General features: G+C 60.3%; 211 protein-coding genes, 2 pseudogenes and 1 riboswitch (1 of these 214 running past the window's edge). Of the genes and pseudogenes, 114 read left to right on the top strand and 99 right to left on the bottom strand.

Annotated features, from left to right (window positions below):
- The 8 genes and pseudogenes from E4P00_RS03635 to E4P00_RS03600 form a co-directional block, all read left to right on the top strand.
- Window positions 1-1044: the 3' portion of an OprD family porin gene (locus E4P00_RS03635; RefSeq protein WP_032878849.1), read on the top strand. The gene continues 297 nt to the left of window position 1, outside the view; only the last 1044 of its 1341 coding nucleotides appear in the window; its start codon lies beyond the left edge, outside the window; the stop codon is at window positions 1042-1044.
- Between the two features lie 273 nt (window positions 1045-1317).
- Window positions 1318-1956 carry a peroxiredoxin gene (locus tag E4P00_RS03630; RefSeq protein WP_003195267.1) on the top strand — a complete coding sequence of 213 codons (639 nt, stop codon included), beginning with the start codon at window positions 1318-1320 and terminating at the stop codon, window positions 1954-1956.
- A 317-nt stretch (window positions 1957-2273) separates the two neighbouring features.
- A complete protein-coding gene (ssuE, locus tag E4P00_RS03625; protein ID WP_078822590.1) occupies window positions 2274-2867 on the top strand; it encodes an NADPH-dependent FMN reductase in 594 nt (197 codons plus the stop codon).
- 96 nt (window positions 2868-2963) lie between these two features.
- A pseudogene (locus E4P00_RS03620) lies at window positions 2964-3908 on the top strand (sulfonate ABC transporter substrate-binding protein); the annotation flags it as partial.
- 48 nt (window positions 3909-3956) lie between these two features.
- On the top strand, window positions 3957-5105 hold the full coding sequence (gene ssuD / locus E4P00_RS03615; RefSeq protein ID WP_005792361.1) for an FMNH2-dependent alkanesulfonate monooxygenase: 1149 nt from the start codon (window positions 3957-3959) through the stop codon (window positions 5103-5105).
- 9 nt (window positions 5106-5114) lie between these two features.
- Entirely contained in the window at window positions 5115-5900 is a 786-nt protein-coding gene (ssuC, locus tag E4P00_RS03610; RefSeq protein ID WP_032878854.1) for an aliphatic sulfonate ABC transporter permease SsuC, read from the top strand.
- A complete protein-coding gene (gene ssuB, locus E4P00_RS03605; RefSeq protein WP_248130652.1) occupies window positions 5897-6703 on the top strand; it encodes an aliphatic sulfonates ABC transporter ATP-binding protein in 807 nt (268 codons plus the stop codon). The genes ssuC and ssuB overlap by 4 nt, the downstream gene beginning before the upstream one ends.
- Before the next feature lie 19 nt (window positions 6704-6722).
- Window positions 6723-6938, top strand: coding sequence for a TOBE domain-containing protein (locus E4P00_RS03600; RefSeq protein WP_003176783.1), 216 nt, complete (start codon window positions 6723-6725; stop codon window positions 6936-6938).
- 60 nt (window positions 6939-6998) lie between these two features.
- Here E4P00_RS03600 and E4P00_RS03595 read toward each other — a convergent pair whose 3' ends face one another.
- Both E4P00_RS03595 and E4P00_RS03590 read right to left on the bottom strand, forming a co-directional pair.
- Window positions 6999-7628, bottom strand: a complete 630-nt coding sequence (locus E4P00_RS03595; protein ID WP_248130651.1) for a TetR/AcrR family transcriptional regulator — start codon at window positions 7626-7628, stop codon at window positions 6999-7001.
- Window positions 7629-7851: 223 nt separating this feature from the next.
- Window positions 7852-9228 carry a glutamine synthetase family protein gene (locus E4P00_RS03590; protein WP_003213894.1) on the bottom strand — a complete coding sequence of 459 codons (1377 nt, stop codon included), beginning with the start codon at window positions 9226-9228 and terminating at the stop codon, window positions 7852-7854.
- A 597-nt stretch (window positions 9229-9825) separates the two neighbouring features.
- On the opposite strand from E4P00_RS03590, the gene E4P00_RS03585 reads away from it, so the two are divergent.
- From E4P00_RS03585 to E4P00_RS03555, 7 genes are all read left to right on the top strand, one after another.
- Window positions 9826-11184, top strand: coding sequence for a glutamine synthetase family protein (locus E4P00_RS03585; protein ID WP_003195249.1), 1359 nt, complete (start codon window positions 9826-9828; stop codon window positions 11182-11184).
- Between the two features lie 58 nt (window positions 11185-11242).
- The gene (locus E4P00_RS03580) at window positions 11243-12607 is read left to right on the top strand and encodes an aspartate aminotransferase family protein (RefSeq protein WP_032878858.1); all 1365 of its coding nucleotides are present in this window, start codon (window positions 11243-11245) and stop codon (window positions 12605-12607) included.
- 149 nt (window positions 12608-12756) lie between these two features.
- Complete coding sequence (locus E4P00_RS03575; protein ID WP_032803992.1) at window positions 12757-13851, top strand: polyamine ABC transporter substrate-binding protein; 1095 nt, start codon at window positions 12757-12759, stop codon at window positions 13849-13851.
- A 149-nt stretch (window positions 13852-14000) separates the two neighbouring features.
- Entirely contained in the window at window positions 14001-15095 is a 1095-nt protein-coding gene (locus E4P00_RS03570; protein WP_005792355.1) for a polyamine ABC transporter substrate-binding protein, read from the top strand.
- 65 nt (window positions 15096-15160) lie between these two features.
- Window positions 15161-16303 (top strand): polyamine ABC transporter ATP-binding protein, encoded by a 1143-nt coding sequence (gene potA, locus E4P00_RS03565; RefSeq protein ID WP_003195240.1) that lies wholly within the window; start codon window positions 15161-15163, stop codon window positions 16301-16303.
- 35 nt (window positions 16304-16338) lie between these two features.
- Window positions 16339-17220: an ABC transporter permease subunit gene (locus tag E4P00_RS03560; RefSeq protein WP_231989070.1), complete on the top strand. Its 882-nt coding sequence runs from the start codon at window positions 16339-16341 to the stop codon at window positions 17218-17220.
- The gene (locus E4P00_RS03555; RefSeq protein ID WP_248130650.1) at window positions 17217-18101 is read left to right on the top strand and encodes an ABC transporter permease subunit; all 885 of its coding nucleotides are present in this window, start codon (window positions 17217-17219) and stop codon (window positions 18099-18101) included. Before E4P00_RS03560 ends, E4P00_RS03555 begins: the two co-directional genes overlap by 4 nt.
- A gap of 128 nt (window positions 18102-18229) precedes the next feature.
- Here the strand turns inward: E4P00_RS03555 and E4P00_RS03550 are convergent, their stop codons facing one another.
- Window positions 18230-18871, bottom strand: a complete 642-nt coding sequence (locus E4P00_RS03550; RefSeq protein WP_032878860.1) for an HD domain-containing protein — start codon at window positions 18869-18871, stop codon at window positions 18230-18232.
- Window positions 18872-19111: 240 nt separating this feature from the next.
- Here E4P00_RS03550 and E4P00_RS03545 point away from each other — a divergent pair, with 240 nt between their 5' ends.
- Window positions 19112-20077 carry a GlxA family transcriptional regulator gene (locus tag E4P00_RS03545; RefSeq protein ID WP_103734203.1) on the top strand — a complete coding sequence of 322 codons (966 nt, stop codon included), beginning with the start codon at window positions 19112-19114 and terminating at the stop codon, window positions 20075-20077.
- A 118-nt stretch (window positions 20078-20195) separates the two neighbouring features.
- Here the strand turns inward: E4P00_RS03545 and E4P00_RS03540 are convergent, their stop codons facing one another.
- On the bottom strand, window positions 20196-22550 hold the full coding sequence (locus E4P00_RS03540; protein WP_248130649.1) for a penicillin acylase family protein: 2355 nt from the start codon (window positions 22548-22550) through the stop codon (window positions 20196-20198).
- Window positions 22551-22576: 26 nt separating this feature from the next.
- Entirely contained in the window at window positions 22577-23152 is a 576-nt protein-coding gene (locus E4P00_RS03535) for a DUF6436 domain-containing protein (protein ID WP_103734205.1), read from the bottom strand.
- Between the two features lie 99 nt (window positions 23153-23251).
- Here E4P00_RS03535 and E4P00_RS03530 point away from each other — a divergent pair, with 99 nt between their 5' ends.
- Window positions 23252-24193: an alpha/beta hydrolase gene (locus E4P00_RS03530; protein ID WP_248130670.1), complete on the top strand. Its 942-nt coding sequence runs from the start codon at window positions 23252-23254 to the stop codon at window positions 24191-24193.
- Window positions 24194-24294: 101 nt separating this feature from the next.
- Here the strand turns inward: E4P00_RS03530 and E4P00_RS03525 are convergent, their stop codons facing one another.
- Window positions 24295-25047 (bottom strand): DUF2059 domain-containing protein, encoded by a 753-nt coding sequence (locus tag E4P00_RS03525; protein WP_032878866.1) that lies wholly within the window; start codon window positions 25045-25047, stop codon window positions 24295-24297.
- Window positions 25048-25179: 132 nt separating this feature from the next.
- Between E4P00_RS03525 and E4P00_RS03520 the strand changes: the two genes are divergently transcribed.
- Entirely contained in the window at window positions 25180-25812 is a 633-nt protein-coding gene (locus E4P00_RS03520) for a 2OG-Fe(II) oxygenase (RefSeq protein ID WP_248130669.1), read from the top strand.
- A gap of 133 nt (window positions 25813-25945) precedes the next feature.
- On the opposite strand, the gene E4P00_RS03515 is transcribed toward E4P00_RS03520, so the two are convergent.
- Window positions 25946-26440: a transporter substrate-binding domain-containing protein gene (locus E4P00_RS03515; protein WP_103734206.1), complete on the bottom strand. Its 495-nt coding sequence runs from the start codon at window positions 26438-26440 to the stop codon at window positions 25946-25948.
- A 134-nt stretch (window positions 26441-26574) separates the two neighbouring features.
- Here E4P00_RS03515 and E4P00_RS03510 point away from each other — a divergent pair, with 134 nt between their 5' ends.
- Window positions 26575-27015: a DUF4399 domain-containing protein gene (locus tag E4P00_RS03510; protein ID WP_005792343.1), complete on the top strand. Its 441-nt coding sequence runs from the start codon at window positions 26575-26577 to the stop codon at window positions 27013-27015.
- A 64-nt stretch (window positions 27016-27079) separates the two neighbouring features.
- Here E4P00_RS03510 and serA read toward each other — a convergent pair whose 3' ends face one another.
- Entirely contained in the window at window positions 27080-28309 is a 1230-nt protein-coding gene (gene serA / locus E4P00_RS03505; protein ID WP_005792342.1) for a phosphoglycerate dehydrogenase, read from the bottom strand.
- 205 nt (window positions 28310-28514) lie between these two features.
- Here serA and E4P00_RS03500 point away from each other — a divergent pair, with 205 nt between their 5' ends.
- The 4 genes from E4P00_RS03500 (at window position 28515) to E4P00_RS03485 (ending at window position 32801) form a co-directional block, all read left to right on the top strand.
- Entirely contained in the window at window positions 28515-29909 is a 1395-nt protein-coding gene (locus E4P00_RS03500) for an FAD-binding oxidoreductase (protein ID WP_005792341.1), read from the top strand.
- A gap of 22 nt (window positions 29910-29931) precedes the next feature.
- Entirely contained in the window at window positions 29932-30597 is a 666-nt protein-coding gene (locus tag E4P00_RS03495; protein WP_032878871.1) for a fumarylacetoacetate hydrolase family protein, read from the top strand.
- Between the two features lie 250 nt (window positions 30598-30847).
- Window positions 30848-31771 (top strand): SdiA-regulated domain-containing protein, encoded by a 924-nt coding sequence (locus E4P00_RS03490; RefSeq protein ID WP_248130648.1) that lies wholly within the window; start codon window positions 30848-30850, stop codon window positions 31769-31771.
- 121 nt (window positions 31772-31892) lie between these two features.
- Window positions 31893-32801 (top strand): SdiA-regulated domain-containing protein, encoded by a 909-nt coding sequence (locus E4P00_RS03485; protein WP_032878873.1) that lies wholly within the window; start codon window positions 31893-31895, stop codon window positions 32799-32801.
- On the opposite strand, the gene E4P00_RS03480 is transcribed toward E4P00_RS03485, so the two are convergent.
- Both E4P00_RS03480 and rpiA read right to left on the bottom strand, forming a co-directional pair.
- Window positions 32802-34748 (bottom strand): autotransporter domain-containing protein, encoded by a 1947-nt coding sequence (locus E4P00_RS03480; protein WP_248130647.1) that lies wholly within the window; start codon window positions 34746-34748, stop codon window positions 32802-32804.
- Between the two features lie 317 nt (window positions 34749-35065).
- A complete protein-coding gene (gene rpiA, locus E4P00_RS03475; RefSeq protein ID WP_032878877.1) occupies window positions 35066-35737 on the bottom strand; it encodes a ribose-5-phosphate isomerase RpiA in 672 nt (223 codons plus the stop codon).
- 138 nt (window positions 35738-35875) lie between these two features.
- Between rpiA and ilvA the strand changes: the two genes are divergently transcribed.
- Entirely contained in the window at window positions 35876-37390 is a 1515-nt protein-coding gene (gene ilvA, locus E4P00_RS03470) for a threonine ammonia-lyase, biosynthetic (protein WP_032878878.1), read from the top strand.
- A gap of 40 nt (window positions 37391-37430) precedes the next feature.
- A complete protein-coding gene (locus E4P00_RS03465) occupies window positions 37431-37844 on the top strand; it encodes a DUF2269 family protein (protein WP_078822576.1) in 414 nt (137 codons plus the stop codon).
- A 94-nt stretch (window positions 37845-37938) separates the two neighbouring features.
- On the opposite strand, the gene E4P00_RS03460 is transcribed toward E4P00_RS03465, so the two are convergent.
- Window positions 37939-38595 carry an HAD family hydrolase gene (locus tag E4P00_RS03460; protein WP_032878883.1) on the bottom strand — a complete coding sequence of 219 codons (657 nt, stop codon included), beginning with the start codon at window positions 38593-38595 and terminating at the stop codon, window positions 37939-37941.
- A gap of 143 nt (window positions 38596-38738) precedes the next feature.
- Between E4P00_RS03460 and E4P00_RS03455 the strand changes: the two genes are divergently transcribed.
- Window positions 38739-39218: an RNA pyrophosphohydrolase gene (locus tag E4P00_RS03455; protein WP_003176750.1), complete on the top strand. Its 480-nt coding sequence runs from the start codon at window positions 38739-38741 to the stop codon at window positions 39216-39218.
- Window positions 39219-39240: 22 nt separating this feature from the next.
- The gene (gene ptsP, locus E4P00_RS03450) at window positions 39241-41520 is read left to right on the top strand and encodes a phosphoenolpyruvate--protein phosphotransferase (RefSeq protein WP_248130646.1); all 2280 of its coding nucleotides are present in this window, start codon (window positions 39241-39243) and stop codon (window positions 41518-41520) included.
- 98 nt (window positions 41521-41618) lie between these two features.
- Here the strand turns inward: ptsP and E4P00_RS03445 are convergent, their stop codons facing one another.
- Window positions 41619-42365, bottom strand: coding sequence for an NRDE family protein (locus E4P00_RS03445; protein ID WP_248130645.1), 747 nt, complete (start codon window positions 42363-42365; stop codon window positions 41619-41621).
- 216 nt (window positions 42366-42581) lie between these two features.
- On the opposite strand from E4P00_RS03445, the gene lgt reads away from it, so the two are divergent.
- Both lgt and E4P00_RS03435 read left to right on the top strand, forming a co-directional pair.
- Window positions 42582-43394, top strand: coding sequence for a prolipoprotein diacylglyceryl transferase (gene lgt, locus E4P00_RS03440; protein ID WP_005792329.1), 813 nt, complete (start codon window positions 42582-42584; stop codon window positions 43392-43394).
- Between the two features lie 51 nt (window positions 43395-43445).
- On the top strand, window positions 43446-44279 hold the full coding sequence (locus E4P00_RS03435) for a thymidylate synthase (protein ID WP_005792328.1): 834 nt from the start codon (window positions 43446-43448) through the stop codon (window positions 44277-44279).
- Window positions 44280-44411: 132 nt separating this feature from the next.
- Here E4P00_RS03435 and cadR read toward each other — a convergent pair whose 3' ends face one another.
- Window positions 44412-44852, bottom strand: a complete 441-nt coding sequence (gene cadR, locus E4P00_RS03430) for a Cd(II)/Pb(II)-responsive transcriptional regulator (RefSeq protein ID WP_005792326.1) — start codon at window positions 44850-44852, stop codon at window positions 44412-44414.
- A gap of 85 nt (window positions 44853-44937) precedes the next feature.
- On the opposite strand from cadR, the gene E4P00_RS03425 reads away from it, so the two are divergent.
- The 7 genes from E4P00_RS03425 (at window position 44938) to E4P00_RS03395 (ending at window position 54124) form a co-directional block, all read left to right on the top strand.
- Window positions 44938-47244 carry a heavy metal translocating P-type ATPase gene (locus E4P00_RS03425; protein WP_248130644.1) on the top strand — a complete coding sequence of 769 codons (2307 nt, stop codon included), beginning with the start codon at window positions 44938-44940 and terminating at the stop codon, window positions 47242-47244.
- 16 nt (window positions 47245-47260) lie between these two features.
- Window positions 47261-48124, top strand: a complete 864-nt coding sequence (locus E4P00_RS03420) for a LysR family transcriptional regulator (protein ID WP_005792324.1) — start codon at window positions 47261-47263, stop codon at window positions 48122-48124.
- Between the two features lie 246 nt (window positions 48125-48370).
- A complete protein-coding gene (locus tag E4P00_RS03415) occupies window positions 48371-49435 on the top strand; it encodes a putative 2-aminoethylphosphonate ABC transporter ATP-binding protein (RefSeq protein ID WP_078822573.1) in 1065 nt (354 codons plus the stop codon).
- A gap of 1 nt (window position 49436) precedes the next feature.
- Entirely contained in the window at window positions 49437-51149 is a 1713-nt protein-coding gene (locus E4P00_RS03410; protein WP_032878889.1) for a putative 2-aminoethylphosphonate ABC transporter permease subunit, read from the top strand.
- A gap of 23 nt (window positions 51150-51172) precedes the next feature.
- Window positions 51173-52195, top strand: a complete 1023-nt coding sequence (locus tag E4P00_RS03405) for a putative 2-aminoethylphosphonate ABC transporter substrate-binding protein (RefSeq protein WP_103734216.1) — start codon at window positions 51173-51175, stop codon at window positions 52193-52195.
- Between the two features lie 125 nt (window positions 52196-52320).
- Window positions 52321-53454 (top strand): TIGR03364 family FAD-dependent oxidoreductase, encoded by a 1134-nt coding sequence (locus E4P00_RS03400; RefSeq protein WP_248130643.1) that lies wholly within the window; start codon window positions 52321-52323, stop codon window positions 53452-53454.
- 154 nt (window positions 53455-53608) lie between these two features.
- The gene (locus E4P00_RS03395; RefSeq protein WP_032878892.1) at window positions 53609-54124 is read left to right on the top strand and encodes a hypothetical protein; all 516 of its coding nucleotides are present in this window, start codon (window positions 53609-53611) and stop codon (window positions 54122-54124) included.
- A gap of 14 nt (window positions 54125-54138) precedes the next feature.
- On the opposite strand, the gene E4P00_RS03390 is transcribed toward E4P00_RS03395, so the two are convergent.
- On the bottom strand, window positions 54139-55506 hold the full coding sequence (locus tag E4P00_RS03390) for a DUF3482 domain-containing protein (RefSeq protein WP_032878894.1): 1368 nt from the start codon (window positions 55504-55506) through the stop codon (window positions 54139-54141).
- Entirely contained in the window at window positions 55499-56878 is a 1380-nt protein-coding gene (locus E4P00_RS03385) for a DUF2868 domain-containing protein (protein WP_248130642.1), read from the bottom strand. The genes E4P00_RS03390 and E4P00_RS03385 overlap by 8 nt, the downstream gene beginning before the upstream one ends.
- A 69-nt stretch (window positions 56879-56947) precedes the next feature.
- Between E4P00_RS03385 and E4P00_RS03380 the strand changes: the two genes are divergently transcribed.
- Window positions 56948-57460, top strand: a complete 513-nt coding sequence (locus E4P00_RS03380) for a dihydrofolate reductase (RefSeq protein ID WP_005792310.1) — start codon at window positions 56948-56950, stop codon at window positions 57458-57460.
- A gap of 84 nt (window positions 57461-57544) precedes the next feature.
- Here E4P00_RS03380 and E4P00_RS03375 read toward each other — a convergent pair whose 3' ends face one another.
- On the bottom strand, window positions 57545-58936 hold the full coding sequence (locus E4P00_RS03375; protein ID WP_216090440.1) for an L-cystine transporter: 1392 nt from the start codon (window positions 58934-58936) through the stop codon (window positions 57545-57547).
- A gap of 242 nt (window positions 58937-59178) precedes the next feature.
- Here E4P00_RS03375 and E4P00_RS03370 point away from each other — a divergent pair, with 242 nt between their 5' ends.
- Window positions 59179-60240, top strand: coding sequence for a hypothetical protein (locus E4P00_RS03370; protein WP_032878898.1), 1062 nt, complete (start codon window positions 59179-59181; stop codon window positions 60238-60240).
- Between the two features lie 189 nt (window positions 60241-60429).
- Here E4P00_RS03370 and ilvD read toward each other — a convergent pair whose 3' ends face one another.
- The 3 genes from ilvD to E4P00_RS03355 form a co-directional block, all read right to left on the bottom strand.
- On the bottom strand, window positions 60430-62271 hold the full coding sequence (ilvD, locus tag E4P00_RS03365) for a dihydroxy-acid dehydratase (protein WP_005792304.1): 1842 nt from the start codon (window positions 62269-62271) through the stop codon (window positions 60430-60432).
- Window positions 62272-62509: 238 nt separating this feature from the next.
- A complete protein-coding gene (locus E4P00_RS03360; RefSeq protein WP_248130641.1) occupies window positions 62510-63700 on the bottom strand; it encodes an MFS transporter in 1191 nt (396 codons plus the stop codon).
- 142 nt (window positions 63701-63842) lie between these two features.
- Window positions 63843-65039 (bottom strand): class I SAM-dependent rRNA methyltransferase, encoded by a 1197-nt coding sequence (locus E4P00_RS03355; RefSeq protein WP_005792302.1) that lies wholly within the window; start codon window positions 65037-65039, stop codon window positions 63843-63845.
- A gap of 277 nt (window positions 65040-65316) precedes the next feature.
- Here E4P00_RS03355 and E4P00_RS03350 point away from each other — a divergent pair, with 277 nt between their 5' ends.
- Both E4P00_RS03350 and mutM read left to right on the top strand, forming a co-directional pair.
- On the top strand, window positions 65317-66129 hold the full coding sequence (locus tag E4P00_RS03350; RefSeq protein WP_248130668.1) for an HDOD domain-containing protein: 813 nt from the start codon (window positions 65317-65319) through the stop codon (window positions 66127-66129).
- 21 nt (window positions 66130-66150) lie between these two features.
- On the top strand, window positions 66151-66963 hold the full coding sequence (mutM, locus tag E4P00_RS03345) for a bifunctional DNA-formamidopyrimidine glycosylase/DNA-(apurinic or apyrimidinic site) lyase (RefSeq protein ID WP_005792299.1): 813 nt from the start codon (window positions 66151-66153) through the stop codon (window positions 66961-66963).
- Window positions 66964-67033: 70 nt separating this feature from the next.
- Here mutM and E4P00_RS03340 read toward each other — a convergent pair whose 3' ends face one another.
- The 5 genes from E4P00_RS03340 to E4P00_RS03320 all read right to left on the bottom strand — a co-directional run bounded on the left by E4P00_RS03340 (window position 67034) and on the right by E4P00_RS03320 (window position 71606).
- Entirely contained in the window at window positions 67034-67285 is a 252-nt protein-coding gene (locus E4P00_RS03340) for a YfhL family 4Fe-4S dicluster ferredoxin (RefSeq protein WP_003195146.1), read from the bottom strand.
- Between the two features lie 102 nt (window positions 67286-67387).
- Window positions 67388-67867, bottom strand: coding sequence for a pantetheine-phosphate adenylyltransferase (gene coaD / locus E4P00_RS03335; protein ID WP_003195136.1), 480 nt, complete (start codon window positions 67865-67867; stop codon window positions 67388-67390).
- Window positions 67868-67970: 103 nt separating this feature from the next.
- Window positions 67971-69566, bottom strand: a complete 1596-nt coding sequence (locus E4P00_RS03330) for a GMC family oxidoreductase (protein WP_248130640.1) — start codon at window positions 69564-69566, stop codon at window positions 67971-67973.
- Window positions 69567-69603: 37 nt separating this feature from the next.
- Window positions 69604-70149: a hypothetical protein gene (locus tag E4P00_RS03325; protein WP_005792296.1), complete on the bottom strand. Its 546-nt coding sequence runs from the start codon at window positions 70147-70149 to the stop codon at window positions 69604-69606.
- A gap of 29 nt (window positions 70150-70178) precedes the next feature.
- Window positions 70179-71606 carry a coniferyl aldehyde dehydrogenase gene (locus E4P00_RS03320; protein ID WP_248130639.1) on the bottom strand — a complete coding sequence of 476 codons (1428 nt, stop codon included), beginning with the start codon at window positions 71604-71606 and terminating at the stop codon, window positions 70179-70181.
- A 146-nt stretch (window positions 71607-71752) separates the two neighbouring features.
- Here E4P00_RS03320 and E4P00_RS03315 point away from each other — a divergent pair, with 146 nt between their 5' ends.
- Together E4P00_RS03315 and E4P00_RS03310 are read left to right on the top strand one after the other, a co-directional pair.
- Entirely contained in the window at window positions 71753-72424 is a 672-nt protein-coding gene (locus E4P00_RS03315) for a TetR/AcrR family transcriptional regulator (RefSeq protein WP_248130638.1), read from the top strand.
- Between the two features lie 33 nt (window positions 72425-72457).
- The gene (locus E4P00_RS03310; protein WP_248130637.1) at window positions 72458-73312 is read left to right on the top strand and encodes a sulfurtransferase; all 855 of its coding nucleotides are present in this window, start codon (window positions 72458-72460) and stop codon (window positions 73310-73312) included.
- A 135-nt stretch (window positions 73313-73447) separates the two neighbouring features.
- Here the strand turns inward: E4P00_RS03310 and E4P00_RS03305 are convergent, their stop codons facing one another.
- From E4P00_RS03305 to E4P00_RS03290, 4 genes are read right to left on the bottom strand one after another with little or no spacing between them, the layout of a single operon-like run.
- On the bottom strand, window positions 73448-74443 hold the full coding sequence (locus tag E4P00_RS03305; protein WP_032878905.1) for a hydrolase: 996 nt from the start codon (window positions 74441-74443) through the stop codon (window positions 73448-73450).
- A 51-nt stretch (window positions 74444-74494) separates the two neighbouring features.
- Window positions 74495-75112: a 16S rRNA (guanine(966)-N(2))-methyltransferase RsmD gene (gene rsmD, locus E4P00_RS03300; RefSeq protein WP_005792291.1), complete on the bottom strand. Its 618-nt coding sequence runs from the start codon at window positions 75110-75112 to the stop codon at window positions 74495-74497.
- Window positions 75112-76602, bottom strand: a complete 1491-nt coding sequence (locus tag E4P00_RS03295) for a pitrilysin family protein (protein ID WP_078822563.1) — start codon at window positions 76600-76602, stop codon at window positions 75112-75114. Before E4P00_RS03295 ends, rsmD begins: the two co-directional genes overlap by 1 nt.
- Window positions 76595-77950: a pitrilysin family protein gene (locus tag E4P00_RS03290; protein WP_005792289.1), complete on the bottom strand. Its 1356-nt coding sequence runs from the start codon at window positions 77948-77950 to the stop codon at window positions 76595-76597. Before E4P00_RS03290 ends, E4P00_RS03295 begins: the two co-directional genes overlap by 8 nt.
- Before the next feature lie 338 nt (window positions 77951-78288).
- Between E4P00_RS03290 and ftsY the strand changes: the two genes are divergently transcribed.
- From ftsY to rpoH, 4 genes are all read left to right on the top strand, one after another.
- Entirely contained in the window at window positions 78289-79695 is a 1407-nt protein-coding gene (gene ftsY / locus E4P00_RS03285) for a signal recognition particle-docking protein FtsY (RefSeq protein ID WP_248130636.1), read from the top strand.
- The gene (gene ftsE, locus E4P00_RS03280) at window positions 79692-80363 is read left to right on the top strand and encodes a cell division ATP-binding protein FtsE (RefSeq protein WP_003213784.1); all 672 of its coding nucleotides are present in this window, start codon (window positions 79692-79694) and stop codon (window positions 80361-80363) included. Before ftsY ends, ftsE begins: the two co-directional genes overlap by 4 nt.
- Window positions 80360-81382 carry a permease-like cell division protein FtsX gene (gene ftsX, locus E4P00_RS03275; protein WP_032878914.1) on the top strand — a complete coding sequence of 341 codons (1023 nt, stop codon included), beginning with the start codon at window positions 80360-80362 and terminating at the stop codon, window positions 81380-81382. Before ftsE ends, ftsX begins: the two co-directional genes overlap by 4 nt.
- Before the next feature lie 130 nt (window positions 81383-81512).
- Window positions 81513-82367 (top strand): RNA polymerase sigma factor RpoH, encoded by an 855-nt coding sequence (gene rpoH / locus E4P00_RS03270; RefSeq protein ID WP_003176698.1) that lies wholly within the window; start codon window positions 81513-81515, stop codon window positions 82365-82367.
- Window positions 82368-82498: 131 nt separating this feature from the next.
- Here the strand turns inward: rpoH and mtgA are convergent, their stop codons facing one another.
- A complete protein-coding gene (gene mtgA / locus E4P00_RS03265) occupies window positions 82499-83221 on the bottom strand; it encodes a monofunctional biosynthetic peptidoglycan transglycosylase (RefSeq protein WP_078822561.1) in 723 nt (240 codons plus the stop codon).
- Window positions 83222-83295: 74 nt separating this feature from the next.
- Between mtgA and E4P00_RS03260 the strand changes: the two genes are divergently transcribed.
- From E4P00_RS03260 to trmB, 4 genes are all read left to right on the top strand, one after another.
- Window positions 83296-83670, top strand: a complete 375-nt coding sequence (locus E4P00_RS03260; protein ID WP_032878916.1) for a DUF423 domain-containing protein — start codon at window positions 83296-83298, stop codon at window positions 83668-83670.
- A 79-nt stretch (window positions 83671-83749) separates the two neighbouring features.
- Complete coding sequence (gene thiS, locus E4P00_RS03255; RefSeq protein WP_032878918.1) at window positions 83750-83950, top strand: sulfur carrier protein ThiS; 201 nt, start codon at window positions 83750-83752, stop codon at window positions 83948-83950.
- A gap of 54 nt (window positions 83951-84004) precedes the next feature.
- Entirely contained in the window at window positions 84005-84799 is a 795-nt protein-coding gene (locus tag E4P00_RS03250; protein WP_032878919.1) for a thiazole synthase, read from the top strand.
- Window positions 84800-84808: 9 nt separating this feature from the next.
- Window positions 84809-85534 (top strand): tRNA (guanosine(46)-N7)-methyltransferase TrmB, encoded by a 726-nt coding sequence (gene trmB / locus E4P00_RS03245; RefSeq protein WP_032878921.1) that lies wholly within the window; start codon window positions 84809-84811, stop codon window positions 85532-85534.
- A gap of 142 nt (window positions 85535-85676) precedes the next feature.
- Here the strand turns inward: trmB and E4P00_RS03240 are convergent, their stop codons facing one another.
- The 9 genes from E4P00_RS03240 to E4P00_RS03200 form a co-directional block, all read right to left on the bottom strand.
- Window positions 85677-86000 (bottom strand): DUF3392 domain-containing protein, encoded by a 324-nt coding sequence (locus E4P00_RS03240; RefSeq protein ID WP_043046299.1) that lies wholly within the window; start codon window positions 85998-86000, stop codon window positions 85677-85679.
- Window positions 86001-86019: 19 nt separating this feature from the next.
- The gene (gene hemW, locus E4P00_RS03235; RefSeq protein ID WP_005792277.1) at window positions 86020-87222 is read right to left on the bottom strand and encodes a radical SAM family heme chaperone HemW; all 1203 of its coding nucleotides are present in this window, start codon (window positions 87220-87222) and stop codon (window positions 86020-86022) included.
- Window positions 87219-87815: an RdgB/HAM1 family non-canonical purine NTP pyrophosphatase gene (gene rdgB / locus E4P00_RS03230; protein WP_078822558.1), complete on the bottom strand. Its 597-nt coding sequence runs from the start codon at window positions 87813-87815 to the stop codon at window positions 87219-87221. The genes hemW and rdgB overlap by 4 nt, the downstream gene beginning before the upstream one ends.
- Window positions 87812-88246, bottom strand: coding sequence for a DUF4426 domain-containing protein (locus E4P00_RS03225; protein WP_078822557.1), 435 nt, complete (start codon window positions 88244-88246; stop codon window positions 87812-87814). Before E4P00_RS03225 ends, rdgB begins: the two co-directional genes overlap by 4 nt.
- A 21-nt stretch (window positions 88247-88267) precedes the next feature.
- Window positions 88268-88888 carry a methionine biosynthesis protein MetW gene (gene metW, locus E4P00_RS03220; RefSeq protein WP_005792273.1) on the bottom strand — a complete coding sequence of 207 codons (621 nt, stop codon included), beginning with the start codon at window positions 88886-88888 and terminating at the stop codon, window positions 88268-88270.
- A 7-nt stretch (window positions 88889-88895) separates the two neighbouring features.
- Complete coding sequence (locus tag E4P00_RS03215) at window positions 88896-90035, bottom strand: homoserine O-acetyltransferase (protein ID WP_248130635.1); 1140 nt, start codon at window positions 90033-90035, stop codon at window positions 88896-88898.
- Window positions 90036-90256: 221 nt separating this feature from the next.
- The gene (locus tag E4P00_RS03210; protein WP_003195087.1) at window positions 90257-90844 is read right to left on the bottom strand and encodes a YggT family protein; all 588 of its coding nucleotides are present in this window, start codon (window positions 90842-90844) and stop codon (window positions 90257-90259) included.
- Between the two features lie 25 nt (window positions 90845-90869).
- Complete coding sequence (proC, locus tag E4P00_RS03205; RefSeq protein WP_032878928.1) at window positions 90870-91688, bottom strand: pyrroline-5-carboxylate reductase; 819 nt, start codon at window positions 91686-91688, stop codon at window positions 90870-90872.
- Between the two features lie 25 nt (window positions 91689-91713).
- Window positions 91714-92409: a YggS family pyridoxal phosphate-dependent enzyme gene (locus tag E4P00_RS03200; protein ID WP_078822556.1), complete on the bottom strand. Its 696-nt coding sequence runs from the start codon at window positions 92407-92409 to the stop codon at window positions 91714-91716.
- 57 nt (window positions 92410-92466) lie between these two features.
- Between E4P00_RS03200 and E4P00_RS03195 the strand changes: the two genes are divergently transcribed.
- On the top strand, window positions 92467-93501 hold the full coding sequence (locus E4P00_RS03195; protein ID WP_032878931.1) for a type IV pilus twitching motility protein PilT: 1035 nt from the start codon (window positions 92467-92469) through the stop codon (window positions 93499-93501).
- A 148-nt stretch (window positions 93502-93649) separates the two neighbouring features.
- Here the strand turns inward: E4P00_RS03195 and E4P00_RS03190 are convergent, their stop codons facing one another.
- Window positions 93650-94288 carry a C40 family peptidase gene (locus E4P00_RS03190; RefSeq protein ID WP_005792265.1) on the bottom strand — a complete coding sequence of 213 codons (639 nt, stop codon included), beginning with the start codon at window positions 94286-94288 and terminating at the stop codon, window positions 93650-93652.
- A gap of 249 nt (window positions 94289-94537) precedes the next feature.
- Here E4P00_RS03190 and E4P00_RS03185 point away from each other — a divergent pair, with 249 nt between their 5' ends.
- Window positions 94538-94966 (top strand): TM2 domain-containing protein, encoded by a 429-nt coding sequence (locus E4P00_RS03185; protein WP_032878933.1) that lies wholly within the window; start codon window positions 94538-94540, stop codon window positions 94964-94966.
- 82 nt (window positions 94967-95048) lie between these two features.
- Here the strand turns inward: E4P00_RS03185 and E4P00_RS03180 are convergent, their stop codons facing one another.
- The 7 genes from E4P00_RS03180 to gshB all read right to left on the bottom strand — a co-directional run bounded on the left by E4P00_RS03180 (window position 95049) and on the right by gshB (window position 100978).
- Window positions 95049-96320, bottom strand: coding sequence for a dihydroorotase (locus tag E4P00_RS03180; RefSeq protein ID WP_248130634.1), 1272 nt, complete (start codon window positions 96318-96320; stop codon window positions 95049-95051).
- Window positions 96317-97321 (bottom strand): aspartate carbamoyltransferase catalytic subunit, encoded by a 1005-nt coding sequence (locus E4P00_RS03175; RefSeq protein WP_032878936.1) that lies wholly within the window; start codon window positions 97319-97321, stop codon window positions 96317-96319. The genes E4P00_RS03180 and E4P00_RS03175 overlap by 4 nt, the downstream gene beginning before the upstream one ends.
- Window positions 97322-97345: 24 nt before the next feature.
- Window positions 97346-97852: a bifunctional pyr operon transcriptional regulator/uracil phosphoribosyltransferase PyrR gene (pyrR, locus tag E4P00_RS03170; protein WP_005792260.1), complete on the bottom strand. Its 507-nt coding sequence runs from the start codon at window positions 97850-97852 to the stop codon at window positions 97346-97348.
- A gap of 132 nt (window positions 97853-97984) precedes the next feature.
- Window positions 97985-98422: a Holliday junction resolvase RuvX gene (gene ruvX / locus E4P00_RS03165; RefSeq protein WP_005792259.1), complete on the bottom strand. Its 438-nt coding sequence runs from the start codon at window positions 98420-98422 to the stop codon at window positions 97985-97987.
- Complete coding sequence (locus tag E4P00_RS03160; RefSeq protein WP_005792257.1) at window positions 98422-98991, bottom strand: YqgE/AlgH family protein; 570 nt, start codon at window positions 98989-98991, stop codon at window positions 98422-98424. Before E4P00_RS03160 ends, ruvX begins: the two co-directional genes overlap by 1 nt.
- A gap of 50 nt (window positions 98992-99041) precedes the next feature.
- Window positions 99042-99947: an energy transducer TonB gene (locus tag E4P00_RS03155; protein ID WP_248130633.1), complete on the bottom strand. Its 906-nt coding sequence runs from the start codon at window positions 99945-99947 to the stop codon at window positions 99042-99044.
- A 77-nt stretch (window positions 99948-100024) separates the two neighbouring features.
- Window positions 100025-100978 carry a glutathione synthase gene (gene gshB, locus E4P00_RS03150; protein WP_005792255.1) on the bottom strand — a complete coding sequence of 318 codons (954 nt, stop codon included), beginning with the start codon at window positions 100976-100978 and terminating at the stop codon, window positions 100025-100027.
- A gap of 239 nt (window positions 100979-101217) precedes the next feature.
- Between gshB and pilG the strand changes: the two genes are divergently transcribed.
- From pilG to E4P00_RS03120, 6 genes are all read left to right on the top strand, one after another.
- A complete protein-coding gene (gene pilG, locus E4P00_RS03145) occupies window positions 101218-101625 on the top strand; it encodes a twitching motility response regulator PilG (protein ID WP_005792254.1) in 408 nt (135 codons plus the stop codon).
- Between the two features lie 46 nt (window positions 101626-101671).
- Window positions 101672-102037, top strand: a complete 366-nt coding sequence (gene pilH / locus E4P00_RS03140; RefSeq protein WP_003234583.1) for a twitching motility response regulator PilH — start codon at window positions 101672-101674, stop codon at window positions 102035-102037.
- Between the two features lie 12 nt (window positions 102038-102049).
- Window positions 102050-102574, top strand: a complete 525-nt coding sequence (locus E4P00_RS03135) for a chemotaxis protein CheW (protein WP_032878938.1) — start codon at window positions 102050-102052, stop codon at window positions 102572-102574.
- Window positions 102571-104622 carry a methyl-accepting chemotaxis protein gene (locus E4P00_RS03130; RefSeq protein WP_032878941.1) on the top strand — a complete coding sequence of 684 codons (2052 nt, stop codon included), beginning with the start codon at window positions 102571-102573 and terminating at the stop codon, window positions 104620-104622. Before E4P00_RS03135 ends, E4P00_RS03130 begins: the two co-directional genes overlap by 4 nt.
- 175 nt (window positions 104623-104797) lie before the next feature.
- Window positions 104798-110617 carry an Hpt domain-containing protein gene (locus E4P00_RS03125; protein WP_248130632.1) on the top strand — a complete coding sequence of 1940 codons (5820 nt, stop codon included), beginning with the start codon at window positions 104798-104800 and terminating at the stop codon, window positions 110615-110617.
- Complete coding sequence (locus E4P00_RS03120) at window positions 110610-111065, top strand: chemotaxis protein CheW (RefSeq protein ID WP_078822552.1); 456 nt, start codon at window positions 110610-110612, stop codon at window positions 111063-111065. Before E4P00_RS03125 ends, E4P00_RS03120 begins: the two co-directional genes overlap by 8 nt.
- A gap of 136 nt (window positions 111066-111201) precedes the next feature.
- Here the strand turns inward: E4P00_RS03120 and E4P00_RS03115 are convergent, their stop codons facing one another.
- Window positions 111202-111489 (bottom strand): HigA family addiction module antitoxin, encoded by a 288-nt coding sequence (locus E4P00_RS03115; RefSeq protein WP_103734238.1) that lies wholly within the window; start codon window positions 111487-111489, stop codon window positions 111202-111204.
- A 433-nt stretch (window positions 111490-111922) separates the two neighbouring features.
- On the opposite strand from E4P00_RS03115, the gene E4P00_RS03110 reads away from it, so the two are divergent.
- The 10 genes from E4P00_RS03110 (at window position 111923) to madM (ending at window position 119551) form a co-directional block, all read left to right on the top strand.
- The gene (locus E4P00_RS03110; RefSeq protein ID WP_216090431.1) at window positions 111923-112177 is read left to right on the top strand and encodes a DUF6124 family protein; all 255 of its coding nucleotides are present in this window, start codon (window positions 111923-111925) and stop codon (window positions 112175-112177) included.
- Window positions 112178-112429: 252 nt separating this feature from the next.
- A complete protein-coding gene (gene mdcA / locus E4P00_RS03105; RefSeq protein ID WP_248130631.1) occupies window positions 112430-114100 on the top strand; it encodes a malonate decarboxylase subunit alpha in 1671 nt (556 codons plus the stop codon).
- Window positions 114101-114934, top strand: a complete 834-nt coding sequence (locus tag E4P00_RS03100; protein ID WP_248130630.1) for a triphosphoribosyl-dephospho-CoA synthase — start codon at window positions 114101-114103, stop codon at window positions 114932-114934.
- Window positions 114934-115233: a malonate decarboxylase subunit delta gene (locus E4P00_RS03095; protein WP_025857695.1), complete on the top strand. Its 300-nt coding sequence runs from the start codon at window positions 114934-114936 to the stop codon at window positions 115231-115233. The genes E4P00_RS03100 and E4P00_RS03095 overlap by 1 nt, the downstream gene beginning before the upstream one ends.
- On the top strand, window positions 115226-116068 hold the full coding sequence (locus E4P00_RS03090) for a biotin-independent malonate decarboxylase subunit beta (protein ID WP_103734242.1): 843 nt from the start codon (window positions 115226-115228) through the stop codon (window positions 116066-116068). Before E4P00_RS03095 ends, E4P00_RS03090 begins: the two co-directional genes overlap by 8 nt.
- The gene (mdcE, locus tag E4P00_RS03085) at window positions 116065-116835 is read left to right on the top strand and encodes a biotin-independent malonate decarboxylase subunit gamma (protein ID WP_248130629.1); all 771 of its coding nucleotides are present in this window, start codon (window positions 116065-116067) and stop codon (window positions 116833-116835) included. The genes E4P00_RS03090 and mdcE overlap by 4 nt, the downstream gene beginning before the upstream one ends.
- A complete protein-coding gene (locus E4P00_RS03080) occupies window positions 116829-117425 on the top strand; it encodes a malonate decarboxylase holo-ACP synthase (protein WP_248130628.1) in 597 nt (198 codons plus the stop codon). The genes mdcE and E4P00_RS03080 overlap by 7 nt, the downstream gene beginning before the upstream one ends.
- Window positions 117422-118321: a malonate decarboxylase subunit epsilon gene (gene mdcH, locus E4P00_RS03075; RefSeq protein ID WP_248130627.1), complete on the top strand. Its 900-nt coding sequence runs from the start codon at window positions 117422-117424 to the stop codon at window positions 118319-118321. Before E4P00_RS03080 ends, mdcH begins: the two co-directional genes overlap by 4 nt.
- Window positions 118322-118388: 67 nt before the next feature.
- On the top strand, window positions 118389-118781 hold the full coding sequence (madL, locus tag E4P00_RS03070; RefSeq protein WP_032878957.1) for a malonate transporter subunit MadL: 393 nt from the start codon (window positions 118389-118391) through the stop codon (window positions 118779-118781).
- Between the two features lie 5 nt (window positions 118782-118786).
- Window positions 118787-119551 (top strand): malonate transporter subunit MadM, encoded by a 765-nt coding sequence (madM, locus tag E4P00_RS03065; protein ID WP_032881185.1) that lies wholly within the window; start codon window positions 118787-118789, stop codon window positions 119549-119551.
- A 44-nt stretch (window positions 119552-119595) separates the two neighbouring features.
- On the opposite strand, the gene E4P00_RS03060 is transcribed toward madM, so the two are convergent.
- Window positions 119596-120510, bottom strand: a complete 915-nt coding sequence (locus tag E4P00_RS03060; protein ID WP_032878959.1) for a LysR substrate-binding domain-containing protein — start codon at window positions 120508-120510, stop codon at window positions 119596-119598.
- Window positions 120511-120654: 144 nt separating this feature from the next.
- Here E4P00_RS03060 and E4P00_RS03055 point away from each other — a divergent pair, with 144 nt between their 5' ends.
- Entirely contained in the window at window positions 120655-121272 is a 618-nt protein-coding gene (locus E4P00_RS03055; RefSeq protein WP_005792233.1) for a hemolysin III family protein, read from the top strand.
- Window positions 121273-121296: 24 nt separating this feature from the next.
- On the opposite strand, the gene E4P00_RS03050 is transcribed toward E4P00_RS03055, so the two are convergent.
- A complete protein-coding gene (locus E4P00_RS03050) occupies window positions 121297-122199 on the bottom strand; it encodes a LysR family transcriptional regulator (protein WP_032878961.1) in 903 nt (300 codons plus the stop codon).
- A gap of 108 nt (window positions 122200-122307) precedes the next feature.
- On the opposite strand from E4P00_RS03050, the gene E4P00_RS03045 reads away from it, so the two are divergent.
- The 3 genes from E4P00_RS03045 to E4P00_RS03035 are packed head-to-tail and all read left to right on the top strand — an operon-like array spanning window position 122308 to window position 124837.
- Window positions 122308-123549: a D-amino acid dehydrogenase gene (locus E4P00_RS03045; protein ID WP_032878963.1), complete on the top strand. Its 1242-nt coding sequence runs from the start codon at window positions 122308-122310 to the stop codon at window positions 123547-123549.
- Window positions 123550-123559: 10 nt separating this feature from the next.
- Entirely contained in the window at window positions 123560-123910 is a 351-nt protein-coding gene (locus E4P00_RS03040) for a RidA family protein (protein ID WP_148854553.1), read from the top strand.
- A 24-nt stretch (window positions 123911-123934) separates the two neighbouring features.
- Window positions 123935-124837, top strand: a complete 903-nt coding sequence (locus tag E4P00_RS03035) for a transporter substrate-binding domain-containing protein (RefSeq protein WP_248130626.1) — start codon at window positions 123935-123937, stop codon at window positions 124835-124837.
- Window positions 124838-124846: 9 nt separating this feature from the next.
- Here the strand turns inward: E4P00_RS03035 and E4P00_RS03030 are convergent, their stop codons facing one another.
- Window positions 124847-125566, bottom strand: a complete 720-nt coding sequence (locus E4P00_RS03030; RefSeq protein ID WP_032878968.1) for a 16S rRNA (uracil(1498)-N(3))-methyltransferase — start codon at window positions 125564-125566, stop codon at window positions 124847-124849.
- Between the two features lie 70 nt (window positions 125567-125636).
- Entirely contained in the window at window positions 125637-127043 is a 1407-nt protein-coding gene (locus E4P00_RS03025; protein WP_216090424.1) for an adenosylmethionine--8-amino-7-oxononanoate transaminase, read from the bottom strand.
- A gap of 272 nt (window positions 127044-127315) precedes the next feature.
- Between E4P00_RS03025 and E4P00_RS03020 the strand changes: the two genes are divergently transcribed.
- On the top strand, window positions 127316-127867 hold the full coding sequence (locus E4P00_RS03020) for a cytochrome b (RefSeq protein ID WP_032878972.1): 552 nt from the start codon (window positions 127316-127318) through the stop codon (window positions 127865-127867).
- 32 nt (window positions 127868-127899) lie between these two features.
- Window positions 127900-128499, top strand: coding sequence for a YceI family protein (locus E4P00_RS03015; protein WP_014720298.1), 600 nt, complete (start codon window positions 127900-127902; stop codon window positions 128497-128499).
- Window positions 128500-128684: 185 nt separating this feature from the next.
- On the opposite strand, the gene E4P00_RS03010 is transcribed toward E4P00_RS03015, so the two are convergent.
- The 5 genes from E4P00_RS03010 to ahcY form a co-directional block, all read right to left on the bottom strand.
- Window positions 128685-130568 carry a DEAD/DEAH box helicase gene (locus E4P00_RS03010; protein WP_032878973.1) on the bottom strand — a complete coding sequence of 628 codons (1884 nt, stop codon included), beginning with the start codon at window positions 130566-130568 and terminating at the stop codon, window positions 128685-128687.
- Between the two features lie 222 nt (window positions 130569-130790).
- Window positions 130791-131594 carry a transporter substrate-binding domain-containing protein gene (locus tag E4P00_RS03005; protein ID WP_148854552.1) on the bottom strand — a complete coding sequence of 268 codons (804 nt, stop codon included), beginning with the start codon at window positions 131592-131594 and terminating at the stop codon, window positions 130791-130793.
- A gap of 63 nt (window positions 131595-131657) precedes the next feature.
- Window positions 131658-132740 carry a hypothetical protein gene (locus tag E4P00_RS03000; protein WP_032878976.1) on the bottom strand — a complete coding sequence of 361 codons (1083 nt, stop codon included), beginning with the start codon at window positions 132738-132740 and terminating at the stop codon, window positions 131658-131660.
- 75 nt (window positions 132741-132815) lie between these two features.
- The gene (gene metF / locus E4P00_RS02995; protein WP_005792219.1) at window positions 132816-133661 is read right to left on the bottom strand and encodes a methylenetetrahydrofolate reductase [NAD(P)H]; all 846 of its coding nucleotides are present in this window, start codon (window positions 133659-133661) and stop codon (window positions 132816-132818) included.
- A gap of 179 nt (window positions 133662-133840) precedes the next feature.
- Window positions 133841-135250: an adenosylhomocysteinase gene (gene ahcY / locus E4P00_RS02990; RefSeq protein ID WP_005792218.1), complete on the bottom strand. Its 1410-nt coding sequence runs from the start codon at window positions 135248-135250 to the stop codon at window positions 133841-133843.
- A 21-nt stretch (window positions 135251-135271) separates the two neighbouring features.
- Window positions 135272-135378, bottom strand: a riboswitch (S-adenosyl-L-homocysteine riboswitch).
- A 198-nt stretch (window positions 135379-135576) separates the two neighbouring features.
- On the opposite strand from ahcY, the gene E4P00_RS02985 reads away from it, so the two are divergent.
- The 3 genes from E4P00_RS02985 to E4P00_RS02975 all read left to right on the top strand — a co-directional run bounded on the left by E4P00_RS02985 (window position 135577) and on the right by E4P00_RS02975 (window position 138972).
- Complete coding sequence (locus tag E4P00_RS02985) at window positions 135577-135981, top strand: hotdog domain-containing protein (RefSeq protein ID WP_032878978.1); 405 nt, start codon at window positions 135577-135579, stop codon at window positions 135979-135981.
- A gap of 100 nt (window positions 135982-136081) precedes the next feature.
- On the top strand, window positions 136082-138001 hold the full coding sequence (locus E4P00_RS02980) for a patatin-like phospholipase family protein (protein ID WP_248130625.1): 1920 nt from the start codon (window positions 136082-136084) through the stop codon (window positions 137999-138001).
- 71 nt (window positions 138002-138072) lie between these two features.
- On the top strand, window positions 138073-138972 hold the full coding sequence (locus E4P00_RS02975; RefSeq protein ID WP_248129998.1) for a formate/nitrite transporter family protein: 900 nt from the start codon (window positions 138073-138075) through the stop codon (window positions 138970-138972).
- Between the two features lie 12 nt (window positions 138973-138984).
- Here E4P00_RS02975 and E4P00_RS02970 read toward each other — a convergent pair whose 3' ends face one another.
- Both E4P00_RS02970 and E4P00_RS02965 read right to left on the bottom strand, forming a co-directional pair.
- Window positions 138985-140274, bottom strand: coding sequence for a cation:dicarboxylase symporter family transporter (locus E4P00_RS02970; protein WP_248130624.1), 1290 nt, complete (start codon window positions 140272-140274; stop codon window positions 138985-138987).
- A gap of 36 nt (window positions 140275-140310) precedes the next feature.
- On the bottom strand, window positions 140311-140724 hold the full coding sequence (locus E4P00_RS02965; RefSeq protein ID WP_248130623.1) for a VOC family protein: 414 nt from the start codon (window positions 140722-140724) through the stop codon (window positions 140311-140313).
- A gap of 92 nt (window positions 140725-140816) precedes the next feature.
- On the opposite strand from E4P00_RS02965, the gene E4P00_RS02960 reads away from it, so the two are divergent.
- Window positions 140817-141761: a LysR family transcriptional regulator gene (locus E4P00_RS02960; RefSeq protein ID WP_216090421.1), complete on the top strand. Its 945-nt coding sequence runs from the start codon at window positions 140817-140819 to the stop codon at window positions 141759-141761.
- Here E4P00_RS02960 and E4P00_RS02955 read toward each other — a convergent pair.
- On the bottom strand, window positions 141676-142911 hold the full coding sequence (locus tag E4P00_RS02955) for a sodium:proton antiporter (protein ID WP_248130622.1): 1236 nt from the start codon (window positions 142909-142911) through the stop codon (window positions 141676-141678). The two genes, E4P00_RS02960 and E4P00_RS02955, sit on opposite strands and share 86 nt — an antisense overlap.
- 125 nt (window positions 142912-143036) lie before the next feature.
- Here E4P00_RS02955 and E4P00_RS02950 point away from each other — a divergent pair.
- A pseudogene (locus tag E4P00_RS02950) lies at window positions 143037-143372 on the top strand (EamA family transporter); the annotation flags it as partial.
- A 31-nt stretch (window positions 143373-143403) separates the two neighbouring features.
- The gene (locus tag E4P00_RS02945) at window positions 143404-143790 is read left to right on the top strand and encodes an MAPEG family protein (protein ID WP_032878985.1); all 387 of its coding nucleotides are present in this window, start codon (window positions 143404-143406) and stop codon (window positions 143788-143790) included.
- Between the two features lie 79 nt (window positions 143791-143869).
- On the opposite strand, the gene E4P00_RS02940 is transcribed toward E4P00_RS02945, so the two are convergent.
- Entirely contained in the window at window positions 143870-145063 is a 1194-nt protein-coding gene (locus tag E4P00_RS02940; protein WP_228309068.1) for an MltA domain-containing protein, read from the bottom strand.
- 128 nt (window positions 145064-145191) lie between these two features.
- Here E4P00_RS02940 and E4P00_RS02935 point away from each other — a divergent pair, with 128 nt between their 5' ends.
- Window positions 145192-145641: a cytochrome c gene (locus E4P00_RS02935; protein WP_032878990.1), complete on the top strand. Its 450-nt coding sequence runs from the start codon at window positions 145192-145194 to the stop codon at window positions 145639-145641.
- 6 nt (window positions 145642-145647) lie between these two features.
- Here the strand turns inward: E4P00_RS02935 and E4P00_RS02930 are convergent, their stop codons facing one another.
- From E4P00_RS02930 to E4P00_RS02915, 4 genes are all read right to left on the bottom strand, one after another.
- Window positions 145648-146043 carry a DUF1090 domain-containing protein gene (locus tag E4P00_RS02930; RefSeq protein WP_103734251.1) on the bottom strand — a complete coding sequence of 132 codons (396 nt, stop codon included), beginning with the start codon at window positions 146041-146043 and terminating at the stop codon, window positions 145648-145650.
- A 41-nt stretch (window positions 146044-146084) separates the two neighbouring features.
- Complete coding sequence (gene ligB, locus E4P00_RS02925; RefSeq protein WP_248130621.1) at window positions 146085-147749, bottom strand: NAD-dependent DNA ligase LigB; 1665 nt, start codon at window positions 147747-147749, stop codon at window positions 146085-146087.
- A gap of 110 nt (window positions 147750-147859) precedes the next feature.
- Entirely contained in the window at window positions 147860-149050 is a 1191-nt protein-coding gene (gene metK / locus E4P00_RS02920) for a methionine adenosyltransferase (protein ID WP_032878996.1), read from the bottom strand.
- Between the two features lie 19 nt (window positions 149051-149069).
- Window positions 149070-150065, bottom strand: coding sequence for a metalloregulator ArsR/SmtB family transcription factor (locus tag E4P00_RS02915; protein WP_078822538.1), 996 nt, complete (start codon window positions 150063-150065; stop codon window positions 149070-149072).
- Between the two features lie 260 nt (window positions 150066-150325).
- Between E4P00_RS02915 and tkt the strand changes: the two genes are divergently transcribed.
- The 6 genes from tkt (at window position 150326) to fba (ending at window position 156541) form a co-directional block, all read left to right on the top strand.
- On the top strand, window positions 150326-152323 hold the full coding sequence (tkt, locus tag E4P00_RS02910; protein ID WP_005792201.1) for a transketolase: 1998 nt from the start codon (window positions 150326-150328) through the stop codon (window positions 152321-152323).
- Window positions 152324-152461: 138 nt separating this feature from the next.
- Complete coding sequence (epd, locus tag E4P00_RS02905) at window positions 152462-153517, top strand: erythrose-4-phosphate dehydrogenase (RefSeq protein ID WP_032879002.1); 1056 nt, start codon at window positions 152462-152464, stop codon at window positions 153515-153517.
- 17 nt (window positions 153518-153534) lie between these two features.
- The gene (locus E4P00_RS02900; RefSeq protein WP_032879003.1) at window positions 153535-154698 is read left to right on the top strand and encodes a phosphoglycerate kinase; all 1164 of its coding nucleotides are present in this window, start codon (window positions 153535-153537) and stop codon (window positions 154696-154698) included.
- 31 nt (window positions 154699-154729) lie between these two features.
- Entirely contained in the window at window positions 154730-154957 is a 228-nt protein-coding gene (locus tag E4P00_RS02895) for a hypothetical protein (RefSeq protein ID WP_005792197.1), read from the top strand.
- A 60-nt stretch (window positions 154958-155017) separates the two neighbouring features.
- Window positions 155018-155353: an MliC family protein gene (locus E4P00_RS02890; protein ID WP_005792196.1), complete on the top strand. Its 336-nt coding sequence runs from the start codon at window positions 155018-155020 to the stop codon at window positions 155351-155353.
- A 123-nt stretch (window positions 155354-155476) separates the two neighbouring features.
- The gene (fba, locus tag E4P00_RS02885; protein WP_003177554.1) at window positions 155477-156541 is read left to right on the top strand and encodes a class II fructose-bisphosphate aldolase; all 1065 of its coding nucleotides are present in this window, start codon (window positions 155477-155479) and stop codon (window positions 156539-156541) included.
- Between the two features lie 136 nt (window positions 156542-156677).
- Here fba and E4P00_RS02880 read toward each other — a convergent pair whose 3' ends face one another.
- Window positions 156678-156953 carry a hypothetical protein gene (locus tag E4P00_RS02880; RefSeq protein ID WP_216090417.1) on the bottom strand — a complete coding sequence of 92 codons (276 nt, stop codon included), beginning with the start codon at window positions 156951-156953 and terminating at the stop codon, window positions 156678-156680.
- Window positions 156954-157293: 340 nt separating this feature from the next.
- Here E4P00_RS02880 and E4P00_RS02875 point away from each other — a divergent pair, with 340 nt between their 5' ends.
- Window positions 157294-157854 (top strand): DUF3757 domain-containing protein, encoded by a 561-nt coding sequence (locus E4P00_RS02875; RefSeq protein WP_248130620.1) that lies wholly within the window; start codon window positions 157294-157296, stop codon window positions 157852-157854.
- Window positions 157855-157958: 104 nt separating this feature from the next.
- Here the strand turns inward: E4P00_RS02875 and E4P00_RS02870 are convergent, their stop codons facing one another.
- Both E4P00_RS02870 and E4P00_RS02865 read right to left on the bottom strand, forming a co-directional pair.
- Window positions 157959-158252 carry a fructose-bisphosphate aldolase gene (locus tag E4P00_RS02870; protein WP_216090416.1) on the bottom strand — a complete coding sequence of 98 codons (294 nt, stop codon included), beginning with the start codon at window positions 158250-158252 and terminating at the stop codon, window positions 157959-157961.
- A gap of 492 nt (window positions 158253-158744) precedes the next feature.
- Window positions 158745-159410 carry a polysaccharide lyase family 7 protein gene (locus E4P00_RS02865; RefSeq protein ID WP_005792188.1) on the bottom strand — a complete coding sequence of 222 codons (666 nt, stop codon included), beginning with the start codon at window positions 159408-159410 and terminating at the stop codon, window positions 158745-158747.
- Window positions 159411-159720: 310 nt separating this feature from the next.
- Between E4P00_RS02865 and E4P00_RS02860 the strand changes: the two genes are divergently transcribed.
- The 3 genes from E4P00_RS02860 to E4P00_RS02850 are packed head-to-tail and all read left to right on the top strand — an operon-like array spanning window position 159721 to window position 162683.
- Window positions 159721-161826, top strand: a complete 2106-nt coding sequence (locus E4P00_RS02860) for an EAL domain-containing protein (RefSeq protein ID WP_032879015.1) — start codon at window positions 159721-159723, stop codon at window positions 161824-161826.
- A gap of 42 nt (window positions 161827-161868) precedes the next feature.
- On the top strand, window positions 161869-162369 hold the full coding sequence (locus E4P00_RS02855; RefSeq protein ID WP_032879017.1) for a M48 family metallopeptidase: 501 nt from the start codon (window positions 161869-161871) through the stop codon (window positions 162367-162369).
- 17 nt (window positions 162370-162386) lie between these two features.
- Entirely contained in the window at window positions 162387-162683 is a 297-nt protein-coding gene (locus E4P00_RS02850; RefSeq protein ID WP_057710268.1) for a winged helix-turn-helix domain-containing protein, read from the top strand.
- A 97-nt stretch (window positions 162684-162780) separates the two neighbouring features.
- On the opposite strand, the gene E4P00_RS02845 is transcribed toward E4P00_RS02850, so the two are convergent.
- Window positions 162781-163233 (bottom strand): GNAT family N-acetyltransferase, encoded by a 453-nt coding sequence (locus E4P00_RS02845; protein WP_078822536.1) that lies wholly within the window; start codon window positions 163231-163233, stop codon window positions 162781-162783.
- Window positions 163234-163430: 197 nt separating this feature from the next.
- Here E4P00_RS02845 and E4P00_RS02840 point away from each other — a divergent pair, with 197 nt between their 5' ends.
- Window positions 163431-164168 carry a transporter substrate-binding domain-containing protein gene (locus E4P00_RS02840; protein WP_032879022.1) on the top strand — a complete coding sequence of 246 codons (738 nt, stop codon included), beginning with the start codon at window positions 163431-163433 and terminating at the stop codon, window positions 164166-164168.
- Window positions 164169-164278: 110 nt separating this feature from the next.
- Here the strand turns inward: E4P00_RS02840 and yccS are convergent, their stop codons facing one another.
- The 12 genes from yccS to betI form a co-directional block, all read right to left on the bottom strand.
- Window positions 164279-166462, bottom strand: a complete 2184-nt coding sequence (yccS, locus tag E4P00_RS02835) for a YccS family putative transporter (protein ID WP_005792181.1) — start codon at window positions 166460-166462, stop codon at window positions 164279-164281.
- A 151-nt stretch (window positions 166463-166613) separates the two neighbouring features.
- Entirely contained in the window at window positions 166614-167792 is a 1179-nt protein-coding gene (locus E4P00_RS02830) for an NAD(P)/FAD-dependent oxidoreductase (RefSeq protein ID WP_032879024.1), read from the bottom strand.
- A gap of 159 nt (window positions 167793-167951) precedes the next feature.
- On the bottom strand, window positions 167952-169289 hold the full coding sequence (dbpA, locus tag E4P00_RS02825) for an ATP-dependent RNA helicase DbpA (RefSeq protein WP_232289440.1): 1338 nt from the start codon (window positions 169287-169289) through the stop codon (window positions 167952-167954).
- Window positions 169290-169419: 130 nt separating this feature from the next.
- Window positions 169420-170847 carry a multidrug transporter subunit MdtD gene (mdtD, locus tag E4P00_RS02820; RefSeq protein WP_032879027.1) on the bottom strand — a complete coding sequence of 476 codons (1428 nt, stop codon included), beginning with the start codon at window positions 170845-170847 and terminating at the stop codon, window positions 169420-169422.
- Between the two features lie 35 nt (window positions 170848-170882).
- A complete protein-coding gene (locus tag E4P00_RS02815; RefSeq protein WP_248130619.1) occupies window positions 170883-171773 on the bottom strand; it encodes an alpha/beta hydrolase in 891 nt (296 codons plus the stop codon).
- A gap of 214 nt (window positions 171774-171987) precedes the next feature.
- A complete protein-coding gene (locus E4P00_RS02810; RefSeq protein ID WP_050549381.1) occupies window positions 171988-172725 on the bottom strand; it encodes a hypothetical protein in 738 nt (245 codons plus the stop codon).
- Between the two features lie 75 nt (window positions 172726-172800).
- Window positions 172801-174318: a hypothetical protein gene (locus E4P00_RS02805; protein WP_248130618.1), complete on the bottom strand. Its 1518-nt coding sequence runs from the start codon at window positions 174316-174318 to the stop codon at window positions 172801-172803.
- Between the two features lie 247 nt (window positions 174319-174565).
- Window positions 174566-175882, bottom strand: coding sequence for a TldD/PmbA family protein (locus E4P00_RS02800; protein ID WP_248130617.1), 1317 nt, complete (start codon window positions 175880-175882; stop codon window positions 174566-174568).
- On the bottom strand, window positions 175882-177324 hold the full coding sequence (locus E4P00_RS02795) for a TldD/PmbA family protein (RefSeq protein ID WP_248130616.1): 1443 nt from the start codon (window positions 177322-177324) through the stop codon (window positions 175882-175884). Before E4P00_RS02795 ends, E4P00_RS02800 begins: the two co-directional genes overlap by 1 nt.
- Before the next feature lie 224 nt (window positions 177325-177548).
- Window positions 177549-179252, bottom strand: coding sequence for a choline dehydrogenase (gene betA / locus E4P00_RS02790; RefSeq protein WP_005792174.1), 1704 nt, complete (start codon window positions 179250-179252; stop codon window positions 177549-177551).
- 143 nt (window positions 179253-179395) lie between these two features.
- Complete coding sequence (betB, locus tag E4P00_RS02785; RefSeq protein WP_078822527.1) at window positions 179396-180868, bottom strand: betaine-aldehyde dehydrogenase; 1473 nt, start codon at window positions 180866-180868, stop codon at window positions 179396-179398.
- Window positions 180869-180978: 110 nt separating this feature from the next.
- Complete coding sequence (gene betI, locus E4P00_RS02780; RefSeq protein WP_032879040.1) at window positions 180979-181572, bottom strand: transcriptional regulator BetI; 594 nt, start codon at window positions 181570-181572, stop codon at window positions 180979-180981.
- 390 nt (window positions 181573-181962) lie between these two features.
- Here betI and E4P00_RS02775 point away from each other — a divergent pair, with 390 nt between their 5' ends.
- Window positions 181963-183897: a BCCT family transporter gene (locus E4P00_RS02775; RefSeq protein WP_228309931.1), complete on the top strand. Its 1935-nt coding sequence runs from the start codon at window positions 181963-181965 to the stop codon at window positions 183895-183897.
- A gap of 73 nt (window positions 183898-183970) precedes the next feature.
- Here the strand turns inward: E4P00_RS02775 and choV are convergent, their stop codons facing one another.
- The 3 genes from choV to E4P00_RS02760 form a co-directional block, all read right to left on the bottom strand.
- A complete protein-coding gene (gene choV, locus E4P00_RS02770; RefSeq protein WP_005792170.1) occupies window positions 183971-185149 on the bottom strand; it encodes a choline ABC transporter ATP-binding protein in 1179 nt (392 codons plus the stop codon).
- Window positions 185146-185991, bottom strand: a complete 846-nt coding sequence (gene choW / locus E4P00_RS02765; protein ID WP_003194913.1) for a choline ABC transporter permease subunit — start codon at window positions 185989-185991, stop codon at window positions 185146-185148. The genes choV and choW overlap by 4 nt, the downstream gene beginning before the upstream one ends.
- A gap of 69 nt (window positions 185992-186060) precedes the next feature.
- Window positions 186061-187008 carry a choline ABC transporter substrate-binding protein gene (locus tag E4P00_RS02760; protein WP_248130615.1) on the bottom strand — a complete coding sequence of 316 codons (948 nt, stop codon included), beginning with the start codon at window positions 187006-187008 and terminating at the stop codon, window positions 186061-186063.
- A 416-nt stretch (window positions 187009-187424) separates the two neighbouring features.
- On the opposite strand from E4P00_RS02760, the gene E4P00_RS02755 reads away from it, so the two are divergent.
- Together E4P00_RS02755 and E4P00_RS02750 are read left to right on the top strand one after the other, a co-directional pair.
- Window positions 187425-188801, top strand: coding sequence for an L-serine ammonia-lyase (locus E4P00_RS02755; protein WP_032879045.1), 1377 nt, complete (start codon window positions 187425-187427; stop codon window positions 188799-188801).
- A gap of 492 nt (window positions 188802-189293) precedes the next feature.
- A complete protein-coding gene (locus tag E4P00_RS02750; RefSeq protein ID WP_078822525.1) occupies window positions 189294-190397 on the top strand; it encodes a GlxA family transcriptional regulator in 1104 nt (367 codons plus the stop codon).
- A gap of 88 nt (window positions 190398-190485) precedes the next feature.
- Here E4P00_RS02750 and E4P00_RS02745 read toward each other — a convergent pair whose 3' ends face one another.
- From E4P00_RS02745 to E4P00_RS02725, 5 genes are all read right to left on the bottom strand, one after another.
- Window positions 190486-190749 (bottom strand): hypothetical protein, encoded by a 264-nt coding sequence (locus tag E4P00_RS02745; RefSeq protein WP_032879047.1) that lies wholly within the window; start codon window positions 190747-190749, stop codon window positions 190486-190488.
- A 225-nt stretch (window positions 190750-190974) separates the two neighbouring features.
- Window positions 190975-191466 carry a thioesterase family protein gene (locus E4P00_RS02740; RefSeq protein WP_032879049.1) on the bottom strand — a complete coding sequence of 164 codons (492 nt, stop codon included), beginning with the start codon at window positions 191464-191466 and terminating at the stop codon, window positions 190975-190977.
- A gap of 12 nt (window positions 191467-191478) precedes the next feature.
- Entirely contained in the window at window positions 191479-192444 is a 966-nt protein-coding gene (locus E4P00_RS02735) for an L-carnitine dehydrogenase (protein WP_078822524.1), read from the bottom strand.
- 41 nt (window positions 192445-192485) lie between these two features.
- Window positions 192486-193373: a 3-keto-5-aminohexanoate cleavage protein gene (locus E4P00_RS02730; protein ID WP_078822523.1), complete on the bottom strand. Its 888-nt coding sequence runs from the start codon at window positions 193371-193373 to the stop codon at window positions 192486-192488.
- A 73-nt stretch (window positions 193374-193446) separates the two neighbouring features.
- Window positions 193447-194391, bottom strand: coding sequence for a choline ABC transporter substrate-binding protein (locus E4P00_RS02725; protein WP_248130614.1), 945 nt, complete (start codon window positions 194389-194391; stop codon window positions 193447-193449).
- A gap of 192 nt (window positions 194392-194583) precedes the next feature.
- Here E4P00_RS02725 and E4P00_RS02720 point away from each other — a divergent pair, with 192 nt between their 5' ends.
- Window positions 194584-195528 (top strand): GlxA family transcriptional regulator, encoded by a 945-nt coding sequence (locus tag E4P00_RS02720; protein ID WP_005792161.1) that lies wholly within the window; start codon window positions 194584-194586, stop codon window positions 195526-195528.
- 213 nt (window positions 195529-195741) lie between these two features.
- Here E4P00_RS02720 and E4P00_RS02715 read toward each other — a convergent pair whose 3' ends face one another.
- The 3 genes from E4P00_RS02715 to E4P00_RS02705 all read right to left on the bottom strand — a co-directional run bounded on the left by E4P00_RS02715 (window position 195742) and on the right by E4P00_RS02705 (window position 197306).
- On the bottom strand, window positions 195742-196158 hold the full coding sequence (locus E4P00_RS02715) for a DUF3010 family protein (RefSeq protein ID WP_216090407.1): 417 nt from the start codon (window positions 196156-196158) through the stop codon (window positions 195742-195744).
- 37 nt (window positions 196159-196195) lie between these two features.
- Window positions 196196-196810 (bottom strand): hypothetical protein, encoded by a 615-nt coding sequence (locus E4P00_RS02710; protein ID WP_078822520.1) that lies wholly within the window; start codon window positions 196808-196810, stop codon window positions 196196-196198.
- A 94-nt stretch (window positions 196811-196904) separates the two neighbouring features.
- Window positions 196905-197306 (bottom strand): lysozyme inhibitor LprI family protein, encoded by a 402-nt coding sequence (locus tag E4P00_RS02705; RefSeq protein ID WP_005792155.1) that lies wholly within the window; start codon window positions 197304-197306, stop codon window positions 196905-196907.
- A gap of 218 nt (window positions 197307-197524) precedes the next feature.
- Here E4P00_RS02705 and E4P00_RS02700 point away from each other — a divergent pair, with 218 nt between their 5' ends.
- The 6 genes from E4P00_RS02700 (at window position 197525) to E4P00_RS02675 (ending at window position 205276) form a co-directional block, all read left to right on the top strand.
- A complete protein-coding gene (locus E4P00_RS02700; RefSeq protein WP_005792153.1) occupies window positions 197525-198502 on the top strand; it encodes a dipeptidase in 978 nt (325 codons plus the stop codon).
- Between the two features lie 52 nt (window positions 198503-198554).
- Complete coding sequence (locus E4P00_RS02695) at window positions 198555-199085, top strand: DUF5943 domain-containing protein (RefSeq protein WP_078822519.1); 531 nt, start codon at window positions 198555-198557, stop codon at window positions 199083-199085.
- 15 nt (window positions 199086-199100) lie between these two features.
- Window positions 199101-201161 carry a dimethylglycine demethylation protein DgcA gene (gene dgcA, locus E4P00_RS02690; protein ID WP_032879068.1) on the top strand — a complete coding sequence of 687 codons (2061 nt, stop codon included), beginning with the start codon at window positions 199101-199103 and terminating at the stop codon, window positions 201159-201161.
- Between the two features lie 173 nt (window positions 201162-201334).
- Window positions 201335-203275: a dimethylglycine demethylation protein DgcB gene (gene dgcB, locus E4P00_RS02685; protein ID WP_078822514.1), complete on the top strand. Its 1941-nt coding sequence runs from the start codon at window positions 201335-201337 to the stop codon at window positions 203273-203275.
- A complete protein-coding gene (locus tag E4P00_RS02680; protein ID WP_248130613.1) occupies window positions 203275-204495 on the top strand; it encodes an electron transfer flavoprotein subunit alpha/FixB family protein in 1221 nt (406 codons plus the stop codon). The genes dgcB and E4P00_RS02680 overlap by 1 nt, the downstream gene beginning before the upstream one ends.
- Window positions 204496-204505: 10 nt before the next feature.
- A complete protein-coding gene (locus E4P00_RS02675; protein ID WP_248130612.1) occupies window positions 204506-205276 on the top strand; it encodes an electron transfer flavoprotein subunit beta in 771 nt (256 codons plus the stop codon).
- A 778-nt stretch (window positions 205277-206054) separates the two neighbouring features.
- Here E4P00_RS02675 and gbcA read toward each other — a convergent pair.
- On the bottom strand, window positions 206055-207350 hold the full coding sequence (gene gbcA, locus E4P00_RS02670; RefSeq protein ID WP_032879076.1) for a glycine-betaine demethylase subunit GbcA: 1296 nt from the start codon (window positions 207348-207350) through the stop codon (window positions 206055-206057).
- A gap of 281 nt (window positions 207351-207631) precedes the next feature.
- On the opposite strand from gbcA, the gene gbcB reads away from it, so the two are divergent.
- Window positions 207632-208732 carry a glycine-betaine demethylase subunit GbcB gene (gene gbcB / locus E4P00_RS02665; protein WP_032879077.1) on the top strand — a complete coding sequence of 367 codons (1101 nt, stop codon included), beginning with the start codon at window positions 207632-207634 and terminating at the stop codon, window positions 208730-208732.
- Between the two features lie 94 nt (window positions 208733-208826).
- Here gbcB and E4P00_RS02660 read toward each other — a convergent pair whose 3' ends face one another.
- Both E4P00_RS02660 and E4P00_RS02655 read right to left on the bottom strand, forming a co-directional pair.
- On the bottom strand, window positions 208827-209027 hold the full coding sequence (locus tag E4P00_RS02660) for a hypothetical protein (protein ID WP_078822512.1): 201 nt from the start codon (window positions 209025-209027) through the stop codon (window positions 208827-208829).
- Between the two features lie 193 nt (window positions 209028-209220).
- Window positions 209221-210261: a low specificity L-threonine aldolase gene (locus tag E4P00_RS02655; RefSeq protein ID WP_032879081.1), complete on the bottom strand. Its 1041-nt coding sequence runs from the start codon at window positions 210259-210261 to the stop codon at window positions 209221-209223.
- A 90-nt stretch (window positions 210262-210351) separates the two neighbouring features.
- Here E4P00_RS02655 and E4P00_RS02650 point away from each other — a divergent pair, with 90 nt between their 5' ends.
- From E4P00_RS02650 to fdhA, 8 genes are all read left to right on the top strand, one after another.
- The gene (locus E4P00_RS02650) at window positions 210352-211080 is read left to right on the top strand and encodes a TraX family protein (RefSeq protein ID WP_248130611.1); all 729 of its coding nucleotides are present in this window, start codon (window positions 210352-210354) and stop codon (window positions 211078-211080) included.
- Between the two features lie 156 nt (window positions 211081-211236).
- Window positions 211237-212490, top strand: coding sequence for a serine hydroxymethyltransferase (glyA, locus tag E4P00_RS02645; RefSeq protein ID WP_032879086.1), 1254 nt, complete (start codon window positions 211237-211239; stop codon window positions 212488-212490).
- Between the two features lie 22 nt (window positions 212491-212512).
- Window positions 212513-213763 (top strand): sarcosine oxidase subunit beta, encoded by a 1251-nt coding sequence (locus tag E4P00_RS02640; protein ID WP_003176546.1) that lies wholly within the window; start codon window positions 212513-212515, stop codon window positions 213761-213763.
- A gap of 15 nt (window positions 213764-213778) precedes the next feature.
- A complete protein-coding gene (locus E4P00_RS02635) occupies window positions 213779-214081 on the top strand; it encodes a sarcosine oxidase subunit delta (RefSeq protein WP_027605979.1) in 303 nt (100 codons plus the stop codon).
- Complete coding sequence (locus E4P00_RS02630; RefSeq protein ID WP_032879087.1) at window positions 214078-217095, top strand: sarcosine oxidase subunit alpha; 3018 nt, start codon at window positions 214078-214080, stop codon at window positions 217093-217095. Before E4P00_RS02635 ends, E4P00_RS02630 begins: the two co-directional genes overlap by 4 nt.
- 130 nt (window positions 217096-217225) lie before the next feature.
- The gene (gene soxG, locus E4P00_RS02625) at window positions 217226-217858 is read left to right on the top strand and encodes a sarcosine oxidase subunit gamma family protein (RefSeq protein WP_032879088.1); all 633 of its coding nucleotides are present in this window, start codon (window positions 217226-217228) and stop codon (window positions 217856-217858) included.
- 10 nt (window positions 217859-217868) lie between these two features.
- Window positions 217869-218726 (top strand): formyltetrahydrofolate deformylase, encoded by an 858-nt coding sequence (gene purU / locus E4P00_RS02620; protein ID WP_005792124.1) that lies wholly within the window; start codon window positions 217869-217871, stop codon window positions 218724-218726.
- Between the two features lie 185 nt (window positions 218727-218911).
- Window positions 218912-220111 carry a formaldehyde dehydrogenase, glutathione-independent gene (gene fdhA / locus E4P00_RS02615; RefSeq protein WP_005792122.1) on the top strand — a complete coding sequence of 400 codons (1200 nt, stop codon included), beginning with the start codon at window positions 218912-218914 and terminating at the stop codon, window positions 220109-220111.
- Window positions 220112-220200: 89 nt separating this feature from the next.
- On the opposite strand, the gene E4P00_RS02610 is transcribed toward fdhA, so the two are convergent.
- Window positions 220201-220626 (bottom strand): DUF3757 domain-containing protein, encoded by a 426-nt coding sequence (locus E4P00_RS02610; RefSeq protein WP_078822509.1) that lies wholly within the window; start codon window positions 220624-220626, stop codon window positions 220201-220203.
- A 120-nt stretch (window positions 220627-220746) separates the two neighbouring features.
- Between E4P00_RS02610 and E4P00_RS02605 the strand changes: the two genes are divergently transcribed.
- Window positions 220747-221040: a hypothetical protein gene (locus tag E4P00_RS02605; protein ID WP_179119853.1), complete on the top strand. Its 294-nt coding sequence runs from the start codon at window positions 220747-220749 to the stop codon at window positions 221038-221040.
- Between the two features lie 50 nt (window positions 221041-221090).
- Here the strand turns inward: E4P00_RS02605 and E4P00_RS02600 are convergent, their stop codons facing one another.
- From E4P00_RS02600 to E4P00_RS02585, 4 genes are all read right to left on the bottom strand, one after another.
- Window positions 221091-221459 (bottom strand): hypothetical protein, encoded by a 369-nt coding sequence (locus tag E4P00_RS02600; protein WP_078822508.1) that lies wholly within the window; start codon window positions 221457-221459, stop codon window positions 221091-221093.
- On the bottom strand, window positions 221460-222434 hold the full coding sequence (locus E4P00_RS02595) for a hypothetical protein (protein WP_078822507.1): 975 nt from the start codon (window positions 222432-222434) through the stop codon (window positions 221460-221462).
- Between the two features lie 121 nt (window positions 222435-222555).
- Window positions 222556-222816 (bottom strand): hypothetical protein, encoded by a 261-nt coding sequence (locus tag E4P00_RS02590; RefSeq protein WP_248130610.1) that lies wholly within the window; start codon window positions 222814-222816, stop codon window positions 222556-222558.
- Window positions 222817-223154: 338 nt separating this feature from the next.
- The gene (locus tag E4P00_RS02585) at window positions 223155-223613 is read right to left on the bottom strand and encodes an anti-sigma factor (protein ID WP_005792120.1); all 459 of its coding nucleotides are present in this window, start codon (window positions 223611-223613) and stop codon (window positions 223155-223157) included.
- Window positions 223614-223749: 136 nt separating this feature from the next.
- Here E4P00_RS02585 and E4P00_RS02580 point away from each other — a divergent pair, with 136 nt between their 5' ends.
- Entirely contained in the window at window positions 223750-224322 is a 573-nt protein-coding gene (locus E4P00_RS02580) for a DUF2780 domain-containing protein (RefSeq protein WP_032879089.1), read from the top strand.
- A gap of 194 nt (window positions 224323-224516) precedes the next feature.
- Window positions 224517-224840, top strand: a 324-nt coding sequence (locus E4P00_RS02575) for a hypothetical protein (RefSeq protein ID WP_248130609.1), incomplete at its 3' end; no start/stop codon positions are given.

The raw sequence follows: 224840 nt of genomic DNA, 5'->3' as shown, positions 1-224840 counted from the left end.
TATGGCGGCACCATCTTCCCGAGCAAGTCCAATGGCGAAGCCGTTGATAACTACTCCAGCCTGGGCCTGACCGCCAAAGCGAAGATCTCCCAGACCGAACTGAAGCTGGGTACCTTGCAGCCCAAGCTGCCGGTCATCGTGACCAACGATGGTCGTATGCTGCCGCAGACCTTCCAGGGTGGCCAGATCACCTCCAGCGACATCAAGGACCTGACCCTGGTTGCCGGCCAGATCGAAAAAGCCAAGGGCCGTAACTCCAGCAACAACGAAAGCCTGTCCATCTCCGGCGCCAACAGCCGTGGCGTGAACTGGCGTTCGAGCAACAAGTTCTACTACGCCGGTGGTGACTACAAGATCACCAAGGACCTGACCGCCCAGTACTACTACGGCAACCTGGAAGATTTCTACAAGCAACACTTCCTGGGCCTGACCCACAACTGGGCTATCGGCCCTGGCGTGCTGAAGTCTGATCTGCGTTACTTCAACAGCTCCGACGACGGTAACAACGGCAACCAGTCTGCCTACTTCTCCACAGGCAACTACGGTGGCGTCAACTCCGGTCGTGGCAAAGTCGACAACAACCTGTACAGCGGCCTGTTCCTGTACTCGGTTGCCGGCCACACCTTCGGTGGCGGTTACCAGGTCAGCAACGGCAGCAGCGACTTCCCTTGGTTGAACCAGGGTGACGGCTCGTCGGCTTACATCACCACCGACATGCAGATCCAGAAGTTCGCCCGTGCCGGCGAGCGCACCTGGCAAGCTCGCTACTCCTACGACTTCGCCAAGGTGGGCGTACCTGGCCTGACCGCTGGTGTGGTTTACCTGAAGGGTGATCATATCGACACCGTTGCCAGCAACCGTGCCGAGTTCACTGGCCAGTCCGAGTGGGAACGTGACATCACTGTTGCCTACGTCGTACCGGAAGGTCCGCTGAAAAACGTCGGCGTGGCGTGGAAAAACGCTATGTGGCGCAGCGACATCGCCAACGCACGTAACCAGGACGAAAACCGCCTGATCGTCAGCTACTCGATCCCGCTGTTGTAAGACTGTAAAGCCTTGCCCGGCGCAATGCCGGGCAAGGTGTACTGCTTTCAAGTCGGGCTCAACCCCCGCAAGCCCTTCCTGAAACCCTCTTTACTACAGCGACTCAAGGCCTTCTCGAACCTTGAAAACAATGTTGATCTTCGCCTGCGCCCAAGTCCAATGAACACATTTTTAATATTCCTTTATCGTCTAGATAAATCGATATTTATTCTTTTTAAATAACTCCAAATCCATGCACAGTGGGCTCCATAAGCACTCATCAGGAGCCACACCATGAGCCTAAGACTGGGCGACATCGCCCCCGACTTCGAACAGGATTCCAGCGCCGGCAAGATTCGCTTCCACGAATGGCTGGGCGACAGCTGGGGTGTGTTGTTTTCCCACCCGGCAGACTTCACCCCGGTGTGCACCACCGAGCTGGGCTTCACCGCCAAGCTCAAGGACGAATTCGCAAAACGTGGCGTCAAGGCCATCGCCCTGTCTGTAGACCCGGTGGACTCGCATCACAAGTGGATTGAAGACATCAATGAGACCCAGAACACCGTGGTCAACTTCCCGATCCTGGCCGACGCCGACCGCAAGGTCTCGGACCTCTACGACCTGATCCATCCCAACGCCAGTGACACCCTCACCGTGCGCTCCTTGTTCGTGATCGACCCGAACAAGAAGATCCGCCTGACTATCACCTACCCGGCCAGTACCGGGCGCAACTTCCATGAAATCCTGCGGGTGATCGACTCGCTGCAACTGACCGACAACCACAAGGTCGCCACGCCCGCCAACTGGCAGGATGGGGATGAGGTGGTGATCGTGCCGTCGCTCAAGGACGAGGAAGAGATCAAGAAGCGCTTTCCAAAGGGCTACCGCGCGGTGAAGCCGTACCTGCGCCTCACCCCACAACCCAACCGCTGACACAGATCCCATGTGGGAGGGGGCTTGCTCCCGATGGCGGTCTGTCAGTTACCAAATACTTACCTGACCCACCGCTATCGGGAGCAAGCCCCCTCCCACATGTTAAGTGCATTTTCAAAGTAAGCATGCAGGGGTTTTCAGGCCGTTTTCACGGCCTTTTTTTTCGCCTGGCGATTGATAAACGGCTTATGTATTTATGGAATAAACAAATGAATAAATAAGATTTATAGATATATAAATCTGCTGATAAGGTCTATCCCATCTTGGCGCCATTGCCGTACAGCGAACCGCCGACACTTGCTCAAGGAATCTCCTGCATGCTGGTCGTAACACTTGGAGGCAGTCCCAGCCAGCGTTCGCGCTCCGGGGTGTTGCTGGATAAAACCCGTCAATGGCTGCAACAGCAGGGCGTAGAGGTGGTGAGTTACCAGATACGCGACTTCCCGGCTGAAGACTTGCTGCACGCACGGTTCGACAGCCCCAAGGTCATCGACCTGTTGCAACAGGTGGCCAATGCCGACGGCCTGGTGATCGCCACACCGGTGTACAAGGCGTCGTTTTCCGGCGCGCTGAAAACCGTGTTGGACCTTCTGCCCGAACGCGCCCTGGCCCATAAGGTGGTATTACCGATTGCAACCGGCGGCAGCATCGCCCACATGCTGGCGGTGGACTATGCCTTGAAACCGGTGTTGTCGGCCCTGAAAGCCCAGGAATTGCTCCACGGCATTTTCGCCGAAGACAGCCAGATCGCCTATGGCGAAGGCAGCGTCCAGGCGCAACTGGTGCCGGTACTTGAACGACGCTTGCACGAAGCCCTGGAGCAGCTCTACAGCGCCATGGCCCGACGCCCCAAGCCGCTGGACCCCGATGTGTTGAATGAACGCTTGTTGAGTGCTCGCTGGAGCATCTGACCCTTACCCGAAAATCGAGAAACACTCACCTTACTCAGCCGCCAACGGCCAAGCAGGTGCAGCCAAAACCCTAATCGCAACTGTGGAGAGAGCGCCATGCGCACTGTCATCTTGCGTCGTGGTCTGGTCGCACTGTTTGCTGCGGCTGTGTCCTTCGGCGCCATTGTTCAAGCCCAAGCCGCCGAGACCCTGCGGATCGGTTATCAGAAGTACGGCACCCTGGTGCTGCTCAAGGCCAAGGGCACGCTGGAAAAACGCCTGGCCGCCCAAGGCGTGCAGGTGCAGTGGACCGAGTTCCCCGGCGGCCCGCAGTTGCTTGAGGGCCTGAACGTCGGCTCCATCGACTTCGGCGTCACCGGTGAAACGCCACCGGTGTTTGCCCAGGCGGCCGGCGCCGACTTGCTTTACGTCGCCTACGAACCGCCCGCACCTACCAGTGAAGCGATCCTGGTGCCCAAAGACTCACCGATCAAATCGGTCGCCGAGCTCAAAGGCAAAAAGGTTGTGCTCAACAAAGGCTCCAACGTGCATTACCTGCTGGTGCGAGCCCTGGAAGATGCCGGCCTCAACTACACCGACGTGAAAACCGTATTCCTGCCACCTGCCGATGCCCGTGCCGCCTTCGAGCGCGGCAGTGTGGATGCCTGGGTGATCTGGGACCCGTACCAGGCCGCCGCCGAGAAACAACTGCAAGCCCGTACCCTGCGTGACGGCACCGGCATTGCCGACAACCATCAGTTCTACCTGGCCACCAAACCCTACGCCGAGCAACACCCTGAAGTGATCAGGGCGCTGGTGGAAGAAGTGCGCGCGGTGGGCGTGTGGTCCAAGGCCAACCCGCAGGAAGTCACCGAACAAGTCGCACCGCTGCTGGGCCTGCCCGCCGACATCACCCTGACCTCGGTGAAACGCCAGGGCTACGGTGCGCTGTTCCTGACCCCGGAAGTGGTCGCGGCCCAGCAGAAAATCGCCGACAGCTTCTACCAGCTCAAACTGATCCCCAAGCCCTTGAGCATCAAGGACGTGATCTGGACGCCCCCGCCGCGGTTGCCAAAGCGCCGTAATCCGATTCCTTCAGGAGACAACTCCATGAGCCTCAATATTTTCTGGTTCCTGCCTACCCACGGCGACGGCCATTACCTTGGCACCGCCGAAGGCGCCCGCGCCGTCGATCACGGTTATTTGCAACAAGTGGCCCAGGCCGCTGACCGCCTGGGTTTCGGCGGGGTGTTGATCCCTACCGGTCGCTCCTGCGAAGACTCGTGGCTGGTGGCTGCCTCGCTGATTCCAGTGACCCAGCGTTTGAAATTCCTGGTTGCTCTGCGCCCCGGGATCATTTCCCCGACGGTCGCCGCACGCCAGGCCGCCACCCTGGACCGGTTGTCCGGTGGTCGTGCGTTATTCAACCTGGTGACTGGCGGTGACCCGGAAGAGTTGGCTGGCGATGGCTTGTTCCTCAGCCACGAAGAACGCTATCAGGCATCGGTGGAGTTCACGCGCATCTGGCGCCGCGTGCTCGAAGGCGAAACCGTGGACTACGACGGCGAGCACATCAGCGTCAAAGGCGCCAAGCTGCTCTACCCACCGGTCCAGCAACCGCGCCCGCCGCTGTACTTCGGCGGTTCCTCCGAAGCGGCCCAGGACCTGGCGGCCGAGCAGGTGGAAATGGTCCTGACCTGGGGCGAGCCGCCGGCTGCTGTCGCGGAAAAAATCGCCCAGGTTCGCGCCAAGGCCGAGAAACTCGGGCGTACCCTGCGCTTCGGCATTCGCCTGCATGTGATTGTGCGCGAGACCAACGAAGAGGCCTGGAAAGCCGCCGACAAACTCATCTCCCATCTGGACGACGACACCATTGCCCGCGCCCAGGCGTCGCTGGCGCGTTTTGACTCGGTTGGCCAGCAACGCATGGCCGCTTTGCATGGCGGCAGCCGTGACAACCTGGAGGTCAGCCCCAACCTGTGGGCCGGCGTCGGCCTGGTACGTGGCGGAGCAGGCACGGCGCTGGTCGGCGATGGCCCGACGGTTGCGGCGCGGGTCAAGGAATACGCGGACCTGGGTATCGACACCTTTATCTTCTCCGGTTATCCACACCTGGAAGAGTCGTATCGAGTCGCCGAACTGTTGTTTCCGCATCTGGATATCGAACGTCCCGAGTTGCCGAAAAGCGCCGGTTACGTCAGCCCGTTTGGCGAGATGGTCGCCAACGACATCCTTCCCAAAGCTGCGTCACAGAGTTGAGGCGCCGTTATGGACTTTGAAAAATTCAGCCATCGCGTGGCGCCCTGGGTGCTGCCGATCTTGTTGCTGGCGGTGTGGCAGTTGTCGGTGTCGGCGGGGTGGTTGTCGACGCGCATTTTGCCGGCGCCCAGTGCGGTGATCGAAGCCGGAGTCAACCTGGTGGTCAGCGGCGAAATCTGGACACACCTGGCCATCAGTGGCTGGCGTGCCGGCCTGGGCTTTGTGATCGGCGGCAGCATTGGTTTGGCCCTGGGCTTTATCACCGGGTTGTCGAAGTGGGGCGAGCGCTTGCTGGACAGCTCTGTGCAGATGATTCGTAACGTGCCGCACCTGGCGCTGATTCCACTGGTGATCCTGTGGTTCGGCATTGACGAGACCGCGAAGATTTTCCTGGTGGCACTCGGCACGTTGTTCCCGATCTACCTGAACACCTATCACGGTATCCGCAACGTCGACCCGGCGCTGGTGGAAATGTCGCGCAGCTATGGCCTGTCGGGGTTCAGCCTGTTCTGGCAAGTCATCCTGCCTGGCGCGCTGCCGTCGATCCTGGTGGGCGTGCGCTTTGCCCTGGGCTTTATGTGGCTGACGCTGATCGTGGCGGAAACCATCTCGGCCAGTTCCGGCATCGGTTACCTGGCGATGAATGCCCGTGAGTTCCTGCAAACCGACGTGGTGGTGCTGGCCATCGTGATGTACGCGATCCTCGGCAAACTCGCCGACCTGGCGGCGCGTGGCCTGGAACGGGTATGGCTGCGCTGGCACCCGGCGTATCAAGTCAAAGGAGGTGCGGCATGACAGCTCAACAACCCCCGCGCCTGCTCAAGGGCATTCCCCTGGCGGTGCGCAAGTTGCGCAAATCCTTCGGCACTCGCGAAGTGCTCAAGGACATCGACCTGCATATTCCGGCCGGTCAATTCGTGGCCGTGGTAGGTCGCAGTGGCTGCGGCAAGAGTACCTTGTTGCGCCTGCTGGCGGGGCTGGACAAGGCCAGTGGCGGCGAGCTGCTGGCCGGCTCCGCGCCGCTGCACGAGGCGATTGAAGACACACGATTGATGTTCCAGGAAGCGCGTTTGCTGCCGTGGAAAAAGATCATCGACAACGTCGGCCTCGGCCTTACGGGCAACTGGCGCCCCAGCGCGCTGGAGGCTCTGGAAGCGGTGGGCCTGGCCGAGCGCGCCAATGAATGGCCGGCGGCCTTGTCCGGTGGCCAGAAGCAGCGCGTGGCCCTGGCGCGCGCGTTGATTCACCAGCCGCGCCTGTTGCTGCTCGACGAGCCGCTGGGGGCGCTGGATGCCCTGACTCGCATCGAGATGCAGCAACTGATCGAGAACCTCTGGCGCAAGCACGGTTTCACTGTGTTGCTGGTGACCCACGATGTCAGCGAAGCCGTGGCGATTGCCGACCGGGTGATTCTGATCGAAGACGGCGAAATCGGTCTCGACCTCGCCGTCGACCTGCCACGCCCACGGGCCCGTGGTTCACACCGCCTGGCCGCGTTGGAGGCCGAGGTGCTCAACCGCGTGCTGTCGCTGCCCGGTTCACCGCCGGAACCCGAACCTGTTTCACCGCTGCCGACGCAATTGCGTTGGGCTCAATAACCCACACAGGAAAAACATCATGACTATTAAAGCCATCAACGTGCGTAACCAGTTCAAAGGCACCATCAAGGAAATCGTGGTCGGTGACGTGCTGTCGGAAATCGACGTACAGACTGCGTCCGGCATCGTTACTTCGGTGATCACTACGCGTTCGGTCAAAGAGCTGGAGCTGGTGATTGGCAGTGAAGTGATTGCCTTTGTGAAATCCACTGAGGTGTCGATTGCCAAGTTGTGATTGCTTGAGACCGCTATCGGGGGCTTGCCCCCGATAGGGCCGGCCCAGCCAACACAAGGCTCACCGCTTGGGCAGATACGCCGGCAAATAAAGCCCCACATAGGCATCAAACACGCGCATCCCTTCTTGCGCCATACGCGGCGTGATCAGCCCATGCTGATGCACTGAGCGCGCATACACGCGGTCGCTCAACTCCAGCGCCAGGGCAAATACATCCACATCCTTGGGCAAGCTCGGCACTTCGAAGTGGCGGTTGAACACCTCCAGCATCAAGTCCCCCAACTCCAGGTCATGCTGACGATCGGCCTGGGTGACTTCGGTCAGCCCGTGTTGGGCCAGGATCAACTGGCGTGCAGCGGCGTCCTGGTCATAAACGGTGAGCATGCGTTGTTCAACGATGCAGGACAGGTCGCGCCAATGCTTGAGCGATTCATGCTCGATGGGCGCCTGGATGGCGGCGCGAAAGGCTGCGTGAACGTCAGCCGTCAATGCTTCCAGCAATGCCGGCACACTGGCGAAGAAGTGATACACCGACGACGGTGGAATCTGCGCCCGGTCGGCCACGCTGTAGATCGACAAACTCGCCACGCCTTCGGCGGCCAGCAAGGTGCGGGCGGCTTCAAGGATCGCGTCGATCCGGGCCTGGCTGCGGGCGCGGGGTTTGCGAGGGGCGGCGGGGCGGGTGGGCATGGATGTCTCCTACAAGGCAGCGGGCATTGTATGAGCAGGGAGGTGTGTTGTCTTCCAGACCGCCATCGGGAGCAAGCCCCCTCCCACATTTAGATCTGTGAATACATTCAAAATGTGGGAGGGGGGCTTGCTCCCGATGAGACCAATTCGGTCTCCCGGAATAAGCCCATAAAAAAACGCCACAGACCCTAAGCCTGTGGCGCTTCTTCAATGCCGCAACCGCTTACACGGTATGCAGGTACCAGTTGTACTCAAGGTCGGAGATGGAGTGTTCAAACTCTTCCAGCTCACTTTCCTTACAGGCAACAAAGATATCGATGTATTTAGGATCGATGTACTTGGCCATCACCTCGCTGTCGTCCAACTCGCGCAGGGCATCGCGCAGGTTGTTCGGCAGGCTTTGCTCGTTCTGCTCGTAGCTGTTGCCTTCCACCGGAGCGCCCGGTTCGATCTTGTTGGTCAGACCGTGGTGTACACCCGCCAGGACCGAAGCCATCAGCAGATAAGGATTGGCATCGGCACCGGCCACGCGGTGTTCGATACGCACGGCATCGGAAGAGCCGGTGGGTACGCGAATCGCTACGGTGCGGTTGTCCAGGCCCCAGCACGGCGAGTTCGGCACATAGAACTGTGCGCCGAAACGACGGTAGGAGTTGACGTTGGGGCACAGGAACGCCATTTGGGCGGGTAGGGTCTCCAGCACACCGCCGATCGCGTGACGCAATGCGGCGTTCTGCTCGGGATCCTCGCTGGCAAAGATGTTCTTGCCGTCCTTGTCCAGAATGGAGATGTGTACGTGCAACCCGTTGCCTGCCTGCCCTGGGTAAGGCTTGGCCATGAAGGTGGTGTCCATCTCATGGTCGTAGGCGATGTTCTTGATCAGGCGCTTGAGCAGTACTGCGTAGTCGCAGGCCTTGATCGGGTCGGCCACATGGTGCAGGTTCACTTCGAACTGCGCCGGGGCACTTTCCTTGACGATGGCATCGGCCGGAATGCCTTGCTCCTTGGCACCTTCCAGAATGTCCTGGAGGCAGTCGACGTATTCGTCGAGGTCGTCGATCAGGTAGACCTGTGTCGAGTGCGGGCGTTTGCCGGAGATCGGCGAGCGGGGCGGTTGTGGGCGGCCGTTCACGTTCTCCTGGTCGATCAGGTAGAACTCAAGCTCGAAGGCGGCGCAGATGGTCAGACCGAGGTCGTCAAACTTGCTTACAACTTGGCGGAGCACTTCGCGCGGGTCGGCGAAGAAAGGTTCACCTTCAAGTTCGTGCATGGTCATCAGCAATTGCGCGGTAGGGCGCTTTTGCCAGGGTTCATTGCACAGGGTGTCGGGGATTGGATAACAGATTCGGTCAGCATCGCCGATGTCCAGGCCCAGGCCGGTGCTTTCCACCGTCGAGCCATTGATATCCAGGGCAAATAAAGAGGCAGGCAGGTTAATGCCCTTCTCGTAAACCTTGTGGAGGCTGGTGCGTTCGATGCGCTTGCCGCGCACCACACCATTCATATCCGCAATTAGAAGGTCTACGTACAGAACCTCAGGATGATCCTTAAGGAACGCGTTCGCTTCGTTAAGCTGAACGGCACGCGGGGGTACCGACATGATGCAACACCTTTGTTGTTAAAAATATCAATCATTGATCTTTTCTGGTTTCAGTCAACCCGAACGGCTTGCCGAAGTCAAGCGAGGCATTTTTTGCCCTAAAAAAGCGCCATGAAGCCTTTTTTGGGGCTTTTTGGGGCGGTTTTTTGGGTTTAAAGGTCTTTGGACCTGCAGGCTTGAGCGGGCCGTGTTGTATTTTTTACGGGGGTGTTGTGTAAAAAAATGAACAAGGCTAAGCTCGATTCAAACCCATAACAGCAATAATACCGGGGTGCTTCATGTTTCACCTGCCGCCATTCGGCGTCTCTGCGTGCTTGCGCCACACATTGTGCGCAGTCCGTTCGTCCCGCGTGAATGCTCACGCACCGGCCAATATTCTTGACGGCCCGTCCGACCTCCTCTTTGCCAACGCCTGCGCCACCCACCCGCCCATATTCGCCGTGCCGATCATGATTCTGCACAACTTTGGCGTGAGGAATGCAACCCATGGGCAAATGGCAGGTAAGCTCCTACCCTGAATGAACAAACGACGCGGATGCTGCGTCAACCAACGCCTGGCTTTTAACGGATGCCAGGAAACCCAGCCCAGAGGCATTTATGAGTAACAACCTCGACCAGCTCACCGATTGGTTGAAAGACCACAAGATCACAGAAGTCGAATGCATGATTGGCGACCTCACCGGTATTACCCGGGGCAAGATCTCGCCGACCAACAAGTTCATCGCCGAAAAAGGCATGCGCCTGCCCGAAAGCGTTCTGTTGCAGACCGTGACCGGCGACTATGTCGAAGACGACATCTATTACGAATTGCTCGACCCGGCCGACATCGACATGATCTGCCGCCCCGACCAGAACGCGGTATTCCTGGTGCCCTGGGCCATCGAGCCCACTGCTCAGGTGATCCACGACACCTACGACAAGCAAGGCAACCCGATCGAGCTGTCGCCGCGCAACGTGCTCAAGAAAGTCCTCAAACTCTACTCCGACCGCGGCTGGCAGCCCATCGTGGCGCCGGAGATGGAGTTCTACCTGACCAAGCGTTGCGAAGACCCGGACTTTCCGCTGCAACCGCCGATTGGCCGTTCCGGGCGCCCGGAGACTGGCCGCCAGTCTTTCTCTATAGAAGCGGCCAACGAATTCGACCCGCTGTTCGAAGACGTCTACGACTGGTGCGAACTGCAGGAGCTGGACCTCGACACCCTGATCCACGAAGACGGCACCGCGCAGATGGAAATCAACTTCCGTCACGGCGATGCCCTGTCCCTGGCCGACCAGATCCTGGTGTTCAAGCGCACCATGCGTGAAGCCGCGCTCAAGCACGACGTGGCTGCCACCTTTATGGCCAAGCCGATGACCGGCGAGCCCGGCAGCGCGATGCACCTGCACCAGAGCATCATCGACATCGCCACCGGCAAGAACGTCTTCTCCAATGAAGACGGGACCATGAGCCAGCTGTTTCTCAACCACATTGGTGGCCTGCAGAAGTTCATCCCTGAATTGCTGCCGCTGTTCGCCCCGAACGTGAACTCGTTCCGCCGCTTCCTGCCCGACACCTCGGCGCCGGTGAACGTGGAGTGGGGCGAAGAGAACCGCACCGTCGGCCTGCGCGTTCCAGATGCCGGCCCACAGAACCGCCGCGTGGAGAACCGCCTGCCGGGCGCCGATGCCAACCCCTACCTGGCGATTGCCGCCAGCCTGCTGTGCGGCTACATCGGCATGGTCGAAGGCCACAACCCGAGCGCGCCAGTAGTCGGCCGTGGTTACGAGCGCCGCAATCTGCGTCTGCCGTTGACCATCGAAGATGCCCTTGAGCGTATGGAAAACAGCAAGACCATCGAGAAATATCTGGGGCAAAAGTTCATCACAGGCTACGTCGCGGTCAAGCGGGCCGAGCATGAAAACTTCAAGCGCGTGATCAGTTCGTGGGAGCGGGAATTCCTGCTCTTCGCCGTCTGATGCGCCGGGCGCGTCCTTCAAACGGCGCGCCCTTCACTGAAAAGTCTAGGAGATTGGTATGTCCAGCAACAACCCGCAAACCCGTGAATGGCAAGCCTTGAGCAATGATCACCACCTGGCGCCGTTCAGCGATTTCAAGCAATTGAAAGAGAAAGGCCCAAGGATCATCACCAAAGCCCACGGTGTTTACCTGTGGGACAGCGAAGGCAACAAGATCCTCGACGGCATGGCCGGCCTGTGGTGCGTGGCGATCGGCTATGGTCGCGACGAACTGGCTGACGCCGCCGCCAAACAGATGAAAGAGCTGCCGTACTACAACCTGTTCTTCCAGACCGCACACCCGCCGGTGCTTGAACTGGCCAAAGTCATTTCCGAAGTCGCGCCCGCCGGCATGAACCATGTGTTCTTCACCGGCTCCGGCTCCGAAGGCAACGACACCATGTTGCGCATGGTCCGCCACTACTGGGCGATCAAGGGCCAGCCGAACAAGAAAACCATCATTGCCCGCAAGAACGGCTACCACGGTTCCACCGTGGCCGGCGCCAGCCTGGGTGGCATGACTTATATGCATGAGCAGGGCGACCTGCCTATCCCGGGCATCACCCACATCGCTCAACCCTACTGGTTTGGCGAAGGCGGCGACATGAGCCCTGAAGAATTCGGGATCTGGGCCGCCAACCAGCTGGAAGAGAAGATTCTGGAGTTGGGCGTGGACAACGTCGGCGCCTTTATCGCCGAGCCGATCCAGGGAGCTGGTGGTGTGATCGTGCCACCCGCCACCTACTGGCCGCGCATCAAGGAAATTCTCGCCAAGTACGACATCCTGTTTGTCGCCGACGAAGTGATCTGCGGTTTCGGCCGTACCGGTGAGTGGTTCGGTAGCGATTTCTACGACCTCAAGCCACACATGATGACCATCGCCAAGGGCCTGACCTCAGGCTACGTGCCCATGGGCGGCCTGATCGTGCGCGACGAAGTGGTGGCGGTGCTCAACGAAGGGGGCGATTTCAACCACGGTTTTACCTACTCCGGCCACCCGGTCGCCGCGGCTGTGGCCCTGGAAAACATCCGTATCCTGCGCGATGAAAAAATCGTCAGCCGTGTACACGACGAAACGGCACCGTATTTGCAGAAGCGTCTGAGGGAGCTGGCTGACCACCCGCTGGTGGGCGAAGTGCGCGGCGTGGGTATGCTCGGTGCGATCGAGCTGGTGCAGGACAAGGTCACGCGCAAGCGTCATGAAGGCAAGGGCGCCGGCATGATCTGCCGAACCTTCTGCTTCGAGAATGGCCTGATCATGCGCGCCGTGGGCGACACCATGATCATTTCGCCGCCGCTGGTGATCAGCCAGGCAGAAATCGACGAGCTGGTGACCAAGGCCCGTCATTGCCTGGACCTGACGTTGGCGGCATTGCAGGGCTGAGTAGATAAATGCGGGGGCCGGTTGAAAGCGGGCCCCTGAACTTGCCAGACTGTCGTCCTGTTTTGTTGCCCTTTGGCTGGGCCCGAAACATAAACAATGTGCGGCCCAAAAAAGAAAAATCGGAGCATCACCCAATGAAGGCATTAGGTTTGAAAAACGCTGGCAAGACCCTCCTCGCCTTGTCCCTGATGGGCGCAATGGCGGGCGCGGCCCAGGCAGACAATAAAGTGCTGCACGTGTACAACTGGTCTGACTACATTGCACCGGACACCATCGCCAACTTTGAAAAAGAGTCGGGCATCAAGGTGGTGTACGACGTGTTCGACAGCAACGAGACCCTGGAAGCCAAGTTGCTGGCAGGCAAGTCCGGCTACGACATCGTCGTGCCGTCGAACAACTTCCTGGCCAAGCAGATCAAGGCCGGCGTGTACCAGGAGCTGGACACGTCCAAGCTGCCTAACTACAGCAACCTGAACAAATCCCTGCTCAAGGCCGTGTCGGTCAGCGACCCGGACAACAAGCACGCGTTCCCGTACATGTGGGGTTCGATCGGCATCGGCTACAACCCGGAGAAGGTCAAGGCCGCGCTGGGCGTGGACAAGATCGATTCGTGGGATGTGCTGATGAAGCCGGAAAACATCGCCAAGCTGAAAAGCTGCGGCGTGAGCTTCCTCGACTCGCCAACCGAAATGCTGCCAATCGCGCTGCATTACCTGGGCCTGCCGACCGACAGCCAGAAGAAAGCCGATCTCAAGCAGGCTGAAGACCTGTTCTTGAAGATCCGTCCTTCGATCGGTTACTTCCACTCGTCCAAGTACATTTCCGACCTCGCCAACGGCAACATCTGCGTGGCCGTGGGTTACTCGGGTGACATCCAGCAAGCCAAGTCCCGGGCGGCTGAAGCCGGTGGCAAAGTCAAAGTCGCCTACGACATTCCGAAAGAAGGCGCCGGCAGCTTCTTCGACATGGTCGCTATCCCCAAGGATGCCGAAAACGTCGAGGCCGCCTACACCTTCATGAATTACCTGCTCAAGCCGGAAGTGATGGCGAGCATCACCAACAGCGTGCGCTTCCCGAACGGTAACGAGAAGGCCACCGCACTGGTAGACAAAGACATCACCAGCGACCCGGGCATCTACCCGTCGGCGGACGTGCAGGCCAAGCTCTACGCGATTGCCGACTTGCCGGCCGCGACCCAGCGTGAAATGACCCGTAGCTGGACCAAGATCAAGTCGGGCAAGTAAGCCCTGGCAGCTGTGGGAGGGGGGTAAGCCCCTCTCCCACAAATTAGATCAAAGAAAGTTTTGCCGGATCGGTTTATCGAGGGTAAGTTGCGCGCCGGTTTTGTTGCCGGGCAACAACTTTGGGCCCAACTATTTAAGAGGACCTCCACTTGCCAATTTCTTTATTTCGCAAAGCCTTGCTGGTGGGTGCAGGTATCACGCTGGCTGTCAGCGTGCAGGCCGCATCGACGGTGCATGTTTATAACTGGTCGGACTACATCGGCCCCGACACCCTGGCCAACTTTGAAAAGGCCACCGGCATCAAGCCCGTGTATGACGTGTTTGATTCCAACGAAACCCTGGAAGGCAAGTTGCTCGCCGGGCGTACCGGCTATGACGTGGTCGTGCCGTCCAACCATTTCCTCGGCAAGCAGATCAAGGCCGGGGCGTTCCAGAAGCTCGACAAGTCACTGCTGACAAACTACGCCAACCTCGACCCGGCCCTGCTCAAGCGCTTGGAAAAGAACGACCCGGGCAACCAGTACGCGGTGCCGTACCTGTGGGGCACCAACGGCATTGGCTACAACGTCGATAAGGTCAAGGAAGTGCTGGGCGTCGACCATATCGATTCCTGGGCGGTGTTGTTCGAACCGGAAAACATGAAGAAGCTCGCCACCTGCGGTGTGTCGTTCATGGATTCGGCCGATGAAATGCTGCCGGCAGTGCTCAACTACATGGGCCTGGACCCTAACAGCACCAACCCGGCCGACTACAAGAAGGCCGAAGAGAAGCTGCTCAAAGTGCGGCCCTACGTGACTTACTTCCACTCCTCCAAATACATCTCGGACCTGGCCAACGGCAACATCTGCGTGGCTGCCGGTTTCTCCGGTGATGTGTTCCAGGCCAAGGCCCGCGCGGCCGAGGCGGGCAAGGGCGTGAACATCGCCTACGCAATTCCCAAGGAAGGCGGCAACCTCTGGTTTGACGTACTGGCGATCCCCAAGGATGCGAGCAACGTTAAAGAGGCTCATGCCTTCATCAACTATTTGCTGCAACCTGAGGTGATCGCCCAGGTCAGTGATTACGTCGGTTACGCCAACCCTAACCCCGGGGCGGACAAGCTGATGGAACAATCGATACGCACCGACGCAGCGGTTTACCCACCGCAGGCGGTTCTCGAGCGGACATTCGTCAACTTCGAGCTACCCCCGAAAGTGCAGCGTTTAATGACCCGTAGCTGGACCAAGGTCAAGACGGGCAAGTAAGGCTCAAACTATCCAAGGCTGGCCCGTATTGGGCGAGCTGCACTCTTTTTTTGGGAGTTTCGTAAATGGCAGTTGCCTCCGGCGCCTATAAGAAAGCCCTCGAGGGCGACCAGACACCGAAAAAGGTGCTGGTCAAAATCGACCGGGTCACGAAGAAGTTCGACGAGACGATTGCGGTGGACGATGTGTCCCTGGAAATCAAGAAAGGCGAGATCTTCGCCTTGCTCGGCGGTTCGGGTTCAGGCAAGTCCACCTTGCTGCGTATGCTCGCAGGTTTCGAGCGCCCAACCGAAGGCCGCATCTACCTGGACGGCGTGGACATTACCGACATGCCGCCCTACGAGCGGCCGATCAACATGATGTTCCAGTCCTATGCGCTGTTCCCGCACATGACCGTGGCGCAGAACATCGCGTTCGGCCTGCAGCAGGACAAGATCCCCAAGGCCGAAGTCGACGCCCGCGTGGCCGAGATGCTCAAGCTGGTGCAGATGAGCCAATACGCCAAGCGCAAGCCGCACCAGCTGTCCGGCGGCCAGCGCCAGCGTGTAGCCCTGGCCCGTTCCCTGGCCAAGCGCCCCAAACTCTTGCTGCTCGATGAGCCGATGGGCGCCCTGGACAAGAAGCTGCGCTCGCAGATGCAGCTTGAGCTTGTAGAGATCATCGAGCGCGTCGGCGTGACGTGCGTGATGGTAACCCACGACCAGGAAGAGGCCATGACCATGGCCGAGCGTATTGCGATCATGCACCTGGGCTGGATCGCCCAGATCGGCAGCCCGATCGACATCTACGAAACCCCTACCAGCCGCCTGGTGTGCGAGTTCATCGGCAACGTGAACATCTTCGACACCCAAGTGGTGGACGACGCCGAAGGCCATGCGGTGCTCAAGTGCCCGGACCTGGATCGCGACATCTACGTGGGCTACGGCATCGCTACTTCGGTGGAAGACAAGTCGGTGACCTACGCGATTCGCCCGGAAAAACTGCTGGTCACCACCGAAATGCCGACCTGCGAGCACAACTGGTCCAGCGGCAAGGTGCACGATATCGCCTACCTGGGCGGTCACTCGGTGTTCTATGTGGAGCTGCCGAGTGGCAAGCTGGTGCAGTCCTTCGTCGCCAACGCCGAACGCCGTGGCCAGCGCCCAACCTGGGGTGATCAGGTTTACGTGTGGTGGGAAGACGACAGCGGCGTGGTACTTCGCTCATGAACATGAAGAAATTCAAGCGGCGCTTGGATCGCATAATCCCCAATGGCAAGCAGGTGGTCATCGGGATTCCATTCCTCTGGCTGTTTCTGTTTTTCGCACTGCCGTTTTTCATCGTATTGAAAATCAGCTTTGCCGAAGCCGACGTGGCGATCCCGCCCTATACCGAGATCTACACCTACGTTGAGCAAAAGCTGCAAGTGGTGCTGAACCTGGCCAACTACAGCCTGTTGGCGGGCGACGAGTTGTACATCGCAGCCTACCTGGGCTCGTTGAAGATGGCGTTCTTCAGCACGCTGCTGTGCCTGCTGATCGGCTACCCGATGGCCTACGCCATCGCCACGGCGCGCAAAGAGATGCAGACCGTGCTGGTGCTGCTGATCATGATGCCGACCTGGACCGCGATCCTGATCCGCGTGTATGCGTGGATGGGCATCCTCAGCAACAACGGTTTGCTCAACGGCTTCCTGATGTCCATGGGGCTGATCAGTGAACCGTTGCAGATCCTCAACACCAACATCGCGGTGTATATCGGCGTGGTCTACTCGTACCTGCCGTTCATGATCCTGCCGCTGTACGCAAATCTGGTCAAACACGACCAGAGCCTGCTCGAAGCCGCCTCCGACCTTGGTTCGAGCACCTTCAACAGCTTCTGGAAAATCACCGTGCCGCTGTCCAAGAACGGCATCATCGCCGGCTGCATGTTGGTGTTTATCCCTGTGGTGGGCGAGTTCGTGATCCCTGAACTGCTCGGCGGCCCGGAAACCCTGATGATCGGTAAAGTGTTGTGGCAGGAATTCTTCAACAACCGTGACTGGCCGGTGGCTTCTGCCTTGGCCGTGGTGATGCTGGCGATCCTGATCGTGCCGATCATTCTGTTCAACCGCAGCCAGGCCAAAGAGCTGGAGGGCAAGATATGAAGCGCTTTCGTTTCTCCAGTTTCATGCTGGTCGCAGGCTTGTTTTTTATCTACCTGCCGATGTTGATCCTGGTGATCTACTCGTTCAACGAATCCAAGCTGGTGACGGTGTGGGGCGGTTGGTCGATCAAGTGGTACGTGGGCCTGCTGGACAACACCCAGTTGATGGGCTCGGTGGCCCGTTCCCTGGAAATCGCCTGCTACACGGCGGTGGCCGCGGTGGCGCTGGGCACGTTGGCGGCATTTGTGCTCACGCGTATCAGCCAGTTCAAGGGCCGTACGCTGTTCGGCGGCCTGGTGACGGCACCGCTGGTGATGCCTGAAGTGATCACCGGCCTGTCGCTGTTGCTGCTGTTCGTGGCCATGGCGCAGATGATCGGCTGGCCCCAGGAACGTGGCATCGTCACCATCTGGATCGCGCACACGACGTTCTGTGCGGCGTATGTGGCGGTGGTGGTGTCGGCGCGCTTGCGTGAGCTGGATTTGTCGATCGAAGAAGCCGCGATGGATTTGGGCGCGCGGCCGTGGAAGGTGTTCTTCCTGATCACCATCCCGATGATCGCGCCGTCGCTGGCGGCGGGCGGCATGATGTCGTTTGCGCTGTCCCTGGATGACCTGGTACTGGCCAGCTTTGTATCGGGCCCGGGTTCCACCACCTTGCCGATGGAAGTGTTCTCGGCGGTGCGCCTTGGGGTTAAACCCGAGATCAACGCGGTGGCGAGTCTGATCCTGTTGGCGGTGTCGTTGGTGACCTTCCTGGTGTGGTTCTTCAGCCGTCGGGCCGAAGAGCATCGCAAGAAGGCCATCCAGCAATCCATCGAAGAAGCCGCGGCTGACGGCTGGCAACAGCCGGACAAGCGCCGCGCTCCAGCCCCGATCTAAAGCTGGGTGAGGTCCAAATGTGGGAGGGGGCTTGCTCCCGATAGCGGTGTATCAGTATCAGATTTGCTGACTGACACACCGCCATCGGGGGCAAGCCCCCTCCCACATTTGATCGCATTTCAACTCAGCTACGCCAACCACGGCGACGTGCGAATCACCTCGACAAAATTCATCGGCCTGAACCCCGGCTCCTGATCCACCAGCACATCCGTCTTCACGTTGCCAAACGTGGTCTGCGGGCGATGGCGCAAGCCGTCGGCAAACGCGCAGATGATGCACTCCTTGAACCCTTCACCGCGTGGATGCGCATGCACCACCGCTTCGCGCTGCACCGTGGAAAATGCGGCGTAGTCCATGCCCAGCACGTCCATCTCCACCCCGGCGGTCACCAGCGCCACGGTGGGGCGCAGGTGTTGCGGCACACCCGGTGTGGTGTGCAGGGCGATGGACAACCACACTTGTTCGATATCGTCATCGCTCAGCCCGTAAGGCTTGAGGAACGCGGCGGCGGCATTGGCACCGTCCACTTCGAAACGCTGGTCGTCACTGCGATGACCTTCCACCAGGCCCAGGTCGTGGAACATTGCGCCGACATACAGCAGCTCCGGGTTGTAGGCCAGTTGCTTGCGCTCTCCGCTCAAGGCGCCGAACAGAAATACCCGGCGCGAGTGGTGGTACAGCAGGTCGGATTCGATGTCGCGGATGTATTCAGTGGTGGCTTTGGCCAAGGCGCTGTCGGGGATTTTGATGCCGGCGATGGTGGTGTTCATGGTGGTGCTCCTCTGGAAAGCATCCAGTCTGTTCGCGCTTGGGCGACGCAGCTATCGAGACGAGGGCGCGTTTTCGGCCAATGTGCTGCCACATCGCGCCAAGGCTGCGCGCGATCTAATGTGGGAGTTGGCTTGCCTGCGATAGCATCACCTCGGTATACCTGATGAGCCCAGGTGTCTGCATCGCAGGCAAGCCAGCTCCCACAGGGTTTTGCGTCAGCCCAGAGATAAAGGTCTCCCATGCACAAAACCGTCGCGATCCTGATCTTCCCCGGCGTCCAGTCACTGGACGTGACCGGGCCCATGGATGTGTTCTGCGAGGCCAACCGCTTCCTGGCGCCTGACGATCACTACCGCCTGGAGGTGATCGGTTTCGGCCACGGCACTCTGGCTGCCTCCAATGGCCTGTCATTGCAGGCGCACAAGCACTACAGCGAAGCCCGGCAGCCCTACGACCTGTTGCTGGTAGCGGGCGGCCCGCAACTGCCTTTCGAAGATTTCGGCCCTCAGTTTGATGAGTGGCTGCGCGGTGCCGCTGCCAGGGCACAGCGCTTCGGCTCGATCTGCAACGGCGCCTTCATGCTGGCCCGCGCCGGTCTGCTGGACGGTAAAACCGTCACTACCCACTGGAATGACGCCGCCAGCCTGGCGCGCCTGTGCCCTTCTGCCCAGGTCGAGGCCGACCGTCTCTATGTGCAGGACGGCAACCTCTACACCTCGGCCGGGGTCACGGCGGGTATCGATCTTTCGCTGTACCTGCTGGCCCAGGATCACGGCCCGGAAGTGGCGCTGAGCGTGGCCAAGCGCCTGGTGGTGTTCACCCAACGCTCGGGCGGGCAATCGCAGTTCAGCCCGTTTCTCACTCCCCATGCCGAGGCCACTTCGGCGGTGGCGCTGGTGCAGTTGTACGTGCTGGCCAACCTGACCGGGGATTTGACCATTGCCGATTTGGCCAGGGCGGCCAATATGAGTGCGCGCAATTTCTCCCGGGTGTTCGCCCGTGAAGCGCGGATCACGCCGGCGGAATTTGTCGAGAGAGCGCGGGTGGATGCGGCGCGGGTGATGCTCGAAAGCAGCCCGGCGCCGCTCAAGACGGTGGCCTATCAATGCGGATTTCGCGACGCCCAGCACATGCGCAGCGTGTTCAATCGCCGCCTGGGCGTCACGCCGCAACAGTTCAGGCTTAACTTTGCCGCACCCGTGTAGCGGTAAACTGTGGGAGGGGGCTTGCTCCCGATTGCGGTGGGTCAGCTACACATCAGCTGACTGATACATTGCTATCGGGAGCAAGCCCCCTCCCACATTTTTACCCAGTGATACTCGGCTATCTGGCAGGCAACAGTTTCAGGGTGCCTCGGGTATTGGCCGTCACTTCCTCATCACTGAAATGCGCCTGCTCATACCCGCCTTCGATATAGCTTTGCGCCTGATCACCATAGTGAGCATCAAACGGTACGCCGCTTTGCCCCACTGGGTTGATGGTCAGTGCGTGGGCAGGGTCGGCGAAGTCGATCAGGCGCCGTGTCGAAGGCCCATAGGTCACCGGCCATGGCGCCGGGCCGATCGCGGCGGTCTGGTTGTTCGGCACTTCGTGGCTGCCCGGTGCGGCGAACGGGCCGACGTTGAAGAGCTTATCCAGCGGTTTCTGCAAGCCCAGCGGATGACCATGGGTCAAGGTGTGCGCCTTGCCCCACTGCCACTGCGCCGGGTCGTCGCCGAAGGTCGTCTTGAGGTGGGCCAGGCTGTTGTCCCAGGCGAGCTTGACGATATCCGCGCGCTTGCCCTCCCACCAGGGTGAGTCCGGCGAGGCTGCCAGGCGTGGCAACGCCGCGTCGATCACACGGGTGGTGATCAGGGTCTTGAACAGTGCATCGCCCAGCTTCGGGTGGAAGGTCGCGTCGGCAAGGTTGAACAGGAACTGGTTGAACAGCGTGGCGCTGGTGGAGTCCAGCGGGTAGTCGCCTTTCCAGCTTGCGAGCTGTTCCACCAGCTTGAGTTGAGCCGGGTCCTTGATCCCTTCGCGCAGCACCGGCAGCAGCGGTGCGAGCAGGCGTGGGCCGTAGGCGGTGGTGGTGCCCAGTTGCAAAGCCTGGCTGTTGCTTACATCCCACTTCACGCTGTTGTCGCTCAACTGCGCGTTCAACTGCTGGCCACGGTCCGCGAGGTTGTAGTAGCCCGGGATCTCCATGCCGGTGGGCGATGCCGGTTGGGCGTTGGCGGAGACCACATAGCCACGTGCCGGGTTCTCTTCCTGGGGGTTGGCGCTGAACGGGTAGAAGCCCAGCTTGTCGGCCTGAGCGGTGCTGCCATCGAGGATGAACGCCGGGTTGACGCCGGCCGGGCGGATCGGCAACTGCGCTGCCGCCCACCAGCCGATATCGCCCTTGGCATTGGCCCATATGATGTTCAGGCCCGGTGCCGACACCTTGGCGGCCGCGACACGTGCCTTGGCCAGGGTATCGGCGCGGTTGAGTTGGTAGAAGCCGTCGAGGATCGGGTTTTCGGTGTCCAGGAACGCCCACCACATGGCAATTGGCGTGCTGCCCGCGTTCTCGCCGAGCACGTCATTGATGATCGGGCCGTGGGGCGAACGGCGCAGCGTGAGGGTCACCGGCGCCTGGCCCTTGACCTGGATCTGTTGCTCGCTGCTGGTCATGTCGACCCATTGGCCGTGATACCAGACCTGGTTGGGGTTGTCCGGGTTGACCTTCTCGGCGACCAGATCAAGGTCGTCGTTCTGGAACATGGTCAGGCTCCAGCCGAAGTCCAGGTTGTGCCCCAGGAACGCCACCGGCACCAGCGCGTTGTGATAGCCGTACAGCTCAAAGCCTGGCGCCGACAGCTGCGCCTCGTACCACACCGATGGCACCGAGAAGCGGATATGCGGGTCACCCGCCAGCAACGGCTTGCCGCTTTTGGTATGGCTGCCGCTGACGGCCCAGGCGTTGCTGCCCTCGAACTGCGGCAGGCCGTTGTCGGCCAGGGCCTGCTCACTCAGGGCGGCGATGGCGCCGAGGGTTTGCCAGTCACTGGCCGCCAGGTTGAGCGCACCCTTGGGTTGCCAGTCGAGATCGAACACTTTCAGGTAGTCGCTGCCCAGATGGTCGCGTACGTAAGTCAGCACCGGCTCGGTACGAAAGGCGGCGGCAAAGCTGTAAGCCATGTACCCGGCGACGCTGATGCTGTCCTCGACGGTAAAGCGGCGCTTGGGGATGCCCAGCACGTCGAACTCCATGGGGCTGGCGTGGCTGTCCTGATATTGGTTGATCCCGTCCAGATAGGCTTGCAGGGCTTTGGACGACGCTGAGTCGGGGTCCATGTGCTCTGCGTAGCTCAAGGCGCGCTCACGAATGCGCAGGCTGCGAAACAGCTTGTCGGTCTCAAGCAGTTTGGGCCCCAGCACTTCGGCCAGTTCGCCACGGGCCAGGCGCCGCATGACCTCCATCTGGAACAGCCGGTCCTGGGCATGCACATAGCCCAGGGCGCGGTACAGGTCAGCCTCGTTCTCGGCACGGATATGCGGTACGCCACGGTCGTCGTAGCGCACCGTGACCGAGCTTTGCAGGTGGGCCAGCGGCACTGTGCCCTGACGCGTGGGCTGCTTGCTGTAGACATACCAACCGGCGCCGAGGGCGACCAGCGCAATCAGCACCGCGAAAATCTGCAAGACGCGCTTCATGAACATTCCTTACCAGAGTGGACGGGCTACTGATCCTTAGGCCACGAACAATAGCAGCCTACCGCGAGGGTGTGAGTGGCATTCACTTCGCGTCCGGTTCCAAGGGCCTTGAGAATGGGTTCGATAAAACTGTTGCTGGCATTGCACGTCAGCCCTTCGCTGTAGGGGCCGAAATAGGCCAGTTTGCCTGTGCGGTCCCAGATGCCCACGGCCGGGCTGGCGGGTATGCGATCGGCGCCGGGCAGGGCGTCGAGGATTTTCATGTGGCGCAGGTTGTCGGGCAGGGTGCCGTGGCTACCGGCTTTTTGCAGGGCGTAAAACTCGACCCCTTGGGGCTCGTACTGCTCGATCAGCTCACCCAGGTGTTGCTGGTTGCCGACATTGCACGGGCAGGCCGGGTCCCAGAAGTGCACCAGGCGAATCGGGCCAGGGCCGCTGAGGGCGGCGGGCAGTTGCAGCGCATCGCCGGAGAATACCGCCGTGTGCTCGCTGAAGGCGCGCAGGTAGCGGCCCTGGAACCAGTCATACGCGGCCCACAGCACGCCGGCGCAGATAACCAGGATCAGGCTGGCGAACAGGGCGTTGCGGTAAGGCGGTCGCATTCAAAGGTATCCTCGCAGGTCGCGTAGCTTGCCATGCTTGTCCTGACAGATGAATATCGCAGCTCGATATTCATCTTCACCGCCAGTCTGGAAGCCTTTATGCCCGTCACCTTTGACCCTGATCATCTGCGCGAAAGCTTGCGGCCCCTGGTGGACGCGCAACCGCTTAGCGCCGAGGCAAGGGTCTATCAACGTTTCTATGGGCTTGACCTGGCCGCTCGCAAGGTGCCGGCGGTGAGCCGGTTGGGGCGCCTGGAAGTGGACGGGTTTGAAGTGGTGGCCCAGGTATGGTGGCCGCCTGCGCCGGTGGCAACGATGTTCATGTTCCACGGTTTCTACGACCACATGGGGTTGTACCGCCATGTGGTGGATTGGGCGCTGGACCAGGGCTTTGTGGTGATCGCCTGCGACTTGCCGGGCCACGGCTTGTCCAGCGGCCCGCGCGCCAGCATCGATGAGTTTGCGGTGTACCAGAGCGTGGTGCAGGCGTTGTTCGCTGAGGCCAAGGCGCTGCAATTGCCGCAACCCTGGCACCTGTTCGGGCAAAGCACCGGCGGCGCCATTGTGGTGGATCACTTGCTCAACCACGGCGCCGACAGCCCGGCCCAGGGCAAGACCTTCCTGCTCTCACCGCTGGTGCGGCCGCGTGCCTGGGGATGGTCGAAGGTCAGCTATTACCTGCTGCGCCCGTTCGTCAAAGGCATCGCCCGACGCTTCAGCGATAACTCCAACGACCCTGCGTTCAAACCGTTCCTTGAAGCCGACCCACTGCAGCCGCGCCAATTGCCCACCGCTTGGGTAGGGGCGCTGGCGCGCTGGATCAAACGCATCGAAGCCGCACCCCGCAGCCCACGGCGGCCGGTGATCGTGCAGGGTGAGGAAGATATGACGGTGGATTGGCAACACAATTTGCAGGTGCTACGCGGTAAGTTCGACCGGCCCGAGGTGTTGATGCTGCCGCGGGGCAGGCATCACCTGGCCAATGAGATTCCAGAGATTCGTAATGAGTACTTCAAGTACCTCACCGATCACCTGAACTAACGCATTTTAAATGTGGGAGGGGGCTTGCCCCCGATTGCGGTGTGTCAGTCATATATCTGGTGACTGACACTCTGCTATCGGGAGTAAGCCCCCTCCCACAATTACTGCGTCAGGCTTGAGGTGCTTTGGCCGACAGCCAGCCCTGCGCGAATGGCTGCCAGGGCCGCCTGGTAATACGCCTTACCTTCCGGCGATTCGGCAAACGTAGCGAACTCTTCCAGCTCCGGGTCGGACAAATCCCGGTAGACGTACAACAGCGTGTTGTTCAGGTCCTTGTCGATTTGTTGCATCAACCGTTCGCGCTGCCCATTCAACATACCCTGGGCCTGACCGCCGCCAAGCAAACCGGGGATCATCTGGCTCAAGCTGTCGGCCGCTACACCGGCAATCGCCAGGCTGACTTCTGCACCGGCCTCGCGCGCGGGCAGGGCTTGGGCCAGATGGCCGATGATCAGGCTGCGGGTGGCGTCGGCCTGGATTTTCGGCAGGCCCTGAGCGTTTTTCGCCAACTGGTCGCGGCGCGTGGCCAGCAATTCTGCGGCGACGATCTTGCGGCCCAGGGGCGATTGGAAGAACGCCAGGGCCGGTTTCGGGTTGGCCAGGTGCTTGCGCAGTTGCGCCTCGGCACGCTGATCCATGGCTTGGGCGCCAAAGCGCTTATTGCTGTTGTCCACCAGCGCCTGGTACACCACCGGCGGCAGGCTATTGCGGTAGCGTTGCTGGGCGGCACTGAGGGCGTCATTGAAATGCGCACGTTGTTCGGCCCAGCCGGCAACCTTGTACAACTGGTCATGGCCGTCTGCCCAGGCGGGCAAAACGCAGAACATCAACACGGTAAAAAACAAACGACGCATATGGACTCCTGTCAGTCGGCCACTATTGTCCGTGTCGGGAGTAGGATTTGTCGAGAAGTCCTATCAGACAGCTGATTTAAAGTGCATTCGGGCGCTCGACGGCGCTGTCGGATTCTCAGGCGTATGGATACTATGCGCGCCATGCAAATATCCCTCGATGACCCGCTGCTGCAACGTATCGTTGACGACTTGGCCGAAAAAGGCTGGTCGCAGCAGAATGGCTTCCTGCCCCAGGCTCTGACCCTGGAACTGGCGGCTGAGTGCCATAAACGTGCGGCCGAAGGTGAGCTGGCACCGGCGGCAGTCGGGCGCGGGCCGGCCCAGGAGATTCGCGAGGGTATTCGCGGTGATCATATTCAGTGGCTGGAAGAGGGCGACGCGGCGGTTTGCGACACCTATATGGCCGTCATGGACAGCCTGCGCCTGGCAATGAACCGCAGCCTGTTCCTTGGGCTGGAAGATTTCGAAAGCCACTTCGCGATGTACCCACCCGGTGCGTTTTACCTCAAGCATGTGGACCGCTTTCGTGACGACGACCGGCGCATGGTCTCGGCGGTGATCTACTTGAACGACGCCTGGCTGCCCGAGCATGGCGGCCAGTTGCGCATGTACCTCAAGGGCGGCGTCGAATATGACGTGGTGCCTACCGGCGGCTGTCTGGTGGTGTTTTTGTCGGGCGAGGTGCCCCACGAGGTACTGTCGGCCACGCGCGAACGCCTGTCCCTGACCGGCTGGTTTCGCCGGCGGGGCAACGAGCCGTTTTAGGCAGGCAAAGGATTCTAAAGTCTTGCCTTGGACAAAATGTGGGAGGGGGCTTGCTCCCGATAGCGGTGGGTCAGTCAATAGATGCCGTGACTGGCACTCAGTAATCGGGAGCAAGCCCCCTCCCACATTTGACCTACTGTGTCTTGACTATCGGTGTTCGGCTCTCAAACCACTTCTGCGCCAGCGCCTTCAAGCGGCCATCCGCTTTCATCCGCTCCAGCGCCTTGTCCAGGCTGCTCTTGAACGCGGGGTTGCCCTTCTGAAACGGGATCACCAGTTCAGGTTTATCGTTATAAGCGGCGCTGACATCGAAACGATCCTTCAGCTCGGCAGTCATAGCGATATGGTTGATTGCCACATCGTACTTGCCGGTCGCCACGCCGTTCATCAGGTCGGCATCATCGGTGGTGATAAACGAGGAGCGTACGTCCATTTCTTTCGCCAGTTGCTCACCCAGTTCCACTTCAAAGCCGGTGAGCTTGTCGCCTTCCTTGAAATTGAACGGCGGGGTGTTGGCTTCCAGGGCTATACGCAGTTCGCCGCGATCATTGACGTCATCGATCAGCTCGGCATGGGCCAATGGGCTCAGAAGGGCAAGCAACAGTAATAGGCCAGGCGAAAAGCGCATGGTCACTCCTAGAGAATTCGAATGGACGAGGCGCTGTTCAGCATCGTTTTGCTATGGTGTCGGGTGCCTTGGACCGCAATTTATCGCGAAGTTGTCATAACCCTACAGATTTCACTGAAAAACTGGAGAAGCGAATGAAAGCCCTTTTGTCCCGTGCAACCCTGGCGTCCCTGCTGCTGGGTGCTTCGATGTTGGCCAGCGCTGCCGACCTGCCGCGCACACCGGCTCCTGCTGGTGCTGAAGTGTTCATTGTCTCGCCCAAAGACGGCGCTACTGTCGACAAAACCTTCACCGTCAAATTTGGCATCAAGGGCCTGGACCTGGAGCCGATCGACAAACAGGTACCGGGCGCCGGCCATCATCACCTGCTGGTAGATCAGGAAGTGGGGGCGCTCAACGCAAACGAAGCGATCCCGGCCACGCCTACCTCGATTCACTTCGGCAAGGCGCAAACCGAGACCGAGCTGACCCTCACGCCAGGCAAGCACACCTTGCAACTGGTGGCTGGCGACAACGTGCATCGCCAGTTCGAGCCTACGGTAGCCTCGAAAGTCATCACGGTTAACGTCAAGTAAGATTTGTTCAGATGCAAAAAAGGGAGCCCCGAGGGGCTCCCTTTTTCGTGGTGCGGTTGAAACCTTAGAACAACACGCGGCTACGGATAGTGCCGTTGATGTGCTGCAGCTTCTCTTGCGCCAGGTCCGAGTACTCGGCGTCGACGTCGATCACCACGTAGCCGACCTTCTCGTTGGTCTGCAGGAACTGACCGGAGATGTTGATGCCGTTTTCCGCGAAGACCTTGTTGATCTCCATCATCACGCCCGGGATGTTCTGGTGGATGTGCAGCAGGCGGTGCTTGCCCGGGTGAGCCGGCAGGGCCACTTCCGGGAAGTTGACCGACGATACCGAGGTACCGTTGTCGCTGTACTTGACCAGTTTTTCCGAGACTTCCAGGCCGATATTGGCTTGGGCTTCAGCAGTGGAGCCGCCGATGTGCGGGGTCAGGATCACGTTATCCAGGCCACGCAGCGGGCTTTCGAAGATGTCGTCGTTGGAGCGTGGCTCCACCGGGAACACGTCGATGGCGGCGCCGATCAGGTGCTTGTCCTTGATCGCGTCGGCCAGGGCATCGAGCTTGACCACAGTGCCGCGAGCGGCGTTGATCAGGATCCCGCCTTTCTTGATCGCGCGGATTTCCTTCTCGCCGATCATCCACTGAGTCTCGGCGGTTTCCGGAACGTGCAGCGTGACGATATCGGACATGCCCAGCAGTTCGGTCAGGCTGGCGACTTGAGTCGCGTTGCCCAATGGCAGCTTGGTCAGGGTGTCATAGAAGAACACCTGCATACCCAGGCCTTCGGCCAGCACCGACAGTTGAGTGCCGATCGAGCCGTAACCGACGATACCCAGCTTCTTGCCGCGGATCTCGAAGGAGTTGGCCGCGCTTTTGATCCAGCCGCCACGGTGGCAGGAGGCGTTCTTCTCTGGGATACCGCGCAGCAGCAGGATGGCCTCGGCCAATACCAGCTCCGCTACGGAACGGGTGTTGGAGTACGGGGCGTTGAACACCGCGATACCGCGTTCGCGCGCTGCGTTGAGGTCAACCTGGTTGGTGCCGATGCAGAAACAACCGACCGCCACGAGTTTCTTGGCGTGGTCGAAGATCTCTTCGGTCAGCTGAGTGCGGGAGCGAATGCCGATAAAGTGCGCGTCGGCGATCTTTTCCTTGAGCTGGGCTTCCGGCAGAGAACTGGTGATGTACTCAATGCTGGTGTACCCGGCGGCTTTCAGAACGTCGACAGCCGATGGGTGGACGCCTTCCAGAAGAAGGAACTTGATCTTGCTCTTATCGAGAGAAGTCTTGCTCATCTGCGTAAACCTGTATCCCGGAGAAAATTGGCAGGGAGTCGAGCAGCGCAAGCTGACCCGGACGGCAGGAAAGCCGTCACCGCAGAAACGCCCTTTGGGTCTGTCCTGCGGGGGCGGTATGCTAGCATACGCACCCCGCTAAACACCTATTCCTGCGACGTGAAGCGTTCTCAGGATGACCATGAATTGTTCGAGAGTTCTGTCGATGACCCATCCTGCCCTGATTGATGAGCTAAAGACCCTGGTTGAGCCCGGCAAAGTGCTGACCGATGCCGACTCCCTGGAGGCTTACGGCAAGGATTGGACCAAGCACTTCGCCCCCGCGCCCAGCGCTATCGTGTTTCCCAAGACCACTGAGCAGGTGCAGGCCATCGTCCGTTGGGCCAACGAGCACAAGGTAGCACTGGTGCCGTCCGGTGGGCGCACCGGCCTGTCGGCAGCGGCAGTCGCGGCCAATGGCGAAGTGGTGGTGTCGTTCGACTATATGAACCAGATCCTCGACGTGAACCTTACCGACCGCACCGCCGTGTGCCAGCCGGGCGTGGTCACCAAGCAATTGCAGAACGTCGCTGAAGAAAACGGCCTGTACTATCCGGTGGATTTTGCCTCGTCCGGTTCCAGCCAGATTGGCGGTAATATCGGCACCAATGCCGGCGGGATCAAGGTGATTCGCTACGGCATGACCCGCAATTGGGTGGCCGGCATGAAAGTCGTTACCGGCAAGGGCGATGTGCTGGAACTGAACCGCGACCTGATCAAAAACGCCACCGGCTACGACATGCGCCAGCTGTTTATCGGCGCTGAGGGCACCCTGGGGTTTGTGGTCGAAGCCACCATGCGCCTGGACCGTGCCCCGAAAAACCTCACCGCCATGGTACTCGGCACCACTGACTTCGACTCGATCATGCCGGTGCTGCACGCGTTCCAGAGCAAGCTGGACCTGACCGCCTTCGAATTTTTCTCCGACAAGGCCCTGGCCAAAGTCCTCGGCCGTGGCGATGTGCCGGCGCCATTCGAAACCGAGTGCCCGTTCTACGCGCTGCTGGAATTCGAAGCCACCACTGAAGAAGTCGCCAACCATGCGCTGGAAACGTTCGAGCATTGCGTCGAGCAGGGCTGGGTACTGGACGGCGTGATGAGCCAGAGTGAAACCCAGTTGCACAACCTGTGGAAGCTGCGCGAGTACATCTCCGAGACCATCTCCCACTGGACACCGTACAAGAACGATATTTCGGTCACCGTCTCCAAAGTGCCGGCATTCTTGAGCGAAATTGATGCGATCGTCGGCGAACACTACCCGGATTTCGAAATCGTCTGGTTCGGTCATATCGGTGACGGTAACCTGCACTTGAACATCCTCAAGCCCGAAAACCTGAGCAAGGATGAGTTCTTCGCCAAGTGCGCCACCGTGAACAAGTGGGTGTTCGAAACCGTCGCCAAGTACAACGGCTCGATTTCCGCCGAACACGGCGTGGGCATGACCAAGCGTGATTACCTGACCTACAGCCGCTCGCCGGTTGAAATCGAGTACATGAAGGCTGTGAAGGCCGTGTTCGACCCGAACGGGATCATGAACCCTGGCAAAATCTTCGCGGTTTAACCGCACCTGAAGGAGTCGTTCCATGAGCTACCAGCACAAGTATGTCGACGGCACCAACATCCACTTCCCTGTGGGCAAACTGGTGTGCATCGGGCGTAACTACGTCGAACACGCCAAGGAGCTGGATAACCCGGTGCCCACCGAGCCTTTGCTGTTCATCAAGCCCGGTAGCTGCGTGGTGCCGTTGGAAGGTGGTTTTGCGATTCCCACCGAACGCGGTTCGGTGCATTACGAGGTGGAAATCGCGGTGTTGATCGGCAAGCCGTTGTCGAACAAGCCAAACCGCGAAGAAGTCCTCGACGCCATCTCCGGCTTCGCCCCGGCGCTGGACCTGACCCTGCGCGACAAACAGGCCGAGCTGAAATCCAAGGGCCTGCCGTGGGAAATCGCCAAGTGCTTCGACGGCGCGGCGGTGCTTGCCCCCTTCGTCGTCAGCAGTACCTTTGCGGACGTGACCGACATCGGCATACGCCTGACCATCAACGGCGAAGTGCGCCAGGATGGCAACAGCGCGCAGATGCTCAACCCGATCGTACCGATGATCCAGCACATGGCGGGCTGCTTCTCCCTGCAGGCGGGTGATGTGATTCTCACCGGCACTCCGGCAGGCGTAGGCCCGTTGAATGTGGGGGATGAGCTGGTGTTGGAGCTGGCGGGTGTGAACCGTTTCGAAAGCGTCGTGCGCTAAGTAACGGCCAAACTGTGGGAGGGGGCTTGCTCCCGATAGCGGTGGGTCAGCTACAAATAAGCTGGCAGACAGACCGCAATCGGGAGCAAGTCGAATCGTCGCACCGCCCCTCCCACATTGGTTTTGTGTATATCCCAAGTATGGGCTTTTGCATTTTTTTCACACGCCATCCGGATAATCCCAGCCTCTTGCGCGCAGGCCGTTGAATCCTGTGCTATCCCATACAGCTGACTTTCCGGAAAAGCGCTCAATGGCCGTGCCTCTACCCACTTCGAAAACCTCGCTTCGCTCGCGCTTGTCCATGCGCTGGTATTCCTGGGTATTCTTGGCCGGTGCCATTCTGTATGGCGTGGCCTGGGCCATGCACTGGGATGATCGCGGTGTGCTGTGGGTGCTGGAGCGCTTCGAGAGCCCGGTTGAACGCCAGGAGAGTGTTTGGCTCCCGGACTATCAGGCGGTCATCGACGCCAAGCTGCTGCCCGGTATGGAGAAGGATGAGGCTTCCGACCTGTCCTACAACCCCCAGACCAAAACTCTGTTTTCCGTCATGGGCAAAAACCCGTTTCTCGTGGAGCTGAGCCTGCAAGGCGACGTATTGCGCAAGATGCCGCTCAATGGCTGGAACAATCCTGAAGGCGTGACGGTGATGGAAAACGGCTCGATGGCCGTGGTAGACGAACGCGACCACACCGTGATCGTGGTAAAGGTGGACGCCGGCACCACGGCGCTGAACAAAGCTGATTTCCCAAGCCATGACCTGGGCCCCTCCAAAGACCAGAACAAAGCCTTTGAAGCGGTCGCGTGGGACAAGCGTAATCAGCAGCTTGTACTGGGCGAAGAGCGGCCGCCGGCCTTGTTCACGTGGAAGAGCGATGGCAACACGCTGACTGGCGACAAGCAAAAGCTGGCCAGCACCGAACTGGATGTGCGCAACCTTTCGGCCTTGTCCATTGACCCGCGCACTGGGCACTTGCTGGTGCTGTCGGCCGATTCCCACCTGTTGCTGGAACTGGACGAAACAGGCGAGCAAGTCAGCTTCATGACCTTGCTCGGTGGCTTCAACGGCCTGAAAGACACCATCCCGCGCGCCGAAGGGGTGACCCTGGATGAGAGCGGCAACCTGTACATGGTCAGTGAACCCAACTTGTTCTATCGTTTTGAAAAGCAGAAATAACTGACGAATTACGTCAGACTTTTCTTTATAAACGGCATTCGCCAGACAGTTCGGCGCGTTTAAGTTTAAATTCAGGCGACCTTGATATCTATTCGCCAGTTTTTTCACTGAGCCCGCCCCGATGCGTCGACTTGCCCGCCCCAAACCTGCTGTTTTCATCTTGCTGTTGCTTGCCCTGGTTGCCGCCGGGGTCGTTGCGCAGCAGTTTCGTCTGTTCGAGCGTGCCTGGTTCAACTGGCAGGTGTGGCGCCAGCCTGCCGATGAGCGCGCCATTGGCCTGGCAGATTACCGCGTGACCCTGGAAGGCCAGGTGATCGAAGGGCTCGACGATGATGTCTCGGCCCTCACCTACGATCCGGTGCGCAAAAGCCTGTTTACCGTCACCAATAAAAACGCTGAGCTGGTGGAGCTGTCCCTGGAGGGCAAGATCCTGCGGCGCATTCCACTGGTGGGGTTTGGCGATGCAGAGGCTGTGGAGTTTATCAGTGACAACATTTACGTCATCAGCGATGAGCGCCAGCAGCGGCTGATCAAGGTGCATGTGGACGACGACACAACCTTCCTCGACGCCGCCGACGCGGAGCAGATGACCCTCGGCGTACATATCGGCAGCAACAAGGGGTTCGAGGGCCTGGCCTATGATTCGGTGGGCAAGCGTCTGTTCGTCGCCAAGGAGCGCGACCCGATGCTGATCTATGAAGTGCATGGCTTCCCGCATTTCAAGGCGGAAAAAACCTACTCGGTGCACGTGATCAACAACCCCAAGCGCGATGCCGGACTGTTTGTGCGCGACCTGTCGAGCCTGCAATACGACGAGCGCAGCGGCCATCTGCTGGCGCTGTCGGATGAATCGTTCCTGGTTTTGGAGCTGGACATCGACGGTCGCCCCTTAAGCAGTTTGTCGTTGCTTAAAGGGCGCCATGGCCTGAGCAAGCGCGTGCCTCAGGCCGAAGGGATTGCCATGGATGACGAGGGCACGCTGTATATGGTCAGCGAGCCGAACCTGTTTTACGTGTTCAAAAAAACCTGATCAGAACATCCATTGCACGCCCAGCGTATAGCCGGTCTGGCTGCCTTCGGCATGACCCAGGCGGCCATTGACCTCGGCATACACCCCCAACTGCGGGGTGATCGCCAATTGGCTGCCGATTTGTGCGCGACCAAAGCTCTTGTCTGCTGAGCCGAGCCGAGCGGTGCGCGCCTGGCCATCGGCGCGGGCTGTCAGTTGCAGGTCATCCAAGCGGCCATCGGCCATTTCCTTGACCCAAGCGATGTCTGCATACGGCATCAGGCTCAGGCTGTAGGGCAGGGCGACAGCGCCACGCACGCGCCAGCCGAGGCTGGCTTGCAGGGAGTCGAAAGACTGCTCTTCATACTGCAGGGCGGTGCGCAGGTTCTGTTTTTCGTGGAACGTGTCGATGCGGTAGTGGCTGTAGTCCAGGCCGGCGAAAGGCCCGCTCTTGAGCGCACCGAAGTCAAAGTCGTAGCCGCCCAGCACCCGCGCGCCCAACGCCAGGGCATCAGTCTCGCCCGTCAGTTGCTGATTGAGCAGGATCGGCCCGCCATTGGCCTGGATGATCAGGTTGCGTTTGGAATCAAAACGCGTGTGGCCGATGCTCAGGTCACCGGCCAGCCAGCTTGGCCCGCCATCATTGAGCAGCGCATAGACGGCTGCCTGCCAGGTATCGCTGTCCAGTTTGCCGCGATGCTCCAGTTTGTCGCGCCCGTTGAGGTAGCTCAGGCTGGCACCGATATTCAGGCTTGGGGTCAGCTGATAATCGCCAAGGGCGTGCAGGCCCAGGCGTCGGGCTTCGGGGTTGGGGGCCGTGTCGAAACCGCTGTCCGGGCTATATTCGCCGTCCACGCCGAACTCGCCATCAAAGCTGCCCACCTCGCGGCTGGCGGCCTGCAGGGTCAGCCAGCGGCGATCGTGCAGGCGCACCATGGCTTGATGCTGACGTTGCAGGTTGTCCTGCATGTTGCGTGCGACGGCACCGCCGGACGCCGTCGAGGCCATCAGGTCGGCTTTGGTCAGTTCCAGCACCAGGCGGCTGAGCAAGCGTGAATAGTCACGCAGGCGCTGGTCGATGCGCGCCTGGCCGAAGGCGTCGGTGAGTACGCCTTTGTTGTCTTCGCTCGGGTCGTGCCAGGTCGAGCCGCCTGGGATTTTCGGGTTGTCGGTCTGGGTATAACCGTCCAGATCGCCCAGTTCCCAGTTGGTGGCTTCTACATAAAGGATCGGGATATTCAGCGGCTCGAAAGGTTCACCATCACTGCAGCAGCCTGTGCCTTTGGGGTATTGCGGGTCCAGGCCGGGGTTGGTGAATAGCGGGATATTCAACTCCTTGGCGATCTGAAACGTGTGCTCGCGCAATGACGCCAGGGCCGGGTTGTCGGTGCTGTTCTGGCCGGCGTGGGCATACATCATGTCGCCGGTGATCAGGCTGTCGAGATTGATCATCGCAAGCATATTGGCGCGCTGGCTGGCGCTCAGCGAGTCAACAAAGGCCCGGGAGCCGCGCAAACCTTCTTCTTCCGCGCCGAATCCGACGATTTGCAGGCCATTTTCCAATGACAGGCCGCCGAGGTTCTTCGCCACCTCGGTCAGCACGCTGGCACCGGAGCCATTGTCATCCAGGCCTTGCAGGGTCGGGCGGCCGAAGTAGGTGTCGAAATGCGCGCCAATCACCACGTACTGCGGCTTGGTGCCGGCGGCGTAGGCCACCACGTTTTGCGCAGCACGGCTGCCGCTGCTCCAGGTGAAGTCCTGGCGGCTGATGGAATAGGCCGCGCCCATCTGGCTCTGCATCCAATCAGCAGCGCCGGCAAAATTGGCCGTGCCGCGATAACGACCGGGGTAGTCATTGATCAGTTTTTCCAGGGTGGTGTTGGCGTGCTGGCCGTACTCGTAAGCTTGGGCTTGCGCGGACAGCAGGGCAGCGGCAACGCTGATGGCGAGGGCTAGGGGCTTTATCACAAGGTCTTCCTTGAGGTGATGGGAATGTTCAAAGCCCAGACCCTTTGCACAATGCGCGCCTCATTCCGTGGGCGGCTGCAAATTGGCGCATTGTTAAACGCGTGGGTCGCGTGGCTGTAATTTGTATCCGATTGGATACCAGGCGGGGCAGGGGATGCCGTGACAGAGCGCACGGTTTTGGATAGGAGTGCTGCAAATGTGGGAGGGGGCTTGCTCCCGATTGGGTGTATCAGTACCAGATATTCTGACTGACACACTGCTATCGGGAGCAAGTCGAATCGTCGCACCGCCCCTCCCACATTGGAGTTGTGGTGTCGTTAAGCCTTGAGGGTTTTCACGCCTTCCGGGGTGCCCAGCAGCAGCACATCCGCCGGGCGTGCGGCGAACAGGCCGTTGGTGACCACACCGACGATGGCATTGATCTGCGTCTCCAGCTCCACCGGATTGGTGATCTGCATATTGAACACATCAATGATGATGTTGCCGTTGTCGGTCAGTACACCTTCGCGGTACACCGGGTCGCCGCCCAGTTTCACCAGTTCGCGGGCTACGTGGCTGCGAGCCATTGGGATGACTTCCACCGGCAGCGGGAACGCACCGAGCACAGGCACCAGCTTGCTCGCGTCGGCGATGCAGATGAAGGTCTTGGCCACGGCCGCGACGATTTTCTCGCGGGTCAGGGCCGCGCCGCCGCCCTTGATCAGGTTCAGGTGTTCGTCGCTTTCATCGGCGCCGTCCACGTAGAACTCCAGGTCGCTCACGGTGTTGAGCTCGTACACTGGAATGCCATGGCCTTTAAGGCGGGCGGCGGTGGCTTCGGAACTCGCCACGGCGCCGTCGAACGCGCCCTTGTGCTGGGCCAGCGCGTCGATAAAGCAGTTGGCAGTGGAGCCGGTGCCGACACCGACGATGCTCTTGTCGTCGAGTTTGGGAAGGATTAAATCGACGGCGGCCTGGGCCACTGCCTGTTTGAGTTGATCCTGGGTCATGCGGGCTCCGGAACGGGCGGGGAGTTATCGAGGGGCGCGAGTATAACCCAACAAAACCTCCGGATTCGTGTGGTCGCCCGCCCAAACGCTGGGTTAGACTCCTTGGCCCTGCCCAACTCGTGAAGTAGATGCCTGCCGATGCTTGAAGACTACGTCAAAAAGATCCTCACCTCGCGCGTGTATGACATCGCCGTGGAAACTCCCTTGCAGACTGCCCGCCAGCTCTCCGAGCGGTTGGGCAACAAGGTCTGGCTCAAGCGCGAAGACTTGCAGCCGGTGTTCTCGTTCAAGATTCGCGGCGCCTACAACAAGCTGACCCAATTGAGCAGCGAGGAACGCGCCCGTGGCGTGGTCACGGCATCGGCGGGCAACCATGCCCAGGGCCTGGCCCTGGCGGCCAAGGTGCTGGGGGTCAAGGCCACCATCGTGATGCCCAAGACCACCCCGGAGATCAAGGTCGAAGGCGTGCGCTCGCGGGGCGGCAAAGTGGTGCTGCACGGTGATTCCTTCCCGGAAGCCCTGGCCTACTCGCTCAAGCTGGTCGATGAAAAAGGCTACGTCTACATTCACCCCTACGATGATCCACACACCATTGCCGGGCAGGGCACCGTGGCGATGGAAATCCTGCGCCAGCACCCGGGGCCGCTGGACGCGATTTTCGTACCGGTGGGCGGCGGCGGGCTGATCGCCGGTATTGCGGCGTATGTGAAATACCTGCGTCCGGAAATCAAGATCATCGGCGTCGAGCCGGACGACTCCAACTGCCTGCAAGCCGCCATGGCGGCAGGCGAGCGCGTGGTGCTGCCGACCGTGGGAATCTTTGCCGATGGCGTGGCGGTGGCGCAGATCGGTCAACACACCTTCGACATCTGCAAGGATCATGTGGATGAAGTGATCACCGTCAGCACCGATGAAATCTGCGCGGCGATCAAGGATATCTACGACGACACGCGCTCCATCACCGAGCCGGCAGGCGCGTTGGGCGTGGCCGGGATCAAGAAGTACGTCGAGACTCGCGGCGTCAGCGGCCAGACCTTTGTCGCCATCGACTCTGGCGCCAACGTCAACTTCGATCGCCTGCGCCATGTGGCCGAGCGTGCCGAGCTGGGTGAAGGCCGCGAAGCCATCATCGCGGTAACCATCCCCGAGCAGCCGGGCAGTTTCAAGGCGTTCTGCGAGGCCGTGGGCAAGCGCCAGATCACCGAATTCAATTACCGCTACCACTCTGGCAGCGAAGCGCACATCTTCGTCGGCGTGCAGACCCACCCGGAAAACGATCCGCGCAGCGCACTGATCGCCAGCCTGACCAGCCAGGGTTTCCCCGTGCTGGACCTGACCGAAAACGAACTGGCCAAGTTGCACATTCGCCATATGGTGGGCGGCCATGCGGCCAAAGTCAGCGATGAGGTGGTGTTTCGCTTCGAATTTCCGGAGCGTCCGGGCGCCTTGTTCAACTTTTTGCACAAGCTGGGCGGGCGCTGGAACATTTCGATGTTCCACTATCGCAACCACGGTGCAGCGGACGGGCGTGTGGTCGCCGGGCTGCAAGTGCCGGCGGACGAGCGTCACCTGGTGCCGGCAGCCCTGGCTGAAATCGGCTACCCGTACTGGGATGAAAGCGAAAACCCGGCCTACCAGTTGTTCCTCGGTTGAGCGACTACGCTGACTGAGCGGCCTTTAAGGAATCGAGACCATGGAAACACTGACCACCCTCAAGGTTATCCACATCACCGCCACCGTGTTGCTGCTGCTCAGCGGCCTCGGCCTGGCCGTACTGGCCTGGCGTAAACGCAGTGCCGGCCCGGCGGTCATCGTGCAACGCCCATGGGCGTTCGTGTGGCTGCTGATGGGCATTTGCCTGGTCAGTATGCCGTTCACCGGTTGGTGGCTGGTGCACCTGATCGGCTGGCCCCTGGGGCAAACCTGGATTTTAGGCTCCAGCATCCTCTACACCGTGGCGGCGCTGGCGTGGTTCTGGCTGGTGGCGCGCCTTAATCGCCTGCGCAAAGGTGAGGGCGGCAGCCTGAATTTTACCCTGGTGCTGGCGGTGGTCAGCCTGGTGGGGTTTGTGGCGATTGCAGGGCTGATGGGCGCCAAGCCGGTTTAAAGCGTTAGATCGCGTCGCCTTCATCGCAGGCAAGCCAGCTCCCACAGGGGAATGCATTCCAAATGTGGGAGCTGGCTTGCCTGCGATAGCGTCATCAGCTGCGCAGAGTGATCACCGGCCAGCCCCGCTTCTGCGCTTCAGCGCGCAAATTCGGATCCGGATCCACCGCCACCGGATGCGTCACCTGCTCCAGCAACGGCAAATCATTCATCGAGTCGCTATAGAAGTAGCTGTCTTCCAGGCTGTACCCAGTCTCTTCCAGCCAGCGATTCAAGCGCGTCACTTTGCCTTCTCGAAAGCACGGCACATCAGTGCTGCGCCCGGTGTAGCGGCCGTTTTCCATCTCGCATTCGGTGGCGATCAGGGTGTCAACGCCTAGCCGTGCGGCAATTGGCGCAGTGACGAAGCGGTTGGTGGCGGTGATGATCACCAGCTTGTCGCCCGCGGCGTGGTGCTGGGCCAGCAGTTCCACCGCCTTGGGCAGCACGATCGGCTCGATGCAGTCGCGCATATAGTCGTTGTGCCACTCGTCCAGTTGGGCCATCTCGGTGCGGCCGAGGATTTCCAGGCAGAAGTTCAGGTAAGCGGCGTTATCCAGCTTGCCGGCCAGATAGTCCTGGTAGAACTCGTCGTTGCGGGCCTTGTAGGCCACCGGGTCGAGAATCCCACGCTCACACAGGTAATCGCCCCAGGCGTGATCGCTGTCACCGCCGAGAAGGGTGTTGTCCAAGTCGAATAAAGCCAGGCGCATTGCAGTTACTCGCTGAAAAGTCTGTAAAAAGGCGTCCAGAATACGGTCTTTTCACAAGAGTGCACATAAGGTAAGAAGCCTCGTTGCCGCTGGAACAATCTTTGTGGAACAATGCGGCGACATGCGTTTGCGAGGTTGTTGCCGTGATCGACCCCGATGGTTTCCGTCCTAATGTCGGGATTATTCTTACGAATGATGCCGGACAGGTGCTATGGGCTCGCCGAATCAACCAAGATGCCTGGCAGTTTCCTCAAGGTGGGATAAACCCCGACGAAACCCCTGAAGACGCCTTGTACCGTGAGTTGAACGAAGAAGTCGGCCTTGAGCGTGAAGATGTGCAGATTCTGGCCTGTACCCGTGGCTGGTTGCGCTATCGTTTGCCGCAACGCCTGGTGCGTACCCACAGCCAACCGCTGTGCATCGGCCAGAAGCAGAAATGGTTTCTTTTGCGCCTGATCTCCAACGAGCAGCGGGTGCGGATGGATTTGACCGGTAAACCGGAGTTCGATGGCTGGCGCTGGGTCAGCTATTGGTACCCGTTGGGCCAGGTGGTGACATTCAAGCGCGAGGTTTACCGCCGCGCTCTCAAAGAGCTTGCCCCGCGCCTTTTAGCGCGCGACTGACGACGGAGTTCGACCCCGAGCCATGCTCAATACGCTGCGCAAGATCGTCCAGGAAGTTAACTCCGCCAAGGATCTCAAGGCGGCGTTGGGGATTATTGTGTTGCGCGTCAAGGAAGCCATGGGCAGCCAGGTCTGCTCGGTTTACCTGCTGGACCCCGAGACCAACCGTTTTGTGCTGATGGCCACGGAGGGCTTGAACAAGCGCTCCATCGGCAAGGTCAGCATGGCGCCCAATGAAGGTCTGGTGGGCCTGGTGGGGACGCGTGAAGAACCCCTGAACCTCGAACATGCGGCCGACCACCCGCGTTATCGCTACTTCGCCGAAACCGGTGAAGAGCGCTACGCCTCGTTCCTGGGGGCGCCGATCACCCACCACCGCCGTGTTGTCGGCGTGTTGGTCATCCAGCAAAAAGAACGTCGCCAGTTCGATGAAGGTGAAGAAGCCTTCCTGGTGACCATGAGCGCGCAGTTGGCCGGGGTTATCGCCCACGCCGAAGCCACCGGCTCGATCCGCGGCCTGGGGCGCCAGGGCAAGGGCATCCAGGAAGCCAAGTTCGTCGGCGTGCCCGGTTCGCCGGGTGCTGCAGTGGGTACGGCGGTGGTCATGCTGCCGCCGGCCGACCTCGATGTGGTGCCGGACAAGACCGTCCACGACATCGAAGCCGAAATCAAACTGTTCAAGACCGCCCTGGAAGGCGTGCGCGCCGACATGCGCAACCTGTCGAACAAGCTGGCCACCCAGCTGCGCCCTGAAGAGCGTGCGCTGTTCGACGTGTACCAGATGATGCTCGACGACGCGTCCCTGGGTAACGAAGTCAAAACCGTGATCAAGACCGGCCAGTGGGCCCAGGGCGCGTTGCGCCAGGTGGTCACCGATCACGTCAACCGTTTCGAAATGATGGACGACGCCTACCTGCGCGAGCGGGCTTCGGATGTGCGCGACCTGGGTCGCCGCTTGCTGGCGTACCTGCAGGAAGACCGCAGCACCAACATGGTCTTCCCCGATAACACCATCCTGGTCAGCGAAGAGCTGACGGCCACTCAGCTCGGCGAAGTGCCTGAGGGCAAGCTGGTGGGCCTGGTCTCGGTATTGGGCTCGGGTAACTCCCACGTCGCGATCCTGGCCCGGGCCATGGGCATCCCGACGGTGATGGGCCTGGTGGACCTGCCGTACTCCAAGGTCGACGGCATCGACATGATCGTCGATGGGCATCGCGGCGAGGTATTTACCAACCCCAGCGACGTGCTGCGCAAGCAATACGCCGAAGTGGTGGAAGAAGAGAAGCAACTGGCCCAGGGCCTCGATTCGTTGCGCGAGCTGCCGTGCGTCACCCTCGACGGCCACCGCGTGCCGCTGCTGGTCAACACCGGCCTGCTGGCGGATGTGGCCCGTGCGCAACAACGCGGCGCCGAAGGGGTGGGGCTGTACCGCACCGAAGTGCCGTTCATGATCAACCAGCGTTTTCCGAGCGAGAAGGAGCAGCTGGCGATTTATCGCGAGCAACTGCAGGCCTTCCACCCGCTACCGGTGACGATGCGCAGCCTGGACATTGGCGGCGACAAGTCACTGTCGTATTTCCCCATCAAGGAAGACAACCCCTTCCTTGGCTGGCGTGGCATTCGCGTTACCCTCGACCATCCTGAAATCTTCCTCGTCCAGACCCGCGCCATGCTCAAGGCCAGCGAGGGGTTGAACAACCTGCGTATCCTGCTGCCGATGATCTCCGGCACCCATGAGCTGGAAGAAGCCCTGCACCTGATCCACCGCGCCTGGGGCGAAGTACGCGACGAAGGCGCCGACGTACCGATGCCGCCGATTGGCGTGATGATCGAAATTCCCGCAGCGGTATACCAGGCCAAGGAGTTGGCGCGGCAGGTGGACTTCCTCTCGGTGGGCTCCAACGACCTGACCCAGTACCTGCTGGCGGTGGACCGTAACAACCCACGGGTGGCCGACCTCTACGACTACCTGCACCCGGCGGTGTTGCAAGCGTTGCAACACGTGGTGCGCGACGCCCATGCCGAAGGCAAGCCGGTGAGTATCTGCGGTGAGATGGCTGGTGACCCGGCCGCTGCGGTGTTGCTGATGGCGATGGGCTTTGACAGCCTGTCGATGAACGCCACCAACTTGCCGAAGGTGAAGTGGATGTTGCGCCAGGTTGACCTGGGCATGGCCAAGGATTTGCTCGCGCAGTTGATGACCATCGACAACCCGCAAGTTATCCACAGCTCGTTGCAGTTGGCGCTGAAGAACCTCGGGCTGACCCGGATGATCAACCCGGCCTCGGCGAAAACCCTCTAGACCGAGGCGCCTTCATCGCAGGCAAGCCAGCTCCCACAGGGAACTGCATTCCAAATGTGGGAGCTGGCTTGCCTGCGATGACGTCAGTCCAAGCGCCGTCAGATTTCCAGTTCGACCTCGCCCAGCCGCCCGCCGTGCGGGCCAAAACTACGCTCCAGCATCCTGCGCGTCCCATCGGCATTCACAATCAGCGCCGTGCTGGCCCGTGTCCCATAACTGGGGCTGGCGATAAACACGCTCGATAGCAGGTTTTCGGTCGCCAGGCCTACGCCGGTGTCCGGCAGTTCAGCGAACGGGGCAGTCTGCGGATCGCTCAAAATCCCCAGCAAGGCTTCCGGCTGTGGGTCTTCCAATAACGCGCTGAGCGCAGCCTTGGCTTTGAGCAACTTCGGCCACGGCGTATCCAGCCCGGCATTGGACAGCCCATAGACTCCCGCTGCCAGCAACGTCGGCTCGGTATCATTGGCGTTGTAATGCCACAGCTCATCCCGCGTACCCACCAGCAGGTTAAACCCGGCATATTCAATCGAGCGTCCGTTAACGTCGGCTAAATAGTCATCAATGGGCAGCGATCCACTGAGAAAGCGCGCCACCAGTTCACCCCGCGACTTGCGTGCCGGTGGCTGGTGCGGGTCGCGGATATTGGTCAGCGCAGCAAAACGCCCATCCGCGTTTACACCCAACCAAGTGCCCCCTGCCTCCTGATCGCGGCCAGCGTAGACCTGCGGCGCATCCGGCCACTGGGCCAGCGGCAGGCTGGGGCGGGCATAGAACTCATCGCGGTTGGCCGCGACGATCAGCGGTTGGGCATGGCCCGGTCGCCAGGCGAAAACAATCAGGCACATCGGGTGACCCCTTTTGTGTTTTTGCCACTTTACCCACAGATGTGCAGGCGTTCCATCGTAACGAAGTTGGGCCGTTCACCTTCCATCCGTTAACATGCCGGGCTATTTGGCGTGTATGTGAACTTCTTAATTTGATCTCGCCGCTGTAACGCAGGCTTAATCGCACATCGGCATGGTCCGGTGCGTCATGACTAAATGTTTTAACGAGGAGTCGCAATGCTGCCTTACCCGCAGATCGACCCGGTGGCCCTGGCCATTGGTCCGCTGAAAATCCATTGGTACGGGTTGATGTACCTGATCGGCATCGGCGGCGCCTGGCTGTTGGCTTCCCGGCGCCTGAACCGTTTCGACCCGACCTGGACCAAGGAGAAGCTCTCCGACATGGTGTTCTGGATGTCGATGGGGGTGATCGTCGGCGGGCGCCTGGGGTATGTGCTGTTCTACGACCTGTCTGCGTATATCGCCAACCCGACGCTGATTTTCGAAGTGTGGAAGGGCGGCATGGCATTCCACGGCGGGTTTGTCGGCGTGATGATCGCTGCGTGGTGGTTCGGGCGCCGCAACGGCAAGTCGTTCTTCCAGTTGATGGATTTTGTGGCGCCGTTCGTGCCGATCGGCCTGGGTGCCGGGCGCATTGGCAACTTTATCAACGCCGAGTTGTGGGGCAAGCCAACCGACGTGCCGTGGGCCATGGTGTTCCCGCCGTTCAGCGACCCGGCGCAACTGCCGCGCCACCCGTCGCAGCTGTATCAGTTCGCGTTGGAAGGTGTGGCGCTGTTCCTTATTCTTTACCTCTTCTCGCGCAAGCCACGCCCTACCATGGCCGTGTCGGGCATGTTCGCGCTGTTCTACGGGATTTTCCGCTTTATCGTCGAGTTCGTTCGGGTGCCGGATGCGCAGTTGGGCTACCTGGCGTGGGGCTGGCTGACCATGGGGCAGGTGCTCAGCCTGCCGATGATCCTGGCGGGCCTGGGCATGTTGTGGTGGGCTTACAACCGCCCGCAGCCGCTGAAGAACGCCGCGCTTTAAATTCGAACGCCGAGGTTTGCCCGCCTCGGCTTCAACGATACAGGTACTCAAATGAAGCAATATCTCGAACTGCTGCACGACGTCGTGACCAATGGCCTGACCAAGGGCGACCGCACCGGCACCGGCACCAAGGCCGTGTTCGCCCGTCAGTATCGGCATAACCTGGCCGACGGCTTCCCGCTGCTGACCACCAAGAAACTGCACTTCAAAAGCATCGCCAACGAGCTGATCTGGATGTTGAGCGGCAACACCAACATCAAATGGCTCAACGAAAATGGCGTGAAGATCTGGGATGAGTGGGCCACCGAAGACGGTGACCTGGGCCCGGTGTACGGCGAGCAGTGGACCGCCTGGCCTACCAAGGACGGCGGCACGATCAACCAGATCGACTACATGGTGCACACGCTCAAGACCAACCCCAACAGCCGCCGCATCCTGTTCCACGGCTGGAACGTCGAGTACCTGCCGGACGAAACCCAGAGCCCGCAGGAAAACGCGCGCAACGGCAAGCAAGCCCTGCCGCCGTGCCACTTGCTGTATCAGGCGTTCGTGCATGACGGCCATCTGTCGATGCAGCTGTATATCCGCAGCTCTGACGTATTCCTGGGGCTGCCGTATAACACCGCCGCGCTGGCGTTGCTGACCCATATGCTGGCCCAGCAATGCGACCTGATCCCTCACGAGATCATTGTCACCACTGGCGACACCCACGCTTACAGCAACCACATGGAACAGATCCAGACCCAGTTGGCGCGCACGCCGAAAAAGCTGCCGGAGCTGGTGATCAAGCGCAAGCCTGCTTCGATCTACGACTACAAGTTCGAAGACTTCGAGATCGTGGGCTACGACGCCGACCCGAGCATCAAGGCCGACGTGGCTATCTAACGGCCCATCGCGGTAAAAAACTGTGGGAGCTGGCTTGCCTGCGATAGCGGAGTGTCAGGCGACATCAATGTCGCGGGCCCGCCGCTATCGCAGGCAAGCCAGCTCCCACATGGGTTGCGTGTTCGCTTGAGTTTAGTGGCCGTGGCTTCGGCCCACATGCGAAGGCTCGGCCTCACTGGCCGCAATCCCGCCGCTGACTTCCAACTGCTGCAAGATCCCGCACTGGTTCCCACCGCCGCAACGTTGGCGCAGGTCCAGCAGTTGTTCCTGCAAGGCCAACAATCCGTCGATCCGCGCTTTCACGTGGTGGATATGTTCGTCGATCAACGCATTCACGCTTTCGCACTGGTCCTGGGGGCTGTCGCGTAGCCCTAACAGGCTGCGGATTTCTTCGAGGGTCATGTCCAGGCTGCGGCAGTTGCGAATAAAGATCAGCCGCTCGGTGTGCGCCTGGGTATAGACCCGGTAGTTGCCCTCAGTGCGCGCAGGCGGTGGCAGCAGGCTTTCCTTCTCGTAATAACGGATGGTTTCCACCGGGCAGTCGGTGAGTTTGGCCAGTTCGCCGATCTTCATCGCAGCAATCTCCAAATGGGTGCTTGACCCTATAGTGGCTACAGGGTCTTTACTTGGCAACAGGCACCTTTACGGACGCGACCTGATGAGCCACTCCATTCACACCCCGCACAAGTACGACCACAAGCACGATCATGACCATGCTCATGACCACCCGCACGATCATGGTCACGATCACCCACATGATCACGCCCCGGCAAAACTCACGCCGGTGGATAGCCACGGCCACTCAGGCTCCTGCTGTTCCGGCGCTGCCGGGCCTGCCGTGGTGACCCTGAGCGAAGCGCCCACCGCGGGCTCGCGCCTGAGCACTTTCCGCATCGAAGCCATGGACTGCCCCACCGAGCAGACGCTGATCCAGAACAAACTGGGCAAGCTCGCCGGCGTGCAGCAACTGGAATTCAACCTGATCAACCGCATCCTCGGTGTCACCCATGACCTGCCGAGCACGGCGCCGATCATTGCGGCGATCAAGTCCATCGGTATGCAGGCCGACCCTATCGAGGAAGGCAGCCCCACCGCCGCGCCGCCGGCCAAGAAGCATTGGTGGCCATTGGCAGTGTCGGGCGTGGGCGCCCTGGGTGCCGAAGTGCTGCACTTCACCGGTGTGGCACCGACTTGGGTGATCGCACTGGTGGCGCTGGTGTCGATCCTCAGCGGCGGCTTGACCACCTACAAAAAGGGCTGGATTGCCCTGAAAAACCTCAACCTGAACATCAACGCGCTGATGAGCATCGCGGTGACCGGCGCCATCCTGATTGGTCAGTGGCCGGAAGCGGCGATGGTGATGTTCCTGTTTACAGTGGCCGAGTTGATTGAGGCCAAGTCCCTGGACCGGGCGCGCAATGCCATCAGCGGCTTGATGCAGATGACCCCGGAGCAGGCCACCGTGCGCCAGGCTGACGGTTCATGGATGGAACAAGAGGTCAAAAGCATTGAGCTTGGTGCGATCGTTCGAGTAAAACCCGGCGAGCGTATCGGCCTGGACGGTGAAGTCACTGCCGGTCAATCCACCATCGATCAGGCACCTATCACCGGGGAAAGCCTGCCGATTGAAAAGACCATCGGCGATAAAGTCTTCGCCGGCACCATCAACCAGGCCGGTTCCCTGGAGTACAAAGTCACTGCGGCGGCCAACAACTCGACCCTGGCGCGAATCATCCACGCCGTGGAACAAGCCCAAGGCGCACGGGCGCCGACCCAGCGCTTTGTCGACAGTTTTTCCAAGGTCTACACCCCGGCGGTGTTCCTGTTTGCCCTGGGTGTGGCGGTGATTCCGCCGCTGTTCATGGCGGGCGTGTGGTTCGACTGGATCTATCGCGCCCTCGTGCTGCTGGTGGTGGCATGCCCGTGTGCCTTGGTGATCTCCACACCGGTGACCATCGTCAGCGGCCTGGCCGCCGCAGCGCGCAAAGGCATCCTGATCAAGGGCGGCGTGTACCTGGAGGGCGGTTACAAGCTCGACTACCTGGCGCTCGACAAGACCGGCACCATCACCCACGGCAAACCGGTGCAAACCGATTACCTGCCGCTGTTCCCGAATCTTGAAGGCAGCGCCCCGGCCCTGGCCGCCAGTTTGGCCGGGCGTTCCGACCACCCGGTGTCCCTGGCGATCGCCAACGCAGCTGTGGATAAAAACCTGGCGCTTCACGTTGTGGATAACTTCGAGGCCCTGGCCGGGCGCGGTGTGCGCGGCGACATCAACGGCCAGACCTATCACTTGGGCAACCACCGCCTGGTGGAAGACCTCGGCCTGTGCTCAGAGGCGCTGGAAGAAAAACTCTTCGCCCTGGAAAAACAAGGCAAGTCCGTCGTGCTACTGCTGGACAAGTCCGGCCCCCTGGCGCTTTTCGCCGTGGCCGACACGGTCAAGGACAGTAGCCGCGAAGCCATCCAGCAACTTCACGACCTGGGCATCAAAACCCTGATGCTTACCGGCGACAACACCCACACCGCCCAGGCGATTGCGACCCAAGTCGGCATCGACCAGGCCCAGGGTGACCTGTTGCCCACCGACAAGCTGCAAGCCATCGAAACCCTCTACGGCCAAGGCCATCGGGTGGGCATGGTCGGCGATGGCATCAACGATGCTCCAGCCCTGGCGCGGGCCGAGATCGGCTTTGCCATGGCAGCGGCGGGCACTGACACGGCTATCGAGACTGCCGACGTGGCGCTGATGGATGATGATCTGCGCAAGATTCCGGCTTTCATTCGGCTGTCGCGGCAAACGTCGAGTATCCTCAAGCAGAACATCGCCCTGGCGCTGGTGATCAAGGCGATTTTCCTGGCCGTGACCTTCATGGGCATGGCGACCATGTGGATGGCGGTCTTCGCCGACATGGGCGTGAGTTTGCTGGTGGTGTTCAATGGCCTGCGCCTGTTGCGCAAATAGAGGATGAGAGGGTGGTGTGCTGAGTGCTGAGTTAAAGGCGTTTTTCATGGTCGCCCGCCTGGGCAGTATCACCCAGGCGGCGAAAAAACTCGGCCTGAGCCAGCCCACGGTGACCACCCAGATTCGCAACCTGGAAAGCCAATACGGCGTTGAGCTGTTCTATCGCGGCGGCCGTCGCCTGACGGTCAGCGACGAAGGTGCGCGGCTGTTGCCGATGGTCAAGACGCTGTTGCAGCAGGAAGCGGATATCGAGTTTTTCCTGCGCAACAATGGTCAGGTCCAGGGCGCGCTGCGGATTGCCGCGACGGCGCCGTATTACATTCTCGACCTGGTCAAAGCCTTTCGTGAACGCCTGCCGCACGTGGAAGTGTCGGTGGAAATCGGCAACTCCCAGCAGGTGCTCGAAGCGTTGGATGATTACCGCGTCGACGTTGCGGCCTCTTCGCAATTGCTGGACGACCCGCGCCTGATCCGCCGCGTGCTGGGCACCGACCCGCTGGTGCTGGCGGTACATCGCAATCACCCGTTGGCCAAGCTTGAGCATGTGTCGTTGAGCGCGCTGGCCGGGCATACGCTGTTGATGCGTGAAGCCGGCTCCACCACCCGCAGGCTGACCGAAGAGCTTTTGAAGAGCGGCGGCGTAGGGTATGGGCCGTTGCTGGAGATTGGCAGCCGTGAGTCGATTCGCGAGGCGGTGCTGCGCAATATCGGCATCAGCATCATTGCTCGCCAGGAAGTGCCCCATGATCCGCAATTGCGTGTGCTGACCATCGAGAATGCGCCGCAGATTCCGGAGTATCTGTATTGCCTCAAAGAGCGTAAAGGTGCACGGCTGCCGGCGGCATTCCTTGGCCTGGCTCAGGAAATGTCGCCAATTTAAGTTCTGCGGCTGGCTTGAGGGCCAATCGGGAGCAAGCCCCCACCCACATTTTGACCGCATTCTCATGTTGGAACCCGGTCACTGTGGGAGGGGGCTTGCTCCCGATTGCGGTAGGCCAGGCAACTCAGCTCCATGAGTCCTACACAAATCCACCAATACCACTATCACCCCGTTTTGCCTTTCTGCCACACCAACTACGCATTGCCTCCCTAGCATGGCCTTCATCCGTTCGATGAGGTGCCTTGCATGAACACAGCCCTGACCCAACCCGGCGCGCCCATGAAGGTGCGCGGGATCCAGAAACGCTTTGGCGCTTTCACCGCGCTGGACAACGTGTCCCTGGACGTCGCCGCCGGCGAGCTGGTGTGCCTGCTGGGCCCGTCCGGTTGCGGCAAGACCACGTTGTTGCGCTGCATCGCCGGCCTGGAGCGTCAGGACAGCGGTGAGCTTTACCTGGGCGAGCGGGACGTTTCCCTGCTGCCGCCCCAGGCGCGAGACTACGGCATCCTGTTTCAGTCCTACGCGCTGTTCCCCAATCTCACGGTTGAAGCAAACATCGGCTACGGCCTCACAGGCAGCGGCCGCGATGAAGTGCGCAAGCGCGTCGGGCAGATGCTTGAACTGGTCGGTTTGGTCGGCAGCGAAAAGAAATACCCCGGCCAACTCTCCGGCGGCCAGCAGCAGCGCGTCGCTCTGGCCCGTGCATTGGCGCCGGCCCCTTCGTTATTACTGCTGGATGAACCGATGTCGGCCCTCGACGCCCGTGTGCGCGAGCATTTGTGCACCGAGCTGCGCCAATTGCAGCGGCGCCTGGGTATTACCACCTTGATGGTGACCCACAACCAGGACGAAGCCATGTTGATGGCCGACCGCATTGCCGTGATGAATAACGGTAAGGTTGAGCAGTACGCCACGCCCCAGGAGATCTACGACCGCCCGGCCACGCCGTTCGTGGCCGAGTTTGTCGGCCAGGGCAACTGGTTGCCGTTCAGCCGTAGCAGCGCCAGCCATGCCCAGGTCGGCGGAATGAATATGCGCCTGGCCGACGATGCGGGTGTGGCCCGGTCCGGCCGCCTGTTCTGTCGCCCGGAAGCGATCAGCGTCAACCCGACGGTGCATGAAGAGAACCTGTTCCCGGCCAAGGTTCGCGAAATTACCTTCCTCGGCAACCGCTGCCGCATGAGCTTTGAGCTGGAACAGTTGCCGGGCCATCCGTTGCTGGCCGAACTGGCACCCGAAGCCATGCCGCGCCTGGGTGCCCAGGACATCTGGGTGGCCTTGCCGCCGCGCAGCCTGCAGGTGTTTGCCTGAGATGGCCGCCGTCATGACATTGCCGGTACCGCGTCAGGTGTCCCGCGCCGAGTGGGGCGACCGTCTCTTTGTGGTCGGCGGCAAATGGCTCTGGCTCGGCCTGTTGGTGGTGGCGGTCCTGCTGCCGTTGCTGGCGATCTTCTGGCGCGGCTTCAGCAGCGAAGCCGGGCAGGGCGGTGGCCTGGTGGCAGCGCGGGAACTGTTGACCAGCGCCAACTTCCACTGGTTGCTGGGAAATAGCCTGAAAGTTTCCCTCAGTGTGGCGGCCATCGTCGTACCGCTGGCTTACCTGTTTGCCTACGCCCTGCAACGCACGTTGATTCCCGGCAAGACCGTCTGGCGCGGTTTGTCATTGCTGCCCTTGATGGCGCCGTCGATGCTGCCGGGCATTGCCCTGGTCTATCTGTTCGGCAACCAGGGCATGTTGCGCGGTTTGCTCTCGGACAATATCTACGGCTTCTGGGGCATTGTGCTCGGTGAAGTGATCTACACCTTTCCCCATGCCTTGATGATCTTGCTCTCGGCGCTGTCCCTGGCGGATGCACGCTTGTTCGATGCGGCGTCGAGCATGGGCGCCAGCCCGGCCCGGGCGTTTCGCAGCATCACCTGGCCGGCCACGCGCCAGGCGGTGTTCGCCGCGTTCTGCCTGGTGTTTACCCTGACCATCACCGACTTCGGTGTGCCGGTGGTGGTGGGCGGTGATTACCAGGTGTTGGCGCTGGAAGCCTACAAGGCGGTGGTCGGTCAGCAACAGTTCGGGCGCGGCGCGTTGATCGGCATGGTGTTGCTGCTGCCGGCACTGTTCAGCTTCGGCGTGGATGCCTGGTTGCGCCGTCGGCATGGCGACTCGATGAGCGGTCGCGCCCAGGTGTTTCTGCCCGCGCCATCGCGGCTGCGCGACGGTTGCTACCTGGCCATCGTGTTGCTGATTTGCGCGGTGTTGCTGCTGGTGTTCGGCATGGCGGTGTATTCGTCGCTGGTGAAGTTCTGGCCGTACAACCTGTCGCTATCGCTCAACCACTACCAGTTCGAAGACACCGCCGGCGGCGGCTGGCTGGCCTACCGCAACAGCCTGACCATGGCGCTGTGCACGGCGTTGATCGGCAGTGTGTTGATCTTCACCGGTGCCTACCTGATGGAGAAGACCAAGGGCCAGAAGGGCCTGAACCTGGCGCTGCGCATGCTCAGCTTCGTACCGATGGCGGTGCCGGGGCTGGTGCTCGGCTTGGGCTACGTGTTCTTTTTCAACCTCAACGGCAACCCGCTGCACGTGTTCTACGGGAGCATGGCGTTGCTGGTGGTGTGCACCATTGCGCACTACCTGACCACCGCGCAGATGACCGCGACCACCGCCCTGCGCCAGCTGGACGCCGAGTTCGAAGCGGCGGCGTTGTCGCTCAAGGCGCCGTTGTACCGCCACTATTGGCGCGTCACGGTGCCGATCTGCCTGCCGGCGCTGCTGGATATCCTGCGCTACCTGTTTGTGTCGGCGATGACCACCGTGTCCGCCGCGATCTTTCTCTACAGCCCCGACACCATCCTCGCCGCCGTCGCCGTGCTGAACATGGACGACGCCGGCAACGTGGGCGGCGCGGCGGCCATGTCGACCCTGATCCTGTTCACCTCAGTCGGCGTCTCGCTGTTGCTGGCGTGGGCCTCACGTGGTGCGCTGCGTCGCTCCCAAGCCTGGCGCCAGACCGCGCCCGGCCAATAAAACATCCCTGAAGGAGGTGCTCCATGTTCAAGCCCCTGGCGCTGGTCGCTGCGGTACTCACGGCATTCAGCCTGAATGCCTTCGCCAAGACCGAGTTGACCGTGTACACGGCCCTCGAAGCCGAGCAATTGAAGACCTACAAAAAAGCCTTCGAGCAGGCCAACCCCGACATCGAGATCAAGTGGGTACGCGATTCCACCGGCATTATCACCGCCAAGCTGCTGGCTGAAAAAGACCGCCCGCAAGCTGACGTGGTGTGGGGCTTGGCCGCCTCCAGCCTGGCGATCCTCGACCAGCAGGGGATGCTGGACAACTACGCGCCCAAGGACCTGGACAAGATCGGCCAGCACTACCGCGACGCCGCCAACCCGCCCGCCTGGGTCGGCATGGACGTGTGGGCCGCGACCATCTGCTTCAACACCATCGAAGCCGAAAAGCTGGGCCTGACCAAACCGGTGAGCTGGCAGGACCTGACCAAGCCTGAATACAAGGGCAAGATCGTGATGCCTAACCCGGCATCGTCCGGCACGGGCTTTCTGGATGTCAGTGCCTGGTTGCAGACCTTCGGCGAGAAGCAGGGCTGGCAGTACATGGACGACCTGCACCAGAACATCGGCCAGTACGTTCACTCCGGCTCCAAGCCGTGCAAGTTGGCGGCGTCCGGTGAGTTCCCGATTGGTATTTCCTTTGAATACCCGGCGGTTCAGCTCAAACGCCAGGGTGCGCCGCTGGACATCATCCTGCCGAAAGAGGGCCTGGGCTGGGAGATCGAAGCCACCGCCGTAGTCAAGGGCAGTGCACACGCCGATGCGGCAAAAAAACTCGCTGACTTTTCCGCCAGCCCAGCGGCGATGGAGCTGTACAAGGCTAACTTCGCCATCCTCGCCCAGCCGGGTATCGCCAAGCCGCAGACCGAATTGCCGGCCGACTACGAGCAGCGCCTGATCAAGAACGACTTTGCCTGGGCCTCGAAAAACCGCGACAGCATCCTGACTGAATGGCGCAAGCGCTATGACGGTAAGTCGGAGAAGGTGGCGGGTCAGTAAGGTTTTCGTTAGGGCTTATGGCCCCTTCGCAGGCAAGCCAGCTCCCACATTTGAAGGTATTCACACATCAAAATGTGGGAGCTGGCTTGCCTGCGATAGCGGCTTCGAATTCAGGACATCATTCCATGACACACCACAGCGACCTGCTGATCATCGGCGCCGGCATTCTCGGCCTGTCCCACGCTTATGCCGCCGCCAAACGCGGCCTCAAGGTCAAGGTGTTCGAGCGCAGCGCCACGCCATTGGGCGCCTCGGTGCGCAACTTCGGTCAGGCGCTGGTCACCGGTCAACCGCCGGGCCAGATGCTCGACCTGGCGCGGGAAAGCCGTGATATCTGGGCACAGTGGGCGCAGTTGGCTGGTCTGCAGCTCAAACGCAACGGTTCATATCTGTTCGCCCGCACCGAAGCCGAAGAGCATCTGTTGGAAGCCTTCTGCAGCGCTCGTGCGCAGGAACACGGCTATAACGTGGAGCTGCTGCAAGGCGCTGCGATGAAGGATCTGTACGCCGGCCAGTTCCGCCATCACCGCGCCGCGTTGCATGGCAAAGACGACCAGCAACTGTATTCCCGCGAGGCGATCCCGGCGCTGATCCAGTACCTGAGTCAGGCGTTGAAGGTGGAGTTTCACTTTTCCACTCTGGTGCGCGACGTCGAACCGGGCCAATTGCACAGCACGGCCGGCAGCTTTCGCGGCGAGCAGATCATCGTCTGCTCCGGCCACGACTATCAGACCCTGTTGGCCGAATCCATCGCCCCGCTCAACCCGCAAACCTGCCGCCTGCAAATGCTGCGCGCCCGGCCGGCGGTCAACCTGAACCTGCAACACGCCCTGCTCACCGGCCTGAGCTGCGTGCACTACGGCGCCTTCGCCGACCTGCCGGAGGCTGCCGCAGTGCAGGCGCAGATCCTGCGCGAAACACCGTACCTGCAGGAGCACGGCATTCACCTGTTGATCAGCCCTACACCCCATGGCGAACTGATCATTGGCGACTCCCACCATTACGACAGCGACCCGTCGCCCTTCAATGCCGAGCGGGTAGATGACTGGATGATCGAGCTGGCCGAACAGACCCTGGGCTGCAAAATCCAGGTGGTCGAACGCTGGCAAGGCGTCTACGGCGCTCGCGGGCCCGGGCCGTTCTCGTTTGTGCAGGCAGCACCCGGTGTCAGCGCTGCGTTGATGCACACCGGCGTGGGCATGAGCGTGGGGCCGGCGATGGCCGAGCGAAATATCAGTACCTTGTGGGGAGAGACGTGATGAGCCCGGTGCTCGACCTTGATGTACTCAAGGCCAAGGCGGCGAGGCTACTGGCAGCGAAGATGGGCCTTACACAATAAGCCGATACGCCGCCTGGAGCCCTTGTTGTTACCTCACTAAGGTGCTTGCTTCACCCATTAAGAGAGCAACACTGATGCACTATTTGAAAGCCATCGCCCAAGACCTGCAAGGCAACGGTCATGCCGATACGGTCATTTTGCATTTCTATCAGCAACGGCCGGGTCGTCCCGATGAGCTGATCCACGATATCGTCGGACAGGAAATGACCTCGAATGCAAAATGGGGAGGGCATAGTAAACCCGGTTCGCTGGACCTGGATAAGCGCCGGATCGCGACTTTCGCCGACAGCTTCGTGAAACTCAATTGGTTTAACCCGGCAAGCCATTGGCAGTGTGCGCTCGTCATCTATGTGGATGATTTCAGCGACGCGGGACGGCCGGATTCGGTGAGGCTGGAGTTCCGTGAGAGCAAGGTGTCCGAGGGGAAAACATTACTGGTCTCCAGAACCATGGACTATGACGTCGACAGCGACAGCGTGTTGGAAACCGCTACCACCAATAGTGATATCGACCGCAACGGGGTAGCTGAAAACGCTGATAAAGAACTGGTTCGCTCGCTATGCAAGGCGTTCCTGGGGTTGAATTGGTGAGCGCTTTAAGCGCGTCACGCTTCGTTGAGCTGTTCAGCCAATGTTTCGACCTGTTCCTGACGCTCGGCCTGGCTCAGCTTGGCGTGGGGGTTGAGGGATGACCATTGCGGATAGGCGCGGGCCTTGTGCAGCGCGTCGGGCAGCTTGCCCTCGCGCCAGGTTTTGTCCTGGGGCGTGTCGACCTTGATGCTATGCATCGCCGCATGCCCGCGCAGACTAAGGGCCTTGAGCAACTGACGTTGGCGCAAGGCAAGCAGGCGCAGCACGCTGTCGTCGACGGTCAGCTCGCGTTGGCCTTTGATCTTGCCGAGCAGGCGGCTGCCGTAGCTGCGTGCGGTTTGCAGGGCGCCACCGGCGATAGCGCCGGCCAGGGCCGCAGCGCCAAGGGTCAGGCCGCCGACCAAGAGATCCACGCCCGCACCGGCAGCGGCACCGGCGGCGATTCCGCCACCGACCCGCACGCCAAGTTGCTTGAGGGTTTCGGGGTTGAACAAGTCATCGCCCCAGCGACCGTCGAGCAATGGCAGGTCGCTGGCGGCGGCATCCTGTGGGCGAAAGCCGAACAGTTTGAGCAGGGCTTCAACACACTTTTGTTCCCGTTGGCGCACCGCTTTGCGCAGATCGCCGATGGCTTGCTGTTCATCTTCGGTGACGACGCTGCGACGGCAGGCCGCGCAGTCGATCAGCAGTTCGGCGATCAAGCGTGCGGCGCTTTGCTGGCGGGCCTGGCGTTGGGCCTCTTGATCGAGGATCAGGCGTTCCAACTGCGGGCGGGAGTTTTCCAGCAGCAGGGCCAGGCTTTCATACAGGCGACGTTCACCGTCTTCCGGCGGCGCCACGCTGTCGAAGCGCACCAGCGCGTGCAGGCCGAGGCGGGCCAGGGCTTCGCGCCAGTCCGGCTCGCGCTGGTCGCTGCTGGTGACGAAGTTGAGCACCGGCAACAAGGGTTTGCCGCAACTGGCCAGCACTTGCAGCTCATCGCGGTACTTGGCCAGCACCGGCTCGCGGGCGTCGATCACATACAGGCCGGCGTCCGAGGCCAGCAATTGGCGTAACACCTTGGCTTCCTGTTCGAAACGCTGGCGCGCTTCGCTGCCCTCCAGAAAACGCGCCAGGCGAGCGGGACCGTCCAGGCGTTCACCGGGGCGATCCAGGCGCTCCAGATAGTCGAGCAGGGCGATGGCGTCTTCCAGGCCGGGCGTGTCGTACAGCTCCAGCAAGGCTTCGCCATCCACCGACAAGCGCGCGCCTTCGACATGCCGCGTGGTGCTGGGGCGATGGGAGACTTCGCCGAAGCCCACGTCACGGGTGAGGGTGCGCAGCAGTGAGGTCTTGCCGACATTGGTGTGGCCGACCACGGCGAGTTTCAGCGGTTTAGTCATGCCCGGTCTCCAGCCAGTTCAGCGGTGCGCAATCGGCAAACGGCAGCTCAAGTTGTTGCAGTGCGGTGTGCCAGTCACCCAGGCGTTCGGCGTCCAGCGCCTGGCCGGGCGGCGCTTGCAGCAGCCATACACGGGTGGCGGTGGCGCTGCGCGCCAGTTCGGCGATCAACGCCAGGCTGCCACGGTCCGGCGAGCGGCGCGGGTCGCAGACGATGACCAGACGTGCGGGCGGGAAACGGCTGAGTTGTTCCAGCAGCTTGTTCCGCGATTCACGGCTGTCGAGGATGCCGGCGTTTTTAACGTTGCTGGGCAGTTTGGGTGGCCACGGGTGGTGATCGTCGAGTTCGATGGCCACCAGCAAGGCGCCGTCGCTGTCCATCTCGCTGACGCCGCCGCTGACGTGGTGCAGCTGTTCGGGCGCGGCATCGTTGACCCCAAGCCGTTCGCTGCTGGGCATCAGGCGTTCGCGCAGTTGGGCGTAGCCTTGCAGGTTGAGGTCCAGGCGCAACGCCGCATGCCCGATTTTCCAGCGCCACAGGCAGAACAGGGCGAGGATCAGTCGGGGCAGCAGGCCGTAGACCAGTAACACGCCTACCAACCAGGCCGCCCAGGCTTGGCGGGCGCTTTCGATATTCAGGGCTGAATCGCCGCTGGCGCGGATCATGTCGACGGTTGGCACATTGAAACCCAGCAAAGCGGGCAGGCTGCCGAGGGCCTGGGTCACGGCGACAAACGTGTCGGCGCCGAGAATGGTGGTTTCCCACACAAAACCGTAGCGACGGGTGGCGAGCAGGGTCAGCAGGATCACCATGGCGCTGAGCAACGCCAGCAGCCACAGGCTGTTGACCAACACACCCACCGCCCAGCGATTGAGTTTTTGCCGTTGCAACAACAGCAGCAACGCTGGCGCCAATTGTGCGGCTTTGGCGTCACGCGCCAGTTTCTCGCTGAGCCATAACCACAGGCGCCCAAGGCTGGCGCTGTGTTCGCCAGCAAACAGCAGCCCCAGGGCCCAACTGACCAGCAGGATCAGGTTCAACCCGAGCAGGCTGCCCAGGGCCCAGAACACGTTCACCGGCGTCAGGCCATTGCCCAGCGCAGCGAATGCCAGGCCGGCGCCACTGATCACGGCCACGACCGCCAGTAAGATCAGCGCCAGGCGCGCGCCTTGCAGCCAGCGCGTGAGGGCACCGGTCAGGCCATCGCGCTCGGCCAGGTGCAAGGCGCGTTGGGTAATACGCGTCGACAGGTCGCCCCCGGCCGTGCGGGCCAGGCGGTTGGCTTCCAGGTCTTCCAGGGGGCCGGCGTGTTCTTCACGCAGGCGCACGGCTTCTGTCAGCCAGAGTGTGTGCAGAGGAGTCAGTGCAGTCACGCGCCATCCTGTTGTTTCAGTGAAGGTGGAGCATAACCGCTGACTCGCGGCTCTGGTATTCTCGTCGCCATGAAAAAAACTCTCCCTTTAAGCCTGATCGCAGCCCTCGGTGAAAACCGCGTGATCGGCGTCGACAACAGCATGCCCTGGCATTTGCCGGGGGATTTCAAGTATTTCAAGGCCACCACGCTCGGCAAGCCGATCATCATGGGGCGCAAGACCTGGGATTCCTTGGGTCGACCGCTGCCAGGGCGCTTGAACATAGTGGTCAGCCGTCAGACCGATCTGACGCTTGAAGGTGCGCAAGTTTTTCCGTCATTGGAAGCGGCGGTGGAGCGTGCCGAGGAGTGGGCCAAGGCCCAAGGCGTGGACGAGTTGATGTTGATCGGCGGTGCGCAGTTGTATGCGCAGGGACTGCAGCAGGCCGATCGCCTGTACCTGACGCGGGTGGCGCTGAGCCCGGAAGGGGATGCGTGGTTTCCAGAGTTTGATAGGAACCAGTGGAAGCTGGTGTCGAATGTCGAGAATCCGGCCGAAGGTGATAAACCGGCCTACAACTTCGAAGTGTGGGAAAAAGCCTAAAGCATCGCAGGCAAGCCAGCTCCCACATTTTGATGTGTGAATACATTCAAATGTGGGAGCTGGCTTGCCTGCGATAGCGGTCTATCAGACCTGCGCTAACTCGGCATGCTCATCGGCATCCAGCAACGCTTTATCCGTCTGCCCCATGATCTGGCTGGTAATCGCCCCCGCCGTCATCGAACCATTCACGTTCAACGCTGTACGGCCCATGTCGATCAGTGGTTCCACCGAAATCAGCAGCGCCACCAGTGACACCGGCAAGCCCATGGCCGGCAGTACGATCAGCGCGGCAAAGGTCGCACCACCGCCCACACCGGCGACGCCCGCCGAACTCAAGGTCACAATCGCCACCAGCGTCGCGATCCACAGCGGATCCAACGGGTTGATGCCTACGGTCGGTGCGACCATCACCGCCAACATCGCCGGGTAAAGACCGGCGCAACCGTTCTGGCCGATGGTCGCGCCAAACGAAGCGGCGAAACCGGCGATCGACTGGGGGATACCCAGGCGGCGGGTCTGCGCTTCAATACTCAAGGGGATCGAGGCGGCGCTGGAGCGGCTGGTGAAGGCAAAGGTCAGTACCGGCCACACCTTGCGGAAAAAGCGCAGCGGGTTGATCCCGGCCAACGACAGCAGCAGGCCGTGCACCACAAACATCAGGCCCAAGGCCAGGTACGACACCACCACGAAACTGCCCAGCTTGATGATGTCTTGCAGGTTGGAACCGGCGACCACCTTGGTCATCAGCGCCAACACGCCGTACGGGGTCAGCTTCATCACCAGGCGCACCAGGCGCATCACCCAGGCTTGCAGGGTGTCGATGGCGTTGATGACCTTCTGGCCCTTTTCCACATCATCCTTGAGCAGTTGCAGCGCGGCTACCCCGAGGAACGCGGCAAAAATCACCACGCTGATGATCGACGTCGGCTTGGCCCGGGCCAGGTCGGCGAACGGGTTGGCCGGCACGAACGACAGCAGCAACTGCGGGATATTCAGGTCGGCGACCTTGCCTGCGTAATCACTCTGGATCACTTGCAGGCGCGCCATTTCCTGGGTGCCGGCCACCAGGCCCTCGGCGGTGAGGCCGAACAGGTTGGTCAGGCCGATGCCGATCAGCGCCGCGATGGCCGTGGTAAACAACAGCGTGCCGATGGTCAGGAAGCTGATCTTGCCCAGGGACGAGGCGTTATGCAGGCGCGCCACGGCACTGAGGATCGAAGCGAACACCAGCGGGATCACGATCATTTGCAGCAACTGCACATACCCATTGCCGACCAGATCAAACCAGCCGATGGAGGCTTTGAGCACTGGATTGCCGTCGCCATAGATGGTGTGCAAGGCCGCACCGAACAGCACGCCCAGAACCAAAGCGAACAGGACCTTCTTGGCCAGGCTCCAGTTAGTCCGACGGGTTTGTGCCAGGCCCAGCAAGAGGGCCACGAACACCAATAAATTGAGAATCAGGGGCAGATTCATTGAAGCTCCGTTGAGAAGGCAGCCAATCGCGTCAGCCTGCGATTGCGAACCGGCAAGCCTAACAGCTTGAAATATATTGATTTAATACCAATATGGAATGGTGACTGTCGTTTTTGGAATAAGCGCTTGGCGCTCAGGCGTATGCCCTTGGCGCAATCACGACGTCAGCGGTCGTGCCCGGACGCTAACTGTCATACCGATTTGTTAGCGTCGATGTCTTTCACTTGAGGGAGACAACGCCTATGAAGCTCGCGCCGAAACTACTCTTATCCGCAGCCTTTTGCCTCGGACTCGCCAGCCAGGCGTTTGCCGCCACCGAGTTGAAACATTGGCCGGCACCGGCCGCCAAGCAACTCAACGAAATGATCGCCGCCAACGCCAACAAGGGTAACTATGCGGTGTTCGACATGGACAACACCAGCTACCGCTACGACCTTGAAGAGTCGCTGCTGCCGTACATGGAAAACAAGGGCCTGATCACCCGCGAAACCATGGACCCATCGCTCAAGCTTATCCCCTTCAAAGACACCGCCGACCATAAGGAAAGTCTGTTCAGCTACTACTACCGCCTGTGCGAAGTCGACGACATGGTCTGCTACCCCTGGGTTGCGCAGATTTTTTCCGGCTTCACCCTCAAGGAACTCAAGGTGCAGGTCGACGAGCTGATGGCCTCCGGCAAGCCCGTACCCGTCAGCTATTTTGAAGGCGACGTGGTGAAAAAAACCGAGATACAGCCGCCGAAAGTCTTCACTGGCCAGGCCGAGTTGTACAACAAACTGATGGAAAACGGCATCGAGGTGTATGTGATGACCGCCGCGTCCGAGGAACTGGTGCGCATGGTCGCGGCCGATCCGAAGTACGGCTACAACGTAAAGCCCGAGAACGTCATCGGCGTGACCACGATGCTCAAGGACCGCAAGACCGGCGAGTTGACCACCGCACGCAAGCAGATCACCGCGGGCAAATATGACGAGAAGGCCAACCTCGGCCTGGAGCTGACGCCCTACCTGTGGACCCCGGCGACCTGGATGGCCGGCAAGCACGCGGCGATTCTCACCTATATCGACGAGTGGAAAAAGCCGGTGATCGTCGGCGGTGATACCCCGACCAGCGATGGTTACATGCTGTTCCACGATGTGGATGTGGCCAAGGGTGGCATCCATTTGTGGATCAACCGTAAAGACAAATACATGACCCAGCTTAACGGCATGATCGCCAAGCACGCGGCGGCGCAGGCCAAGGAAGGGCTGCCGGTGACTGCGGACAAGAACTGGGTGATCGTTAAGCCCGAGGACATTCAATAACAGACTGAATGCGGTCAAAAATGTGGGAGGGGGCTTGCCCCCGATAGCGGTGAGTCAGCTACAAATTGACTAACTGAAATACCGTCATCGGGGCAAGCCCCCTCCCACATTTTGACTTTCATTGTTCCTAGGGTTATCTCCAGGCAAAAAAATGCCCCGCATCTGGCGGGGCATTTTGATGCGCGGGGCTTACAGGCCGTCGAGCATTGCCTTGTTACGTACAGCACCCTTGTCGGCACTGGTGGCCAACAATGCGTAAGCCTTCAACGCAGTAGTGACTTTCCGCGGGCGTTTTTCTACCGGCTTCCAACCCTTTTTGTCCTGCTCAACCCGGCGTGCCGCCAGTTCTTCATCGCTGATCAACAGGTTGATCGAGCGGTTCGGAATGTCGATCAGCACCTTGTCACCATCCTGCACCAGGCCAATCGCGCCACCGGCAGCGGCTTCCGGGGAAGCGTGGCCGATGGACAGGCCCGAGGTGCCGCCAGAGAAACGCCCGTCGGTCAGCAGCGCGCAGGCTTTGCCCAGACCTTTGGATTTCAGGTAGGACGTGGGGTAGAGCATCTCCTGCATACCCGGGCCGCCTTTGGGGCCTTCGTAGCGGATGATTACGATGTCGCCTTCCTTGACTTCGTCAGCGAGGATGCCGCGTACCGAGCTGTCCTGGCTTTCGTAGATCTTGGCGCGGCCTTCGAAGACGTGGATGGACTCATCCACACCCGCGGTTTTCACTACGCAGCCGTCGAGGGCAATGTTGCCGTACAGCACGGCCAGGCCGCCTTCCTGGGAGTAGGCGTGCTCGACACTGCGGATACAGCCGTTTTCACGGTCGGCGTCCAGAGTGTCCCAACGGGTCGACTGGCTGAATGCGGTCTGGGTCGGGATGCCGGCCGGGCCGGCCTTGAAGAAGGTGTGCACGGCTTCGTCGTCAGTCTGGGTGATGTCCCATTTGGCGATGCCTTCGGCGATCGACTTGCTGTGCACGGTCGGCAGGTCAGTGTGCAGCAGGCCGCCACGGGCCAGGGAACCGAGGATCGAGAAGATCCCGCCGGCGCGGTGCACGTCTTCCATGTGGTACTTCTGGATGTTCGGCGCGACCTTGCACAGTTGCGGCACATGGCGGGACAGGCGGTCGATATCGCGCAGGTCGAAGTCGATCTCGGCTTCCTGGGCGGCGGCCAGCAAGTGCAGGATGGTATTGGTGGAACCGCCCATGGCGATGTCCAGGGTCATGGCGTTCTCGAACGCCTTGAAGTTGGCGATGTTGCGCGGCAGCACCGACTCATCGTTCTCGGTGTAATAGCGTTTGCACAGCTCGACGATGGTGCGGCCGGCCTGCAGGAACAGTTGCTCGCGGTCGCTGTGGGTGGCCAGTGTGGAACCGTTACCCGGCAAGGCGAGACCTAAGGCTTCTACCAGGCAGTTCATCGAGTTGGCGGTGAACATGCCGGAGCACGAACCGCAGGTCGGGCAGGCGCTGCGCTCGTATTCCGCGACCTTCTCGTCAGAAGCGCTGGAATCGGCGGCGATCACCATGGCGTCGACCAGGTCGAGTCCGTGGGACGCGAGCTTGGTCTTGCCGGCTTCCATCGGGCCGCCGGAGACGAAGATCACCGGGATGTTCAGGCGCAAGGCAGCCATCAACATGCCGGGGGTGATCTTGTCGCAGTTGGAGATGCACACGATGGCGTCGGCGCAGTGGGCGTTGACCATGTACTCCACGGAGTCGGCGATGATCTCGCGGCTCGGCAGGGAATACAGCATGCCGTCATGGCCCATGGCGATGCCGTCGTCCACGGCAATGGTGTTGAATTCCTTGGCCACGCCGCCGGCCCGTTCGATCTCGCGGGCGACCAGTTGGCCGAGGTCCTTGAGGTGGACATGGCCCGGTACGAACTGGGTAAAGGAGTTGGCAATCGCGATGATCGGCTTCTTGAAGTCGTCATCCTTCATCCCCGTGGCACGCCACAGTGCGCGGGCGCCGGCCATGTTGCGGCCGTGGGTGGATGTTTTCGAGCGGTAATCTGGCATGGAGCACTCCGGGCGGCTAATCACTTATTAATCAGGTGCAAAGGGGAGTGAGCTTCTAATTGACGACTGGAACACCCGAAAAATGGCCGTGTGTCCGGAAGTTGCCACTCGCATCGCGGGATCGCCGCTTGCTTGGGCCTCGAGCTCATAAACCCGCCGGGGGATGACTGGCGATGAATAGGGCCGATTCTACACCGCTGGCGGCTGGAGGGAATGGCCGTAACCTTGAAGATAGCCGCTACAGGACATGTGGGCGCTGCTTGATCAGCGCATTCAGGGCGAGCCCGGCGGCACTCAGGGTTAGAAAGCACAGGGCTAGCGCGGTGGTCAGGTTGGCGGTGGCCAGGTTGATCACCAGGCTGATCAGGCCGCCGCACATGAAAATCAGCAAGCTACCGGCAGAGGTCGCCGTGCCAGCCAGTTGCGGGTAGAGGCTCATGGCCTTGGAGTTGGCGATGGGTCGACAGATGGTGGTGCCGGCTGTGCAGATCAACATCGGGATCAGCACCGTGGCGGCCGACAGGCCGAACTGCCAGGCCAGCCAGAGCATGACCAGACCTGAAACAGTGATCAGCAACAGGCCAGTGTTGATTTGCCGGTCGGCGTCCATTTTGCGATGCAGGATACTGGCAATCACTCCGCCGCAGACGTAGGCCGCGCCATATAGCAGCAATGCCCAGGCGAATTGATACGTCGACAGGTTCAAGCGCTCCATGAAGATCAGGGGCGACATCACGATAAACGAGAAATGGCAGGCAAAGGCCAGGGCGGAAATCAACCAATAGCTGACGAAACGGAGGTCGGAAAACAGCAGCCAATAGCCGTTGAAGAACTGTAGCGGTGAGGGGCGATGGCTGCTGCGCGAGTCGTGCAGCAGGCGTGCGGACCAGAGCCACACCACTGTGGCTAACACGATAAACACGTAAAAACTCGCCTGCCATCCGCCATAAATTTGCAGCCAGGTGCCCATCAGTGGCGAGCTTGAGATGAACACTCCGCCGGCGGTGGTCATCCAGATTCGAATCCGCTGCAGCTCCCGTCCTGTAAACAAGTCCTGGATAAGCGCCTGCGACAGGGCAAACGCCCCGCACCCTACGGCCTGAACCACGCGAAAGCCGATAAACCAATTGAAATCCGGGGCCAGCAAACAACCGGCTGCACCCACCGCCGATAAGGCAATACCTGCCAGCAGCAGTTTTTTGCGGCCGAACATGTCAGACAACGGGCCTATCAGCAGTAACGAGACGGCCAGGCCAATGGCAAAAATACTGACGGACTGGGCGATTTCTGAAGGCGTGTGGCCAAAGTGATTGGAGAGGGCGGGAAAGGATGGCAGGACTACGTCGAGGGGGAAGACTGCGAGCAGGGTCATGGTCATCAACAGTACGATGAAATATGACTTGTTTGGTGTGGCTGTACTAATAGGCATCAACCGGACCGCTCTATCCTTCCTTGCTGGGGGGAGGAGAGTCGGTGTGACGGCAAGGGAAGTCAATGGAAATGGCAGTGGGAAACAGCTGAAAGGCCCGTAGGATCAGTCGTTGACTGTTCCTACGGGGAGCATCCCGCTGTCAGCTATTAGGCAGCAAGCGACAAGTAATGCTCTTGATATACCGCGTCTCGACAATCGCCGGATGCACCGGGTGGTCCGGGCCCTGGCCGCCGCGTTCGAGCATCTGGATATTGCGATCCAGGTGACGGGCGCTGGTCAGCAGGATGTTTTGCAGATCGTCTTCCGGCAGGTGCATCGAGCACGAAGCGCTGACCAGGATGCCGTCCTTGCTGAGCAGGCGCATGGCTTGCTCGTTGAGGCGGCGGTAGGCGCCTTCGCCATTCTTCATGTCTTTTTTGCGTTTGATGAAGGCCGGTGGATCGGCGACGATCACGTCGAAGCGCTCTTCGCTGGCTTTCAGTTCTTTCAACGCTTCAAAGACGTCGCCTTCGATGCAGGTCATCTTCTCGGCAAAGCCGTTCAGCGCGGCGTTGCGCTCTACGCCGTCGAGGGCGAAGGCCGAAGCGTCGACGCAGAACACTTCACTGGCGCCAAAGGCTGCAGCTTGCACGCCCCAGCCGCCGATGTAGCTGTACAGGTCGAGCACGCGCTTGCCTTTGGCATACGGGGCCAGGCGGGCGCGGTTCATGCGGTGGTCGTAGAACCAGCCGGTTTTCTGGCCCTGGATCACCGGGGCTTCGAATTTCACGCCGTTCTCTTCCAGCGCCACCCACTCCGGCACCAGGCCGAAAACCGTTTCGACGTAGCGGTTGAGGCCCTCGGCGTCGCGTGCGGCGGAGTCATTCTTGAACAGGATGCCGCTGGGCTTGAGCACCTGGGTGAGGGCCGCGATCACGTCTTCTTTATGCGCTTCCATGGTCGCCGAAGCGATCTGCACCACCAGGATGTCGCCGAAACGGTCGACCACCAGGCCCGGCAGCAGGTCGGAATCACCGTAGACCAGGCGGTAGAACGGCTTGTCGAACAGGCGATCACGCAGGGACAGCGCGACGTTGAGGCGGTGCACCAGCAGCGACTTGTCCAGCGGCAACTTGATGTCGCGCGACAGCAGGCGGGCGCAGATCAGGTTGTTCGGGCTCATGGCCACGATGCCCAGGGTCTTGCCACCGGCTGCTTCCAGGATAGCCTGGTCGCCTGCCTGGAAGCCGTGAAGTGGGGTGGCGGCCACGTCGATTTCGTTGCTGTAGACCCACAGGTGGCCGTTGCGCAAACGACGATCGGCGTTGGCTTTGAGACGCAGGCTTGGCAGGGACATGACGTCGCTCCGGAAAAAAGAGCGGGAGTATACCCTTTGCGCACTCTTTCATGTGGGAGCTGGCTTGCCTGCGATGCGGGCGGTGCGGTGTATCAGACGTACGGTGGTGATGCTATCGCAGGCAAGCCAGCTCCCACATTCGATCGGGTTTCACTTGGGTTTTTGGGTGTCGGTCACGGCTGCATAAGGGGTAGAATTCGCGCCTAGTCCAGAGTGTGTATTTATGTCCCAAGAGCTTTCCGCCGAGCAGATTCAACAGGCCCTGCAAGGCATCAGCGTGCCGCCCCAACCGCAAATCATGGTGGATTTGCAGATGGAGCAGTACATGCCCGACCCGGACCTGGAAGTGATCGCACGGTTGATCTCCCAGGACCCGGGCTTGTCTGGTGCGCTGCTCAAGATCGTCAACTCGTCGTATTACGGCTTGAGCAACAAGATCGCCTCGATCCAGCGTGCAGTTAACCTGCTGGGCAGCCGGTCGGTCATCAACCTGATCAATGCCTTGTCGATCAAGGGCGAGATGAGCGACGACACCATCGTCACCCTCAACCGCTTCTGGGACACCGCCCAGGATGTGGCCATGACCTGTCTCACCCTGGCCAAGCGTACTGGTTCCCAGGCCGTCGATGAAGCGTATGCATTGGGCCTGTTCCACGATTGCGGCGTGCCGCTGATGCTCAAGCGTTTCCCCAACTATATGGCAGTGCTGGAGCAGGCTTATGCCAGCGCCGGCCCCGAGCGCCGCGTGGTCGACACCGAAAACAACGCGTTCCACACCAACCATGCAGTGGTCGGCTACTACACCGCCAAGTCCTGGCGCCTGCCGGAGCATGTCACCGACGCCATCGCCAATCACCACAACGCTCTGGCGATTTTCAGCGATGAGTCGTCGCGCAACCCGCAGCTCAAGAACCTGCTGGCTATCTTGAAGATGGCCGAGCATATCTGTTCGTCGTTTCGCGTACTGGGGAGCCAGGCGGTGGACCATGAGTGGAATGCAATCGGGCACCTGGTGCTGGATTACGTGGGCCTGTCGGATTACGACTTCGAAAGCCTGAAGTTGTCAATCCGCGAGCTGGGTGCGCACTGAACCGTCATTCAAGAGGTACACATGCCCGAGTTACCTGAAGTCGAAACCACCCGACGCGGCATTGCCCCGCACCTGGAAGGCCAACGCGTCAGTCGCGTGGTGGTGCGTGAGCGGCGCCTGCGCTGGCCGATCCCGGAAGACCTGGATGTGCGCCTGTCCGGGCAGCGCATCGTGCTGGTGGAACGGCGGGCCAAGTACCTGTTGATCAATGCCGAAGTGGGCACCTTGATCAGTCACTTGGGTATGTCGGGCAACCTGCGTCTGGTTGAGGTCGGTATGCCCGCGGCCAAGCATGAACATGTGGATATCGAGTTGGAGTCGGGGATGGCCCTGCGCTACACCGACCCTCGGCGTTTCGGCGCGATGCTCTGGAGCCAGGATCCGCACAACCACGAACTGCTGCTGCGTCTGGGCCCGGAGCCGTTGACCGAGCTGTTTGATGGCGAGCGTTTGTTCCAGCTGTCACGCGGCAAGTCCATGGCGGTGAAGCCGTTCATCATGGACAACGCGGTGGTGGTGGGCGTGGGCAATATCTATGCGACAGAGGCGTTGTTTGCGGCGGGGATTGATCCGCGTCGCGCCGCTGGTGGTATTTCACGCGGGCGCTATTTGAAGCTGGCGATTGAGATCAAACGGGTGCTGGCCGCCGCTATCGAGCGGGGCGGCACCACGCTGCGCGACTTTATCGGCGGTGATGGGCAGCCGGGGTATTTCCAGCAGGAACTGTTCGTGTATGGCCGTGGCGGCGAGGCGTGCAAGGTCTGCGGGAGCGAGTTGCGCAATGTGGTGCTGGGGCAGCGGGCGAGTGTGTTTTGCCCCAAGTGTCAGAGCTGATAGCTTTGTGATGGCTGAGATTGTCATCGGGGGCTTGCCCCCGATGAGGCCCTCACAGGCACTAAAAAACTCAGGCCTTACCGGTAATCTTGCGGTACTTCTCCATCAACTGCTCTTCAGTCTCCGGGTGCGCTTCATCCAGCGGAATGCAATCAACCGGGCAAACCTGCTGGCACTGCGGTTCGTCGTAGTGGCCGACGCACTGGGTGCACAGGTTGGGGTCGATCACGTAGATCTCTTCGCCTTGGGAAATAGCAGCGTTCGGGCACTCGGGTTCGCAGACGTCGCAGTTGATGCAATCGTCGGTGATGATCAGGGACATGGAAACTCCTGCCAGGGCACTCTGCCAAGGCATCTGAAAACTAATGCGCGCAATTGTGCCGCATTGGCGCCCGCAGTGCGAGCAGGCACCGATTGAGCGGTCTTACTTCTTGAAGCGCAATGTCAGTGCGTCCGCCACGGCAGGATGCACGAACTTGGTGATATCTCCGCCCAAAGCCGCGATTTCACGGACTAACGTCGAGGAAATGAACGAATAACGCTCCGACGGCGTGAGGAACAGGCTTTCTACGTCCGGCGCCAGTTGGCGGTTCATGTTGGCCAGTTGGAATTCGTATTCGAAATCCGACACCGCCCGCAAGCCGCGCAAGAACACATTGGCGTTCTGCTCCTTGGCGAAATGCGCCAGCAATGTCGAAAAGCCCACTACTTCCACATTCGGCAGGTGCTTGGTGACCTCTTGCGCCAGCTCCACACGTTGTTCCAGGGGAAACAGCGGGTTTTTCTTGGGGCTGGCTGCGACCGCGATGATCACATGGTCGAACAGGCGAGAGGCGCGTTCGACCAGATCGCCATGGCCTTTGGTAATCGGGTCGAAGGTACCTGGGTACAACACTCGGTTCATCGCGTCGTCCTGGCGGAGTCCGTTGGGGAACCGGATGGTATCGCAGCCATCCCGGTCGGCCAAGTCGACTTACGTAGATAAATGCCGTGAATCGAACGGTTTTTCACGCTGTTTTCAGACGTTCGGCCAAGGCTGACGCCAGTTGGGCGCTCAATCCATACACCGACAACTGGGGATTTGCCCCGATGCTGGTAGGAAACAGCGAGCCGTCATGAATCGACAGGTTACGCAGTTGGTGGTGGCGACCGAGGCTGTCGGTTACCGCATGCTTCGGATCTTCGCCCATGGCACAGCCGCCCATCACATGGGCGCTGCCGAGTGTTGTGCGGTGCAACTCCAGGTTCAAATCGTCAATCATGCTGCGCGCTTCGGCCAGGCTGTTCACGTACCGTGCGTCGTGATGCAAAGGCTTGACCGATTTGGCCCCTGCCGCGAACTGAATCTCGGCCATGCTGTGGAAGGCCCGGCGCAGGCCGTCCCAGGCGTAGGGCGAAACCTGATAATCGAGCACGGGTGTGCCATCGCCGCGTAAATCCACGCTGCCGCCCGGGCTGTCGGGGTGAAAGCCGTCGCGCAGCAGGGCGAGCATGGCGTGGGTGTGAGGCAGTTGGCTCATGTCCAACGCGTTCTGTTTGCCGTAGCCGCCAAACAAGGTGCTGGCCAATCCTGGGTGTAAGGGTGGCGCTTCGAGCTTGTAGGACATTTTGCCGGTAGTGCCGTCCTGCCATTGGAAATGGTCGGAGTAAATCGATTGCGGCGCACCGTAGAACGGGTTGATCACTTCGTCGAACAGCCCCGCCGAGAAGTTGACTAGGTGCAAGAAGGTCCGCTTGCCCAGCCGCGAATGCGGGTCGGGCGCGTCCGAGCGCATCAGCAGGGCCGGGCTATTGATACCGCCGCCCGACAGCACGTAATGCCTGGCTTTTACGGTGATCTTGCGCCCGGTCGGCGCCACGCAGCGCTCGTCCATGGCCACGCATTCCAGGCTGCTGATGGTGTCGCCGCTGTATTTGAGCTGCTCGGCGCGGGCGAGGTACAGCAGTTCGCCGCCTTTCTCCAGGGTGGAGGGGATAGTCGTCACCAGCATCGATTGTTTGGCGTTCACCGGGCAACCCATGCCGCAATAACCCAGGTTGAAGCAGCCGCGCACATTGCGCGGGATCACATGCCAGCTGTAGCCAAGCTTTTCGCAGCCTTTGCGGATCACATCGTTGTTGGCATTCGGTGGAAGCGCCCAGGGTGCGATGCCCAGGCGCTGTTCCATTTTTTCGAACCAGGGCGCCATCTCGGTGCTGCTGTGGCCCTTCACCGCGTATTCGCTGGCCCAGTGGGCGAGGGTGGCGTCGGGTGTACGAAAGCTGGAGGTCCAGTTGATCAAGGTGGTGCCGCCCACCGCCCGGCCTTGCAGGATGGTGATGGCGCCGTCCTTGCTCATGCGGCCGATGCCTTCCTGGTAGAGGCTGGCGTAGGCTTCGTCTTCGAGCAGCTTGAAGTCACTGCTGGTCTTGAGTGGGCCCTCTTCGATCAGCAACACCTTGTAGCCAGCGGCGCTGAGGATTTCGGCGGTGGTGCCGCCGCCGGCGCCGCTGCCGATGATGGCCACATCGGCTTCCAGGGTCAGGTCGTTGTCGAGGGCGGCGCCATTGTGGGTTTTCCAACCACGGGCCAGGCCATCGCGGAACAGATCGGGTACGGGCATCAGGGTCGTCTCTGGTTTTTATTGTGAGGGATGCGAATCAGATCTTCGGTGGGCCGGGATAACCGCAATGGGCCCAGGAGGCGGGCCGAAAATACCAGGCCATGATCACCAACTTGAGCAGCGAGCCCTGTCCCATGCGCAGCAGGTTCAGGTAGCTGTTTTCCCAGCGGTGCAGGAAGTTGCGGATCTGCTCGCTGCTGGCATTTTCCCAACTGCCCCAGATACCGGTCAGCGGGCCGCGGGTGATGCCCATGCCCAGCACGTCGAATAACTGCTGGGTGAGCTTGAACATCTCCGGCGACAAGTTTTGCAGGCTGTAGTCGAGTTTTTTCAGGGTGTCTTCAATGCCTGCGACCACTGTCTCGGCGCTGGCCGCACCCTCCAGCAGCACTGGGATCACCGCGCGCAAGAACGGCAAATCACTGGCGCGCAACATCGCGAAGCCGCTGGCCGGCGTACTGCTGGAGCAACCGCTGAGACTGGCGCCAAGCCCGGCCGTTGCGAGGAAAGCGCTGGCGCACAGGCCGATTTTCAAGACGCCGCGCCGAGACAGTGCGGGTGAATCGTTCAGGCTGGGGTTCATTGTTTTTATCGTCCTGAAGGTGACGGTTATCAGCGGATAAACAACTTCTGGATCAATTTCTGAATCGATTTGCCGTAAGGGGGGTAGATCAACTTCGCCGCGTTCAGGCGCTGTTTAACCAGCACGCCCTTGGCCTTGCTGAATGTCAGGAAGCCTTCATGGCCGTGGTAATGGCCCATGCCCGACGGGCCGATGCCACCAAAAGGCATGTCGTCCTGGGCAACGTGCAGCAAGGTGTCGTTCAGGCATACGCCGCCGGAATGGGTTTCGTGAAGCACACGCTCCTGCTCGTTCTTGTTGTAGCCGAAGTAGTACAGGGCCAGTGGGCGTGGACGCTGGTTGATGTAGGCAAAGGCTTGGTCAAGGCCGCGATACGGCACGATGGGCAAGAGCGGGCCGAAAATCTCGTCCTGCATGACTGTCATGTCGTCGCTGACATTCAGCAGCAGGCTGTGGGCCATACGTCGAGCCTGGCCTTGCTCGTACAGTGGGACCAGGGTGGCGCCCTTGTCGGTAGCGTCCTTGGCGTAGGCATTGAGCCGGGCCAGTTGCCGCTCGTTGATGATGGCGGTGTAGTCCGGGTTGTCGGCCAGGGTCGGATAAAACCCACGCACGGCCTTGGAATATGCCTCGACAAACCCTGCGACGCGGTCCTCCGGCACCAATACATAGTCTGGCGCCACACAGGTTTGCCCGGCATTCAAGGCTTTGCCGAAGGCGATGCGCTCGGCGGCGTCCTTGAGCGGTACATCGGCCGAGACGATGGCTGGTGACTTGCCGCCCAGTTCCAGGGTGACCGGCGTGAGGTTTTCGGCCGCCGCACGCATCACGTGTTTGCCAATGCTGGTGGCGCCGGTGAACAGCAGGTGATCGAAGCGCAATTTGGAAAACGCCATGCCCACTTCGGCTTCGCCCAGCACCACGCACACCAGGTCCTCGGGAAAGATCCTGGCCAGCAGCGCCTTGAGCAGTTCGCCGGTGGCCGGTGTGGACTCGCTGAGCTTGAGCATCACCCGGTTGCCGGCGGCCAAAGCCCCGACCAACGGGCCGATAGCCAGATACAACGGGTAGTTCCACGGCACGATGACGCCGACGACGCCCAACGGTTGATAAATGACTTTGGCCGAGGCGGGCTGGAAGGCAATGCCTACAGCGCGGCGGGAGGGGTTCATCCAGCCCTTGAGGTGTTTGCTGGCATAGTGAATGCCATGCAGGCTGGGCATCAATTCGGCGAACAGGGTTTCGTCTGCGCTGCGATGGCTGAAGTCCTGGCTGATCGCAGTGATCAGCGCCTGGCGTTCGTCGCTGAGCACATCGCGCAGGGCCTTGAGCCATTGTTGGCGTTGCGCAGCCGGTGGCATCGGGTTGGCGGCGTAGGCGCGACGCTGGGCTTCGAACAGCTCCTGGAGGTGGTCCAAGGCCTGGGCATCTTGCAGGTAGGCAACGTTGGCAGACATGGCGCAGTTCCCGATTGTTATAGGTCTGCCTGGATTTTTAGAGTCATTGCTCTAAATTGTCAAATAACATTGCAGTAACATCCAGATTTAACCTGGCCGGCATAGGCCGTAAGATGCCCCATCCCGTGTTTGGAAGCTGATCCCCCATGGCACCACGAGTAAAGACCAGCGAGCGCATTGTGCAAACCAGCCTGGAGCTTTTTAACCAGCAGGGCGAGCGCAGTGTCAGCACCAACCATATCGCCGCCCATATGGAGATTTCTCCGGGCAACCTGTACTACCACTTCCCCAACAAGCAGGCGATCATCGCCGTGCTGTTTCGCGAATATGAAGCCCTGGTGGACAGTTTCCTGCGCCCGCCCCAGGGGCGCACGATGGTGGTGGAGGACAAGCGCTTTTATCTGCAAGCCGTGCTGGCGGGCATGTGGCGCTATCGTTTCCTGCACCGCGACCTCGAACATCTGCTGGAGAGCGATCCGGAACTGGCCACGGGCTATCGGCGGTTTTCCCAGCGTTGCCTGATCCAGGGCGGTGCCATTTACCAGGGGTTTGTCGATGCCGGCATTCTGAATATGGACCCGGTGCAAACCGAAGCCCTGACCCTGAATGCCTGGATCATCCTGACCTCCTGGGTGCGGTTCCTGTGCACCACCAACGAAAAGTCCACCCACCTGAGCGCCGAGGCGATCAAGCGCGGGGTGTACCAGGTGCTGGTGTTGGAGGCGGGGTTTGTCACGCCCCAGGCCAAGGATGCGGTGGATGCTTTGTTCAAAGAGTTTTACGTGCCGTTGAATCAGGCACTGGAAGAAGTGAAGTAAGACCTTTCCCCTTTGTATTCACAGGAGTCAGTCATGCCGCTTGCCCAACTGATCAGCCCCCCGCAATTGGCCGAGCGCCAGAAGTCGGCAGAGCTGGTGATCCTGGATTGCCGCTTTGCCCTGGAGGACCCGGATTACGGCCTGTGCAGCTACACCGAAGGGCATATCGAGGGCGCGCAATACGCCGACCTGGAGCGCCATCTGAGTGGCCCGGTGACCAAGGGTGTGACCGGCCGCCATCCTTTGCCTGCGGCGGACACCTTCGCCAAACAGCTGCGAGCTTGGGGCATCAGCGCCGACACCGATGTGGTGCTGTATGACGATGGCCCCGGTGCCTATGCCGCCCGTGCCTGGTGGCTGCTGGCCTGGCTGGGCAAGCGTGATGGGGTGTTTATTCTCGATGGTGGCCTCAAGGCCTGGCACAGCGCCGGCTTCCCCTTGAGCCTGGATGCGCCGGTGACCGAGCCGGGCACCTTCACTGGTACGCCGGATAATCGGTTGGTGCTGGATGCCGAGCATTTGCAAAAACGCCTGGGTCAGCCCGGCCTGACCTTGATCGACGCCCGCGCCCAGCCGCGTTTTCGTGGCGAAGTAGAGCCCATAGACCCGATTGCCGGGCATATTCCCGGCGCGCAGTGCGCAGCATTCAATGAAAACCTGGGCAGTGACGGGCGCTTCCTGCCGGCCGAGCAGCTCAAGCAACGCTTTGCTGCGCAGTTGCAGGGGCGCCCGCCGGAGGAGTTGGTGGCGTACTGCGGTTCGGGGGTGACGGCATGCCATAACCTGTTTGCCCTGGCGTTGGCGGGATATCCGTTGGGCAAGTTGTATGCGGGGTCGTGGAGTGAGTGGATTACGGATCCGGCGCGGGAAATTGCAACAGGCGACTGAGCAATTGGCCCTGTAAACCCAATCAAAATGTGGGAGGGGGTTTGCCCCCGATTGCAGTGTGTCAGTCTCAGTATCTGTAACTGATCCACCGCTATCGGGGGCAAGTCGAATCGTCGCACCGCCCCTCCCACATTTTTAACTGCGTTGTGTCAGTAACCACTGTGGGATGCGGCGTTCCAAGTAATAGCCGGGACGTTTCAGTGAACCCTCCACAAAGCCCACATGCCCACCCTTTGTCAGCAATTCAAACTCGGTGCACTCCGACAGCTCACTCGCTTCCGGCAGGCTATGAGCAAACACAAACGGATCATCGGCGGCCTGGATGATCAGTGTTGGTGTGCGGATATCGCCCAGGTAGTAGCGACTGGATGCGCGGCGATAGTAATCCTCAGCACTCAAGAAGCCATGCAACGGCGCAGTCACTCGCCCATCGAAGTCCCAGAACGTGCGCATCTTCTCCAGGGAGCCCAGTGCCTCCAGGGTTTTCAGTCCTTCCTCACGTCCATCTTGCAAAAACTGGCGTTGCTTTACGCGAATGTACGCCAGCATCTCGCGCATGAAATGCTTCTGGTAAATCCGCGAAAACCCCAGACCGATGCGATCAGCGCATTGGTCCAGGCGAAACGGTACCGAGACCGCCGCCGCGCCTTGCAGCCCCGAAGTCACGCCGGTTTCGCCCAAGTGCTTGAGCAACACATTGCCGCCCAGGGAATACCCCACGGCATACAGCGGTGCCAGTGGCCGTTTGGCGCGCAGATGGGCAATCGCCGCGGCCAGGTCTTCGCTGGCCCCGGAGTGATAACTGCGCGCCAGAAGGTTGGGCTCGCCCGAGCAGCCGCGCCAGTTCAACGCAACGCTGGCCCAACCTTGGCCGGCGAGGGCTTGTTGCAGGCCGGCCACATAGGGCGAATTGGACGAACCGGTCAGCCCATGCAGCACCAGTACCAACGGTGCGTGCAGGTCATGGGGACCATGCCAGTCGAGGTCGAGGAAGTCGCCGTCTTCCAGCCATAGACGTTCGCGTTGGCGTTCGATATGGGTCGTTGGGCGCAACAGCGGCCCCCACAGTGTTTGCAGGTGAGGGTTGCCGAGGCCGAAGGCGGGTTTGAACAGATCGGAAGAGGGGGTCATGAAACTCTCGGTAGCCAGTGAGCTCGCCGTGGCAAGCTCCCCTGCCACAGGTTAAGCGGCGTTTTCGACCAGGCGATGCCACAACGCGTAATACACCCGTCCGGACTTTTGCTCCCGATGCAGGCGCCAACTGCCCGGCAGGCCGAGCGTTGACGGCGCGGTCTCGCTTTCAGTGTAGATCCAGGCATCCGGTGCCAGCCACTGGCGCTCTTCGAGCAAAGCACACACAGTCGGCAGCAGGTTCTGGTTGAACGGCGGGTCGAGGAACACCACGTCGTATTCAGTCACCGCCTGGGTTTCCAGGTAGCGCAGCGCGTCGGCCGTCTGCACCTGGCCGGTGGTGCAACGCAGCGTGCCCAGGTGTTCCTTGAGGCTGGACACCGCCACATTACTGGCATCCAACGCCTGGCCCTGGGCCGCGCCACGCGACAGCGCCTCCAGGAACAGCGCGCCACTGCCGGCGAACGGGTCCAGCACCTTGGCCCCGCCGATGTATGGCGCAAGCCAGTTGAACAGGGTTTCACGCACGCGATCCGGCGTCGGGCGCAGGCCTACGACGTCGGGGAAGCTCAGCTTGCGGCTGCCCCATTCACCGCCAATGATGCGCAGTTGGCCCACACCGTTATGCACGTTGTGGACAGGTTTTTTCGGGCGAGATGAACTGGCCATTAATGCTCCGGAACCCCGAGCGGCTGCTCGGCAGGTTTATCAGTGGGGGGCGGTAGTGGCTTTTGCGCAATCGTCGGGCCGGCGGTCACGATGACCATCTTGTCGGCGCTCAAGTGTTTGTTCATTGCAGCCTTGACCTGCTCTACGGTCAGGGCCTGGGATTGTTTCATGAAATCTTCCAGATAGCTCAGCGGCAGGTTGTAAAAACCCATGGCGCCCAGTTGCCCGACAATATCGGCGTTGCTGGCGGTGGACAGCGGGAAGCTGCCGGCCAGTTCGCGCTTGGCGTCGTCCAGTTCTTTTTGCGTGGGGCCGTTCTTGAGGTAGTCAGCCAGTACATCCTCAACCAGGCGCAGGGTGCCGCCGCTCATTTCGGCGCGGGTCTGCAAGTTGATCATGAACGGGCCGCGCACCTGCATTGGCGAGAAACCGGAGTACACGCCGTAGGTCAGGCCGCGTTTCTCGCGCACTTCGCTCATCAAGCGGGTGCCGAAGCCACCGCCGCCAAGGATCTGGTTGCCCAGGGACAGAGCTGCGTAGTCCGGATCGGCGCGGTCGATGCCCAATTGCGCAAACAGCAGGTGGGTTTGCTTGGAGGGAAACTCAATACGGCTCAGGCCGGCTTTTGGCTCGGTCGGTTGAGCGATCTTGGCCATGGCGGGCCCTTTGGGCAGCGAGGCCGACACTTTGGCCGTCATGGCCTCGGCCTCAGCGCGAGTCAGGTCGCCGACCACCGCAATCACAGCATTACCCGCCGCGTAGGCTTTGGCGTGGAATGCCTTCAACTGCGCCAGGGTGATCTTCGGCACACTCTCGGGGGTGCCTTCGCTCGGGTGCGCGTAAGGGTGATCGCCGTACAGGCGTTTGAACAGTTCGATGCTCGCCAGCTTGGCGGGGTTCTGCTTCTGATACTCGAAGCCGGCCAGGATCTGGTTCTTGATCCGCGCCAGGGAGTCTGCCGGGAACGTCGGTTGGCCAATAACCTGGTCGAACAGTGCCAGGGCTGCGGTGCGCTTATCGCTGTCGCTGAGGCTGCGCAGGGTGACCAGCGCCATGTCGCGGTAGGCACCATTGCCGAAGTCGGCGCCGAGGCCCTCAAAGCCACTGGCGATCTGGCTGACATCCTTGCCCGGCACGCCTTCGTTGAGCATGGCGTTGGTCATCAGCGCCAGGCCCGGTGTGTCGCCATCCTGGCTGCTGCCGGCGGCGAACAGGATGCGCATGTCGAACATCGGCAGTTCATGGGCTTCGACAAACAGCACCTTGGCGCCTTCGGCGGTGGTCCAGGTTTGCACATCGAGCTTGCGGTTGGTTGGCGCCTTGCCGTCCAGTTCCGCCAGCGACTGCAGGGTGCTGGCCGATTGGGCCTTTTCCAGAGCCTGGCTGGCGACCGACTCGCTCGGGCGCAGGAAATACACGGCACTGGCCGCAACCAGGGTGACTGCGATCAGGCTGGGCAGGATCAGGCGGCTGCTTTTACGATCACTCATGAGCGGTCTCCTCAGGCAAAACATGGGCGACGCTCAGACGTTCGCGGGTGAAATAGGTGCGCGCGGCTTTCTGGATATCTTCTGGCGTCACGCTTTGCAGGTCGGCCAGTTCGGTGTCCATCAGCTTCCAGGACAGGCCGACGGTTTCCAGGGAGCCGATGGCCGTGGCCTGGCTGGTGATGGAGTCGCGTTGGTACACCAGGCCGGCGATGACCTGAGCACGGATGCGCTCCAGTTCTTCAGCGGTCGGCGGCTTGGCTTTCAACTCATCAAGCAGGCGCCACAGGCCGGCTTCGGCTTGGGCGACGGTCTTTTGTTTCTGCTGGTTGGGCGTGGCCGAGAGCATGAACAACGTATCGCCACGGGTATAGGCGTCGTAGTTGGTGGACGCGGCGGATACCAGCTCCTCACCACGCTCAAGTTGCTCGGAGATACGTGCACTGTAGCCGCCGTCCAGCAGGGCCGAGATCAGGCGCAAGGCTTGCACCGAGCGTTTGTCTTCGGCGGTGGCCAGGCCCGGTACGTTGAAGCCCAGGAACACGCTTGGCAGTTGGGTCTGCACCCGCAGGGTCAGCAGGCGCTCGCCGGGTTCGGCCAGCTCCAGCGGGATCTTCGCCGGTGGCACATCACGCTTGGGGATCGGGCCGAAGTAACGTTGGGCCAGGCTTTTCACCTCGTCCGGGGTCACATCGCCGACCACTACCAGGGTAGCGTTGTTGGGCACATACCAGGATTGGTACCAGTGGCGCAGTTCCTCGACCTTCATGCGCTCAAGGTCAGCCATCCAGCCGATGGTCGGCGTGTGGTAGCCGCTGGCCGGGAAGGCCATGGCCTTGAAGCGCTCGTAGGCCTTGGACATCGGGTTGTCGTCGGTGCGCAGGCGGCGTTCTTCCTTGATTACCTCGATTTCGCGGCTGAACTCGTCGGCGGGCAGGCGCAGGCTGGCCATGCGGTCGGCTTCCAGCTCAAAGGCCACGCCCAGGCGGTCGCGGGCCAGCACCTGGTAATACGCGGTGTAGTCATCGCTGGTGAACGCGTTTTCTTCGGCGCCCAGGTCACGCAGGATCAGCGAGGCTTCGCCGGGGCCGACCTTGGCGCTGCCTTTGAACATCATATGTTCAAGGGCGTGGGACAAACCGGTCTGGCCCGGGGTTTCGTAGCTTGAACCAACCTTGTACCAGACTTGGGAAACCACCACTGGCGCGCGATGGTCTTCGCGCACGACCACTTTAAGGCCGTTATCCAGAGTGAATTCATGAGTGGGTTGTGGGTCGGCAGCGAAGGCTGAAAGGGGCAGACAAACTGTGCTGAGCAGCAGGCCTGCGGCGCGGCGGGCTAGAGCATTCATTCGTTTTTTAACCTGTTGGGCTGCCCGCTTGGTCTTAGCGTCGGCGGGCGAGGAGGTGCTAGGATACTGATCCGATTTAGGGACGGCCACTGCGGTCGTCATCTAGTCCTGGGTTCAGTCGTAGGAAAGTTGGAGTAGTTGGCGTTTTTCCCCGACAATCTTCCACGTTTCGCCGATTTTATCGCTTCAGTCCCATATTGAAACGATTTGCCAAGGCACTTATTTACGCCTTACAAAATGTTGCGCATGAACAAGCGGGCGTTAAAGCAGTCTGTTCTGCATCGAATTTATTTACCGAGGCGCCCTGGCGCATCGCTACTTTGAGATAGCCGTCCTCCATGTTTGGTTCCAACGACGACAAGAAGAGCCCAGCTGCGGCTGGCGAGAAAAAAGGCCTGTTCGGATGGCTGCGCAAAAAGCCGCAGGAAACCGTCGTCGAACAGCCGCAGGTTCAAGCTGAGCCTATTCCAGAGCCTATAGTAGAAGCCGAGCCGGTTGCCGAGACGCCGGTGCCGGTGGTGTTGCCCATCGCGGAGCCGGTATTGCAGCCGGTGGTCGAGGCAGAACCCGAGCCGGAGCCCGAGCCGGAGCCCGAGCCCGAGCACAAACCGTGGCTTGCGCTACCGGTAGCCGAAGAGCCGGTGGCACTGGTTGAAGATGTGCAGGCTGAACACGTGACGCCGCCCATTCCGGTGGCGCCACCGGTAGAGGTAGTGGTCCAGACGCCGCCAGCGGTCGAAATCCCGGTTGAAGTGCCTGCTGTCGTTGCCGCGCCTGCGGTGATCGAAGAGCCTGTCGCGCCTGCCGAAACCAGCAAGAGCGGCTTTTTCGCCCGCCTCAAGCAGGGTCTGAGCAAGACCAGCGCCAGCATCGGCGAAGGTATGGCCAGCCTGTTTCTGGGCAAGAAGGTCATTGATGATGAACTGCTGGAAGACATCGAAACCCGCCTGCTCACCGCCGACGTGGGTGTCGAAGCCACTGCCGTGATCATCCAGAGCCTGACTCAGAAGGTCGCGCGCAAGCAACTGACCGACGCCGATGCGTTGTACAAATCCTTGCAGGCCGAACTGGCTGCAATGCTCAAGCCCGTGGAAGCGCCGCTGGTGATCACCCCGAACAAGCCGTTCGTGATCCTGGTGGTCGGCGTCAACGGCGCGGGCAAAACCACCACCATCGGCAAGCTGGCCAAGAAGCTGCAGGGCGAGGGCAAGAAAGTCATGCTCGCCGCCGGTGACACCTTCCGTGCCGCCGCCGTCGAGCAGTTGCAGGTATGGGGCGAGCGCAACAAGATCCCGGTGATCGCCCAGCACACCGGCGCCGACTCCGCTTCGGTGATCTTCGATGCCGTGCAGGCCGCCAAGGCGCGTAATATCGACGTGTTGATCGCCGATACCGCCGGGCGCCTGCACACCAAAGACAACCTGATGGAAGAGCTGAAGAAAGTGCGCCGTGTGATCAGCAAGCTCGACGCCGATGCGCCGCATGAAGTCTTGCTGGTGCTCGACGCCGGTACTGGTCAGAACGCCATCAGCCAGGCCAAACAATTCAACCAGACGGTGCAGCTGACCGGCCTGGCATTGACTAAGCTCGACGGCACGGCCAAGGGCGGGGTGATTTTCGCCCTGGCTAAACAGTTCGGGTTGCCGATTCGTTATATCGGTGTCGGTGAAGGTATCGACGACCTGCGCACCTTTGAAGCCGAACCCTTTGTACAGGCACTGTTTGCCGAGCGGGAGCGTTCATGATTCGATTCGAACAGGTCGGTAAACGCTATGCCAACGGGCATGTGGGCTTGCATGAGCTGAGCTTTCGAGTGCGTCGCGGCGAGTTCTTGTTTGTCACCGGTCACTCGGGCGCTGGCAAAAGCACGCTGTTGCGCCTGTTACTCGCCATGGAGCGCCCGACCACCGGCAAGTTGCTGCTGGCGGGCCAGGACCTGGCTACCATCAGCAATGCGCAAATTCCGTTTCTACGCCGCCAGATCGGCGTGGTGTTCCAGAATCACCAGCTGCTGTTCGATCGCACGGTGTTCAACAACATCGCGCTGCCGCTGCAGATTCTCGGGCTGTCCAAAGCCGAAATCGTCAAGCGCGTGGATTCGGCGCTGGAGCGCGTGGCATTGTCGGACAAAACCGACCTTTACCCGGGGGACCTGTCCACCGGCCAGCAACAGCGCGTCGGTATTGCCCGCGCCATCGTCCACCGCCCGGCCTTGCTGCTGGCGGACGAACCCACCGGTAACCTCGACCCGCGCCTGGCGGCCGAGATCATGGGGGTGTTCGAAGACATCAATCGGCTGGGCACCAGCGTATTGATCGCCAGCCACGACCTGGCCCTGATCGCCCGTATGCGCCATCGTATGTTGACCTTGCAACGTGGCCGCTTGATCGGTGATGGGGAGGCTGGCGTATGAGTGCTACCCGTAGCCCCAAAGTATCCGAACGCGTGGCACCCAAGCCTGCCGATCCGCAACCGCCGAAGAAAAAGCGTGACGAAGACGATGGCCCGGACTTCGGCACCTTGCTGCGCGCCTGGATCGAAAGCCATCGCGCCAGCCTGCTTGACAGCCTGCGTCGCCTGGGCAAACAGCCGATCGGCAGCTTTTTCACCTGCCTGGTCATGGCCGTAGCCTTGAGCCTGCCGATGGGCTTGTCGCTGCTGCTTAATAATGTGGAGCGCCTCGGCGGTTCCTGGCAGCGGGCGGCGCAGATATCGCTGTACCTGAATCTGGACACCAGCAGCAAGGACGGCGAAGCGCTACGCGACGACATCAAGAACATTCCGGGCGTAGCGGATGCCGAATACATAAGCCGCGATCAAGCCCTTGAAGAATTCCAGCAGCAGTCCGGCCTGGGCGAGGCGCTCAAGGAGCTGCCGCAGAACCCGCTGCCGGGCGTGGTGCTGGTGACGCCGAACGAGGTCGACAAGCCGGCGCTGGAGGCCCTGCGACAAAAACTCGCAGAGATGCCCAAGGTGCAACAGGCCCAACTTGATCTAGTCTGGGTAGAGCGCCTGGCCGCGATCCTCAAGCTGGGTGACCGCTTTGTGTTCGGCCTGACGGTGTTATTAGTGTCTGCATTACTTTTGGTGATAGGTAATACCATTCGTCTTCATATTGAAAACCGTCGCACCGAGATAGAAGTGATTAAACTGGTCGGCGGCACGGACAGCTATGTACGCCGTCCTTTCCTGTACATGGGCGCGCTTTATGGCCTGGGTGCCGGGGTCTTGTCCTGGGGCGTGCTGGCGTTTGGCCTGAATTGGTTGAACGACGCGGTTGTCGGGCTGGCGGGTTTGTATGGCAGTGATTTTGCCCTGGCCGGGGTGCCGGTAGCCGATGGTCTGAGTCTCTTGCTTGGCGCGGTGTTGTTGGGGTATATCGGTGCCTGGATTGCGGTAGCACGGCATTTACGTGAACTGGCGCCGAAGTAGTTAATGCCAGATTAATGTGGTTTCGTTTGTATTGACCGTATCAGTGGTTTAGGGAACTTGTCCTACGGTTCCCAGGTCAATTTTCGCAGTGCTGAACTGCACGAGTTATGTGAGTCGGAGGTTTTTTCGTATGACCACTTCTTTGCAACCTGCTTATGCCTTGGTCCCGGGTGCGAACCTGGAGGCCTATGTGCACACGGTCAACAGCATTCCATTGCTGACACCCGAGCAGGAGCGTGAACTGGCCGAGAGTCTCTACTATGAGCAGGATTTGGGGGCGGCTCGGCAGATGGTGCTCGCCCACCTGCGTTTTGTCGTACATATCGCCCGTAGCTATAGTGGCTACGGCCTGGCCCAGGCTGACCTGATTCAGGAAGGCAACGTTGGCCTGATGAAGGCTGTAAAGCGCTTCAACCCTGAAATGGGTGTGCGCCTGGTGTCGTTCGCCGTGCACTGGATCAAGGCGGAAATCCACGAGTTCATCCTGCGCAACTGGCGCATCGTGAAAGTCGCGACCACCAAGGCCCAGCGCAAACTGTTCTTCAACCTGCGCAGCCAGAAGAAACGCCTGGCGTGGCTGAACAACGAGGAAGTCCACCGCGTGGCTGAAAGCCTCGGTGTGGAGCCTCGTGAAGTGCGCGAGATGGAAAGCCGCCTGACCGGCCATGACATGGCCTTTGACCCAGCCGCCGAAGCGGATGACGACAGCGCCTTCCAATCGCCTGCCAACTACCTGGAAGACCACCGGTACGACCCGGCGCGTCAACTGGAAGACGCCGACTGGAGCGATAATTCCAACCACAACCTGCACGAAGCGCTGGAAGTGCTGGACGACCGCAGCCGTGACATTCTCTACCAGCGCTGGCTGGCAGAAGAGAAAGCCACGCTGCATGACCTGGCGCAGAAGTACAACGTGTCGGCCGAGCGGATTCGTCAGCTTGAGAAAAGCGCGATGAACAAGCTGAAGTTGTCGATCGCCGCCTAATTCAGCTGGCAATGCTAGTTTGAAAATGTGGGAGGGGGCTTGCTCCCGATAGCAGAGTGTCAGTCAACATCAAAGTGACTGATCTATCGCTATCGGGAGCAAGCCCCCTCCCACATTTGTTTTGTGTTGTGTCAGTTGGACCAGGGGGCTTTTCGAGAGTTGTTCAGCTCAGTCAGGTAGCCATCCCCACCCAACTGACTCATCTGCTGACGAATCCACGCCGCCCGCCGTGCTACATAAGCTGTCGGGTGGCTGGCACTCCACACCCGTGGATTAGGCAACACCGCCGCCAGATAACTGGCCTGTTGCCGCGAAAGCCCCTTGGCGCTCACGCCAAAGTGATGCCGCGCCGCCGCTTCGGCACCAAACACGCCGTCATCCCACTCCACGCTGTTGAGGTACACCTCAAGAATCCGCTCCTTGGGCCACAGCACCTCGATCAACCCGGTGAACCACGCTTCCAGGCCCTTGCGCAAATAGCTGCGGCCGGCCCACAGGAACAGGTTTTTCGACACTTGCTGGCTCAGCGTACTGGCGCCGCGAATCGAGCCGCCGCGTTCGTTGTGCAGGATCGCGGCCTGGATCGCGCCAAAATCAAAGCCCCAATGTTGCGGGAAGCGCTGGTCTTCACCGGCCATCACCGCCACTTTGAGGTCATCGCTGATTTCATCCCACGGTACCCAGCTGCGTTGCAGGTCAATGGGTTCGCCGTCGATCCAGGACTCGACCTTGCGCTCCACCATCAACGCGGTAAACGGGGGCGGGACCACACGAAACAGCAGCACCAGCAACACACTGCCGATGGCGAACCATTTCACGACGTTGAGAAAGCGTTTGAAGAGGACACGCAGCATAGAGATGGCTTGGCCGAACCCGTTGAGCGGGCCATTATACAGACCCTGCCCGATGAGTCTGACTGGAGTTCCCCATGCTGCGTAGCTTTCTGATGCTGGCTGCCTTTTTCGGTTTTACCGGTGTCGCCCTGGGTGCGTTCGCCGCCCACGGCCTGAAAAACCGCCTGAGCGCCGACTACCTGGCGATCTTCCATACCGGCGTGACCTACCAACTGGTGCACGCCCTGGCGTTGTTCGGCGTGGCGTTGCTGGCGGCGCATATTCCCGGTCGATTGGTCAGTTGGGCGGGTATCTCGTTTACCGTCGGTATTCTGTTGTTCTCGGGCAGCTTGTATGCGCTGACGATGACTGGCATCAGCAAACTGGGGATCATCACGCCGTTTGGCGGGCTGGCGTTCCTGCTTGGCTGGTTCTTCCTTGGCCTGGCAGCGTGGCGCTTGCAGCTTTGACCGCTTGACGCTTGGAGCTGACCGGCAGGTCCCAATCGCGCTAGAATGCGGGCCCCTAAAAACGATGGCGGCCCGTGGCATGCGCATTCAGTTGAACGGCGAACCCTTTGAACTGCCCGACGGTGAAACCGTCGCGGCCCTGCTGACCCGCCTGGACCTGACCGGGCGTCGTGTCGCAGTGGAGCTCAACCTGGATATCGTCCCGCGTAGCCAGCACGCCGAGACCTCGCTGAAGGAAAACGACCAGGTCGAAGTGGTCCACGCCATCGGTGGCGGTTAGCCCGCCACGGCGGTAACGCATTCTGCAGAACCTCATCCAAACAGAGGATTTCCCATGAGCATCGTTCGTAACGACAAGCCTTTCGTCCTGGCCGGTCGTACCTACCAGTCCCGCTTGCTGGTCGGCACCGGCAAGTACCGCGACATGGAAGAGACCCGCCAGGCCATCGAAGCCTCGGGTGCCGAAATCGTGACGTTCGCCGTGCGCCGCACCAACCTGGGCCAGATTGAAGGCGAACCGAACCTGCTCGAAGTGCTGTCCCCAGACCGCTACACCTTCCTGCCGAACACCGCCGGTTGCTACGACGCCATTGAAGCCGTGCGCACCTGCCGCCTGGCCCGTGAGTTGCTGGACGGCCACAACCTGGTGAAGCTGGAAGTGCTGGCCGACCAGAAAACCCTGTTCCCCAATGTGATCGAAACCCTCAAGGCCGCCGAGACCCTGGTCAAGGAAGGCTTTGACGTGATGGTCTACACCAGCGATGACCCGATCATCGCCCGGCAGTTGGCAGAAATCGGCTGCATCGCGGTGATGCCACTGGCTGGCCTGATCGGTTCCGGCCTGGGCATCTGCAACCCGTACAACCTGCAGATCATCCTTGAAGAAGCCAGGATCCCAGTGCTGGTGGATGCGGGCGTGGGCACTGCCTCCGACGCGACCATCGCCATGGAACTGGGCTGCGACGCGGTGCTGATGAACTCGGCCATCGCCCACGCCCAGCAACCGATCATGATGGCCGAAGCCATGAAACACGCGATCGTCGCGGGCCGCCTGGCCTACCTCGCCGGGCGCATGCCGAAAAAACTCTATGCCAGCGCCTCTTCGCCGCTGGATGGTCTGATCAAGTAAGAGCTATTGATGACTGAATCAAACGAAACGCCGAACACCGTGGAAGCGGGCGACGAGTCCAAGCACCGCCGCATCAAGAGTTTTGTGATGCGCGCCGGCCGTATGACCGAAGGCCAGCAAAAGGGCCTGGAGCAAGGCACGCCGCTGTTCGTTTTGCCCCTGGCCGATGCGCCGGTTGATTACGACCAGGTGTTTGGCCGTTCGGCCCCACGCTCCCTGGAAATCGGTTTCGGCATGGGCCACTCCCTGCTGGAAATGGCCGCGGCCGCGCCGGAGCAGGATTTCATCGGTGTGGAAGTCCACCGTCCAGGTGTCGGCGCATTGCTCAATGGCGTGCTGACCCAGGGCCTGACCAACCTGCGAGTTTACGACTGCGACGCGATTGAAGTGCTCAACCGCTGCATCGCCGACAACAGCCTCGACCGCCTGATGCTGTTCTTCCCCGACCCGTGGCACAAAGCCCGTCACCACAAGCGTCGTATCGTCCAGGCGTCCTTTGCGGAGTTGGTGCGCAGCAAGCTGAAAGTGGGCGGTATCCTGCACATGGCCACCGACTGGGAACCGTACGCGGAATACATGCTGGAAGTGATGAACGTTGCCCCTGGCTACCGCAACCTGGCCGAAGACGGCAAATGCGTGCCACGCCCGGCCGAGCGGCCGATCACCAAGTTCGAGCGCCGCGGCGAGCGATTGGGGCATGGAGTGTGGGATTTGAAGTTCGAGAAGTTGGCTTAAACAGTCATCAGCATTGAAATGCAATCAAATGTGGGAGGGGGCTTGCTCCCGATAGCAGGGTGTCAGCCACCAAATCTTTGGCTGATACACCGCAATCGGGAGCAAGCCCCCTCCCACATTTGTATCTGTGTTGGGCCTGGGATCAGCGGCGGTCTGCCACTACCCCAATCAACACCAGCACCACGATCAACACCGGCGCCAGGCTGTAGTTATTGAATTGGCTCAGCCCCCGCACAATCCACGGCGTGGCATAGATCAGCGCTGCACCGCTGCCGATCATGCACAGCAGGGCCATCAAGGGCACGCGCAGGGCGCCGGCGATGCTGCCCAGGCGCGCTTCGACCCAGCCCTTGATATCGGCGCCGAACAGCACCAACAAGCAGCCCACGAGGGCCAGGGAGATTTCCGACAGGTTGCTACGGCTCCAGCGGGATACGGTGGCGAGCAGGTCGAGTACCAGATCCATTCGATTTCCTTAAGAGCGATCAGCTCAAAAACGTCTGCAACAGGTCATTGAGAAAGAGTTGCCCGCGGTCGGTTGCCGCCAGGCGTGACGGTTCGACCTGCATTAATCCACTTTGTTCTGCCTCGCGGCGGCCTTCATCGAGGCTCGCCAGATCAAGGCCGGTGCGTTCGGCGTAGAGCTTGGCATCGACCCCTTCGGTCAGGCGCAGAGCGTTCATCAGGAACTCGAACGGCAGTTCGTCGTTGGTCAGCTCTTTCGCTCCGGCCTGGAAGCTTTTGGCCGGGTTGAGGTAGTCCTTGGGGGCGCGGGTTTTCCAGGTGCGTACGATGCGCCCGTCCGGGTGGCTGAGCTTGCCGTGGGCGCCGGCGCCGATGCCGATAAAGTCGCCAAAGCTCCAGTAATTCAGGTTGTGTCGCGCCGGGCGGCCGGGCTGGGCATAGGCCGACACCTCGTATTGCGCGTAACCGTGTTCGGCGAGCAGCGCCTGGCCGGCTTCCTGGATGTCCCACAGTGTGTCGTCTTCCGGCAGCGCGGGCGGCTGGTTCCAGAAGACGGTGTTGGGCTCCAAGGTCAGTTGGTACCAGGACAGGTGTGTCGGCTTGAGCGCAATGGCCTGGCGCAGGTCGCTCAGGGCATCGTCGAGGGATTGATTGGGCAGGCCGTGCATCAAGTCCAGGTTGAAGTTATCGAACCCTGCCTGGCGCGCCATGCCAGCGGCGCGCACGGCTTCATCGCCATTGTGAATACGGCCCAGGGCTTCAAGCTTCTCTTGCTGGAAGCTCTGGATGCCGATGGACAGGCGATTGATCCCCAGTTTGCGGTACGCCACGAACTTCTCTTGCTCGAAGGTTCCGGGGTTGGCTTCCAGGGTGATCTCGATATCCGCGGCGAACCGAATACGGGCTTCCACGCCTTTTAACAAGCGGCCCAAGGCGGCGGCGCTGAACAGGCTGGGCGTGCCGCCACCGAAGAAAATCGAACTCAGCTCCCGGCCATAAACGGCGTGCAGGTCTTGATCCAGATCCGCCAGCAATGCATCTACATACTCTTCTTCCGGCAGCACCTTGCTGGCGGTGTGGGAGTTGAAGTCGCAATACGGGCATTTGCGCACGCACCAAGGGATGTGGATGTACAGCGCCAGGGGCGGCAGGTGGGGCAGGGCCGCCCGTGGTGTTTGCGCGCCACCGTGGATCAGCGGCTGCGCAGAGGTGTTCTGGGTCATTTCAAGCCCAGGCGCTGGCGCAGCAACACCATGGCGCGGGCGCGGTGGCTGATCTGGTTCTTGTCGGCCGGGCTCAGTTCGGCGCTGGAGACATTGCGCTCCGGCACCCAGAACAAAGGGTCGTAACCGAAGCCATGCTCACCGCTGGCGGCGTGCAGGATGCGCCCGTGCCACAAGCCTTCGCACAGGATCGGCAGCGGGTCATCGGCATGTCGCACCAGGGCCAGCACGCAGACGAACTGTGCACCACGTTCGGCGTCGGGCACGTCCTTGAGCGCGTCGAGCAGCTTGGCGTTATTGGCTGCGTCGCCCTTGCCATCAGCGTAACGGGCCGAATAAATGCCGGGCGCGCCGCCGAGAAAGTCCACCGCCAGGCCCGAGTCATCCGCCAGGGCCGGCAGGCCGGAGATGCGTGCTGCGTTGCGGGCCTTGAGGATGGCGTTCTCAACGAACGACAAGCCGGTTTCTTCCGGTTCGACCTGGCTGAACTCGCCAATCGAACGCAGTTGCACGGATTCGCCGAGCATGGCCTGCAGTTCTTTGAGTTTGCCGGTGTTATGGCTGGCCAGTACGAGTTGGGTAAGGTTCATCATTCGGCCGGAAACAGTTCTTGGTTGAATTGGAAACCATGGGCTTTGCCGCCGGTTTCAACGTTGATGGTAAATGTCTTGTATTCCCGCTGGGTCACCGAGTAGGGCGCGAGGTAGCTGATGCCGCCTTTCTCTTCGATTTGCTTGAACGTCAGGATCTCGCTTTTGCCGCCCAAATCCTTGATGGTGCCGGTCACCTGGGCCGCGACCGGGGCCACGCCCTTGATTACAGTCACATTGATCAAACCCTTCTCCTTGCTGCGCACTACGCCGACTTTCTGAGCGGTCTCGGGTGGCAGGAAGCTGGAGGTGAAGGTGTTGTAGTGAACGGTGATATCGCCGAAGTCTTTCTTGCGATTAGCGTCGATAGCGTCGGCGGCCATGGCGCTGGCGCCCAGGCATGCGGTCAATAGAAAAATAGCCAAACGACTCATGAACGTCCCTCTTGAAGATGATTAGACGGCAACTTTGTGGTCGGTCAGGCCAGGACTGCTGACCCGGTAAATACCGATTTCGCCCAATAGATTGGGCCATAGCTTACTCGCCCAGCCGTGGCGGTGCTGTTGATCGACGGCAAGGCGGTTGATGACCTTGGCTTCACGCTCGCCACACAACGCTTCGAAGTCTTCGAAGGTGCAGAAGTGGATGTTGGGCGTGTTGTACCACGTGTACGGCAGGAAATCCGAGACCGGCATACGGCCCTTGGTGGCCAGGTACCAGCGGCAGCGCCAGTGGCCGAAATTGGGGAAAGTGATGATGCATTGGCGGCCAACGCGCAGCATTTCGTCGAGGATGCGGTCCGGGTAGTGCACCGCTTGCAGGGCCTGGGTCATCACCACGATATCGAAGCTGTTGCTGGCGAAGTTGCCCAGGCCCTTGTCCAGGTCCTGCTCGATTACGTTGATGCCCTTGGCCACGCACTGGGCGATGTTGTCCGGGTCGTTTTCCAGGCCGTAGCCGGTGACTTGCTTGTTGTCGCGCAGCCAGCTCAGCAGTTCGCCATCGCCGCAGCCCAGGTCGAGCACGCGGCTGCCGGCGGGGATCCAGTCTTGGATGATTTCCAGGTCGGCTCTCATGGCGTTCTCACAGTGCGATTCGGTTCATGTAGTTGCTAAAGGCCTGCAGATAACGCGGGATCGGAATCAGGAAGGCGTCGTGGCCTTGCGGTGCATCGATCTCCAGGTAGCAGACGTCTTTCTTGGCGGCCATCAGCGCATCCACCAGCTCACGGGAGCGGGCCGGCGAGAAGCGCCAGTCGGTAGTGAATGACATCACGCAGAACTTGGCCGTGGCGTGCTCGAAGGTTTTCGCCAGGTCGTCGTCGTGGTTGGCCGCCGGGTCGAAGTAGTCCAGGGCCTTGGTCATCAACAGGTAGGTGTTGGCATCAAAACGCCCGGAGAATTCTTCACCCTGATAGCGCAGGTAGCTTTCCACCTGGAACTCGACGCTGTGGAAGTCGTAGTTGAGCTTCTCGCTCTTGAGGCCGCGACCGAATTTTTCGCCCATGGAATCATCGGACAGGTAGGTGATATGCCCCACCATCCGCGCCAGCATCAGGCCGCGCTTGGGGATCACGCCGGCTTCCTGGAACGAACCGCCGTGGAACTCGGGGTCGGTGAGGATGGCCTGGCGTGCCACTTCGTTAAACGCGATGTTCTGCGCCGACAGCTTGGGCGCCGACGCGATAGCCAGGCAGTGGCGCACGCGGTCCGGGTAGCTGATGGTCCATTGCAGCGCCTGCATACCACCCAGGCTGCCACCAATTACCGCGGCCCACTGGCGGATGCCCAGCAGGTCGGCCAGGCGTGCCTGGCTGTGCACCCAGTCTTCTACGGTCAACACCGGGAAGTCCGCGCCGAATGGCTTGCCGGTGTCCGGGTTGAGGCTGCTGGGGCCGGTGGAGCCATTGCAGCCGCCGAGGTTGTTGAGGCTGACGACGAAGAACTTGTTGGTGTCGATGGGCTTGCCGGGGCCGATGCAACTGTCCCACCAGCCGGGTTTGCGCTCGTCAACGCTGTGGAAACCGGCGGCGTGGTGGTGGCCGGACAGGGCGTGGCAGATCAGCACGGCGTTGCTCGCCGTGGCGTTCAGTTGGCCGTAGGTTTCGTAGATCAGGTCGTAGGCAGGCAACGAACGGCCGCAGGCCAGGGCCAGCGGTTCGCTGAAGTGCGCCACTTGAGGCACGACCAGTCCAACAGAATCGGGGGGGAAGGCAGCTGGCATCGACCCTGCTCTCGTTTAAATGAGGCGTAAGTCTAAAGAGCGGGGACCCTAGCGGCAAGCAATGGTCTGTACCAGTACGCAGATACAAAATGTGGGAAGGGTTGATGTGGGAGCCGGGCTTGCCCGCGATGCAGGCACCGCGGTTTTCAGACACACCGAGGTGATGCTATCGCAGGCAAGCCAGCTCCCACACAAGCCAGCTCCCATAGGGGCTACGGCATTCAGATCAGGCCGAACAGCTCTTTGGGCATGTAGGCAAAGTACGCCAGGCGTGGAATCACCCAGCTCTGCAGCAACTGAATCACGATAAACGCAAAGATCGGCGAGATATCCAGGCCACCCAGGTTCGGGATCAGGCGACGGAAGGGTGCCAGCACCGGTTCGGTGATCTGAGCCACCAGTTCGGCACCCGGGCTACGGCTACCGGGTGCGACCCACGAGAGAATCACGCTGATGATCATCGACCAGAAAATGATCTTCAGGAACAGCGAGAAAATACCGATCAGGCCCCACGGCAACAGCAGCACGGTGAACGCCTGGTAGCCGTTGAGCATCAGGATCACCACGAACAGCAGGATCTGCAGCAACAACGCCAGCACCAGCGACGACATGTCCAGGCCGAACAGGCTCGGGATCACCCGGCGCAGTGGCTTGAGCAGCGGTTGGGTGGCCTTGACTACGAACTGGCACAACGGGTTGTAGAAGTTCGCCCGCACCAGTTGCAGGATAAAGCGCATCAGCACGATCAGCAGGTACAGGCTGCCCAAGGTCTGAATGATGAAAATGGCAGCGTCATTGATTCCGAGCATGTTTGATTACCTTGGTAAGGGACGACTATTTGCCCAGTTGCTCAGCCATCTCGGCCGAACGATGTGCCGCGGCACCCAGTGCTTTTTCCACCAGGGCCTCAAAGCCCCCGGCCTGGAACGATTCAATGGCGGCTTGCGTGGTGCCGCCCGGCGACGTTACCCGCCGGCGCAGTTCGGCGGCATCGACATCGCTGCCGACAGCCATTTTCGCGGCGCCCAGGGCCGTTTGCTCAGCCAGTTGTTCGGCAACCTCGTGGGGCAGGCCCAGCTTGACGCCCGCGGCGGTCATGGCCTCGATCAGCAGAAAGAAGTAGGCCGGGCCACTGCCGGAAACGGCGGTGACCGCATCCAGTTGCTGCTCCTGCTCCAGCCATACGGCAAGGCCCACCGCAGACAGCAACTCCTGAGCCTGGTCACGCTGCTGCGCGCTGACTTCAGCGGTGGCGTACAAACCGCTTACGCCCTGGCGCAGCAACGCTGGGGTATTGGGCATGCAACGTACGATCGGCTGGTCACCGAGCCAGGCTTTCATGCTGGCACAGGTGATGCCGGCGGCAATGGACACCACCAATTGATGCGGCTGCAGGCTTGGGCGCAGGCTTTCGCACACGGCCTTCATGGCCTGGGGCTTGACCGCCAGCACGATCACATCGACGCCGTGGATGGCTTCGGCGTTATCGGCAAAGGTTTCAATGCCGTGTTCGGCGCTGACCCGTTCGCGGGTTTCGTCACCCGGGTCGCTGGCGCGGATCTGTTCGGCGTCCAGGCCCTTGGCCCGCAGGCCACCGATCAGGCTGGCCGCCATGTTACCGGCGCCGATAAAGGCAATACGCGTGTTGCTCATGACAGGTCCTTATTTTCGAGGGAAGTCAGCCATTTTGCGGCTGGCCGTAGTCGCGGGCGCCAAACAGGGCGGTACCGATCCGCACCCAGGTGGCGCCTTGGGCGATGGCCGACTCAAGGTCATGGCTCATGCCCATGGAAAGTGTGTCCAGCGCCAGGTTCAAGCTGGCTTGCAGGTCGCGTACGCTGGCAAACGCCGCATCCTGTGCGGCCCGGTCTTCAGTCGGCTCGGGGATCGCCATCAGGCCGCGCAGCTTCAAGCGCGGCAGGGCGCTGATCGCGTTGGCCAGGGCTGGCAGGTCGGCCGGCGTACAGCCGGATTTGCTGGCCTCGCCACTGACATTGACCTGGATGCAGATATTCAGCGGCGGCAGGTCGGCCGGGCGTTGTTCGGACAGGCGTTGTGCGATTTTCAGGCGGTCCACGGAATGCACCCAAGCGAAGTTCTCGGCGATGGCGCGAGTCTTGTTCGATTGAATGGGGCCGATGAAGTGCCAACTCAAGGGCAGGTCGGTTAAATCCGCCTGTTTGCCCAAGGCTTCCTGCAGGTAGTTCTCGCCAAAATCGCGCATCCCGGCGGCATAGGCGTCGCGCACGGCTTGTGCGGGTTTGGTCTTGCTCACGGCCAGCAGGTGGATGCTGCTTGCGTCACGTTGCACGGCGTCGGCTGCGGCGCGGATGCGCTGGCTAACCAGGCCGATGTTGTCTGCTATCGTCGACATTCAAGATGCGCCCGTGGATATGGAGTCCGCGGCATTCTACTGGAAATGGAAAGCCCTATGGATATCACGCAATTGCTGACGGCCAGCGTAAGCCGTGGCGCCTGTGACCTGCATTTATCGGCCGGCCTGGCGCCGATGGTGCGAGTTGATGGCGAGGTCTGGCCGATGGATGAGCCGGTGCTGAGCGCAGCGCAACTGGTCGATCTGGTGAGCCCTTTGTTGAATAAACACCAACAAAAGGATTTCGAAACATCTCTTGAAACGGATTTTGCCTTCGAATTGCCGGGAGTCGCACGCTTTCGGGCGAACGTGTTCCGCCAGAATCGCGGTATAGGCGCGGTGTTTCGTGCCATCCCGACCGAGGTCCAGAGCCTGGAAGACCTTGGGTTGGGCGAGGTATTCCAGCGTATGGCTCAGTTCCCCCGTGGCCTGGTGCTGGTCACCGGGCCTACGGGTTCGGGCAAGTCCACGACGCTGGCGGCGATGATCGATTATCTGAACCGGCACCGGCGCCAGCACATCCTCACGCTTGAAGATCCCATCGAATTTATCCACAGGCCGAAACTGGCCCTGATCACCCAACGCCAGGTGCACCGCGACACCCACAGCTTCTGCGTGGCCCTGCGCTCGGCCCTGAGGGAAGACCCGGATGTGATCCTGGTGGGCGAATTGCGCGACCTGGAAACCATCCGCCTGGCCTTGACGGCAGCTGAGACCGGGCATCTGGTGTTTGGCACCCTGCACACTTCATCGGCTGCAAAGACTGTAGACAGGCTGGTGGACGTCTTTCCGGCCGGGGAAAAGGCCATGGTCCGCTCGATGTTGTCGGAGTCGTTGCAGGCGGTGGTGTCTCAGGTACTGGTGAAGAAGGTCGGCGGCGGCCGTGTGGCCGCCCATGAAATCATGCTGGGCACGCCGGCGATTCGCAATCTGATCCGTGAGGACAAGGTGGCGCAGATGGTTTCGGCAATTCAGACCGGTGGCGCGTTGGGGATGAAGACGCTGGATATGAGTTTGAAGGCGTTGGTCGGCGCGGGGCTGGTCAGCCGGGAAGAGGCGCGGGAGAAGGCGAGGGTGCCTGCAGATATCTAAAACGCACAGATACTCAATGTGGGAGCTGGCTTGCCTGCGATAGCGGGCTGTCAGGCGCTCTCTCTGCCAACTGACACACCGTCATCGCAGGCAAGCCAGCTCCCACATTTGATTGCATTTCAAATGGGGAGCTTCAGTGGCGCCTGGCTTAGCGCTGCACGATCCGCAGGTTGCTGTTCTGCTCTTTAGGCAGCACACGCTTGGCAATCACGTAGTTCTTGTCCCAGAACGGCTTTTTCAGCGTGTCGATGCTCACCGACTTGCCACGACGCGGCGCGTGGATAAAACGGTCGTTGCCCAGGTAGATGGCAACGTGATTGACCTGGCGGCTCTTGAGCTTGAAGAACAACAAGTCGCCGGGCTTCAGGTCTTTGCGATCAACCTTCAAGCCGTGACCAGCCGCCATGGCGTTGGAGGTGCGCGGCAAATCCACGGCTTTTACATCGTTGAATGCATATTTCACCAGGCCGCTGCAGTCGAACCCTTTACTTGGGCTGCTACCGCCCCAACGATAAGGAGTACCCAGCACGTTGACGGCACGGCTGAGGACGTTGCTGCTTTGCTTGGTGTTGACAGCCATCAGGCCGGGTGTTGCTTTACCGTGTGCCTTGCTCAGTTGAGTCGGGCGGTTGACGGTCAGCTTTACCGATTTGGCCTTGGTGGTTGTGCTGTGGACTTTAGGGGTGAAACCATTGACGTTCGGAAGTCGTTGCTCACGATTGGTGGCGTGGGCGGCCAGTGGCATTAATAGGCAGATGGTCAGCCATGTCTTGAAAAATGGTCGCATTAGGCGTGGCTCTTATGGGTTTGCGCGCAACTTTATAACAGCTTTTTGTGTCGTTCTCAGGCCGTTTGTCGACTGAACCTTGGGGTCAAATCCAGGAAAAACGCGACGAATTGCCGCAATTGTCCTACACAAGTCAGGTGGCATAAGGCTTTGAGGACAGGAAGATACCATTTGCCGTACGTCGGGCGCTCGTAAAAAAGTCACAAAGAAAATGAAAAAATTTATCTATCGAAGCAAAAGAGGTACTCCATGAACACCTATCAACAGGTTGGTCAGCAGCAAGATACCCATAGCAAGGTGATCGGTTACCTGCTGTGGATTTTCGGTTTTACCGGGGCGCATCGCTTTTATTACGGCAAACCCGTGACCGGCACGATCTGGTTTTTTACCTTCGGCCTGCTGGGCATTGGTTGGTTGATCGACGTATTCCTCATCCCGGCCATGGACCGTGAAGCCGACCTGCGTTTTACCGCCGGGCCTATCGAATACAACGTCGCGTGGATCCTGTTGGCGTTCCTGGGCCTGTTCGGTGTGCACCGTATGTACCAGGGCAAATGGATCACCGGCCTGATCTACCTGCTGACCGGCGGTTTGTTCCTGATTGGGGTGCTGTATGACTTCTGGACGTTGAATACGCAGATCTCGATCCGCAATGCCGAGCGCAATAACGGCCGCTGATCTCTCGGCCCTATAGAGAACAAAATGTGGAAGGGAGCAAGCCCCCTCCCACATTTTTTACTGCGCTCACTCTAGACCGGTTTCAGGCCTGGTAAGTGATCCGCCCATCCATCAAGGTGTACCGCACCGTCGCCGGCAGGCTGTGGCCAATGAACGGGCAGTTTTCACCCTTGGACAACCAATGCTCCCCTGCCACCGTCGAGCTGCCCAGGTCAAACAGCACCAGGTCCGCTGGCGAACCGACTTCAAGCTTGCCCGCCGGCAAGCGCAGAGCGTCGGCCGGGCCGGCGCTCAGGCGGGCCAATAGCGTCGGCAGGTCGAGCAAGCCGTCTTCCACCAAGGTCATTGCCAGCGGCAACAACAACTCCACGCTACTGATACCCGGCTCGGTCGCGCCAAATGGCGCCAACTTGGCGTCACGCTCGTGAGGCTGGTGATGGCTGGAAATCGCTGACGCCACCCCCGACTTCACCGCCGCACGCAAACCGTCACGGTCGGCCTTGGTACGCAGTGGAGGCTGCACGTGATACAGGCTGGAGAAGTCGATCAGCGCCTCATCCGTCAGGATCAATTGGTACAGCGCCACATCCGCCGTCACCGGCAAGCCACGGGCCTGGGCCTGGGCGATCAGGGCAACGCCGCGGGCGCTGGTCAGCTGGCTGAAGTGTGCGCGTACGCCGCTTTGCTCCACCAGCAACAGGTCACGGGCCAGGGCCACGGTTTCGGCGGTTTCCGGGATGCCCGGCAGGCCGAGGAAGCTGGCGACTGCCCCTTCATGGGCCAGGCCGCCTTCGGCCAGGTCGCGGTCCTGGGAGTGGAAGATCACCGTCAGGTCGAAGGTGGCCGCGTATTCCAGGGCACGGCACAGCGTGCGGGTGCTGCGAAAACTTTCCAGGCCGTTGCTGAAGGCCACGCAACCGGCATCGCGCAGTGCGATCAGTTCGGCCAGTTGTTCGCCATCCAGGCCTTTGCTCAAGGCGCCGACGGGAAACACCTTGCAATTGCCGGCTTCACGGGCGCGGTCCAGGATCAGCTCGGTCACCGCCGAAGTGTCCAGCACCGGCTTGGTGTTCGGCGGGCAGCACAGGCTGGTCACGCCACCGGCCGCAGCGGCCTGGGTTTCGCTGTTGATGTTGCCTTTGCGGCTGTAGCCCGGCTCGCGCAGGGCGACGTTCAGGTCCACCAGCCCGGGCGCGGCCACCAGGCCCTTGGCGTCGATGCTTTCGATGGCGTTGAAGCCGGCAGGTGCGGCGCCAATGGCGATGATCTTGCCGGCGTCCAGATAAAGATCGGTAACTTGGTCCAGGCCACTGGCTGGATCGATGACTCGGGCGCCGAGAATGCTGAGCTTCACTGGGCCTGCTCCTGCTCGAATTGACGTTGCGCGGTCTGCCCGCTCATGGCCATGGACAGCACGGCCATGCGTACCGCGATGCCGTAGGTCACTTGGTTCAAGATCACCGACTGCGGGCCATCGGCCACCGCCGACTCAATCTCCACCCCGCGGTTGATCGGCCCCGGGTGCATCACGATGGCATCCGGCTTGGCCCCGGCCAAACGTGCGGTGGTCAGGCCGAACAGGCGGTAGAACTCGCCTTCGCTGGGCAGCAAGCCACCAGCCATGCGCTCGCGTTGCAGGCGCAGCATGATCACCACGTCCACATCCTTGAGGCCCTCGGCCATGTCGGTGTAGACCTTCACGCCATACTGTTCGATGCCGATGGGCAGCAGGGTTTTCGGCGCGATCACGCGGATATCCGGGCAGCCCAGGGCTTTGAGGGCCAGCATGTTCGAGCGTGCTACACGGGAGTGCAGGATGTCGCCGACGATGGCCACCGAGAGGTTTTCAAAGCTGCCCTTGTGCCGACGGATGGTGAGCATGTCGAGCATGCCCTGGGTCGGGTGGGCGTGGCGGCCGTCGCCGCCGTTGATGACCGCTACCTGCGGGCACACATGCTCGGCGATGAAGTGCGCGGCGCCGGAGTCGCCGTGGCGGACCACGAACATGTCGGCGGCCATGGCTTCGAGGTTGCGCAGGGTGTCGAGCAGGGTCTCGCCCTTGCTCGCCGACGAGGTGGACACGTTCAGCGTGATCACGTCGGCCGATAGCCGCTGGGCTGCCAGTTCAAAGGTGGTGCGGGTGCGGGTGGAGTTCTCGAAGAACACATTGCAGATGGTTTTGCCGCGCAACAGCGGGACCTTCTTCACCGCGCGGCCGCCGACTTCAAGGAACGAGTCGGCGGTGTCGAGGATTTCGGTGAGCAGTTCGCGGGGCAAACCGTCGAGGGACAAGAAATGTTGCAACTGGCCCTGAGCATTGAGCTGCAGCGGGCGCTTGGCATCTAGAGGCGTCATCGCGGGGACTCTGTACAAGGCGGTTTAAAGGGCAAGGTCTTGCAGTTCGAGTTCGAGCGGCGTGGGACCGGACAATTTTACCCGCTGCCGGGCTTGCAAAGACAGTGTTGCACCTACGACATCCGGGCTGATCGGCAATTCGCCAGCATCCAGGTCCAGCAGGCAGACCAACGTAATGCTGGCCGGGCGCCCGTAATCGAACAGTTCGTTCATGGCGGCGCGTATGGTACGGCCGCTCATCAGGACGTCATCGATCAGGATCAGGTGCTGGCCCTCAACCTCGAATGGCAGGGCCGAAGGTTGCACCTGTGGGTGCAGGCCGTTCTGGCTGAAGTCGTCGCGGTAGAAGGACACGTCCAGCGTACCCAGGGGCGAATCGCTGCCCAGTTCTTCCAGTAACGCCTGGGCTACCCAGACACCGCCGGTGCGGATGCCGATAAAGCGCGGTTCGCTGATGCCGCGGTGTTCCAGGTGCGCCTTGAGGCGTAATGCCATCTGGCTGATCAGTTCGGCGGGATTGGGCAGGCTCATGGGGGCTCCTTTTTAAGTGTGTAGGGGCAAGCTTGCTCGCGAAAAACTCATGGGTACCGCGTTCATCCAGCCTTCACGCGGTATCGTTAACGTTCTTCGCGGGCAAGCCCGCTCCAACAGGATCGCGGCGGGTCAGGATTCAAATAAAGCGGTGTTTTCATCCAGCCAACCCTGCAACAGCAAGGCGGCGGCGATGGCGTCCACGGGGTTGTCGCGGTAACTGCCCTTCTGCCCGCCGCGGTCACGACGCTCACCCTTGGCTTCAAAGGTGGTCAGGCGCTCATCGTGGGTATAGAAGGGCAGGTTGTAGCGGCCATTGAGGCGGCGCGCGAATTTTTCGGCGCGCAGGCACATGTCGCTGGGGGTGCCATCCATGTTCAGGGGCAGGCCGACCACCACAGCGTCGGGCTTCCACTCTTTGATAAGGGCTTCAACCTGGTTCCAGTCCGGTATGCCGTTCTGGGCCTTCAAGGTGCACAGCTCGCGGGCCTGGCCGGTAATAACCTGGCCGACCGCTACGCCGATCTGTTTAGTGCCGTAGTCAAAACCCAGGATCAGACGCAAGGCCATCAGGCGTGCCCCGCCTGGCTGGTCAACAGGCTGAGGTTGACCCGCAGCTTGGCGGCGGCAGCATCAAGGCGCAGTTCGCTGGCGGTGTTGAACAGGATGTCGGCGTCGAATGGGCAGGTCAGCCAGGCATTGCTCGCCAGCTCGGCCTCCAGTTGCCCGGCTTCCCAACCGGCGTAGCCCAGGGTAATCAGGCTTTGCTCAGGGCCGACGCCATCGGCGATCGCGAACAGCACGTCCTGAGACGTGGACAGTGACACGCCCTCAAGATCCACCGTGGCCTGGTATTGCGGCCCGGTGGGGTGCAACACAAAGCCGCGATCGGTCTGCACCGGCCCGCCGATATAGATCGGCACATCCTGGCAGCGGGTCGGTGGGTCGAGTTCCGGGCGCAATTGCTCAAGGATATCGGCCAGGCTCAGCTCCTGTGGACGGTTGACCACCAGCCCCATGGCACCATTGGCCGTGTGCTCGACGATGTAGGTCAAGGTCTGCGCAAAGTTCGGGTCGGCCATATGGGGCATGGCGATCAGGAATTGGTGCTTGAGGTAGGTCGGGCTGACGTTTTTCATGTCCGCTAGTGTGGCGTTGGAGGGGCGAACTGACAAGTGTAGGAGCGGTGTCAGTTGCTGGACAGCCGGTCGCCCTTGGCAAACTTCCAGGTGCGGATGATTTCCAGGCGGTCCACGTCATTCAAGTCGCCGCTGAACGGCGCAAAAGGCGCGGCCAGGCGCACGATGCGCTGGGCGGCCTGGTCCAGCAGCGGTTGGCCGGAGGACTCCAGCACCTGCACTTCATAGAGCGAACCGTCACGGTTGATCGATACCAGCAAGCGCAAGTTGCCATAAATCTGCTGACGCCGGGCTTCCTCCGGGTAATTGAGGTTGCCGATGCGCTCGACCTTCTTGCGCCACTCGTCCTTATACCAGGCGCCTTTGTCGCGCATGGTCGACGCGGCGTTCAGGCGGTAGATGCGCGGGCGCTTGGCATACAGCTGTTGTTCGTGGGCCAGTTCGGCTTCCAGGCTGGAGATTTCGTCGGACAGCGTCGAACTGTCGAAGGTTGGCGCGGGCTTCACCGGTTCAGGCTTGGGTTCAGTCCTGGTCTTTTCGCGCTGGGTCGGGGCCTTTTGCGGCTTGGGCGCAACGGTGGTCACGGCGGCCTTGGGCGTTGCCTGCTTGACCTCGGGCTTGGGCACCGGCGGCGGGGTGACCTTATTGACCTTGTTGTCCTGGAAGGGCGCGACTTCAGTGGTCTTGGGCACGGCTTTCTTGTCGAGGGTGCCGCTGCCCTGCTGGTTGTCCTGGGCGAGAAAGTCGGCCTTTTCGGGCTTCTTCTCACTTTTGAACGTAGCGAGGGTGATTTCCAGGGTCTTGGTGATCTGCTTGGGCTCGACCATGGTGAAGCCCACGCCCAGCAGCAAGGCGAGGTGAATCAATGCGGCGAGAAACAGGGTAAATCCGAGCCGATCAGCCGGGCGCACGCCTCTGTGGGTGAGTTCTGGGGGCAGATCGGACGGGAGTGTCATGACAAGAAAACCAACATCGCGCGTTTCACAGGTGGCGCATGATAACGCAATGTTGGTGTGTGTCCGGCTGTTCTATGTCACTTGGCTTGTAGCTTGCGCTCAATGGCGGCCATCAGCATTTCGCCGATGTTCGTGCCAAATGCATTGTCGATCTCGCGAATACAGGTAGGGCTGGTGACGTTGATTTCCGTGAGGTTCTCACCAATTACGTCGAGTCCGACAAACAGCAGACCTTTTTCGCGCAGGGTCGGGCCAACTTGAGCGGCGATCCAGCGGTCCTTGTCCGACAACGGCCGTGCTTCACCACGACCACCGGCCGCCAGGTTGCCACGGGTCTCGCCCGCTGCCGGGATGCGCGCCAGGCAGTAGTCCACCGGCTCGCCGTCGATCATCAGGATGCGCTTGTCGCCATCCTTGATCGCCGGCAGGTAAGCCTGGCCCATGATCTGCTGGGTGCCCAGCGCAGTCAGGGTTTCGAGGATCACCGACAGGTTCGGGTCGCCAGCGCGGTGGCGGAAGATCGAAGTGCCGCCCATGCCGTCCAGCGGTTTGAGGATCACATCGCCATGCTTGGCAGCGAATTCACGCAGTACATCGGCGCGGCGGCTGACCACGGTCGGCGGCGTGCACTGCGGGAACAGGGTGGCAAACAGCTTTTCATTGCAGTCGCGCAGGCTCTGCGGCTTGTTGACGATCAACACGCCGGCGCGTTCGGCCTGTTCCAGCAAGTAGGTGGAGTACACAAACTCCATGTCGAACGGCGGATCCTTGCGCATCAGGATCACATCGAGGTCGCTCAGGGGGCTGTCGATTTCATCCGAAAGCTCGAACCATTTCTCGGGGTTGGCGAATACCTGCAACGGACGCATCCGCGCCCGCGCCTCGCCGTCGCCCTGGTACAGGTCGCGCTGTTCCATATAGAACAACGTCCAGCCGCGGGCCTGGGCGGCCAGGAGCATGGCCAGCGAGCTGTCCTTTTTATAGGAAATGCTGGCGATAGGGTCCATGACAATGCCGACGCGAACGCTCATGGGGGGTTTCCTCTAGCAAATTAGGGCGCATAAAAGTGGCGTCAGAGTGGCGCTGTGGTTGTTGTGGGTCAAGGAAAAACCACCGGGTGGGTGCCTCGATAGATTGCGCCCGGAGACTGTGCTAAAAAGACTGCCACGGCGTAGCAGCCCTTGAATTCCAAGGCTTGCGGCGCTCATCCTGTGCAACATCAGGCAGTACACACCGAAAACCGATTCGCTGTGGCGATGGTAGAGCAGATATGGAACAGCATTCCAACGCCTTGAGAGTGATGGTGATCGACGATTCGAAAACGATCCGCCGCACCGCCGAGACACTGTTGAAGAACATGGGGTGCGAGGTCATCACCGCCATCGACGGTTTCGATGCCCTGGCGCGGATTGTGGATCATCACCCGCACATTATCTTTGTCGACATCATGATGCCGCGCCTGGATGGCTACCAGACCTGCGCCCTGGTGAAGAACAACCCGGCGTTCAAGGCGATCCCGGTGATCATGTTGTCCTCCAGGGATGGCCTGTTCGACAAGGCCAAGGGGCGCATCGTGGGTGTCGATCAATTTTTGACCAAGCCTTTCAGCAAGGAAGAACTGCTGGGTGCGATCAAGGCCTATGTGCCTGCCTTCGCCGCAGTAGAACAAGCACACTGACGCCACCTCACAAGGGCCGGCGCCGACCAATGTAGTGGGGAAAACCATGGCACGTGTTCTGATCGTCGACGACTCGCCGACCGAAATGTACAAACTGACCGGCATGCTGGAAAAGCACGGCCATCAAGTCCTGAAAGCCGAAAACGGCGCGGACGGCGTAGCGCTGGCTCGTCAGGAAAAGCCCGACGCCGTGTTGATGGACATCGTGATGCCGGGCCTCAACGGCTTCCAGGCCACCCGCCAGTTGTCCAAGGAGCCGGAAACCAACGGTATTCCGATCATCATCATCACCACCAAGGATCAGGAAACCGACAAGATCTGGGGTGCACGCCAGGGCGCCAAGGATTACCTGACCAAGCCGGTGGACGAAGACACACTGATCGCCACCCTGAACAAGGTACTGGCCGGCTAAAGGCTCGCGATCATGACCGAGTCGCAAACCGCCTTCGAGCTGCTGCTGGACATCGACCGCCGTTGCCGCCTGCTGGCCGCCGACCTGCCGTCCCAGGAAACCCGCCTGCAACGCTGGAGCGGTATCGGCTTTCGCCTGGGGCCACACTGGTACGTGGCGCCCATGGGCGAGGTCGCCGAGGTGTTGCATGAACCGCGCTGCACCTTGATGCCGGGGGTCAAACCCTGGGTCAAGGGCGTGGCCAACCTGCGCGGGCGCTTGCTGCCGGTGCTGGACCTGGGCGGTTTCCTTGGCCTTGAGTTATCCAAGGCGCGCAAGCAAAGGCGGGTGCTGGTCGTGGAGTTCAATGACGTGTTTGTCGGGCTGCTGGTAGACGAAGTGGTCGGTATGCAGCACTTCCCATTGGATGCCTGGATGGCCAGCACCGCGTCCGGCGCGCCGTTTATCCAGGGCCAGTTCGACGGCGACCCGCAGTGGCAAGTCTTCAGCCCCTTCGCTTTGGCCCAGGCCCCTGGCTTCATGGATGTCGCCGCATGAGCACCGTTACTACGCCCAAACCCCAGGCCGCTTCGCGCAGCCGTTCGCAGATCATTGTGCTGTTTATCGCCTTGATCGTGTTCATCATGTTGCTGTTCGCCAACTTTGCGTACCTCAACACCCAGTCCACCTACGACAAGCAGTACATCGGCCACGCCGGTGAGCTGCGCGTGCTGTCCCAGCGCATTGCCAAGAACGCCACCGAAGCCGCCGCCGGCAAGGCCGCCGCGTTCAAGCTGCTGGGCGAGGCGCGCAACGATTTTGCCCAGCGCTGGGGCTACCTGAAAAAGGGTGATCCGCAAACCGGCTTGCCCGCCGCACCCAGCGCGGTGCGCGCCGAAATGCGTGCTGTGCAGACCGACTGGGAAGCGCTGCTGAAAAACACCGATGCGATCCTCGCCAGCGAGCAGACCGTTCTGTCCCTGCACCAGGTGGCGGCGACCCTGGCCGAAACCGTGCCGCAACTGCAAATGGAGTCGGAAAAAGTCGTCGATATCCTGCTGCAACGCGGCGCCCCGGCCAGCCAGGTGGCGTTGGCCCAGCGCCAGTCGCTGCTGGCCGAACGGATCCTGGGGGCGGTCAACACCGTGCTTGCGGGCGATGAAACCGCCGTGCAGGCCGCCGATGCCTTCGGTCGCGACGCCAACCGTTTTGGCGTGGTGCTCAACGGTATGCTCAACGGCAACCCCGGGCTGCGTATCACTCAGGTCGAAGACCCTGACGCCCGTACGCGGCTGGTGGAGATTGCCGAGCTGTTCGAGTTTGTCTCAGGCTCCGTGGATGAAATCCTCGAAACCTCGCCGCAGTTGTTCCAGGTGCGGGCTTCGGCGAGCCATATCTTCAACCTGTCGCAAACCCTGCTCGATGAAGCCTCGCACCTGGCCACCGGTTTTGAAAACCTCGCCGGCGGGCGCAGTTTCGACACCATCGGCGGCTATCTGCTGGGCCTGCTGGCGCTGGCCTCGATCATCCTGATCGGCTTGGTGATGGTGCGCGAGACCAACCGCCAACTGCGTGAAACCGCCGAGAAGAACGAGCGCAATCAGAACGCGATCATGCGCCTGCTGGATGAAATCGAAGACCTGGCCGACGGCGACCTCACTGTCACCGCCTCGGTTACCGAAGACTTCACCGGCACCATCGCCGATTCGATCAACTATTCCGTGGATCAATTGCGTGACCTGGTCGCCACCATCAACCTGACGGCCGGGCAAGTCGCCGGTGCGGTGCAAGACACTCAGGCCACCGCCATGCACTTGGCCCAGGCGTCGGAACATCAAGCGCAGCAGATTGCCGAAGCGTCTACCGCGATCAACCAGATGGCGCAGTCGATCGACCAGGTATCGGCCAACGCCGCCGAGTCCTCAGCGGTGGCAGAGCGCTCGGTTGAGATCGCCAACAAAGGCAACGAGGTGGTGCACAACACCATCCATGGCATGGACAACATTCGCGAACAAATCCAGGACACCGCCAAGCGCATCAAGCGCCTGGGCGAGTCATCCCAGGAAATTGGCGACATCGTCAGCCTGATCGACGACATTGCCGACCAGACCAATATCCTCGCCCTCAACGCCGCGATCCAGGCCAGCATGGCAGGCGATGCCGGGCGCGGTTTTGCGGTGGTGGCCGATGAGGTGCAACGCCTGGCCGAGCGCTCGTCGGCGGCCACCCGGCAGATCGAAACTCTGGTGCGGGCGATCCAGGCCGACACCAACGAAGCAGTGATCTCCATGGAGCAGACCACCACCGAGGTGGTGCGCGGCGCACGCCTGGCCCAGGATGCCGGGGTCGCGCTGGAAGAGATCGAAGGCGTGTCGAAAACCCTGGCGGCGCTGATCCAGAGCATTTCCAATGCGGCGCAGCAGCAGACGTCTTCGGCCGGGCAGATTTCCCTGACCATGAATGTGATCCAGCAGATCACCACGCAGACGTCGTCGGGGTCGACCGCGACCGCCGAGAGCATTGGTAACCTGGCGAAGATGGCCAGTCAGTTGCGCAGGTCGGTGTCGGGTTTCACCTTGCCGCCCCCCAAGCAGGTGGACGATTGAAATACGACCTGAAGAACGCAACAGTCCAATTGTGGGAGCTGGCTTGCCTGCGATAGCGGTCTGTCAAATACAGATGTATTGCTGACCCACCGCTATCGCAGGCAAGCCAGCTCCCACATTGGATCTCCATTGTTTGTGAGATACCAGCAACCCACGAATTCTAAGCGGAGCAGTTATGGTTGATCGGCACGACTACGTGGCCCTCGAATGGGTCAAGGGCGACATTGCCGAAACCCTGAAACAGGCCCGTTCGGCGCTGGACGCTTACGTTGAAACCGGCGACGGCGACACCCTCGACAATTGCCTGGCCGGGATCCACCAGGTGCATGGCGCGCTGCAAATGGTCGAGTTCTACGGCGCGGCGCTGTTGGCCGAAGAGATCGAGGAACTGGCCCTGGCGCTCCAGACCGGTCGCGTCAGCCAGCGCGAAGAAAGCATCCGCCTGCTGCAACAGGCCCTCGGCCAGTTGCCGCTGTATCTGGACCGCGTACACAGCGCCCGCCGCGACCTGCCGCTGGTGGTACTGCCGCTGCTCAACGACCTGCGCACTGCGCGGGGTGAAAGCCTGTTGTCTGAAACCAGCCTGTTCAGCCCGCAACTGCTGTCGATCGCGCCGCTGCCTGATGAAACACTGGCCCAACGAGCAACGCCGCAGTTGCATGAGCAGTTGCGCCAATGGCACCCCTTGCTGCAACAAGCCCTCGCCGGGTTGCTGCGTGAAGACCACGGCCCGAGCAACCTGGAAGATATGGCGCGGGTGTTCGCACGCCTTGAGGCGTTGTGCCAGGGCGCGCCGTTGTTACCGCTGTGGCAGGTGGCCTCGGCACTGGTCGAGGGCATGTTGACCGGCGTGGTCGCCAACAGCCCGGCGCTGCGCAGCCTGCTCAAGGCCAGCGGCAAACAACTCAAGCGCCTGCTGGCCCAGGGCATTGACGGCATCAATCAGCCTGCGCCGGATGAGCTGCTCAAAAGCCTGTTGTTTTACGTGGCCAAAGTCACCCGACCGACGCCGCGCATGCAAAGCCTTAAAGAGCGCTATGGCCTGGATGAAGCTTTGCCCGACAGCGCCGTGGTCGACGCCGAGCGTGCGCGAATGGCCGGGCCGGACCGCAATGCCATGGGGTCGGTGCTCGGTGCCTTGTGTGAGGAACTGGTGCGGGTCAAGGAGCGCCTCGATCTGTTCGTACGCAGCGACCGCCAGCACATCGACGAACTCGACGCACTGCTGGCGCCCCTGCGGCAGATCGCCGACACCCTCGCCGTACTGGGTTTTGGCCAGCCGCGCAAAGTGATCATCGACCAGTTGGCCGTCGTGCTGAGCCTGGCCCAGGGGCAACGCGAACCCAATGACGCGGTGCTGATGGACGTGGCAGGCGCGTTGCTCTACGTCGAAGCCACGCTGGCGGGCATGATCGGCACGGTGGAGCCGCAAAGCCGCGAAGAAAGCCGGCTGCCCACCACCGACCTGACCCAGATCCATCAGTTGGTGATTGCTGAATCCTGCCAGTGCCTCAAACAAGCCAAGGAACTGGTGATCGACTGCGTCGAAGCCCATTGGGACCGCCAGCGTCTGGAATCCTTGCCGCAATTGCTGAGCCAGGTGCGTGGCGCGCTGGCGATGATCCCTTTGCCGCGTGCGGCGAGCCTGATGCGCGGCTGCACCGATTATGTCGACGAGCAGTTGATGATCAGCGATGTCGCGCCTTCGCCGGTGCAACTGGAGCAGTTCGCCGATGTGATCAGCAGCCTGGAGTATTACCTGGAACGCATGCTCCAAGACCCTGACGCCGCTGGCGAGCGTGTGCTGGAGCGGGCCACCCAAAGCCTGGCGGCGCTGGGTTATCTGCCGGCCGAAAAACCCTGGCGCCAGGCATTGGTCGCGCCCGATGGCGCACTGTCGACCGAACAGGCACCGAGCCAATCCCAATTTGACGCACTGGCAAGCCCCACGTCAGGCCTTAATCCTCCGGCCCTGCAACGCCCCGGCAGCCTGCTGCCACCGCCGGCAGGTGAAGAGCCGATTGACGATGAGCTGCGCGAAGTCTTCCTCGAAGAAACCGACGAAGTTCTCGACGTGCTGCACCGCAACCTGCCCAACAGTGCGGACAAAACCGCCCAGGGCGAAATGCGCCGTGCCTTCCATACGTTGAAGGGCAGCGGTCGCATGGTCCGTGCCCTGGTGCTGGCCGAACTGGCCTGGGCCGTGGAAAACCTGCTCAACCGTGTGTTGGAACGCAGCGTCGCCCTTGGCGCCGAGGTGCAGCAGGTGCTGGATGAGGCCGTGGCTGTGCTGCCGGAATTGATCGCCGATTTTGCCATCGACGACCAACGCCAGCGCGACGAAGTCGACGCCCTGGCCGCCCGCGCCCATGCCTTGGCCAGTGGCGCGGCAACAACCGCTGGCGAGCCCCATGATCCGATGCTGATGGAGATCTTCCGTAACGAAGCCCAGAGCCATCTGGACAGCCTCAACCACTTCCTGCACCACGCCGCCGAGCAGGTGCCGTTGCAGGTCAGTGATGAACTGCAACGCGCCCTGCATACGCTCAAGGGCAGTGCCTACATGGCCGGGGTGTCGCCCATCGCCGAACTGGCGCGCCCCCTCGACCACCTGACCCGCGAATACAAGGCCCATCGCTTGCCCCTGGACCTGGACGAAGTGGAGTTGCTGCTGGAAGCCGAAGGGCTGTTCCAGCGTGGCCTGCGCGACCTGGACAGCGATCCCCTGGCACCCATCCAGGGCGCAGCGGATCTGATCAGACGCACCCAAAGCCTGTTGGACCAGCAGCTTGCAGCGCTGCTCGAAGCCCCTGGCAGCGGCCTGCCGATCAAGCGCGATCGGCATCTGATCACCAACTTCCTGGCCCAGGGCATGGACATTCTGCTCGACGCCGACAACCTGTTGCGCCGCTGGCAGCAACATCCCGGCGAACGCCAGGAACTGACCGCCTTGCTGGATGAGCTGACCACCTTGGGGGAGGGCGCGCACATCGCCGACCTGCACGCCATCGACGCGTTGTGCGAGGCCTTGCTCGACCTGTATGGCGCTGTGGAAGAAAGCAGCCTGGCGGTCAGCGAGCGGTTTTTCCATGAGGCGGAACAGGCCCATGAGGCGCTGATCAACATGCTCGACCAACTGGCTGCCGGCCAGGAAATCAGCCCGGCACCTGCGCGGGTACAAGCCTTGCACGCGTTGCTGGATGACGCGCTGGACCCGTCCGCCACCGGCCTGATCAAAAGCGACGGCAGCCGCGCCCTGAGCATTTCGGAACTGGGTGCTGCCACTGCGCAGTTGGATCAGCAAACAGCCATGGATGATGAGATTGTCGACATCTTTCTTGAGGAGGCCGTCGATATCCTCGACAGTGCCGGGCAGTCCCTCAAGCGCTGGTTGCTGGAGCCCGAAAGCGCCGCGCCGTTGTCCTCACTGCAACGGGACCTGCACACCCTCAAGGGCGGTGCGCGCATGGCCGAAATCGACCCGGTGGGCGACTTGGCCCATGAGCTGGAGTGCCTGTACGAGGGCCTGGTGGACCGCCGCTACAGTTACACCCCCGAGCTGTCCCAGGTGCTGATGGCCAGCCACGAACGGTTGGCTTTGCAACTGGAAGAACTGCAACAGCAGCAGCCTTTGAGCGACGCTGCCGAGCTGATCGCCAAACTGCGTGAGCTGCGCCAGAACAGCGCGCCGGCGACTCCGGCTGCGGCGGCGCCGGCCTCGGGTGCAGACCCTGAATTGCTGGATATCTTCCTCGAAGAGGCCGCCGATATCCTCGACAGTTCAGGCAGCGCGTTGCTGCGCTGGCAGGCCGAGCCGGGCAACCGCCAGGAAGTCGAAACCCTGCTGCGTGACCTGCACACCCTCAAGGGCGGGGCGCGCATGGTAGAGATCGGGCCGATTGGCGATTTGGCCCATGAGCTGGAGTTTCTCTACGAGGGGCTATCCGCCGGGTTGCTGGCGCCGACCCCAGAGCTGTTTGCGCTGCTGCAAGGTTGCCATGATCGTTTGGCACAGATGGTCGACGCCGTAGCGGATGGGCTGCCGGTGGGGGCGGTGGACAAACTTATCGAGCGCATCAAAAGCCTGGTGCACCCCAGTGTAGAGCCGGTGGTGCCCGTGGCGTTGCCTGCGGGCAAGGCTGAAGCGGTGGTCGACCCCGCTGCCGACATGGTGAAAATCTCCGCCGAACTGCTCGACGACCTGGTTAACCTCGCCGGTGAAACCTCGATTTTCCGTGGCCGTATCGAGCAGCAAGTCAACGATGCGCGCATTGCATTGAATGAAGTGCAAACCACCATCGAGCGGATGCGCGATCAATTGCGCCGGCTCGACAGCGAAACCCAGGGGCGCCTGCTCAGTCGTCAGCAGGCCGAGGCCGAACGCCTGGGCTACGAAGAGTTTGACCCACTGGAAATGGATCGCCATTCGCAGTTGCAGCAGCTGTCCCGCGCGCTGTCCGAATCGGCCTCCGACCTGCTCGACCTCAAGGACACCCTGGAGCAGCGCCATCAGGATGCCCACGATTTGCTCCAGCAACAGGCGCGCATCAACACCGAATTGCAGGAGGGCCTGATGCGCACGCGCATGGTGCCTTTCGAGCGGATGCTGCCACGCCTCAAGCGCATCGTGCGCCAAGTGGCGCAAGAGCTGGGCAAGGACGTGGAGTTCATCGTCGGCAATGCCGAAGGCGAGATGGACCGCAACGTGCTCGAACGCATGGCGGCGCCACTGGAACATATGCTGCGCAATGCCGTCGACCACGGTCTGGAATCGCGTGAGGTGCGGTTGCAGGCGGGCAAGCCGGAAAAGGGGCGCATTACCCTGGACCTGACCCACGAAGGCGGCGACATCGTCTTCGACATGCGTGACGACGGCGCCGGCGTGCCCCTTGAAGCGGTGCGGCGCAAGGCGATCAAGCGCGGCCTGCTCGGCCCGGATCAAACCATCAGCGACCGCGACGTGCTGCAGTTCATCCTGCAGCCGGGCTTTTCCACGGCAGAAAAAATCACCCAGATCTCCGGGCGTGGCGTGGGCATGGACGTGGTGCACGAAGAAGTGCGTCAGCTCGGCGGCTCGATGGTGATCGACTCGACCCCAGGCGTGGGCGTGCACTTTCGTATTCGCCTGCCGTTTACCGTGTCGGTCAACCGTGCGTTGATGGTGCAATGCGCAGACGACCAGTACGCAATTCCCCTCAACACCCTTGAAGGCCTGGTGCGCGTACTGCCCCACGAACTGGCCGGGCACTACCAGCAAGATCCGCCGCATTATGAATACGCCGGCCAGCGCTACGAGTTGTTTTACCTGGGTGATCTGCTGCACACCGTCAGCCGCCCGAAACTGCTCGGCCAATACCAACCGCTGCCGGTGTTGCTGGTGCATTGCAATGAACGGCGCGTAGCGGTGCATGTGGACGCCATGGCCGGCACCCGCGAGATCGTGGTCAAGGGCCTGGGGCCGCAGTTTGCCGGGGTACAGGGCGTGCCCGGTGCGACCATCCTCGGTGATGGCCGCGTGGTGTTGATCATTGACCTGCTCGCGCATATCCGCGCCCGCCAACCGGCCTTGCCGGCCCAGGCAGTGGATGTGCCACTGGTCCTCAACGACCCGCTGAAAAAACGCCCGCTGCTGGTACTGGTGGTGGACGACTCGGTCACCGTACGCAAAGTCACCAGCCGCCTGCTGGAGCGCAATGGAATGAACGTGCTTACCGCCAAGGACGGCATCGACGCCCTGGCCGTGCTCGAGGAACACACCCCCGACTTGATGCTGCTCGACATCGAAATGCCGCGCATGGACGGCTTCGAAGTGGCCATCCAGATACGCAATGACCCGCGCCTGATGCGCCTGCCGATCATCATGATCACCTCGCGCACCGGCCAGAAACACCGCGACCGCGCCATGGCCATTGGCGTCAACGACTACCTCGGCAAGCCGTACCAAGAGTCGGTGCTGCTGGAAAGCATCGCCTACTGGAGCAAGTCCCATGCTTGACCACCGCGCCAGCCAACTCACCGGCCTGCTGCTGCCCCTGGCCGACCGCCACCTGGTGCTGCCCAACGTGGCCATCGCAGAGCTGATCGACTTCCAGCGCGGCGAACCGGCCAGCGATGCACCGCCGTGGTACCTGCGGCAAGTGACCTGGCGTGATCGGCAAATCCCCTTGATCAGCTTTGAAGCCGTGTGCGGTGAAGCCAGCGTGACCGGCGAACGCTCCCGGATCGTAGTGTTGAATGCCTTGGGTGGAAGGCCGACGTTGAAGTTTATTGCGCTGGTGATCCAAGGCATTCCCCGCTCTTACAAGCTCGATAGCGAATTGAGCTATGTGGACGTGCCGCTGTGCCCACTGGAACTGGCGGCGGTGCAGGTGGGCGAGCAGGTGGCGAAGGTGCCGGATTTGATGGGGCTTGAAGCGTTGTTGGTAGAGTCCGGTCTGGACTGATCCTAAGCCTTGTGAAATTCCAATGTGGGAGCTGGCTTGCCTGCGATGGCGGCTTGTCAGTCACTGCATCAACAACTGACCCACCGCTATCGCAGGCAAGCCAGCTCCCACACTGAATTGTGATTGGCCCAAGATCTCAATCAATCCGCGCAAACCGTTCAATCACTGGCTGCTCCCGGTGCTCGGCCTGCCATAGGTCGTAGGCACTTTGCATCGACAACCATAACTGGGCTTTACTCACGCCAGCCCGTTCCAACCGAACGGCAAGGTCCGGGCTGACCGGGGCGTGGCCATGCAAGATCCTTGAAAAAGTCTCGCGGGCGAAGCCAAGACGTCGCGCCATCTCGGTAATGGTGATGCCCAGGGCGGGGATCACATCTTCAAGCAATATTTCACCTGGGTGAGTTGGGTTGTGCATCGGCATGTTGGTACGTCCTTCGACTATGGGCATTCAACCGCGAAGGCTAGAAGGACCAGTTCCAAGCAACAACCCCAAAACGCTGTATGAAACTTCCTGCACGCACTTCGACATAAAAGGCTTCGGATTTTTCCTGCAAGATTTTGGGCCGCGCATGAACTTGTGGTGAGAGGTCCGCACGCCTAGTCTTCGTCCCGTCATCGCAAAAAACGGTGACACGGACGTGCAAGTCCGACGAAACTGTTTAGGCGTGCAAACGCCCAGCCATCCAACGGGCGTTTTTTGTGCTCGCTGCTTTATGGCGGCTGCGCGCAGGAGGTCTTCGGATCTGCTGGGTGTCCTAAACAGGCCCGGTCTTGCACACCTGCGCACGGTCGCCACCCTCATTCGCGTGCAAGCGAACGGTGGCGCTCCTTACTCACTGTTTAGGAGTTTCATCATGGTCAAACCTACTCCCAATCCACCCCTCTTCACCGTCAACCCCCACCAAACCACCGAAACCCTGCTGGTCAATGCCAGCGAAACCCTGTCCTCCCTCAACGCACTCACCTGCAACCTGGCCTTTGACCTGGACACTTCCCAGCGCGCCATCATGCTCGGGATTCAGCAAATGGCAGAGTTTGGTCAGTTGTTGGTCGATAGGGCACTTGAGCAAATCAGCCATTCGCCGGAATTTTCAAACGGTCCCAAATAGGGACTGATCGGTCCTGGTTTGGGACCGATATCTAACAAGCAACACTGAGCAAATGTGGGAGGGGGCTTGCTCCCGATTGCGGTGGGTCAGCAATAAGTTTGTCAACTGACACACCGCTATCGGGAGCAAGCCCCCTCCCACATTTTTAGCTTTGTTACTCCAGGCGTAACGGTCTGTCGCTGAGCTTGATTGATAGCACCTAAATTCACTCCTAAGGTACAGCCCCACGACAGCAAACCCCGTGGAGCGACCATGACAACAACCATCACCCCCGACTCGCGCTGGACGCGGCGGCGCGACGAGAAGCAGCGGCGGCTCGGGCTGGTCAAACAGTATGCAGACGGGGCGGTGTTGCCCAGCGACAGGATCGTCGAGGCCCTGGAAGCGCTGATCCTCCCCGGCGACCGCGTGGTACTGGAAGGCAACAACCAGAAGCAGGCCGACTTCCTCTCGCGCTCCCTGGCCAAGGCCAACCCGGCCAAGCTCCACGATTTGCACATGATCATGCCCAGTGTCGGGCGCGCCGAGCACTTGGACTTGTTCGAGAAAGGCATCGCCCGCAAGCTCGACTTTTCCTTCGCCGGCACTCAATCCCTGCGCATCAGCCAGTTGCTGGAAGACGGCCTGCTGGAAATCGGCGCGATCCATACCTACATCGAACTCTATGCGCGCCTGGTGGTGGACCTGATCCCCAACGTGGTGCTCTCGGCCGGCTTCATGGCCGACCGCGCCGGCAATATCTACACCGGCGCCAGCACCGAAGACACCCCGGCGCTGATCGAACCCGCCGCGTTCAGCGATGGCATCGTCATTGTGCAGGTCAATCAGTTGGTGGATGACGTCACCGACTTGCCCCGTGTGGACATCCCCGCAAGCTGGGTGGATTTCGTGGTGGTGGCCGACAAGCCGTTCTACATCGAACCGCTGTTCACCCGCGACCCGCGCCATATCAAGCCGGTGCATGTGCTGATGGCGATGATGGCGATCCGTGGCATCTACGAAAAACACAATGTGCAGTCGCTCAACCATGGCATCGGCTTCAACACCGCCGCCATCGAATTGATCCTCCCCACCTACGGCGAATCCCTGGGTCTGAAGGGCAAGATCTGCCGCAACTGGACCCTCAACCCACACCCCACGTTGATCCCGGCGATTGAAAGCGGTTGGGTCGAGAGCGTGCATTGCTTCGGCACCGAGCTGGGCATGGAAAACTACATCGCCGCCCGCCCGGATGTGTTCTTCACCGGCCGCGATGGCTCGATGCGCTCCAATCGCATGTTCTGCCAACTGGCCGGCCAGTACGCGGTGGACCTGTTTATCGGCGCCACCCTGCAAGTGGATGGCGATGGGCATTCCAGCACCGTGACCCGTGGCCGCCTTGCCGGTTTCGGTGGTGCGCCGAACATGGGCCACGACCCACGTGGTCGTCGGCACGGCACACCGGCCTGGCTGGATATGCGCCATGACGATGCGCCCGAGGCCTTGCTTGAGCGCGGCAAAAAACTTGTGGTGCAAATGGTCGAGACCTTCCAGGAGGGCGGCAAACCGACCTTTGTCGACACCCTCGACGCGGTGGAAGTGGCACGTAAAAGCGGCATGCCGCTGGCGCCGATCATGATCTACGGCGACGACGTTACCCACTTGCTCACCGAAGAAGGCATCGCCTACCTCTACAAGGCGCGCTCCCTGGAAGAGCGCCAGGCAATGATCGCTGCCGTCGCCGGGGTGACGGCAATCGGTATGCGCCATAACCCCAAGGACACCGCCCGTATGCGTCGCGAAGGCTTGATCGCCTTGCCCGAAGACTTGGGTATCCGCCGCACCGACGCCACCCGCGAATTGTTGGCCGCCAAGAGTGTGGCCGACCTGGTGGAGTGGTCCGGTGGCTTGTACAACCCGCCCGCCAAATTCAGGAGCTGGTAAATGCGCGCTCTAAAACAGCATGAATTGAGCCTGGCCGATCGCCTGGCGGATATGGCCGTCGACGCGCTGATCGATGAAGCGGATTTGTCGCCTAAACCCGCCTTGGTAGACCGGCGCGGCAACGGCGCCCACAGCGATTTGCACCTGGGCCTGATGCACGCCTCGGCGCTGTCGTTGTGGCCGATGTTCAAGGAAATGGCCGAGGCCGCCCTTGAATTCGGTGAAGTCGGTGTGCCCTTGCGTGAAGCACTCGGCCGTCTTGGCCGCGAAGGCGAGCAAGCGATGCTCATCACTACCCACGGCGTAAATACCCATCGCGGCGCAATCTGGGCTCTTGGTTTGCTCACCGCAGCAGCGGCCCTGCAACCACGCGCCGTAACCCTGACCGCGGCCAAACTAGCTCTGCTCGAAGACCGCTTCGCGCCGCAACCACTAAGCCACGGCGCACAGGTCGCCCAGCGCTACGGCGCACGCGGTGCCCGTGAAGAAGCGCAACTGGGCTTCCCCGCTGTGATGCAACGCGGCCTGCCGCAACTGCATAAAAGCCGCGGGCAAAACGCCGGTGAGCAGAATGCCCGCCTGGATGCCTTGCTCGCGATCATGACCGAGCTGGCCGACACCTGCGTGCTCTACCGCGCCGGCACTGAAGGCCTCCAAGCCATGCAGCAAGGCGCCCAGGCCGTGCTCGACGCTGGCGGTAGCGCAACCCTCGCGGGCCGTCGCCAACTGCACGCACTGGACCAGCAACTCCTGGCCCTGAATGCCTCCCCTGGCGGCGCTGCCGACTTGCTCGCCGCCTGCCTGTTTATCGACCGCCTCGACGGAGCGTTGTGATGGAAACCTTATCCTTTGAATTCCCCGCGGGCCAGCCGCCAAAAGGCCGCGCGCTGGTGGGTTGCGTCGGTTCGGGCGACCTCGAAGTGCTGCTGGAGCCGGGCACTCCCGGCACGCTGACCATCCAAGTGCAGACCTCGGTCAACGGCGCCGAGCAACGTTGGCAGCACCTGTTCGAACGCATCTTCCAGGAGCAGACGCCACCTGCCTTGAACATCGATATCCACGATTTCGGCGCCACCCCCGGCGTGGTGCGTTTGCGCCTGGAGCAAGGTTTCGAGGAGGTCGGCCATGACTGATTTGCTCAACAAACACAGCTTCGTCGAACTCGGTGCGCGGCAGCGCGCCAAGGCGTTGTTGGATGCTGGCACTTATCGTGAACTGATCGACCCGTTCCAACGGGTCATGTCGCCGTGGCTCAGCCGCCAGGGCGTAGTGCCCCAGGCGGATGACGGTGTGGTGATTGCCAAGGGCAGCATCGGCGGTTTGCCGGTAGTGGTCGCCGCTATCGAGGGCAATTTCCAAGGCGGCAGCCTCGGTGAAGTCGGTGGCGCAAAAATCGCGGGGGCACTGGAACTGGCCGCCGAAGACAACCGCAACGCCATACCGACCCGCGCCGTGCTGCTGCTGGAGACCGGTGGGGTGCGCTTGCAGGAAGCCAACCTGGGCCTTGCCGCGATTGCCGATATTCACGCGGCGATTGTCGACCTGCGCCAGTACCAGCCGGTGGTCGGTGTGGTGGCGGGCAGTGTCGGTTGTTTTGGTGGTATGTCCATCGCGGCCGGACTGTGCAGTTACCTGGTGGTCACCCGCGAAGCGCGCCTGGGGCTGAACGGACCGCAGGTGATCGAACAGGAGGCCGGGCTGGAAGAATACGACTCCCGCGACCGCCCGTTTATCTGGAGCCTCACCGGCGGCGAACAACGTTTCAACAGTGGCTTGGCCGACCGTTACGTGGCGGACGATGTGGTGCAGATCCAGCAGACCGTGAGCGCGCTGTTGCAACACGGGGCGCCCGAACAACCCCGCAGCCGGCGCGCTGATTTCTACCTGGCGCGGCTGGCCGAACTCGACACAGCGGCGCAAATCGAGCCCGCGACGGTTCGCGCTCTGTATCAGGGAGAACGCCCATGAGAGGGTTGCAGTGGTTCAACGCATTGAGCGTCGGCGCGACACTCGTAGACGGCTTGCCGGACTCATTGAAAGTCGCAGACGGCGTATTGGGTGAACAGGCGGTGCGCTTTATCGCCGTGGTCACCGACCCGAATAACCGCTTCCCGCGTGCGCGCAATGGCGAAGTCGGGTTGCTGGAAGGTTGGGGGCTAGCCAAGGCCGTCGATGAAGCCATCGTGACGGGTGACAAACGCCCCATCATCGCCATCGTCGATGTGCCCAGCCAAGCCTATGGTCGCCGTGAAGAAGCCCTCGGCATCCACCAGGCCCTGGCCGCCGCTGCCGACAGCTACGCCCGCGCACGCCTGGCCGGGCACCCGGTGATTGCGTTGCTGGTGGGCAAGGCCATGTCCGGTGCGTTTCTGGCCCACGGTTACCAGGCCAACCGCTTGATCGCCCTGCGCGACCCTGGGGTAATGGTGCACGCCATGGGCAAGGCCTCGGCGGCGCGGGTGACCTTGCGCAGTGTTGAAGAGCTGGAAGCCTTGGCCGCCAGTGTGCCGCCGATGGCCTATGACATCGACAGTTATGCCAGCCTGGGTTTGCTCTGGGAGACCTTGTCGGTGAGCCAGATTGAACAGCCGACAACGGACGATGTGGCGCGGGTCAGCGATTGCCTGGTGCAGGCGATCAAAGATGTCGTGCAACCCGATTTAAAAGGACGTCTCGGTGCGACTAATCGCACCGCCTCAAGCCATGTACGCCAACTGCTGCGGGAACAATGGTGAACGCCCATGACTTGCTCTGGGGCATGACCCCGGCGCACCTGCCTGCGGATGCTCCGGCCTGGGTGCGGGACGCGCTGAGCGCCGGCCATCCAGTAGTGGTGCGGCGCGCCATTACCGAAGCAGGTCAAGTGGCGGTTGGCGTACGTGGGCGTCTGCGTGAGCAGCGTTATGGGGCGGTGATGCCTGTTGCTGCGGTGCAACGGCGCGTGGCGCCCGAAGACTTGCGCCAGGTGATCTCGCCACGGGATTTACCGGCGCTGCGGGCGCTCGATCAACTGCGGCCAGTGTTGGCGCAGTATCACTGGGGCGTCAGCGGCAGCGCCGGATTTGAATTGGCGAGCGGCGTCGAAGCGTTGCATGCCATGAGTGATCTGGATTTGATCCTGCGCACCCCCGAACCGCTTGATCGCAACGCGGCGCGTGCATTGCTGGCGAAATTCGACACCGCACCGTGCGCCGTGGACCTGCAACTGCAAACCCCGTTTGGCGCTGTTGCCTTGCGCGAATGGGCCACAGGCTCACGCCGCGTACTGCTCAAAACCACTGGCGGCGCGCACCTTGTACTTGACCCCTGGCAGGCCGTGGCATGAGCAGCTTGTTGGTGTTTCCGGGGCAGGGTGCCCAGCGCGTGGGCATGCTCCAGGCGCTATCGGCCCAGGTTCTGGAAGAAGCCAGTGATGCCTTGGGTGAAGATGTTCGTCGGCTCGATTCGGCGCAAGCCTTGGCGAGCACGCGTGCGGTGCAACTGTGCCTGCTGATCGTCGGCGTTGCCCATGCCCAGCAGTTGCACCATACGCCTGACTACGTGGCGGGCCTGTCCATCGGCGCCTACCCGGCCGCCGTCACCGCCGGCGCCCTGGACTTCGCCGATGCGCTGAAACTGGTCAGCCTGCGTGGCGAGCTGATGCAACAGGCTTATCCACAAGGCTACGGCATGACCGCCCTGATCGGCCCCGATTTATCCACGGTTGAAGCCTTGCTGGCAGATATCCACAGCGCCGCAACTCCGGTGTATCTGGCCAATATCAACGCCGACAACCAGACCGTGATCGCCGGCAGCAATGAAGCGATGCAGCGTGTCGCCGAGCGCATCAAAGGCAACGGCGTCGCCAAGCGTCTGGCAGTGAGCGTGCCGTCCCACTGTGCGCTGCTGGAAGCGCCGGCCAAGGTGCTTGCCCAAGCGTTCGTCCCACTCAAGGCGCCGCGCATCACCTACCTGAGCAGCACCCGCGCGCGACCTATCCACAACCCTGAGCAACTGCGCGATGACCTGGCCTTCAACATGTGCCGCGTCGTCGACTGGCGCGGCACCGTGCAAAGCGCCTACGAGCGCGGTGTGCGCCTGCAAATTGAACTGCCCCCGGGCGCGGTGCTCACTGGTCTGTCACGCCGCGTGTTCGAACAAGGCACGGTGATCGCCTGCGAAGGCGCACGCCTGGACACCTTGCAGGCCCTGCTGCAAGAGGAGGAGCGCCGCCACCGATAAAGCAGCACCCAAGGCTTTCGAAGCACAACAACAACAATTTCGAACGAGCACTTTGAGGACAACAATCATGATTATCTACGGTGTGGCGTTTCTGGCGCTGTGCACGTTGGCCGGCCTGTTTGTCGGTGAACTGCTGGGCAAATGGATGGGTATCCCGGCTAACGTCGGCGGGGTGGGTATCGCCATGTTGCTGCTGATTGGCCTGGGCAGTTACCTCGGCAAGCGTGGCTTGTTTACCGGCAAGTCGGAGCAGGGCGTGAGCTTCTGGGCTGCGATTTATATCCCGATTGTGGTGGCGATGGCCGCCCAGCAAAACGTGTATGGCGCCATCAGTGGCGGGCCCATGGCGATTCTGGCCGGGACCCTCGCCGTGGTGCTCGGCTTTGCCCTGGTACCGGTGCTGGTGCGTATCGGTAACCGCGAGCCGGTTGCAGCTGTTCCGACCAAAGAAGCCGGGTGATCGCCATGTACGAATCGATGATGAAAGTGATCACCGGGTACGGATTGATCAGTGGTTTTGCCGTGATCGGCCTGACCATGTGGGTTTCCTATTGGATCTCTGACACTTTTACCAAAGGCCGCCTGCATGGCTCGGCCATTGCCATTCTGTTGGGCCTGGTGTTGTCGTATGTGGGAGGCGCTTTTACTGGCGGCTCCAAGGGCGTGGTGGATATTCCACTGTTGTCAGGCATTGGCCTGTTGGGCGGCGCGATGCTGCGGGACTTCGCTATTGTAGCCACGGCGTTTGGCGTGAGTGTCGATGAGTTGAAGCGCGCCGGATACGTCGGCGTGCTGGCTCTGTTTGTCGGTGTGGGCTCGTCGTTTGTTGCCGGGGTAGGGGTGGCAATGGCGTTTGGTTATACCGATGCGGTGAGCCTCACCACCATCGGCGCCGGTGCCGTGACCTATATCGTTGGCCCGGTTACCGGGGCGGCGATTGGGGCCAGTTCCGAGGTGATGGCGCTGTCGATTGCCGCAGGGTTGATCAAGGCTATTTTGGTGATGGTAATGACACCGTTCGTGGCCCCGCTGATCGGGCTGAACAATCCACGTAGTGCGGTGATCTTCGGTGGCTTGATGGGCACTTCCAGCGGCGTGGCGGGCGGGTTGGCGGCGACTGATCCGAAGTTGGTGCCTTATGGGTGTTTGACCGCGGCGTTCTATACAGCGCTGGGGTGTTTGTTGGGGCCGTCGTTGTTGTTTTTGGTGATGAGGGGGTTGGTGGGCTGACTGGGGATTTTCGCTGTCTGGTCTGGCGCAATCGGGGGCAAGTCTCAAGCCTGGCGATTGGCATACATCCGACACTCCGCCAACAACGCCAGCAGGTTCGGGTCACGCTCCTTGGCCTTCAAGAACACCACGCCGATCTGCTGCTGCAACCGATACCTGGGTTGCAGCGGTATCAGCTTCACGCGGTTCTCATACACCGCCGCAATCCGCCCAGGCAGCAGCGCATAACCCACCCCCGAGCTGACCATGCTCAGCAAGGTAAATATATCGTTCACCTGCATCGCCACCTTCGGTTCGAACCCCGCCTGCTTGAACACCCGGTTGCCGTCCTGGTGCGTGGCGAAGCCCTGGGTGAGGGTGATAAAGGTGGCGTCACGCACGTCGGCCAGGTCGATTTCCTGATGACGGTCCAGGGGGGAATCGGCCGGTGTGGCAAGGAAGATGTCATCGCTGAACAGCGCGATCTGCTCACAGTCCGGATCGGTGGCGTGATCGTCCAGAGAGATGAGGATCGCATCCACCTCCATGTTCTTGAGCTTGTAGAACAGGTCGAAATTGGAGCCCAGGATCAGGTCGATATTGAGTTCGCTGCGGCGGATCTTCAGGCCCATGATCAGTTGCGGTACGGTCTTGACCGTCAGCGAGTACAGCGAGCCGAGCTTGAAGCGTTCGGCGCAGAAGCCGGCGGCTTCGCGGGTCAGGCGCACTCCCTCGACCACATCGGCTATCAGCTTTTGCGCACGCTCTTCGAGCACGTAGGCGCTTTCCAGCGGGGTGAGGTTGCGCCCTTCATGCTTGAACAGCGGGCAGCGCAAGGCACTTTCCAGGGAGTGGATGGCGCGGTGCACGCTGACGTTGCTGGTTTGCAGTTCGGCGGCGGCGCGGGCCAGGTTGCCGGTGCGCATGAACGCCAGGAAGATTTCCAGCTTCTTGAGGGTGAACTCTTCGTCGATCAGCATGGCCGTGGGCTCTTGTTCGATTGCGCTCGATTGTGCCTGCAAACGCAGCCCTCGTCGCTGGAACGTCACACGCTGCTTGCACTCTTATGCGCAAGGCTGGAGGCTTGCCGCCAGTCGTCAACGATGAGGGGAGGTTAACGATAGATGTATCACGGGGAACGGTTCAACGCCTGGAGCCATTTGCTCGGTGCAGTCGCGGCGTGTATTGGCGCCGTGTGGATGTTGGTGGTGGCGAGCCTGGACGGCAGCCCCTGGAAGATCGTCAGCGTGGCGATTTATGGCTTTACCCTGATGGTGCTGTACAGCGCGTCGACCGTCTACCACAGCGTGCGGGGGCGGCGAAAAGAGATCATGCAAAAGGTCGATCACTTTTCGATCTACCTGTTGATCGCCGGCAGCTACACACCGTTCTGCCTGGTGACTCTGCGCGGGCCCTGGGGCTGGACGCTGTTCGGTATTGTGTGGGGGCTGGCGGTGATCGGCATCCTGCAAGAGATCAAGCCGCGCTCGGAGGCGCGGATTCTGTCCATCGTGATCTACGCGGTGATGGGCTGGATCGTACTCGTGGCAGTCAAGCCGCTGATAGCGGCGCTGGGCACGGCAGGGTTTATCTGGTTGGCGTCGGGCGGCGTGTTGTACACCGTGGGCATCATCTTTTTTGCCCTGGAAGATCGCCTGCGCCATTCCCATGGGATCTGGCATTTGTTTGTGATTGGCGGCAGCCTCCTGCATTTTGTGGCGATCATGCATTACGTGCTCTGAATGTGGGAGGGGGCTTCGGTGGTATTAGAGACGTGCCAGTAGCTCACAGGCACGAATGCCGAAGATCTGCAGCAGCTTGGCGAGCATATGCGGCGGTGGTTCATCGCCACGGGTCAGGGCGTAGAGGGTGATCGGCAGGGGTGGCGTGAGGGTGCGGATGCAGGTGGTTGCCGTCGATGCGCCGAGGGCGGTAAAGGGGTCAATGACCGTCAAACCGGCGCCGGACTCCACCATCGCCCGGGCCAGGGAATAGGTTTGTACCGAGATGGTCACGCGTGGCGGTGGATCGACGTTCTCCAGGTAGCTGTCCAGCTTGGTCGCCAGCGGATCAGCACTGGAAAGCCCGATCAATGGCGCGCCCGCCAGTTCGCTCAGCGGCAATGGTTGGTTGATTTCAGCCGCCGACCAATAGCCCTTGGACGCCAATGCAACCAGCACGCCATTGGCCAGCACCTGGGTGGTCAACCCAGGATGGCCGGAAAAGTTGAGGGTCAGCGCCAGGTCGATTTCGCGCATCAGCAGCTTCTGGACCAGCTCACGGCTATGGTCGCTGGACAGCTCGCAAGCCATGTCGGGGTATTCGCGCTTCCATTCCAGAATCGCCGGAGGCAGCAGCGACAAGGCCAACGCCGGAATCGCACCAATGCGCACGCTTTGCCCTGGGGCGCGGCGCAGGCTCTTGGCTAGACGCCTTACACCTTGCAAGCTCTCGGTGACTTTCTCGACTTCGCTTTCCAGTGCCAGGGCTTCCGGCGTGGGCTGCAATTTGCCGCGCACCCGCAGAAACAGCGCAAAGCCCAGCTGCAATTCGGCGTGCTGCAACACTTTGGTCACCGCTGGTTGCGAGACGTGCAGCAACTGCGCGGCAGCACTGATCGAGCCAGTCTGGCGAATGGCCTGGAAGATTTCGATATGACGCAAGCGCATGGCAAGTCCATAACCTTTGTTTATAGGTGACCCATCTTTATTCATTGTCGGTGGCCTGTCACCTGCGCCTACGCTTGGTCTTCAGTTTATCAACGGTCGGGGGCTGGGATGGCCAGGCAGGTTTGCATCATCGGTGGTGGGGTTATCGGCTTGGCCAGTGCTTATGCTTTGGTACGGGCTGGCCATGAGGTAACGGTGATCGACGCCCGCGATACCTTGGGCAGCGAAACCAGTTTCGCCAACGGTGGGCAGCTGTCCTATCGCTATGTTGCGCCATTGGCCGACGCGGGCGTGCCGCTGCAGGCGATTGGGTGGCTGTTGCGCGGCGACTCGCCGCTGAAGCTGCGCCCACGGCTTGACCTCCAGCAATGGCGCTGGATGGCAGCGTTCATCGGTGCCTGCCGGGGCTCGGTAAACAAGCGCAACGCTGCCCACTTGCTGCGGCTGGCGAGCCTGAGTCAAGGCACCTTGCAGCAATGGCGTGTCGATGATCGCTTGGACGGCTTTGACTGGCGGCGCAACGGCAAGCTGGTGACCTTTCGCAATGCCGAGACGTTTGAGCGTGCACGCAGCAAGGTCACCGACGTCCTGCAGCAGCAGGTGCTGTCTGCGGTGGATTGTACGCACCTGGAACCGGCGTTGGCGGCAGGTGGGTTTGTCGGCGGCATCTATACCCCGAATGAGGAAGTGGCGGACTGTCATGCTTTTTGCCAACGGCTGGCAGCTCGGTTAAAGGCTTCAGGGCGCTGTACATTTTTGCTGGGTCGCAAGGTTACCGGGATTCGTCACGCCGACGGTGCAGTGCAGGCCATCGAAATGGGCCATGACGTGATGCCGGTCGAACAGTTGGTGCTGGCTGCCGGGCATCGCAGCGCCGAGTTGGCGTTGCCGCGCTTGTCGCTGCCGCTGTACCCGCTCAAGGGCTACAGCCTGAGCGTGCCGATCGGTGCGCAGCACAAGGCGCCGAACGTGAGCATCACCGACTATGACCGCAAGATCGTCTACGCGCGCATTGGTGAGCAACTGCGGATCGCGGCCATGGTGGATATTGTCGGCTTTGATGCGCGTCTTGAGCCCAAGCGCCTGGCCTTGATAAAGCGTCAGGCGCTGGAGACGTTTCCCTTGGCCGGTGACTACGCCCACGCGGTCGAGTGGGCCGGTATGCGCCCGGCAACACCGACGGGCGTACCATTGATCGGTGCCAGCGCCTACCGCAATTTGTGGTTGAACCTGGGGCATGGCGCGCTTGGTTTTACCCTGGCCTGTGGCAGTGGCCAGCTATTGGCTGAGTTGATCAGCCAGCATGTTCCTTCCATTGATATGCAGGGCCTGGCGCCCCGCGCCGCTTGAGGATGCAGCCATGACTATCACCCGAATCAACAGCAACGAGCGTCTTAGCGCTGCCGTGACCTTCAAGGATTTGGTGTTTCTCTCGGGCCAGGTACCGGGCGATGGCCAGGACGTAGCCAGCCAAACCCGAGAAGTGTTGGCCAGGATCGACGCGCTGTTGGCCGAGGCGGGCAGTGACAAGGATCACCTGCTCAACGCGACGATTTACCTGAAGGACATCAGTACCGGTTTTACGCCGATGAATGAAGCCTGGTCTGCATGGCTTTCGCCAGGCATGGCGCCCACGCGTACCACCCTGCAAGCAGAGCTGGCGCGACCGAGTGTCCTGGTGGAAATCAGCGTGATTGCAGTACGTAAATAACCGATCTACCAACGGAGAATAACAATGAAAAAAATCCTGTTGACCGGCTGCGCTCTTGGACTTTTTTTGAGCGCAAACGCCCATGCGACCGAAGCGCCTCTGGAGGGCACCTTGAGCAAGATCGCCAGCGCCAAGGCCATCACCCTGGGGTATCGCGATGCGTCGGTGCCGTTTTCCTACATTGGGGATAACAGTGGCAAGCCGATGGGCTACTCGGTGGACCTGGCGAGCAAGATTGTCGAGCGCATCCAGCAGAAAATCGGGGTGAGTGAGCTCAAGGTGAAGTACAACCTGGTGACTTCCCAAACCCGTATTCCGCTGGTGCAGAACGGCACCGTCGACCTGGAGTGCGGCTCCACCGGCGTGACCGCCGAGCGGCAGAAGCAGGTAGCATTTTCCTACGGGTTCATTTACGTGAAGGGGCAGTTGCTAACGGCCAAGGACAGCGGGATCAAAGGCTTTGCCGACCTCACGGGCAAAAACGTGGTGACCACTGCCGGTACTACCAATGAACGCTTCCTCAAAAGTTACAATGCTGAACACAAAGCCAATATGTTCGTGATCAGCGCCAAAGACCATGGCGAGGCTTTCAAGATGCTCGAGACCGGCCGTGCGGTAGCGTTCTATATGGATGATGCGTTGCTCTACGGCGAGCGCGCCAAGGCCAGGGACCCGCACCACTGGGTGGTGGTGGGCGAGGAGCAGTCGCGGGAGATCTACAGCTGCATGGTGCGCAAGGACGACCCGCAGTTTCTCGCCGTGGTCAACGAGACTTTGGGTGATCTGTACCGTTCGGGAGAGATCAACGGGATTTACCAGCGCTGGTTTGAGCAGCCGATCCCGCCGAAGGGCCTGAACCTGGAATTCCCAATGACCAGCGAGTTGAAGGCGATCATTGCCAAGCCGGTGAGTGATCCGGTGGAGTGATCGCTCCGTTTAGAAATCACCCCAGAGTTGCTGGGCGACCGACAGCGCCACCACGGGCGCGGTTTCGGTACGTAATACCCGTGGCCCCAACCGCGCAGCATGGAAGCCAGCGCCTTGGGCGGTGTCGACTTCGCCGTCGGTCAAGCCACCTTCCGGCCCGATCAGAAACGCCAGGCTCGAAGGCTTCGCGTGACTGATCATCGGCTCGGCGACTGGGTGCAGTACCAGTTTCAGGTCGGCTTCAGTTTGCTTCAGCCAGTCGGCCAGCAACACCGGTGCGTGAATCACCGGCACCGTTGAACGCCCACACTGCTCGCACGCGCTGATGGCAACCTGACGCCAGTGCAGCAGGCGTTTGTCGGCGCGTTCGTCCTTGAGGCGCACTTCGCAGCGCTCGCTGAAGATCGGTGTGATCGCATTGACGCCCAGTTCAGTGGCCTTCTGGATCGCCCAATCCATGCGCTCACCCCGGGACAGGCCCTGGCCGAGGTGGATATGCAGCGGCGATTCATCTTGGCCGGCAAAGCTTTGCGTCAGTTGCACAGTGACGCGTTTTTTACCGACTTCCAGCAGCGTGCCACTAAACTCCTGGCCAGAACCGTCGAACAGCTGCACGGCATCGCCTTCACCCATGCGCAACACACGGCTGATGTAATGCGCCTGGGCTTCAGGAAGTTCGTGATCGCCGAGGCTCAGCGGGGTGTCGGTGAAAAAGCGGGACAGTCTCATTTCTGTTCTCTGAAGAGGTGTATGCAGGAGCGAGCTTGCTGTGGCAAGTCGGTTCTTACAGGGGTTGGTATCAACCCGGGTCACGAAAGCCAGGATGGAAATCTTTGGGTACCGCCACACTGACGTTGCTGTTAGTGGCGATATCAATCCCCTCGCTGGCCACTTCGGCCAGGAAGTCGATCTGCTCCGGTGTAATCACATAGGGCGGCAGGAAATACACCACGCTGCCCAGTGGCCGCAACAGCGCGCCACGCTCCAGTGCGTGTTCGAATACCTTCAAGCCACGGCGTTCCTGCCACGGGTAGGCGGCCTTGGTGGCTTTGTCCTGCACCATCTCGATCGCCAGCACCATGCCCGTCTGGCGCACTTCCGAAACGTGAGGATGGTCCACCAGGTGCGCGGTGGCGGTCGCCATGCGCTGGGCCAGGGCCTTGTTGTTTTCGATGACGTTGTCTTCTTCAAAGATATCCAGCGTCGCCAAGGCTGCCGCGCACGCCAGCGGGTTGCCGGTGTAGCTGTGGGAGTGCAGGAAGGCGCGCAGGGTAGGGTAGTCGTCGTAGAAGGCACTGTAGACATCTTCGGTGGTGACCACGGCGGCCAGCGGCAAGTAGCCGCCGGTGAGGGCCTTGGACAGGCACAGGAAGTCCGGGCGGATGCCGGCTTGTTCACAGGCGAACATGCTGCCGGTGCGGCCGAAGCCGACGGCGATTTCGTCGTGGATCAAGTGCACGCCGTAGCGGTCGCAGGCTTCGCGCAGCAGCTTGAGGTACACCGGGTGGTACATCCTCATGCCGCCGGCGCCCTGGATCAGTGGCTCGACAATCACTGCGGCAACGGTATCGTGGTGGTCAGCCAGGGTCTGTTCCATGGCCAGGAACATGTTGCGCGAGTGTTCTTCCCAGCTCATGCCGTCGGGGCGCAGGTAGCAATCGGGGCTCGGCACTTTGATGGTGTCGAGCAGCAGCGCCTTGTAGGTCTCGGTAAACAACGGCACGTCGCCTACCGACATCGCGGCGATGGTTTCGCCGTGGTAGCTGTTGGTCAGGGTGACGAAGCGCTTCTTGTTCGGCAGGCCGCGGTTGAGCCAGTAGTGAAAGCTCATCTTCAATGCGACTTCGATACAGGATGAACCGTTATCGGCGTAGAAGCAGCGCGTCAGGCCTTCAGGCGTCATCTGCACGAGGCGCTCGGACAACTCGATCACTGGCTGGTGGCTGAAACCGGCGAGGATCACATGCTCCAACTGATCGACCTGGTCCTTGATGCGCTGGTTGATGCGCGGGTTGGCGTGGCCGAACACGTTGACCCACCAGGAGCTGACGGCGTCGAGGTAGCGTTTGCCTTCGAAGTCTTCCAGCCATACGCCTTCACCGCGCTTGATCGGGACCAGCGGAAGTTGCTGGTGGTCTTTCATCTGGGTGCAGGGATGCCACAGCACCGCGAGGTCGCGTTGCATCCACTGGTTGTTCAAGCCCATCGGTGATCTCCTCGAAGCGATCCTGCGGCGCGCGCAGGCGAAACAATCGCGCAAGCCTATGCAATGGTGGCGCGTGTCACAAGCCATTGTGGGGCAATTGGCGGTAAATGCAGGACGGTCTGTCGCGTTTCTTGGGAATAGTCTTAATCCCTTGTTAATTTATGATACCTAGCCTCTTCATCGTATTTCTCGATATTTCAAAGCGAAATTTTCCGCTTTAATTCGATAGGTAAAACGCTAGTCTTGGGCACAGTTCTTACGGGATTAAGTACATGCAGCTACGCAATTCTCCCGCCCGGTACGGCTGGGTCAGCATGGTTCTACACTGGGGCGTCGCCTTGGTGGTGTTTGGTTTATTCGCATTGGGCCTGTGGATGGTCGGCCTCGACTACTACAGCGCCTGGCGCAAAGATGCGCCCGACTTGCACAAGAGCATTGGCATCACGCTGTTTGCCATCATGCTGGTGCGTATCGTCTGGCGTCTGGTCAGCCCGCCGCCACCGCCGCTGGCCAGCTATAGCCGTATGACGCGGATCGGTGCTGCATTTGGCCATGCGTTCCTGTATCTGGGGCTGTTTGCCGTGATGATTGCCGGTTACCTGATTTCCACCGCCGACGGTGTCGGTATTCCGGTGTTTGGCCTGTTTGAAATTCCTGCCGTGGTTTCCGGTCTACCGGACCAGGCAGACACAGCCGGTTGGGTGCATCTGTACCTGGCCTGGGTGTTGGTGGTCTTCGCCGGTTTGCATGGCGTGGCTGCATTGAAACACCACTTTATCGATCGTGATGCGACCCTGACACGAATGCTGGGGCGCAAAGCCTGATGTTCAACCTCGACTCACAAGGAATAGAAAGCATGTTGAAAAAAACACTCGCTGCGCTGGCAATCGGTTCTGCTCTGCTGTCCGCAGGTTCGGCGATGGCCGCTGACTACGTGATCGACAAGGAAGGCCAGCACGCCTTCGTCGATTTCAAGATCAGCCACCTGGGCTACAGCTACATTACCGGTACCTTCAAGGACCTGGACGGCAAGTTCAGCTTTGACGCCGCCAAGCCGGAAGACGCCAAGATTGAAGTTAACGTGCGTACTGCCAGCGTGTTCTCCAACCACGCCGAGCGCGACAAGCACGTCAACAGCAAGGACTTCCTGGAGTCGGGCAAATTCCCTGATGCCAAGTTCGTCTCCACCAGCGTCAAGCCAACTGGCAAAAATGCTGATGGCAAGCTGACTGCTGATGTGACCGGCGACCTGACCTTCCACGGTGTGACCAAGCCGATCCTGGTCAAAGCCACGTTCCTGGGCGAAGGCAAGGATCCATGGGGCGGCTACCGTGCCGGCTTTGAAGGCACCACCAACATCAGCCGCAAGGAATTCAACAAAGACGGTATGGACGTAGGTCCACAGTCTGACAACGTTCAGCTGTACATCACGTTTGAAGGTGTGAAAGCGAAGTAATTTTCGCCGCGCATAAAAAATGCCCTGCATCGAAAGATGCGGGGCATTTTTTTGGCTGACGATTCGTGCCGGCCTAGCCGGCCTCATCGCAGGCAAGCCAGCTCCCACAATTGAAATGCATTCCCTTGTGGGAGTGGGCTTGCCCGCGATGGCGTTGTAACAGTCAACGCCTATGGCTTTGGAACTCAGCGGTTGCGGGTCAGCAGCGCCGGTTTCTCACCACGAGGACGGCCTGGCAGTTGGTCCAACTGCTCGGGTGTCGGGAAGCGATCAGCTTTCGACTCCTTGTGGATGATCTTCGGCGCCGGGCCACCACGCGGGTTTTGCACCGCTGGCTCGGACAGGCGTGGCTGGTCGTCACGGGCCGGGCGGCGGTTGTTGCTGCGCGAATCTTCGCGACGCGCCTGGCCGTCACGCGGTGCACCATTACGCGGGCCGCTGCGCTTGGCAGGCGGAGTACCGGTGCTGCCGCCGCTGCTGTTGCGCGGGCCGTTCTGGCGACCGCCCTGAGGCTGGCCGCCACGGGGAGCACCCGCACCGGCGCCTTGTGCCGGGGCACCTGGACGACGGCCACGGCCCTGGGCCGGCTTGGCCTGGGGCACGTAGTCGACGCGGTTACCAAAGTTATCCACATCGTCGTCGAGGAACTCGTCCGGGGCACGGTCAGCGGCGGCGCGTGGCGGCTGGCTCGGCTGGCGCTGTTCGCGGGCCGGGGTGCCTTCACGTGGCTTTTGCTCACGGGCCGGGCGTTCACCTCGGCTGCTGGTGGCGGACTTTTCCTTGCCCTTGTCCTTGCCTTTGTCGCGACGACCACCGCCACCACCGCCGCCGTTCGGGCCATCGCCCTTCGGACCGCGTGGGTTGCGCGGGTTACGCACATCCGGACGCTCGCGGGCTTCAGGTTTCTCGGCCTCCACGGCGCTGGCATCGAAGCCCATCAGGTCGCCGTCGGCGATTTTCTGCTTGGTCATACGTTCGATGCTTTTCAGCAGTTTTTCTTCGTCCGGTGCGACCAGGGAAATGGCCTCACCCGAACGACCGGCACGGCCAGTACGGCCGATACGGTGCACATAGTCTTCATCGACGTTCGGCAGCTCGAAGTTGACTACGTGTGGCAACTGGTCGATATCCAGGCCGCGGGCGGCGATATCGGTGGCGACCAGGATGCGCACAGTGCCGGCCTTGAAGTCGGCCAGGGCTTTGGTGCGAGCGTTCTGGCTCTTGTTACCGTGGATGGCAACAGCGGTGAGGCCGTGTTTGTCCAGATACTCGGCCAGGCGGTTGGCGCCGTGCTTGGTGCGGGTGAAGACCAGCACCTGTTCCCACGCGCCGTGGGTGATCAGGTGCGCCAGCAGCGAGCGCTTGTGGCTGGCGGCGAGGCGGAATACGCGTTGCTCGATACGCTCGACCGTGGTGTTCGGTGGCGTGACTTCGATGCGCTCCGGGTTGTGCAGCAGCTTGCCGGCCAGGGCCGTGATGTCCTGGGAGAACGTTGCCGAAAACAGCAGGTTCTGACGTTTGGCCGGCAGGCGTGCGAGGACCTTTTTCACGTCATGGACAAAGCCCATGTCGAGCATACGGTCGGCTTCGTCCAGCACGAGGATTTCCACGTGGGACAAATCGACGCTGCCCTGGCCGCACAGGTCGAGCAAACGACCCGGGCAAGCGACCAGTACGTCAACGCCACGGGACATGGCCTGAACCTGTGGGTTCATGCCGACACCGCCGAAGATGCAGGCGCTGACGAACTTCAGGTCGCGGGCGTACAGCTTGAAGCTGTCGTGGACCTGGGCTGCGAGTTCGCGGGTAGGGGTCAGGACCAGTACACGCGGTTGGCGCGGGCCGTGACGCTGGGATTTGTCCGGGTGACCGTTGGGAAACAACCGCTCCAGAATCGGGAGGGCGAAACCACCGGTTTTACCGGTACCTGTCTGAGCCGCGACCATCAGGTCGCGACCTTGCAACACGGCGGGAATGGCCCGCTGTTGCACCGGAGTAGGCTCGGTATAGCCCGCTGCCTCGATGGCGCGGACTAAAGCCTCGGAGAGACCGAGGGAAGCAAAGGACATGAGTAATCCTGTTTTAGTTAGGGCTTGGCCCAAAGGGATAATCTTGCCGGGCGTGAATGGCGCTTAGGGGAGCGCAATCCCGTCCGGTCCTGCTGTGTCTGGCGGGCACTCCACCGGCTCGCGCGGGCTGCAAAGCTGCGCAGTAGCTGGGTTGGGTGCCTTTTTCAAGACCCGAGCGGCCGGGCGTAAGCCTGGCGGAAAGGCCGGAGTATAACAGAGCAATCACGGCGCGCTGCTTTCCTGCTGCTCAACGGCGTGTCCGGAGGCTGATATCGGGGAGGTTTGAGCCTGCATCCCACCATATTTGGCGCTCAAGGCGGCATAGGCCGGCTCTTGCTTGAAGCGCTTGAGCTCGGCGGCAAAGCGCTGTACCAACAGGTCCATGCCGGCTCCTCGGCGCACCGCGAGAAATTGTTGTTGGCGGCTGACCACCACTGCCGCCTGGCTGACTTTGCCCTCAAGGCCCAGCGTCTTGATGATGTGCTGCCCCACTCGCCGGTCAGTCACGACCATGTCGATGCGTCCGAGCATCAGCTTGCCGAAATTGGCTTCATGGCTGGGGGCAGGCTCGCGCTCGAATGCGCTGGACCCACTGAACGTCTCGCCATAGAGGTAGCCGGGTGAGATGCCGACAGTCAGGCCACGCAGCTCATCGAGGGTTGTGGCGGGGTGAGGGCGATCATTGGCGTAGAACAGGACGAATTCGACTTCCGACAAGGGTTCACTGGGGTAGAGCAACTGGGCGTCGCGTTCATGGCTGTGGAAAATATCCAGCGCGCCATCGGCGTGACCCTGCTCGAGCATCGCCAGGCAGCGCTTCCAGGGCAGGAATTGCCATTGCACTTCCACGCCCAGACGTTGGAACACGGCCACTGTGGTTTCGTAATCCAGGCCGGCCCTGGTGCCGTTATCGTCGTAGACATAGGGCGCCCAGGGCTCGGTGACAATGCGCAGTTTCTCGCCATGAGCGACCAGGCTCAGGCAAGAAAAAAGCACGGCGGTCAGTAGCTTGAAAATGGCGGGCATACCTTGAGGTTACGACGCTCCCGACAGAAAGAGAAGCTCTACCACGCGCATTGGCGGGCGGTGTTATTTCGCCGGAGCGTCCAGCAAGTGTTCGTGGATCGCGGCGCGACGCTCGCCCAGTATCAGCCGCACCACGGGGTTGGCGAACCAGTGTTCCAGTTGGTGGGCATCCAGTGGGCGCTTCTGGCGTTCTTCCTGGTTTTGTCGTGCCTTGTCCCACCAAACCGGACCGCAGGCCTGATCGAACTCGTTTTCGTGCTCGTAGCAACCATAGAGGATTTCACGAATGAACTGTTGCTGGTGCTTGGGCAGCAGCAGGGTGATCAGCTTGTACATCAAGCGCTGCAAGCGCGGCGGGCGCGGCAGGTGCGAGGAGACCTGGCGGGTATCGGCCAGGGCCTGCGCACTGGTTGGGGCACTGGCGTGTTTGGCGATCCACGCCTTGACCTTGGCCCGGAACAGCTGTTTGCGGCTCCAGTAATGGTGGATCAGGTCCGGGCATTCGCGCACGTTGACGGTGCGGTAGGCGGCGATGGACAGGCAGAACTCTTCCAGGGTGTAGGCGCCCTGGGCGTGGGGGAACAGTTCATCCATCAATTCGATGGAGCGGTCGAGGATGTGTGCATCCTGTTGGGTCAGGCCCATGACCCCGGAATTGAGGGTCATCATGTCATCGTCGGCCACGCCCATCTCCAGCAGACGCTGGTGCAGGGCGGTGTAGAGGATGCTTTCGTGGTTGTCGCCGTACTTGGTGTAGAAGGCGTTGCACAGCAGGGTGCCGGGCTGCACGCGCTCGAACAGGGCCATGGGCGAATGGTGGAAGAACGTGTCGGTGTCGATCAGCAGCGCCACCTCCGACTCTTCCAGTACCTGGCGCAGTACCACGTGTTTGGTGCGGAAATGATAACCGTGGGGCTCGCTCCAGCGTTTGCGAGTGGCCTCGTCCAGTGGGCGCACGCGTACCGGCAGCAAGTGATAAGGCTCTGGATTGTCGGTGAACACCTGAATGTCCACGTTCGCGTCCGGGGTGTCCTGCAGGAACGCCAGTGCGCTGGCGATGCTGAATACCGCTTCCTGGTGGTAGGTCTGGGCACCGAAGACCAGATAGACCAGTTGCGGGCGGGAAGTCGGGGACACTGTATTCATGGACTGCGGGGTTCCGTGGGTCACGTAAAACGACAAAGGCCCTCGTCTGAGGGCCTTGGTACAACCGAACAGACCTCAGCGTGGCAGCTTGAGGTTGTTCCAGACAGCAAGACTGGGTTCAGATTGGTTCAGGGTATAGAAATGCAACCCTGGCGCACCACCCTGCAACAATTGCTCACACATCTCGGTGATGACCTGTTCGCCGAAGGCCTGGATGCTTTTGACGTCGTCGCCATAGGCTTCCAGTTGCTTGCGCACCCAGCGGGGGATTTCGGCACCGCAGGCGTCGGAGAAACGTGCCAGCTTGCTGTAGTTGGTGATCGGCATGATGCCCGGCACGATCGGGATATTCACACCCATCGCTTGTACACGCTCGACGAAGTAGAAGTAGCTGTCGGCGTTGAAGAAGTACTGGGTGATTGCACTGTTGGCACCGGCATTGGCCTTGCGCACGAAGTTCTGCAAATCGTCTTCGAAATTGCGCGCCTGGGGGTGCATCTCCGGGTAAGCGGCCACTTCGATATGGAAGTGATCGCCGCTTTCTTCGCGGATGAAACTCACCAGGTCATTGGCGTAGCGCAGCTCACCGCTGGCCATGCCCATGCCGGACGGCAGGTCGCCACGCAAGGCGACGATACGCTTGATGCCGGCAGCTTTGTATTGGGTCAGCAGACCACGCAGGTCGGCCTTGCTGTCGCCCACGCACGACAAGTGCGGAGCGGCGGGAATTTTGACTTCGCTTTCCAGCTGCAACACGGTGTTGATCGTGCGGTCGCGGGTCGAACCGCCGGCGCCGTAGGTGCAGGAGAAGAAGTCGGGGTTGTAGCTGGCCAGCACCTTGGCAGTGGCCATCAGCTTTTCATGCCCAGCATCGGTCTTGGTCGGGAAAAACTCGAAGCTGTAGCGACGGTCTTGGGACATGGTAATACCCTTTGAAACCCAGAATTGCGGAGTGTGTACACCGTCGATGTGGGAGGGGGCTTGCTCCCGATGGCGGAGTGTCAGTTAATAAATATATTGACTGACCCACCGCCATCGGGAGCAAGCCCCCTCCCACATTAAAGCCCGTTCCCCCACAGGGAGAGTGGGCAGCAGGTGTATCAGTAGCGGTAAGCGTGCGGCTTGAACGGGCCCTCAACCGTCACACCGATGTAGTCGGCCTGGGTCTTGGTCAGTTGAGTCACGACGCCGCCGAAGCCGCGGACCATTTCCAGGGCCACTTCTTCGTCGAGTTTCTTGGGCAGTACTTCAACGGTCAGGCGCTCGGCTTTCTGGGCTGGCGACAGGTCGGCGTACTTCTGTTCGAACAGGAAGATCTGCGCCAGTACCTGGTTGGCGAACGAGCCGTCCATGATGCGGCTTGGGTGACCGGTGGCGTTGCCCAGGTTAACCAGGCGGCCTTCGGCCAGCAGGATCAGGTAGTCATCGTTCTGCGGGTCGAAATTGCCGGCGCCGGTACGGTGAACCTTGTGCACCTGCGGTTTCACTTCTTCCCATGCCCAGTTCTTGCGCATGAATGCGGTGTCGATCTCGTTGTCGAAGTGGCCGATGTTGCAGACAACGGCGCGCTTCTTCAGGGCCTTGAGCATGTTCGCATCGCACACATTCACGTTACCGGTGGTGGTGACGATCAGGTCGATCTTGCCCAGCAGGGCCTTGTCGATGCTTGCTTCGGTACCGTCGTTGATACCGTCGATGAACGGCGAAACCACTTCGAAACCGTCCATGCAGGCTTGCATGGCGCAGATCGGGTCAACTTCGGAGACCTTGACGATCATGCCTTCCTGACGCAGGGACTGGGACGAACCCTTGCCCACGTCACCGTAGCCGATCACCAGGGCTTGCTTGCCCGACAGCAGGTGGTCTGTGCCACGCTTGATTGCATCGTTCAGGCTGTGACGGCAGCCGTACTTGTTGTCGTTCTTGCTCTTGGTCACCGAGTCGTTGACGTTGATGGCCGGGATCTTCAGCTCGCCCTTGGCCAGCATATCCAGCAGGCGGTGCACGCCCGTGGTGGTTTCTTCGGTCACGCCGTGGACGCGGTCGAGGATCTGCGGGTATTTCTTGTGCAGCAGTTCGGTCAGGTCGCCGCCGTCGTCGAGGATCATGTTGGCATCCCATGGCGCGCCATCCTTGAGGATGGTTTGCTCCAGGCACCACTCGTACTCTTCTTCGGTTTCGCCCTTCCAGGCAAATACCGGGATACCGGCGGCAGCGATAGCGGCGGCGGCCTGGTCCTGAGTCGAGAAGATGTTGCACGAGGACCAACGCACTTCGGCACCCAGGGCAACCAGGGTTTCGATCAGTACGGCGGTCTGGATGGTCATGTGGATGCAGCCCAGAATCTTCGCGCCCTTGAGCGGCTGTTCAGCGGCGTACTTGCGACGCAGGCCCATCAGGGCCGGCATTTCGGATTCGGCGATAAAGGTTTCGCGACGGCCCCAGGCAGCGAGGGACATGTCGGCGACTTTGTAGTCGTTGAAATCTGCAGGCGTCATTACAGCGCTCATAGAGAGCCTCCATTCGTAGTGTGCGAATGGGCGCCGTTGTGCGTTTAGTATCAGGCCAGGGCAACCAGGCCGGACAACGCCCCATCCGAGCCTGACAGGTTGAACCTGCTGCAGCGCCCCTCGGACAGGTGGCGGGAGAACGGTATCAATCGAAGATGACCGTTTTGAAACGGAGGCGATTATAGCCGTGTATGTGGCACTTCCCAAGCCTTTCTGTCGGCGGCATGAAGATCGCGCATGGGGGCGATAGGCAATGGCTCATAGAGCTTGGGCCCTGGCTCTGCCATGATGTTGCCCATCATTTGGCAAGACGCTTTGGAGTGATCATGAACTTCCACACCCGCAAATGGGTAAAACCCGAAGACCTCAACCCCAACGGCACCCTGTTCGGTGGCAGCCTGCTGCGCTGGATCGATGAAGAAGCAGCCATTTACGCGATTGTCCAATTGGGCAACCAGCGCGTGGTGACCAAATACATCTCCGAAATCAACTTTGTCAGCGCCTCGCGCCAGGGCGACATCATTGAACTGGGTATCACCGCCACTGAGTTCGGCCGCACCTCCATCACTCTGACCTGTGAAGTGCGCAACAAGATCACCCGCAAAAGTATCCTGACGGTGGAAAAAATGGTCTTCGTCAACCTGGGCGAAGACGGTTTGCCGGCGCCCCATGGCCGTACCGAAATCAAGTATGTGAAGGACCAGTTCCAGGACGACGGTCTTTCTGAGTAACACCTGCGCGACGTGATTTGCGTTACCAAATCATTCCGTGTGGATCCTTCCGAGGCTCTCTCATCACTCAGGCCTACACCCTGTAGAGAGAGCCTCATGTATGAAAGTCTCCAGTTCTGTTGTAGAAAATAAGCCTCTTTCGTCTCAAACCTTCAGCCAGGACGTGAAGACGCCTTTGGTCAAGGGCGTGGGCGAGCGCAACCTGAGTATTTATCGGCATAGCGATGGCCGCGTCGAGGTGGTGCTGTCACCGCCGCCGCCCGCTCACTTGGTGCTCAGTGGCGGTGGCGCCAAGGGCATTGCCTTTCCCGGGATGGTGCAGGCGCTTGAAGACGCCGACAAACTCAAAGGCGTCAAGGTGGTGTCGGGCTCGTCTGCCGGTGCGATTTCTGCAGCGTTACTCGCCAGTGGCATGGACGCGAAGGCGTTCACGCAGTTGTCGAACAGCCTCGACTTGCCCAGCCTGCTCAATAGCAAAGATCCGATCCTGGCCTGGCTGCAGGATGCCAGTTCCAAACTTGGCAAGCTTGCGGGCAATCTACCTGGCCCGGGCGGCAATATTTCGCAACTGCTGCTGACCCTGCTGCCGCGCCTGCAAACCGAGGGGCAGCCCCTGGAAGAATTGATTCGCAACCAGTCACGTCAATCGATTCTTGCCCATATCGAGCGTATGCCCAAGGCGGACCGCCCGCCTGAAGTCACGCAAATCGCCGACCGGCTCAAAGCCGGAGCCGGGCCCACCTTTCGCGACCTGGAGGTGTTGAGCCGCCATATTCCGGCGATCAAGCAACTGAACATCACGGGCACAGGCATGTTCGACGGTCGTCCACAGTTGGTGGTGTTCAATGCCAGCCTGACGCCAGATATGGACATCGCCCGTGCTGCGCTTATTTCGGGGGCGTTGCCGGGCCTGTTCAAGAGCCCGTCCGAACAGGGCCACGGGTTTCAGACGGATGCAGAGGTTACGGCGTTTCAAGACGGAGGGCTGCTCCTCAATACCCCTGCCCCCGGTGTCATTGAACGTTCGTTTCCGGAGAGCCCTTTGGGCAAGGACGAATCGCTGATCGTCAAGTTCGAATCCGAGCAGAGCTCACCACCGCGCCAGAGCGGTGGCTTTTTCAGCCATTTGGCTGACAAGTTCACAGGCACGCCGCATACCGCGGCTGAAACCTACCAAGATGACCGGCTCAAGGCGTTTTCGGATCAAACGGTGACATTGCCGTTGAACTCGAACAAAGGCGATTTTCGCGGCCTGCTCAACGGCACCGTCAACTTCACCATGACTCTTGAACAGAAACAGCATTTGCAGGCCCAGGCTCGCCAATCGGTGTCGAGCCACCTGCAAAAGCGTGAACTGACACGTGAGCGCCATGAGTTCGCCTCCCTGGACGATGCTGTGTTGGCGATGGATGATCAAATGCTTGCCAGCGTGCAGGGTGAATTGCGCAAGGACCCCGCCAGCGCAGACGCACTGCGGTTTCGCGATGAGGCGAAACAGGCGTTGGAGGCGTTGGACAGTGCAATTACCGAAGCCAACCAATCCGACACGTCCCTGAAGATTACTCCGAAGATTGCTGCGGCCTTACGCAACCTGGACTCTCTCGCCAGCAGGCCCGAGCACATCGAGTGGTTGGGCAAACGTCTGAATACGCCGGGCCAGCGTAATTTCCAGCAGCTTTTACAGGTGGGCGCCAAGCAAAAATCGGGCAGTGTGCCAAGTATGTCCAAGGTATTGAGCAGTGCGGTCGCCGAGATGCAAAGTCGGGATATTGGGGTGAAAGCTGAAAACTTTACGCGGGAGGTCATCTACCCATCGCTGTACCGTCCTGGCCAGCCGGCATCCAACGTTGAGCTGCTGCAACGTGCGGTGCGTGACTTAAAAGAGGCGAAGACGCCACAAGACTTCAATAGCGTGCTCGATGGCATCATCAAATACTATCAAGCGCGCAATAAACCCTGGAGCAAACCCGTGAGTTCCACCACCGTGGAACAGGCCAAGGCGTGGCGCATTCCGGTTTAATTGCCGGGCCATTGAACAGCCATCGTCGCGGCATGTCGTAGCTTCAGGCACCCCTCGGACTTTGGTACATCATGGCCACTCAAGCAGACGGCAAGACCCCCAACCTGTCGCAGGAAGAGCAGCAGGACGTCGACAAGAACCAGCCGCCCCGTGCGGCGGTTCTTCACGAAATCATCCGTACCCAGGGTGACCAGGAGCTGGAGCGCAGTGTCGCCGCCTTATGGTGGTCGGCACTGGCCGCCGGACTCACCATGGGCCTGTCGTTGATGGCGATGGGTTTGCTCAATTCACGCCTGCCGGACGCCGAGGGCTTCAAGGTGATAGCCAGTTTTGGCTATTGCGCGGGGTTTCTGGCGGTGATCCTCGCACGCCAGCAACTGTTCACCGAAAACACCCTGACCGCGGTGCTGCCGGTCATGAGCAAACCCACTCTGGGCAATGCTGCACGTCTGCTACGACTATGGACAGTCGTGCTGGTAGGCAATCTGTGCGGCACTTTGCTGGTGGCTTATGTGATGTTGCATTTACCGATTTTCGATACCAAGACCGACCTGGCCTTTCTTGAAATCGGACGCAAGATCATGGAGAACGATTCTGGCCAGATGTTTGCCAAGGGCATCGTTTCCGGCTGGATGATCGCCACCATGGTGTGGATGATCCCATCAATGGAAAGCGCAAAGATGTGGATCATTATCCTGATCACATACCTGATGGCCCTGGGTGACTTCACGCATATCGTCGTCGGTTCGGCGGAAGTGTCTTACCTGGTGTTTGCCGGCGAGCTGCCGTGGAAGGATTTCTGGCTGGTGTTTGCCGGACCGACCCTGGCGGGCAATATCATCGGCGGCAGTTTTATCTTCGCCCTGATCAGCCATGCGCAGATTCGCAGTGAGAGCGGGGCACCCCGCTCTGATAAGCCGGGGCCCGGTGAGCGTCGTGCGAATCGATCCGAATCAGCAAAGGGTGAATGACCGCTGCCCGCATCAGACCTGGACGGGAGGAGCGGCGGGTTCTACCGGCTCCTCACTGTTCGGCGCCCTGAGTTGGCCTTCCCAGCGAGCGATAACCAGTGGCGCAAGCGCATTGCCCAGCACATTGAGCGCCGTCACCGGCATGTCCATCAACCGGTAGACACCGGCGATGATCGCCACCCCCTCCACTGGCAAACCGGCCGCTGTCAAGGTTGCAGTGAGGATGATGAACATGAAGCCCGGCACGCCTGCCGCACCTTTTGATGTCAGCACCATGATCAGCACCAGCATCGCCTGATCAGCCAGGCTCAAATCGATCCCGTAGGCCTGGGCAATGAATAGCGTGCCCAACGCGGCAAATAAAGACGCGCCGTCCAGGTTGAACGAGTACCCCAGTGGAATGACCATGCTGGTGATCGAACGAGGCGCGCCGTAACGCTGCATCTTTTCGATCAGTTGTGGCATTACCGTCGCCGACGCGGCGCTGCTGTAGGCCAGCAACAGCTCGCTGCGGATTTTTCGTATCAAGTGGAAAAAACCGACCCCTACCATGCGCGCCACCAGCCCCAGAACACAGAGCGCAAACAGTGCGACAGCCACATAGGTGATACCGATCAGCTTGATCAGGGGTAGCAAGGCACTGAGACCGAAACTGGCCACCGTCACACCGATCAAGCCGAAGATGCCGATCGGTGAGTAGTGCATAACCAGGTGGGTGACCTTGAACATGGTGTCCGAAACGGTTTGCATGACGGCCACCAGTGGGGCTTTTTGCTGGGGTGGCAGCAGTGATAACGCACAGCCGAACAGGATGGCGAAGAACAAAACCGAGAGCAGCTTGCCCTGTGACATTGCCAGCACAATGTTGTCCGGTACGATGTTAACCAGGACGCGGCCCAGGCTTTGCGCTTCGCCGCTGGTGGTCAAGCCCGTTACCGGTGTCTGCAATGTACTGCTGAAGTCGGCGCCGGCGCCGGGCTGGAACACATTGCCGATGATCAGGCCGAACACGATGGCGATGCTGGTAATCGTGAAGAAATACGTGAATGTCTTGATACCGATGCGACCCAGTGCGCGGGTACTGCCCGCCCCGGCAATGCCGACGACCATGCAGGCAAACACCAGCGGCACGACGATCATCTTCATCAACCGGATGAACAAGTCACCGGCCGGTTGCAGCAGGTTGTCGATAAACCAGGTTTTGTGCTCCGGGAATTGATTGAGCAGGATGCCCACGATCACGCCGGCCGCGAGGCCTATCATGATGCGGGTGACAAGGCTGGAGGATGGTTTTGTACTCATGCTGTAACCCTTTCTTATTGTTTTGGTGAGGGGAGGTCAGTGGGCGAACAGGCCCTCGAAGTCCTTGAAACCCTTGACTTCGATCGGGTTGCCGCTGGGGTCGAGAAAGAACATTGTCCGTTGCTCGCCGGGTTCACCAGCAAACCGGATCACGGGTGGGATTTCGAAGGCAGTGCCCAGTCGGGTCAGGCGCTCGGCCAATTCCAGCCATTCATCCAGTGGCAGCACCACGCCCAGGTGCGGCATCAGTACATGGTGTTCGCCGACCAGGCCGGTACGTGTGGTCGCAAAGGGTGTACCCACGTGCAGTGAAAGTTGATTGCCGAAAAAGTCGAAGTCGATCCAGGTCGCACTGCAACGGCCTTCCGTGCAGCCCAAAACATCTTGATAAAAAATGCGCGCCTTGTCTAAGTCATAAACATGGTATGCAGCGTGAAAGGGTCTGTGCATGGTGGAATCTCCGAATGTGAGAGTCCCCAGATTAAACAGGCCTTATAAGCGGGTAAAACGTCTTCGCCTTAGTCTGAGCGAAAGGAAAACTGATGGATGTCCGATTCCTGAGAAGCCTGGTCGCTGTGATTGAAACGGGGTCCATAGCCGCCGCAGCGCGCCGCGAAAACCGCACTGCCGCTGCGATCAGCCAGCGGGTCAAGGCGCTTGAGCGCACGCTGGGTTGCACGCTGCTCACGCGCACGGCGCATGCCGCATGGCCCTCGGACCAATGCCTGCGCCTATTACCAAAAATTCAGGCCGTCGTTGAACAGGCGCGCGAGTTGGAGGAATACCTGAGCCGGGACGAGATATCAGGGGAGATCAAGATCGGCGCAATTTCAACGGCGTTGACTGGCGTTTTGCCGGGAGTGATCGAGCGCCTGACGGTGTCGGCACCGAAACTGAGGCTGAAGATCACACCCGGTGACTCCAGGAGCCTCTACGAGAAGTTACTTAACCAGGAGTTGGATGCGGCGATACTTGTCAGGCCGCCGTTTCAACCGCCTAAAGCCTTGTCGATGGACTTGCTGCGCTCCGAGCCATTGATTCTGGTTGCGCCCACCGAATGCAAGACCCAGGCATTTGCCGCCTTGCTGCGCGAACGCCCGTTTATTCGCTACGACGCCCGCTCTTGGGGCGGGCAGATCGCCCAGCGTTTTCTGGATGAGCAGTTCTTCGATCCAGAGGTGTTATGTGAATTGGATGCATTGGAAACCATCCTGATGCTGGTGGCCCAAGGGATGGGGGTGTCGCTGGTGCCGCAGTGGATGGGGATGCCGTGTAACGGGGTCCGGGTTGTGCCGGTTGACGACCAGCAGCGCTATGCGCGAGATCTGGTCGTCATGTACAGCTCGACACCGCGCCGCCCGTTGGCGATGCGGCACCTGCTTGAAATGCTGCGTGGTGCCCTTACTGCGACTGCGTCACGCGCTTTACAACGCGACCAATCGTCAACCCCTGCAGCAGGATCGAAGACAGCACCACGATGTAGGTGATGCTCAGCAACAAGTCGCGCTCCGGGCCCAAGGGCAGCGCCAAGGCCAAGGCCACCGAGACACCGCCACGCAAACCACCCCAGGTCAGGATGCGGATAGTGCCGCGCGGCACCGTGCGCCAGCGCCGCAGCAGCAAGATCGCCGGGGCCACCGTCAACAGGCGCGAGAGCAGGATCGCCACTGCGAGCAAACTGGCCGCCAATACGTGCAGCCAGTTGAATGGCAACAGCAGCAATTCCATGCCGATCAGCGCAAACAGCAAGGCGTTGAGCATGTCATCAAGCAGTTCCCAGAAACCATCCAAGTAGCGACGCGTCATGTCGTTCATCGCCAGCTTGCGTCCCAGGTTGCCGATGATCAGCCCCGCGACCACCATTGCAATCGGTGCGGACACGTGCAGTTGCGAAGCCATGGCCGAACCGCCGATCACCAGAGCAAGGGTCAGCATCACTTCGATCTGGTGCTGTTCGATACTCTTGATCATCAGGTACACGAGGTAGCCGGTCAGCCCGCCGAATAGCACGCCGCCTATGGCCTCGTGGGCAAACAGCAGGGCAGTGGCGCCCGCGGTGGGCGTCTCGCCCAACTGCGCGATACCCAACAGCACGGTAAACACCACCACGGCGGTGCCATCATTGAACAGCGACTCGCCGACAATGGTGGTCTTCAGTGGTTTCGACGCATTGGCGGTACGCAGCACGCCGAGCACCGCAATCGGGTCTGTAGGCGAAATCAGCGCGCCGAACAGCAGGCAGTAGAGGAAGCTCACGTGCCAGCCGAACAGGGCGAAGATGTAATAGGCCAGGCTGCCGATCACCACGGTGGCGATCAACACGCCAAAGGTGGCCAGCAGGCCGATGGGCCAGCGGTAACTGCGCAAGTCGTTCAAGTTGACGTGCAAGGCGCCAGCGAACAGCAGGAACGAGAGCATCCAGTTCATCAGCAAGTCGCCGAAGTCGATCTGGCCGATCAGTTGCTGGATGCGCTCCTCCAGGCCGGGATAGCCGATAAAGCTCAGGCCCTGCAGGATCAGGGAAAAAAGCAGCGCAGTGACCATTACACCGATGGTCGGCGGCAGGCCGATAAAGCGGTAGTTCACATAGGTGAGCAGGGTGGTGAGGCAAATGAAGGCGGCGACAAGTTCGAGCATCCGGGGTCCTTGGAGCAGGGAAATGTAGGCGCATGGGGGGCGCCGAGGTGGCGTTTAGTATAAACAGGTGAAGTTACATCACGAATCAATTGAGGAGGTTCTGGTGGTAGCGACAGCCCTGGTGCTGGTCGCACCCGCTGGATTACCTGGTGTGGCTGACATTGATCAGTGCCTGGCCATTTCCGTTGCTGGCGCTGGTGCGCAAGCGTGCGGCCTTCAGCCTGTTCTGGCGCACTCAATGGCGGTTGGGCCTGAGCGTGGGATTGTGCGTGTTGTTGAGCTACGCTTTGGTGCTTTGGGCCATGCAGTTGGGCTCGATTGCCGAGGCGGCGGCGTCGCGGGAAGTCAGCGTGATCCTGGTGGTGCTGTTCGGCATGCGTTACTTGAAAGAACCTTTTGGCCGTCCACGGCTCATAGCTTGTGGGTTGGTGCTGATCGGCATGTTCGTGATGAAACTCTAACCGTCGGATAAATCCAAAAAAGGAATGAGTGATGACAGTCGCTTTCTGGTGTGTGTTGATCGCAATTTTTCTGCCCTATCTATGCACGGGTGTCGCCAAGTTCAGCACGGGCAAGTTCGGAGCTCGGCACAACCACGACCCGCGTGCTTTCCTCGATACCGTTGAGGGCGTCGCCAAGCGCGCCAACAATGCGCAACTCAACAGCTTTGAAGTGACCCCGGCGTTTGCCGCGGCGGTGGTCATTGCGCACATGGCCGGCAACGCCGAACTGGTGACGATCAATGTGCTGGCGGTGCTGTTTATCACCAGCCGCCTGCTGTACATCATTTGCTACCTGGCCGATTGGGCGATTTTGCGTTCGCTGGTGTGGGCCGTGGGAATGGCGTTGATTGCGAGTTTCTTCTTTGTCTCGATCTAACGCCTGATGCAAATCCTTTGTGGCAGGGGGCAAGGCGAATCGTCGCACCGCCCCTCCCACATTTCATTATCAGCGTCTGTCAGGTGCCGGCGGGTGCATCCGGTACTTGCGGCAGCGCCGCGCCTTTGGGCCACAGCATCCAGATTTGCCCTTGTTGTTTCATATTTCCTGCCAGCTCTCCTGCCGCATCACCTGTGCCCCAGAACAAGTCTGCCCGTACTTCGCCGGTGATTGCGCCGCCGGTGTCCTGGGCCGCGACAGGTCTGGTGATCGGTGAACCATCGGGTTTGGTGGTCGACAACCACAACAGGCTACCCAGCGGGATGACCTTGCGGTCCACTGCCACGCTGTAGCCGGCGGTCAATGGCACGTTCAGCGAACCGCGTGGGCCTTCGTTGCTGTCGGGGCGTGCGCTGAAGAATACGTAGCTGGGGTTGCTCGCCAGCAGTTCAGGAATGCGCTGCGGATGTGCCTTGGCCCAGGCGCTGATGGCGCCCATAGTCACCTCTTCTTTTTTCAGCTCGCCCTGCTCTACCAGCCAACGGCCGATTGGGCGGTACGGGTAGCCGTTCTGGTCGCCGTAACCTACGCGCAGTTGGCGCCCTCCCGCCAGTTGGATACGCCCTGAGCCCTGGATTTGCAGGAATTGCAGGTCCATTGGGTCGGTCAGCCAGGCGATCGGCTTGGCAGTGGAGCCCTGGCTGTTGACGGTGCTGGCGTCGTCATAAGGCTTGAGCACCCGACCTTCCAGGCGTCCACGCAGGCGCTTGCCTTTAAGCTCCGGGTAGATGCTTTCGAGGTTGACGATAATCAAGTCATCCGGCACGCCGTAGACCGGCACATGGGCGGTAGCGGTTTTGGTCAGGCTGCCGGGGTAGACCGGCTCGTAATAACCGGTGATCAAACCATTGGGTGTGTTGTTGGCCGAACGCAAGCCGAAGACATCGAGGTGTTCCTTGAGAAAGCCGCGAACCGCCACGGCATTGCCCGGTACGCTGGCCGCTGCCGCGCAGGTGGTGCCCCATACCGGGTCGGCTTTGAGGCGCTGGCAGGCGCTGCGCCAGGATTCAAAACCGGCCAGCAAATCGCTGTCGGAGACCACCGGCAAGGCTTCCCAAGGTGCGCTCACATAGGTGGCGACCGCATGGGGTTTGGCTTCTTCTTTGGCGACCTCTTTGCCGGCATCTTTACCTGCATCGCAGCCGGCCAGCAGTGCGATCATTGGCAGAGCCCACGCGAGTCGGCGGCTCCAGGGTTTCGCGGTGATATTCATGTAAGCATTTCCTGAAGCGATTACCCATGCTTCATTGCATTCGGGCAACCCTTATTATTAATAGGGCTATTGGTCTTTACGGGTGGGGCGAGGATACTGGCCGCCGTTTCCCGTGACCTGAAGCCATCATGATTCTAAAAAAACTGACCGTTGTACTGCTGGCCTGCCTGGCCTTGTCCGCCTGTGGCGGTGTTGACCCCAATTCCCCACTGGGCCAACGCAAGGCGATCTTCAAGCAGATGCTCAAGACCGGCGAAGACCTGGGCGGGATGTTGCGCGGGCGTATCCCGTTCGACGGTGCCAGGTTTGCAGAAGGCGCGGTCAAGCTGGATGCGTTGTCCCATGAGCCGTGGAAGCACTTCCCAAGCGTGCGCGAAGAAGATCACACGAGCGCCAGGGACGACGTGTGGCAGAAACAGGCGCAGTTCCAGCAACTGGCCCGCGACCTTGAGGCGGCCACCGGTGAATTGGTGATTGCCAGCCAAGTGCAACCCTACAAGGCCAGTAACCTTCAGCCGGCGGTGCAAAAAGTCGAAGACGCCTGTAGCGCCTGCCATAAACAGTTCCGAGATCACTGATCGTTTTTACTGGTCGAGTTCTTCCACCGCGTCCTGTAGTTCTTTGCGCGACTCGGCCAGTTTGTCCTTACGCTTGTTGATCTTGTCCGGATCGCCTTTTTTCATGGCCTTGTCGAGGTCGGCCTGACGGCGGGAGACTTCGTGCTTGGCGTCGAGCACTTTGTTTTCACGTTCTTTTTTCAAGGTGGCGTCGGTGCAGTTGGCGGTGACTTCGCTCAGGGCTTTTTCCAGGCCGGCCTGTTGGGCGCTGTTACCGTGGGCCTTGGCTTGTTCGATCTGGCTGCTGATGGCCTGGCGCTTGGCGGCGCAGCCGGTGAGCGGTTGCGCTTCTTCGGCGGCCAGCAGTGGCATGGTTGTGAAACTTGCGAGGGTCAGCAAGGCAAAGGGGGCGAGAAATTTCATCTATAAAGCTCCAAGGTCGCAATCAGGTGGCCGGGTGGCGTTCAAAACCCATCTATCCCGGCCTCGCGTAATGTTTCAGCCAAGGCTTGCACCTGCGGGTCGCGAAAAAACGCGCTCAGTTGCGCTGCACGACCCGGGCCGATGCCATCTGAGGCCAGCCAGGCTTGGGTGTCTTTGGCGGCCAGCGTCTGCCAGTCGCCCTCCAGGTTGTTGCGCGCCGCTGGCGGTACGCCCAAGGCCTTGAGCCATTGTGAAAAAGGGCGTTGCCGGGCGTTGTTAAAACTGTCGAGCACTCGCTCACGAGTGCGATCACCGAAGCCCTCAATGGTAGCAAGCTGCGCCGCATCCAGGGTTAACCAATCGAGAAAGCCTGCGATTAGACCGGCCTGGATCAATATGTTCCAGGTTTCACGGCCCATATGTGGCAAGGCCAGGCCCTGTTTGCCGCTCAGCCAGGTGAGGCGGGCGAGTAATTGATCTTCGCAGCCGGGCTCCATTTGCCAGCAACTCAGGGCGTGAAAATCGCGAGGGTTGGGTAGCTGCATGTCCACACGGGTTTCGTTGCGCAGGATCACCTCGTCCAGTCGGGGAATGACCTGGCCCGCCAGGCTGATCGACACATGGTCGCCGGGGCGGATATCCAGGGCTTGCCAGCGTTTCAGGGAGCCGGCGCTGACCCGGCTGATCTGCCGATCATCCAGCCACACGGGTTCCAGTTCGAGGATGGGGGTGATGCGCCCGGTGCGACCGACCCTGAATTGCACCTTGCGCACCAGTGCCAGGGCTTTGATGGCTGGGTACTTCCAGGCGACCATCCAATAAGGCGCACTGGCTTGCCAGCGCTCGGCGGGTGCCCGTGCAGCCTGGTGCAGCACCACGCCATCGCTGGCGAAGGGCAGCGGTGCGTTGTACCAATGCGTGCGCCAATGAGTGGCTTCGCTGATGTGCGCAATGGGGTGGCTATAACGCTGTGTATCGCTGAAGCCCCAGCGCGTCAGGGTGGCCAGGCGCTCGGTGAAGTCCGCCGGACCGTCAGGCCAGGCCCAGACGAACAAGCCGATGCCTGCCGCCTCAGCGTCGCTCAATTGTCGCCGGTTCATCAGGCCGGCCACTTTGCTGCGCGCATTGAGCCCACCGTTTATCGCTTGCACATGGTGATCAAGGCGCCAGTAAAGTTCGCCTTGCAGCACCACATCAATCGCGTCTGGCAGCTGTTGGACGATACCGGGGATCCTGGCGGCCGAGGCCGACCAATCGTGGCCCAGCACGCCATCGCCTCGGCTGATGAGTTGCTGCAAGCGGCCCTCGCGATAGACGAGCGTCACCGCCACCCCGTCGACCTTGGGTTGGATCCATACGTCCTGGCGGGTGCTGAGCCACTCCTTGACTGCCGGTTCGTCCGGCAGCTTTTCCAGGCCGGTGTGCGCGACTGGGTGCCGTAACGTGCCGCGTGAACTGGCCAGCGGGTTTTCCGCTTTCGGCGTGGCTTGGCGTGTGCATTCACGCCATTGCGCCAGGCGCTGGCGGGCCTGGTCGTAGAGTTCGTCACTGATGGGGGATTGGCCCTGGCGGTGGTAACTGTCGTCCCACTGGCTGATCTGCCTGGCCAAGCTGTCGAGTTGCAGGTGAGCGTGATCGGGGCACGTTTCTGCCCACGTCCAGCTGGATAAAACACTGAGAAAAAAAGCCATGAACTTATGCATCATGAGCATCCTTGCTCGAAAAGGGAGCCCAGCCTAAGTCATCCAGGCGCCCACAAAAAAGCCCCGATTGCTCGGGGCTTTTTACCGGGTGTTTCTGTATACAGCGCGAACGCTTACAGGCCGGCAGCGATACGCAGGTCGTTGGCTCGGTCGGTTTTTTCCCAGGTGAAGGTGCTGAAGGTGTCATCGCCAACAGTCTTCTGCGCAGGGGTACGGCCGAAGTGGCCGTAGGCTGCGGTTTCCTGATACATCGGGTGCAGCAGGTCGAGCATGGTGGTGATTGCGTAGGGGCGCAGGTCGAAGATTTCACGCACCAGCTTGACGATTTTCTCGTCGCTGATCTTGCCGGTGCCGAAGGTGTTCAGCGAGATCGACGTAGGCTGCGCCACGCCAATAGCGTAGGAAACCTGAATTTCGCAGCGCTCGGCCAGGCCGGCAGCCACGATGTTCTTGGCCACGTAACGACCGGCATAAGCGGCCGAACGGTCAACCTTGGACGGGTCTTTACCCGAGAACGCGCCACCGCCGTGACGGGCCATGCCGCCGTAACTGTCGACGATGATCTTGCGACCGGTCAGGCCGCAGTCGCCCACGGGGCCGCCGATGATGAATTGTCCGGTCGGGTTGATGTGGAACTGGGTGTCCTTGGTCAGCAACTCGGCAGGCAGCACGTGCTTGACGATCAGCTCCATCACGCCTTCGCGCAGGTCGGCGTAGGACACGTCCGGGTTGTGCTGGGTCGACAGCACAACGGCGTCGATACCCACGACTTTGCCGCCTTCGTAACGGCAGGTCACCTGGGACTTGGCGTCCGGGCGCAGCCAAGGCAATACCCCGGATTTACGTGCTTCGGCCTGGCGTTGCACCAACTGGTGCGAGAAGGTGATCGGCGCCGGCATCAGCACGTCGGTTTCATTGCTGGCGTAGCCGAACATCAGGCCCTGGTCGCCGGCGCCCTGGTCTTCAGGCTTGGCACGGTCTACACCCTGGTTGATGTCAGGCGATTGCTTGCCGATGATGTTCATCACGCCGCAGGTCGCGCCGTCGAAGCCGACGTCGGAGCTGTTGTAGCCAATGTCGGTGATCACGTCACGAACGATCTGCTCCAGGTCGACCCAGGCTGTAGTGGTGACTTCGCCGGCGATGATCGCCACGCCCGTTTTCACCAGCGTCTCGCACGCCACACGGGCGAACTTGTCTTCAGCGATGATAGCGTCCAGCACCGCGTCAGAAATCTGGTCGGCGATTTTGTCCGGATGCCCTTCAGACACGGACTCGGAGGTGAAAAGGGAGTATTCGCTCATCTCGATGTTTTCCTGATATTTACCGATGGTGAGTGTCGCCAGCCGGTCGCTGAAAATGGCGGACCTGAATCTGGAAACCATTACGTAAACCTACATAGAGGCTTTCCCCGGGAACGAGTCCCGCAGCGGTGGCCCAACGGGCCAGATCGTCCTGTTCAAAACCCAGCCAGAGATCACCGCAGGCCTCCTTGGCCCAATTCTGGTTGTGGCTGCATAAATCCGTAACCAGCAGGCTACCGCCGGGGTGCAGTAACCCGGCCATTTGCTTGAGGGCGTCGGCGGGGGCGGCGAAATGGTGCAAGACCATGTTCAGCACCACGCAATCGGCCCGCAGGTTGGTGTCATTCAAGGCGTCGGCCAACTGCAGGCGCACATTGCCCAGGGCTTCGCGTTCACAGAGTTGGCGCGCCAGTTCAAGCATTGCCGGGCTGTTGTCCAGCGCCGTCACCTGCCCGAAACGCCGTGCCAGGTCCGGCAGAAAGCCGCCATCGCCAGGGCCGACTTCCACGGCCGTTGCCTCAGTACTGAAGCTCAGCTTGTCCAACAGCGCCAGTACGCTTTCGCGGTATTGGGGCAAGCCGGCGATCAGGTCCTGCTGGGCGCGAAACTTGTCGGCAACCCGGGAGAAAAAGTCCTGGCTGGCGGCGGCGCGTTGCCCGTGGACCTGGCCGATGCGCGACTGTACGTCGCTCGGCAGGCCCAGGTTATCCACTTCCTCAAGCAAGGCGGCGTGCAGTTTGCCGCCCAGCTGTTCGGTATGGGGCAGGGCGCGGCGGTAAAAAATCGCATTACCTTCGCGGCGCGTGGCGACCAGGTCGGCCTGGGCCAGCACCTTCAAGTGGTGGCTCATGCCGGATTGGCCGATGGCGAAGATCTGCGCCAGTTCCAGCACCCCGAACGAATCGTTGGCCAGTGCGCGCAATACGTTCAGGCGCAACGGATCACCTGCAGCCTTGCAAAGGGCTGCCAGTTCATCGCCGTCGTCAGGACGCAGGGAGGGCACGGGTAGGTTCATAAGGCCAGCAGTCTAGTGACGGGTGTAAATCCCTGCAAGGTCAATATCAAAAAGTTTTGATATTGATCGATAAGTGGCGGTTATAAGCCGCCGCTATAACCTTTAGACGAACCAGTTAAAGGTTTCTGCAACCTATTGCCATCCAAACCACAGGAAAAACACCCTCAAGTGACTATCTGTCATTGCCCGCAGGCGGTGGCTGAGGGAAAATGCCGGTCCTTTTTTCCGTTTCTTTAAAAGTAAACTCCAGGAGATCAGCGATGCCCAGCCGTCGTGAGCGTGCCAACGCCATTCGTGCCCTCAGCATGGATGCCGTGCAAAAAGCCAACAGCGGCCATCCCGGTGCCCCGATGGGCATGGCGGATATCGCCGAGGTACTTTGGCGTGACTACCTGAAACACAACCCGAGCAACCCGTCGTTCGCCGACCGTGACCGCTTCGTGCTGTCCAACGGCCACGGCTCGATGCTGATCTATTCGCTGCTGCACCTGACCGGCTACGACGTCACCATCGACGACCTCAAGAGCTTCCGTCAGCTGCACAGCCGCACCCCCGGTCACCCGGAATTCGGCTACACCCCAGGCGTGGAGACCACTACCGGTCCCCTGGGTCAGGGCCTGGCCAACGCTGTCGGCTTCGCGCTGGCTGAAAAAGTTCTGGGCGCGCAATTCAACCGCCCTGGCCACGACATCGTCGACCACCACACCTATGTGTTCCTGGGTGATGGCTGCATGATGGAAGGCATCTCCCACGAAGTCGCCTCCCTGGCCGGCACCCTTGGCCTGGGCAAGCTGATTGCCTTCTACGATGACAACGGCATTTCCATCGACGGCGAAGTCGAAGGCTGGTTCACCGACGACACCCCCAAGCGTTTCGAAGCCTACAACTGGCAGGTGATCCGCAACGTCGACGGCCACGATCCGGAAGAAATCAAGATCGCCATCGACACCGCTCGCAAGAGCGCGCAGCCAACCCTGATCTGCTGCAAGACCACCATCGGTTTCGGCTCGCCGAACAAGCAAGGTAAAGAAGACTGCCACGGCGCCCCACTGGGTGACGCGGAAATCGCCCTGACCCGTGAAGCGCTGAAGTGGAACCACGGCCCGTTTGAAATCCCGGCCGACATCTATGCCGAATGGGACGCCAAGGAAAAAGGCCTGGCCACCGAAGCCGAGTGGGACCAGCGTTTCGCTGCCTACTCCGCCGAATTCCCGGAGCTTGCCAACGAGCTGGTTCGTCGCCTGGCCGGTGACCTGCCTGCCGACTTCTCGGCAAAAGCCTCGGCCTACATCGCCGAAGTCGCGGCCAAGGGCGAGACCATCGCCAGCCGTAAAGCCAGCCAGAACACCCTGAACGCCTTTGGCCCGCTGCTGCCTGAGATCCTCGGCGGTTCGGCCGACCTGGCCGGTTCCAACCTGACCCTGTGGAAAGGCTGCAAAGGTGTCTCGGCCGAAGACGCCAGCGGCAACTACATGTACTACGGCGTGCGCGAGTTCGGCATGAGCGCCATCATGAACGGCGTGTCCTTGCACGGCGGCCTGGTGCCTTACGGCGCGACGTTCCTGATGTTCATGGAGTACGCACGTAACGCCGTACGTATGGCTGCGCTGATGAAGAAGCGTGTGATCCATGTGTACACCCACGACTCCATCGGCCTGGGTGAAGACGGCCCGACGCACCAGCCGGTCGAGCAACTGACCAGCCTGCGTACCACGCCGAACCTGGACTGCTGGCGCCCAGCCGACGCGGTCGAATCCGCCGTGGCCTGGAAGCACGCCATCGAGCGCAAGGACGGCCCTTCGGCGCTGATCTTCTCGCGTCAGAACCTGCAACACCAGGTGCGTACCGACGCGCAGATCGCCGACATCAGCCGTGGTGGTTATGTGCTCAAGGACTGCATCGGCGAGCCGGAGCTGATCCTGATCTCCACCGGTTCCGAAGTGGGCCTGACCGTTCAGGCCTACGACAAGCTGACCGCCCAGGGCCGCAACGTTCGCGTTGTATCCATGCCATGCACCAGCGTGTTCGAAGCCCAGGACGCCGGCTACAAGCAATCGGTGTTGCCGTTGCAGGTCAGCGCGCGTATCGCCATCGAAGCGGCTCACGCTGACTACTGGTACAAGTACGTGGGCCTGGAAGGCCGCGTGATCGGCATGACCACCTATGGTGAGTCGGCGCCGGCGCCAGCGTTGTTCGAAGAGTTCGGTTTCACCCTGGAAAACATCCTGGGTCAGGCTGAAGAGTTGCTGGAAGACTAAGTCAGTCTGCGTTGTCTGCACTGGCGCTATCGCGGGCAAGCCCGCTCCCACATTTGGATCGCGGTCTAATGTGGGAGTGGGCTTGCCCGCGATGGCGTCAGAACATTCAACACCGAACTAACCTTGATCGAGAACCCCATGCCCCAACCGCGTCCCTACAAAGTTGCACTCAACGGCTACGGCCGCATTGGTCGTTGCGTCTTGCGTGCTCTGTTCGAGCGAGGGGCGGCAGCCGGGTTTGAAATTGTTGCAATCAACGATCTGGCCGACATGGCCAGCATCGAATACCTGACACGCTTTGACTCCACCCACGGGCGCTTTCCCGGCGAAGTGCGAGTCGACGGCGATTGTCTGCATATCAATGGCAACTGCGTACAAGTGTTGCGCAGTGCCACTCCCGAAGGCATCGACTGGAAAGCACTGGGCGTCGACCTGGTGCTGGAATGCTCCGGTGTCTATCACACCCGTGCCGATGGCCAGCGTTTTCTCGACGCCGGTGCGCCGCGTGTGCTGTTTTCACAGCCGATGGCCAGCGAGGCGGATGTCGACGCCACCATTGTCTATGGCATCAACCAGGATTGCCTGACCGGTGATGAGCTGCTGGTGTCCAACGCTTCGTGTACCACCAACTGCAGCGTGCCATTGTTGCGCCTGCTGGATCAGGCGATCGGCCTGGATTATGTGTCGATCACCACGATTCACTCGGCGATGAACGATCAGCCGGTGATCGACGCCTATCACCACGAAGACCTGCGCCGCACGCGTTCGGCGTTCCAGTCAGTGATTCCGGTGTCCACAGGCTTAGCTCGCGGCATCGAGCGGCTGTTGCCGGAACTTGCCGGGCGAATCCAGGCCAAAGCCGTACGGGTGCCGACGGTGAATGTGTCTTGCCTGGATATCACCATGCAAACCGTCAGCGACACTGATGCGACGGAGGTCAACCGGATACTGCGTGACGCCGCCACCAGCGGCCCGCTCAAAGGCCTGCTGGCCTACACCGAGTTGCCCCACGCCAGTTGCGATTTCAACCATGACCCGCATTCGGCGATTGTCGATGCCAGCCAGACTCGCGTTTCCGGCCCCAGGCTGGTGAATATCCTGGCCTGGTTCGACAACGAATGGGGTTTTGCCAACCGAATGCTGGATGTTGCGGAACATTATCTGCACATCGCCTCTAAACAACCTCAACAGTAATTCAGGAACTGCGACCCATGACCGTGTTGAAGATGACCGACCTCGATCTGCAAGGTAAACGCGTACTGATCCGCGAAGACCTCAACGTCCCAGTCAAGGACGGTGTTGTCACCAGCGATGCGCGAATCCTGGCCTCGCTGCCGACCATCAAGCTGGCCCTGGAAAAAGGCGCGGCCGTGATGGTCTGCTCCCACCTGGGTCGCCCGACCGAAGGTGAGTTCTCTGCCGAAAACAGCCTCAAGCCTGTCGCCGAGTACCTGAGCAAGGCCCTGGGCCGTGACGTTCCGTTGGTCGCGGATTACCTGGGCGGCGTAGATGTGAAGGCCGGCGATATCGTGCTGTTCGAAAACGTGCGCTTCAACAAGGGCGAGAAAAAGAACAGCGACGAACTGGCCCAGCAATATGCTGCCTTGTGCGATGTGTTCGTGATGGACGCTTTCGGCACTGCTCACCGCGCTGAAGGTTCGACCCACGGTGTGGCCAAGTTCGCCAAGGTTGCCGCTGCCGGCCCACTGCTGGCTGCTGAGCTGGATGCGTTGGGCAAGGCCCTGGGCGCTCCGGCCCAGCCAATGGCGGCCATCGTTGCCGGCTCCAAGGTCTCCACCAAGCTGGATGTACTCAATAGCCTCAGCCAGATCTGCAACCAGTTGATCGTCGGCGGCGGCATCGCCAACACCTTCCTGGCCGCAGCCGGCCACCCGGTGGGCAAATCCCTGTATGAGCCGGACCTGCTGGACACCGCCCGCGCCATCGCCGCCAAAGTCAGCGTGCCATTGCCGGTGGACGTGGTCGTTGCCAAAGAGTTCGCTGAAAGCGCCGAAGCCACCGTCAAGCTCATCGCTGACGTGGCCGCTGACGACATGATCCTGGACATCGGCCCGCAAACTGCGGCCAACTTCGCCGAACTGCTCAAGGCATCCCAGACTATCCTGTGGAATGGCCCGGTAGGCGTGTTCGAGTTCGACCAGTTCGGCAACGGCACCAAAGTGCTGGCCAAAGCTATTGCTGAAAGCTCGGCCTTCTCCATCGCCGGCGGCGGTGACACCTTGGCGGCCATCGATAAATATGGCGTTGCTGATCAGATCTCCTACATTTCTACCGGTGGCGGCGCCTTCCTCGAATTCGTCGAGGGCAAGGTTTTGCCAGCCGTGGAAGTGCTGGAAACCCGAGCCAAGGGCTAAGGCTCGCGTGATCAGGAAAAGGAGTGTTCCCATGATCAAGTCGTTGGCACTGGTGATCGCAGCGGGCTTGTTGGCCGGCTGCAGCGGCACACCCAGCGCGGCGCCGGAGGCGGACAACGCCAAGGCTCCGTTGAACAAAAGCTGTTACCAGGCTGACTGGCAAGCCGAGACCATGCCGGTGATCAACAAGCGCATCGGCAACGAACGGCTGGAGAAATACGACTCCGCGCCCAACGGTCAGGAACAGGGTTGCCCTTGACGGGTCTGATCCACTAACCAACAGCAACGGCGGCCCCAGGTCGCCCTGCGAGGATTGGCAATGAAAGGCGTTTTCGCCCTGGCAGCCCTGGCCCTGTTGGCCGGTTGCAGCAGCATGAACATGTTCAGCAAGGCCGCAGAGCCTGCCGACAAGTGGACCACCTGGACCTGCGATAGCAAGGCCGAGCTCAACTGGCGCTTCGCCAACCAGGCCCGTTCCGAAGTGGATGTACGCCTCGGCGGTTCGGACCAGGTTTACCGTCTCAAGCAAGAGGTAGCCGCCTCCGGCGTGCTGTATAGCGACGGCCAGTTGGCGTTTCACACCAAAGGTGAGGAAGGCCTGGTGTACTGGGTTGCCACCGATGATTTGATTGGGCGCGGCTGCAAAGCCAACTGAACCCAACAGCAATAACGATTCAGCAGCTCAAGCTTAACCCCTTGATCTGCAATAACTTGAATAGCAGCCGCCGCTACGGCAGGCTTGCACGATTAACGACCCTCGACCGGGAGAGACAACACAATGGCACTTATCAGCATGCGTCAAATGCTGGACCACGCAGCCGAGTTCGGCTACGGCGTCCCAGCCTTTAACGTCAACAACCTTGAGCAGATGCGCGCCATCATGGAAGCCGCTGACAAGACCGACTCCCCTGTGATCGTCCAGGCTTCGGCCGGTGCGCGCAAATACGCCGGTGCCCCGTTCCTGCGTCACCTGATCCTTGCGGCCATCGAAGAATTCCCACATATCCCGGTGTGCATGCACCAGGACCACGGCACCAGCCCTGACGTGTGCCAGCGCTCCATCCAGCTGGGCTTCAGCTCGGTGATGATGGATGGCTCCCTCGGCGAAGACGGCAAGACCCCAACCGACTACGAGTACAACGTACGCGTCACCCAACAAACTGTGGCCATGGCTCATGCCTGCGGCGTGTCGGTCGAAGGCGAGCTGGGCTGCCTGGGCTCGCTTGAAACCGGCATGGCCGGCGAAGAAGACGGCATCGGCGCCGAAGGCGTGCTGGATCACAGCCAGATGCTGACCGACCCGGAAGAAGCGGCCGACTTCGTCAAGAAGACCCAGGTCGACGCCTTGGCCATCGCCATCGGCACCAGCCACGGCGCCTACAAGTTCACCAAGCCACCTACCGGCGACGTGCTGGCTATCGACCGCATCAAGGAAATCCACAAGCGCATCCCCAACACCCACCTGGTGATGCACGGCTCTTCCTCGGTCCCGCAAGAGTGGCTGGCGATCATCAACCAGTACGGCGGCGACATCAAAGAAACCTACGGCGTACCGGTTGAAGAAATCGTCGAAGGCATCAAGTACGGCGTGCGCAAGGTCAACATCGACACCGACCTGCGCCTGGCCTCTACTGGCGCAATGCGTCGCCTGATGGCCACCAACCCGAGCGAGTTCGACCCACGTAAATTCTTCGGTGCCACCGTGACCGCAATGCGCGACGTGTGTATTGCTCGCTACGAAGCGTTTGGTACTGCGGGTAATGCTTCGAAGATCAAGCCGATCTCGTTGGAAGCGATGTACCAGCGGTATTTGAAGGGTGAGTTGAACGCTAAGGTCAATTAAGTCCGGGCGTTTATAAAAAACCCGCAGCAATGCGGGTTTTTTATTTATATTTATTGTCTTAATAATTCAACATGACCTTAAAAGGTTAACTGTATCCAGCAGCTATGCCGATAACTTCTAATTTGAGTTTGGCGAGTTAAGAGATCGTCACGGGACTGGTGAGGCTCCAGTCCGAATAGGTGCTATTGTCCTTAGTCTCTCTTACTTGTACGTTAATGGTTTGTTTGCTGTAGTTTTTCAGAATCGCTTCTTGGGTGGTAAAGGAGTACGTGCCGTTTGAGCCAACAAGCCCGCTTCCTAGAAGCGCTCCCGTGCCGGCTTGATGCAAGTAAACCCGATAACCAGGCGTGCCCCTTCCTGAAACTGCAATTTGAGCGGCTCCGCCTTTAGCGCTATCAATATAGGCAGCCATGATAAATATCCTTCTTAAGTGGTCGTCGGGAATCGACGACGTGATGAAACTCTAGTGATGCATCAGGTATGTGGCTACCTGTTAGAAATCACAGTTCCGACGAATGGCTGTAGGTAAAGACGGCGCATTTAGCTGGATACTCACTAAGTGCGCACTTATGTGTGTATGTCTGAGCGGGACTGGATTTGTAATACCCCCCCCACAACCTTGGGTTTGGTTAAGGCTATGATTTTCACCATTCTGTGGAAATATTTAAAGTGGGCTGGATATGCGTGTTCGGCCAATCTCGATTGTTTATTTGGTGCTCTGAGGGAATAATCATTTAGCTATTGAAGTTGCTGTGCTTATTCCTAATTTTTATTTAAAACTGTCAACGTTGACAGTATTTTTCGTTAATGAATTTGCGCATGCTGCAGAGGATTACTCCAATAAGGGAATACAGGCTATGTCACAGGTGCATTTATTAAAAACGCTTCAATGCTTTACTGCTATTGGAGGATTAGTGCTGATGGGTAATGCCTATGCAGCCCCGCTGTCTTGTCCAGACGTCTCAAGTATTAAGGCAGTGAGTATTCACTTCTCAGGCGGGGTGCAGGAGTGGAGTGGTGAGCAGCTTGTCGAGGATAGCTCGATGGTTGAGGGGTTCAGCTTTTCAGGCGCGGCGATCAAGCAGGGAACAGACAGCGAGACGAAGTTGCCTTATAACTATGTGACCTGCGATTACGTGGGAAAAGGCAAGAGCGACTATTTAAGGCTGTCCAAGCGTTTTACCTTGCCTCCAGTGGCTAAAGGCAGTGCTTGGAACGAGCACAAGGAATGTAAAAATAACACTGTCACAGACTGTACTTTTGAGCTAATGAACTCAAAGGGCCCTGCGAAATTGACATTGCCTCCTCAGTAGAAAGGCGAAGCCATCAGGTGCTGGGGCTGACCTGACGGCACAAATCTAATTAAGTCCACTTTATGAAAAACCCGCAGGAGTGCGGGTTTTTTGCTGGAGTTTGATTAGACGGCGCTGGGTGTATCGAACCCTTGCTGTTCAATCACCCGGAACACGTCGCTCACGTCCTGAACCAAAATGCGTGCGGTATTGGCGATGTTGTTCAGGTCGCGTTCTGTGAAATCCGGCAGGCTGGAACAGGCCATCAGGTTGAGGTGTTCAATGGCCGCGTTGAGGCGTTCGCGCAGGCAGGCGTGGAGGTCGAGCAGTGGGGCGTCGCTGTCGATGAGAAGCACGGGGTAGTCGGTGGCGGTTTCGGTGCAGGGGGTGAAACGGCGGGGTGGAAGCTGTTGGGTCATGGCAAATATCCTCGTATCTGAAAAGGACTACCGCCATTCGCTGCGAAACGAAGTGGGTGGTAGCTGTGCGCGGGTTCGCAGACCGAGGATACGAGGAACCCGGCAGACCCGGAGGTCTCCCACACACAGCCACCATAAAACAGACGACGGGCGCCGAAGCGCTCATCGTTGTATTCATGATGCTTGGTTACACACGTATCGTTAGGGCTGCGAAACCCTATCGCTGATCAACGCCAGCGACGGGGCGAACTATAAGCGGCGAGTTGGCTGACCGCAACGGTCCTGTAGGACGAACACCAGGCCCTCAGGCCAAACAGGCCAAATGTGGGAGGGGGCTTGCTCCCGATTGCGGTGGGTCAGTCACAGCTATTGGAGCTGACACACCGCTATCGGGAGCAAGCCCCCTCCCACAGGGGATTTAATCGTCTGGATTTATCGGGGAATGATCCTTGGGCTTATCGGACGTTGCCTACTCGAAATAGGCTAATCCATTTACTCGTGATCAATATCCAACTTCGCAAACGTCACCCTTGCCCCCTCCTTGCTGTCCCCACTGTTGTCCTGCACATACACCCCCGCCTTGAAGTACAACGGCTTGTCGCCCCAGGCAGCGCCAATGCGTTCATTCCACTCGCTGTCGGCGGCGTACACGCTGAGCAGCCCGGCTTTGTTGAGATTGATAACGTAGGTGAAGCTCTTCTCCAGTGGCACGTTGGAGGCGACGATGATGACCTGGCTCTCGGCCTCGTCCGGGCGCATGCGCACCTTGGCGACGATGTTGCCGGTCTGGGTTTTTTCCTTGAACTGGTACTCCAGCTTGATCAGTGGTTTCTGGCTGTCATAGGCGTGGATCTGGCCGATGACGACTTTGCCGGAGGTGGGTACCTGGTTGACCGTGAGGGTGGCGCGCAGGAAGTTGTCGGCCTCGGGGTAGGTCCAGTTGCGCAGGCGCCCGTCGGCGTAGGTTTCGCGCAGTTCGCTGCGTGGGTAAATGGCGTTTTCGGTGCGGGTGCCGGTCACGGGGGTCCAGAACTGCACATCGCTGCCTTCGGCCTGGAAGTATTGATCGTTGAAGCCACTCAGCAGCCTTGGGGTGTCGATGGTCGTGGGCGGGGAGCCGACCGGAATGCTCAGGTTCCAGGTGGAGAGGTCGATCATGGTGTTGGCCTTTTACAGAGGGTGAAAACGTTGGCCCAGAGGCCTTACCGGTTCTTTATAGGCGGTGCTGGTGAAATTGTTAAACAATCGCTGGCAATTAATTGGCGTCAGAGGAATGCCAAAAAGCCATGTTGCCCATGAGCCGCGGGCTGCAGGGCCTTACCGTTAGTCGGCTTCCTGGCTTTTGTTTCAATGAGGGCATCCACGTCACTTCTGCTTTTTTGGAACCGAGGCTAGAGTGAGCCCTCAGTATTTATCCGGGTTTGGTAACAGAACTGACCGGTGCAGCTCCCCAAGGAAGAGACGTAGCATGGATTGCGCTCCACACCCAGGCGATGCCAGTTCGGTCCTTTTGGTGGTCGATGACTACCCGGAAAATCTCGTCAGCATGCGTGCGCTATTGCAGTGTGAAGACTGGCGGGTAATGACCGCCGCTTCCGGCCTGGAAGCCTTGGAATTGCTGCTGGCCCACGACGTCGACCTGGTGTTGCTGGACGTGCGCATGCCCGGTATGGATGGCTTCGAGGTGGCACGTTTGATGCGTGGCAGCCAACGCACGCGCATGACGCCGATTATCTTCCTGACAGCCACTGCCCATTCACCCGATGCGGTACTTGAAGGGTATGCCAGCGGTGCGATCGACTACCTGTTCAAGCCGTTTGACCCACTTATCCTCAAGCCCAAGGTGCAGGCGTTGCTGGATCACCAGCGTAATCGCCGCGCTTTGCAGCGCCTGAGCCATGACCTGGAACTGGCCCGCGCCTTTAATGCCTCGGTGCTGGATAACGCCGCCGAAGGCATTCTGGTGGTGGGCGAAACCAGTGTGATCGAATACGCCAACCCGGCCATTTCGCGGCTGCTCAATGCCACGATGGCCGAGTTGCAGGGGGAGAGTTTCCTCAGTTTTCTGCAAAAACCTCATGTGCCCACTTGGCTGGGCTTCCCGATGTACGAGGCGTATCGCAAGGGCCAGACGTGGCGCCAGCACGATGCCATTTTGCGTACGGGTCGCGGGCAGCAGGTGCCGGTGGCGTTATCCTGCGCGCCCTTGCCTGCCGAGCAGCAGGCGATGGTGGTGACAGTGCTGGACATGTCTGAAGTGCGCCACCTGCACCAGCAGCTGGAGTTCCAGGCCGTGACCGACCCGTTGACCGGGCTGCTGAACCGGCGGGGTTTTCATCAGGCGGTGGAGAATACGTTGCTGCGCGGCGAACGCAGTGAGCAGGCGCTGGTATTGCTGTACCTGGACCTTGATGGCTTCAAGCGAGTCAACGATACGTTGGGCCACGACGCCGGTGATCGCGTGCTGCGTTGGGTTTCTGAACAAATGCAGGCATGTCTGCGTTCCTACGACATTCTCGGACGCATTGGCGGGGACGAGTTCACCGCCTTGCTGGAGCTTGAGTTCCCCGAACAGGCTGCGAAGATCGCGGAAAAGCTGATCGAGCGAGTGTCTGTGTGCCAGCAGGTCGACGGTCTGGATGTGATGCTCGGCGTCAGTATTGGCATTGCGACGTTTCCGGATTGCGGCTCGGACCTGAGCGGTCTGTTACGGGCAGCAGATATCGCTATGTACGAAGCCAAGCGCGCCGGACGTCAGCAGTATCGTTACTACGACCAGGAAATGAACGGCCGCGCCCGTTCGCGGCTGATGCTCGAAGACAGCGTACGCACAGCCATTGCGAACAAGGATTTCACCTTGGTGTACCAACCCCAGATGTGCCTGGATGATGGGCGTCTGCGCGGTGTCGAAGCACTGTTGCGCTGGCAGCATCCGAGTGTCGGCGATGTGCCACCAGGTTTGTTTTTGCCGTTGTTGGAAGAGGCGCGCTTGATCAGCCAGTTGAGCACCTGGATCTACCAGCAAGTCGCTGCCCAGCGCCAGGCCTGGCAAGCTACCTTCGACCCTGAGCTGGTGCTGAGCGTGAGCCTGAGCAGCAGCCAGTTCAATATGCCCAACCTGGCCAACCAACTGCAGCAGGTACTGGAGCGACATGGGCTGCGTGGGCGGCAGTTGGAGGTGGAAATCGGTGAAGACTGCCTGATGAATAATCTTGAGGAGTCGACCAAACAATTGCAGTTACTGCGCCGCATTGGTGTGCGTATAGCCCTGGATGACTTTGGTGCTGGCCACTGCTCCCTGGCCCATTTGCGCGATCTTGCGTTCGACACCCTCAAGCTTGACCCGCAGTTGGTGGCGCGCCTGCCAGGCTCGTCGCGGGATGCCGCAATGGCCCGCAGCATCATCCAGTTGTGTGGGCATTTTGATGTGTTGGTGATCGCTGAAGGTGTAGAGACCCTTGAGCAAACAGAATGGCTCAAGGCCAATGGTTGCACGTATATCCAGGGGCCGTGGGCGGCGTTGCCGTTGATGGCCGAGGACGTTGCAGGCTGGTCGTACCCTCGCGTGCGTTGAATTCGCTACACTGGCGCCCGTCCCATTTGCGTTGCACACCCCATGACTGCGTTGAAATACCTCCAGGCCTATCCCGCTGCGCTTCAGGAGCAAGTGCGTCAACTGATCGCCAAGGATCAGTTGGGTGCCTATCTGGAGCAGCGTTACCCCGAACGCCACGCCGTGCAGAGCGACAAGGCGCTGTATGCCTACGCGCTGGCCTTGAAGCAGGAACACCTGCGCAACGCGCCGTCCATCGACAAGGTGCTGTTCGATAACCGGCTGGACCTGACCCATCGCGCCTTGGGTTTGCACACCACGATTTCCCGGGTACAGGGCGGTAATCTCAAGTCCAAGAAAGAGATTCGCATCGCTTCGCTGTTCAAGGAGGCCGCCCCGCAGTTTCTACGCATGATCGTGGTGCATGAACTGGCGCACTTCAAGGAATCGGACCACAACAAGGCGTTCTACAAACTCTGCCAATACATGATGCCGGACTACCATCAGGTGGAATTCGACCTGCGGGTGTACCTTACCTGGCGAGATTTGCAGGGCAAGCCCTAACCACAAGGCGACAGACCATGGATGTGAGCAAGACCAAAAGCAGCTTCTATCGCCGCCTGTATGTGGCGTATTTGATCGACAGCCAGTTGGCCAGCAGCGTCCCGGCGCTGACCGAGGCCACTGGCATGCCACGGCGCACGGCCCAGGACACGATTGCGGCGTTGGCCGACCTGGATATTGTGTGTGAGTTCGAGCAGGAGGATGGTGCGCGTAACCATGCGGGGCGTTATCGGATTCGGGATTGGGGCGCGATTGATCGGGGGTGGATCGAGGCCAATCTGGCGTCGATCAAGCAGGTGTTGGGCTACCCCTGAGTTCAGCAGTGGCTGGACTGACGCTATCGCGGGCAAGCCCGGCTCCCACAGTTGAATGCGTTCCAATGTGGGAGCTGGCTTGCCTGCGATGGCGCCCTCAGATGCGCCGCATACCAATATGTGGAATATCGTCCTCCAGGTATTCCTCACCCGCCACCACAAACCCATACCGCCCGTAATACCCCTGCAAGTGCGCCTGGGCCGAGAGAAAAATCGGCGTTTGCGGCCAGATATCCTCAATACGCTCAAGCGCCTTTTCCAGCATTTGATGCCCCAGCCCGGTGCCCCTTGCCGCTGGCGAAACGATAACGCGGCCAATCACCACATCGCCGCCCTGAGACTCCGGGTCTAGCAGGCGCAAGTAAGCCACCAGTTCATTGTCGTCCCAGGCCATCAGGTGATGGGTGTCTCCGGCCAGGTCCTGCCCATCGATGTCCTGATACGCGCATTTCTGCTCGACGACAAATACCTCGCTGCGCAAACGCAGGACGGCATATAGCTGGTCCTTGCCCAAGTCGTCGTGATGTTTGCAAACCCAATCAACCGTCATGATGTGTGCTCTGATAAAGACGTGCCTGGATAGTAAGCGTGGCGGGCGCCGCTGTCTAAAATTGGCAAATGTGTGAATGGCGTCAATTTGCCATCATTGAGTGCGTGCGCCGTTGGCTTCTTTGTGTAATCTGCAATGCAAGCTCATTGATGAGCTACTGTTATCAGGCCACTGCCTGCCCGCCAAGGACTTTGAGCATGCCGCGATTGACTCGTGCCGTTGCTTTGATCGCCGTGTTGTTACTGGCCCAACCGGTGTTGGCGCAACGCCTGCGCCTGGTGGCGGATAGCTGGCCGCCGTTTACCGATGCCACCCTGATCAATGGCGGCCTGGCCACGGATATCGTCAGCACGGCCCTGGCCCGTGCGGGGTATGCCAGTGATTTTGACCAGGTGCCTTGGGCTCGCGCCTTGAAAGGGGTGGGGGACGGACGCTACGACGTGCTGATCAACGCCTGGTACGACGAGGCCCGTACGCAGTTGGGGCAATTTTCCGGCGAGTATTTGCTTAACCGTGTGCGCTTTCTCAAGCGTAGCGACGATCCCATTGCTTATCGCAACCTGACAGAACTGCACGACGAGACGATCGCCGTGGTGCGCGGTTACGCCTACTCGGCAGCGTTTGACCAAGACACGCTGTTGCAGAAAGTGCCGGTGCACAACTTTGCCATGGCCGTGCGCATGTTGGCGGCCCGGCGCGTGCGGTTGACGCTGGAGGATGAATACGTAGCGCGTTACTACCTGGCGCGGGAATCGCCGCGGGTGCGCAATGCCGTGGCGTTTGTGGGCGAGCCCTTGAGCCAGAACAGCTTGCATATCCTGGTCAGCCTGAAGAACCCCGAACACGCGCAGATTGTTGCCGGTTTTGATCGGGAGATTGCGCGGATGAAGGCGGATGGCAGTTATGCGCGGTTGATGAAGGCGCATGGGATGTAGCGTCTGTGCGGGCCTCATCGGGGGGCAAGCCCCCTCCCACAAGGGACCGGCATACACCAATCGAATGTGGGAGGGGCGGTGCGACGATTCGACATGCCCCCGATAGCGGCCTAAGCCGCGCTGGTGTCTTTGATCAAGTGCGCGGCCAACGTGCGCAACGGCCCCAGCTGCCGACAAATCAACGCCAACTGCGTTTGCACCAGCCGCTGCGCCTCATCGATCTCATCCGGCATTTGCTCCAACTCTGCCGCCAACCCTTCCTCGGCATCACTCTGGATCGCAATCGGCTGTTTGTTAGCCAGACCGCTGGCGATCTCATCAATGCTTGCCGCCAGGCTGTTGCCTGCGCCTTCGATCAAATGCTCACGCACGTCAGCCGGTAGCTGGGTTTCGCGGTGCGCACCCAAACCCGACAAATAGCTGAGCAAGGTGTGTGACAGCACCAGAAAGCGAAAGCCTACGTCGGCCTCCTTACGAAAATGCCCAGGCTCCATCAGCATATTCGCCAGCGTAGTGGATAGCGCGGCATCGGCGTTATGCGCGTTGCGCCGGGCCAGGCGGTAGGCCAGGTCGTCGCTCTTGCCGGCTGCGTATTGCTGCATGATCTGGCGCAGGTAGATGCTGTTGCAGGTCAGGGTGTTGGCCAGCACTTTGTTCAGGCGTCGGCCTTGCCAGTCGGGCAGGAACAGGAACACCGCCAGGCCCGCGATCAGGCTGCCAAGCAGGGTATCGAACAGGCGTGGCAGAAACAGCCCGTAGCCATCGCCCACCTGATTGAAGCAGAACAGCACCATCAGGGTGATCGCTGCAGTCGCCAGGGTGTAGCGCGTGGTGCGGTTGATAAAGAACACCAGGCCCGCAGCGATGGCGAACATCGATTGCACGACCGGGTTGGGGAACAAGTCGAACAGCGCCCAGGCCACGGTCAGGCCGATGGCGGTGCCGATGATCCGCTGGCCGAGTTTGCGGCGGGTGGCGCCGTAGCTCGGCTGACAGACGAACAGGGTGGTGAGGATGATCCAGTAACCTTGGGACGCGTGGATGGCGTGCAGGGTGCCATAGCCGATGGTCAATGCCAGTGACAGGCGCAAGGCGTGCCGAAACAGCAATGACGTCGGCGTGAGTTGGGTGCGCAGGCGCGTCCACATTTCCTTGAAGTTACGCGGGGCGCGGTCCAACAGGTTGCTGTCGGTAGCGTCGGCCAGGGCATCGGGGTTGCTGGCGTCGCCCAGCAGGCGGTCAAGGGTGGACAGGTTGGCGGCCAGGGCGCGCAACGAGCGCAACAGGCCACGCCAGGCGGGGTTGCTCTGGATGCGCAGATGCTCCAGGGAGGCGTTCAGGTCGCCCAGGGCCTCGGCGAAGCTGTCGTCATAGATGAACGGTTGGCGCAGTTGGATCGACTCGGCCAGGGTCTGGCAGGCTTTGCCTTGCTGGCGCAGCAGGCGCTGGCAGCGAAACAGCACATCGCTGTGGAAAAAGGCATCGGTCAGGGCGTTGTACGGGTAGTGAGACGAACTGGCGCGTTCGTGGATGTCCTGGGCCAGGAAATACAGCTTCAGGTAGCGGCTGACCTTCGAGCCCGGTCGACCATTGCCGACACGGTGCAGAATGATTTCCTTGGCCGCATTCAGCGCGGCGACCACCCGGCCATTTTGCTGGGCCAGTTCCAGGCGCCGGGCTTCCACATCCAGTTGGCGGATCGGCTCGAACAAGGATGACTTGAGCTTGAGATAGCGCCCCAGCTCACGGAACAACCGCGCCAGGCTCTGCTGCACCGGCTGGTTGGAAAACAGCGCCTGCCACAGCACCGACAGCACGCCGTACCAGGCGGCACCGGCCACCAGCAGCAGCGGCTCATGCCAGAAGTCGGTGACGGCGCCGCCGCGCTGGTCCACGCCGATCATGGTGTAGACCGACAGAATCAGGGTGGCCGAGGCAATCGCGCCATAGCGTTCGCCCAGCGCACCGAGCATGGTCAGGGAGAAACTGGCCAGGGCCAGGGCGATGGCAAAGATCCAGGGGTAGGGGAACAGCAATTCCACCGACAGCGCGGCGATGCTGAAACACACCAGTGTCACCGCCAGGGCGTTGAGGCGGCCCTGCCAACTGTCATCAGTCTCGGCCAGGGCACTGGCGATAATCCCCAGGAACAGCGGGATCAACAGCGTCATTTCATCCTGGTACCAACACAGCGCCATGCTGCCGGTGAGGGCGATGAACACCCGTACGCTGTAGCTGAATTTATCCAGCGCCCACAGGCGCCGCATGGACTGCTTGAACGAGGTCGATGACATGAAGTCTGGAGTCTTCCGGGACGTTGTCGCTAAATTGAGCTATCAAGGACGCCACGGCAAGTGTGGTGATCACATCCAACAGCAAATTTTTCAAGATCACTACAAAACCAATGTGGGAGGGGGCTTGCTCCCACATTTTTACTGCTTTGTGTCAGGCGTATTGCGCGGCTGCGTAGCCCGACGCCCAGGCCCACTGAAAGTTGAACCCGCCCAAGTGACCGGTCACATCCAGCACTTCGCCGATGAAGTACAGGCCAGGGCTTTTCAGTGATTCCATGGTCTTGGACGACACTTCCCGCGTGTCCACTCCACCTAAGGTTACCTCGGCGGTGCGATAGCCCTCGGTGCCGGCCGGTACGAGTTGCCAGCTCCCAAGCTTTTGCGCGATATCGGCAATTTCAGCATGGGTGTACTGCTTCATCGGTTTGGATTCGAACCAGCTTTGGGCCAGCAGGTTGGCCATCTTCTTGGTGAAAATCTCCCCCAGCAGGGTCTTCAGCTCGCTGTTGGGATGCTCGGCCTGTTGCTGTTGCAGCCAGTCATGGGCGTCATGATCGGGCAACAGGTTGATTTCCACCGTGTCGCCGGATTCCCAGTAAGACGAGATCTGCAAAATCGCCGGCCCGCTCAGGCCGCGATGGGTGAACAGCATGTTCTCGCGAAAGCTCTGGCCGTTGCAGCTCACCAGGCAATCCACTGAAGTGCCGGATAACTCACTGCACAATGGCTTGAGCTGGTCGGTGATGGTAAACGGCACCAGCCCGGCGCGGGTTGGCAGCAGTTCGTGGCCAAATTGCTTGGCCACTTGATAGCCAAAACCGGTGGCGCCCAATGTGGGGATCGACAAGCCACCGGTGGCAATCACCAGCGACTCGCAGTGCAACTCGCCGAGCGTGGTCTGCAATTGGTAGCCGCTATCGAGCCTGGCGATTTCCTCGATGGAGGTGTCCAGGTGCAGGCTCACGCCGGTCTGGATGCACTCATCGAGCAACATGCCGAGGATGTCGCTGGACTTGTTATCGCAGAACAGCTGGCCGAGTTTTTTCTCGTGGTACGGCACACCGTGCTTGGCCACCAGCCCAATGAAATCCCACTGGGTGTAGCGCGCCAGGGCCGACTTGCAGAAGTGCGCGTTATGCGAGAGGAAGTTGGCAGGCTCGGTGTACATATTGGTGAAGTTGCAGCGGCCGCCACCGGACATCAGGATCTTCTTGCCGGCCTTGTTGGCGTGGTCGATCAGCATCACTTTGCGCCCACGCCCGGCGGCGGTCAGTGCGCACATCAAGCCTGCCGCGCCGGCGCCAATGATTACAACTTCGGTCGAGCGCAAAACGGTGTCCTCATACAAATTCTGAATTGAAATACAGTCAAATGTGGGAGGGGGCTTGCTCCCGATGGCGGTGGTTCAGTCACATCTATATTGACTGAGACTCCGCTATCGGGAGCAAGCCCCCTCCCACATTTGAATCTCCATTGGTGTGCGAGATATTTACAGGATCCGCACGCGCAACGACCGGCCTTTGATCTTGCCGTCATTCAAGCGCTGCAACGCCTGCTTGGCGATCCCGCGTTCCACGGCCACGAATGCCTGGAAGTCAAAGATCGCAATCTTGCCGACCTGGGCGCCCGGAATGCCGGCTTCACCGGTCAATGCACCCAGAATGTCGCCTGGGCGGACTTTGTCTTTACGCCCGGCGGCGATGCACAGGGTGCTCATCTGCGGCAGTAGCGGGCCACCGCTTTGCGGCTTGAGGTTGTCCAGTTGGTCCCAGTTCAGCGGCGACTTCTGCAGTTGCTCGATGGCCTGGGCGCGGTGCGCTTCGGACGGCGCCACCAGGCTGATGGCGATACCGGTCTCGCCAGCACGACCGGTACGGCCAACGCGGTGGATGTGGATTTCCGAGTCGCGGGCCAGTTCGACGTTGATCACCATGTCCAGCGAGTCGATGTCCAGGCCACGGGCAGCCACGTCGGTAGCTACCAGCACCGAGGTGCTGCGGTTGGCGAACATCGCCAGTACCTGGTCACGGTCGCGTTGTTCCAGGTCGCCGTGCAGGCCGACGGCGGAAATGCCTTTGGCTGTCAGGTGGTCGACAGTTTCCTGCACTTGCTGCTTGGTGAAGCAGAACGCCACGCAGGAAGCCGGGCGGAAGTGCGCGAGCACCTTGGTCACCGCGTCCATGCGCTCTTCCGGCGAGATTTCGTAGAAGCGCTGTTCGATCTGGTCATCGGAGTGGAACGCCTCGGCCTTCACCTGCTGCGGCGCACGCATGAACTTGGACGCCAGCTGCTTGATGCTCACCGGGTAGGTGGCCGAGAACAGTAAAGTCTGGCGGCGTGGTGGGGTCTTGCTGATGATGTCTTCGATGGCGTCGTAGAAGCCCATGTCGAGCATACGGTCGGCTTCGTCGAGGATCAGGGTGTTCAGGCCATCCAGTACCAGCGAGCCTTTGCGCAGGTGCTGCTGGATGCGGCCCGGAGTGCCGACGATGACGTGAGCGCCATGCTCCAGGGAGGCGATCTGCGGGCCGAGGGACACGCCGCCGCACAGGGTCAGCACCTTGATGTTGTCTTCGGCACGGGCCAGGCGACGGATTTCCTTGGCGACCTGGTCGGCCAGTTCACGGGTGGGGCACATCACCAGCGCCTGGCAACCGAAGTAACGTGGGTTGATCGGGTTCAACAGGCCGATGCCGAAGGCGGCGGTCTTGCCGCTGCCGGTCTTGGCCTGGGCAATCAGGTCCAGCCCTTTGAGGATCACCGGCAAGCTTTGCGCCTGGATCTGCGTCATCTCGACGTAACCCAGCGAGTCGAGGTTAGCCAGCATGGCGGAGGACAGGGGCAAAGTATTAAAAGCGGTGGCGATGGTAGTCACGGGACTGGCTCTGCAAAACAAAATGTCGCGCAGTGTACCAGCCCTGTGGGATTTTCCCCGCAAGTTCTCGACGAGAAGCCCGTCAGTGCTCGATATCGTGCTCGCGGCTGACCACCCGTTTGCCGTCTTTTGGCGACAATTGCAGGAAGATCGCCGCCGCCAGCATCGCCATGATGCCCACGGTGAGGAAGGTCAACTGGAACGCGCCGAGGACACTCTCCACACCATCATTGCCGGCTTCGGCAGTAAACCCGCCAAGCAACGCGCCGGCACAGGCCACGCCGAGGCTGAGGGACAACTGCGCCACCACCGACAACAAACTGTTGCCGCTGCTGGCCTGGGCGTCGTCGAGGTCGATCAGGGTCACGGTGTTCATCGCCGTGAATTGCAGCGAGTTGATCGCCCCCAGCACCGCCAGCATTGCCAGCAGCAGCGGGTAGGGCGTGTGCTCGCTGACCAGGCCCATGCTCGCCAGCATGATGCCCAGAGCCAAGGTGTTGCCGGTCAGCACGATGCGATAACCGAGGCGCTCGATCAGCGGCCTTGCCACGGACTTGGCAAACATCGCCGCCGCCGCAAGCGGCAACATGCTCATCCCGGCTTCCGATGGCGAGTAACCCAGTGCCACCTGCAACAGAAGCGGTACCAGGAACGGCAGTGCGCCGCTGCCCAACCGCGCAAACAGGTTGCCCAGAATGCCGACGGCAAAGGTGCGGGTCTTGAACAGCACCGGCGAGAACAACGGGTTATCAATATGCCCGGCGCGCAGCCAGTACGCCGCCAGGCAGGCGAACCCGCCGAACAGCAGCAATATGACCCGCAGGTGCGGCAGGTGCAGTTCGCCCAGGCCCTCCATGGCGATGGTGATCAGCACCATTGCCGCGCCGAACAGCAGGAAACCCAGGCCGTCGAAGCGCGTGCGTTCGCTGCCGCGCAGGTCGGGAATGAATTTCCACACGGCATAGCAGCCGATCATGCCCACCGGCAGGTTGATCAGGAAGATCCAGTGCCAGGTCAGGTATTGCACCATCCAGCCGCCCATGGTCGGGCCCAGTAATGGGCCGAGCAGGCCGGGGATGGTGATGAAGCCCATGATGCGCACCAACTCGGAACGTGGATAAGCGCGCAGCACCACCAGCCGCCCGACCGGCAGCATCAGCGCACCGCCCAAGCCCTGGATCACCCGTGCGCCCACCAGCATGGTCAGGCTGCTGGACAACGCGCACAGCAGCGAGCCGAGGCTGAACAGCATGATCGCGCCAAAGAAAATCTTCTTGGTGCCAAAGCGGTCAGCGATCCAGCCCGATGCGGGAATCAGCAGGGCGACGGTGAGCATGTAGGCAATCACCACCCCCTGCATGCGCAGCGGGTTCTCCGCGAGGTCCCGAGCCATGGCCGGCAGGGCCGTGTTGAGGATCGTCCCATCCAGCGATTGCATGAAGAAGGCAATCGCTACCACCCAGGGGAGCCAGCGGGCGGTCTTGGCATCGAGAGGGGCACGATTCGGCATGGGGACCCTTTTATTAGCAGGCTATGTGTTGGCGATTATGCGCCATTCGTCGCTCCTTTTCCCACTGGCGGTTCGTCTAAGTCCGACAACGTTGCGTGCTCTCCGACCAGGAAATCCAGCAATGCACGGTGAACTGCCAGCGCCGCCTCCCGAGACTCCAGGTCCAGCAGGTGGCCGGTATGCTCGGCCACCGCAAAGCTGCTGCGGCCTACATATTGTTTGAACAGCTGGGCCTCGGCGGCCGGGGTGTATTCGTCCAGGGCACCGTTGAGAAAGTGCACCGGCGTCTCGATCTGTCGCAGCGCTGGCAAGTAGTTGCCATCGCCCAAGGCCAGGACCTGGTGAATGTGAAAGCGCGCCTGGCGGTACTCGGTAGTGGCCATGGTCGACAGGTGCCGATGGTTGTTGCGCTTGAGGCGCGGCGACAGGTATTTGCCGACCGTCTCGTTGAGCAGGTGGCCGACCGCAGATTTGTCATCGGCCTCGATCAACACGCGCACGCGCTCCACGTATTCGAGCATGGCCTGGTTGAGGTTGGGCGCCAGGGCCATCACCACCGAGCTTTCGATGGAGGGCGGGTTGTGCGCCAGGGTCAGCAGCGTAGAGATGCCGCCCCACGAGGCCGACACCAGATGGTTGACCTCAAAGCGTTCCACCAGGGCACGCAGGATTTGCACCTCGTCGTCCTTGGTGACCAGGTCAAGGTCGTTGTTGTGCTCGCGCGAGTAGCCGGAGAACGGCAAGTCGAACAGCAGCACATTGAAATGCTCGGCCAGGCATTTGCTGGTGCGGGCAAAGGAGCGCGTGGTGGACAGCGCGCCATTGACCATCAATACGGTTTTTCTATGCGGATGGTTACCGAGCTGCTCTACGTGAACGTTGTAGTGTTTGAACAGCTTCTCTATGACAAAACTTCCATGGTTCATCTGAAGGCTCCAGCTTGCCCAGTCCAGGCAAGGTCATGCATCACGTGCGGGCACGTGGGTGGGGTGGCGGGATGCCATCAAGCCTTATAACGAGGAATCAGGGAGGGGACAATAGGCGGATTCGCCAAATGAGAGCACCGCAGAAAGTTTACCAGTGGGAAGGGATTTGCCTGACAGATGAGTCCACTTACAGGCAAGTCAGGCAAAGATTGATTTAAGCCAACACCAATACGGTATTTTCTTTACTGTCGAATGGTGAGTCGCCAAGAGGAACTTTGATACTCCACAAGTCGATATGGCCATCAATGACGGCGACAGAATGGCTGGAGTTGGCAAGGGTACCTATCGCTCCATTTTTTAATTCCTCAAGAGTGCCGCTGCGCATAGAGTGCTTGAGCCCAAGGCGTGTTAACGCTTCACCAGGGTGTTCTCCGTCGTTCAAGGTGTCCATTGCGGTCTTAAAGTTCTGGCTGGCCCGGTGGTCATTGTTTTCGTTCTGCGCCCGCTTTGCGCTGGCCGCATATAGAAAAACGGCATGTCGCAAGACCTTGCCGCTACCAGCGAATCCTGTGTGCTCCATGGCTTGAAGCAGTTCTTGATGGGTCAGGGTGATGCGGACATCGTCGCGCATCACTACGTCATAACCTTCAGGTGTCCGGGTTATCTTTTTATAAATACCCTCTGGATGGCTGCCGAACTTGGCCATCGCCGCCTTGATGGCTGACACCGTGACACAGTTACCTTCGGTGACTTGAAAGAAATCTCGCCATATGTTTTTTGGTCTGATGCCCGAGTCGGTGGTCGAGCGAACAATTGTACGGGCGGGGGCATCATCTTTGCGGGTGTAGGCAGCATTGAATTCGCCTTTTTCCAAGTGGCGATTGTTGATGCGACTATTATCGTAAGGGGTTGGATAGTTGAGGCCATTCAGTGGAGAGAAACCGATATTCATAGTAATTGACTCGGGGTACATAAAGGAGACTGTCGGTGAACAGGTTGTCTGAGAACTGACGGTGAGGATTTATTATTATGCGAGTTGATATCCGTGGGTGTGTACCTTCTCATCCCCAGGAAGGTTTTTACCTTCCTTTATGAGCCTGCCGTTGTAGAACAGCCCACCAGCGTTACTGCCGATCAACACGGTCAGGCCATCGGCATCGCCTGCTCTTTCCATGTATTTAATAGATGAGCTCACGCCCATCCCTTCCAGAACATTTTTTACCGTACGGCCATCAATGTTGCCAATCAATGCTGCTTCGAAACTCTGCCCAAAGGAACGCACGGGGGGCTGGAGTTGTTGACGTTTGATGTAGGCTGCGAAGATGAAGTTGGCGTCCTTTATCATGCCATCATCGTGCCCGATGAATAAGGAGTGTTGTTGGGCTTGCTCAAGTTCGTCCCGCGAGAGGGTCAATTCAAATCCGTCCCTAAAGGTGACCTGATAGGCGTTATGGGCGAATTTTACATTTGAAAAAACATCGGTTGGGCTCTGCCCGAACTTGGACATCAGCAATTTTATGACATCGGCGTGGGTTGAAGTCTCACCTTGAAAGACAAAAGGTCTTTGCGTGTAAAACCCGGTGACCAGGTTATCTGGTTTCTGTCCATTTCGTTTGGCAGAAAGCTCCGGGAGTTCATGGTCGGCCTGAATATCACCTTCAGGGGGAAGGGGTTCGAGCGTGAAGGTGGAAGGTGTTGATATCTGAGGGACCGCAATAGGCGTCGGCATGGAGGTGTGGGGGGCCTTAAGGACAATAAAGCTTTCTATCCATTGTGGTACCTTTTTCTTGTGCCCGTAGTTTTCCATAAAACCGTCATTAATCATGCCGCGCTTACTCGAAAATACCTTCATTGCCGGTACGGCTACCTGGTTCCCTACGTCCTGAGACCACACATGCTGTAGTTGGTAGTCAAGCCCTAAAAGCTTTAAACCCTCGTACCCGCTGATCCCGTAATCAGAAGAACTCAGAACAGCACCAAAGCTGTGTTGGTGAATATGGGTGCGATAATCGATTTTTCTGTAGTTGTATTGTGCTTCAAGGTGCTTGCGTTTATTCATGATCGCAAAAATAAAGCGTGCATCTTTTAGCATGCCCTCATCGTCGCCCGCAAACTTGGCATGGTGGGTAGCCAGTGCTAGTTCATCGTTGGATATATGCAGTTTGAAGCCGTCTTTCATGGTGATGTTGTAGCCGTTTCCGGTGTCCTTGACTTCATCAAAAATACTCAAGGGGCTCTGGCCGAGGCCCGACATGGCGGCCTTAATTACCGCCACCCAGTCATCGTGGTCATAACGGCCAAAGTAGGGGTATTTTTCATAGGTGGCATACAAGCCAGTCCACAAGTTACTGGGTGGGGCGCCTCTATCTTTTCCTGACATGACATGTGTTGCGGGTGTTTCGGTAGGCACGGCGCGGAGGAGGTGTGAAGACAATAGTTTGTTTTCAGCGCTCGACGTGTTATTTGCGGATTTGCCCTTTGTTTGTGAATAGCTATTTACGCTCGACCGATGACTGCCGGTGGGCGTCGAAATGCTCAGGCTCATAAGTATGCTCCGCAGTTGATAGTGGGTTGCCCGCAAATGAATCACTGTTGTAAGTGTCCTGTTGCTGCAATGCGTTCCCGCTATAGGTGAGAGGATAGGTTACAGAGAGTGACCTCGATTGGTTTTGGATGCAGGATAAATCCGGCCTTGGGTCGGTTTGTACGCAGGAAGGGAAATAGCCGGACACTTATATAACTAATGGCAGCCGGAGTGGCTGCCATTAGTTTTTACGCGGGCTGTGAAAGTTTCACAGCGTCAAGGTCAGGCACTTGACCAAGGCACCCGGCAGCAGGTTGGAGGCGGTATTGCGCTGGCTGTAAGTGCTGGCCGAGAGCAGCAACTCCCGATCAGCGGTCAGGGCCTCAAGTTGCGAGCCGAGCAACTGATAGACACTGTCATCAAAACGCATGGTGCTGACCGGCGCCTTGATTTCGCCGTTTTCCACCCAGAACGTGGCGAAGCGCGTCATGCCGGTCAGGCGCGCCGCTGGCAGGTCGGAATAGTTCAGGTACCAGAGGTTGCTGATATATAACCCGGTGCCCAACTGCTTGAGGATATCGGCCTGGGCCAGGCTGCCTGCCGCCATTTGCAAGGCGCTGGGCGACTCGTCGCTGCTGGCGCCGTTGGTGCTCAAACCGTATTCGGCGGCGCTGCGAGAGTTGATCAACTGACCCTCGGCCTTGCCTGCCCGGATCAGGGGCACATCCCCGCGCGGGTAGCCTTCGGTGGAAAACGCCTGGCTCAGGGAACCGCTGATCTGTTCATTGATTGTCACCAGCGGGCTCAGTGATTGTTCACCGGCATACAGGCGCTGCAACGAACTGCCTTTGCTGGCGATGGCCTGGGCCGAAAAACCACCCCAGGTAATGATGCTGATGATTTCTTCCAGCGCTGGCGGTGCAAGGTAGGCACGGTATTGGCCGGGCGCCAGCTTGTGCAGCGGCCGCCCCAGAAACGCCAGTTGCTCGCGGGCCTGTTGAAAGCGTGCGGCAAATTCGGCGCTGTCCCAGGTGTGCCCTGCGTAGCTGGCCTTGACCGCTTCGCCATTGGCGTGGAACAGGCTGAAATCGAAGTTGAAGCTGTTGGCGCAATGCCAGCCGAACGCGCCCGAGGAACTGGCGAAACCACGGCTGATGGGGCCGGCGGCGTAGAAACCGACCAGGTCGACGCCGTCGGCAGCCTGGCTGATATCGTCCAGCACCTGGGCCAGCGCCGGCAGCGGCCGTCGCTGTTCGTTGCTGCTTTGCCAGGCGTTGTGGTTGAGCAGCAGGTACGGATCACGTGGCAGCAGCGGCAAGGTTTCACGCAGCTGTTGCAGGGCATCGGCCAGACGCTGGCGATCCAGTGCCGCCTCGCCGGACAGGGTGATGCCCAGGTCGGCGTGGCGGCCATCGTTGATCAGCTTGAGGTTCAGGCTGGCCTGTTGCACTTGGCCGGCCTGGCGCACCTGTGCGTGGTTAAAACGCACGAACTCGGACGATTCATCCGCGTAACCCAGGTGGAACTGCTCCTTGTCGGTGACGGCCTGCTTGAGCCAGTCCACCAGTGCCTTGAAGTGGTTCATCAGGCATCGCCCCCAAATACGTCAATGTTACTGAATACACAGGCCGGCGACGCATGGCCAACGCGGATCACCTGGTTGGGCTCGCCCTTGCCGCAGTTGGGCGTGCCCAATACCTTGAAGGTGCTGGCGTCGCCGACCGCGCTGAGGTTGCGCCAGAATTGCGCGGAAATTGCCCGATAGTTGGGGTTCTTCAGCACGCCCTTGAGTTCGCCGTTTTCAATCAACTGGCCCCACTCGCAACCGAACTGGAACTTGTTGCGCGCATCGTCGATGGACCACGAACGGTTGGTCGACATCAGGATGCCGTTTTCAATGCCACCCACCAGTTGCTCCATGCTTTTATCGCCGGCCTCGATATTCAAGTTAGCCATGCGGTCGATGGGCGGGCGGTTCCAACCGCAGGCGCGGCTGTTGGCAACGCCTGGCAAGTCGGCGCGAAATTGCGACAACGCACCGCCCAGGGGCTTGAGCAGCAGGCCATCGCGGATCAGGAATTGCTTGCTGGCGCGGGTGCCGTCGTCGTCATGGCTGTAGCTGGCGAGCTGTTCGGGGATGTCCGGGTCGAAGGTCACGTTAAGCAGCGGTGAGCCGTATTGCAGATGGCCGAAGTCGCTGGCCTTCACAAAACTGGTGCCGGCGTAGTTACGCTCGTCACCGAGGATGCGGTCGAGTTCCAGCGGATGGCCGATGGACTCGTGGATCTGCAGGATCATCTGGTCGGGCATCAGCAGCAGGTCACGTTGGCCGTGGGGCGTATTGGGTGCGAGCAGCAATTGCAGGGCTTCGTCGGCCACCTTGCGGGCGGCGCCCACCAGGCCAAAGCGCTGGATCACACCGGCACTGCCTTGCTGGCCGAAGTTGGTACCGCCCAGGGTGCGGGTCTGGCTGTCGGTGCCGTCGAAGGCGGTGACACTCAGGCCAGGGAAGACGAAGCGCTGGGCCTGACGTAGTTGCGCGCCGGCGCTGTTGAGGTAGATCTGCTCAACATGGGTGGTGCCCAGGCTGACTTCCCAAGTCACCAGGCGTTCATCCTTGGGCACGGCGGCAGATTCATCGCCGAGCAATTGGTAGCAGTCGCTCAGGGACGGGAAGGGCTGATCAAGGTCCGGAGACAGGTAGTCGGCGACTTCATTGGAAACCGGCTGCTGGTGCAGGTCGAGCAGGGCGTGGGGCTGGATCAGCCGGGCTTGCTGTTCGGCGCGCTCAAGGGCCGCTTGCAGGCCGGTAAGGGAAATGTCGTTGGTCGCGGCATAGGCTTCCACGCCATTGAGACGCACGGTAAGCATGGCGCCTTCATCGTGGCTCAGGTGTGGTGGTTCGGCGACGTTCTTGCGTACCGACAGGTACTGACCGGATTCGCGTACGTAGCGCAGGGAGAAGAATTCGGCACGGGTGCGCAGGGCACTGAAGTGCTGTTTGAGGGTGGCGTGGTGTTCGAACATGGGGCCTTCCTTGTGGGCGGCTCGGCGCGCGGCAGGCCAACAGAGTAGGCCGGGGCTGGGAGCTGATCAAGGAAAGTGTAGAGGGGGAGGTTTTGTGGTGTCTGTCAGGGCCTCATCGGGGGCAAGCCCCCTCCCACACTGACTGTGTTCACAAATTCAGATGTGCAAATACAGTCAAATGTGGGAGGGGGCTTGCTCCCGATGAAGGCGCCGCGGTGTATCAGTTACTGCGCAGTAGGCCCTACTTCACGCATCGGCTTGCCACGAACCGGCGCATCGCCTGCCACGTAGTAGTCGGCGGTGCTGCGCGGCAGTGGCTTGCGGCCACGGATCTTGTCGGCGATTTTTTCGGCGATCATGATCGTCGGCGCGTTCAGGTTACCGGTGGTGATGATCGGCATGATCGACGCATCGACTACACGCAGACCCTGCATGCCATGCACGCGGCCTTCGCCATCCACTACGGCCATCTCGTCGGTGCCCATCTTGCACGAGCAGGACGGGTGGAACGCGGTTTCGGCGTGCTCGCGGATGAACTTGTCGAGCTGCTCATCGGTTTGCACTTCAATACCCGGGCTGATTTCGCGGCCACGGTATTGATCCAGTGCCGGCTGCTGCATGATTTCACGGGTCAGGCGGATGCCATCGCGAAACTCCTGCCAGTCCTGCTCGGTGGCCATGTAGTTGAAGAGGATGCTCGGGTAGTCCCGTGGGTTCTTCGACTTCAGTTGCACGCGGCCACGGCTTGGCGAACGCATGGAGCCCATGTGTGCCTGGAAACCGTGCTCTTTCACACCGTTGCTGCCGTTGTAGTTAATCGCGACCGGCAGGAAGTGGTACTGGATGTTCGGCCATTCGAATTCCGGACGCGAACGGATAAAACCGCCGGCTTCGAACTGGTTGCTGGCGCCAATGCCAGTGCCGTTGAACAGCCACTCGGCACCGATGGCTGGCTGGTTGTACCAGAGCAGCGATGGGTACAGCGACACCGGCTGGGTGCACGCATATTGCAGGTACAGTTCAAGGTGATCCTGCAGGTTTTCGCCGACGCCCGGCAGGTCGTGGACCACCGGGATGTCGAGGCTTTCCAGCAGCTTGGCCGGGCCGACACCGGAGCGTTGCAACAACTGCGGCGAAGCGATTGCACCGCTGCACACCAATACTTCTTTACGCGCACGGGCTTCAACGCGCTCTTCGGCGGCACCGATCAGGTAGCGCACGCCAACGGCACGCTTGCCTTCGAACAACACTTTGTCGGTAAGGGCATGGGTGACGATGGTCAGGGTCGAACGCTTTTTAGCCGTGTCCAGGTAACCGCGTGCGGTGCTGGCGCGACGGCCATTCGGCGTGACGGTACGGTCCATCGGGCCGAAGCCTTCTTGCTGGTAACCGTTCAAGTCTTCGGTACGCGGGTAACCGGCTTGTACGCCGGCTTCGACCATGGCGTGGAACAACGGGTTGTTGCCCGCTTTCGGCGTAGTCACGCTGACCGGGCCTTCGCCACCGTGGTAGTCGTTCGGGCCAATATCGCGGGTTTCTGCCTTGCGGAAATACGGCAGGCAATCGAGGTAGGTCCAGTCTTCCAGACCGGGCAGCTTCGACCAGTTGTCATAGTCCATGGCATTGCCACGGATATAGCACATGCCGTTGATCAGCGAAGAACCACCCAGGCCCTTGCCGCGCCCGCATTCCATCCGGCGGCCGTCCATGTGGGGCTCAGGATCGGTTTCGTAGGCCCAGTTGTAGCGGCGGCCTTGCAGCGGGAAAGCCAGGGCGGCGGGCATCTGGGTACGGAAGTCGAGGCGGTAGTCCGGGCCACCGGCCTCCAGCAGCAAAACGGTGACGCCTTCGTCTTCGGTCAGACGGGTCGCCAGGGTGTTACCGGCGGAGCCGGCACCCACAATGATGTAATCGTATTCTTGGGACATTGGATGCACCCTCTTTGAAGTCTAGTCAGGTCGGGCCTCATCGGGAGCAAGCCCCCTCCCACATTTGATCGGGTTCACACAGTCAAAGGTGGGAGGGGGCTTGCCCCCGATGGCGGCCTTACAGGCAATACAAGGCTCGGGTGTTAGAACACCGAGGCGTAATCGCCCAGCTCAACCTGTACCGATTTGATGCGGGTGAAGTTGTTCAGCGAGCTGATCCCGTTCTCACGGCCCACACCGGATTGCTTGTAGCCACCGACCGGCATCTTGGCGTCGGACTCGCCCCAGGCGTTGATCCAGCAGATACCCGCTTCCAGTTGATGAATCACGCGGTGGGCGCGGTTCAGGTCCTTGGTCACCAGGCCGGCAGCCAGACCGAAGTCGGTGTCGTTGGCGCGACGGATCACTTCTTCTTCGGTCTCGTAGGTGAGGATGCTCATCACTGGGCCGAAGATTTCTTCACGCACGATGGTCATCTCATCGGTGCAGTCGGTGAACACGGTCGGAGCCACGAAGGCGCCTTTGGCGAAGTCGCCGTCGGTCAGGCGATCGCCGCCGCACAGCAGGCGGGCGCCTTCTTCCTTACCTTTGGCGATGTAGCCCAGCACGCTTTCCATGTGGGCGAAGCTGACCAGCGGGCCGAAGTTGGTGTTGTCGTCCTGCGGGTCGCCGACACGGATGCGCGCAACGCGCTCGACAATCTTGGCTTCAAACGCAGCTTGCAGATGCTTGGGCACGAACACACGAGTGCCGTTGGTGCAGACCTGGCCGGAGCTGTAGAAGTTGGCCATCATCGCGATATCGGCGGCGCGATCCAGGTCGGCGTCTTCGAACACGATCAGTGGCGACTTGCCGCCCAGTTCCATGGTCACTTCCTTGAGCGACGAGCTCGAGGCGCTGGCCATGACTTTCTTGCCGGTGTCGGTGCCGCCGGTGAACGAGACTTTCTCGATGCGCGGGTGCTCGGTCAACCAGGTGCCGACTTCACGGCCGCTGCCGGTCAGTACGTTGAACACGCCAGCCGGAACGCCGGCTTCGGTGTAGATCTCGGCCAGTTTCAGGGTGGTCAGCGAGGTGACTTCGCTTGGCTTGAAGATCATCGCGTTGCCTGCGGCCAGGGCCGGGGCGGATTTCCACAGGGCGATCTGGATCGGGTAGTTCCACGCGCCGATACCGGCGACTACACCCAGCGGCTCGCGGCGAGTGTAGACGAAGGAGGTGTCGCGCAGCGGGATCTGCTCGCCTTCGATGGCTGGCACCAGGCCTGCGTAGTATTCCAGCACGTCGGCGCCGGTGACGATGTCGACGTACTTGGTTTCGGAGAAGGCTTTACCGGTGTCCAGTGTTTCCAGGGCGGCCAGTTCATCGTTGCGCTCGCGCAGGATGTCGACAGCACGACGCAGGATGCGCGAACGCTCCATGGCGGTCATGGCAGCCCAGATTTTCTGGCCCTTTTCAGCGCTGACCACGGCACGCTCGACGTCTTCTTTCGTGGCGCGTTGCACTTGGGCGAGAACTTCACCGTTAGCCGGGTTGATGGCTTCGAAGGTGGCATCGCTGCCAGCGTCGCTGTAGCCGCCGTCAATGTAGAGTTTTTGCAGGTCGAAACGGGCCATAAAGTCCTCGCAAGTGCATAAGTGGTTGGCGTTACCCGCCGTACAGTGGGCCATGGAGTTGTGGCAACACTGAGCGGCGGACGTTCAGGGGTTGAGCGTTTATAAGTGCTCTAACTCACCTGCTTGGCCAATTGGAAATCCATGTATTCGTAAGCGATCCGTTGCGCTTGCTCCGTGTCGAAAGCGTCTCCCGACAGGGCGCCGCGCAACCACAAACCGTCGATCAAAGCCGCCAGGCCGCGGGCTGCGCTGCGTGCCTCGGGTAACGGCATCGCACGGCGGAACTGGCAACACAGGTTGGAATACAGACGGTGATCGTTGATCCGCTGCAACCTGTGCAATGACGGGTGGTGCATGCTGGTGGCCCAGAAGGCCAGCCAGGTTTTCATTGCCGGGCCATTGACCTGGCTGGCGTCGAAGTTGCCTTCGATGATCACCTGAAGGTGTGCCCGTGGGCTGTCTTCCTTCAAGGCACGCCTGCGTTCGTGGACGTTCTCGATCAACGCATTCATCAGGTAGCGCATGGTCGCTGCGATCAGGCCGTTCTTGTCCTGAAAGTAGTGACTGATGATGCCGTTCGAGACGCCGGCCAGCCGCGCAATCAGCGCAATGCTGGCATCTCCCATTCCGACCTGATCGATGGCCGTCAAGGTGGCTTCGATCAACTGCTGGCGGCGTATGGGTTGCATACCGACCTTGGGCATGTAGCACCTCTCCTTAGGCCTGCCGATGGGCGATCCACGTCCGTCGGCTTGAGGGCCAGTCTATTTTGTTTTGATTGAACGTTCAATCAACAAAGAATAAGATCTGCGACAAATGGTCGCTGCCTACAGATATTTCCTACCTGCGAGCTGCAACCTCTGACACCTGCAAAAACCCTTGAAACAGGCCACTTCAGAGCCTGATCACCGCTTCGGCGGGCTCAAGAATTTTCGGGGTGTCTTTATAACACCCGTCCGTCGACTGCCGAAAAATCGATGTCCCGGGATAACCGTTGCCTTGTGTTTCTCTCTCGCACTGCCTGGAGCATCTGCGCCATGAGTTCTGCCTCTCTTATAAAGACCCCGCCGGAAAAGGTCCGGGTCAACGGTTGGGTGTTCTACACCTCCACCGCGCTGATTCTGATATTGACCGCCATTCTGATCATCGCCCCGCAGGAGGCCGGGCGCCTGCTCGGCGTAGCCCAGGCGTGGCTGTCGAAAAGCTTCGGCTGGTACTACATGGTGGTTATCGCCGCCTACCTGGTGTTTGTGGTCGGCCTGGCGTTTTCGTCCTACGGGAAATTGAAACTGGGTAGTAAGGACGACACCCCGGACTTCAGCTACGGCGCCTGGGCCGGCATGTTGTTCTCGTCGGGCATCGGCATTTCGCTGTTGTATTTCGGTGCGTCCGAGCCGCTGGACCACTACTTCAACCCGCCCGAAGGCGCAGCGGCCAGCAATGGCGCGGCACGCCAGGCGCTGCAACTGACCTTTCTGCACTGGGGCCTGCACGGCTGGGCGATCTATGCCCTGGTCGGTTTGGCCGTGGCGTACTTTGCCTACCGCCATAACCAGCCGCTGGCCTTGCGTTCGGCGCTGTACCCATTGGTGGGCGAGCGTTGGGTGAAGGGCGCGGCCGGCCATGCGGTAGACGGTTTCGGCATGTTCGTCACCTTGCTGGGGCTGGTGACCAACCTGGGTATCGGCTCGATGCAGGTGTCGTCGGGGTTGGAAAACCTGTTCGGCATGGAGCACAGCAACACTAACTTGCTGATCGTGATCATCGTGATGAGCACCGTAGCGACCATCGCTGCTGTATCGGGCGTGGAGAACGGCATTCGCCGCCTGTCCAACCTCAATATCGTGCTGTTCAGCGGCTTGCTGATCTTCGTGCTGCTGTTCGGCCCGACCCTGCACCTGCTCAACGGCCTGGTGCAGAACACCGGCGATTACCTCAACGGCATCATTCTGAAAACCTTCGACCTGTATGTGTACGAAGGCGACGCCGACAAGACCGAGCGCTGGATGGGCCTGTGGACCCTGTTCTACTGGGCCTGGTGGATTTCCTGGGCGCCATTTGTGGGCATGTTCATCGCGCGTATTTCCCGTGGCCGTACCGTGCGTGAACTGGTGGCGGGCGTACTGCTTATCCCGCTGGGCTTTACCCTGGCGTGGCTGTCGATCTTCGGTAACTCGGCCCTGGACCTGGTGTTGAACCACGGGGCGGTGGAGTTGGGCAAGACGGCTCTGGAGCAGCCGTCCATGGCCATCTACCAACTGCTTGAGCATTACCCAGCATCGAAAATTGTTATCGGCGTATCGATCTTCGTGGGCTTTGTGTTGTTCCTGACCCCGGCGGATTCCGGCGCGGTGATGATGGCCAATCTGTCCTGCAAAGGCGGCAATGTGGACGAAGATGCGCCGCACTGGTTGCGGATCTTCTGGTCGGCGGTCATTACGCTGGTGACGATCGGTCTGTTGTTTGCCGGCAACTTCGAAGCCATGCAAACCATGGTAGTGCTGGCAGGGCTGCCGTTCTCGGTGGTGCTGATCTTCTTTATGTTCGGTTTGCACAAGGCGATGCGCCAGGACGTGGCCATCGAACAGGAGCAGGCGCAACTGGCTGAACGCGGGCGTCGTGGGTTCAGCGAGCGCTTGACGGCGCTGGACCTGCAACCGAGCCAGGCCACCGTGCAACGCTTTATGGACAAGCACGTAACGCCGGCGCTGGAAGAAGCGGCGGTTGCGCTGCGTGAGCAAGGTTTGGAAGTGCAGACACTGCTGGGCAAATCCAAGCGCTGCATTGGTGTGCGCATCGAGATGGAAGAGGGCAACCCGTTTGTCTACGAAGTGAGCCTGGATGCTTACTCGTCGGCGCCGGCTGACTTGCCTGAAGAAGAGCGCACCCGTTATTACCGTGCCGAGGTGTACCTGCACAACGGGCCTCAGGAATACGACCTGATGGGCTTCACCCAGGAACAGATCACCCGGGATGTGCTCGATCAGTTTGAAAGCCATCGGCAGCTCCTTGGCCGTGTCTATAGCTGATAGTCGAAGCCTGGTGGTGCTTTGAATGTGGGAGGGGGCAAGCCCCCTTCCACATTTTGCTTTGCAGTGTTTGCTAGCCCAGGTTCTTGCCTAAGAGGGCATGGTAGAGCTCACTGTCACCCAAGATCCCCACCACCTTGTTGTTGTCATGCAACACCAGCTTGTTCCCCGTCTGGTAGCGAATCTGCAACGCATCGCGCATACCGATGTTGGAGTCCACCAGCGTCGGTACCCGGCCCAGACCTTCCACCGCTTGCCCCGGCGCCCAATTCTGCAGGTTCATCGCCACGCCATTCTGGCGTGCGCCCTGGATGGTGTTGCCTTCGGCCAGGTCCAGCCACGAGTCACCACCCGGATCAAGGCACACCGAACCGTTCACGCGCTTGCAGTTGTCCAGCGTGCGCATCAGGCTGCGTCCGCACAGCACGTTCAGTGGGTTGGTGTGGGCGACGAAGGTGCGTACATAGTCGTCCGCCGGGTTCAGCACGATCTCTTCCGGCACGCTGTACTGGATGATCTTGCCGTCTTTCATGATCGCGATACGGCTGCCCAGTTTCAGCGCTTCATCCAGGTCGTGGCTGACGAACACGATGGTCTTGCTCAACTTGCGTTGCAGCTCCAGCAGCTCATCCTGCAAACCTTGGCGAATCAGCGGGTCGAGGGCCGAGAAGGGTTCGTCCATCAGCAGGATATCGGCGTCCATCGCCAGGGCGCGGGCCAGGCCGACGCGTTGCTGCATACCGCCGGACAGCTCATCGGGCTTCTTGTTGCGCCATTGGCTCAGGCCCACCAGTTCAAGCTTTTCATCCACCAGCGTGCGCCGTTCCTTCTCCGGACGGCCCTGCATTTCCAGGCCGAAGCTGATGTTCTCGCGTACCGTCAGCCAAGGCATCAGGGCGAACTTCTGGAACACCATGGCGATGCGTTTGGTGCGCATCATTTTCAACTCGGCGGGGGTGCAGGAGGCGATGTCGATCTGGCGACCTTCATGCTCTACAAACAGTTGGCCACGGCTGACGGTGTTGAGGCCGTTGATGCAGCGCAGCAGGCTTGACTTGCCGGAACCCGACAAGCCCATCAGCACACAGATCTCGCCTTTCTCGATATCCAGGCTGGCCTTTTCAACGCCGACAATCTGCCCGGTCTTCTTCAGAATTTCGTTACGGCTCATGCCCTGGTCCAGCAGCTTGAGCGCTTCGCGTGGGTCTTTGGAAAAGATCACGTCGACATTGTCGAATCGGATAATGCTCATGCATCACCCCCTACTTTAGCGTCGGGTTGTTTGCAGATACGGTCGAGCATGATGGCCAGCAAGACGATCGCCAGGCCCGCTTCAAAGCCCAGGGCGATGTCAGCGGTGTTCAGTGCGTTGACCACCGGCTTGCCGAGGCCGTCGGCACCCACCAGGGCGGCGATCACCACCATCGACAACGACAGCATGATGCATTGGGTAATGCCGGCGGCGATGCTCGGCATGGCGTGGGGCAACTCGATGCGCGAGAGTAACTGGCGGCGCGAGCAGCCAAAGGCTTTACCGGCGTCCATCAGCTCTTGCGGCACATCGCGGATACCTAGGTAGGTCAGGCGGATCGGCGCGGCAATCGCGAACACCACCGTGGAAATCAGCCCGGGCACCACACCCAGCCCGAAGAGGGTCAGGGTAGGGATGAGGTAGACGAAGGTCGGTACGGTCTGCATCAGATCGAGCACCGGCCGCATCATGGTGTAGAACATCGGCTTGTGCGCGGCAACAATACCCAGCGGCACGCCGATGACCACGCAGACCAGGGTGGCGAACAGCACCTGCGCGAGGGTTTCCATGGTTTCCTGCCAGTACCCCAGGTTGAGGATCAGCAGGAAGGAGGCAATGACAAACACCGTCAGGCCCCATTTGCGTTGAATAAAGTGAGCCAGCAGCGCAATCAGACCGATCAATGCCAGCGGATTGAACCAGGTCAGCGCAAACGTCACGCCGTGGATCATCGTTTCCAGTGTCGATGCGATTGCGTCGAAATAGTTGGCACCGTGTTGGGTCAACCAGTCGACGAAGGCAGCGATGTACTGGCCTAGAGGGATTTTCTGTTCAGTCAGCATGGTAGTGAATGTCCACATGCGAAGGGGAAAACATCCCGGGCCAGCGCACCGGCCCGGGGTCAGCGGGTGCTATTTGGCGAGGTAAGCTTTGACGGCATCGAGCCCTGGTTTGCCATCGACGGTGGTGACACCGGCGAGCCAGGTGTCGAGCACTTGGGGGTTCTTTTGCAGCCAGGCCTTGGCGGCAGCATCGGCCTTCATCTTGTCGTCCAGGACGTTACCCATCAGGGTGCTTTCCATGTCCAGCGTGAACACCAGGTTTTTCAGCAACTGGCCGACGTTGCTGCATTCCTGGGTGTAGCCCTTGCGGGTGTTGGTGTAGATGGTGGCCTGGCCATAGTTGGGGCCGAACGAATCGTCGCCGCCGGTCAGGTACTTCATCTTGAAGCGGGTGTTCATCGGGTGCGGTTCCCAGCCGAGGAACACAATGGCCTGGTTGCGCTTGGAGGCGCGTTCAACCTGGGAGAGCATCCCGGCTTCGCTGGACTCGACCACCTTGAAGCCGGCGGTCTTGAGACCGAAGGCGTCTTTGTCGATCAGTGTCTGGATAGTGCGGTTGCCGTCGTTGCCCGGCTCGATACCGTAGATCTTGCCGCCCAGCTCATCCTTGAATTTGTCGATATCGGCGAAGTCTTTCAGGCCTTTGTCGTACAGCGCCTGTGGGACCGCCAGGGTGTACTTGGCGTTTTCCAGGTTGGCGCGCACGGTTTCCACGGTGCCGGCATCACGGTACTGCTTGATGTCGTTTTCCATGGTCGGCATCCAGTTGCCGAGGAAGATGTCCATGTTCTTGCCGTCGGCCAGGGACTTGTAGGTCACCGGTACCGAAATCATCGTGGTGCGCGGCTTGTAGCCCAGGCCCTTGAGGATTTCGCTGGTGGTCGCGGTGGTGACGGTGATGTCGGTCCAGCCGACATCGGAGAAGTTGACGGTCTTGCACTGTTCCGGTTCTGCGGCGTGTGCCATGACGGGCAGACTCAGCATGGCGGCCAACAACAACGAGGGTGAACCTTTCATCGGGGTAGACTCCTGTGTCTTTTCTGGCGGCATTCGCCGCGCTTTATAAGTGTTGCGGTTGGAGCGTGCGACAACAGCTCTGGCGCGATGCCTTGCAAACGAGTCGAGACTGATCATGTACCAGTGAAAATCTGACGCCTACAGGGGGCGTCGTATCCAGTACAGGGAGGGTCGCATCCAGTACCGATGACGTCGCTTACAGCTTTTTCCCAAGGTAAAACTGCTGTTTTTACCCATCTGCACCGCAAAAAACGGCCAAAACAGGCGTTCGCACGCGAGCGACGCTGGTGAGCATGGATGCGTCGGTGTGAGACGCCGAGGCGAGCAACAAAAGCTTGATGATGCCGCCATCTGGGCGATCTGAGCGTAGCACCTCGTTCAAGCCCGACCCGCGCTTATCGAGGAGTTACACGTTAATGGCTATCAGCGTTTTCGACCTGTTCAAGATCGGCATCGGGCCTTCGAGTTCTCACACTGTGGGCCCCATGCGCGCCGCGGCGTTGTTCGTGCAGGCGTTGCGTGAGCGTGAACTGTTGGAACGGGTTCGGCGTGTCGAAGTGCAACTGTACGGCTCGTTGTCTGCCACTGGCATCGGCCATGGCAGTGACACCGCAACCATCATGGGCCTGATGGGCGAGTGGCCGGACGCAATCGACCCCTCGCAAATCGGCGTACGCATTCAGACCTTGCGTGAAACCGACACCCTGTTGCTGGACAGCCGTTTGCCGGTGCCATTTGTGTGGGCGCGGGACATGCGCTTGCTCGACGAGAACCTGCCGTTCCACCCCAACGCCATGACCCTGGTGGTATGGGGTGATGACGGCGAACTGCATCGCGATACCTACTATTCGGTCGGCGGCGGCTTTGTGGTGGATGAGGCCCAGGCCCAAAGCGGCGTGGCCGATATGGACCGCACCGAATTGCCTTACGATTTTTCCAGTGCGGTGGAGCTGTTGCAGCTGTGCAAGACCCACAACCTGCGCGTCGCCGAACTGATGCTGGCGAACGAAAAGACTTGGCGCTCCGAAGAAGAAATCCGCAGCGGCCTGATGAAACTCTGGCGCGCCATGCAGGATTGCGTGGAGCAGGGCCTCAAGCACGAAGGCATCCTGCCCGGCGGCCTCAATGTGCGCCGTCGCGCCGCCAAGTTGCATCGCAGTTTGCAAGAGCTGGGCAAACCCAATGTGATCGGCTCGACCTTGAGCGCCATGGAGTGGGTCAACCTGTTCGCCCTTGCGGTCAACGAAGAAAACGCCGCCGGTGGGCGCATGGTGACGGCGCCGACCAATGGCGCGGCGGGGATCATCCCGGCAGTGCTGCACTACTTCATGAAGTTCAGTGAGGAGGTCACCGAAGCCAACGTGGTCGACTATATGCTCGGCGCGGCGGCGGTAGGTATCTTGTGCAAGAAGAACGCTTCGATCTCCGGTGCTGAAGTCGGCTGTCAGGGTGAAGTAGGCTCGGCTTGCGCGATGGCCGCAGCTGGCTTGGCGGAGATTCTAGGTGCCACGCCGGAGCAGGTGTGCAACGCCGCTGAAATCGGCCTGGAACATAACCTCGGCCTGACCTGCGACCCGGTCGGCGGCCTGGTACAGGTGCCGTGTATCGAGCGCAATGCGATTGCGGCGGTGAAGGCCATCAACGCGGCGCAAATGGCCCTGCGTGGCGACGGCCAGCACTTTATCTCCCTGGACCGGGTGATCCGCACCATGCGTGATACCGGGGCCGATATGCATGACAAGTACAAAGAGACATCACGCGGTGGGTTGGCGGTGAGTGCGGTTGAGTGCTGAGACCCAGTCGCCTGCATCGGGGCTTGCCCCCTCCCACACTTGATTTGTGAACACCTTCAAAATGTGGGAGGGGGCTTGCCCCCGATAGCAATAGTGCAGACACAATTGCTCATAAAGTGAACACCAGATTAAAAAACGCCACCTTTTAGCGCGTCGCAAACAGATAAGTAGCTACCAAACGATTTCCCTCTCGTCACCTGCGCATTGTGCTTTGGGTGACAGACATGTCCTACGCCCGCAAAGCGCCTTCCCACAAGTGCTACCGATTTGCTCACACGCTTTGAGTAGCACCCTTCTCACGTCATATCCCGCACCCCACGTGCGGGCTTATATAGACGCATCAACAGGTCGTTTTCAGGAGTTATTGAATAGCCATTCAATTTTAGGCACGGCATTTGCTCTATCAATTCAAAGCCTCTCCTTTTCAGGGAGCGCGCAATAACAAGAGCCTCGCCTGAGGCCATCACCCGCTTTGTGTGAGGAGATACCGCGATGACGTCGTTCAACTCCGGGGGCCAACCCCAGAACCGTGCGCCTCAATCCATCGGCTTTCTGCTGCTGGACAATTTCACGCTGATTTCCCTGGCTTCGGCAGTGGAACCGCTGCGTATGGCCAACCAGTTGTCCGGCCGCGAGCTGTATCGCTGGACCACTCTGAGTGTCGACGGTAACCAAGTGTGGGCCAGCGACGGTCTGCAGATCACTCCCGATGCCTCCATGCACAAAGCCCCGGCCCTGGACACCGTCATCGTGTGCGGCGGCGTGGGTATCCAACGCACTGTCACTCGTGAGCATGTGTCGTGGCTGCAAGGCCAGGCGCGCCAGTCCCGGCACCTAGGCGCGGTGTGTACCGGCAGTTGGGCCTTGGCCTGCGCGGGTTTGCTCGATGGTTTTGATTGCAGCGTGCACTGGGAATGCCTGGCGTCGATGCAGGAAGCCTTTCCGCGCGTCGCGATGAGCACGCGTCTGTTCACGCTCGACCGCAACCGCTCCACCAGCTCCGGCGGCACTGCGCCGTTGGACATGATGCTGCACCTGATCAGCCGCGACCACGGCCGTGAATTGTCGGCTGCCATCTCCGAGATGTTCGTCTACGAACGCATCCGCAACGAACAGGATCACCAGCGCGTGCCGCTCAAGCACATGCTCGGCACCAACCAGCCGAAGCTGCAGGAAATCGTCGCGCTGATGGAAGCCAACCTGGAAGAGCCGATCGACCTGGATGAACTGGCGGTGTATGTCGCCGTGTCGCGCCGCCAGTTGGAGCGGCTGTTCCAGAAATACCTGCACTGCTCGCCGTCGCGTTATTACCTCAAGCTGCGCCTGATCCGTGCACGGCAGTTGCTCAAGCAAACACCGATGTCGATCATCGAAGTGGCGTCGGTGTGCGGGTTCGTGTCGACGCCGCACTTCTCCAAGTGCTACCGCGAATACTTCGGCATACCGCCACGCGATGAACGTGTTGGCTCCAACACCACCCAGCAAGTAGCGATGATGTCGATTCCGCAGGCACTGGTGTTGTCACCGTTGTCGGGGCCGATGTCGGCGTTGAGCCAGGCCAGGAACGAGTCGACGTTTGCCAGTGTAAGGCTCTAAACCGAGTCGTCTGCATCGCAGGCAAGCCAGCTCCCACCTTGGAATGCGTTCTCCTGTGGGAGCTGGCTTGCCTGCGATAGCGGTATTTTCAGGCGCCGGAGTTCTGTTTGAATTGCATCAGCGCCGGCAACAACTGCTTGTCGATCGCCTGGCGTACCGCCGGCAAAATCGTCGCACTGCCGCTGTACATTTTTTCAACCATGCCCTTGAGCGCCTTGGCCCGCGCCTCGCTCAAACCGCGCACCGCACATTCACACGCCTGCTCGGCGGTGGTACCGCTGGATACTTCAAAACCCAGCGAGCGCAGTTGGCTCAGCAGGTCATCCTGGTCAATCAAATCCGCGTGCATCATGACGTTTATCCTGGTGTAGGGAACAGGGATTGACCTGGATTCTGGTTGGCCCCCGCTGGGTGGGCAAGAGCAGAATCGAGCAATGGCTTGGATGGCTATGAACAGGTCGTTTTCGGGTCACTTGGCAATACGGTTAATAGGCACACTGATCCCAGGCACGCAGCTTGACGGTTTGGTCACCCTCCAGATGCACAGCTCACACAAGGCCCCTCTGCCCCGATCCAGTCACGGCTGGCTCGGGGCTTTTTTTGCCGGCAAACCGATGACACGGCCAAGCAGGGCGGGCCTTGGCAGCTCGGCCTGTGCAGCGCTGATCGCGTCGAGCCGTTGCAGCGTGGCCTCGGTGAACGGTGTAGCTTGCGGCCCGGCCAGATCGACGTGCAGCAGCATCTGTTCATTGCCGGCCAGTTCCTTGTCATCGCCCACCCGGTGCAGGCTGTGATACAGGTGCAGGCGCTTGGCGTCATGGGCGATCAGTTGGGTGTGCACTTCAACCTCGGCGCCCAGTTTCACTTCGTGCAGGTAGTTCAGATGCAGCTCCAGGGTGAACAATGAGTGGCCGCTGGCTTCACGGTTGTCGCTGTCCAGGCCCAGGGTGTCCATCAGCGCGTCGGTGGCGTAGCTGAAGATCAGCAGGTAGAACGCGTCGCGCAGGTGGCCGTTGTAGTCCACCCAGTCGGGAAGGACTCGGGTGGTATAGGTGGTCAATGCGGGCATTATCGGTTCCCTTTATTCGGCGAAGGTCATGCCGTGCCGGGCCTTGGTGGTTTTCACCGCCTCAAGCACTGCCAACAGGCAATCATCACGATAGCGCTCCAGCGCCGAAATGCTGTGTTGGCCCAACTGATCGCTAGTGCCATCGACAACGTCGTCAATCAGCTTGTCGGTCAGCTCCGGTGCTGGCAGGTAGGTCCATGGCAACTGCAACGCCGGGCCGAATTGCGCCATGAAGTGCCGCATACCGGCATCACCGCCTGCCAGGGTGTAGGTGAGGAAGGTACCCATGAACGACCAGCGCAAGCCGGCGCCAAAGCGAATCGCGTCATCGATTTCGCCGGTGGTGGCCACGCCGTCATTGACCAGGTGCAGCGCCTCGCGCCACAACGCTTCGAGCAGCCGGTCGGCAATAAAACCGGGCACTTCCTTGCGCACATGCAGCGGGCGCATTCCGAGGGATTCATACACCTTGATGGCCGCCTGGATCGCTTCTGGCGCAGTGCGCTTGCCGCCCACCACCTCCACCAAGGGCAGCAGGTAAACCGGGTTGAACGGGTGGCCGACCACGCAGCGTTCCGGGTGGGTCGAACCTTCATAGAATTCGCTTGGCAACAGCCCGGACGTGCTCGAACCGATCAACGCATTCGGCTTGGCCGCCGCGCTGATCTGGCTGTGTAACTGCAGCTTGAGCTCCAGGCGTTCCGGGGCGCTTTCCTGAATGAAGTCGGCGTCCTTGACGCACTCCTCGATGGTGCTGACAAAGCGCAGCCGATGCTGGGAGGCACCCGCTGCCAGGCCTTGTTTTTCCAGCGCGCCCCAGGCATTGGCGACGCGTTTGCGCAAGGCTGCTTCGGCACCGGGGGCAGGGTCCCAGGCGACCACATCCAGGCCGTGGGCGAGGGCACGGGATACCCAACCGCTGCCGATAACACCGCTGCCCAAGGCAGCGAAGGTTTTGATGTCAGTGATAAAGCTCATTGGCACATTCCTAAAGAGTTCGGGGATCCCCTCCCACATGTTTAACCGCGTTTGGTCAGGCCCATCTTGATTCGGCCCTCGGCCGGGGTCATGACCCGCGCACCCAGCCGGCTGAGGATTTCACGGGCGCGTTCCACCAACTGGCCGTTGGTGGCGAGCACGCCTTTGTCCAGCCACAGGTTGTCTTCCAGGCCCACCCGTACATTGCCGCCCAGCAGCACCGCTTGCGCGGCCATCGGCATTTGCATGCGACCAATCCCGAACCCTGCCCACACCGCGTCGGCGGGCAGGTTGTCGACCATGGCTTTCATGGTGGTGGTGTCGGCCGGCGCGCCCCAGGGAATGCCCAGGCACAGTTGGAACAGCGGGTTATCGAGCAGCCCTTCCTTGATCATCTGCTTGGCGAACCACAGGTGGCCGGTGTCGAAAATTTCCAGCTCGGCCTTTACGCCCAGGGCCTGGATACGCTTGGCGCCGGCCCGCAGTTGCGCCGGGGTGGACACGTAAATGGTGTCGCCGTCGCCGAAGTTGAGGGTGCCGCAGTCCAGGGTGCAGATCTCCGGCAGCAGTTCCTCCACATGCGCCAGGCGGGTCAGTGGGCCGACCAGGTCAGTGTTGGGGCCGAAGTCCATCGGGTTCTCGCCGCCACCGATTTCCAGGTCGCCGCCCATGCCGGCGGTGAGGTTGACGATGATGTCGATGTCGGCCTCGCGGATGCGTTCCATCACTTCACGGTACAGGGCTACATCGCGGCTGAATTTTCCGGTGTGCGGGTCGCGCACATGGCAGTGCACCACGGTGGCGCCGGCCTTGGCGGCTTCTACTGCGGCGGCGGCAATTTGTTTGGGGGTGACCGGCACGTGCGGGCTTCTGGCGGTCGTGTCGCCAGCACCGGTGAGTGCGCAGGTGATGATGACGTCGTGGTTCATGAGGCGGTTCCTTACAGGCGTGGTGGTGCCGTTCGCGGTCGCAAGTGGCCGCGAAACGGTGATTCGGAGAAGGTTATTTGCTGGTGAGTTTCAGGTTGGCGGCCGCGGGTTTGCCATCGAACGTGGTCACGCCCTCCAGCCAGCGCTGCTGGTCTTGAGGGTGATCCTTGAGCCACTGCCTGGCGGATTCCAGGGCATCCTTGTGATCGAGCAGCGGCTGCATCATGCGGCTCTCGTCGGCGGCGGTGAACGTCAGGTTGGTCAGCAGCGTGTGCACGTTGGGGCACTGCTCGGCGTAGGTTGGCGACGTGACGGTCCATACGCTGGCCCGGCCTTCGTTCGGCCCCAGGGCGTCTTCGCTGCCGGTGAGGTAGGTCATCGCCACATTCACGTTCATCGGGTGCGGCGCCCAACCAAAGAACACCACGGCTTCCTTGCGGCGCACGGCGCGGTCCACAGCGGCCAACATGCCGGCTTCGCTGGACTCCACCAGTTGGAACTTGCCCAGGCCAAACTGGTTCTTGGCAATCATCGCCTTGATCTGGGTATTGGCACCCGAGCCGGGCTCGATGCCGTAGATCTTGCCGCCCAGCTCTTTCTCGAACCTGGCGATGTCCGCGAAGGTTTTCAGGCCCTTGTCCGCCAGATAAGTCGGCACCGCCAGGGTGGCGCGCGCGTCTTCCAGGCTGGGTTTATCCAGGACCTTGACCTGCCCGGCTTCGACAAACGGCGTAATGGTCTGGGTCATCAACGGGTTCCAGTAACCCAGGAACAGGTCCAGGCGTTGGTCGCGGATACCGGCAAAGATGATTTGCTGGGAGGCGCTGGTTTGTTTGGTCTTGTAGCCGAGGCCGTCGAGCAGCACTTGAGTCATGGCGCTGGTGGCGATCACGTCGGTCCAGTTCACCACGCCCATGCGTACGTTCTGGCATGAAGCGGCATCCGCTGCCATGGCGTTAGTGCTCAAAACGGCGCTGGCGCTGAGTGCAAGTACGCAACGGCGGATCAGTCGGTTCATGGTGGGTCCCTCGGCAGGTCGTTATTGTGGGGCCGGTGTCTTTGTGCACCGTGACGCCACGTTACGCAGCTTGGCGAACCACAAAGCGCACGACGGCGACCGGCTCTTGCACTGCAGCGACCTGTCCCCTTGAATCCGTGCATCAACGGGAGTATCACAGTGCCACGCTGCCCGCCCCACGAGAGCGCCACCATGTCCCAGGATTTCTACTTCTTGCTGATGCCGGGTTTTTCGGCCATCGGTTTTATCTCGGCCTTGGAACCGTTACGGGTCGCCAACCGCTTTCGTGGCGAGTTGTACCGCTGGCACATATTGAGTGCAGATGGCGGCGCGGTGCTGGCGAGCAACGGTATGTCGGTCAACGCCGACGCCGCGCTGGAGCCGCTGGAAAAAGGCGCCACATTATTAGTGGTGGCCGGTTTCGAGCCTTTGCAATGCTCCACCCCGGCGCTGGAGCATTGGCTGCGTCGCCTCGATCACGACGGCGTGACCTTGGGCGCCATCGACACCGGCGCCTGTGTGCTGGCCGAAGCGGGGCTGCTCGATGGCCACCGCCTGACCCTGCACTGGGAAGCCATCGACGCCTTCAAGGAAGCCTATCCGCAGTTGAGCGTGACTCAGGAACTGTTCGAGATCGACCGTCGCCGCATTACCTGCGCCGGCGGCACCGCGTCCATCGACTTGATGCTCGATCTGATCGCCCAGGCCCACGGCTCGGAACTGGCGGTCCAGGTCTCGGAGCAATTCGTGCTCGGCCGTATACGCCCACGCAAAGACCACCAGCGCATGCAGATCGCCACGCGCTACGGCATCAACAACAAGAAACTGGTGCACGTGATCGGCGAAATGGAGCAGCACACCGAACCGCCCCTGAGCACCCTGGCCCTGGCCGACGCGATCAAGGTCACACGGCGTCAGCTGGAGCGGTTGTTTCGCCTGCACCTGAACGACACGCCAAGCAACTTCTACCTCGGCCTGCGCCTGGAAAAAGCCCGCAAACTATTGCGCCAAAGCGATATGAGCGTGCTGGAAGTGAGTATTGCGTGCGGGTTTGAGTCCCCTTCGTATTTCACCAGGAGCTATCGCGCAAGGTTTGCCAAATGCCCGCGGGAGGATCGCCGGCGGGAGGTGGTTTGACGGGTAATTAGAGTCAATTATGCTGGGAACTATAATTTATAGTTCGTTCAATAATTGAGTATAAAACCATGTTCGCGCACAGCGGTTTTGTGTTCCGTCGTCCCGTCCCGTCCCGCCCCGCTGATTGCCAATGCCATTGCCACACACTTCCAATGTGGGAGGGGGCTTGCCCGCGAAGACGTCGGCCCAGCAAACATTGAGGTGTGGTGTGGCTTACTTTTTCAGCAGCGCCGAGCACGCTGCCTTGTAAGCCTCATGCTGATATTTGTTCAGCGTGGCCGGCAATTCAACGTTGTGCTTCTTGTTCTGCGCATTGATGGTTTGCGGCGACAGCAGCGTCACCTCCACCCCGTCCAGCAACTGAAAGATCCCCTCAATCTTGAACGTCGTCGGGCCCCCGGCGAACTCGCCTTTTTTACTGCGCTTTTTGATCGCGATACGGGTAATGGCGTTCGCCTGCACGAACGCCTTCACCTGGGCGGCGAAGGCTTTTACGTTGGCTGCTTCGTCGTCGTCTTCAAGGGCGATTTTCTTGGTGGCCAGGGCGATGTGGGTCAGTGCCTGGTTGTCCAGAGCGGCGAGGGCGATGATGGCTTCGCTGCCTTTGATTTCGATGCCGCAAGTAGTCATGGAATGCTCCGCGCCCCAGAAAATGCTCATGGGTAAGTTATTTATCGGGGCACATGATACCGCCAAGCTCAAACAGCTTCTTTACGGTTTCGCTCATGGGCTGCATTTGAGAGATCTCAATGTGCAATTTCAACAAACTGGCTTTCTTGATTTCTTCGTCGAGTTCATTCTGACGCTCGTTTGACTCGTGGATTTTTTTGCGCCAGCCGCTTAGGCCAAATACTGTTAGCGATGATGCGACGATGGCGTATATGACGAGGGCGATCAATGAAAGCGCCTCTCGAGCACTTACGAAGTTAAATACAAGATCGAGCGTGTCAGGATCAGCAGGTTTGTAGCCGGCCTTCAGCTCTGACTGGATTTTCAATGCCGCTGCTAAAAAATCCGGATCGCTATTTAATTTCTTTGAAAGCTGCGGGATATAGTCTTTCTCGGTGTCACCCTCTTTCAGAGCGCTGATGCGGTTTTCGAATAATCTCTGATTATGCTGGCTTGAAAAGTTGTCCAGAGACGCGTTGGTCTGTACCTCGATTCGATAATCCAGGTAAACCAATGACAGGATGGCAAACAGCGCACCGCCGAGCATCAGCAAGCCGCAAACAGCGGCAAATTTGTACAGGTTGTCGGTGGGAGGGGTAGGAAACCATTGCATTGTTCAGTACTCATCCTTGAGAGGGAAAGCATCGTTAAATTTGACGAGCGCGCAAAAGCAGCGTGGGACTTGCTTGGCCAATAGGGTGCGCAAATCACTCCTGCCCAATCGACTCCAAAAACTCCGACCGCTCATCACTCATCCGCGCCAGGCAATCATTCTGCGCAATCGCATACTCCTTGCTGCCATTGACCGCCGGGAAGGTGTCCACCGCGCAATCGGCATCGCGCAGTTTTTCCCATTTCTGCTGGGCGTCCTTCAGACGAGCGGTAATGTCGGCCAGTTTGGTCTTGTCGCTGCCGTAGGTTGAAGCCATGCGCTCCAGCAGGCCCTGATAGTTATCCTTGAGCAATTGCTCGGCGGTGGTTTTGTTGTAGGCGGCGCAGGCCAGGGTCTGTTTGTCGTTTTCGATGCCGTCGCACGGCGTGCTGTCGGTGTCTTCGGCTGCGTGAACGCCGGTTGCGATGAGTGCCAAAGCCAGGAAAATCGATTTCATTGCGCCGTCTCATATCAGGTGATGCGGAATTCTGGCTCAAGCGTAAGACAAAGAACAGCCGCCCGTCAGGCATGTCTGCACAGCCTTTGTCGTGGATTGACGCTTTCGGCAATTCCCCTGTCGTTTTTGCACCCGGCTCGGGTTGTCCCTGGGCATATGCTGGCCCCAAAGCGCCGGCAGACGATTCGGCGCATGAATCGCCAATAAGGGGACGCCTGATGAGCCCAGCCGAGTTGCACGCCGACAGCATCGTTATCGACGGTCTGATTATTGCCAAGTGGAACCGCGACCTGTTCGAAGACATGCGCAAAGGCGGCCTCACCGCCGCCAACTGCACGGTGTCGGTGTGGGAAGGCTTCCAGGCCACGATCAATAACATCGTCGCCAGCCAGACCCTGATCCGCGAGAACAGTGACCTGGTGATCCCGGTGAAAACCACCGCCGACATCCGTCGCGCCAAGGAACAGGGCAAGACCGGCATCATCTTCGGCTTCCAGAATGCCCATGCGTTTGAAGACCAGCTCGGCTATGTCGAGATCTTCAAGCAGCTCGGCGTTGGCGTGGTGCAGATGTGCTACAACACCCAGAACCTGGTGGGCACCGGCTGCTACGAGCGCGACGGCGGGTTGTCGGGCTTCGGGCGCGAAATCGTCGCCGAGATGAACCGTGTCGGCATTATGTGCGACCTGTCTCACGTCGGTTCCAAGACCAGCGAAGAAGTCATCCTCGAATCGAAAAAGCCGGTGTGCTATTCCCACTGCCTGCCGTCCGGGCTCAAGGAACACCCGCGCAACAAGTCCGATGAAGAACTCAAGTTCATCGCCGACCACGGTGGGTTTGTCGGCGTGACCATGTTCGCGCCGTTCCTGGCCAAGGGCATCGATTCGACCATCGACGACTACGCCGAAGCCATCGAATACACCATGAATATCGTCGGCGAAGACGCCATCGGCATTGGCACCGACTTCACCCAGGGGCATGGCCAGGATTTCTTTGAAATGCTTACCCATGACAAGGGCTACGCCCGCCGCCTGACCAGCTTCGGCAAGATCATCAACCCGCTGGGCATCCGCACCGTGGGTGAATTCCCCAACCTCACCGAGACCCTGCTCAAGCGTGGCCACCCCGAGCGCGTGGTACGCAAGATCATGGGCGAGAACTGGGTCAACGTCTTGAAGGACGTCTGGGGCGAATAAGCCAGACACCTATCGGCAACACCACAACGAATTTTTCTGGAGTTAAGTTTCCATGGCCAAGATCGCCCCGCAATTGCCAATCCAAGTCGACAGCGAAACCGGTGTCTGGACCTCCGACGCCCTGCCCATGCTGTACGTGCCGCGCCATTTCTTCGTCAACAACCACATGGGTATCGAAGAAGTGCTGGGCGCTGATGCCTACGCCGAGATCCTCTACAAGGCCGGCTACAAATCCGCCTGGCACTGGTGTGAGAAAGAAGCCGAGTGCCACGGCCTGGAAGGCGTCGCGGTGTTCGAACACTACATGAAGCGCCTGTCGCAACGTGGCTGGGGCCTGTTCAAGATCCAGGACATCGACCTGGATAAAGGCACCGCCAGCGTCAAGCTTGAGCACTCGGCGTTCGTCTACGTGTACGGAAAGGTCGGGCGCAAAGTCGACTACATGTTCACCGGCTGGTTTGCCGGTGCCATGGACCAGATTCTTGAGGCCCGTGGTAGCAAGATCCGCACTGTCGCCGAACAAGTCTACGGAGGCTCCGAAGAGGGCCACGACGATGGCCTGTTCACCGTCAAACCGTTGTAAGCCGAGGACCGTGCCATGGCTTTCGAAGCAATGTTTGCGCCGATCCAGATCGGCAAGCTGACCATCCGCAACCGCGTGCTCAGTACCGCCCACGCCGAGGTGTATGCCACCGACGGCGGCATGACCACCGACCGCTATGTGAAGTACTACGAAGAGAAAGCCAAGGGCGGTATCGGCCTGGCGATCTGCGGCGGCTCCTCGGTGGTGGCCATCGACAGCCCCCAGGAGTGGTGGAGCTCGGTGAACCTGTCCACCGACCGCATCATCCCGCACTTTCAGAACCTGGCCGACGCCATGCACAAGCATGGCGCCAAGATCATGATCCAGATTACCCACATGGGCCGTCGCTCACGCTGGGACGGCTTCAATTGGCCGACCCTGATGTCGCCGTCCGGCGTGCGTGAGCCGGTGCACCGTGCCACCTGCAAGACCATCGAGCCGGAAGAAATCTGGCGCGTGATCGGCAACTACGCCCAGGCGGCGCGTCGTGCCAAGGCCGGTGGCCTGGATGGCGTCGAGCTGTCTGCCGTGCACCAGCACATGATCGATCAGTTCTGGAGCCCGCGGGTCAACAAGCGTACCGACGAATGGGGCGGTAGCTTTGAAGGCCGCATGAAGTTCGGCCTGGAAGTGCTCAAGGCCGTGCGTGCCGAAGTGGGCGATGACTTCTGCGTGGGCATGCGCCTGTGCGGTGACGAGTTCCACCCGGACGGCTTGTCCCATGAGGACATGAAGCAGATCGCCAAGTATTACGACGACACCGGTATGCTCGACTTCATCGGCGTGGTGGGCTCGGGGTGCGACACCCACAACACCCTGGCCAACGTGATCCCGAACATGAGTTACCCGCCGGAGCCGTTCCTGCACCTGGCAGCCGGGATCAAGGAAGTGGTCAAGGTTCCGGTGCTGCACGCGCAGAACATCAAGGACCCGAACCAGGCCACGCGCATCCTTGAAGGCGGCTATGTGGACATGGTCGGCATGACCCGTGCGCACATCGCCGACCCGCACCTGATCGCCAAGATCAAGATGGGCCAGATCGACCAGATCAAGCAATGCGTGGGCGCCAACTACTGCATCGACCGCCAGTATCAGGGCCTGGACGTGCTGTGCATCCAGAACGCCGCGACCTCCCGTGAATACATGGGCGTGCCGCACATCATCGAGAAAACCACCGGGGCCAAGCGCAAAGTGGTCGTGGTGGGCGCAGGCCCCGCTGGTATGGAGGCAGCACGTGTCGCCGCCGAACGCGGCCACGACGTAACCCTGTTGGAGAAAAAAGAGTTCATCGGCGGGCAGATCACCACCGCTTCGAAAGCGCCGCAGCGCGACCAGATCGCCGGTATCACTCGCTGGTACCAGCTGGAGTTGGCGCGCTTGAAAGTCGACCTGCGCCTGGGCGTGGCGGCGGATGCCGAGACCATTCTGGACCTGCGTCCGGACGTGGTGGTGCTGGCGGTGGGCGGGCATCCGTTCATCGAACAGAACGAACATTGGGGCGCCGCCGAAGGCTTGGTGGTGAGCAGTTGGGATGTGCTTGACGGCAAAGTCGCGCCGGGCAAGAACGTGCTGGTGTACGACACCATTTGCGAGTTCACCGGCATGTCGGTGGCGGACTTCCTGGCGGACAAAGGCTGCCAGGTGGAAATCGTCACCGACGACATCAAGCCCGGTGTGGCAATTGGCGGTACGTCGTTCCCGACTTACTACCGCAGCATGTACCCCAAGGAAGTGATCATGACCGGCGACATGATGCTGGAAAAGGTCTATCGCGAGGGCGACAAGCTGGTGGCAGTGCTGGAAAACGAATACACCGGCGCCAAAGAAGAGCGGGTGGTCGACCAGGTGGTGGTGGAGAACGGCGTACGCCCGGACGAGGCCCTTTACTACGGGCTCAAGGAAGGTTCACGCAACAAGGGCCAGATCGACGTCGAAGCCTTGTTTGCGATCAAACCGCAGCCGTGCTTGAGCGAGGCGGGCGAAGGGTACTTGCTGTTCCGCATTGGTGACTGTGTGGCCCAGCGCAACACCCACGCCGCAATCTACGACGCCCTGCGCCTGTGCAAGGATTTCTAAGCCGACACCGAACCAAAAAGTGGACTCGGTTCAAATGTGGGAGGGGGCTTGCCCCCGATAGCGGTGGGTCAGCTACAACAGTATCAACTGACACTCCGCCATCGGGAGCAAGCCCCCTCCCACATTCAAGGCCAGTTTCACAGTAGACCTGTGTGGTCTGTGGGAGCTTCATCATGTTGAACACCTTGTTGCCAATTCTCTTGTTTGCCGCTTTGGGGCTCGCCGTCCTCGGCGCCTTGCGCCGCATGAGCATGTGGCGCCGTGGGCGTGCATCCAAAGTCGACTTGCTTGGCGGTCTTTTGGCCATGCCCAAGCGCTACATGGTCGACTTGCACCACGTGGTCGCCCGCGACAAATACATTGCCAATACCCACGTCGCCACGGCGCTGGGCTTTGTGCTGTCGGCGCTGCTGGCTGTTGCGGTGCACGGCTTCGGCCTGCAGAACCGCATTCTCGGCTATGCCTTGCTGCTGGCTTCGGCGTTGATGTTTGTGGGCGCGATCTTCATGTACCTGCGCCGCCGCAATCCGCCTGCGCGCCTGTCCAAGGGCCCATGGATGCGCCTGCCGAAAAGCCTGATGGCGTTCTCGGTGAGCTTTTTCCTGGTGACCTTGCCGGTGGCCGGGATTCTGCCCGCTGACTTTGGCGGCTGGCTGCTCGCTGCGCTGCTGAGCGTGGGCGTGCTGTGGGGCGTATCGGAAATGTTTTTCGGCATGACCTGGGGCGGGCCGATGAAGCACGCCTTCGCGGGTGCCCTGCACCTGGCCTGGCACCGCCGCGCCGAGCGCTTCGGCGGTGGCCGCTCCACTGGTTTGAAGCCGCTGGACCTCAGTGATAAAACCGCGCCGCTTGGCGTGGAAAAGCCCAAGGATTTCACCTGGAACCAGTTGCTCGGCTTCGACGCCTGCGTGCAATGCGGCAAGTGCGAAGCAGCGTGCCCGGCGTTCGCTGCCGGCCAGCCCCTGAACCCGAAAAAGCTTATCCAAGACATGGTCGTCGGCCTGGCCGGTGGCACCGATGCCAAGTTCGCCGGTAGCCCATACCCAGGCAAACCGGTGGGCGAACACGGCGGTAACCCGCATCAGCCGATCGTCAATGGCCTGGTGGATGCCGAGACGTTGTGGTCGTGCACCACATGCCGCGCCTGCGTGGAAGAGTGCCCGATGATGATCGAGCACGTTGACGCCATCGTCGACATGCGCCGCCACCTCACCCTGGAAAAAGGTGCCACGCCGAACAAGGGCGCCGAAGTCCTGGAAAACCTGATTGCCACCGACAACCCTGGCGGTTTCGCACCGGGCGGTCGCCTCAACTGGGCGGCGGACCTGAACCTGCCGTTGCTCAGTGACAAGGGCAGCTGCGAGGTGCTGTTCTGGGTCGGCGACGGTGCCTTCGACATGCGCAACCAACGCACCCTGCGGGCGTTTGTCAAAGTGCTCAAGGCGGCGGGGGTGGACTTTGCGGTACTCGGCCTGGAAGAACGCGACAGCGGTGACGTAGCGCGGCGTCTGGGCGATGAAGCAACTTTCCAATTGTTGGCCTCGCGCAATATCCAGACGTTGGGCAAATATAGCTTCAAGCGCATTGTTACCTGCGACCCGCACAGTTTCCATGTGCTGAAAAACGAGTACGGCGCCTTCAACGGCAATTACTTCGTACAGCATCACAGCACCTTCATGGCCGAGTTGATCGGCGACGGCGCGCTCAACCTGGGCCAGCACAAAGGCAGCAGCGTGACCTACCACGACCCTTGTTACCTGGGCCGCTACAACGGCGAATACGAGGCACCGCGCCAAGTGCTGCGGGCGTTGGGCATCGAGGTCAAGGAAATGCAACGCTCAGGCTTCCGTTCGCGCTGCTGTGGCGGTGGCGGCGGCGCGCCGATCACTGACATTCCCGGCAAGCAACGTATCCCCGACATGCGCATGGAAGACATCCGCGAAACCGGTGCCGAACTGGTGGCCGTGGGCTGCCCGCAATGTACGGCGATGCTTGAAGGTGTGGTCGAGCCGCGGCCATTGATCAAGGATATTGCCGAGCTTGTGGCCGACGCTTTGCTTGAAGACCCTGTGCCGGCAAAAGCGCCTAAACGTGAACCCGCGGAGGTGCATTGATGAGCGACATTATTCGCCGTGACCCTCGGGCCGAATGGATCGCCCGTAACCGTCTTCACCCCTTGCACGCGGCCATGCAGCCCGTGCAGCAGAGCTGGATGGGGCCCAACGGCATCATTCGTAAAAACGTGCACGGTGTCGGTTTTATCGGCCCCAACGGCATCAAGCGTATTGACCGCAGCGGTGCCCAGCAGGGCGGTGCGGCCAAGCGTACGGCGGCGGTGGAGGTACAGTTGCCACTGCATCAGGTGCCAACGCCCGCGTTCTACATCAGTGTGGTGCCGGACATGGTCGGTGGCCGCTTGAGCAGCCACGACCGTGACTTGCTTGGCCTGGCCAGGCAACTGGCTGGCAGCGACGGCGCGGTGCTGGCCGTGGTGTTTGGTGAACATAAGGAAAACGCCTTCGGCACTGCCGGTGTCGATCGCCTGCTGGTACTGGACGGCCACGCGTTCGACGGTTATTCACCGGAGCAACGCGTACAAGGCCTGCGCGCTGTGGATAACCAGTTCAATCCGCGCCACTGGCTACTGCCGGACAGCCGCAGCGGCGGCGGTGAATTGGGTCGGCGCTTTGCCGCCAGCCTCAAGGAACGCCCGGCGACACGCGTTTGGCAAATCAAGGGCGATGAGTGCATCGGCCGTGCGGGGGCGGGCCAGCAAGATTTGGCCCGGCCGCTGCCGCGCCTGATCCTGGCGGCCGTTGAGTGTGCCGACCCGGTCAGCGAGACCCGGCATGAGGTACTGCCCGTAGAGTTATCCACAAGCCTGGCGCGCAGTTTGTCGCGTATCGAGGACCTGGGGGCGGTGGCGGTGGATCCTGCGGCGATTCCCATGGCCGAAGCGGAATTCATTTTCTCCGGTGGCAATGGCGTGAAGGACTGGGCGCTGTTCCACCAGACCGCCGCAGCCCTGGGCGCCACCGAGGGCGCGTCGCGGGTGGCGGTGGACGATGGCTTCATGGCGCGTGATCGTCAGGTCGGCGCCAGCGGCACCTGGGTCACGGCGCGGGTGTACGTGGCCGTGGGTATTTCCGGGGCGATCCAGCACCTGCAAGGCATCGGGGCCTGCGACAAGGTGGTGGCGATCAACCTCGACCCGACCTGCGACATGATCAAGCGTGCCGACCTGTCGGTGATCGGCGAAAGCGCCGCGATTCTGCAAGCCTTGATCGATGCGGTGCAGGCCTACCGCAACGGCGCCAAGCGCGATGCAGCTTAGGGACATGACCATGACAACCACTGTAATCAGCTTGGTATCCATCGGCGCCCACCCCACTTCCGGGCGCCCGCGCCGTGCGGAGCAGGACGCCCGCGCTGTCGAGCTGGGCCTGCAAATGGCTGGGGATAAGTTGCAGGTGCTGCACGCCGGCGATATCAACGAGCCGACCTTGCGCAGCTACCTTGGGATGGGGCTGGCGCAACTGCATGTACTGGAACAACTGCCCGGCGCCGATGCCTTGCCGGTACTCAGTGAATACCTGCATGACGCCGGCGCCCAGGTGGTACTCACCGGCAGTCAGGCGGAAACCGGTGAAGGCTCGGGCATGTTGCCGTTTCTGCTGGCAGAACAATTGGGCTGGCCCCTGGTTGTAGGGTTGGCCCAGGTGGAATCCATCGACGCCGGCGTGGCCCATGTACTGCAAGCCTTGCCTCGCGGCCAGCGGCGGCGCCTGAAAGTGCGCCTGCCGTTTCTGGCCACCGTGGATAACGCTGCGCCCAAACCGCGCCAGAGTGCATACGGCCCGGCGCAACGTGGCGAACTGGCGGCCCATGAGGTGGAGATCGAACAGGACGAGTTATTCACAGGCGCCCTGCTGCAACCGGCCAAGCCAAGGCCCAAGCGTCTCAAGGTGATCAAGGCCAAGAGCGGCGCCGACCGTATGAAGGCTGCCACGGCCAAGGCCAGTGGCGGTGGTGGGCAGGTGCTCAAGGGTGTGAGTGCTGAAGAGGGCGCTCAGGCGATTCTCAAGCTGTTGATTGAAGAGGGTGTCGTACGCTGATCCGCTGTGGGAGGGGGCGTGCTCCCTCCCGCATGAGTTCTGCGGTTTACCCACAATCGCTGTTGATCCGCTTGTGGATAACCTGTTCGCGGTTGTCCACATCCCCTATGTATCAAGCCTTGCAGCCCTCTGTACGAAAAATAGCCAGCCTAAACTGCGGTTTTTCCAGGAGTTTTCCCGGTTGGCAGTACTGACTTGCCCCCAAAGTCTGTTGGCGCATCTGTGGATAAGATGTTCGCTATCTTCTGTAAGCCATGTAAACAAAGGCTTTCAGGAGGTTGATCGAAATTCGATCAGTTTCGGCTTTTTTCTGCATTGAAACCCCGGGAAGCCCGATTTATGCAGGGTTTGTGCGCTTTTCCACAGGTTGGATAAAGTTGCCCCCAAAGTCTGTTGGTGCATCTGTGGATAAGGTGTTCGCTTAGTGCTGTAGGCCATATGAATCAAGGTCTGCACAGATATGATCAATAAATGATCAGGTAAGGATGGATACCTTGGTTTCAAATAAGTCACGGATTTTCTTGATTTAATTTAAGCCGCACACCGACTTGCCCACAATTGCTGTGGGTGGCTTTGTGGATAAGTTGTTGGGCAAAGGCTGGAGGGCAGGGTGTTAGCGGTCTGCGCGAGAGTTGATCAAATAGTAGGCAGCGTCTGCTTGAAGTGTGGGAGGGGGGGCTTGCTCCCGATAGGGATGGCTCAGCTTGCACATGCATTGGCTGATACTCCGTTATCGGGAGCAAGCCCCCTCCCACATTTTTGATCCATAGGGCGTCAGTTACTCGTGTGCAGCCACACCTTTGAGGTACGGCGCAGGCGCGGCCCCCAAGTTGTTCAACATGCGCTCGCTGTACCAGTCCACAAAGTTCACCACGCCAAACTCATAAGTCTTGGAGTACGGGCCAGGCTGGTAGGCGGTGGAGTTGATACCGCGCTGGTTCTCCTCGGCCAGGCGACGGTCCTGGTCGTTGGTGGCGTCCCACACCTGGCGCATGCGCTCCACATCGTAGTCCACGCCTTCCACGGCATCTTTGTGCACGATCCACTTGGTGGTGACCATGGTTTCCTGGGCGCTGATCGGCCACACGGTGAACACGATGATGTGGTCGCCCATGCAGTGGTTCCACGAATGAGGCAGGTGCAGGATGCGCATCGAGCCCAGGTCCGGGTTCTTGATGCGGCCCATCAGTTTGGCGCAGCCCTGCTTGCCGTCCAGGGTCATCGACACTGTGCCCTTGAGCAGCGGCATACGCACGATGCGGTTACGCAGGCCGAAGCTGGCGTGGGCGTAAGGGATCTTCTCGGCATCCCAGGCGGCGGCGGAGGCGGCTACGTGGTCCTTGAACGCCTGGTCGGCGCGCGGGTCGGTGACGTCGTCCCATTCCAGCAGGGTTTTGAGCAGTTCCGGGTGCGACGCGTTGCAGTGGTAGCACTCGCGGTTGTTTTCCAGCACCAGCTTCCAGTTGGCTTTTTCGAACAAGGTGGTCTGGATCGCCACCTTGGTGTTTTCCATGTCGTAGGGTTCCATGTAATGGCTGAGCGTCGACAGGAAGTCATCGATGGCCGGCGGGGTCTCGGCCAGGCTGATGAAAATGTAGCCGCCGGCGGTCTTCACGTTTACCGGTTTCAAGCCGTACTGCTTCATGTCGAAGTCGGCGCCCATCTCGGTACCGGCGAACAACAGGCGACCGTCCAGTTCGTAGGTCCATTGGTGGTAGTGGCAAACCAGTTTGGCGACCTTGCCCTTTTCGCTGGTGCACAAGCGCGAACCACGGTGGCGGCAGACGTTGTGGAATGCATGCACCACGCCTTCGGCGCCACGGATCACGATGATCGGGTTCTTGCCCACTTGCAGGGTCAGGTAGTTGCCCTTGGTGGGGATTTCGCAGGTCATGCCGGCAATCAACCACTCTTTCTGGAAGATCTCCTGCATGTCGATATCAAACAGCCGCTCATCAGAGTAGAACGGCTGTGGCAGCGAAAAGGTGCGCTCGCGCTCGTGCAGCATTTGCGCGGTGGCCTTGCGTGCGGGTTCCAGCGGATCGCCCAAGCTTAAGGTTGCGGTGACGTCCATCGTGTGTGTCCTCATGGCCATTCTGTGTGGCCGGCGAATAGTGGCTGATCAGGTTTGCAGCAAGGCGTAAAGAACGCGTCTTTGTTGGGAGCGAGTGTGGGCCCGGCGTTGGGTCGAACCTTATCCATGGGCGACATGGCCCAATCTGATCCCGACGCGCAAGGCCCTGTCTTTGGGGGCTGGTCGCCGTAAGTATGTGAATGTCGCAGATAGGTAAATGGGTGGCCCCTGCGTTACGCAGAATCGCCACCATAAGGCCGACGTCGGCGGTGGAGAACAACATGTCTAGCAATTTCCTGAATCCGGTAACCACCCAGACCTGGGCCAATGGTCGGCACATCGTCCGTTGCGTCAAAGTCATCCAGGAAACCTGGGACGTGCGCACCTTCTGTTTTATGGCTGACCAGCCGATCCTGTTCTTCTTCAAGCCCGGGCAATTCGTCACCCTGGAGCTGGAAATCGAAGGCCAGCCGATCATGCGCTCCTACACGATCTCCAGTTCACCGTCGGTGCCTTACAGCTTTTCGGTAACCATCAAGCGTGTACCGGGCGGGCGTGTGTCCAACTGGCTGCATGACACGCTGCACGAGGGCCAGGAGCTGGCGGTGCACGGACCTGTCGGGCTGTTCAACGCGATCGACTTCCCCAGCCCGAAAGTGCTGTACCTGAGCGGCGGGGTGGGGATCACCCCAGTCATGTCCATGGCGCGCTGGTTCTACGACACCAACGCTAATGTGGACATGACGTTTGTTCATAGCGCGCGTTCACCCAAGGACATCATCTACCACCGCGAGCTGGAGCACATGGCGTCGCGGATCGACAACTTCAGCTTGCACCTGATTTGCGAAAAGCATGGCCTGGGTGAACCCTGGGCCGGCTACCGCGGTTATCTGAATCACAAGATGCTGGAACTGATGGTGCCGGACTTCCTGGAGCGCGAAGTATTCTGTTGCGGCCCGACGCCTTACATGAGCGCAGTGAAACGCCTGCTGGAAACCGCCGGTTTCGATATGGCGCGTTATCACGAAGAATCCTTTGGTGCGACGCCGCCGGAAGCGCGGGCTGACGCCGTGGAGCAGGCCGAGCAAGCGGCGGATGCGCCGGAAATCGACCTCGCGGATCTGCACCAGGTGGAGTTCATCGCATCGGGCAAAAGCATTCGGGTGGCCCCCGGCGAGACTGTCCACGCAGCAGCTGCCAAGCTTGGCCTGTTGATCCCCAAAGCCTGCGGCATGGGTATCTGCGGCACGTGCAAGGTGATGAAGCTGGGCGGGGAGGTGGAGATGGAACACAACGGCGGGATCACCGAGGAAGACGAAGCCGAAGGTTACATCCTGTCGTGCTGCAGCGTGCCGAAGGGCGATGTGCGCATCGAGTTCTAATACCTCGCACATTCCCACGCAGGAGCGTGGGAATGTGCGGTCGGCTGTGCGCCGAGGGTCATGAGTCTTCGGCGCGGGCTTCCAGGAGTAACGGTTACTGCGCGTAGATATGCACGACGAAATGCTGGCCTGATGCTGTCAATTCATAGGCTTTATCGTAGATCCTCAACGTCCTCGAAGGTTCGCGGATGGTGTCCCCGACTTTGGCGTACTTCCTGAACTCATCCCAGTCAATCACCGTGGTGCTGATAGTGCCATCGCTTTGCAGGGTGTTGCCGTTGCTTTGATATTCCATGATTAAGCTCTCCATTGGATTTACGCTTCCAGCCGATTATTCGGCGGGTAGCGAACCCGGAAAGTGGCGGTTATGACTGCGTTTTCCTTCCGGGTACCAAGAGGCTAGTCAACGAATATCCAGCGCGCAGCTGTCAGAAATATCAAAAAACAGACTCGGCAATCGGCCAGTATTCGCTGGCCGAATTCCCACGTTAAGCCCTCATGACTTCCCTGATATCGGCGGCTAATTCTCGTACACGCTCTTCTTCTGTGTCCCACGCACACATGAATCGCGCCCCACCTTTACCGATAAAGGTGTAGAAGCGCCAACCCTTGGCTGTAAGCCCCGCAATGGCTGGCTCCGAGAGTTGCAGAAATACGCCGTTGGCTTGCACAGGGAACATCAATTCCACGCCGGGGATGTCCGCAACCAGGCTGCTGAGCAATTGCGCGCAGTGGTTGGCGTGGCGTGCGTGCTTGAGCCAGGCATCGTTTTCCAGCAAGCCTACCCACGGGGCGGACAGGAAGCGCATCTTTGATGCCAACTGGCCAGCCTGTTTGCAGCGGTAGTCGAAGTCTTCGGCCAGCTTGTGATTGAAGAACAGGATGGCTTCACCCACCGCCATGCCGTTCTTGGTGCCGCCAAAGCACAGCACGTCCACCCCGGCTTTCCAGGTCAGGTCGGCCGGTGAGCAACCCAGGAACGCGCAGGCGTTGGAGAAGCGGGCACCGTCCATGTGCAGGTTCAGGCCCAGCTCTTTGCAGGTGGCGCTGATGGCGCGGATTTCTTCCGGGGTGTACACGCTGCCGACTTCGGTGGCCTGGGTCAGGGTGACCACGCGCGGTTTGGGGTAGTGGATGTCCTGGCGCTTGAGGGCGATCTCGCGGATCGATTCCGGGGTCAGCTTGCCGTTCTCGGTGCGTGCAGTGAGCAGCTTGGAGCCATTGGAGAAAAACTCCGGTGCGCCGCATTCGTCGGTTTCAACGTGGGCGGTTTCCGAGCAAATCACGCTATGGTAGCTCTGGCACAGCGAGGACAGTGCCAGGGAGTTGGCGGCGGTGCCGTTGAAGGCGAAGAACACTTCGCAGTCGGTTTCGAACAAATTGCGGAAACCGTCGGCGGCGCGATGGGTCCACTCGTCATCACCGTAGGCGCGTTGATGGCCGTGGTTGGCTTGTTCCATGGCGGCCCAGGCTTCCGGGCAGATGCCGGAATAGTTGTCGCTGGCGAATTGTTGGCTCTTGTCGGTCATGGCCCATTCCTGTGGTCGATGTTGGTGCGCACTTTAACCAAGATTGTCAGGGGCGCGCACGCTCTGTAAATGCAAAGTCGTTGGGGAATTATGCACGGTACTCACACCTTGCCTGTCGGACGTGTCCGAGATGGCGCTTTGGACTTACTCAAGTGGCTGGCGCTGCTGAGCATGGTGCTCGATCACCTGCGCTATGTGGGGTTGAGCCTGGATGGGCTGTATGTGCCTGGGCGCCTGGCGTTCCCGTGGTTTTGCCTGGCGATTGCGGCCAATTTGCACAGGGCCCGGACCGCTCCGGTGACCGGCCATCGGCGCTACCTGGGGTGGTTGCTGCTGTTCAGCGTGATCAGCGAAGTGCCTTATCGGATGTTCATCGAAGATGCCGATACCTTGAACGTGTTGCCGACTCTGGCGCTGGGCCTGCTGGTTGCCCGAGGTTGGCAGCAGAAGGCGTTGGTTGATCGAGGATTGGCGCTGATCGCTGTCACAATAGCAGCTGTGTTTTCAACCCAGTTGATGTTCGGTTTCTTTGGTGTATTGCTGCCACTGGCGATGCTGTTGGTGTTTCGCCGGCCCTGGTATTTCAGCGTGCTGCCGGGTTTGGTCTGCGTCGCCGCGAATCAATGGCAGATTCTGCTGAATAGCGGCACGCCTGTGGCGCAGTTGGGGTTGGCTGCATGTCTGATTGCGCCGCTGGCAGGATTGGTCTTATTGCGACATGGCAAAAACGCCAAGCCACCCGCCATGCGGCGCTGGGCCTATGCCCTGTATCCCATGCATTTTCTTCTGTTGCTACTCGTTCGCAAGCTCATCGCCTGACCCCTGTGGGAGCTGGCTTTGCACATTCTTCAGTCCATGTCGTAAACGCACCTTTGCGTGGCGTGCGCAGGCATTTGACCTGTACGCGCCAGCCCTACCATCGCATCAAAGGGCCCTGCGAGGGCTTCAACAATACGAAAGGCTGGGAGAGACGCGATGTTCAGCAAACAAGACCAGATCCAGGGATATGACGACGCACTGCTGGCGGCTATGAATGCCGAGGAGCAGCGTCAGGAAGATCATATCGAGCTGATCGCGTCGGAGAACTACACCAGCAAGCGCGTCATGCAAGCCCAAGGCAGCGGCCTGACCAACAAGTACGCCGAAGGCTACCCGGGCAAGCGCTACTACGGTGGCTGCGAGCATGTGGACAAGGTCGAGGCCCTGGCCATCGAGCGCGCCAAGCAGCTGTTCGGCGCCGATTACGCCAACGTGCAGCCGCACTCCGGTTCGTCCGCCAACAGCGCGGTGTACCTGGCGCTGATCAATGCCGGCGACACCATTCTGGGCATGAGCCTGGCCCACGGCGGTCACCTGACTCACGGTGCCAAAGTGTCGTCCTCGGGCAAGCTGTACAACGCAGTGCAATACGGCATCAACACCGACACCGGCCTGATCGACTACGACGAAGTCGAGCGCCTGGCGGTCGAGCACCAGCCGAAGATGGTGGTGGCCGGTTTCTCTGCCTACTCCAAAACCCTGGATTTCCCACGCTTCCGTCAGATTGCCGACAAAGTGGGCGCGCTGCTGTTCGTCGACATGGCCCACGTCGCCGGCCTGGTGGCTGCCGGCCTGTACCCGAACCCGCTGCCCTACGCCGACGTGGTCACTACCACTACCCACAAGACCCTGCGCGGTCCACGGGGCGGCCTGATTCTGGCCAAGGCCAACGAAGCGATTGAAAAGAAACTCAATGCTGCGGTGTTCCCCGGTGCCCAGGGCGGCCCGCTGATGCATGTGATCGCCGGCAAGGCGGTGTGCTTCAAGGAAGCGCTGGAGCCCGGCTTCAAAGCGTATCAGCAACAAGTGATCGACAACGCCCAGGCGATGGCCGAGGTGTTCATCAAGCGTGGCTACGATGTGGTCTCCGGCGGCACCGATAACCACTTGTTCCTGGTCAGCCTGATCCGTCAGGGCCTCACTGGCAAAGACGCGGACGCCGCCCTCGGTCGCGCCCACATCACCGTCAACAAGAACGCCGTGCCGAATGACCCGCAGTCGCCGTTCGTGACCTCGGGCCTGCGCATCGGCACTCCGGCGGTGACCACCCGTGGTTTCAAGGTGCCGCAGTGCATCGAGTTGGCTGGCTGGATCTGCGACATCCTCGACAACCTCGGCGACGCCGATGTCGAGGCCAACGTGGCCAAACACGTGTCTGCCCTGTGCGCTGATTTTCCGGTTTATCGCTGAGCGCGGTTTTGGAGTAATGACTATGCAACGCTACTCAGGCTTCGGCCTCTTCAAGCACTCCCTCAGCCATCACGAAAACTGGCAGAAAATGTGGCGCACGCCCACGCCGAAAAAAGTCTACGACGTGGTCATCGTCGGTGGCGGCGGGCATGGTCTGGCGACCGCCTACTACTTGGCCAAGGAGCACGGCATCACCAACGTGGCTGTGGTCGAGAAAGGCTGGCTGGGCGGCGGTAACACTGCGCGCAATACCACCATCGTGCGTTCCAACTACCTGTGGGACGAGTCCGCGCATTTGTACGAACATGCGATGAAACTCTGGGAAGGTTTGTCTCAGGACCTCAACTACAACGTGATGTTCTCCCAGCGCGGCGTGTACAACCTGTGCCACACCCTGCAAGACATCCGCGACTCCGAACGCCGTGTGAGCGCCAACCGCCTCAACGGCGTGGACGGCGAACTGCTCAATGCCCAGCAAGTAGCTGACGAGATTCCATACCTGGACTGCTCGAAAAACACCCGCTACCCCGTGCTGGGCGCCACCGTGCAACGTCGCGGCGGCGTAGCCCGTCACGATGCCGTAGCCTGGGGCTTTGCCCGTGCTGCCGATGCCTTGGGCGTGGACTTGATCCAGCAAACCGAAGTGATCGGGTTCCGCAAGGAAAACGGCGTGTGCATCGGTGTGGAAACCAACAAGGGCTTTATCGGCGCCAAGCGCGTCGGCGTCGTCACTGCCGGTAACTCCGGGCACATGGCCTCGCTGGCCGGTTTCCGCCTGCCGATCGAATCTCACCCGTTGCAAGCGTTGGTGTCGGAGCCGATCAAGCCGATTATCGACAGCGTGATCATGTCTAACGCCGTGCACGGCTACATCAGCCAGTCCGACAAGGGCGACCTGGTGATCGGTGCCGGTATCGACGGCTACAACGGCTACGGCCAGCGTGGTTCGTACCCGGTCATTGAGCACACCATTCAGGCCATCGTCGAGATGTTCCCGGTACTGTCGCGGGTGCGCATGAACCGCCAGTGGGGCGGCATCGTCGACACCACGCCGGATGCCTGCCCGATCATCTCCAAGACCCCGGTACCGAACATGTTCTTCAACTGCGGTTGGGGCACCGGTGGCTTCAAGGCCACTCCGGGCTCAGGCAACGTCTTTGCTGCCAGCCTGGCCAAAGGTGAAATGCACCCATTGGCCGCGCCTTTCTCCATCGACCGTTTCCACAACGGTGCGCTGATCGACGAACACGGCGCTGCGGCCGTCGCCCACTAACAGGAGAAATTCCCTATGTTGCATATCTTCTGTCCTCACTGTGGCGAACTGCGCTCCGAAGAGGAATTCCACGCGTCCGGCCAAGCGCATATCCCGCGCCCACTGGATCCGAATGCCTGCACCGATGAAGAGTGGGGCGACTACATGTTCTTCCGCGACAACCCTCGCGGCCTGCACCACGAACTGTGGATCCATGCCGCCGGTTGCCGCCAGTACTTCAATGCCACCCGCGACACCGTCACCTACGAAATTCTTGAAACCTACAAGATTGGCGAAAAACCCCAGTTCACCGCCAAGGCTTCTGGAGAGAAGGTATGAGCCAGATCAATCGCCTGTCCAACGGTGGCCGCATCGACCGCAATAAAGTCCTGACTTTCAGTTTCAACGGCCAGACTTACAAAGGCTTTGAAGGCGATACCCTGGCCGCCGCGTTGCTGGCCAACGGCGTCGACATCATCGGTCGCAGTTTCAAGTATTCGCGCCCACGGGGCATCTTCGCCGCCGGCGCCGAAGAGCCGAACGCAGTGCTGCAGATCGGTGCTACCGAAGCCACGCAAATTCCTAACGTGCGCGCCACCCAACAGGCGCTGTACCAGGGCCTGGTTGCCACCAGCACCAACGGCTGGCCGAACGTTAACAACGACGTGATGGGCATTCTCGGCAAGGTCGGCGGCAAGCTGATGCCGCCGGGTTTCTACTACAAAACGTTCATGTACCCGCAGTCGTTCTGGATGACCTACGAGAAGTACATCCGCAAGGCCGCAGGCTTAGGCCGCTCGCCGACCGAGAACGACCCGGACACCTACGACAACTTCAACCGTCATTGCGACGTGCTGGTCGTGGGCGCAGGCCCTGCCGGCCTCGCGGCTGCATTGGCCGCTGCGCGCAGCGGTGCGCGGGTGATCATCGCCGACGAGCAGGAAGAGTTCGGTGGCTCGCTGCTCGATTCCCGTGAAAGCCTCGACGGCAAGCCGGCCACTGAGTGGGTTGCCAGCGTCATTGCCGAATTGAAAGCCCTGCCGGACGTGGTACTGCTGCCCCGCGCCACCGTCAACGGCTACCACGACCATAACTTCCTGACCATTCACGAGCGCCTCACCGATCACCTCGGTGACCGTGCGCCGATTGGCGTGGTGCGTCAGCGTATCCACCGTGTGCGTGCCAAGCGCGTGGTGCTGGCCACCGGTGCGTGCGAGCGTCCGCTGGTGTACGGCAACAACGATGTGCCGGGCAATATGCTGGCCGGAGCGGTCTCTACCTATGTGCGCCGCTACGGTGTGGCGCCGGGCAAAAAACTGCTGCTGTCGACCAACAACGACCATGCCTATCGCGTCGCGCTGGACTGGTTTGATGCAGGCCTTTCGGTGGTGGCGGTGGCTGATGCCCGTCACAACCCACGTGGCGCGCTGGTGGAAGAAGCCCGCGCCAAAGGCATTCGCATCCTCACCGGCAGCGCCGTGATCGAAGCGCGTGGCAGCAAGCATGTGACCGCTGCCCGCGTGGCCGCGATCGATGTGAAAGCGCACAAAGTCACCAGCCCCGGCGAGTGGCTGGACTGCGACCTGGTCGCCAGTTCCGGTGGTTACAGCCCGGTGGTCCACTTGGCCTCGCACCTGGGCGGCAAGCCGACCTGGCGTGAAGATATCCTCGGTTTTGTGCCGGGCGAAGCGCCGCAGAAACGCGTGTGCGTCGGCGGTATCAACGGTGTCTACGGCCTTGGCGATTCCCTCGCCGATGGTTTTGAAGGCGGCGTGCGTGCGGCCAGTGAAGCTGGTTTTGCGCCGGTGGAAGGTGTGCTGCCTAAAGCCTTGAGCCGTCTGGAAGAGCCGACGCTGGCGCTGTTCCAGGTGCCCCACGAAAAAGCCACTGCACGGGCGCCGAAGCAATTTGTCGACCTGCAAAATGACGTCACCGCAGCCGCCATCGAACTGGCCACCCGCGAAGGTTTCGAATCGGTCGAGCACGTCAAACGCTACACCGCGCTGGGCTTCGGTACTGACCAGGGCAAGCTGGGTAACGTCAACGGCCTGGCCATCGCCGCCCGTTCGCTGAACGTGACCATCCCGCAGATGGGCACCACCATGTTCCGTCCCAACTACACGCCAGTGACGTTCGGCGCGGTGGCGGGCCGTCACTGTGGGCACATTTTCGAACCGGTGCGCTACACCGCGCTGCAAGCCTGGCACGTGAAGAACGGCGCCGAGTTTGAGGATGTCGGCCAGTGGAAACGCCCATGGTATTTCCCGCGTAACGGTGAAGATCTGCACGCCGCAGTGAAGCGCGAATGCCTGGCGGTGCGTGACAGCGTCGGCCTGCTGGATGCCTCCACCCTCGGCAAGATCGATATCCAGGGCCCGGATGCGCGTGAGTTCCTCAACCGCATCTACAGCAACGCCTGGACCAAGCTCGATGTGGGCAAGGCGCGCTACGGTCTGATGTGCAAGGAAGACGGCATGGTCTTCGACGACGGCGTCACTGCCTGTCTGGCCGACAACCACTTCCTGATGACCACCACCACCGGCGGCGCCGCCCGCGTTCTCCAGTGGCTGGAAATCTACCAACAGACCGAATGGCCTGACCTCAAGGTGTACTTCACCTCGGTCACGGACCATTGGGCGACCATGACCCTGTCCGGCCCCAACAGCCGCAAGCTGCTGGCGGAAGTCACCGACATCGACCTGGACAAGGATGGCTTCCCGTTCATGACCTGGAAGGAAGGTTTGGTCGGCGGTGTACCGGCGCGGGTGTTCCGTATCTCGTTTACCGGTGAGCTGTCGTACGAAGTCAACGTGCAGGCCGACTACGCCATGGGCGTGCTGGAGAAGATCGTCGAGGCCGGCAAAAAGTACAACCTGACCCCGTACGGCACCGAGACCATGCACGTCCTGCGCGCCGAGAAGGGCTTCATCATCGTCGGGCAAGACACCGACGGCTCGATGACCCCGGACGACCTGAACATGGGCTGGTGTGTAGGCCGTACCAAACCGTTCTCGTGGATCGGCTGGCGCGGCATGAATCGCGAAGACTGTGTGCGTGAAGAGCGTAAGCAACTGGTGGGCTTGAAGCCGATTGATCCAAACGTATGGCTGCCGGAAGGCGCGCAGTTGGTGTTCGATCCAAAGCAGACGATTCCGATGAAGATGGTCGGTCACGTCACTTCAAGCTATGCGCACAACTCCCTGGGTTATTCGTTTGCCATGGGCGTGGTGAAGGGCGGCTTGAAGCGCATCGGTGAGCGGGTGTTCTCACCGCAGGCCGATGGCAGCGTGATCGAGGCGGAGATTGTGTCCTCGGTGTTCTTTGACCCGAAAGGTGATCGCCAGAACATTTGATAGACCGCGTCGCGGCCATCGGGAGCAAGCCCCCTCCCACATTTTGATTTGTGAATATCTTCCAATGTGGGAGGGGGCTTGCTCCCGATGAGGCCATCAGCCTCACAACAGAATTCAGGAAAGGTGCTTTATGACAGCAGCCAATGTTTACCAACAACGCCCCACCACCAGTGCCAAGGCCGAATCGTCGCTGCACCATGCAGACCTCGCCAGCCTGGTCGGCAAGGGCCGCAAGAACGCCGGCGTGACCGTGCGTGAAAAGAAACTCCTCGGCCACCTGACTATCCGTGGCGATGGCCATGATGCCGCCTTCGCCGCTGGCGTACTCCAGGCCGTCGGCATTGAACTGCCCGGCCCGCTAAGCGTGACCGTCAACGGCGAGACCAGCCTGCAATGGCTCGGCCCGGACGAGTGGCTGCTGATCGTGCCGAGCGGCGATGAATTTGCCGCTGAACAAAACCTGCGTGCCGCCTTGGGGGATTTGCACATCCAGATCGTCAACGTCAGCGGCGGCCAGCAGATTCTCGAACTCAGCGGCCCTAACGTGCGCGATGTGCTGATGAAGTCCACCAGCTACGACGTACACCCCAATAATTTCCCGGTGGGCAAGGCGGTGGGCACGGTGTTCGCCAAGTCGCAATTGGTGATCCGCCATACCGCTGAAGACACCTGGGAACTGCTGATCCGTCGCAGCTTCTCCGATTACTGGTGGTTGTGGCTGCAGGATGCCTCGGCCGAATTCGGTCTGAGCGTTCAAGCCTGAGGAATCGCCCATGAGCCGCGCACCCGATACATGGATTTTGACTGCCGACTGCCCCAGCGTGCTCGGCACGGTGGACGCGGTCACCCGCTACCTGTTCGAGCAGGGCTGCTATGTCACTGAGCACCACTCGTTTGATGATCGTCTCTCGGGCCGGTTTTTCATTCGTGTGGAGTTTCGTCAGCCTGACGGTTTTGACGAGCAGGCGTTCCGCGATGGCCTGGCGACCCGTGGTGAAGCCTTCGGCATGATCTTCGAGCTGACGGCGCCGAACTATCGGCCGAAAGTGGTGATCATGGTCTCCAAGGCCGATCACTGCCTCAACGACCTGCTGTACCGCCAGCGTATCGGCCAACTGTCGATGGACGTGGTCGCGGTGGTGTCCAACCACCCCGATCTCAAGCCGTTGGCCGACTGGCACCAGATTCCCTACTACCATTTCCCGCTCGACCCCAACGACAAACCGTCCCAGGAGCGGCAGGTGTGGCAAGTGGTGGAAGACACCGGCGCCGAACTGGTGATCCTTGCGCGCTACATGCAGGTGCTGTCGCCGGAGCTGTGCCGCAAGCTGGATGGCAAGGCCATCAACATTCATCACTCGTTGCTGCCGGGGTTCAAGGGCGCCAAGCCGTATCACCAGGCGTACAACAAGGGCGTGAAACTGGTGGGAGCCACGGCGCATTACATCAACAACGATTTGGATGAGGGGCCGATCATCGCCCAGGGTGTGGAGGTGGTTGATCACAGCCACTATCCCGAGGATTTGATCGCCAAGGGGCGCGATATCGAAGGGCTCACATTGGCGCGTGCGGTGGGGTATCACATTGAGCGGCGGGTGTTCTTGAATGCCAATCGCACCGTCGTTCTTTAGATCGCTATCGCAGGCAAGCCAGCTCCCACATTCCAGGATGTGTGAACCCGATCCACTGTGGGAGCTGGCTTGCCTGCGATGAGGCCCTTACAAGCAACACAAGAAACAGCATCTGTACCCGAGCACTAACGCGCTGCCACCCAAGCGGCAACGCAGTTCCATAAAAACAACAGCGAGGTGAAAGCATGTCTGGTAATCGTGGTGTCGTGTATCTCGGCAACGGCAAGGTCGAAGTACAGAAAATCGACTATCCCAAAATGCAGGACCCGCGCGGCAGGAAGATTGAGCACGGCGTCATCCTGCGCGTGGTCTCCACCAACATCTGCGGCTCCGACCAACACATGGTGCGTGGCCGCACTACTGCCCAGACCGGCCTGGTGCTGGGGCATGAAATCACCGGCGAAGTGATCGAGAAAGGCAGCGACGTTGAGAACCTGAAAATCGGCGACCTGGTTTCCGTGCCGTTCAACGTCGCATGCGGCCGCTGCCGCTCGTGCAAGGAGCAACACACCGGCGTGTGCCTGACCGTCAACCCGGCGCGTGCCGGTGGTGCCTACGGCTACGTCGACATGGGCGACTGGACCGGCGGCCAGGCCGAGTACGTGCTGGTGCCGTACGCCGACTTCAACCTGCTCAAACTGCCGGACCGCGACAAGGCCATGGAGAAAATCCGTGACCTGACCTGCCTCTCCGACATCTTGCCCACCGGCTACCACGGCGCCGTCACTGCCGGCGTTGGCCCGGGCAGCACCGTTTACATTGCTGGTGCCGGCCCGGTCGGTCTGGCCGCTGCTGCCTCGGCTCGGCTGTTGGGTGCAGCCGTTGTAATCATTGGCGACGTCAATTCCATCCGCCTGGCCCACGCCAAGGCCCAGGGTTTTGAAATCGTCGACCTGTCCACCGATACGCCGCTGCACGAACAGATTGCTGCGTTGCTGGGCGAACCGGAAGTGGATTGCGCCGTCGACTGTGTAGGCTTTGAAGCACGCGGCCATGGCCACGACGGCGTCAAGGCCGAAGCCCCGGCCACCGTGCTCAACTCACTGATGGGCGTGGTGCGTGTGGCAGGCAAGATCGGTATCCCTGGCCTCTACGTCACCGAAGATCCGGGTGCTGTCGATGCCGCCGCGAAAATGGGCAGCCTGAGCATTCGCTTCGGTCTGGGTTGGGCCAAATCCCACAGCTTCCACACCGGGCAGACGCCGGTGATGAAGTACAACCGCCAGTTGATGCAGGCGATCATGTGGGATCGGATCAATATCGCCGAAATCGTCGGTGTGCAGGTGATCAGCCTGGACGATGCGCCACGCGGGTATGGCGAGTTCGACGCGGGTGTACCGAAGAAGTTTGTGATTGATCCGCATAAGTTGTTCAGTGCGGCGTAAGTGGAAAATGAACGGCGACCTTCAGGTCGTCGTTCTTGTTTGATATTCCAGGCATTCGGTGCAATTACACTATTGCTGCACCACGCTGATCAATTGAAGGTGCAGCCTGACGGTTCCTTGGCCTGGCAATCAACAGTCCAATTGCCTTCAACTGGGAGCAGTGCTTTACCTGTCTTTAGCACCATGACGGTGTTGGCTTCGCCATCCCTGCTGTTTTCTCCGGTTCCCTCGTATCGGCAGATGACAGCTGAGTCTTTGCTCTTCTTAGTGACCGGGTCGAAGCTTGCTTTTTGAAGGCGTACCGATGTGAAGACGTAGCTTGATAGATCGTTTTTTTCAGTCCATTTATCTCCGCCCACCCACTCGTTTCCGTCTGGCCCTGCGGCGGTGTAGCTGAAACCACCTCCGACCATCGGCGTTTGCTCAATTTTGGAAACTTCCGGGCAGGTAGTGGCGTACGCGGTGTTCGCAAGGAGAAAAAGTGTCATCAGACAAAGGGTGTTGTAGGTGTTCATTTTTCATACTCCTTTATGTCGTTTCGGAAAGAGTATGAGAAAGAGAAGGAGGAGGATACTGTGAAAGATGACAGTTTTTAGAAGTCGTTCTGATTAACCAATCCGAGGTTATTTCGAAGGATGATAAAAGTCGCCCTATTTGTTTTTGGAATTTACGCCTGCAAACGTCGGCTGATCACATCCAGCAAATCACACCATCATGCAACGGAAAGTTTTCCCATCGAGCTTCGCAAACAGCGCGCGGTGTTTGACCAGGAATTCATTTCTCGCAGTTGTGGTGCCCTTGCTCAAGTACTGCTATGCAAATCATCGATTTCCTTGAGGGCTGTTTCGATTTGCGTCAAGTGCCTGCTCCAGGCGCTGCTTGCACCACCAATGCCAAGCGAAGCAAGGGACATGATGGCCTTCAACTGATCATAACGTACGGTGGTGTGAGAGGACGACGGATCTGAATCCACCTCCTTCTATATACTTCCGCTCTCTACAAGGAGACCGGTGATGCAGAGGCCTATAATGGCGAGGAAGGTGACGAGTGTGGGTATGACCATCCAGTACTTGAGATTCCTTGGTATTTTCTCAACGTCCTCAACAAGTACCATGCCCCTCCATTGAATGACTTTTGGGATGAGAATAACGGTTGCCATGGCAAATACGCGTTGAGGTCTTCCTTCAAAGTGAAAATGACGAAAAGTGTGCCGGCATCCGACTATATAGGTACTGTATTGCATATAGCGCTCAGCGGCATCGAGCTTTTTGTACATGGCAGAAAAGAGGATAGGGAAACTTAATAGCAGGAGGGAGAATGAGCCCACCGCAAAATATTCCAAGTACATTCAACCCTCCACAGCTTGATAGAGCGCGTCACCTACCCATTCCCCACCCTTGCTTCCGAGCTTGCCAACGGCGAGTCCGCCCGCAGCACCGCCGATGATGGCGCATGCCAAAGCTCCGGCACCCGCCGTGGGTAGGCCGAAAGCAATCATGCAGGCAGCGGTACTGACATAGACGCCTGCAAGACCGCCCGCAGATGCGCCACCCACGGCACCCACTAACTTCCCTCCTTCGACATATTTCGCTTGCGTACATTGTTGCTCACGCCCTGTGGAGCATGCCTCCACTATCTCCAGCGCTGTCGCGCCTACATCCAGCGCGATTCCAATGTAAGTGCCTTTCTTCAACATCTGCGCAGTCTTGGCTACGCGCTTGACGTTTGCTTCGTATCCCCGGATTTCCCCATGTTGCCAGTAACTCTTACTGGAAATTCCTAACATCTTTTTGATCGAACCTTCGTTTTTCAGTCCCGTACCAAAACGCGCCATTCCTGACAGTTGCCCATCCAGTTTCGCAAACAGCGCCCGGCGTTTGATGAGGAACTCATCTCTCGCAGCCGTGGTGCCCTTGCTCAAGTACTGCTTATGCAAATCATCGATTTCCTTGAGGGTTGTCTCGATTTGCGTCAAGTGCCTGGTCCAAGCGCTGCTGGCACTACCAATGCCAAGCGAAGTATGGGACATGATGGCCTGCAACTGATCATAGTTTTTGATCAGGAATTGATCGGCAGCAGATTGCGCCATCAGGTCATGTTTGACGCTCTGCGCTGAACGCATCAGCCAGGCCTCTTCAGTGGTGCAAGATGCTGTGCGTGGGTCAGGGATGATCACCAACTGCCCAGGCAACACCACGGTGTTGCGGATATGCTGGTTAAGGGTGTCGAATTTGGTTTGCGTATGAGGATTGAGAGAAAGGCTTTGCTTGAGTGTCGGATAAGGCTGCTGTTGATCGTTGATAAATGCATAGGGTCCCTGCATCGCGTACACCTCCTAAGTAGCTGAGTCGCTCGACTATAAGAAGGCGCTACAAGCGAGGTAAGACGCGTGCAGGGGCGTTTTTAACGTTTCAGAAATGGACTACTTAAGTCCAGGCTCATGCCTACGACTGTAACCGCCTGCTGATCACATCCAGCAAATCGCATCCATCGCGTAATGGAATGGCGCACAGCAGGGCGAAGTCCTGGAGGACGATGTTGTCGGTTTGCAGGCCCTCGCGAAACGCCAGGTTTTCCATGACTTGGGTGACCGCGCGGATGCGGTAGACGGCGGCGTCGTGGAGCACGTCGAGCGGGACTTGGGTGTCGATGAGTAGGGAGGGAGTGGTGGCGTCGTGGCCGGTGAGCGGCATGTATCGGTTCATGTTTTAAAACCCATTCAAGTAGAGGTGGGCTACACACTTGTTCGTCGCCAAACGAACTGGGTGGCAGCTGTACGCAGGTTGGCGAACCGGGAATGGAACCGGCAGATCCGAAGGTCTCCCGCGCACAGCCACCATGAAGGCAGCTATTGCGGACGCAAAAGAACCTGCAAAAAAGCAGAAGCTTTTGCACCATTCACCGGGTCGCCAAACCCGTGTCGCCATGTGGACGACGGCCGAACTATAAGCGCCATCCCTTGCCATGAGCAAGCCACCCAGGCACTGAATATCAAAATGTGGGAGGGGGCTTGCTCCCACAAGGGTTTTATGGTTTTTAGGAATCAGCGAGTGGCCAGTGCGCCCTGGTATACAGTCGGGCCTGTCGGTTGTTTGCTGATGGAGCCACCCTTGGTCTCCGAACTCACCATCAACTCCACCGGCTTGCTGATGGTTTCCTGCTGGCGCGGGTTCAGGCCGATGATGCCCTCGCCGTCTTCCGGCAACAGGCCCAGCGACACCGGTGTGCCATCTTTAGGGATTGCCCACAGCTCCAGGCTTTGGTCTGGCGCCGGCGCCGTGGAGGCAATCGGCTGCACTTCAAGATAATCCTTGTGGGCCATGATTTGCGCGGCCGGCTGCTGGGTAGTGTTCACCAGCGTTGCCGCGGATTTGACGCTGTCCTGGGTGTAGAGGGCGCCGCCGATACCGGCAACCACCACCACACAGGCGCCGATGAACAGGCGTGGGCGGCTCCAGAATGGAGGCTTTTGCTCAATCACTTGGGGTTGGATCGCAGTCATAAGTCTCTTCTCGACAAATTTTGTAGTCTGTCCATGGACCCGATTATCCCGATTGGGTTCCGGGCAGGGCTTGGAACAACCGACGGGATACCTAGTCCAACGCTTGCTTTTGCATCCATCTCCTGAGGTTGTATTGATGAAGATTTCACGCGGTTTTGCCCTTTCCTGCCTGCTGTCCATGGCCGCCGGCCCGGTGTTCGCCGCAGGTTTCAGCCTTGGCGATGCAGCCAACGCGATTTCCGGTATGCAGGGTGGCAACAACAAAGCCGCTGCCGCCGCACCCTCGTCCGAGACGGCCGGCCTGCTGAGCGCCCTGACCTCGCAACTGAACATCACCCCCGAGCAAGCGGTGGGCGGCACGGGCGCCATGCTGGGCCTGGCCAAGAACAAACTGAGCGGCAACGACTATTCGCAACTGGGCAACAGCGTGCCGGGCCTCGATCAATTGTCGGGTAACAACGCATTGGGCAGTCTCGGCGCTTTAAGCGGGATGCTCGGCCAGAGCGGCGGCAGCAAGACCAGCGGCCTTGATGGTTTGCTGGGTAACGTGAAGAACACCAACGACCTGAATACCGCGTTCAGTGCCTTGGGCATGGACAGTGGGATGGTAAGCCAGTTTGCCCCGGTGATCCTCAAATACCTGGGCGGGCAAGGCGCCAGCGACTCGGTGCTGGGCAAGCTTGCCCAGGCTTGGGGGGCCAGCAGTTAAGCGGCCTTCTCCAAGAATCGCGTTTCCTATAGTTATTTCTGAATCATCTTTCATGATGCGTTGGATGTGGACGAAATAAATTGTAGTGAACCAGTAGGAACGGCAGGAAAGTTGGGTGCCACGTAGTAGTAACTTTCGCAGCATCACGTGGTGCTGTTCGAAGGTCAATCGACGAACTAACTACATGGTGCCTGATGAGTTCTATTAACCAGCTGCAAACCACACTCCAGAATATATACAACCAGGTTGGCGCCAATGTGCCGGCCAGCAAGGCTGGGCTGATCGACCACAATGTGTTGCATAACCTGGGGTTGAGCGCGAATTTGCTGCAGAACTTGCGCAACGATCTGAGTGCCGTCGCTAACGGATCGAATCCTGAGCGGGCACTCAATAACTTGATGTCTGGGCTGCAACAAATCTCGGGTTCTACCAATGCTCGGGCCAAAGAGTGGCCGGCAGACAAACTGTTGCCTGAAGGCGGCGTGCACCTTGTGAAGGGTGCGGACGGTCAACCAGAA

Origin of the sequence: Pseudomonas sp. B329 (assembly GCF_023127835.1) — a bacterium.
In the GTDB taxonomy this organism is placed as follows: Bacteria; Pseudomonadota; Gammaproteobacteria; order Pseudomonadales; family Pseudomonadaceae; genus Aquipseudomonas; species Aquipseudomonas synxantha_A.
The sequence above is the reverse complement of the archived record's forward strand: the minus strand, read 5'-3'. Positions and strand labels throughout refer to the sequence as shown.

Excerpts from the sequence above, each read along its gene's own strand:
- E4P00_RS03630 (WP_003195267.1), top strand. The coding sequence starts at position 1,318 with ATGAGCCTAAGACTGGGCGACATCGCCCCCGACTTCGAACAGGATTCC.
- ssuE (WP_078822590.1), top strand. The coding sequence starts at position 2,274 with ATGCTGGTCGTAACACTTGGAGGCAGTCCCAGCCAGCGTTCGCGCTCC.
- ssuD (WP_005792361.1), top strand. The coding sequence starts at position 3,957 with ATGAGCCTCAATATTTTCTGGTTCCTGCCTACCCACGGCGACGGCCAT.
- ssuC (WP_032878854.1), top strand. The coding sequence starts at position 5,115 with ATGGACTTTGAAAAATTCAGCCATCGCGTGGCGCCCTGGGTGCTGCCG.
- ssuB (WP_248130652.1), top strand. The coding sequence starts at position 5,897 with ATGACAGCTCAACAACCCCCGCGCCTGCTCAAGGGCATTCCCCTGGCG.
- E4P00_RS03600 (WP_003176783.1), top strand. The coding sequence starts at position 6,723 with ATGACTATTAAAGCCATCAACGTGCGTAACCAGTTCAAAGGCACCATC.
- E4P00_RS03595 (WP_248130651.1), bottom strand. The coding sequence starts at position 7,628 with ATGCCCACCCGCCCCGCCGCCCCTCGCAAACCCCGCGCCCGCAGCCAG.
- E4P00_RS03590 (WP_003213894.1), bottom strand. The coding sequence starts at position 9,228 with ATGTCGGTACCCCCGCGTGCCGTTCAGCTTAACGAAGCGAACGCGTTC.
- E4P00_RS03585 (WP_003195249.1), top strand. The coding sequence starts at position 9,826 with ATGAGTAACAACCTCGACCAGCTCACCGATTGGTTGAAAGACCACAAG.
- E4P00_RS03580 (WP_032878858.1), top strand. The coding sequence starts at position 11,243 with ATGTCCAGCAACAACCCGCAAACCCGTGAATGGCAAGCCTTGAGCAAT.
- potA (WP_003195240.1), top strand. The coding sequence starts at position 15,161 with ATGGCAGTTGCCTCCGGCGCCTATAAGAAAGCCCTCGAGGGCGACCAG.
- E4P00_RS03555 (WP_248130650.1), top strand. The coding sequence starts at position 17,217 with ATGAAGCGCTTTCGTTTCTCCAGTTTCATGCTGGTCGCAGGCTTGTTT.
- E4P00_RS03550 (WP_032878860.1), bottom strand. The coding sequence starts at position 18,871 with ATGAACACCACCATCGCCGGCATCAAAATCCCCGACAGCGCCTTGGCC.
- E4P00_RS03545 (WP_103734203.1), top strand. The coding sequence starts at position 19,112 with ATGCACAAAACCGTCGCGATCCTGATCTTCCCCGGCGTCCAGTCACTG.
- E4P00_RS03540 (WP_248130649.1), bottom strand. The coding sequence starts at position 22,550 with ATGAAGCGCGTCTTGCAGATTTTCGCGGTGCTGATTGCGCTGGTCGCC.
- E4P00_RS03535 (WP_103734205.1), bottom strand. The coding sequence starts at position 23,152 with ATGCGACCGCCTTACCGCAACGCCCTGTTCGCCAGCCTGATCCTGGTT.
- E4P00_RS03530 (WP_248130670.1), top strand. The coding sequence starts at position 23,252 with ATGCCCGTCACCTTTGACCCTGATCATCTGCGCGAAAGCTTGCGGCCC.
- E4P00_RS03525 (WP_032878866.1), bottom strand. The coding sequence starts at position 25,047 with ATGCGTCGTTTGTTTTTTACCGTGTTGATGTTCTGCGTTTTGCCCGCC.
- E4P00_RS03520 (WP_248130669.1), top strand. The coding sequence starts at position 25,180 with ATGCGCGCCATGCAAATATCCCTCGATGACCCGCTGCTGCAACGTATC.
- E4P00_RS03515 (WP_103734206.1), bottom strand. The coding sequence starts at position 26,440 with ATGCGCTTTTCGCCTGGCCTATTACTGTTGCTTGCCCTTCTGAGCCCA.
- E4P00_RS03510 (WP_005792343.1), top strand. The coding sequence starts at position 26,575 with ATGAAAGCCCTTTTGTCCCGTGCAACCCTGGCGTCCCTGCTGCTGGGT.
- serA (WP_005792342.1), bottom strand. The coding sequence starts at position 28,309 with ATGAGCAAGACTTCTCTCGATAAGAGCAAGATCAAGTTCCTTCTTCTG.
- E4P00_RS03500 (WP_005792341.1), top strand. The coding sequence starts at position 28,515 with ATGACCCATCCTGCCCTGATTGATGAGCTAAAGACCCTGGTTGAGCCC.
- E4P00_RS03495 (WP_032878871.1), top strand. The coding sequence starts at position 29,932 with ATGAGCTACCAGCACAAGTATGTCGACGGCACCAACATCCACTTCCCT.
- E4P00_RS03490 (WP_248130648.1), top strand. The coding sequence starts at position 30,848 with ATGGCCGTGCCTCTACCCACTTCGAAAACCTCGCTTCGCTCGCGCTTG.
- E4P00_RS03485 (WP_032878873.1), top strand. The coding sequence starts at position 31,893 with ATGCGTCGACTTGCCCGCCCCAAACCTGCTGTTTTCATCTTGCTGTTG.
- rpiA (WP_032878877.1), bottom strand. The coding sequence starts at position 35,737 with ATGACCCAGGATCAACTCAAACAGGCAGTGGCCCAGGCCGCCGTCGAT.
- ilvA (WP_032878878.1), top strand. The coding sequence starts at position 35,876 with ATGCTTGAAGACTACGTCAAAAAGATCCTCACCTCGCGCGTGTATGAC.
- E4P00_RS03465 (WP_078822576.1), top strand. The coding sequence starts at position 37,431 with ATGGAAACACTGACCACCCTCAAGGTTATCCACATCACCGCCACCGTG.
- E4P00_RS03460 (WP_032878883.1), bottom strand. The coding sequence starts at position 38,595 with ATGCGCCTGGCTTTATTCGACTTGGACAACACCCTTCTCGGCGGTGAC.
- ptsP (WP_248130646.1), top strand. The coding sequence starts at position 39,241 with ATGCTCAATACGCTGCGCAAGATCGTCCAGGAAGTTAACTCCGCCAAG.
- E4P00_RS03445 (WP_248130645.1), bottom strand. The coding sequence starts at position 42,365 with ATGTGCCTGATTGTTTTCGCCTGGCGACCGGGCCATGCCCAACCGCTG.
- lgt (WP_005792329.1), top strand. The coding sequence starts at position 42,582 with ATGCTGCCTTACCCGCAGATCGACCCGGTGGCCCTGGCCATTGGTCCG.
- E4P00_RS03435 (WP_005792328.1), top strand. The coding sequence starts at position 43,446 with ATGAAGCAATATCTCGAACTGCTGCACGACGTCGTGACCAATGGCCTG.
- cadR (WP_005792326.1), bottom strand. The coding sequence starts at position 44,852 with ATGAAGATCGGCGAACTGGCCAAACTCACCGACTGCCCGGTGGAAACC.
- E4P00_RS03425 (WP_248130644.1), top strand. The coding sequence starts at position 44,938 with ATGAGCCACTCCATTCACACCCCGCACAAGTACGACCACAAGCACGAT.
- E4P00_RS03415 (WP_078822573.1), top strand. The coding sequence starts at position 48,371 with ATGAACACAGCCCTGACCCAACCCGGCGCGCCCATGAAGGTGCGCGGG.
- E4P00_RS03410 (WP_032878889.1), top strand. The coding sequence starts at position 49,437 with ATGGCCGCCGTCATGACATTGCCGGTACCGCGTCAGGTGTCCCGCGCC.
- E4P00_RS03405 (WP_103734216.1), top strand. The coding sequence starts at position 51,173 with ATGTTCAAGCCCCTGGCGCTGGTCGCTGCGGTACTCACGGCATTCAGC.
- E4P00_RS03400 (WP_248130643.1), top strand. The coding sequence starts at position 52,321 with ATGACACACCACAGCGACCTGCTGATCATCGGCGCCGGCATTCTCGGC.
- E4P00_RS03395 (WP_032878892.1), top strand. The coding sequence starts at position 53,609 with ATGCACTATTTGAAAGCCATCGCCCAAGACCTGCAAGGCAACGGTCAT.
- E4P00_RS03390 (WP_032878894.1), bottom strand. The coding sequence starts at position 55,506 with ATGACTAAACCGCTGAAACTCGCCGTGGTCGGCCACACCAATGTCGGC.
- E4P00_RS03380 (WP_005792310.1), top strand. The coding sequence starts at position 56,948 with ATGAAAAAAACTCTCCCTTTAAGCCTGATCGCAGCCCTCGGTGAAAAC.
- E4P00_RS03375 (WP_216090440.1), bottom strand. The coding sequence starts at position 58,936 with ATGAATCTGCCCCTGATTCTCAATTTATTGGTGTTCGTGGCCCTCTTG.
- E4P00_RS03370 (WP_032878898.1), top strand. The coding sequence starts at position 59,179 with ATGAAGCTCGCGCCGAAACTACTCTTATCCGCAGCCTTTTGCCTCGGA.
- ilvD (WP_005792304.1), bottom strand. The coding sequence starts at position 62,271 with ATGCCAGATTACCGCTCGAAAACATCCACCCACGGCCGCAACATGGCC.
- E4P00_RS03360 (WP_248130641.1), bottom strand. The coding sequence starts at position 63,700 with ATGCCTATTAGTACAGCCACACCAAACAAGTCATATTTCATCGTACTG.
- E4P00_RS03355 (WP_005792302.1), bottom strand. The coding sequence starts at position 65,039 with ATGTCCCTGCCAAGCCTGCGTCTCAAAGCCAACGCCGATCGTCGTTTG.
- mutM (WP_005792299.1), top strand. The coding sequence starts at position 66,151 with ATGCCCGAGTTACCTGAAGTCGAAACCACCCGACGCGGCATTGCCCCG.
- E4P00_RS03340 (WP_003195146.1), bottom strand. The coding sequence starts at position 67,285 with ATGTCCCTGATCATCACCGACGATTGCATCAACTGCGACGTCTGCGAA.
- coaD (WP_003195136.1), bottom strand. The coding sequence starts at position 67,867 with ATGAACCGAGTGTTGTACCCAGGTACCTTCGACCCGATTACCAAAGGC.
- E4P00_RS03330 (WP_248130640.1), bottom strand. The coding sequence starts at position 69,566 with ATGCCCGTACCCGATCTGTTCCGCGATGGCCTGGCCCGTGGTTGGAAA.
- E4P00_RS03325 (WP_005792296.1), bottom strand. The coding sequence starts at position 70,149 with ATGAACCCCAGCCTGAACGATTCACCCGCACTGTCTCGGCGCGGCGTC.
- E4P00_RS03320 (WP_248130639.1), bottom strand. The coding sequence starts at position 71,606 with ATGTCTGCCAACGTTGCCTACCTGCAAGATGCCCAGGCCTTGGACCAC.
- E4P00_RS03315 (WP_248130638.1), top strand. The coding sequence starts at position 71,753 with ATGGCACCACGAGTAAAGACCAGCGAGCGCATTGTGCAAACCAGCCTG.
- E4P00_RS03310 (WP_248130637.1), top strand. The coding sequence starts at position 72,458 with ATGCCGCTTGCCCAACTGATCAGCCCCCCGCAATTGGCCGAGCGCCAG.
- E4P00_RS03305 (WP_032878905.1), bottom strand. The coding sequence starts at position 74,443 with ATGACCCCCTCTTCCGATCTGTTCAAACCCGCCTTCGGCCTCGGCAAC.
- rsmD (WP_005792291.1), bottom strand. The coding sequence starts at position 75,112 with ATGGCCAGTTCATCTCGCCCGAAAAAACCTGTCCACAACGTGCATAAC.
- E4P00_RS03295 (WP_078822563.1), bottom strand. The coding sequence starts at position 76,602 with ATGAGTGATCGTAAAAGCAGCCGCCTGATCCTGCCCAGCCTGATCGCA.
- E4P00_RS03290 (WP_005792289.1), bottom strand. The coding sequence starts at position 77,950 with ATGAATGCTCTAGCCCGCCGCGCCGCAGGCCTGCTGCTCAGCACAGTT.
- ftsY (WP_248130636.1), top strand. The coding sequence starts at position 78,289 with ATGTTTGGTTCCAACGACGACAAGAAGAGCCCAGCTGCGGCTGGCGAG.
- ftsE (WP_003213784.1), top strand. The coding sequence starts at position 79,692 with ATGATTCGATTCGAACAGGTCGGTAAACGCTATGCCAACGGGCATGTG.
- ftsX (WP_032878914.1), top strand. The coding sequence starts at position 80,360 with ATGAGTGCTACCCGTAGCCCCAAAGTATCCGAACGCGTGGCACCCAAG.
- rpoH (WP_003176698.1), top strand. The coding sequence starts at position 81,513 with ATGACCACTTCTTTGCAACCTGCTTATGCCTTGGTCCCGGGTGCGAAC.
- mtgA (WP_078822561.1), bottom strand. The coding sequence starts at position 83,221 with ATGCTGCGTGTCCTCTTCAAACGCTTTCTCAACGTCGTGAAATGGTTC.
- E4P00_RS03260 (WP_032878916.1), top strand. The coding sequence starts at position 83,296 with ATGCTGCGTAGCTTTCTGATGCTGGCTGCCTTTTTCGGTTTTACCGGT.
- thiS (WP_032878918.1), top strand. The coding sequence starts at position 83,750 with ATGCGCATTCAGTTGAACGGCGAACCCTTTGAACTGCCCGACGGTGAA.
- E4P00_RS03250 (WP_032878919.1), top strand. The coding sequence starts at position 84,005 with ATGAGCATCGTTCGTAACGACAAGCCTTTCGTCCTGGCCGGTCGTACC.
- trmB (WP_032878921.1), top strand. The coding sequence starts at position 84,809 with ATGACTGAATCAAACGAAACGCCGAACACCGTGGAAGCGGGCGACGAG.
- E4P00_RS03240 (WP_043046299.1), bottom strand. The coding sequence starts at position 86,000 with ATGGATCTGGTACTCGACCTGCTCGCCACCGTATCCCGCTGGAGCCGT.
- hemW (WP_005792277.1), bottom strand. The coding sequence starts at position 87,222 with ATGACCCAGAACACCTCTGCGCAGCCGCTGATCCACGGTGGCGCGCAA.
- rdgB (WP_078822558.1), bottom strand. The coding sequence starts at position 87,815 with ATGATGAACCTTACCCAACTCGTACTGGCCAGCCATAACACCGGCAAA.
- E4P00_RS03225 (WP_078822557.1), bottom strand. The coding sequence starts at position 88,246 with ATGAGTCGTTTGGCTATTTTTCTATTGACCGCATGCCTGGGCGCCAGC.
- metW (WP_005792273.1), bottom strand. The coding sequence starts at position 88,888 with ATGAGAGCCGACCTGGAAATCATCCAAGACTGGATCCCCGCCGGCAGC.
- E4P00_RS03215 (WP_248130635.1), bottom strand. The coding sequence starts at position 90,035 with ATGCCAGCTGCCTTCCCCCCCGATTCTGTTGGACTGGTCGTGCCTCAA.
- E4P00_RS03210 (WP_003195087.1), bottom strand. The coding sequence starts at position 90,844 with ATGCTCGGAATCAATGACGCTGCCATTTTCATCATTCAGACCTTGGGC.
- proC (WP_032878928.1), bottom strand. The coding sequence starts at position 91,688 with ATGAGCAACACGCGTATTGCCTTTATCGGCGCCGGTAACATGGCGGCC.
- E4P00_RS03200 (WP_078822556.1), bottom strand. The coding sequence starts at position 92,409 with ATGTCGACGATAGCAGACAACATCGGCCTGGTTAGCCAGCGCATCCGC.
- E4P00_RS03195 (WP_032878931.1), top strand. The coding sequence starts at position 92,467 with ATGGATATCACGCAATTGCTGACGGCCAGCGTAAGCCGTGGCGCCTGT.
- E4P00_RS03190 (WP_005792265.1), bottom strand. The coding sequence starts at position 94,288 with ATGCGACCATTTTTCAAGACATGGCTGACCATCTGCCTATTAATGCCA.
- E4P00_RS03185 (WP_032878933.1), top strand. The coding sequence starts at position 94,538 with ATGAACACCTATCAACAGGTTGGTCAGCAGCAAGATACCCATAGCAAG.
- E4P00_RS03175 (WP_032878936.1), bottom strand. The coding sequence starts at position 97,321 with ATGACGCCTCTAGATGCCAAGCGCCCGCTGCAGCTCAATGCTCAGGGC.
- pyrR (WP_005792260.1), bottom strand. The coding sequence starts at position 97,852 with ATGAGCCTGCCCAATCCCGCCGAACTGATCAGCCAGATGGCATTACGC.
- ruvX (WP_005792259.1), bottom strand. The coding sequence starts at position 98,422 with ATGGCCTTGCGTCTGATCCTGGGTTTTGACTACGGCACTAAACAGATC.
- E4P00_RS03160 (WP_005792257.1), bottom strand. The coding sequence starts at position 98,991 with ATGAAAAACGTCAGCCCGACCTACCTCAAGCACCAATTCCTGATCGCC.
- E4P00_RS03155 (WP_248130633.1), bottom strand. The coding sequence starts at position 99,947 with ATGACACTCCCGTCCGATCTGCCCCCAGAACTCACCCACAGAGGCGTG.
- gshB (WP_005792255.1), bottom strand. The coding sequence starts at position 100,978 with ATGAGCGTTCGCGTCGGCATTGTCATGGACCCTATCGCCAGCATTTCC.
- pilG (WP_005792254.1), top strand. The coding sequence starts at position 101,218 with ATGGAACAGCATTCCAACGCCTTGAGAGTGATGGTGATCGACGATTCG.
- pilH (WP_003234583.1), top strand. The coding sequence starts at position 101,672 with ATGGCACGTGTTCTGATCGTCGACGACTCGCCGACCGAAATGTACAAA.
- E4P00_RS03135 (WP_032878938.1), top strand. The coding sequence starts at position 102,050 with ATGACCGAGTCGCAAACCGCCTTCGAGCTGCTGCTGGACATCGACCGC.
- E4P00_RS03130 (WP_032878941.1), top strand. The coding sequence starts at position 102,571 with ATGAGCACCGTTACTACGCCCAAACCCCAGGCCGCTTCGCGCAGCCGT.
- E4P00_RS03125 (WP_248130632.1), top strand. The coding sequence starts at position 104,798 with ATGGTTGATCGGCACGACTACGTGGCCCTCGAATGGGTCAAGGGCGAC.
- E4P00_RS03120 (WP_078822552.1), top strand. The coding sequence starts at position 110,610 with ATGCTTGACCACCGCGCCAGCCAACTCACCGGCCTGCTGCTGCCCCTG.
- E4P00_RS03115 (WP_103734238.1), bottom strand. The coding sequence starts at position 111,489 with ATGCCGATGCACAACCCAACTCACCCAGGTGAAATATTGCTTGAAGAT.
- E4P00_RS03110 (WP_216090431.1), top strand. The coding sequence starts at position 111,923 with ATGGTCAAACCTACTCCCAATCCACCCCTCTTCACCGTCAACCCCCAC.
- mdcA (WP_248130631.1), top strand. The coding sequence starts at position 112,430 with ATGACAACAACCATCACCCCCGACTCGCGCTGGACGCGGCGGCGCGAC.
- E4P00_RS03100 (WP_248130630.1), top strand. The coding sequence starts at position 114,101 with ATGCGCGCTCTAAAACAGCATGAATTGAGCCTGGCCGATCGCCTGGCG.
- E4P00_RS03095 (WP_025857695.1), top strand. The coding sequence starts at position 114,934 with ATGGAAACCTTATCCTTTGAATTCCCCGCGGGCCAGCCGCCAAAAGGC.
- E4P00_RS03090 (WP_103734242.1), top strand. The coding sequence starts at position 115,226 with ATGACTGATTTGCTCAACAAACACAGCTTCGTCGAACTCGGTGCGCGG.
- mdcE (WP_248130629.1), top strand. The coding sequence starts at position 116,065 with ATGAGAGGGTTGCAGTGGTTCAACGCATTGAGCGTCGGCGCGACACTC.
- E4P00_RS03080 (WP_248130628.1), top strand. The coding sequence starts at position 116,829 with ATGGTGAACGCCCATGACTTGCTCTGGGGCATGACCCCGGCGCACCTG.
- mdcH (WP_248130627.1), top strand. The coding sequence starts at position 117,422 with ATGAGCAGCTTGTTGGTGTTTCCGGGGCAGGGTGCCCAGCGCGTGGGC.
- madL (WP_032878957.1), top strand. The coding sequence starts at position 118,389 with ATGATTATCTACGGTGTGGCGTTTCTGGCGCTGTGCACGTTGGCCGGC.
- madM (WP_032881185.1), top strand. The coding sequence starts at position 118,787 with ATGTACGAATCGATGATGAAAGTGATCACCGGGTACGGATTGATCAGT.
- E4P00_RS03060 (WP_032878959.1), bottom strand. The coding sequence starts at position 120,510 with ATGCTGATCGACGAAGAGTTCACCCTCAAGAAGCTGGAAATCTTCCTG.
- E4P00_RS03055 (WP_005792233.1), top strand. The coding sequence starts at position 120,655 with ATGTATCACGGGGAACGGTTCAACGCCTGGAGCCATTTGCTCGGTGCA.
- E4P00_RS03050 (WP_032878961.1), bottom strand. The coding sequence starts at position 122,199 with ATGCGCTTGCGTCATATCGAAATCTTCCAGGCCATTCGCCAGACTGGC.
- E4P00_RS03045 (WP_032878963.1), top strand. The coding sequence starts at position 122,308 with ATGGCCAGGCAGGTTTGCATCATCGGTGGTGGGGTTATCGGCTTGGCC.
- E4P00_RS03040 (WP_148854553.1), top strand. The coding sequence starts at position 123,560 with ATGACTATCACCCGAATCAACAGCAACGAGCGTCTTAGCGCTGCCGTG.
- E4P00_RS03035 (WP_248130626.1), top strand. The coding sequence starts at position 123,935 with ATGAAAAAAATCCTGTTGACCGGCTGCGCTCTTGGACTTTTTTTGAGC.
- E4P00_RS03030 (WP_032878968.1), bottom strand. The coding sequence starts at position 125,566 with ATGAGACTGTCCCGCTTTTTCACCGACACCCCGCTGAGCCTCGGCGAT.
- E4P00_RS03025 (WP_216090424.1), bottom strand. The coding sequence starts at position 127,043 with ATGGGCTTGAACAACCAGTGGATGCAACGCGACCTCGCGGTGCTGTGG.
- E4P00_RS03020 (WP_032878972.1), top strand. The coding sequence starts at position 127,316 with ATGCAGCTACGCAATTCTCCCGCCCGGTACGGCTGGGTCAGCATGGTT.
- E4P00_RS03015 (WP_014720298.1), top strand. The coding sequence starts at position 127,900 with ATGTTGAAAAAAACACTCGCTGCGCTGGCAATCGGTTCTGCTCTGCTG.
- E4P00_RS03010 (WP_032878973.1), bottom strand. The coding sequence starts at position 130,568 with ATGTCCTTTGCTTCCCTCGGTCTCTCCGAGGCTTTAGTCCGCGCCATC.
- E4P00_RS03005 (WP_148854552.1), bottom strand. The coding sequence starts at position 131,594 with ATGCCCGCCATTTTCAAGCTACTGACCGCCGTGCTTTTTTCTTGCCTG.
- E4P00_RS03000 (WP_032878976.1), bottom strand. The coding sequence starts at position 132,740 with ATGAATACAGTGTCCCCGACTTCCCGCCCGCAACTGGTCTATCTGGTC.
- metF (WP_005792219.1), bottom strand. The coding sequence starts at position 133,661 with ATGTCCCAAGACCGTCGCTACAGCTTCGAGTTTTTCCCGACCAAGACC.
- ahcY (WP_005792218.1), bottom strand. The coding sequence starts at position 135,250 with ATGAGCGCTGTAATGACGCCTGCAGATTTCAACGACTACAAAGTCGCC.
- E4P00_RS02985 (WP_032878978.1), top strand. The coding sequence starts at position 135,577 with ATGAACTTCCACACCCGCAAATGGGTAAAACCCGAAGACCTCAACCCC.
- E4P00_RS02980 (WP_248130625.1), top strand. The coding sequence starts at position 136,082 with ATGAAAGTCTCCAGTTCTGTTGTAGAAAATAAGCCTCTTTCGTCTCAA.
- E4P00_RS02975 (WP_248129998.1), top strand. The coding sequence starts at position 138,073 with ATGGCCACTCAAGCAGACGGCAAGACCCCCAACCTGTCGCAGGAAGAG.
- E4P00_RS02970 (WP_248130624.1), bottom strand. The coding sequence starts at position 140,274 with ATGAGTACAAAACCATCCTCCAGCCTTGTCACCCGCATCATGATAGGC.
- E4P00_RS02965 (WP_248130623.1), bottom strand. The coding sequence starts at position 140,724 with ATGCACAGACCCTTTCACGCTGCATACCATGTTTATGACTTAGACAAG.
- E4P00_RS02960 (WP_216090421.1), top strand. The coding sequence starts at position 140,817 with ATGGATGTCCGATTCCTGAGAAGCCTGGTCGCTGTGATTGAAACGGGG.
- E4P00_RS02955 (WP_248130622.1), bottom strand. The coding sequence starts at position 142,911 with ATGCTCGAACTTGTCGCCGCCTTCATTTGCCTCACCACCCTGCTCACC.
- E4P00_RS02945 (WP_032878985.1), top strand. The coding sequence starts at position 143,404 with ATGACAGTCGCTTTCTGGTGTGTGTTGATCGCAATTTTTCTGCCCTAT.
- E4P00_RS02940 (WP_228309068.1), bottom strand. The coding sequence starts at position 145,063 with ATGAATATCACCGCGAAACCCTGGAGCCGCCGACTCGCGTGGGCTCTG.
- E4P00_RS02935 (WP_032878990.1), top strand. The coding sequence starts at position 145,192 with ATGATTCTAAAAAAACTGACCGTTGTACTGCTGGCCTGCCTGGCCTTG.
- E4P00_RS02930 (WP_103734251.1), bottom strand. The coding sequence starts at position 146,043 with ATGAAATTTCTCGCCCCCTTTGCCTTGCTGACCCTCGCAAGTTTCACA.
- ligB (WP_248130621.1), bottom strand. The coding sequence starts at position 147,749 with ATGATGCATAAGTTCATGGCTTTTTTTCTCAGTGTTTTATCCAGCTGG.
- metK (WP_032878996.1), bottom strand. The coding sequence starts at position 149,050 with ATGAGCGAATACTCCCTTTTCACCTCCGAGTCCGTGTCTGAAGGGCAT.
- E4P00_RS02915 (WP_078822538.1), bottom strand. The coding sequence starts at position 150,065 with ATGAACCTACCCGTGCCCTCCCTGCGTCCTGACGACGGCGATGAACTG.
- tkt (WP_005792201.1), top strand. The coding sequence starts at position 150,326 with ATGCCCAGCCGTCGTGAGCGTGCCAACGCCATTCGTGCCCTCAGCATG.
- epd (WP_032879002.1), top strand. The coding sequence starts at position 152,462 with ATGCCCCAACCGCGTCCCTACAAAGTTGCACTCAACGGCTACGGCCGC.
- E4P00_RS02900 (WP_032879003.1), top strand. The coding sequence starts at position 153,535 with ATGACCGTGTTGAAGATGACCGACCTCGATCTGCAAGGTAAACGCGTA.
- E4P00_RS02895 (WP_005792197.1), top strand. The coding sequence starts at position 154,730 with ATGATCAAGTCGTTGGCACTGGTGATCGCAGCGGGCTTGTTGGCCGGC.
- E4P00_RS02890 (WP_005792196.1), top strand. The coding sequence starts at position 155,018 with ATGAAAGGCGTTTTCGCCCTGGCAGCCCTGGCCCTGTTGGCCGGTTGC.
- fba (WP_003177554.1), top strand. The coding sequence starts at position 155,477 with ATGGCACTTATCAGCATGCGTCAAATGCTGGACCACGCAGCCGAGTTC.
- E4P00_RS02880 (WP_216090417.1), bottom strand. The coding sequence starts at position 156,953 with ATGGCTGCCTATATTGATAGCGCTAAAGGCGGAGCCGCTCAAATTGCA.
- E4P00_RS02870 (WP_216090416.1), bottom strand. The coding sequence starts at position 158,252 with ATGACCCAACAGCTTCCACCCCGCCGTTTCACCCCCTGCACCGAAACC.
- E4P00_RS02865 (WP_005792188.1), bottom strand. The coding sequence starts at position 159,410 with ATGATCGACCTCTCCACCTGGAACCTGAGCATTCCGGTCGGCTCCCCG.
- E4P00_RS02860 (WP_032879015.1), top strand. The coding sequence starts at position 159,721 with ATGGATTGCGCTCCACACCCAGGCGATGCCAGTTCGGTCCTTTTGGTG.
- E4P00_RS02855 (WP_032879017.1), top strand. The coding sequence starts at position 161,869 with ATGACTGCGTTGAAATACCTCCAGGCCTATCCCGCTGCGCTTCAGGAG.
- E4P00_RS02850 (WP_057710268.1), top strand. The coding sequence starts at position 162,387 with ATGGATGTGAGCAAGACCAAAAGCAGCTTCTATCGCCGCCTGTATGTG.
- E4P00_RS02845 (WP_078822536.1), bottom strand. The coding sequence starts at position 163,233 with ATGACGGTTGATTGGGTTTGCAAACATCACGACGACTTGGGCAAGGAC.
- E4P00_RS02840 (WP_032879022.1), top strand. The coding sequence starts at position 163,431 with ATGCCGCGATTGACTCGTGCCGTTGCTTTGATCGCCGTGTTGTTACTG.
- yccS (WP_005792181.1), bottom strand. The coding sequence starts at position 166,462 with ATGTCATCGACCTCGTTCAAGCAGTCCATGCGGCGCCTGTGGGCGCTG.
- dbpA (WP_232289440.1), bottom strand. The coding sequence starts at position 169,289 with ATGCTGGCTAACCTCGACTCGCTGGGTTACGTCGAGATGACGCAGATC.
- mdtD (WP_032879027.1), bottom strand. The coding sequence starts at position 170,847 with ATGCCGAATCGTGCCCCTCTCGATGCCAAGACCGCCCGCTGGCTCCCC.
- E4P00_RS02815 (WP_248130619.1), bottom strand. The coding sequence starts at position 171,773 with ATGAACCATGGAAGTTTTGTCATAGAGAAGCTGTTCAAACACTACAAC.
- E4P00_RS02810 (WP_050549381.1), bottom strand. The coding sequence starts at position 172,725 with ATGAATATCGGTTTCTCTCCACTGAATGGCCTCAACTATCCAACCCCT.
- E4P00_RS02805 (WP_248130618.1), bottom strand. The coding sequence starts at position 174,318 with ATGAGCCTGAGCATTTCGACGCCCACCGGCAGTCATCGGTCGAGCGTA.
- E4P00_RS02800 (WP_248130617.1), bottom strand. The coding sequence starts at position 175,882 with ATGAACCACTTCAAGGCACTGGTGGACTGGCTCAAGCAGGCCGTCACC.
- E4P00_RS02795 (WP_248130616.1), bottom strand. The coding sequence starts at position 177,324 with ATGTTCGAACACCACGCCACCCTCAAACAGCACTTCAGTGCCCTGCGC.
- betA (WP_005792174.1), bottom strand. The coding sequence starts at position 179,252 with ATGTCCCAAGAATACGATTACATCATTGTGGGTGCCGGCTCCGCCGGT.
- betB (WP_078822527.1), bottom strand. The coding sequence starts at position 180,868 with ATGGCCCGTTTCGACCTGCAAAAACTCTACATTGACGGCGGCTACAGC.
- betI (WP_032879040.1), bottom strand. The coding sequence starts at position 181,572 with ATGCCCAAGGTCGGTATGCAACCCATACGCCGCCAGCAGTTGATCGAA.
- choV (WP_005792170.1), bottom strand. The coding sequence starts at position 185,149 with ATGAGCATTATCCGATTCGACAATGTCGACGTGATCTTTTCCAAAGAC.
- choW (WP_003194913.1), bottom strand. The coding sequence starts at position 185,991 with ATGCTGACTGAACAGAAAATCCCTCTAGGCCAGTACATCGCTGCCTTC.
- E4P00_RS02760 (WP_248130615.1), bottom strand. The coding sequence starts at position 187,008 with ATGAAAGGTTCACCCTCGTTGTTGTTGGCCGCCATGCTGAGTCTGCCC.
- E4P00_RS02755 (WP_032879045.1), top strand. The coding sequence starts at position 187,425 with ATGGCTATCAGCGTTTTCGACCTGTTCAAGATCGGCATCGGGCCTTCG.
- E4P00_RS02750 (WP_078822525.1), top strand. The coding sequence starts at position 189,294 with ATGACGTCGTTCAACTCCGGGGGCCAACCCCAGAACCGTGCGCCTCAA.
- E4P00_RS02745 (WP_032879047.1), bottom strand. The coding sequence starts at position 190,749 with ATGATGCACGCGGATTTGATTGACCAGGATGACCTGCTGAGCCAACTG.
- E4P00_RS02740 (WP_032879049.1), bottom strand. The coding sequence starts at position 191,466 with ATGCCCGCATTGACCACCTATACCACCCGAGTCCTTCCCGACTGGGTG.
- E4P00_RS02735 (WP_078822524.1), bottom strand. The coding sequence starts at position 192,444 with ATGAGCTTTATCACTGACATCAAAACCTTCGCTGCCTTGGGCAGCGGT.
- E4P00_RS02730 (WP_078822523.1), bottom strand. The coding sequence starts at position 193,373 with ATGAACCACGACGTCATCATCACCTGCGCACTCACCGGTGCTGGCGAC.
- E4P00_RS02725 (WP_248130614.1), bottom strand. The coding sequence starts at position 194,391 with ATGAACCGACTGATCCGCCGTTGCGTACTTGCACTCAGCGCCAGCGCC.
- E4P00_RS02720 (WP_005792161.1), top strand. The coding sequence starts at position 194,584 with ATGTCCCAGGATTTCTACTTCTTGCTGATGCCGGGTTTTTCGGCCATC.
- E4P00_RS02715 (WP_216090407.1), bottom strand. The coding sequence starts at position 196,158 with ATGACTACTTGCGGCATCGAAATCAAAGGCAGCGAAGCCATCATCGCC.
- E4P00_RS02710 (WP_078822520.1), bottom strand. The coding sequence starts at position 196,810 with ATGCAATGGTTTCCTACCCCTCCCACCGACAACCTGTACAAATTTGCC.
- E4P00_RS02705 (WP_005792155.1), bottom strand. The coding sequence starts at position 197,306 with ATGAAATCGATTTTCCTGGCTTTGGCACTCATCGCAACCGGCGTTCAC.
- E4P00_RS02700 (WP_005792153.1), top strand. The coding sequence starts at position 197,525 with ATGAGCCCAGCCGAGTTGCACGCCGACAGCATCGTTATCGACGGTCTG.
- E4P00_RS02695 (WP_078822519.1), top strand. The coding sequence starts at position 198,555 with ATGGCCAAGATCGCCCCGCAATTGCCAATCCAAGTCGACAGCGAAACC.
- dgcA (WP_032879068.1), top strand. The coding sequence starts at position 199,101 with ATGGCTTTCGAAGCAATGTTTGCGCCGATCCAGATCGGCAAGCTGACC.
- dgcB (WP_078822514.1), top strand. The coding sequence starts at position 201,335 with ATGTTGAACACCTTGTTGCCAATTCTCTTGTTTGCCGCTTTGGGGCTC.
- E4P00_RS02680 (WP_248130613.1), top strand. The coding sequence starts at position 203,275 with ATGAGCGACATTATTCGCCGTGACCCTCGGGCCGAATGGATCGCCCGT.
- E4P00_RS02675 (WP_248130612.1), top strand. The coding sequence starts at position 204,506 with ATGACAACCACTGTAATCAGCTTGGTATCCATCGGCGCCCACCCCACT.
- gbcA (WP_032879076.1), bottom strand. The coding sequence starts at position 207,350 with ATGGACGTCACCGCAACCTTAAGCTTGGGCGATCCGCTGGAACCCGCA.
- gbcB (WP_032879077.1), top strand. The coding sequence starts at position 207,632 with ATGTCTAGCAATTTCCTGAATCCGGTAACCACCCAGACCTGGGCCAAT.
- E4P00_RS02660 (WP_078822512.1), bottom strand. The coding sequence starts at position 209,027 with ATGGAATATCAAAGCAACGGCAACACCCTGCAAAGCGATGGCACTATC.
- E4P00_RS02655 (WP_032879081.1), bottom strand. The coding sequence starts at position 210,261 with ATGACCGACAAGAGCCAACAATTCGCCAGCGACAACTATTCCGGCATC.
- E4P00_RS02650 (WP_248130611.1), top strand. The coding sequence starts at position 210,352 with ATGCACGGTACTCACACCTTGCCTGTCGGACGTGTCCGAGATGGCGCT.
- glyA (WP_032879086.1), top strand. The coding sequence starts at position 211,237 with ATGTTCAGCAAACAAGACCAGATCCAGGGATATGACGACGCACTGCTG.
- E4P00_RS02640 (WP_003176546.1), top strand. The coding sequence starts at position 212,513 with ATGCAACGCTACTCAGGCTTCGGCCTCTTCAAGCACTCCCTCAGCCAT.
- E4P00_RS02635 (WP_027605979.1), top strand. The coding sequence starts at position 213,779 with ATGTTGCATATCTTCTGTCCTCACTGTGGCGAACTGCGCTCCGAAGAG.
- E4P00_RS02630 (WP_032879087.1), top strand. The coding sequence starts at position 214,078 with ATGAGCCAGATCAATCGCCTGTCCAACGGTGGCCGCATCGACCGCAAT.
- soxG (WP_032879088.1), top strand. The coding sequence starts at position 217,226 with ATGACAGCAGCCAATGTTTACCAACAACGCCCCACCACCAGTGCCAAG.
- purU (WP_005792124.1), top strand. The coding sequence starts at position 217,869 with ATGAGCCGCGCACCCGATACATGGATTTTGACTGCCGACTGCCCCAGC.
- fdhA (WP_005792122.1), top strand. The coding sequence starts at position 218,912 with ATGTCTGGTAATCGTGGTGTCGTGTATCTCGGCAACGGCAAGGTCGAA.
- E4P00_RS02610 (WP_078822509.1), bottom strand. The coding sequence starts at position 220,626 with ATGAACACCTACAACACCCTTTGTCTGATGACACTTTTTCTCCTTGCG.
- E4P00_RS02605 (WP_179119853.1), top strand. The coding sequence starts at position 220,747 with ATGATAAAAGTCGCCCTATTTGTTTTTGGAATTTACGCCTGCAAACGT.
- E4P00_RS02600 (WP_078822508.1), bottom strand. The coding sequence starts at position 221,459 with ATGTACTTGGAATATTTTGCGGTGGGCTCATTCTCCCTCCTGCTATTA.
- E4P00_RS02595 (WP_078822507.1), bottom strand. The coding sequence starts at position 222,434 with ATGCAGGGACCCTATGCATTTATCAACGATCAACAGCAGCCTTATCCG.
- E4P00_RS02590 (WP_248130610.1), bottom strand. The coding sequence starts at position 222,816 with ATGAACCGATACATGCCGCTCACCGGCCACGACGCCACCACTCCCTCC.
- E4P00_RS02585 (WP_005792120.1), bottom strand. The coding sequence starts at position 223,613 with ATGACTGCGATCCAACCCCAAGTGATTGAGCAAAAGCCTCCATTCTGG.
- E4P00_RS02580 (WP_032879089.1), top strand. The coding sequence starts at position 223,750 with ATGAAGATTTCACGCGGTTTTGCCCTTTCCTGCCTGCTGTCCATGGCC.